The sequence below is a fragment of the Dehalobacter sp. DCM genome (genome assembly GCF_024972775.1).
GTDB lineage: Bacteria > Bacillota > Desulfitobacteriia > Desulfitobacteriales > Syntrophobotulaceae > Dehalobacter.
On the sequence record NZ_CP092282.1, the window covers coordinates 3,565,834 to 3,796,519 of the forward strand.

The window sequence follows — 230,686 nt, forward strand, 5'->3', positions numbered from 1 at the left end:
AATGGTATAACCATTTGGAAGACCGCCGTTGATAAACCCGGCAGTGACACCGCGCAAGAGTACCGCCAGCGATACGGTCTTTTTCCGGAGCGGCTGCATGTCATATTCCAGTTTGGATGCAAGGTTCAAGTCGCTCACCAAAGCTTTGATCCGTTCGCTATGACTGCGGATCACACCGGCCTGTTCCCGTTTGGCCGGCGGCAGCTCGGGGTCTTCTTCGAGCTGACTCGCATAACCCATGACAATGGACAGCGGCGTCCGGATATCGTGGGACACGCCGGCGATCCAAGTTGTGCGGGCATCGTCCCGCTTTTTTAAGGCGGCTTCCTGCGTTATCAGCTTATCAGAAGTCTGATTGATTCTGGAAGCCAGGGCACCGAGAAGCCCCTTTGTTGAAAGCGCGACCGGTCGATTCTCGGCCATATCCTCAATGCCTTTGGCCAGAGGCTTAAGGGAACGAAAGAGCCGCAAGCCAAAAAGCAAGGCAAGCAATACCGCTATAAAACCGTTTAAAAGCAAAACAGCAGGTATACAAGCCAGGAAGTTGTCCATCATCGTCTGCTGCTCTTCAATACTGTACTTCCATACGCTGCCCTTTTCCCGGCCAAGCACAAACAGGCCTTCTGACCGGGCCCATACAGTGACCGGATAATCATTCAGATACCAACGGGAAAAGCTTGCGATATCGGTAACGGTGTAGTAACGGGGTACGTCGCCGGGCAGGTTCAGGCTCCAAATCACCTTACCTCCGTCGTTAGCGATAAGCATCGCCCATTGATACTGGGTTGTAATCGTATCCCGGATAGGTTCTGAAAGCGTATAAACGCCATTTTCCAACGTCAGGCCGTCCGCAAACTGAGCAATGCTGTAGTCCTTTTGGGCTATACCTGTTGACTGAATTGTCCAGACAACCAGAACGGTAAAATTAACAACGAGTAGAATCAGCGCGATCCCTGCAGCTGAGAACACATACCGCAAAAGGATTTTCATCATACTTTTCATTTGCCGTCAGCTCCCGTCAGTTTATAGCCCAACCCCCTTACCGTCAGCAGGTACTGGGGCGCGGAAGGCTCCGGCTCGATCTTCTCGCGCAGGCGCCGGATATGCACCATGAGCGTATTCTCATATCCGTATAGATCGTCGCCCCACACGGCGTGGCACAGACTGTCGCCGGTGACGATATGCCCGTGGCTTTCATACAGCTTTTCAAGCAGGGCAAATTCCTTAGCGGTCAGCGCAAGCTGGCCGGTTTTGGTGCTGACCGTTCCGCTGTTAAGATCGATTTCCGTTTCCCCAAGTTTAAAGACTGGCTTTGCCGTCTGTCTGAGGGCGGCAGGAAAATAAGTACGATTGAGGACGGCCTTCAGCCTGAGCGTCAGCTCACGCGGCAAAAAAGGCTTTGTCATATAATCGTCGGCACCAAGTCCGAGTCCGAGAAGACGGTTTTCATCCTCGTCACGCGCGGATAGAAATAAAACCGGGGCAGCGGACTTTTCCCGGAATTCCCGCAGCAGCGAGAAGCCGTCCCCATCGGGTAAAGAGACATCCAAAATCACGCCTTCCGGCCGTTCTGAGGCAAAGATCCGGCGAGCCGCATGGCAATCCGCTGCGGCAACAAGTCTTTGGAACCCTTCCCGACGTAAAATGGTATCCAGCATCTTCAGCAGCTCCGGTTCGTCGTCTACGATCAGAAGCTTGCATTCAAATATGTCTTTCAAAGCAATCACCATGCTCATTATAGTATAAAAATAACGCCCTTGGGGCGTTTTTGCCAAGATTTAAGGTAAATGTAAGCTTCCGGACAGTCTCCTGTAAGGCTGACCTGCTAGAATATCCTCAATCTAAAAAAAAAGGAGAAAGTGATATGTCTGAGATGATAACCACAACCTGCCTGTGCAAACAGTACGGAAAAGCCCTGTGCGTCAAGGATCTCGATCTTTCCGTGCCGGAGGGGTCGGTTTACGGCTTTCTCGGGCCGAACGGCGCGGGAAAGTCCACCACCATGAAAATGATTCTCGGGCTCGTTCGACCGACGGGCGGTACCATTTCCGTGTTTGGCAAGAAGATGAACAGTCAAAACAGGCTCTCCGTCTTGAGCAATGTCGGGTCCCTGATCGAGTCTCCAAGCTATTACGGCCACCTGACAGGCGCGGAAAACCTTCGGATTGTCAGCACGCTCAAAGGTGTGCCGGAAAAGGACATTGATAGGGTACTGCACATTGTCCGCCTGGAAAAACAAAAAGAGAAAAAGGTCTCCCAGTATTCCATGGGCATGAAACAGCGCCTTGGCCTTGCCGGCGCGCTTCTGGGAAACCCGAAGCTTCTGATCCTCGACGAGCCCACCAACGGCCTTGACCCGGCCGGCATTCAGGAGATGCGGGAACTCATCCGTTCCCTGCCGCAGCAGTTCGGGATGACGGTGATGGTATCGAGCCATCTGCTCAGCGAAATCGACCAAATAGCTACGAGTGTCGGGATCATCAGCCGGGGCGAGTTGCTTTATCAGGGCAGTATGGCTGCGCTGCATGAAAGAAGCAGTCATCACATCGCGGTGCGGACACTCGATAACAAGACGGCCTTCCATATTTTAAACGAGCAAAAGGTCCCATGTAAATTGCAGGAGGAAGCCCTGCTGCTGCCGAAGCTTTCCGACGCGGAAACCGCACGGACTGTGAAGCTGCTTTTTGCCAACGATATCGGCATCGTGCGCATTGAAGAACGGAGAAAGGGCCTTGAAGATATCTTCCTCGAATTGACCGGAACGGCGGTGAGCTTATGATAAAGGCGCTGGCAGTAGAGTTTCAGAAAATCCGCCGCAGAAAAATCTGGCTGATCGTGGCCATTATGATTTTGGTAAATGTACTGTGGTCTTTATGGGACGTCGGCAGAATGAACGCACATGACCTTGCCCAGGGCTGGATATGCTGCTTGTTCCAGTTCCCGCTGCTCAATTCCATCATGATGCCGGTCATCGCGGCCGTCGTGGCCTCACGGCTCTGCGACATTGAGCACAAGGGACAGACGCTGAAGCTGTTGGAAACAGTGATGCCCTCCGCTCGCCTGTTCTCCGCGAAATTCTTCTGCGGCGCTCTGTATCTGCTCGCGGCGGTCCTGCTGCAGCTTAGTGTCATGGTCGCCGTGGGATACGCCGTCGGTTTCGAGGGAAACCCGCCGCTTGACAAGCTGTTTTACTATTTTCTCTTCACCACGGCCGTAAATCTGACCATTCTACTTTGGCAGCAGGTGTTGTCTCTCCTGTTTGTCAATCAGATGATTCCGCTAGCCGCAGGCATTATCGGGGGCTTTGCAGGACTTTTTCTGATGTTTTTTCCGCAAAACCTTGGACGGTTTGTTCTTTGGGGGTATTACGGCGTGCTGATGTTCGTGGGGATGGACTGGGACAAAACGACGCGCATCACCGACTTTTATTATACAGCCATCGACTGGACTGGGTTTTGCGCCCTGATCGTGATGTTTATCGTGATCTATTTTATAGGCCGCGCCCTTTTTATTCGCAAGGAAGTGTGAACTCTAAATAATTTTAGACTACTAAGGAAAGGGTTGATCATCCGTGTTTCTTCGAACGCTTCGGGCTGAGGGGATCAAGCTTCACCGCAGCCCGGTCTGGCTTGCCTTTTTGTTTCTTCCCATTCTGCCCGCCGTCATGGGTACCTTCAATTATCTGCAAAACATCGGCATCCTTCAAAATGAGTGGTACAGCCTTTGGACGCAGCACACCCTCTTCACCAGTTATTTCTTTCTTCCCGCTATCATCGGGGTTTACTGCTCCTATCTGTGCCGTCTCGAGCATCTGAACCACAACTGGAACGCTGTCATGACGGCTCCTGTACCGACAGCGACTATTTATATTGCCAAACTCATATCCGCTTCCGTTCTGGTGCTTCTGACTCAAGTCTGGACCGGAATTCTGTTTGTAATTTCAGGCAGGCTTTGCGGACTGACCTCTCCGTTGCCCCCGGATCTTCCCGTCTGGCTGCTTTGCGGCGCCGTCGGGGGGGTTGTGATCTGCGCTCTTCAGCTCTGTATTTCTCTTTTGATTCGCAGCTTCGCTGTGCCGGTGGGGATCGCGCTGGTTGGCGGTTTCGCAGGGCTGGCGGCCTTTGCCAAGGGTTATGGGACATTCTTCCCGTATTCGCTTCTATGCATCGGCATGCGTGCCAATCAACCCGGAGGCCCCATGGCGTGCGGAACCGGACAATTTCTTGCGTTCAGCCTTGGTTATATTCTGATCTGCATGGCGTTCGCCGTGACATGGCTAAAAAAAAGAGACGTTGTAACTTAATAGTGAACCCATGTTTTAAACAGTACTGTGGGTGTTATTACCAAACCTTATTCAACCTTATTCGATCAGTTTGCCGTTCACAAATTTGACGGTTTTATCCGAATATTCAATAATAATCGTATTAGTAAATCCGCCTTTATCCTCCGGATTCGGCAATTCTGTACCCAGAGAAAAACTGGACCCCACATCATCAAAGGGATTATCAAATACCCAGACAGGTTTGTAATAATACTCAACTCCAATAACTTTATGGTTATCATCATAAATAAACTCAGCTTTGCTCTTCGGTGATAGCAAATCGTGCCCGTTTTTCAGCTGAAAATTTATTTCCAAATGATTGTCCTTGACGACATAAGTCATATCGATATCTTGGGAGGCTACAGAAAAACCGACAGCAAACAGGCTTACCAGAATAACTAAGATTACAGCAATCGTCCCCACCGTAATGGCAGCTCGCCGAATATAATTTTTCCGGATTTTCTTGAGATAGTCAAGTTCTTTAACCTCTGTTACAGGAATATTCTCCTTGACTTCACCAGTCATCTCCTGATAGAAGAGTCTGCATTCTTCACAGTCTGCCAGGTGTTTTTCTATTTCTTCATTACTCGATTCACTGGTAAGATTCTCTATATATGATGGCAATAGATCTCTGATAATATCACACTTCATAAAACTCTCCCTTTCATTATTTTTTGTTTCCCTCTATAGAAAGTGACTCTGGCCCAGGTTTCGTCTTTACCCAGAATCTCCCCGATCTCGCGAAAACTGAATTCTCCTGTAAGCCTGAGGTACATTACTTCCCGCATCGGTTCAGGCAGCAGATGCATTTTTTTGAATAAGCTCATTTTTCCGTCACGCAATATAATATTATCTTCCACTGAAGGATCTGCTGAAGGAATCTCCGGGGAGAGTTCTGCGGTTTGCGTTTTCTTATTTCTGGCCAGCGTCTGATACCAGATATGTTTGGCTATTTGACAGAGCCAGACATAGATTTTACATGTCCCGTCATAGCTCTTCAGCGATTTTAGGGCACGGTAAAAAGTCTCCTGCATCAGCTCTTCAGCGATTTGTTCGTTGTGACAAAGACTGAATAAGTATTTGTATACCTGCTGTGCATACTCTTTATACAGCTGCGCGATATCCTGCATTCATTCACCTCCTCAGAACATATATCCCAGAAAAGTTCAATTCGTTACACAAAAATCTAAAAAGCACCTATCCCGGTGCCTTAAACGATCAAGCTTCAATCTAGTGATACCCTGATCAAATATGTTTCTGTATTTATTTTAAGGAAATAAATACGATTCGTATAGAGTATATGCGGGATATTACTATGCCATCTACCATGATCCGGGCTACCCCTTTGTTCATAACTTGCAGTAAGCATCGGGGTTTTGGCATGTTAGTGAGGGTCTCTGTTTTTAGCTGCGGGAACGGGGGAACGGGGGAGCGGTAGATCCGTGCAAGGCTGCACCCTCCCATAATGCTGCACATATTATAAAGGTAAAGTATAGGCGATGAAAGGAATGTCGTAATATGTATCACCATTATGGTTCGTACGGAAGTCCTTACAGCGATTTTGGACCAAAACCATTTGTCATTAACATTGATCAGGCTGCGAAGCAGAACACTAATTATCGTATCGCTTTGTGGACAGGAAAACACTTGCAAGTCACCCTGATGAGTATACATGTTGGAGGAGATATCGGTCTGGAATCCCACCCTAATTTAGATCAATTTATACGTATTGAACAAGGCCAGGGCATTGTTTTCATGGGTGATAAAAAAGAATGGCTGGATTATCAGCAAAGAGTTTGTGCAGACTTTGCGATTATGATCCCAGCCGGCAAATGGCACAATGTAGTGAATACGGGCAATATCCCCCTTAAATTGTATTCTATCTACGCACCGCCCGAGCATCCACGCGGTACGGTTCATATCACAAAAAAAGACGCTCAAAATCATTATTAGTCGTTAGATGTAAATTAAATCATCTTGCTACTACGCTGAATGCCGACCCTTGTCCCGTCCCCGGCAAGGATTAGGGTATTTCTATCACCCAATCGGATATCATTTCCAAGTGCTTTGTTAACCCTAAAATTACAATAAAATGGCGAGCACATTTTAGCAAAATAACGCGGTCGCTCCTTGCCATCCGTGGTTTAGGGGACAAAGTTCTACGTCCCTCTGTCTCCTACTTGCCATCCGTGGTATCATCCGTGGTATAAGCGAAGCGAAAGATTGAGGCATCCTAGTCCTTTTTTACTTCCATTCTGTGACTGTAAACTGTGACTAATTGAATGGCTCCGTCTTTTTCAATATAGCGTACCCAATAGGTAACATCGGCAATTCGCTGATAGGCTAAATAGCTTGAATCTTCAGGGTTAAAAAACCGTTCGCCGAATTCCTGCGCATATGTGACAACTTTTTCAACGTCTTCCAGAAGAATAAACCGTTCGTCCATAATACCCCATACCTCTTCCGGAATGATTAAATTCTTCATTGGAGTCAATTCAGTCTCCGGGTCTTCACGCCATAAATCTTTAAGCAATTTCTTTTTAAGCTGCGCTCTGTTGGCATGTCTTTGGGAAAGGTTCGGCATTTTTTTCTGCGCTGTTTCCACTGGATTCTCCGCAAAAATCAGATCCAGAATATGATAGGTTCTTTTTCCCTCAGCCACAAACAAATCTTTGCACATCGCACAGTAAACCAAAAAATCCTGATCGCTTTCGTTGATGCGGTCTTGTGCAAAATTTTCAGCCTGTTCTCTATTGGCAAAATAGACAAGTCCCCCGTAGCCGCAGCATTTTGTTTTTTCCTTGGCATATTTCAGTTCTTGTATTTCATAACCAAGCTTTACCACGATATTTCTTATGCCTTCTTGGATATTTTTATTATGCCGTGTCGAACAGGCATCATGGACAGATAAAAGATGGCCGTTCCCCTTTGGGGTGATTTCCGGAAGTCCATAACGTTCAAAGATTTCCCACAAAGAGATAAACGGTATCTCCGGAAGATATTTAGCAAAGATGTCACAGCAGCTTGAGCACGCCAGAATAAAAGTAGGCTTGCCCATCTCTGCCCAGGCGTCTCTTAATCTTTCAATATTACTCTTCATCAAATCCTGCCTGCCTGCCCAATCGGCAGGGGCACCGCAACAGCCAAGCATAATGCCTACGCCTTCTTTGATCATCCTAGATAAAAGGTATTCATAAGCTTTTTCGACATACTCCGGATAAGACGCTGCAAGCTGGCATCCGGGATAAAACAAATAATCAGCATTTTCTTTATCGGGCACGTCTCCAAAATAAACCGACTGGGCGTATTTAGAAAAGGTCAGACGCGGGTAGGTAAACAGTTCCTTTTTTCTCATCTCCGCTAGTTCTTCTGGAATCGGAGGAGGCGATTTTACCATAAAAAACAGGCCGCTGTTGCTGAATTCCATATCTTTCATAGCAAAATCATGGGCGGAAACCGGCATTTTGCCCTTTTCCACCATACTTTCCCTAGTCTCCTGTATGATATTCTTCATACTGATGCCCACATGACATTGTTCATCGCACAACCCGCACATTGTACAGGAATTTATCATTTTATTTGCGGACCGTGTACCCAAGAATGTATCTTCATTATGAATAATATTCCTTATATAATTTTTCGGATGGGTATTGAACTTCTTCATATGACTGCACGAATCGATACATTTTGTGCACCTGCATTGAAAGCATCGTTCGGCTTCATTGAGAGCCTCTTCTTCACTGAATATATCAGTGGCCTTGACAACCGGTGCTGCAGGTTCAATAACATCCACTTCATATTTTAGAGGTGTTTCAAATGATCCCTCTCTTTCCCTTGCAGCCGTCATGGAAATTCCCTTAACGTATCTTTCTATCGAAGCTGCAGCTCTCCGACCTGAACTTACCGATAAAATAACAGAGCCATTTTTATATATGAGTCTTCCCCCTGCAAATAGGGATGAGCACTGTACTTGAAAAGTCTCAGGATTAACTTCCAGCTTCTCATCCCATTCGCCCGTACCAAGGAAAACCGCATTGTTCTCGTTCATAATCTCTTTAAAGTCTTTTTGGCCGATATGGCTGTTGAAAAGCACCTCAATATCTAACTTGCTAAATATTTGTAACTCTTCTTCGATAATCTCCTTATCAAGGTTTGCACCTTCGTAATCCCATATTCTGCCGCCTAGCTTATCTGACTTTTCATAAATTGTGACCTTAAAACCTTTTTTGTCAAGCTCCAAGGCAGCGGTAATCCCGCTTAAACCGCCCCCGATCACAGCTACCTTGCCGGCTTTCTTAGGAATGGGCAATGCTTTTTTAAGGGGTGTGTACCCATGCTTGATTGCTGCCTTCTCAAGCTCCGAGATCCTTATCGCTCCACCGGCAGCTTCTCTCACACAGGCACTTTCACAAGGATGGTCACAAATCATCCCAAGCACTCTTGTAAAAGGCATTCGTTTCTCCAATATTTTATAAGCTTTAATAAAATCGCCTTTTTCTATCTCTGACACAAATGCCGCCACATCGATGTGAAGTGGGCACCATGCCGTACATGCTGCAGGTTCATCATAAATACATCTGTCACCCGTTTTCAGAAGCTTTTCATTGTCCATTGAGAACCCCTCCATTAGGTGAAGCTTTTACTGAAATCCAGAAATAATAAGGCCGTGAAGGGAACTTTTCTAGATTATTAAAATATGGAATTGGAGTTTTTTCCATACTTTTTACACTGCTCCAATTCCATATTATTAGTTTAGTTTACATAACAATGTGAACATGACATTAAAGTTTTTTCAAGCCCTCCAGAACCTTTTCCGGATAAGCGGGCAGCTTGGTTATACGTACTCCGGTAGCATTGTAGATTGCATTAATAATCGCTGCATGCGGAGCTGAAAGAGGCATTTCACCAGCACCTGCCTGACCATAATAGGCAAGGGGTCTTGGAGTCTCCTGGTGAATAAGAACAATATTATCAGGAACATCCTCAATTTGTGGGATTCCACAGCCTACAAGGGTAGTATGCTTTTTTAAATCTTCAAAGTCTTCGCTGAGAGCAAGACCTATTCCCTGCACGAGACCGCCATAAAGCTGACCTTCAAGAACCAGCTTATTTACGATCGTGCCGCAGTCGGAGACCAGCGTAAGTTTTTCCACTTGGGTTTTACCTGTTGTCGTATCAACTGCAACTTCTGCTAAAAGGATACCATACATGTAGACTGGGAATGGATTTCCCTGCCCAGTTTTTACATCACAGGCAGTACATGGGGCAGTCCATTTTCCTTCATATTTTACCGGCCGTTTTTCTGCAATCATTTCATCGTATTTTCTGAAAGTACCATCTGGTTTTTTCAATGCGTCCAAGAGATTTCGACAGGCAACTGTTGTCGCATTACCTGTCATAACATTGGAGCGGCTTCCGCCTGCAGGCCCGCTGTTTGGTGTGAATTTCATATTATTCATAACAAGCTTTATCTGTTCAGGCTTTATTCCCATTGGTCTTAATGTTTCATAGGCAATGCTCAGTGTTCCCATGTCTGCACCCTGACCATGATCTTCCCAAGAATTTCCTACAATAACTCCATCTGCTGTTATCTCTGCCCATGCTTCTGAGGAATCTGCACCATCAAGTCCGCAGCCATATTCAAGCAGTGAAACACCTACGCCATATCTGACTTCTCCGCCTTTGGCATTCTTGGCTGCAGCATTTTTCTTAGCCTCCTGGTAAAGAGGTCTTAATTTGTCAATTGCTTGGGGGAAAGCAATCACATCAGGTTTACAACCTGTTGGCGTCGTATCGCCTTCTCGATAGACATTTTTATACCTTAACTCTAATGGATCCATGCCAATTTTTTCAGCCAGTTCATCCATCAATACTTCCGAAGCAAACAAACTTTGCGGTGAACCATAGCCTCTGAAAGCTGAACCCCAAGCATGGTTAGTAGCAACTGTCCTGCCTTCACCTCTGATATTGGGAATATTGTAACCGGCACCGATGAACTGATGACCTCTCATTGTAAGAAGGTCGCCAAATTCCATATACGGACCATGGTCTACCGTCCAGTCTGATTCCATTGCGACAAGTTTCCCATCCTTATCAGCCCCCATCTTGATATTCATAAAGAATGGTGATCTTTTTCCGGTATACGTTATCTGCTGGAACATATTGAATTCGAGGAATACCGGCCTCTTTGTAACAAGTGCGGCAACACCAAGCAGGCCTTCCATGGTCGGACTAAATTTATAGCCAAAAGTACCTCCAGTATTATTCTGGACAATGAATAATTTTTCTGCAGGAATTCCAATACCTTCGGCAACCATCAACGCATGGGCATGGATAGCTATACTCTTGGAGTGAACCATGAGATTACCTTTTTCATCCAGGTAGGCAAACCCTACATCCGGCTCTAGTGGTAGGTGCGGCTGTCTTCCTACATAAAATTCATCCTCAACCACGTAGGGCAGATTTTTCATTAAAGGTGCAGTTTCTTTACCTTTAACCGTCTGGGTTTCGAAATATACATTGGGAGTACCGGGATGTATTTCAATTGCATCTTCAGCCATAGCTGCAGGTGCGCTCATATAGGCCGGCAGTTCTTCCAATTCAACCTTGACTTTTGCGGCAGCCTGTTCTGCCTGGTAAGGCGTATCTGCCAGAACCATCGCAATAGCATCCCCAAACTGGAATACCTTCTTATCATTAAGAATGGGTCTTTCTTTACCGTCGCCTTTGTTCTCCGGAAACGCCAAACCATTGATCCTGTTTGTTCCAGGAACGTCCTTATAGGTCAAAACCTTGAATACGCCCGGCATCTTCTCAGCCTCTGAAGTATCTATGGAAAGAATATTGGCATGGGATACTGTCGCTTGGGCAAGCTTGATATGCAGCGTATTTTTTGGAAGCTGCTTTATTCCTAAATCTGCACCAAAATCCCAGGTTCCTGTAACTTTTGCAACAGCTGACGGGCGGACTGCTTTTGTCCCGAGTATACTTTCGCCATCCTTTAGTTTAAACCATAAATCTTCTTTTTTTATTTCACCTCTTATTAGCCTGGCAGCATCCATAACTGCATCCACTAATGGTTTGTATCCTGTACATCTACAGAGATTTCTGTTTTTCTGAAACCAATCTCTTACATCTTCTCTGGTAGGACTTGAGTTTTTTTCCAACAAAGCTTTAGCCGAAACAATAAATCCCGGAGTACAATAACCGCATTGTGCAGATCCGTGAACCATCCAGGCAAGCTGAAGCGGATGCAGGTTATCTTTTGTGCCTACCCCTTCGATCGTAATAATCTGGGCATTATCCGGTATTCTCTCCATTTTGTAGAGACAAGATCTCACGGGCATACCGTCCCAAATAACCGTACAGGCACCGCATTCGCCTTTTCCGCCACAACCGATCTTAGTTCCTGTGAGCATAAGTTCTTTTCTTAATACATTGGCAAGCGTTTCTTCCGGATCCGTCCTAATATGTTTTTTGACTCCATTAATAAACAAGGTTTTGGTAATCATGTGATCATCTCCTTTTATATTTTCATGATTCAGCCTTTTTAAATAGTTTGCGTCTCTTCAAACAGTTCTTTAAATTTTGAAGCAATGATTCTTTTCTTGTTGATGTTGGCCACGGTACTATCAACGTACTCTAAGGCCCTTGTAGGACAATATTTCGCGCATGCAGGATTATAGCCGCAAAGATCGCATTTTAATATTTTCTTTTGACTTGAGCTATAATGAATATTACCCAGAGAGCAAGCGCTGACACACATTTTGCATCCGATACATTTTTTCGGATCGACTACAACCGCGTCGTTTTGATCTCTCGAAATAGCCCCGTTGGGACACACTTTCATGCATGCAGCATCTTCACACTGCACACACATTATAGGTACTGAAACTGCCACTTCTTCAAACGTAATTACATTAACTGCAGAATTTGGGCAAACCGCCTCACACGTTTTGCAGTTATTGCATTTTTGAGGAGAAATCATTAAAATTTTGCTCATGATAACCCTGGTCACCGCACTGCGATACCAGTTGCACCTCCTTAGATTTAATTTGTTAATTTTGATAGCATTCATAACTGCTTCCAATAACTATAATAAGCATAATTCATGCCAACAAAAAAACCGCCAAAGTATAGCGGTTTTGAAACGAATGATCATTATTTTTAAAAAGATTGTTCCTTTATGGATCAGCAATTTTTGTTACAATTTGGAGCACTGCTCTATTTCGGAACGTATTCTCCGCTTATCCATGATAGTCTTCGATCAAAACTCTCATAATGCCGCCGCAAACCATGCCTTCATCCTCAGCGATTTGACCTGTCATATCAATATCTTGAACCTTTAACCCGCCACTTCCTATCATCTGCCGGGCAGTATTAATTACTTCTCCTTCAGAGCATCCGCCACCGATACTTCCCAGAATCTTTCCATATGGCCAGACAAGCATTTTAGCTCCTGCTTTTCTCGGCACCGAACCTATTGTCGATATAACAGTAATAAGTGCCTTGGGGTCCCCATTATCTTTACTAAGTTCTTCCAGAACAGGCCTGTCAAGTTCAGGCCAATTCACCTTAACGGAAGCAGTATTATCTGATGATGTGCTTACAAGCCTTCGATAGCTGATGACCTGAGCTATGATGGATATGGCAATTTCTTCGGGTGTAATTGCTCCTATTTCCAGGCCGATGGGAGCATTAACCGCATTGATCAGTTCAACAGGGTAACCCTCGCTAAAAAGCTGTTCTTTAACACCTTTAACCCGTCGTTTTGAGCCAATCATTCCTGTATACGCCGTTTTATATTTCAGCACCTGTTGCAGACAATCCAAATCATGCCGATGTCCCCTGGTCACAATAACGACGAAAGAAGATTCATTCAGCTTAAGTTGCATGAAGCAATTACTGAAGCTCTCACAAATTACCTTTTCAGCATCCGGGAATCTGTCCTTGTTGGCGAACATTGGCCTGTCATCAACAACAGTAACCAAAAAACCTACTTTTGATCCAAATTCAGCCAAAGGCTTGGCAATATGCCCGCCACCTAAAACGATGAGACGCGCTTCTGGGAAATAGGGCTCAATCAAAATACCAGCACCGACCGAAGCCTCATAAAATTGAATGTTTCCTGTCTCCAAAGCAAATTGTGCCTTATTCACAATTGTTTCATCCAGATGATGGTTCATTTGGGAAGTACACAACTGCTCTTCTGTCAGAATAATTTTTCTAGGTAAAGAACCTCTCCCACCATCGCCATTGTTCATTAATGTAACCACTGCAGCTTTTTTCCCTTTATCCAATATCATTTTCAAACTCTTGTAAATATCGGAACTCATCCCTTATACACTCCTTTTCACTGAATTAATTCATCGTACTCCCCTGTATTCTCTGATTTTTCTTTTAACCATACTGTTAGTAATCTTATCCGGCTTGGAGTCGGGGTTTACAATCACAGTAAAGCTAATATTATTCCTAAGCTTCTTATCTAATAACGTTTGAATACTCTGCTCAACATCATTTTTGATTGATATATTTTCTGATATAATTTCAATTTTGAGAAGGTTTTCATCGGTAATACAGGCTTTATAATCCCAAACGTCCTTAAATTTTAAAATTGTTTCATCCAATTCCCCTAAAAATAAAAACTTATTCTCACCGATCATGACCTTATTCTCTATTCTCCCCATTACTTTTTTCATGGTTTTTAAAAAGGTACCGCAGGCACAGGGGTTGGAAGAGAATGATGCTATATCCCCTGTCCGGTATCTTATTAAAGGCATTGCCTCCCGCGTCATGGTTGTAAATACCACTTCACCGGATTGTCCGTCTGGAACTGCTTCGCCGGTAGCAGGGTTTACAATTTCAAAATATAAATCCGCCTCCCGCATATGATACCCAGCCAGGGCTTCACACTCTACGCCTCCGCCGTAACCCATCTCCGACATTCCATAATGGGTGAAGACTTTACATCCATATTGATATGTTAATTCGTGAATTAACACATCAGGCACATAATCTGTGCTCAAAAGGACTTTCTTGATCCTGCTTTTAAATACATCGCTTTTCAACTTGCTTAAATATGACACCTGCATAGGAATCCCCACAAGACAGGTGATATCATTTTCTATGATATCTTTCGCCGTTTGTTCCGGATCTACGATAACGCCGTGGATAAAACACTGAATTTTTGACATCTCCAGTGCTTTTTTCAACAAATCCCCTATACTGCCGTAAGATATGCCGGGAAGAAGCACCATAACCCTGTCGCTTTGATCCGTTAAACAACGCATGCCGACTTGAAAAAAATCAATGGTAAGGTTTAAATCCTGTTCCGAAAAAAATACTCTTTTCTCTGCTCCGCTTGTTCCTGAACTTCTTATGGTGACTATTCTTTTTATTTCTCGCTGTGGTACGCACAAGAAGTCTAAGGGGTTTTGCCTTATATCATCCGGAAACGTAAAGGGAATATTTTTCAAATCATTAAGCGTATTAATTTCATCTTCATTAATACCGTTTAATCTTCGGCCATAAAACCGGCTATTTTTCTTAACATAATCCAAGATCTCTCTTATCTTGTTCAGCTGGTACTCTGCCAGCATTTTCGGTTTCCTTTCCATAATGCCTGATTTCCCCATAATCCATTCTTCAAGCGGCGTCACCCTCATGATTTACTCCTTATTAAAAAATACGTTAAGCGGTTTATTCCCTGCTTCCGAATGTAAAATCATGATCCCTCAGTATTTCTTGAATTTTTACATAACTTTTTATCAGTACATTTCCACATTTTAATCTATATTCTTGATTGGTACTCCATTCAATAAAACTGACTACGCCGATAAGATCTCTGCATTCCGTACCTGCAAACTCTAACTCAAACCATTCCGTATAGTCATCAACCATGCTGGAGTATGCTGGTTTGGGATACTCCAGATCATTCCCTTTTCCTGCGTAAAGACCCAGGAGCGCGATTCCTGCCGTCAGCACGCCGCATGTTTTCGGGTTACTGCCAATACCTATGCAGAAACCATTTAAAGCTCTTAATAAATCTTCATTCTCTTTTTCTTCTTCATCCAGTGCCATTTTCATCATAATTTGAGTACAGCGATAGCCTGCATTGAAAAGCTTAAACATTGTAAAAGCCATATTATCCATGACAGCCATATCCTCCATGGTCTGTTCCTCCTCTTTTCAAGTAACCATTTTTTAGCGCTATTAGAAAATTTGGCGTAAATTAGCCGCTGCCTCAAGCTTTTGATGTAGCCTATTTATCCTCCAGAGCTTTTTCGACCTCCAACATCTTGCCCAGAGCCAGATCTTCTCCGATAAACACATTATTACACTGGGGGCACTTCATCAGTTCAATATCAAAATTTCCTCCCAGGTAGGTTGCCTTTACCTTGCGAAGTACCAATTTTTCCTTGCATTTATCACATATCCACGGCATGTTTTGTTCATTTTCCTCTTTCATGCTCTACTCCTATTCATATCACCCTTTGCCAAATCCACAGTTCGGGTATCTGCAATCCTTACAGCCTGAACATAATCCCCCGTGAGCAAACTTGATAATATCTCTGCGTTGAATTTTTTCTCCTGCCGCCAATCTCGGAAGAACTAAGTCGAAAATGGTTCTTTTGTTATACATCACACATCCCGGCAACCCTAATACCGGAATATCATTAATATATGAAAGCAGAAACATAGCTCCCGGCATGGTGGGAGCACCATATGACACGATGTGAGCTCCGGCCATCTTCACTCCGGTTGGGGTGACGTCATCAGGATCAACCGACATTCCTCCTGTAACCAGAATAATATCTGCTCCCGCTTTGATTAATGTCTTGATAGATACCGCTATCATATGGGGATCATCTTTGGAAAACAACTGCGCTATTACTTCAGATCCCAATTCTCTAAACTTTTCAATAACAACAGGGCCGGATTTGTCAGGAATTCTTTTGTGATATATTTCATTTCCGGTTGTCACAATACCGGCCTTTAATTTCAGTAAAGGCATTACCTGAATAACCGGATAGTTCTCTGAACAAATCTTTTCAATGGATCTTATCTTTTGGTCTTCTATCTTTAAAGGAATTATTTTTGTACCGGCCACAACCGTATTGCCATCAACTAACGTGTCGGAATGCAGTGTAGAAAGAACAATTTCTTCTATAGAATTAATCTCGAATAATGCTTCAGTATTTACTTTAAGCAGTCCCGAATGCTTTGCCAAAAGGTTTACTTTTCCTTCGGATGGTTCAGAAAATGATATACCCTGGCCCGCCGCGGCTCTTGCCATTCTGCTGGCCGCTTCATCTTCATGAATATCACCATCTTTATACGCGATAGCAAATATGTGTTCTTTCCCCATGTTTAACAATCGGGGAATATCTTCCTTTCTTATAATATGACCTTTTTTAAATGCAGCCCCTTTATACTTACCCGGGATGATTTCCGTCATATCGTGCGCCAGTACCATACCAACGGACTCTTCTACAGGTATCTTCTCCATGTTCTCACGCCGGCGAAAACCGCCGCATTGACACAATGAGGCTGTACTATATTGCTCCATTAACATAACATAACCCCTCCATTACTATAGATTAGAATACTGCTCAATTTCTAAACAAATCATCCGCATGTTTTCCATTTTTCTATAAAGGGTATTTCTACCAATACCCAGTGCTTTTGCAGCCAACGTGATGTTTCCCTTGTATACCTCTAAAACCTTCACTATATGCTGTATTTCCACAACTTCCAGTTTCAGGTTTTCCTCCATTACTTTCAAGGTGTCATTCTTTAGTAATTTATTTTGTTTTACCTCAGCTTCAGCTTTTGCATCGACAAAGCTGATTACCTTTTTTGCATCAACAAAGCTGTTTACTTTTATAAAGCTGTCAGGAATAGTTTCAGTATTTACGATTTGCTCTATTATGTTTTCCAGTTCTCTTACATTTCCCGGCCATTCATATTCCAAAAAGGATTGCATTGTTTCCACTGCAATATTGACACTTTTCTTGTTAAGTTTCATAGATATTCTATTCATAAAATATTGACTTAAAAGGGGGATGTCAGCTTTTCTCTCCCTTAAGGGCAGCAGCCTGATGGGAATGACATTCAGTCTATAGTACAAATCTTTGCGGAAATTTCCTTTTTTAACCTCTTCATACAGGTCTTTGTTGGTAGCTGCAATCACTCTTACATCCACAACAATCTCCTTAACGCTTCCAACCCTGCTCACTGTACCTTCCTCAAGGACTCTTAAAAGCCTGGTCTGCATATCCAGCGGCATTTCCCCGATTTCATCCAAAAAAATCGTACCGCCATCTGCAATTTCAAATTTTCCAGGTTGACCGGAGCTTTTCGCACCAGTAAAAGCTCCTCCCTCATATCCAAACAGTTCAGACTCTATCAGGTTCCTTGGTATTGCACCGCAGTTTAATGCGACAAATGGTTCATCTTTTCTGTTGCTATAATTGTGTATTGCCTGTGAAAAGAGTTCTTTCCCCGTACCACTTTCACCCATAATCAATACATTAGATCTGCTATCTGCAATCTTTTTGGCATAATCAATGGTGCGAACAAAATTCTTATCCTGGCCAATGATTTTGTCAAAAGTGTAAATAGCATGGTACCCCATGATTTTTTTAGCCAGCCGTCTCACCTTTTTGACTTCCTTGAAAACAAAAACGATATTCATCAAATTATGTTTGCCATTAAGATGCGGATAAGCACTTAAGTTAAATTGAAGCTTGTTTCTCCTGGAATTCACAAACACATCCTCATCTGTAAAGCTTTGTTTGTTAAGGACTGAAGTTTTTACATTCTCCCAATTCTCGAGCAAATCCCACATTTTAATCAATTTTATTTCATCCTGGTGATAGCCAAACATATCCGCAGCATAACGATTAACAGTTTTTATATTGCCTTCCAAGTCAGAGGTTAATACCCCTGTTTCAATAGAATCAATAATGGTCTCTGTAAACTTCTTAGCCATGGCCAATTCTTCAGTGTAGCTCTTTATATGCAGCATTTTTTCTATCGCATTAGCAGCTGCCACTACCATACCCAGGGTATGCGAGTTGACACATTCACTGTAACCTGTTAAATCAATGCACCCCGTTATTTCACCCTTGACATTTCGTATAGGAGAAGCTGAGCAGGTCCATCGTTGATATTCTCTGATATAATGCTCTTCACCGGATACCTGGACCGGCTTGCCCTCGGCCAGAGCGGTACCCATGGAATTTGTCCCGATGCTGCGTTCATCCATATATGCTCCCGGCACCATTTTCAATGAAAAGGCCTCGGATAGAATACCTTCGTCTCCTATTGCACTCAGGATACAACCTTCCTCATCGGTTAGTATGCAGAAGAAATTCGATCCTTTCACAAAATTATATAATTCGTTCATATAGTGCTCAGCGGTAACCAATAGTTCTCTCTTTTCATCAAACTTCTTTAAGAGCTCATTTCCACTAATGATTTTGCTGCTATATATCTGGTCCAGTTCAACTTTATATTTCTTGCATCTTTCATGGGAAATTACGATATAGTCCCTTTTTACAGCCATTACTATAGAACCCATCAAACTCCCTCCATTCTTCTCAACATCTTCAGAAGATTGATACGGTAACTGTTACTTTCCAAATAACGCCGTAAAATACTGTACTAAAGCTGCCAAGGATTCATCTACTTCCGGGGTCATTTCATGCCCCATCTCTGTTGTCCCCGGCTGAACACCAATCAGGAAAACAGAACACCCTATATGTTGGTGAACATACTTCATAAAGAGCGCTAAAGAAAGCCTATGCGTCGACCAACTTACTTTCTCCAATTCCGTAACTTCGATAATTGCTAATGTCCCCGGAATTTCCTCCATCTGTACAGCATCTACTACAATGACCGTATCAGGTCGGCTGTCGATAATTCGGCCCAGGTAACTCTCCGGTACTTCCCCCGCATCCAACAAGTCAACCTTTACTCTGCCATTTAATTTCTCAACCATAAGAGGACCCAGTCCGTCGTCACCCCTCAGCGTATTACCAACGCCGATAATTAAAGTATGGCCTTTAATTCTTTCTTCAAGGCTCTTTTTCAGGCTCTTTTCCATGTTCTCCCCCCTGGTTTATTACGGGACATCTTTGTTTTCTCATGTATTGAAACACTATTCAATCGATTTTTCCTGATAAAGATACGGTTCTACCTCTTTATCCACCAGCCCCATCGCTACAGCGATCCCCCAAAGGATTGCCTCCGGACGCGGAGGACATCCGGGAATGAAGAAGTCCACAGGGAGCACGTGATCCAGTCCCCCCATGGTATGATAGGTGTCAAACCAGACTCCGCCCCCTATGGCGCAGGACCCGCAAGCAATGACCAATTTCGGATTGGGCACGGCCGCATACAGTTCCTTTAACCGCGGCAACGCCTGGCGGGTAACCGGTCCGGAAACCAGCAAGACATCGGCATGCCGAGGTGACCCAATCAGCTTGAGTCCGAAACGCTCGGCATCGTAATACGGTGTAAACGCATTCACTTCCTCAATGTCACAACCGTTGCATGAACCAGCATTGGCATGGTAAACCCAAAGAGAACGTTTAAAGCACTTTTTAAGAAGAGCGGCTACTTTTTCCTGATTAAACATTGCATCAACCCCCTATCGCCATGTATAGAAGCGCGTTGCCCGCCAAATCCAGCAACCGGTAGACAGTGGCAGGATATACGCCCAATAGTACGCTCAGCGCAACCAACAACACCATAACCAGAGACATGGAAAGCGGTAAGGCCGGTACTCCGGCAGGCAAACCTTGGTCTGGGGAAGCTTCCGGGTTATGATGTTCTTCCCGGTAAAGAAAAATCCGGTATCCGGCCCGCACCAGGCAAGCCAGCGTCAACAAACTGGTGAAAACGGCAATACCTGCTGCCCACCAGTTTTGCACCTGGGCCGCAGCCAGGAAAATCGTAAATTTGCTCCAAAATCCGTTGAGCGGCGGCAAACCGCCTACGGCGAAAGCTCCGATAAAGAAACAGATTGCCGTAAGTGTCCCGTGTTTTTTCCCTTGCAGCTTACTGATGAAAGTGGTACCGCTGGTATAGAGCAGGGCCCCTGTGCATAAAAAGAGCAGCGATTTTAGCAAGGCATGGTTCAGCATGTGATAAATGGCTCCGAAAAATCCTAAATACCCACCAATTCCAAATCCCATCACGATATAACCCATTTGACTGACACTGCTGTAAGCCAGCATCCGCTTCAGATCGTCCTGAATAAATGCGAGGATAATGCCCAAGAGCATGGTCACCGCACCCACCAGGGCTAAAAAGGTTCCCAGCGCGTTGTACTGCGGGTAAAATAGTGTTACGACTCTGGCCACGGCGTAAATCGCAACCTTAATCGTCACTCCCGAAAGAAGGGCGCTGACAGGACTGGGCGACTGAGAATGGGCATCCGGCAGCCAGGCATGGAAAGGCATGATACCTGCCTTAGTGCCAAACCCGATGATGATGAGGCCGCAGGCGATCAAAACAATATTTTTCGGGATATTCCCGGAGACCTTGGCCATTTCCGTTATCAACATGGCCTTGTCTCCCGGCAGGTAAGGTACAGAAGCGGCGTACAAGAGGACTGCGCCCAGGAGAGCCAGAGTGATCCCCACAGAGCACAAAATCAGGTATTTGTAACCGGCTTCCAAAGATTCCGGTTTCCAGTAAAATGTAACGAGCAAGGCTGAAGCCAGGGTTGTAGCCTCAACGATGACATAGAGCATGACAATATTGTTGGTGATCCCACCCCAGGCCATCGTGCTGATAAACAGCAATACTAAAGCAAAATATAACGGCAGTCTTTTTAAGGTTGTTTTACCTGCTTCCACATCATGCCGCATATACCGGTAAGAAAACACGGTAACAGCCAGGCCCACGATGGCGACGATCAGGGACATCAACGAACCAAGCGCATCCACATGGAGCTGGCCGTCCCAGGCTGTCAGTGTTTTCCCTGCCAATACTTCTTTCCCCATGGCTAAGGCGATCACCACGGTCAGAACTGCGGCAATCATGGCAATGCGTCCGGCCTTCTCCGGCCGGCGGCGTCCGCTCAAAGCCTCCAATAAGGCAGCAACGGCCGGAATCAGAAACAATAGATAGAGCAAATTTGACTCGTACAACATCTTATCACCCCCTTAACCGCGTAATTTGGACAGATCCCAAGTATCCGTCGAAGCATTTTTAGCATAGATACCGGTGATGATATACAAAAGCATCCAGATCGAAATCACCACATCTGTCGCCACCCCGATCATGGCCGTTTCCGGGATGGTGGGAGCCAGGCTCATCAGGCCCAGATGGACTCCGTTCTCCATCAGGCATAAGGCGATAACCGCTTTGACGGCATCCCGCCGGGTCAACAAGGCGTAGAAACCCAGACACAAGATGGTGGCTGCTACCGCCAGGTTGGTACGGTAGGGTTCACCCGCCACGTCGGGAGACGGTATCAGGAAACTGTAATGACTATGTGTCAACCAGAAGAATAAGACAATTAACCCCAGTGCGATCAAAAGCGACGGCCATAACTCGATGAGGGGCCGCACTTCCGCTCTGTCCACTTTACGTCCGTAGCGGCGCAGCAGCCAGGGCACAATGATTCCCTTGGAAACAAGGATCGTTACGCTCCAGAGGAAAAGTTCATGATTGGGCAAAGCTACGGCATATACCGACAGGATTGCCACTAAGAGCAAGGCCTGGCCCAGATAGGCCCGGGATGATTTTACCAGGTCACGCGATTCTATGGTTAAGAGAGAGGTAAGAACCAACCCCAGGCTAAATAAGATGATCAAAAATTGCATCAGACTATACAATCTTGACTCCCCCCTTCAGATTGCCGCATTCTTTCTTTTTGCGGCAAGCCGGACAGGTTGAAAACCATTCCGGCGTCTCTTCCTTGGTTTGCAGCCAGGCCGGCGAGAACTCGTCAACCAGTTTGGCCAGCATCCGTTTAGTCATAAACGGCGTACCGCACTTGCTGCATTTGGCCATCATCAATACGGCGGAGAGTTTGAAGTCGTTTTTATCTGTGGTAGCCAGTTCAAATTCATGGTTTAACGTGATACTTCCTACCCGACAAACTTCCTCACAGCGCGCACAATAGGTGCAGCGGGCATAGTCCACCAGAATGGTACGCGTATCTTGATTGTCAATGACAGAAATCGTTCTGGGCGGGCATACCTGGGCACAAGCACCGCAACCCAAACACTTGGTGCCGTCCAAAACAGGACGTCCCCTAAAACCTGCCGTCGGTGCACTGCGGACGAAAGGGTAAGGCAACGTTACCCGCCCGGCCCTTAAGGCTAGTTTCAGTTCCTTTAGTTTACTCAACCACATCTGAATCCCCCCTTTACAATCCCAGTAAGGCTAAGCCCATACCTGCCAGGGCAAAAACAATCACCCAGGCAAAATATTTGATTGCCTGCTCTATTTTTAGCCGGGGGTTCAATGCAGCGATCAATTCCACTACAACCACCAGCACCAGTACTTTCAGCAAGTTAAGGACGATATCCAGGAAAGCGTTTCCGGTTTGGAGCCATGGTAAGCAGATTTGGGCAAAGAGGGAAACAAAAATAACCTGTTTGGCAAAAAACGCCCATTTGAAAAGCGCCAGCCTGCGTCCGGAATATTCGATAAACGGTCCTTCCATAATTTCGGTCTCCGCTTCAGCCAAATCAAAAGGAATTTTCGCCATTTCCGGCTGAATCACCAAGAAGAAAGCCAGACCCGCCACGCCAAGGGACAAGGTAGGGGTAGCCGCCATAAAACCACTGATATCAGTGAGCATCAGGGAGTGTGCTTTGATTGCTCCGGTCATCAGAGATATCGCCAGGACCGGTTCCACCACTAAGAGCAGCATCATTTCACGGTTGGCGCCCAGGAAAGCATAAGGATTACGCGAAGCCATCCCGCCCAGAATAATAAATACTGCCGACATCGTTAATAAATAGACTAAAACCAGGGCGTCGCCGGTAAAACTCAAAGGAGCGTCTGTCCCCATCGGTGTAAATAGAGCCACAAGAATGACACTGCCCAGGCACAGCACCGGTGCACTTTTAAAGATAAAGTCCCCGGATACTTGCTGGTCGTCCTTTATCATCAGCTTGGCCAGGTCGTAATAGGGCTGAAGCAGGGGCGGACCTTGCCGGGAATGCACAACCGCCCGTACTTTGCGCATCACGCCCTCATACAGGGGTGAAAGCAGTAAAATAATGAAAATATGAACAAATCCCAGTACAATCACTTTCAACATCACTGTTCCCCTCCCTGGTATTTACGTTGCGGCTGTTCCAGAAGCTCCTCACGCCGGTAGATTTTTAGGGTGTGTTTGGAACGGTCCACCGTTTCCACCCGTTCGGTACAGGAAAAACAAGGGTCAATACTGGCGACAATCAAGGGAAAATCGGCCACCGTACTCTTGTTCAGCATGTGGGGGATAGCCTGCAGCTGCGGATAAGTCGCTGCCCGGATCACCCAACGGTAAGGACGGTTTTCCGTACCGGTCAGCACATAATGCATCGCTTCCCCCCTTGGAGCTTCAACTACAGAGATGCCTTCTTTTCCGGGTGGAATATCCTGAACTTCGGCCATAATCGGACTCTCCGGCATTTTCTGCAGGGCCTGCCGCACCAAGTCGATGGCTGTAAATAATTCTTCGGCCCGGACCAAAGTTCTGGCCAGAACATCTCCCCCTGTTTGGCAGGCCGCTTTAAACTCAAGTTCACCATATGCCGCATAGGGGTATTGCACACGAATGTCGGTTGTTAGTCCCGAGGCCCGGGCTGTAGGGCCAACCACGCAAAGCTTGCGGGCGTCCTGCGGGGAAAGCACCCCCACGCCTTTCAGCCGCATCAGTAGTGGCGTATCTTTGATAATCGCATCCACCATAGACCTGCTCTGGGACTCAATCTCAGCCAGTGTCTCCAAAATCTTGGGATGCAAGCTTTCCGGAATATCCCGCCGGACACCGCCGACCAGGTTCATCCCGTAGGTCTTCCTGTTTCCGGATATCTGTTCGCATAACCACATGACTGGCTCCCGGATCCGCCAGGACTGCATCAAGACGGTGTCAAAACCGATCACATGACCGGCAAGCCCAATCCAGAGCAAATGACTATGGATTCTTTCCAATTCCAACATGATGGTTCGGATAAACCTGGCCCTGGCCGGTACTTCGATTAGCGCGGCATCTTCAACAGCCTGGCAATAGCTGCAGCTGTGCACAAATCCGCAAATACCGCAAACCCGTTCAGCCATAAACGGCACCTGGTTATAATCCAGCACCTTATCCGCCAGTTTCTCGATCCCGCGATGGCTGAAAAAACCACGGTAATCGCACCCCACCACTTTTTCACCTTCGACGAAGAGTCTGAAATTCGCCGGTTCCTCCAGCGTGGGAAAAAACGGCCCGACGCTTAAAACCGTAGCATTGCCTTCCGGCTCTTTCATAATCTTCTTGACTTGCACTGCCGGCGGCCTGTGGTTGTGCTCAAAGTCCTTGCGCAGCGGGTATTGGTCATCGGGCCAGTCATCAGCCAGGATCAGACGACGCGGGTCGGGATGGTTCCGCGGAACGATCCCGAGCAGGTCATAAACTTCCCGTTCTGCCCAGTTGGCACCGGGGATGACCTGCGTGATGGACGGGACCTCCAATTTTTCCTCCTCCACCTCAACCTTCAGACTGATATCAAACCCATCCCGGTCAAAGCCAAAAAGATAAGAGATCTCAAACTTGTTATTGATTGGCCTTTTATCCGTACCAATGGCCATAATAAACCTGCCGTCCATTTTATTAGCCAAAAAATCCGTCAGCTCCAGGAGCCGTTCTCCGCTGGTGGACAGAAAGGCCGCCCTCCCGCTTACGCTGTCAACCTTAACCGCTCCGGCAAAATTCTCTTCAATTTGGTTAATTAACTCAAAACTGTTGGCCATCTATTTCACCCCCATTAACCAGAATAAACCCAGGAAAAACAGTCCAATGCCTATCACTTGCCAAAGCAGGTAGAGCTGTGGCCTTCCGCGGTGGGTTTGACTAAATTTACCGGCAAACTGCATAAATCTTTTGCCAATCGGGAAATAAAACCAGCGGTCCAAATCCAGGACAACAGTCAGAGAACGGGGCAATTTCCACTTAGGCCAGGAGATCTTATGGTTAAGAAATGGAAGATAAGCTGCAAATGAAGCATAGAAGCCAGCAGCGCGGTAACGGATCAGTTCATCTTCAATTTTTTCACCGCAGCTCCACACTTCGGCAGGTTGGACAGGAACCTTGTATACCCTGGATAAACCCCAACTGATCAGAATCCCCAAAAGGAGTGCTGCCAGAAGAATGAGCGGTGTATAGCCCGAAGAAAAAATGCTGCCTTCAAACCCGATAACCGTACCGCCTCCCCAGGCCAGACTATTTAGTATACCCGCCTGGGAAGCTCCGTCCGCAGCTGGGCCTGCAACTACGCTGTACAGTATTTGTACAGGCAGACCGGGTATGAGGCCCAACAGGATACATCCTGCAGCCAGGAGGATTTGGACGGCTTCCATGCTAAACGGTTGCCCTTTAGGCCCGGCGCTGAATTTCTCCGGTAAAATACCCAGGTAAGCCGTGCCCATATACTTGAGATAAGCAGCCAGGCTGACCGTACTGATAAAAATAGCAATAATCCCGTAAAGCGCAAATAATGGAACGATTGTGCCGCCAAAAATAGAAGCCTGGTACAAAAGCCATTTGCTCACAAAGCCATTGAAAGGAGGCATCCCGGAGATGGCCAGTGATCCCACCAAACCAACTGCGCAAGCAGCCGGCATCAATTTTACCAATCCGCCTACCTGGTTTAAGTCATTCGTTCCTGTCCGGTATAAGATGGAGCCTGTGTTGAAAAAGAGCAATGATTTAAACAAACCGTGATTTATCACATGATAAATGGCCCCGATCAAAGCCAGGACACTGAGAAACGGAGCTGACGTGCGGAAACACAGGCCTGCTCCGATCCCTAACAGGATGTAGCCCATTTGCCCGATACTGCTTTGCGCCAATAAGCGTTTGCTGTCTACCTCATACAATGTCCGTAAGTTGCCGATCAACATGGACAAAACACCGAAGGTAGCCAGAATAAACCCCCACGTTGCAGCAATATCTGCTGCCGGCAGCAGCCAGACAAAAACCCGCAAGATCCCATAGACGCCCATCTTGCTCATCACTCCGGAAAATACGGCTGTGGCGCTGGCCGGGGCAGCGGCGTACGCTTCCGGCATCCAAAAACCTAAGGGAAATACCCCGGCCTTGGCTCCAAAACCGATAAAAAATAAAGCCAAGATTAGATGAAGAACAGCCGGATGGGTCTGGGCCAACCCTTGAAAAAGCACCGTCAATTCGGATAGGCGTAAACTTCCTGTGTAACTGTAAAGAATCGCTGAAGCGAAAATTAAACCGATCGAAGTTGCTTGGGTGACAATAAAGTACGTAAATCCGGCCTTCAATTTGGCGGGGGATTTGTTCTCAAAGACAACCAGGAAGTAAGAGAAAAGAGTCATCATCTCCCAAAAGAGGATGAAGAAGAACAAGTCGGCGGATACCACCACACCATACATCCCTGTTACAAATAACAAAAATGGTGCATAGTAACGACCGGGATTTTCCTGACGAAACACCTGCATAAAGCCTTGGGCATAAATCACCGAGCAGGTGGACAGAAAAGCGATCAGGAGAACAAACAAAGCGCTTAAGTGATCCATGCGGAAGGACAGTACAGCCGGAAAACCGGCAATTTGGCGGGCAAAGACGAAGTCGACCTCCCCGCTCAAGAAGACCCGGACAGCCATGACCGTCATCCCCACTCCGGCTATGATCACGGCCAATAAACTGATCAGTCCGGCCTGGCGCCAGTTTTTAACCAGTAAAACCAGGCAAGCCGTTAGGATAAGGATAAGAAAGACAGCACTGCTTATTATGGCATCGTTCATTAAAACAACCCTCCTATCGCCTTACTTATCAGCGGTAATGAAAAATAAGGTGCAATGACGCTGAGAACAATCAAAACAAGGAGAGGAACCAGCATAACCGCCGGCGGGTCTTTCGCCAATTCAGCACTTGGAGAAACCTCCCCAAAGAAAACCCGGTGAACAACCTTCAGAAAACAGGCAAAACCGGCTACGCTTTCCAAAAGCACCAGTACCGCCAGGAATATCCCCAGGGTGCTTCCGAGCTCCAAGGCCCCGGTGATAATCAGGTATTTGCTCCAAAATATCCCGAAGGGGGGTACCCCACTAATGGCTAAAGCGCCAATAATGAAAGCCAGGCTCGTAATCGGCATTTTTTTAGCCAGGCCGCTTAAAGCCGGGATCTTCCGGGTTCCGGTTGCGCAGGAAATGGCTCCTACAGCCAGGAATAGCAAGCTTTTAGTGAAGGAATGGTTGATCAGGTGCAAGAGTCCCCCTTCCAAGGCTAATTTGGATCCCATAGCCCCCAGGGCAAGTCCCAGCATCATATAACTCAGATTGGCAATCGTGGAGAAAGCCAACAATCTTTTTAAATCATCCTGGAAGAAATAAAAGATCAATCCGATATACATGGTCAGGATAGCCACCCCGCCGAGGGCGGCCGCCACATCGAAAGGAACTGTCCCTCCGGAGACCAGTACACGTGCCGTCAGATAAACTCCGGCTTTCACCATTGCTGCGGCATGCAAATAAGCACTGGCCGGAGTCGGAGCCGCCATGGCCGTAGGCAGCCAGGTAAACAACGGAAACTGCGCTGCTTTGCCTGCAGCAGCAATGAACAAGAATACCAGAACCAGACTGTGAACACCCGCCGGCAACTCCCGGAGCGCCGAAAATTCAAACGAACCCGTATAATGAAAAATAACTAAGATGGCGGCTACAAAGAACAATCCTGCAGCGTGTGTAATTAGCAGTGCTTTATAGCCCGCCGCGAGAGATTCGCGGTTGCCGAGAAAGGATATTAAAGCCCAGGAGCATAAAGTGGTCAGTTCCCAAAAAATGAGCATCTGTAAAAAATTGGGGGAAAGGACCAGGCCAACCATCGCGCCGATGAACAGCAACAGAAAGAAGTAGTACCTGCCTTTGCCTTCCTGGGAAGGATGTTCAAGATTGAATTTACTCAAATAACCAGCCGAATAAAGCACCACCAAAAAACCGACGACCGTTATGGCCAGCAGCATCAAAGCGCTGAGGCCGTCGATTGCCACACCGAATAAAGGGTGCTTCAGCGGCAGCCAGGGCAATTGCCCCAACGGATAATAAACGACCTTACTCCAGGAGCATATAACAGTGCCTAGCCCGGCAACCAGAACCGCTCCCGCAAAAATTGCGGCAACACGGTCGGCTTTTTGCGCCTGGCAAGGTGCTGCAAGTAGCGCTCCCAAAAAAGGCAAAACAATGATCACTATCAGGATTTGGAACACATCTCCACCCTCTTCTTTAATCCGGATTAAAGGTTTAATTCTTCCAATTTGGCTTTGGTTGGTCTCCCTTCGGCATCCCAACCTCTGAGTTTGTAATACTCCGGCAACATTTCGTCCAGTAGGACTACCTGTCCTTTGTTAGGGCCGATTTTCATCGTCTCTTTGAGCAGACGCGGCGGCAAGGTATCGTCAGCTTTGGAAAAATCGTTATTGAGGTTATAATTGCGTTCCAGGTTCCAGATGCGTTCGCCTGCCTTCAGAACCTCTTCCACCGTATAATCGATACCTGTGGCCGTACGCAGCTGGGCAGCAATTTCATCCGCTCCGATCGCGAAAGTTGTGAACAGGCAAAGCCCGGCCGAGTCCACAGCAGCGGTCAGGTCCTGGAACAATTTCACCCACTGGGCTTTTCCTTCGGTAGTATTGGGATCGAGTTTTTCCGGAATCCCGAGAATCTCAGGGGATATTGTATAACCGCGCACATGACAGCCGCCACGGTCCATTCCAAACTCATAGCAAAGACAGTTAGACTTAATGATAGGTTCCAAATCAGCTACGCCGGTGCTCGCCCCGTGTACCCAGGTCGATTCGTATTCCGGCCCTTCGCCGAATGACTTGTATCTGCCCCCGGGGACTTTGGAGATCCGCCCGCAGCCGATACTGCAGGCAAAGCAGCCTTTGTTTCTAAAATGACCCGTTACCGGATGGGCTATCAGCTTTTGCCTGGCATCCGTAATGGTCTTCCAGAATTCTGCGGGCTGGGCAACTTGTACACCGGAAGTTCCTTTAGCCACGATCGCTTTTAACTTTTTGAAGCCCATAACAGCTCCCACACCTGTTCTCCCGGCGGCCCGGTTATAATCGTTCATGATAGAGGACATTTTCACCAGGTTTTCACCGGCAGGGCCAATGCATGCAACCTTGGCTTCTTCAGAAGTCTCCGCCTTCAGGGCATCTGTTGTGGGAGGAACATTCTTGCCCCATAAATGCTCGGCACTGCGCAGTTCGACTTCACGATCATTAATCCAGAGATAAACCGGTTTTTTGGCCACTCCTTCGAAAATAATAGCGTCATAGCCGGCAAACTTCAGTTCCGGGCCAAAATGCCCGCCTGAGTTGGAGGCGGCTATGGTTCCTGTCAGGGGACTTTTGGTTACCACGTTATAACGTCCGCCGCTGGTTGCCATGGTCCCGGTCAAAGGCCCGGTAACAAAAACCAGGTTATTTTCGGCGCTAATAGGTTCCACTTTTGGCGATACCTCTTTCATGTAAAGCCAGGTTCCCAAGCCACGGGCCCCGATAAAATTCTTGGCCTCGACAGGATCCAGGGGTTCTTTGCTTATTTTTCCACAGGTAAGATTCACGCGTAAAATCTGACCTTTCCAACCAAACATCTAGTTCACCTCCCCGAAGATTTTCATAAATTTTGAGGCAATGACTTTCTTTTTGCCCAGATTAGCGGTGTTGCCATCCCTGAAAGTAATGGCTCCCGACGCGCAGTTTTTGGCACACTGCGGGTCCCCGCTGCAAAGATCGCATTTGATGATGGTACGCGTGAGACTGTCATATCCCGTACAGCCGAAAGGACAAGCGTTGATACACATCTTGCACTTGATGCATTTCATTTGATTTATCACCATCGCGCCGGTTTCTTCATTCCGAGTAATGGCACCCACCGGACATACTTTTGCGCAAGCGGCATTGTCGCATTGCAAACACATGATCGGTACGGCTATTCCGGCACTTTCCCAGGATAAGACAGATACTCTGGACTGGGTAGGATTAAATTGTTTTTCATGTTGAAAAGAACAGGCCAGTTCACAAGTACGACAGTTGGTACATTTTTCCGGAGCGAGCATTAAGACCTTGCTCATTGCGGATTCACCTCCAACAATTTTGACTTAATCATTCTTTTGATCAGAGATGTTTTGCATAATCTTAAATAAGCAAGAATCGTGCCAATATTTGAAAAATTATTTATCCGTTGAATTAAGACTTTTTTTCGATTCTTATGGAAACAGCTATGCCACCTTGGACCAGTTCCAAAATTTGGTGTTCAAAAATAGCATAGCAGTTCAGCGTTAAAAAAAAGAAATCATCACCACAAAAAGATAGACAAAAATGTGGTACAATAAATTTGTATACGCATTTTTTTTACAGCCATGATATCTTTGGGATAGGAGGCAAGTCTTATGGGGAAACTCCCTGTACCTTCTCCTGTATGGAATCAATATGTTGAACAGAAAAAACACATTGAGTCCGGCGTTTCTCATATTATCTTGGATTCTTGGGAACGAAGCGTTCAACAAAATGTCAATCCATACTGTATCAGTATGAATGATCTCCTGGAACAGCATTCTCTGCGGGAAAGAATGGAATCCAACCGCCAGCTGCTGGATGCTGCTTCACCGGTCATGCTGGAATTGCATAATGTTTTCAAAGGCGGAAACTTCGTCGTCCTCCTGGCAGATACCCAGGGTTATATCCTCCATAGTGTCGGTGACCCGGGTTTTGAAGAGAAAGTCCGAAAAATCCGTTTAGCGGTCGGTGCGAATTGGAACGAGTCTGTCAAGGGTACGAACGCTATCGGTACGGCTCTGGCCAGCCAAAGTTGCGTAAATGTCTTTGCCTGGGAACATTACTGCCGTGAAAATCATTTTCTGACCTGTTCAGCCGCGCCAATTTACGGTTCCCAAGGCGAACTCGCAGGAGTGTTAAATGTGAGTAGTGATTACCGCTCACACGAGCCTCATCTGCTGGGCAGCGTGGTAGCAGCCGTGAGGGCTATTGAAAACCGCCTTTTATTGGAAAATAGCCAGAAGCAACTGGTATCCGCCTATCTGCAAATGTCTTCTCTCCTGGATGTTATTCCTGAAGGATTGCTCCTTGTCGATCCAGAAGGTTACATCACCCGGATTAACAAGACCGGCAGCACGCTGTTGGGAATTTCCCCTCAGGAATGTATAGGCCGACCGCTGGAAAATATTTTTGACCGCGCCAATCACTGGCTGGGTGAACTTAAGCACAATAAGGGCATCCTGGATCGTACGGCAACAATCGAAAAATCCGCCGGAAATCAGCAGACTTTTATGGTAAAAATGACCTCCGGCGATAAACAATACTTTAAAGGCGTCATCGCGAGTATCCGTAAAGTGGGTACCAAAGCTTATTCTGCTCTTCCCGGATCCCAATTAAAAAGATCATTTTATTCTTTTTCCGATATCGTCGGTAATAGTTCCCCGATCTTAGAGACCAAACGTTTATCCGGTATCGCCGCGCGCAATAATTCCACCGTCCTGCTGCAAGGTGAATCAGGAACAGGCAAGGAAATGTTTGCCCAAGCGATCCATAACGCCAGTTCCCGTGCTTTAGGACCTTTTATAGCCGTAAACTGCGGCGCTATCCCGACCAATCTCCTGGAAAGTGAACTATTCGGCTATGAAGAAGGCGCTTTTACCGGAGCCAAAAAAGGCGGCCAGCCCGGAAAATTCGAACTGGCCCGCGGGGGCACCATCTTTCTGGATGAAATCGGCGAAATGCCGCTTAATTTTCAGGTAACCCTTTTACGTATCCTGCAAGAAAAACAAGTGATCCGGATCGGCGGAACCACCCCTATTCCACTGGATGTGAGAATTATCGCTGCCACCAACAAGGACCTGGAAAAAGAGGTTAAACAGGGTAATTTCCGTTTGGACCTCTATTATCGCCTTAACGTTCTAACCATCGATATTCCAACCCTAAGAGACAGAAAAGAAGATATTGTTATGCTGGCTCACCACTTCCTGAATAACTTAGTTCTGGAGTCTAACAGAAACAAATTAACCATTGCACCCGACCTCCAGGAATGGCTGGAAAATTACAATTGGCCCGGGAACGTCCGTGAGCTGGAAAATATCATGGAACGGGCAGTTAATTTTTCGGAGAACAATGTGCTGGATTGCGAAGATCTTCCTCCAAGTTTAAGAAATAATGCACCTGTCTCCCACTCGGTTTGTAAAAACGGCGATTCTACATTAAAAGACAAGGAATATCAGGCAATCCATGAAACACTCTCCAAAACAGGGGGTAACATAACCCATGCCGCCAAAATGCTAGGCATTGGACGGAATACCCTCCATAGAAAGATCAAAAAGTATTCCGATTCCTTGTGACAGCTTAAAGAAAACTTATATTTCAAAAAAATTCTCCAAGGCTGAATCAGTAATTCTTCCTTGGAGAGGTATGGCTTATTCATATACACATGTGCCAGAAGCGATGCAAACATCGCGTGATGCTCGAGGGTATTCCTGGCTCTCATACCGCCTCCTTCAAAAATAAGGGCGGTATCTTTATTATTATTCGTTATCTCCATAGTTACGTGGATTGAATCTACCAACTGCTGCTATGGCTGATCAGCGCTGAATATTGACCATTTCACCGCCATGCTTAAAGATACTCATCTTTTTGCCTTCCTTAGCCGCTTCCCAAATCAGTTCTTGCTCAAGGGCAACCAAACCTGCAATCTGATCAACTCCGTAATTAAAGAGAATGCGCGTAATTGGTACGCTGGGACCAACAAGGATCGTTTTTGCCTTCTTCGACAGCTCCAAAAGACGTGGCATTGTTTTATTGGTAAAGGCTGTACCTGTTATAAAAACAAAATCTTGTTCCGGAAGAATATACTCGCAGGCCGAATCAGGATAATCATCTTCCCGGGGTTCCCTTTCCAGAATGGATAACTGGCATAGATCATTAAAGTGTTCAATGTCAGGAAAATGTCCGATAATAGCGACTTTTTTACCCTTAATCTCCGGCTCTACATGTTTGAATGCATTTGATTTTTGCGAATCAGATTTGAGTACCGGTTTTCCCGTAATCGCCAGCAGCTCTGACGGTGTATTGTATGCCGCATTTACTGCCGCCTGCCCCAATGACGCTTCAAGCATATTCCAGGATTTTGAGTAACTCGCAAGCTCCTTTAACGGCATTCCACGTACCCTGGAAAGCTCTGCGCCCTTCTTGCCTCCCTTTATGGTCTTTGCAATACCGGTGCCCCGTTCCGATCGGACAAGCGTCCAAGAAGCTCCAATCATGCACTCTAGTACGGTTAAATCCTCAGGTATCGCGTCAATTAGCTCATTATACATCTTCCACATTAATTTTTACTCCCTTTTAGATACTTTGAAAATCCACCGGTACGCTGACGATTATCCGGCAGATTAATTTTACGGACATCACCAACCATTGTGGAAGCCCTTTCCTCAAGTCCCCAATCGATAACCCTTTTGTTAGCAATTTCTATAGCATCTTCTTTTATATCCATTAAAGTAATGTCCATATTGCTCAGTTTCGCAACACTCAGTCCAAGATGACCGCCGTCGCAGCCGATGTCAAGACAGTTTCCGCTTTTTTGTGCGGATACGTTTAATGCATCCCCAGCGATGACTTCATAAATGGGAAAAAATATTTCATTGGCAATTTTGTCAAAATCTTCTCTGCTGTTCATTGATTCCCTCCATGTTTAAAAAATGTATAACATACTAGTGAAGGTTGTTGCAAACAGACTGATTCGCTTGTTGTACAACAACCTTTGATGAAAACCAACTCACCTATTTTCTCATAGAATGAACCATCAGTTACTCATAGGCGCCTCCGCTGCTTTTAGATGCGCTCTTTTTAAGAAAACTTATTACATAACCAAACAACAACTAATATAACTTAACTTTAATCATCACAATGATTATATATTCGCAATTTTATCTTGTCAATAACTATCATAGGCAAACATAAGCAAATTAACAAGGACGGAATCCCAAGATAGATACAAGGGGTTCCGTCCTTAATCATTCATAAAACAAAACTGCCGAGCAGAAAAATCACTAATTATTTTCCAACTCTAGTAAATTGATTACCGCACCGTGGTATTAGGCATAATTAACAGCAAAATGCGTTTTCCCGTTGTAAGAATACATATCCGTTAACGGATAAACAGTAATCTTTCCATCACCAACACTTCCCGTTCTTGCCTCTTGGATTAAGATATTAATGACCTGTTCTACTTGATTATCCATCACAAATATTTCCAAATTTATTTTTTGAGAAAAAATAATGGTCTCGTTCTCACCCTCAAGTAACTTGATATGCCCATTCTGCTTTCCATAGCCGATGACTTTGGTCATCATAATCTCCTGTACTTCCACTTCTTTGAGAGCCTTGATAATTCCTTCTATTTTGTCCTTTCTAACGATTGCTTCAATTTTTTTCATAGGATTAACCCCCCAAATAAAATCTGAATAGATAAAAAAACGCCCTTAAGAGAGAAATAACTCTTAAGAGCGTCTTTGCTCATCATATTATAATAATGTAATTATATTACTTCACAGGATTTTGACAAGCATCATGTTAGAAGAATATTGTATTCCTACTGATATTAAGATAAATCATGAAAAATACTTCAATCAGACCTATTTTTGTTCCTGATTACAAAAATCATATTCCCGTTCTGCCTTTTCAAGAGCATCCTTATGACTGATCGTTCCGGCGTTTAGCAGAACGCCTTTCCCATAGCGATGGGATGTCAGCCCCATAAACGGCAGTTCGGCATTGGCACGCCCGGCAATAATTTCCGGTGCGGTATGACCGTGGGCAGCGTAGTGAATTTTATTTTGCACCATTTTGAAAAATTCCAGTGACTCCTGCGCCCGCGGGTTATAATCCATACTGGTGGCTTAGAGGTCGAGAATCTGACGGTAAATTACTTTTTCGCTGGAACGAATATCACGGCATTCCAGAAGTTCCTTCCAGTAATTACCACCGCCAGACTTTTTTAGAAGCGCATCGTTCATTGCGAAGCCTTTGATGAGATATTCTTTCAGAATTTCCAGCGCCCAGCGGCGGAACTGCATACCCCGCAGTGATTTTTCTCTTTTTAAAACCTACCGTAGATCATAAAAGACACGATCTGACTGATAATAATGGCAATCAGCCCAATGGTTGCACTGAGGTAAATCGCACGGATGGCATACCGTCCTGCTTCGATTGTCTTGCTTCGTAACAGTTTGATAATTAATAACACGATTGATAAATCAGTCACAGCGATAATGACAAGGTAACTTTTCCCGAGCAAATGAAACAAGACAGGATGGAAACTGAGGATGATTACCATCAGAAAGAGCAAGGCTGAGACACGAAGCGCATTCTTTTTCCCAATGCGTACGGCAAGCGACTGAACATTTCTTTTCTGGTCGCCATCCATATCCATGACATCAGACGCGATCTCCTCACCAAGATCAAATAGTAATACAATCAGACTGAAGAGCCATACGGCTTCATTCCATGGTCTACCGACAACAATGCCGCCAAGGATAAAGGTGACGGCAACGGATAAGCCAACAGATAAATTGCCCAATAACCCCATTTCTTTCAGCTTCCAATTATACAAGAAACCCATAATCCAAAAAATGATGTACAATAATACGGCTGCCTTGCCGATAAATAACGAAGCTATCAAGCCGATCAGCGTGGTCATGACTGCCAATTTCACAGCATCAGCCGGTAATATTACTCCAGAAGGCAAAGGTCTATGCGGTGAATTTACCCGGTCTACTTCGATATCAAAATAATCATTGATGATCATAGCCGGGCTCGATAAGAAAAATCCCCAGGCAAATCCCAGGATGATTTGCGTGAGCGATGGAAAATTACCGGACGCGATGACTTCCCCGATGATGACACAGATACCGGCAGCAAACGGTAACTCCGGCCTTATTAAGATGATTAAACCTCGGACTTTGCGATAAGCTATGATTGTATTCTCCCTCTTTCGGCAGACAACGGACTGCAGCCATCGTCATTTTATATTGTCAGCCCTGTCAATCTTTGAAAGACAGAGATAAATGAAAATGGCTGCGAAAGTAAAGGCAGTAAAATCGTTCGTTTAAATGACTTGTTACCTAAGGCTACACTCACTTCATCTGTGGCTTTGCCCTAGGCTCAGATACCTACTTTGCCGTGGCGGTTCTGGCATCAGACTTGAGAAAAAGGTTGACAGACTCAGCGATCAGCAAGAAATGTTATATTTTGTTTATCTCTTCCGGAATAAGGTTATTTTTAGTCTTCCATTAGTAAATGTTCAATCTCATGATGCAGCATAGGCTTATATAAATAATAGCCCTGGACAGTATCGCAGCAAGCATCTTTAATAAATGCCATTTGTTCTGCCATTTCCACACCTTCAGCGATAACTTCCAATCCCATTTTATGAGAAAGTTCGATAATGGAATCCACAATGGCCGCATCTTTCCTATTTGAGGGTATCCCCTGGATAAACTCCATTGGGATTTTTATTTTATCAATCGGTAGTTTTTTAATATTTAAAAATGAAGAATGATCAATCCCAAAGTCGTCAATCGAAAGTGCGATTCCCATATTCTTTAAATCATAAAGAGTCTTAATCGCATCTTCGTTACCCCGGAAGACGATTCTTTCCGTTATTTCAAATTCCAGCAGGTTTGGGTCAAATCCTGTTTTATTGATAATCGTTGCTACTTTTTGAGCGAACCCCTTCTCTTTCAGTTGGTTTTCTGAGAGGTTGATCGCGATGTTCAGTTTATCGTGCCCAAGTTCCTGCCATTTTTTCACTTGGGTACATGCGCTATGGATGATCCACTCGCCCATCGGAATAATGAGTCCCGTTTCTTCCGCCAAAGGGATGAACTCACTCGGTGAGATATTCTGATCATTATGTTTCCAGCGCATTAATGCTTCAAATCCGGTAATCCTTTGCGTTTTCACATCGATCTGAGGGTGATAATGAATTGATAATTCATCTCTCTCAATGGCATGATAGAGATGGTTTCTCATGATTGTTCTTTCGATAAACCTATCTTTTATTTCTTCCGAACATAATTGATAGGTATTTTTTCCTGAGGATTTTGCCTCATACATGGCAATATCGGCATTCCTGGAAAGTGTTTGTCCGTCGTGACCATCTCTTGGATAAATGGCAATTCCGATGCTCGCAGTAATGAAGCTTTCGTGTCCATCGAGGTTAAAGGGCTTTTCAAAGACGGATCTTAGTTTTCGGGTAATGATTTCGACATCATTTTCGCGTTTGATATTTGTGGCCAATATCATAAACTCATCCCCGCCGATTCTGGCGACATAATCACTTTTTCTAAGAATAGCTTGCAATTTATCCGCTGTTTGCCGAAGAAGCAAATCACCAATGTTATGACCATAGCTATCATTAATCAGCTTAAAATTATCCAGATCAAAAAAGTATACTGCCAATTGGTTGCCTATTCTTTGCATCTGATGAATCGCCTGATCCAAGGTGATATCAAATAAGCGACGATTAGGCAGTCCCGTTAATTCATCGTGGGTAGCGGCATAGTCAAGTTTAAGCTGGGCATTGGTTCTTTCTATGATTTCATCTTTCAACTGTTGATTGATTTTCTCCAGTTCAGCAGTTCTCTTCGCTACCTCAGTCTCTAAAAGCGAATTGGCTTCTTTGAGATAAGTTTCGGCAATCTTACGATCTGTTATATCATGAAAGACACAGGCCATCCCCAAATAATCCCCGATATTATCGATTAACATGGATCCGGAAAACAAACACGGTATTGACGCCATTTTTTTCGTACGCAGTTCCAGCTCGATATTCCGGACGGATCCAAGCTGCATAATTCGTTGAATAATCATCGTCGCTTCATCTTTTGATCCAATCAGGAAGCTTAAGGGCATGCCGATTAATTCATCGCGTCTGAAATGACTAAGATCTAAAACTGCCTTATTCACATCTTTAATAATGAATTGGGTATTGACAAAAATGACGGGGTCATTCATTGTTTCCAAAATGTAATCAGCGGCAACTTCCGGCGTCAAAACCATCATCTTATATTTAACGATGGCATACCAAATACCCCATGTAGCGATACCAAGAAACACAATGGCCATCGGGTTAATTTGAACCCCGAATATCGGCAGCAGTGTATCCAGCGGTACGCCAATGCAAATTGAGATGACCACCGTTATTAAAATTATCTTTGCCTGTTTCTTTTCACGGGGAAGATGTGAATTTTTTCCCCAGAAAATGATAAGCAGCAATCCGCCCAGCAAAAACAAAGCGTAGTAAAGAATAAAGGCGTATTGAATCAGGTGTTGTTGCTCAAAAAGGTATGTCCAGCCCAAGAAATTCTGTACAAAAATTTCAGGAGGATTCACGATATTGTTAAGGAAAAAGACTAAGGAAGGAATATAAAGAGCCAGTCTAAACCAGGCTTTTTTAAAGATTTCTTCTTTACGGGTGAGTATGAGACAAAAATACAACCACGAGCTGTAGAAGAAACAAAATCCTGCAGCTGAGAACAAACGCCAGTAATTCGCCTGCACGGCACTGTCTGCAGAATTCATCATCGCATACCCAAGAGCCCAGCAACTCAAATTCAAACATAAAACAAAAAAAGAACGATTCGTTAAACCGGCTCTATTTAGACGATAGACGTAAATCCCAAAAAAAAGATAGATTAAAAAGCTGGAAAAAAGCATTAATGTTAAATAGAGCATCGCGACCCCCGGTAGTATCTTATTTTACTTAGTTCCTTTGATCTTATAATAAACTATCTTTTACATATTTTAAACATCATTCTTCCAAAAGTTTCTACTTTTCGACACAGACCGCAATTAATTTTATTTCAGCACCGCGCGCACGGTGGTGATGATGGCCATAATCTGGCTAGTATAATTCCTTCATGATTTTTTTATGGTAAAAATGATGATAATAAATAAGGGTGTTGGCCATGACTAAAATATTGATTGTTGATGATGAGGAAATACTGGTCAAAGGACTTAAAAGGAGCCTGGAATCTGAAGGTTTTGAAACTGACGCCGCTTATAACGGGATACAGGCCCTTGAGAAGAGTCTAAATACGCACTATGATTTGATGATCCTTGACCTGATGCTGCCGGAAGTTGACGGCCTTGAAGTATGCCGCCGGATTCGGCAGGTTTCCCAGATGCCCATCATCATGGTTACCGCCAAAGGCGACGATGTGGAAAAAATTATCGGCCTGGAATTAGGAGCCGATGACTATCTCGCCAAACCCTTCAATACGAGGGAGTTACTCGCCAGAATCAAAGCGGTTCTCAGACGCAGCAGCGTCACGAATTCGGATAACCTGCTTAGCCGCGCTAACGCCAGGTTGAAGCTTAATCTGTCCCGAAGAACAGTCTCCGTTAATCATATAGAAATCACCACCCTGACAGCCAAAGAATTCGACATGCTGCTGTTATTAGCCAAACATCCCGGCAAAGTATATACCCGGGAAGATTTGATCCGGCTGGTCTGGGGCTATGACTATACCGGAGAAGACCGGACGGTGGATGTCCATATCCGGCGTCTCAGGGATAAAATCGAACCTGACCCATCGCATCCGGAGTTTATCCAGACCAAGTGGGGTATCGGGTATTTCTTCCAACCGGAGAACGTGCGATGAAAATCAAACTTGGCAGTAAAATCGGTCTGACCTATCTCTTAATCCTATTTAGCGCGATGGCAGTTTTGGGTTACCTGATCATTTCAGATATTAAACAATCTTTTATCGGCGAGAGAAAAAATGTTCTTTTCAGTTATGCCAACATCATTGCTGAAAAGGCTGCACCTTATCTGCATGAGCAAAACACGGCCTATATCAATTTTTTGGCTGAAGACTTCGGCGAGAATATCGGACACCGTATTCTGATCTTAGACACTGCCGGTACAATCATCGGCGATTCATCCGGGGCGTCCCGCGGACAACATTTGTCCACCCCCGTCGTGACTGCCTCCCTGCAAGGAGAAAGCAGCGCTCAAACCAATTATTATCCCGAGTATGGCAATCTCTTATACCTGGCAGTTCCGGTAGCCTCAAGCCAGCAAATTATCGGCGCCGTCTTTATATCGGCAGATATTAATGATATCCAGACACGGCTGAACCAGACCAGAAACCGGCTGCTGGCGGCCGCCTTGGCGAGCGGTATCCTGGCCATCCTGCTCAGTTTGCCGCTGGCCAGAATCATCATTACGGTGCCCATCGGCAAATTAACCCGGGCTGCCCAAAAAATGTCGGCCGGCGAATATGGTTATCAGGTACAGATAAAAAGCCGGGACGAACTGGAGCAGTTAGCCAATTCTTTTAACGAAATGAGTGAAAAAATCCGCCAGGAAGATGATATCCGGCGGCAGTTTATCGCCAATGCCTCCCATGAACTAAAGTCTCCGGTAGCGGCTTTAAAAGTATTGGTGGAATCCCTTTTAATCAAGCATCCGGAGTCAAAGGAAGAAACCCGGGAATTTCTCTTCGATATCGACGGGCAGCTGGACAGGCTGAGCAGGCTTGTTAATGATCTCCTGCTCCTTAGTAAGATCGAAAAAAATACGGTTTCCCTTAACCTAGAACCTGTTGCCATCGGTCAACTGCTTACAGAAGTTAAAGACAACCTCCTGCCTTTGGCAGCCAACAAAGAAATTGAGATCAAGGTCAAGGTCCAAGAGAATATTACCTGGCCGGCAGACCGGGAAATGTTGTATCGGGCGGTATACAACCTGGCGGACAATGCCATAAAATTCTCCTCTTTAAATAAGCAGGTGCTGCTGAACTGTAATGTCAATAAAAATATACTTGTTATTTCCGTTTTCGACCAGGGAATGGGTATCTCTCCAGAACACCTTGAAAAAATATTTGACCGTTTTTACAGAGTTAACAAAGCCCGGGAACGGACAACAGGCGGTACCGGTTTAGGCTTAGCTATCGTTAAAGAAATCATCACGCTGCATGGCGGCACCGTATCAGCAAAAAGCGTTCCCGCTCATGGCTCAGAGTTTTTAATTACTTTGCCTGATCCCAAACAAATGTCATAGTTTCGTAATATTTTGTCATACAAATGAAATCGCCTTTTGCTATACTGCTTTCAAAGGCAGTCTTTATTAGGAAAGGAGTATCCCCTATGAAAACCCGAATCAAAAAACTCATTTTTCTTTCATTATTATTCTCATTCGTCTTAAGCCTGGCCGCATGTTCTGCTAATTCGACGTCCAATAAACCTTCTGATCCGAACCAGGCGGTTGATCCCAAACCCAATCAGGATAAAATTACTTTCACGCTCTATTTTGGCGATAATCAGGCGATGTATCTCAGAGGAGAACAACGAACCGTTACCAAAAGCGGCGACACTGCGGAATTAATGGTTAATGAACTCATCAAAGGCCCCCAGGCCAAAGACGCTATAGTCACTATCCCCAAAGAAACAAAATTATTGTCCTTGGAAATAACCGGCGGTATTGCCTACGTCAACTTCAGCAAAGAAATAAAGACCAACCATTGGGGCGGCAGCGCCGGCGAGACAATGACGGTGTACTCGGTGGTTAACACCCTAACCCAGCTGCCGGAAATAAAAAAAGTTCAGTTCCTGATTGAGGGACAAAAGCAGGAAGCTATTTGGGGGCATTTCTATACCCTTGAGCCTATCGGGCCCAATCCCAATCTGATTGCTGATCAAACCGGACAGACTGGATCCTCAAATAACGAAGATCAGGTAAAACCCGGCGATTATTTCCCGTTAAACCAAGGAAGTTCCTGGCAATATCTTGGCGACGGAAACGAGTATGCCTCTTTTAGCAGAGAAGTCCTCTATGTCCAAGGCAATAAAAGCCAAATCAAAGAAGATAACGGCGGAACTGTCAGTACTTCCGTCTACCAAATAACCGATACCGCTGTGACCCAGATATATTTTGCAGGTGAGGATTATATAGCGGGTAACATTCTTAATCAGCCGGGAAACCGAAATATTACCGTTATTAAAGCCCCGATCCAAGCGGGTACCGAATGGACAGCCGGAAACGCTACCAGAGAAATCGTCGATGTTAAGGCCACTGTGAACACCCCGGCAGGAAATTTTGACAATTGTGTTCAAGTAAAAATTACCGAGAATCAATCGACATCGTACGAATACTATAAGAAAGGCATCGGTCTGGTAAAAAGGGAATTTATATCAGGAAACGACAAAATATCCTCAATCCTGGCCAGTTATTCTCTGAAATAGTTTTTGATTCTATTTCCATATCCCTATCGTTGTGTTCTTTCTCAAGATATGGTAACTAAGCTGCAATTATCCAGTGGTTCCATGTCAAGAGCCAATTATGTCCCCTTGGTTGCTATCCATTCCATTGCCGGATCCGTCCCCGCCTGATACGCGGCAAAGGATTCTTCGATCACCTGATCCGGTTTCAAGGTATCCACATCCTCATCCAGCCAATGAAAATACTTGGTCGAATAGCGGATGGTTATTTCACTGTTCGGCAGCTTGAATTGTTTAACCTCTCCGTAGTGATTGGGTTCGCCGCCGGTAGCTTCTCCCACAAAATAAGCCTTGGTATCTTTCTTGAAACGGACCGCATTGAGAACGGCCGAAGAGAAGGTATCCTTACCGATGATCACATACAGCTTGCCTTGTTGGTTGAAGCTGCTTTTTTTCACTTCTTTGATCAAAGGATCGAGAATGGTGGAGATCCCGCCACGATTTTGCCTCAGATCAATAACCAGCTTATTGACCTCATGGCTTTGGACAAAATCCCAGAATTCCTTGTCGAATATTTCAAAAGGTTTGTCGCGCATTTCACTGCAGCTGCTGTAATTGAGATAAACGGTTTTCTCATCCTTTAAATATTCGTACCAGTAATTTTCGTCCGGATGGCTCCGGTACAGCGGGACAGGTCCTGCCGGCTGTTCGGCCGCCACATAATCTTTATAGCTTATCGGTTTCATTTGCACCGTCTGTGTTTGACCGTCTTTCAGCTCCACACCCAGTTCGATCTCATCCGATGTGCTTAAGCCGAAATATTTCAAAACCCCCGGCATCGGCAGATAATAGATAACCTGGGTCTTAAACCAGCTTTCATTGGCCCCCGCCAGAATAGGCTTCAGCGTATTAGCCGCTTCTTCGATTTTCTTGCCGTTCAGGGTGATGATCCGAGCATCCAGCAGTTTCGCATATTCTTTGCTGGTACCTGTAATATAGATGCCTTCGGCAAACCAATGAAGCTCCAGCGGATACCGGTATTCCGAACCGATGCTGGATCCGGTATGGGTATCGCCGACACCGGCCACAATGACGCTTAAGGCAATCGCGATCTGTTCGTCCGTATAAGCGGGAACCTTCTTTTTCAGTTCCGCCAGCTGTTGCTGGAACGCTTGCTCGGGGAGATGAAAATACAAATCCTTATGGACTTTGGGCAGGGTTTTTTCCAGATAGGTAATGTCGTTCAGCCAGCGGGTGTCCCTGTCCTGGGCCAGGTAAGGCTTGGTTGAAGGGATACTGCTGCAGCCTGCCAGCGAAATCATCAGCACCACGATCAACAAAAGAACAAGCTTAAGCTGTTTCATGATTTTCCCACCCCTTTACCACCATATCCCGATATCGCTTGCTCATGAAAAGATAGAAACACATCATCGCCAGGAGCAAAACGCCGACCCCCGTTAAGATGCTGCCGGTAAATTGATAATGAATAAACCCTTCCAAGGCCTTAATGGCCATGATTCCATGCAGGCTTCCCAAGACAACCGGCAGGATAAAAGCAATCCCGACCTGGGTATAAATACTTTTAGCGATTTCCTGTTTGGTCATGCCGATCTTCATCAGGATCTTATACTGTTCCCGATCCAGGATAGCGTCGCTTAAAATCTTAAAATACAGGGTGCTGAAGGTCGATATCGCGAAGACAACCGCCATCACCAAACCCATAAAATAAAAGGCCCCGATCAGATAGTACTTATATTGATACTGCCCGGCATAGCTGTTGAGATTTTCCCCGGGATTTTTCATCACCGCGGCGATATTTTCCACCAGGGATTGGCTGTCCTCCGGCTCGGTAATGTTGATGCCGTACAGCGTCTTCTCTGTGTCTTTTTCTTTGCTGTTTTCTTTTAATTGCGCGTACTGCTGATCCGTAAGGATATAGGTATTATAATGGCCGATACCCTCCAGCTCACCGACAAACGGGATCTTGACCTCTTTTTTCAAGTTATAGTGCCGGTCCTGGATAACGAAGTCCTGTCCGGTGTAGCTGAAACCGGAAAAAACCAGATTAGAGTGTAAGATACTGACCGTTTCATTGTCCCGGAGTTCAATGCCCTTTAAGATTTGCTGATAATCCTTGGGCCGGGTTATCATCAGTGATTTTTTCACCTCGGAGAGACTGGTAATGAGACACGTTTCCGTCAGCTCCCGTTTGCCATTATGATACGACACTTTGCCGGTCAGGAAATGGGACTCCTGTTCAGCCAGAACCCGATGCGGCGACGTTTGAATCAGGGCTTTGATCTTTTGGTTTGTGGCCTCGTCCTGTCCATAATAGGTGATGCTGTAAGGCGCTTCGACAGCCGTATTGACATCGGCAAAATATTTCAGGGCCAGGCTCCCGCTGAAGGCCGCTAACGTGGCGGCACAGAGTATCGCCGTCATGGACAGGCTGCGGTAATGCGTACCCAGCCGGAACAGCGTATTGCTGAAGCTGACCAGCCTGGACCTTTTATAAATGACTTCTTTCTTCTTAATCAGTGCATTGAGGACGATGGCCAAAAAGCTGCCGAAGAATAAATAGGTGCCGCCGCAGATCAGGAGCAGGATGCTCAGCGTGGTCTGGAAAAAGTCCAACTGCAAACCAAAGGGCAAGTCCAGGATATGCAAGGCCAAATAGTAAGCCACGGCGATACAAACCACACCGACAATCCCGCGAAGCCCTCGGATCTTCGGCAGGTTTTGTTCTTTCCTGGCCGCGTTCAGGATATCGATCAGCCTGCTTCGACGGACCATCAGGTAATTCTTGACGCCCATCAAAAGGATAATAACGGCCAGGATCAAGAGCAGGGCGCCGATGGCCTTGGGCGGAATGTAAAACGGGATCTGGGTTTTCAGAATCATCGCTTTGCCCAGCAGCATAAAAAAAAGCTTGGAAAACAGCAGGCCGAGAGGCAGACCGATGATGACCGCCATGCCTCCGAGCAGAATGCTTTCCAGGGCAAAGACCGTCCCGATCTTACTGCCCGGAATGCCCATCAGCATATAAGTGCCAATTTCTTTGTAACGCAGCTTGTAAAAGAAATTATTGGCATGAAACATAAAGGAAAACACGGTCAAAAGCAGGATGATACTGCATAAGGAGCTGGCCACCTTGGCAAAGACATACTGTCCATCGAGAACCCGCAGGTAAGGGTTATAATTAACCGCCAGAAAGTTATAATAAATCGCCGTCGTCAGGATAAGGACCGCCAAATAAAACCGGTAGAGTTTCAGGTTGTTCTTAAAGAGCAGCCAGGAGATTTTAAAGGCGTTCATTCCTTTCACCTCCCAACAAGGCTACCATATTCAAAATCTTTTTGAAAAACTCGTCACTCTTGCCATTGGCCTCCAGCTTGCCGCTAATCATGCCGTCTTTTAAGAACATGACCCGGTCGCAATAACTGGCGGCAGACGCGTCATGCGTGACCATCACCACCGTCGTCCCGTATTGCTGCCTGACATTCTGAAAGCAGGCCAACAGTTCGGAGGCCGCTTTGGAATCCAGGGCGCCGGTAGGCTCGTCGGCAAACAGTATTTTGGGCGCGTTGACCAGCGCCCGGCAGACGGCCGCTCGTTGCTTCTGGCCGCCCGAAAGCTGATACGGATATTTATCCAGCTGGCTGTCGATGCCGAACAGCGTTGTCAGCTCCCGGACTTTGCCCAGGATTTCAGCCGCTTTGACATTATTCAAGGTTAAGGGCAGCGCAATATTATCCCGGATCGTCATATTATCCAGCAAATTGAATTCCTGAAAAACAAAGCCGATGACATCCCGGCGAAACAGGGCCAGTTCCCTTTCCTTCAAGGCGCTTGTTTCCCTGCCGTCGATGATGACCCCGCCTTGGGTCGGCTTATCAATAGTCGAAATAATATTCAGCAGGGTCGTCTTGCCGGAACCGGACGGTCCCATCACGGCCACAAACGTCCCCGCCTCAATCTCAAAACTAACCTCGTGCAAAGCCCGGCAAACCGCGCCCTGCCCGCCATAAAGCTTAGTCAGGTTCTTTACCTCAATGATCGAAGCCATAAACTTCCTCCTTGTCCTATCCTTACGTGTACTTAACCGCTGCTTATATTGTAGGATCTCTTCCCCGCCGCTACCATCGATTGGCGTGACATTTCAGAAGTTCAATGTGACTTTTCTGTCACCTTAGCTGCGCTGACGCTGCATGTAATCGGACAGTTTATAAAAGGATACAATAAATTCGGTATACACCCCTTGCTCGCTCCGGACGTTCAGGCCGATGCCCAGGGTATTGGCCATTTTTTTAGCGTAGTACATGCCCATGCCGGTGGACTTGGTACTGCTGCGGCCGTTGCTGCCGGTAAACCCTTTGTCAAAGACCCGGCCGAGCTCTTCCGGCGGAATGCCGATGCCGTTATCTCTCAGATGGAGGTGGTATCCCTGTTCGTCTTCCTGACCGGAGATCATGATTTCGCCGTTTTCCGCCGTGTACTTGCTGCTGTTATTCAGGATTTGGGCAACGATATACTGAATCCACTTTTTATCGCTGATCAACCGATACGGACTGATGTTGTTCTGAATACTGATATTCTTGGTGATCATAAATTCGGCGTTAACGCTGATCGCCTCTTTCACCACCTGTCCCAGGTCCATATTTTCCGATAAGATATCCTCGCTGTAATGATTAGCCCTGGCCACAAACAAGGTCTGGTTGACGCGGAATTTCATCTGTTCAATCTGATACAGCAGCTTACTCATGGTCCCTGTTTCCGGCTGCGGCTCATTTTCCAGTCTTTTCACAACCATCTCACAGACGGAAAGGTTCACTTTCAAGTCGTGGACGGTTTGGGTCAAATAATCATTTAAATCGTTCATCCGCTGTTGGTAGTCGTTTTCTTTGCGGCTGAAGCCGTTATGTTGATAGGCCAGTAATTCTTTGCTCAGACTGATTCCCGGGACATTATTTCCGGCTGATTCTGCCGACTCACGGCAAAGCCAGTCCATATCCCGGCCTTCGGTCATGGCTTGCCTGATCTTCGCATAGGCTTTATTCAGCCGCCGAAAATGAAAGAAATAGCCCGCAACGGCTGCGGAAATCACCAGTAAATCTAGATAAAAAATCTCCCCCAGAGTTTTGGCCAGAGGAGTACTTGTCAATAAAATCAGGTTGATCAGGATAATAATGCCCGCCTGACTGGCTATCCATTCCCATTGTTCCTTAATATATGCTGTCATCGTCATAAAACCGCATACCCCATTCCTTTTTTGGTTGTGATAAATGACTGAAGTCCCAATTCCTCCAATTTAAGCCTGACCCGATTGACATTAACCGTCAGGGTATTCTCATTGACATAGATCTCCTCGTCCCACAAGCTCCGCATCAAGGCTTCCCGGGTGATTATTTTCCCTTGATTCTCCAGAAGAAGCCTTAGGATTTTCAGTTCGTTTTTGGTCAGCTCGCATTTCTGATCCGCATACGCCGCCGTCGCTTCCTCCAGGTGAACAGTCAGTCCCCGGCAGCGCAGCACATGGGATTCCTGGAAACTATATTCATAGGTTCTGCGGATAACCGCCTGAAGCTTCGCCACTAAGACGGCATTGTCGAACGGCTTGGCCAGATAATCGTCACCGCCGTTATTCATTCCCATGATGACGTCCATACTGCTGTCCCTGGAAGAAATGAAGATGATCGGCACAGCCGAAATGTCCCGGATTTTCTTACACCAATGAAAACCGTCAAAGCTTGGGATATTGACATCCATTAAGACAACCTGCGGCTGTATGGACAGGAACTCATCGAGAAGGTTGTCAAACATTTCCGCTGTCCGGACATCATAACCCCATTTTATTAAGAGCCGGGATATTTCATCGGCCAGCATTTTATCATCTTCAACAAGATAGATCCGGTATTGGTCCATTGATTGTCACCCTATTGCTTCGAATATTATCATTCCATTTTTATATTATAGTATTTTTACAGATACTTGGAAACAGAAGAAATCTGGCCCCAACAACACCAGACTTCTTCTTTTATCTTATGAGGTGATCAGATGGCTGTTACCACTGACATGATATCCTATGCATGTCCTGTCGTTTTGGTTACTATTAATTCGGCACACTATTTGCTCTCCCCTTTAATTCACTCCTGTCAGGCTTATCCCATATGATGTCAATAAATACAGAAAAGGGCGGTATCCCTATGAGTGATTTTGCTGACCAGCGCTGTCGAAGTAGGAAAACGTCTCAAGGAAGCTAAAGCGCTGCTGCCGCATGCTTATCTCATCCGAAGGTCAGGAAATGTCAAATTCGTCACTGGTGACGAATTTGACATTTCCCAAGCACTCATTATTCTTGGGCTTCCGGAAGAGGAACGGGATGCATTTATCGCTGAGAATGACACAGGCAACACCTCTGTCAAAGGAGTAGCAGTTTATTCCGTCCAACCCTATAGCCGACCGCCCTTAAAGCAGACGTTGTGAGGAATCCTGTGTCTGCCTGGTCCCTCTTTGCTTTTCACTAATTATTAATGATCGTCCCGCCATTGATATGCAAAATCTGGCCGGACATATAGGCTGAGTCCCCACTTGCCAGGAAGAGATAGGCCGGGGCTAGCTCCACGGGCTGGCCGGCCCTCTGCATTGGGGTGGTGCTGCCGAAGGTATGAACTTCGTCGGCACTAAATGAAGCAGGAATAAGCGCTGTCCAAATGGGGCCAGGGGCTATTCCGTTGACTCTGATCCCTTGCTTGCACAAGGATTCCGACATGGATCGGGTAAAAGATACGACAGCACCCTTAGAGGCTGAGTAATCAATTAAACGCACGTGGCCTTCATAGGCAGTAATGGAAGCAGTATTAATAATCACTGATCCTTGGGGTAAATAAGGAAGCGCTGCCCGGGTCAAGTGAAACATCGCAAAAACGTTGGTGCGGAAAGTCCGCTCCAATTGCGCTGAGGTAATATCTAAGATGGAATTTTGGGGATGCTGTTCTCCGGAATTATTGACCAGAATATCAAGATGACCGAAGGTGCGGATTGTCTCTTCAACCGCTTGTTTGCAGAACATTTCATCGCCGACATCCCCCGCTATAAGCAGGCAGCGTCGTCCAAGCTGTTCGATTCTTTCTTTCGTTATTTCGGCATCCTGCTGTTCATTTAAATAAACAACAGCAAGGTCAGCCCCTTCTTTGGCGTATAGAATGGAAACGGCCCGGCCAATCCCACTGTCTCCCCCGCTGATCAGGGCAACCTTACCCTGGAGTTTGTTTCCGGGCTGATAATTAAGATCTTCATAAATAGGGCTGGGATCCATTAAGGTTTCTAAACCTGGCTGAAAGTCCTGATGCTGAGCAGGAAAAGTTGGCTGGGGAATGACTGCTTCTGCCATATTGGTACTCCTTTGTTTTTTCTTTATTTTACCCAATATCAGCAATTATTATCTTCCTCCACCCAGACTAATCCAGCCTTACTATGACGCTGCGTCAATGTCAATAGGTCAAGATAGTATTCCATTAATAACCAGCTGTCTTTATAGATTTGACGGTCAACAAGCAAAATATTTCTATTATTTTTTTTGTAGTGAACGCACAAAAATGAACCCTTCAGGCTATCTTCACTTTATGTTAATATTGCATTAGCATAAATTATGATAAGCTGTGAGGGGAAATTAAATAATACGTATAGCGACCATAAAGTATTGTGACAATATGACAATAGACTCCTTGTTCTAGTTTTCGTATAAGGCAGCGATATCCTGTATTCTACGCTTCATTTCTGTGCGGATATGTAACGGCTCTAAACACTCGCATTTATCCCCAAAACTGAAAAGAATATTGTAGTAGTAATCGTTCTCTATGAAAGGAAAACCAACAATGTAATGCGCATCACCGTCTGGCGAAAAGTCTTCATAAGGGCAATAATCAAGCACCCTGTCCATGACAGATTGATGAATGCGAATTTTGATTTTTGTTTGCATCGTTGCCAACATATCCGTAAAATCCAACTGCGGTTTTTGATAATCGCGTGGCGTAAAAAATTCCTCTTGTAGTTGTAGGTTTGAGGTGCGGGATAGTTTGAATAAGCGAAAATCATTTCTTTTATGGCAATATCCTTGTAAGTACCAATGATTGCTTTTCAATACAAGCTGATACGGCTCGGCTGTTCGTGCGGTTTTATTTCCGTAGCGGTCTGCATAGTCAAAGGTCAGCAGCTTACTTTCCTGTAAAGCTGTTTTTACAATTTCTAAATAGGATTGTATGTTTCGGTTTCCCATCCACGGACTTAAATCGATAACTATTTGATTTGCTTTTAATTCAATGTCTTTCGCTCTATCGGCGGGGATAAAACTCTTGACTTTCGCCAGGGCGTTTACCAGTTCATCCCCTCGTATCATATTGGCAAGACTGGAAAGTCCCATTAAGATAGCGGAAAGGTCGGCTGTCGAAAAAACCTTTCTATCAATCTTGTATTGCTGCATGATTTCAAAGCCGCCGCCCACTCCCGATGTGGCGCGAACAGGAATACCCGCCATGTTAATCGTGTCGATGTCGCGGTAAATTGTGCGGGGTGAAACTTCAAACATATCTGCTAACTCCTGTGCGCCGATACGCTCTTGATCAAGGAGTATCAAAATAATGCTTACAAGCCTGTCAACTTTCATCGGATAGCCGCCTTCAAAATTTCTTTTTATCAGTATGTATTGTTGCCATACTGTTGTCAACAATTACACGGTACAATAAAATAGCAAACAAATCAATTAGGAGGAGACACGATGCAAAAAAAAGCCTTAGTAATCATTGATATTCAAAATGATATAACCAAGAATTATAAGGATATTATTGACAATATCAATAAAGCGATTGATTGGGCCGTCCATAATCATATTCATGTTATTTATATACGGCATGAAAATTTATCAGCCGGCACGAGGACTTTTAAACCCAATACACAGGGGTCTGAATTAGCTTCAGACTTGAAAATAGTATCAAAAAATGTATTTACAAAATACAAAGGAAACGCCTTAAGCAGTGAAGAGTTTACAGACTTTATTAGTAAAAATGAAATAGGTGATTTCTACATAACAGGAGCAGATGCTGCTCTATGTGTTAAATCAACCTGTTACAACTTGTGCAAAGCAAATTATGGTGTTAATGTCCTATCCGATTGCATTACCAGTTATGATAAAAGGAAAATTGACGAAATGCTGCGCTATTTTGAAAGTAAAGGCAGTAAAATCATTCGTTTAAATGACTTGTTATCGAATCACATCGATTCACTTGGATGAGCAAACATAAAAAGCAGTCTGGATCCCGGCGTCAATCACCTCCACATGTGAAATTAATTCTTGCTGACGTGTCTTTACGGCAAAATAAGTTTGTCCAATTGCAATCACTTTTTTTCGAGAGTCTCCATTTTGAACAATTAAATAACACGCATACCGGGAAAGCATTATATCTTCTATCTCTCGTTCAGCACCTGAACCGATATCAACCATTTTGCCAACGTTGGCAAAATGGTCAGACAAAATATTACCGCTGTTTTGGCAGGCAATTTTTGCTTTATCGATGACTTCATTAAACCTGCGCCATTGTTGATATTCCAATACAACCTTTAACTCTCTGGCATACCAAAACTCAATACCTTCTGTAGTAAAATGTTTGATGGCCTCAAAAGTTTTTTCAGAATAACTTTCTATCTCAGTCATATGAACTCTCCCCCTCTGAGACAATCGCTAGCGAACATACGTTCTAATGGTATTTTATACCATATAATTCAACATAGCAAGAGAAAAATAAGTGAAATATCATCGGAAGTTTTCTGGCAAATATTCTTGTCCCGTTGAATTCTCCCTTGACCACCGGGGGCAAGAACTGTTCTCAAGTTCTTTATCCTTGGCGTGTTGAAGCTGTCCACTATTCCCAAAGCGATCAATAATAACGCCAGCTAGAGAATTACATATTTTTAACTATTTCTTCCTTAATTTCCATATTCCTCTAATTTCTCGACACAAAATTTTCCTATTTCAAAAGGCATAACCTATTGTCTAAGTTATGCCTGAAACAATTTCTACAAAACTAATTGATTGCAACTTTTTTGCTGTACGAAATCATTCCTTTAAGCCATTTAAGAGCGGCAACGGCACATAATACTTGACATACCGGTTGCCATTTTTATCTGTCAAATATCCGTTCTTATCTTTAACCATAACGGTCGCCCTTTTATTAATTCTATAGAGAATACCGGTGAGTCTTTTTCCCTCAAAATTAAAGGAGACGTTATCGCCAATATTCAGTCCAAGCTTTTGCGTGGCGATTTGATTCGATGTCGGGAGTTTATGGGTACTCTCAATATGCCCGAATATATTCCTTGCCAAAGATTTAAATCTCTCCTGGGTGCAGTTGGACTTGTGATAATGGATGAATTCTATGACATGGCAGAGCTCATGCTCAAAAATCAGCTGCAGTGCTTCCAGATTGTTGCTGGTTAGAATTCCGCCAACCATCTTGTTCCCTTCCAACATTCCGTAGTTAAACAATAAATTGACACTGATCCGAATTTCAATGACTAGTTCCTCTGGTTGAATTTTCACGATATTCTTTGGACATAGTGTTAAACCTGCACTTTTAGTCATACGTCGGGATAGTGAAAATCTGAGCTTTCCGGGAAAGTTGTTCTGGAACCAATTTTCAAAGAAGATCTGGTCATAGAGATGAAACAGCAATTCAAGGTCTTTGGTGGATACGGTGTTAATGTCCCCGCTTTTGATGTTTGAAGATTGATGTATTAAACCCTTCGAAACATCTGCACGTCTTTTTTCGATATTATTTAATTTTATTTTCAAAATATCAAGCATTTATTTGTCCTTAATAATTCGATTATAGCTTCTAGAGACTGTTTTCTGCCTCTACTACTAAATTTCCTGCTTAATAGACAGTCAAAATTACTTCCAGTGCGACCTGAGACGCAAGAAAGCAAAGGGCTGATCCCTTACAAATTAAAGGGAAAACCACCAGTACCTTGATTTGGATTACCTAAAACCTGGGTAATACTAGGGTAAAGTATGGGTTGCATTTACAAAGTCAATTGAGGATTCTCCGTATCTTGATTTACCTACTTCAAATTAATGTATAAAAAAAGAACCGAATATGATATACTATTATCAAAGAGGAACCATGCTGCTAACATGATTCCTCACAACAGCCGCTTTAAAGACGGTTGGCATAAAGATTAGGGTTAAAAGTAAACCGCTTACCTATGGTCAGGAGCGGTTTATTTCCATTCACTCCTCTGTTTTTTATTCTATGACTGGATACACCATTTGCATCAATAATCCAGCTGTGTCCTTCATCGGATTTTCCGGTATTGTCACCAGCTCATTCTCACACCCGATCATCCCGGTAACTGCGAGACAAAGTGCATCAATGACATCATCTACTTTTTTTATTTTTCATCCCTGTCAATCTTTGAAAGACAGAGATATACTCTTTTTCAACGTTGGCGTGATCTTCATAAGTAAATTGATGTTCCGCAGCCTTTTGCGGAATGTGTTCAAAAATCGGATAATCCATGAGCACTTCAAATTCATAATAGAGCAAGGTATCGTCAATGTCATCAATCTGTGCTAACTCCGTTTCGGTCAAATCCCCTAAACCAAACCGGTCATAAATCATCGCCTGCAATCTGGATTCAATGGCAATATAATCAGGCAAATGTTGTTTGACCGGGCGCGTTATATCGGAAATATAAGTCTCACTGGCATCATGCAAGAGGCACGCGAGTTGGACCCGTTCCGAACATTCCCGAGCTTTTGCCTCTTTATAGCAGTTCAAGGAATGCTGAGCCACTGAATAAAAATGGCTGCAATGACCGTTAGCTCTGGTCATCAAGGACTGGGCGTGGGCAATATCTTCGATTTTTATGTCCTCTTTGATGGGATTGAGCGGGTAAAATATAACTTTGGTGTAGGTAATGATGTGATTTTGCAATTGTGCCTCCAATAAATTTACTCTTTATAGTCTGAATTTATCATATCATTTTCCCGCTTCAAAAGAAAAATTTTTGATTCGAGGCTTTCTATGTACATTTGTTCTGTTTGCTGCTGAATCTCCTGCAGCTGCTCAATGATAACAGTTACCTTATTGAACAGTTCCGTATACATCTTTTTGTAATCCGCCAATTTGTATCACCTTAATAATCCAATATTTTTCACCAAATACTATTTTATGCGAAAAACGCATACAATTCAATATGCGCTTACTGCATAAACTACAATAACATTAAGGTGATTAGCATGTACCAACGACTAAGAGACCTAAGAGAAGATCGCGACCTCAATCAGCAGGCACTTGCTGATTTGCTTAATGTCAGCCAAACCACCTATTCGCGGTATGAAAGCGGGACTTTGGACATTCCCAGTGTTTCGCTGATTAAGCTTGCTGAATTTTATGAAACGAGTGTAGATTATCTGCTCGGGCTTACCGATAAGAGGAAGCCTTACCGCTGACGATATTTTGCCCCTCCTGCCATCACATCATATTGACACATTGACGCATCACATTGATTGTTTTTACTAAGTGTAAATTAATGTATAAAAAGTAAACCTAATATGATATACTAATATCAAATAGGAACCATGCTGCAAACATGATTCCTCACAACAGCCGCTTTAAGACGGTTGGCTAAGCAGTTAACGGAATAAACCGCTAATCCTTGCTCAGGGGCGGTTTATTTCTTTTTGTGAAACGAAAGTACCAAGACAACTAATGTCCCAAATGAGATCATCAGTGTTAAAGCCTGATATACTTCCAAAGCATCACCTCCCTTCGGAGGAAATGCCAACCGCCCTTAGCCATCTGTTGTATAAATATTATACCATATATTTACATAATTTGGACAAATTTATCCCAATATATCCAATAATGTTGAATTTAACCAATCACCTTAATTGCATTATCCTTAATCGAAGTAACCGCTTCGACAATCAGCTTTTGCTTCGCCGAATCAAAAAGTTTTATAAAGCTCTGCGGTTTGTCAAAAGGCGGTTTCATCAGTTCCGATACGCTTTCGATATAACCGTTTTGGACAATGTGGTTCACGATCTTTTTAACAAAGACAATCTGGGACTGGCTTAAAGACTGGTCATTAATGAATTCGGAAAAGGCAGCAACTGCAGCATCATACTCCATTTTGGCAATTTTTCGGACCAGCAAGCCAAACGGCGTATCCTGGTATTCCCTCTTATAATCCTCAAGCGTGCCCAGTTCACCGGTCAAGATATGTTCTAAGCTTTGGTAGTCTTTGGATGTCAGTTGTATATTATTCCTCAATTTATGAATAGCAATATGGTCTTTGTGCTGCTCAATATAGCGGTTTACCTTAACCTTATAGTCTGTAAAATCATAGGCCGGGTCTAAGGGATCTCCTTCTTTCACCATCAGGATATCATCTTTGAGATTCGTATAAATTGGGTTCTTATTGGGGCCCTCATCCACCAGAAACTTGATTAAACCGCGAAGCTCCACCCTCACCTTTTCAAATGTTACACTATCGGATGTTTTCCAGAATTCGTCGGTGCCAATGGTAGTGATGAGTTCGACTTTCTCTTTGATCTGGGCGATCGTCATTCGCTTACTTAGATTGATACCAATATTAATGAGCTCTTTTTTACCCTTTTGAAACTGTCCCAGACCTTCGATCTGAGCAATCATGAGCCCATACATCAAGTTGTCAAAGCGTTTTGCATATTCGTCTGTATCATCCAGATAAACAATTGGGGCCAAATATTTGGTAAGATCATGCTTATCACGATCAGATAGACAGGTAAAAGCCTCTTGCTGTTTATATTTCTCAACGTATTGGCGCTGTAATTTTACAGACACCAATTCTGGATTCAGCGCGTTAATTTGACTTAACACTGTCTGAATCAGGCTGCTTCGGATTTCCTGGTAAGGTGCATCGATAAAGGCAGATTGTTGGAGAAGATGGATCAAGCGAATTCTTTTCGCAAAGATCGCTTCTGAAAGACTTTGGGTCTCGCTTCCGGTTAAGCCATCTTTGTTGGTTCGGAAAAATTCAAAGTTTCCCAAGTAATCAAAAATCAAAAAATGCGTCTTATGCTGATCTTCACCGAAGAGATTGGGACAAAGCCTCGTTCCCCGGCCAATCATCTGCCAGAACTTTATTTTCGAGCGGACGCGCTTAAAAAATACGAGGTTGAGGATTTCCGGCACATCGATACCGGTATCCAGCATGTCCACCGATACGGCAATGTGTGGATCTCTTGCCGCGATTTTAAAATCAATGATGAGGGTTTGCGCATAGCTGTCATCACAAACAATTCGCTTCGCAAAGCTCCCGTGATATTGGGGATAGAGTTTATTAAATCGCTCGATGATATATTGTGCGTGCATTTTGTTCTGAGCAAAAATTATGGTTTTCCCTAAACGATCCCCACCTGCGACCTTTAACCCTTTGATCATCAGATCTTCAAGGACGGTATCGACTGTAGACTGGTTGAAGATAAAATCATTGATCAAAATATTCAAAGATCGCCCGGTACTTTTTAAAGATACTGCGATGGGCTTCATCAATGATAATCAAATCAAAATGAGCCGGGGTAAATAACCGCTGCCCCTCCTTGGTCTTTGCTGAATCGATGGAATTTAGCATCGTCGGATAAGTGGAAAAGACGATGCGGGAATTCTTATCTTCTTTGTTGCTTAGGAGGTTACACAGTCTTATGGATTAAATTCTTTCCTGATATCCGTAAACACATCTTTCGCCGAACGTCCTTTATCGAAGTTATACGGGTATGATCTTATCGGTTTATGGACATTGGTATTTTCGAATTCTAACTCCTACTAACGATTTGATTTATAAAACCTTCATTTTTTTCTCTGATCTGGGTGCTTTCAATAGGTACGTACTGCCCATTTGAAACAATGCTAAACCCTAAAATTTCTGACAAAGTAGCTGATTTTTCTTCCAACAATAGCGAATTGTTTTCCAGTATTTTATTAATGCTGGCTATAAATTTAGGCGAAGAGAGTTTTTGTATTATTTCTTGGCCCTCTATATATTCTCTGGGAGCATCGCAATCTTTGATTATACTAGCACGAGAAAGCTTTCTAATTTTTGCAGCGAGCATAACCGACAAAATAAAAATATCCATAAGTTCACGTTGTGCTTCCTCGCTAGTCATATTGTATACATATTTTTTATGCGCCTCATCAAGCTCTTGTGAAACTATTCCCGAAGTAGTTTTGCTAGTAGTAGCGATTTTTGTATTTTGCACAGGACTTTCTTTTCTGGTATTCTGAATCTTTCTTTTGTTCTTGTCATCAACCCACATCTCTTTCATTGCAGGTACTGCCTTTTTTTGCCACCATAATTTTACACGAGGGGCGACAACTTCATCTATCACCTGTTTGGTTATATCAGCGATAATTCCACTTAACAATTTTGCAAGTTCCTGCGCTTCAGGAGATAGTTCTTTCTCCCGCCGTGATTCTTGGTAGTTATACGGCTCGTCATATCGATATTCGCTTTCGTCGACTTTAACCCACTCAGCTTGGCCAACAATCTGATTTGTCTCGTTATCCAAAAGTGTACCTCGAAACGCTTCTTCTTTATTCTTGACTGATGCAAGATGGGTTCCTTCTTTACAAATAGGAATATATAAATCTCCACTTTGTCTACGCTGCCCCATAGTCGACCTCCTTTTTCTAACTCAATATGGCTCAAACCGTTAATATTGATGTCTTGTATGTATTTTTGCATTTTTTCGTAGAGGTAAATACGCCGATACAGTTTTTTTGATTTTCCTCGTTCAATGGAATATGTCCACGTTTATAGGTCAAGACGTCGATATTGATGTTTTTCCATCGTGTCGATGGAACGATAGCATCAGATTGATGTCGGGTATGTGTTTGGCTGATTTTCCGTTCTCGGAAATAAGTCAAAATCCATGTCATATTATGCTGGTAAAGTTCCAGTATTTTTTGCTGTTTCAACAGCTGTTTTTAACTCATCAATTTTGTTCTCTTTAATCTCTTCCCATGTTATTGATGCATTAGTAGCAATGGCAATTTTACAGAAATCAAGATACTTGAGCAACACCTTCCGAACAACATCTTCCATATCTTTCAGTTCGACGGCGGTAATATTTCTTCCATCACCTTCATGTAAAGATTCCGAGCGAAATCTATAAAAATTTTTCATTTTATCATAAAGTGTGCGTATTCTTGTCGGATCGCTTTCCAAAAGAACAGAAACTCTTTTAGAAAGAACTTCTTTTTTCCCTTGTTGGTTGGTAGCAAGTAGTACCATTTCCAGCGCAGTAGTATATTGTTCAAATCCGGTTGGAATATCAATCTGTTCTAATCCCCATGTAAATTCATCAATACAATTTTTAAGCAAATCATACTCTTGTCCGGAATAGTCCCGAATGAATTGATTACAATTAGCTGCATCTTCAGGTGTTAAAGTAAAAAAAGTGTTATCAACTATATTTCTTGTCACATTATCACTGGTGTGTTTCTGTGTATTATTGATAAATCCCATGATTGTAAAATGATGCTCAAAAAAGATTTCCTTAAATCCAATGTTTCCTTTTTTGAATAAGCGCAATAAAGAGACAGTTCGATTTAAAAAATCAACTTGACCTTCTTTATATGCTTCCAGTTGCTCTGGGCACATCAAATCTCGGTCTGTTAAGGCAATTCCAGGTTTCAATTGTGGCGGTTGCACTCTGTATATTTCGTCTTTGTGAATAGACATAAAATATACGCCTTTATCATCACTAAGGCGAGAACCCATGTATCCTGTAGTAAGATTACCATTCCCATCAGTAATTTTATTCTTAAATGGTATGTCTTCAAGATATATTTTTTTAGCTATATACCCATTCCCAAGTTGCAACGCAGAAATGCTTTCATCGCAATAAAGGATAATCCCATCAATTGTCACATTTACATCTTCCGACATATATTCACCTCCCAGCTTAGAGTTTTGATTTACTATACGATTGCACCATGTTTTTCAAGCCATGACAATAAAAACGGTCTGTCATTGTTTGCAGACACTTCATACCATTGCGAACAAAGGCGATACTGTTCGCCCTTTATAACAAGCGGTTTCGCATAATAACGTATGGAGTCATATTCCTCACTTGCCAAGACAAGAAGCGGAAAATCTATGCCGAAAACACTCTTCGAGTATTCTTTTGTCCGCATCAGATTGATCTCCTCTTCATCAACTTTACCGTCCTCCAAAGCTTCTCGCAAAAAGGTTTGCGCGATTTTACCTATCTTCAATTCTGATAATGTGACATCGGAAACAGCCTGCGAAACCGCTACTTTTGGCACACGTAATTTCCATTGCCGCCGATCGTCACCAAACATCTTTACTAGTTGGTACCCGCGCATAAACAATTCAGATGTATCCGAAATCCCGTCACTTGCAATAAGTATAGGCTCGAGCACCATTTCATTAAAATCATCATTTGCAATAATTCGTACTGTGAAATGATAATTGTGTTCGAAAAGCAACGTGTTCAAGTCTTCAATGCAGGGCTCTAAATCGTTGGTTACGGCGTTATGTATTTTAGGGGACGCAAAAATAATCTCGCCTTTTGTGATGTCGAAATAACCGATTAGACACAGGGCAGTTCTTATAAATTTCTTTATAACTCGCGTGACTGTTTCCTGACGGTCTCCATAATTGAGCCCACTTTCATGAAAAGCAACATCGATGGCATATATTTCAGTTTCATCATCTGACATTGAAATACCAAGTGCGTCAACCTCTGCTTGCATTAGAAGCTGAGAAAGCGAATTGTTCTTATAAATTCCATATCCGTATTTATTCTGAAAGTGTTCATCTGTAATACTCATGAACCGCTTTAATTCTTCTTCGCCATTAAGCTGCCAAGTGGGAGATGGTTTCCAATTCGTCTGTACCACCTGACACTCTTTAACGTGGCGAAGCCATGAGTAAAACAACGATTCTCCCATTTCAATCTTCATTACGGTGGTTCCTCTCTTTCTGGTTCAGAATGTCCAACCTTCTATATCAGCTAACTCAGTCACATTGTAACAAGGAATGCTGTATGCTTCGCATATCTTAGGTATTTTCTTCGGCGAGCTTTTATTTTCTTCCGTAATCACAGCAATCTGATACTTCATTGCGGTGGCAATAAGGAATGCATCACCTGATGATTTCATGTTTGAAAAACTAAGTAACTCTGGATGTTCGTTCACGATTTTTGCTACATTCTGCTGTACCATAGCATCCACGGGCAAAACAGTGCAACTATTCCGTTGCAGCCACTGTTTCAAAGCATCATCTTCTACCTCATCTTCAATCTCCGAGCAGATGACTATCTCCTTCGATTTTACCATCTCGTCAATGTTCTGCCACAAAGTACTGTACACGGTACGGCGGTGAGGCTCGTCCGCCTTTTGAGATAAAATCGAACAAGTGTCGATTACGTAGCGATACGGAGGCGGTATCAGAGTATATTGCTCTCCATAGGCGGGTGTCACCATTTAGCCACCTCCGTCAAGAATTTTGGTATGTGCTTCTCCTTGATACCGAGAAGCCCAGACACCTCTTGTTTACTAAAGTAGCCGTCGCCGTACCCAATGAGGAGAACTTTGCAAATTGCTGGGCTTGTTTTGTCAACCGCTTCGCGGGACGGCACCTTTGCAATTTTAGGAGCCCTGCCTTCCTTCCGAGCAACTTTCTGTGCCTGTCTTTCTTTCTCGAAATTCTGACGAATTTCGTTTGCATAGGTTTCGTATTCATCTTTTGAAATCCGATCCGTGTCATACAGTCTGCGAATGATAACTTCTTTACTAACGCTATACTTCTTAGCGATAGCTTCAATCGTATCCAAGCTGAAACTAGTGATCTTCTGCGCGGTTAGAACGACTCTGAGTGAAGCCGTTGGAACAAGCACTTCTCCAGCTACAGCATTACAGAATACTTCTTCATTCTGTGAGGAGAAAGAAGTAAACATCTCATTGCACAGAGTGGATTGCTTTTTTAAGATATGAACAAGCTCGTGAATAATGGAAAATGTCTTGGCTGGGTATCTGTCATTGTCGTTGATTCCTACAATTGGTGCGGTCTCATTGAAAATGGAGATGCCACGAGCAACTTCAACATCGACGCCTGTAAAGCAATGAACAAATATTCCCTTGTTTTCAACCTGCTGACGAATATACAGATAAAACTGGCGGGCAGACTGTAGCTTAAACTGGTCATTCAATTCCAATTTGAAATATGTCCTGATTAGTCCCGCATATTCTGCTACGCTTGCCGTGTCAGGAATAGTGGGTAAAGCCAACAGTCGGGCAGTAATATCCAATTCGGATTCAGCCGATATCAGGAATTCGTGACAACGGATTAGCTCGGCAATCGCCAGATTTAATGAACTTTCATCAACTGATGCATATTGCAAAGTCCTCAAGTTGCGTAATGATGGCAATTGTTTAATCGGAAGGTTATCTTTTTGCATATATAGACCAGCAAACGGTACTTTCAGAGCTTTAGCGAGAGTCTTTGCCTGATTTAAGGTGGGGTATGCGTCATTTGAAGCGTCGAGCCATAAGCCCACTTTATCCTCAGCAAGCCCTGTTTTCTTTGCAAGAAAAGCGGTTGTGACGCCTATCTGTGCACAGATGAAGTTGATGGTTTCTTTGTTGATGTTAGCGTCTATTCTTGCCGCCATGAAAAGACCTCCCTTCCGAAAATATTCTTTGATTCATTATATATGCGTATTTTCTATTCCACACCCAAAGCCTTAAATACAGCTTCATGCGGGGTTGAATAAAAGATCAGGCTAAACGCGCCAATGAGGTCTGAGGGAACCGTTCCGAGTTCGGCGGCTGAGGTTATAGGTATAAGTACCTTCTTCGCACCGGCATCAAGGCAGACTTGCAGAACGCTCGCCAGCTCTTCTACTTTGAGGATTGTACCGCTGATACTGATTTCGCCCAGAACAGCAAGGCTTGATAGCGTCGGTTTGTTTAAGGCGCAGGAAGCAAGCGCAATAACAGACGCTAATGTCAGGTATTTCGTCATTCCAATTCCATTCAGGTCTTGGTAGTTGATGATGTAGTCTTTTGTAGTTGTGCTGATCTGCCCACTTATTTGGTTACCGCTCGCCTTCAGATAGTTGAATGCGGTGTTTGTGGCTTCTTTTGCGTCACGATCTGATCCAAGCCCTGTGCGCTCAAATTTGCCGTTGCCGGGAAGCATCTGCGTTTCGAGACGATACACGCCTATCATTCCAGTCTTGCCCTGCGAGATGGTATAGACATTGCCTGGGTCCGTCAGTCCTTCAGGTATTATCTTGCCGCCACCATGCTCAGGCACTGACACATAATGTTCTTCAAAGGTTTCATTGTCGATGTAAGAGAAGTTCACATCATAGAACTCCATCCCGCCGATTTTCTTTAGCTGTTCCTTAACACGGCGGCGCATTTCGAGGGCAAAGATCAATATTTCCTTAATCTCATCTTTGGTAAACTCGCCGTTGGGATAGAGCAGCTTAGTGAAGCCGGATACCATCTTTCGGACGGCAATAACATCACGCTGATTCAGGTTGCTTCCAAAATGGAAGTATTTGTCGCAGACATCTCCGAACGGCTCTTTACGCATCTGCCGCATAAATTCAGCAAGGTAGTCCGTAATAAAACCGTAGTCGTTGGTGAACGATTCGGGGCGATATTTTGGAATCTCCCAGCCAGGGATATAGCAGTGCATACGGTCAAGAAACGCCGTATCATATGCCATAGCTTCGGGGAATGGGTCAAACAGATGCGAGGTTTTCAAAAGCACGTCCACGCTCTGGTTGATGTTGCCCACAAATGCCATTGAAGCGGAAGCCGCCTTTTCCTCTTTACCTCTGGCGAAAGATCCGGAAGCCATATAGTCCTTCATAATCTGAACGCCGTCTTTATCCTTAAAAGTAATGCCCGCCACTTCGTCGAAAGCCACACAATCCCAAAGACCGACAAGCCCGACTTGCTTGCTCGCCATATTGTAGAAAAGGTTAGCAACTGTAGTCTGCCCACCAGACACAAGGATGGAGTTCGGCGATATCTCCTTATAAAGGTGCGACTTGCCTGTGCTGCGGGGTCCAAGTTCGCACAGGTTGAAGTTGTTTTCAATCAGCGGGAGCATACGGGCGAGTTGCAGCCAATTCTCACGATTGGTGAAGCGGTCAGCTTCCATACCCGTGGAGCGGAGCAAAACGGTAATCCAATCATCCTTAGTAAAAGCGCGACGACCGTTCTTAATTTCATCCATATCGATGTGCGGCATTTGAATCGGCGTCAGCTTCACGATGCGAATTGGTGTGGACTTTTTGTCTTCCTCTATGTACTCGTATTCAAGCCCGATAATACACCAAATGCCCCCACAGAGCAGGCGATCGTACTTCGATACATATTCTGAAGATATGGGAATGTTCCTAACGCCAAGGTTTGAAAAATCAGCTTCATAACGGTCTAGCCTGATATTCAGGTTAACCGTTATGCGGTCGATGACCGTGTAACTGCCGCGTTCACGGAGCGACGACAGCACTTTTTGTGCTTCGTCAGGGCGCACGAAGTTTTCCGAAAGAATTCGTTTGACGTTCGCAACGCCAGTTTCGATAATTTGAGGGTCGTCGGAAGAGCAGTACTGCCCAAGCAAAAACTCCAAGACATAGACAGGTACATTCGCACCCTCTTTGATAGCCTTGGTCAGGTCTTTACGGACAATTTTGCCGTCGAAATGCTCTCGCAATTTTCGATTGATTACTTCATTTGCGTCATCTACTTCCGGTTTATACCCATTTGATTCTAAATCCATAGCAGAATCCTCCTTGCGTTACAGATCAAAGCCGAAATCATCGGCAAACGCTATGTCAATGCGGAACTCGACCTCTTCAGGAGCATCGGTATCATTTGCAATGACAAGGCGGTATAATTTGTTTTTGTTGTACTGCGCCTGTTTCAGCGCAAATCTAACTCTGAACACTCGGTCGGAAGCATTATTGCTTGTTCTGTCAGTAATAACCGTCTGGAAGTCGCTAACAGGCACGCCAACCTCATCGGTAAAATACAGGGTATAATTGCACGGCTGAACCTTATCGCCAATAGGCTGCTTTTGCAGGAAGTCGAGTGAGAACATCAGGTTTGACACCTTGCGGCTTTCGGATATGAGTGAAAGGCCCGGATTCTGTACCTCGACATACTTCTTGTAACCCGTTCGCATACCCTTATAGACGATGACCGGAACGACCATCTCCTGCATACTAATTCCGCCGTGGACATAGTTCTCGCCGCCACCCTGTACTTTGATACGAACGGTATCCTGTGGAGCATAACCTTTCATTGGCTCTCCGCCGATAGTCCGCTCTGTTTTGACAGGCAATAGATAGTCCGCATTCGTTTCAGGCGACACAAGGGCGTAGCGTCTGCCCAGTTCCAATATATCGCCGTTAAAGGTCTGCTTACTGATTTTTTGGCTTTCTTCAAGGGGCTTGTAGGTGTATAGGAAGCCGTGGTCGGCGGTGATGAAGATGTTCACTCCACTCAGGTCGTTTACGATGATCTTTACGATGGCGGTCAATTCGTCAATTGCATCGTAACAAGCCTCGAACACTTTCGTTTCAGTGGCGGCTTTATCACCGAGAGCGTCAATCGTGTTGTGGTAGATATAAGTAATCTCCTTACCCGCAACCAATTCACGCCGTTCTTGCTTCTTCATTTGAAGCAGTTCTTTATAGATAACTGCTACGCTATCGTGGTTAGCGGCATTTAGTATAGTGCCGCGCTGAGCAGTGCTGACGGCAGGATTGCCATCCACAAATACGTCGATCTTTTCGTTTGCCGATACCTCTTTACCGGGCAGTAGAGCTGCCATCCCAAATTTCGTGATGCTTGGAAACACGGCCTGCACGGCTTCAAGTGTCGCCGTACCCTTAGTGGCGTGGCTTAGGGTTTCGGATAGTTCGGCGGCGACCTCGTAGCGTAAGGCATCGGAAATCACAACGAACACGCGGTTACCCTTACTAACATTCGGAGAAACATAACGATTATAAAATCTCCGCTGTTCATTTATCTCTGAAACATAGCCGAGCGACTCCAAATCGCTTGCTATGGCTTTTGTCCAAGTGTAAGTGAGTTGCTTTAGGAACCACTCACGGTATAAACCCTCCACTACATCGGAACACTTCTTCACAGCATCTTCCAAGAGGGCATTCGGACTTTTCAGGGTATTGCCGAAGCAGAAGTGGAAATGCCTATAATGGCTGTCCATCTCATAAGCGTCAGTTGTGTATAGCTTCCAGACCTTTACAGGTTCAACAATATGAAATCCGTCGATGTGTGAGAGGTAAAACTCTTGCATTTTTGCGATGTAATACAGGCTTTCGAGGTAATCCTCGGTCAGGGCATACCAAGCGGCGGTGCGTCGGTTTTCGACAGCACCAATAATGTCCTCAACTTTAATGACGTTCTCAGTAATCTCTTTAAAATAACGCTTGAGTATGCTTTCGTTAATGGCTGGGAATGTATCGCTCTTTAGAAGGATACTTATTTCCGTCTTGTCAAAGCGGTCACCAAGGCGCAATTCACGTTCCACATAATGGCAAATCTCCTCCAAGTCACCACTGCCATCGCCGCGCTGCCATTCATGAACAAGCTGATAGCAGTACGCTTTGTTGGAATCGGACGCAAACCGCTCCAAGCCTCGCAGGGCAGAAGCTGGCATCGTCTGCGACAGGGCGGTGATGAGGATATGTGCGGCAAGTTCGGAAAGCGGGCGGTCGTCGCTATTTTGATAACCTGGGTACTTCTGAACTAACTGCCAGAACGCTTCAATGTTGCCAAACTTCTCAATGTTAATCAGTGCATCGTTACTTTCTTTTTCCAAGCCTGCCGACAGAACAGCGATGATAACATCTTGTGCCGAGCCACCATTTATTCCGCACAGCACCGCCATAATGTCAATGTGAAGCTGCAGTGGTGTTTGGTAAGTATGCCCGATTCTTTTCAGCTTCGCCTTGCGGTCTTTGTTGTCAAGGAATTTGGAGTATAGTTTCATGGTCTTGCGCATTGCCGATGACGGCTCAACGAGCAACTCCTCCATTTGGAGTGACACAAGGTCAGCGCGGAAATCCTCGCTATAAAACTTGATGTCCAGCAGCCAATCGTCATGTTGGTCTTTCTCGTAGGACAGTGGGTCGTAGACAAGATAGTCGCTCGTCAAATCATCGGCCGACAGTAGTTTTTTGACGGCGAAGTTGTTTGATCCGGTAAGTTTAATGACACTCACTCCGGGCAGATCGAGCTCGTCAACTCCATCTGAAAATTCGCCGTCCTCGTCGTGCCAGAAGACGATTCGGCGTTTATGAAATTCAGTCAGCGGCGCGGCGAACCGTTCCGCGAGCCTTAGTTTTATCGTTTCTGACAGCATAGTGTCCTCCTATATCTTCGCCAGAACATCTGTAAAGATCTCATAGTTCTTCTTAACACCGTCGTCGAGGTCAATCATGATGTTTTGGTCGGCGAGGTGGTGCACCTTTTCCTCATATACGCCAATTTCTCGTGACTGCTCTGTCAGCTTATCCTGCTGTTTTAGCAGTCTTGCACGGTCAGCTCCTGTTGCAGAGGTTAAGGCAGTGGTGATATGGACAAGCTGTGTGCGATAACGCTCTTGTTGTTCGTGAACATAATCTGTCCGCAGTTTGGCGAGCAAGTCACGAGAATAGCGGTGTAAGTAAATAAGAGCCTTGAAGCCGTTCTTTTTTCCGCTGTCAAACAGCCAGTAAATCGGTCGTTTCTGATAAATCTTGCAATGTTCTGAGTAAAAGTCGTTCAGGAAGTAGTTTCGAATGACCTCGCGCGGCGTACCCTTACCGCCGATCGCCTCGGCGATAAACTTAAGGTTCTCATCCAGGGTTTCCGCACCGTAGACCACACGCACAAAGTCCACAAACCGCCCCACGATGTCGTCATCAAAATACTCGTCGTCGCAAATCGGGATGATATTATCCTTGTCAGGGATAAATGTTCTATACTTGCCCGCGTCCCAGTGCCCGCCACCATAGACAAGCCCCTCTGCATCAAGCGAGTACCGTCCAAACATACAACCCACGGCATAACTGACAAAACTTCGAACCTCACGTCCTAAGTCAGCGCGACGCACAGTCACGTCTTTGTCCTCAACCTCGGGTGCGAGTTCATCCTGCAAGCCGTAGATGTCGATAAATATACGATTGATTTCTTCCTCGTTGGCTTTGAGCTTTTCGAACCGTTCAGCTGCCTTATGCTTCCATTTGTCAAACGCCGCCGCAACCGTCCGCTCGCCACAGACGAGCGGGTGACAGACAAAGTCCCATGATGTTTCAGTACTGTCGTAATCGTTTTTGACGAAGGTCTTGTTATTGCAAACTAATCTGAGAATCGAATCAGCCAAAGCGATATCATGAATCAACGGCATAGATTTAACAGTGCCAACTTCGTAGTTCAAAGTTTGGCTTAACACATTCATTAGGAACTGCATCACCACTGAGTTAGTAAAGCCTAGCAAGTACATTAAGTCAGCACCTTTGCTGAAAATTGAGCAACCTGCAACATCAAAAGCTGAACCTATTGGTACATAACGCATCGAGAAGCTTCCACTCGTAACTTTTGACCAAGTAATGCTTTCCTTAAAATAGAACTCCTTTGACGGTAAGTGGTTACCGACCGTTTGGAGATTGCAGTAGCTTGGGTAGTCAAAACGAATCACCCATTCTTGTTTAAAATACCACCGTTGAAATGAACCGCCTTTGTTATACGGGATATATTTATTTTTACTGTCGAAAAACTCATTTATGTTATTGTGGCTTATTCCTATATCATTACGTTTTACTTCAAACCACAGACGCAAAAACTTTTCGTTGTCACCAGTTGCCAATCCTTGACGCGGAAAATATATATCATCAATTAACTTATTCTCCGAAAATAGCCTAAAAACACTCTCTCCTGCCCAATACGCCACAGGGCTGCCCGGTATTTTTGCAAAATTATCTTCGCAAACTATATAAGGATGTTCAATTTCATGGAAATACGCACTTTCCTTATCAAAGGCTTGAGGATATTTACTTGTTAAATCTAAATATTTTCCATAATATTCTTGTATTCCATTATTAAATATTGTAAATGCCACCGCTTGCGCGACTTTCGAGTTTATGTCGGGGAAACTATTATACCCAATATGCACTAACGAGGAAATCGTATTTATTCCAATAATTCTTTTTCGTAATATCTCATAACTTGATAAAAACATCCAAGACTGCATTGTTACCATGCTGCAATAGCCGTTATGCTTCGTGAACACCTCGCATCGTTCTATAAATGCGGCGAATAGGTCGCTTTTGCTGTTGGGGTATTCATTCTTAAGAAAATTTGCAAGCATCGCCGCGACGTCAGAAGAACCACGATACGGTGGGTTGGTCACAACCACGTCGTACTTCTGCGCGAGCAGTCTGCGAAAGTTCCAAACGTTAAGCTTCGTTTCATAGCTGTCGTCAAACAGCATCATTTGTTGACCTTTCGATAACTCCGGCATCGGTTCGAGTTTATCCACTCGAACGAGCGAGCCGTATTCCATTCCGTACGCATAGCCTGTCGGTTCATACACCTGTGGGCGTACGCCGACGGTCAGAATCCTGCGGTTGTACTGCCGAGCTTTCATCATAAGCGAGAAATAGGCAAGCTGGTAGGCCCTACGGTCAATATCCAGACCGTAAAGATTCTTTTCGAGTATCAGCTTAGCTGCATCGCGCTCAGAATAACCCTCGGAGGTGTAAATCTGCATCAGCACATCAAAGGTGTACACCAAAATATGACCACTACCCATACAGGGATCTATTACCTTAATGTCTTCCGGCGATTTCACCGCATTCTCCGTGCGTAGAATGCGTAACCGCTCCGCGACCTCCGGCGTTTGCTCTGCCTCGTCGAGGTAGTATTTCCAACACTCACGAAGTCTACTGTTTGGGTGAGATTCCAGCCACAGCCTCCCCAGCGAGTTCTCTACCATATATCGCACAATCCAATCCGGTGTGAAAAGCTGCGTCGCGGCGGGAATATTCTCTTTTGTAATCTTAACGTTCTTCTTCAAGCCGTCGAAGACTTCCTGCTTCGGCTCTGTGTTGTAATACTGATATAGCCACCCAATGATTTGCACCGCGTCGTGGAAGTCTTCTTCGGGTATGTCGGTCACAAGTCGCCCAAGCACTCCATCCAGTTTTAGGATGTTGTTAGGTAGGAGCATCTCAGTGTAGCTTCCCAATTTTTCAAACATCTCCGGTAATGCTTCGTTTAATGAGTTGCATTGTGTCAGTAGAAGGTAGCGGTAAAGTTCATCAGTCTTGTTATCGTGTATCAGTTCAGACACCTTCGATTTATCTAAGCCGTCCAAGTCAAGGTGCAAAACATCTTTTAGGATTTCGGGGCTGAAGCCCCCACTCGCATCTGAAAACACGCGAACATGGGTCGGAAGATAGTCGTTGACTTCCATAAAACGAAGTGCAACAAAACGGTTAAACCAAATGTAAGCTACTTCCTCAACTGCTTGCTGATAGCCGTGGTCTTTTATTTGCGCGACAAAAGCTGCGCGTTGCCGCTTCTCGTCTGCGGACAGTACGCGCCCGGCGATAACTGCGGCATTCCCGTCGCCGTAGCCCTTGTCGTTGATACCATATTGGTAGGCGCGCTGCTTCACCTGTTCGATGAGTTCATTCCGCGCCCAAACTGCATATTTTTGTATGGCGTTTTTGTTCATATCAAATGCCCTCGCTTAATTTATCTGAATTCCGTCGTTTGCTTTCAACGTGTCATACAGCTTCTTGCGAATCGTTTCAAGGTAGACATCCACATCTTCTTTTGTATTCAGCCGCTTGACAGGGAATACATCATAACGGCGCACATGCACTATATTTTGCTTCTTCGGCTTCTCTTCACCAGGACGCGGTGGAACCTCGTGGAGGATGGATTCAATCCGCTTGCAAACCTGGTCTTTGTAGTTCTGCAATTGGGTTATCATCGCATCAAGCATGGTCAGGCTCGTTGCATCGGTTACTTTCTGCTTGTATTCGCTGAAGCGGTCGTCAGCTTTTCGTACCTCATCGCCCGCGTTGCTTCCAATACCCGCAAGTGTGTGGACGTCACCCATGCACAGAATAATAATACCGCGCACTTCCTCTTTCTTTTGCTCCAAAAGGACCCCATAGGCAGTCTTGATAGACTGCATCAGATCAGAGAGATCTTTGATTCTTGTGTATGGCTTCGCCATACCAAGGATATCGTTAACTTCGCTGATTTTAGAGATAGTATCAGCGTCAGTAACGAAATAGTCCTGTTCATCTTGTAAACTCTTTTGCAATACCCGTGCGGAATCAAAGATAGTCCGCTGGGACTTGAAGAAGTTTTCAATTTCCTCCATATCGTCGGTCGCGTCGAGCAAGTCATCTTGCTTGGCAAGAAGGCGTTTTAAGAGAGCCACATTATCATTTTTCTGTGAGAGGACACCCGCTATCAGGTCGCGGGCGTTTTGCACGACTTCCTTTTGCGGGTAGCGGTCGTGGCTGTATTCGTTGAGCAGAGTTTCGTATCGCCCAAGTTTTGTGGACAGTGTGTCTTTGACAAACGCCACCAAGCCATCTTCATCTTCAGCGATACTCATTTGTCCGAGCCATTCGCGCAAGAACTTGACGGTTTTTCGCATATCGTCCTCAGAGGGAGCGATCCTACGGCTCACACTCGCCTTATCAATTTCAGACTTCACACGGAGGTAGCGGACGAGGTTTTTATCATCCTTGACCACGACCGCACCGCCATAGCGGATTTCTATCTTCTGTGTAATGATAAGCCTTGCCACTAGCGCAGCAATGTCAATTTCTCGCCAACCGTAAGGTATCGCCTGATAGCGGCGCTGCACGTCGCCCATCGACACGGGGACGTGGCTCATGTGGCGTTCCTCAAGCCACTGGCTGACTTCGTTCAGGGCAAACTCATTATTAGTGCCCATTCCGGCAAAACCGCCTTGAAACAGTTCACTATTGAGGATGGTCAGAATATCTGCGTCGCTATCGTAGAAGGTGTTCACGAGGTTCAGCTTGGAGTAGACGCTCTCTATCAATTGTTTCAGAGCTTCGTCCAGCTTGCTCTTAGCATCACCGTATTTTATTTCTATCTTTTCGCCGTATACGAAGAACGCACCACCCACGATGGCTTTATCAATCTGAGCCTTTGCACTCTTTTCCAAAGTAAGGGCCTGTGCCTGACGCTTGCGGATAATATCCTGAATACTCTCCGGCAACTGGGACACGTTCTTCTGCTTAATGTATTTACGAATTTTCGCAGCTGTTTCGAGTTCCTCGAAATACTGGACTTCATTGGACAAAAGGACGATAGCCTCGTTGTTAGCCTGTGAATCCATGATCAGCTTCTGTTCAGAAACATTGTAGTAGTCGCTCGCCACGGTCACGAAACGCAAACGAACCCCGCCCTGTGCTGCACCAACGATGGTTTCGTCGATGTACTGGTCATAAGCGAAGTCATATTTATTGTATTTGTACTTTTTGGATGGATAGAGTTCACTGAAAATTGTCTGACCAATGCTCTGAACGATAGTCGCGCTGTCCACGGAAGTATTGCGGATGTCAATGGCAATATCCTGCTCCTCATCGGTTAGAAACGAGTAGTTGTCGCCATTTCGTGCGACGTAGTTTTGACGCTCCAGGCGCTCCAGAGATTCAGCAATTTCGCGTCTCAAAGTTATCTTATCAGTGCGGATGTCGTCCACCATCAGGATAGCAATATTATCGATGTTAGCCTTGATATCATCAATATAACGAATTAGGTAGAGCAATTTAAGAACGCTCACGTCACGCTGCTCCAAGCCGTCGTGCTTATCTGCTGCAGTCTGGCAGCGGTCGATTACCCGACGTATCGGACTTTCAAGAAAGGTATGCACCGTATCATAGAACTGTGAGAAAGGCACAAGTGCGTTTTCGTCTTTACCCTGTACCTTCTGCGCTGCTTCTTGGAAACCGGAGAGCATGGAACGCTCACCGCCGGATAAGTGCTTGCCCGAATTTCCGTGCTTGCGGATTTCGGCGAGTACTTTCTGAATGATGATGAACTGGTACGGTACAAAGGGATAGGTTGCTGAGAATTCCGCACCGTTGGCATAACCCTTGATGTCTAATACAGCCTCATTAAAAGTAAAAAGGTTTTTTAAGACTGCGTGTTCCTTATCGTAGACCATTTGGAGAAGCTGGTCGGCATCCGGGGTCTTTTCAAGGATACGCTTCTTTATTACCTCATCCACCGAAGCAGAGGATAGCGAAAGACGCGTGTTGAAACGCCCTTGAATTTTCGAGAAATCATCGCCACTTATTTTCACCACTGAGTCGATAGCTTCTTGGCTTGTGACCATCACCCATACTTTACCTCGGCACTTGCTTCCGAGTTCCTCAACGATAGACTGGAGATTAATCATCTGGTTGCCATCATCGCCGATGTACTGGCCAACCTCGTCTACGCAGAACAGAAGTCGGAAGTCCTTACCCTTGGAATCGACGTATTCTTTGATTTCCTCCACGAGTTGCTTAATGCTCATATCCCCGTTTTCTTCGCCGTTGAACCAGTTGCGGGCGGCGGTTTCACTCATGCCTAGAACACTCTGCAGGACGGACACAATATCGTCCTCAAAAAAAGCATAGGAAGCTCTGGATTCTACCCACGGTGCGCCGTTGACTTCCTCAAACTCCTTGCGGAAAGCGTCGGTCTTGCCCCGCATATCCACGAAGCGTTCCAGTTTCGCTATTTTCAAATCCTCGCCGTAAAAGCCGAGGTGGTTATAAAACACCTTGGCAAACACGCGTAGGACTGCGGTTTTGTCTTTGTTAATTGGTCCCTCGATGTCGATGTTAAAGAGAATCGATTCGGTAGGGATATTCGTGCAACGGACAATCGTGGCATACATCATCGGGTCGTCAAACTTGTCCTTGAAGAAGTCCACGGCGTGCCTGCCTGCAACCTCTTGATTGGACAGCAAATAGGACAACATTTTAAGGAAGTGGGATTTACCGCTTCCAAAGAAACCCGAAATCCAGACCCCGATTTTATCTGTCGGGTGGTCGATGGTTTTAGAGTAGTTATTAAAGAAAGTATTGAAATGGCGGCGGAGTTCCTTGGTGATGATATATTCGCCAAGTTCCTGCACGAGACTCTGCTCGTCGTCCTGTGCCACCTTGATAACACCGTTGATATCACGGTTGATGTTCTTTTGGAACATACTCTGAATCTTCATTGCGATTTCCTCCGATCAAAGTAAATTGAAAGCTCTGTAATAGTTTCCATCGTGGAACTTATCAAACAGGCTGAGACTTTGCCCATTAAACTCCCCCGGATAGAACATCACGATCGGTATATCCGAGAATACCTGCTGCATACTATCGAGCATCTTGTGCGACCTCATAAAAGGATACACTTTGCCGATACCCGTAAGGAACAGCACATCACCACGCTTATGTGGCTGATACTTCATCTTGGTAAGGAACGCTTCCTGTGTAGCAATCTTTTGGAGCTGTGCAAGGAGGTATTCCTTGCCTTTCTTTTCTTCCAAAGATGGCACCGTGCCAAGGACACGTTTCTCCTCCAAGATTTCGAGCATAATTTTGTACATATCACGCTCAAGTACCCTGTAGTCATCGGATGGCGTATTTACAAGCCGCTCAATGTAATTACGGACTATGAGCTCGTGTTGAGGCTCGTATTTAAATACATGGATACCCACCTCGTTGGAAAGCCCTTTGTTGGCGAGGAAGTTCGCATCCGAAATGCGTCCTTTAATTCTATCAAGTTTTTGTTTGATGTCTGCCATAGTCACGCTCCTACCTAAAACAGTTGAACGCGGCGAGCGCGGTCAAGTCGTTATTTTCACGGATGCCAGTTTCCAGTTCACTACTTATGAAGATGGGGTTCAGCGTGGTATCCCTGACGCTGTCAAGCATCTCCGTTTCAATCAGGCACTTGGTCAGTACCTGCTTTAATTTCATAGTAGTCTGTTCGCTCCACGCTGCGATGTTATCGTTTTGTTCACGCAGTCGTGAGAAAAATACATTTATGTCTTTCTTGGTATAGGAGAAATCATGCTGTCTAAACTTCTCACCAATGAGATCAACCATAAACTCACGGACAAGGCGATTGTATCGCATCATCGCGTAGAGATTGATTTGCTTAGCCACTTCGGCGGGCGCGTTCGCCAATTCATAAACCAGTTTCTCGTTACCAAGGGCGACAATTCGCTTATAACAGGCGAGAGCGAGCCTTGATACCTCCCTTTCGGTCGGATACTGAAATAGGTTATCGCTTTTTATATGTTCATTTATTTTTTCTATCGACTTTCCCTCAACGTATTGTTTAGAAACAATCCTAATTTCATAGAAGAGAAACTGCTCGGAAGTCAGTCTGCCGCTATATGGCATATTTACATCCATACTATTCAATCACCCACTTTTGCACAGCTTTGCTATTTTATATCCGAGGACTCACCTTTAATAAACCTTAATACAGATTTCTACTTAAACGTTTTATAGATATTTCTGGTTATTTTCAAACACCTTATGCATTTATTGTACTTGATAACTTAGTTATATGTAAAACGGGGTATATGACAATATGTTTATTTGATTTTTGCATCCTTGTCTAATGTTTTAAAAACAAAACTGCATATTTTCTCTATATATTCGTTAAGAATTAAACAGCAAATTTAGAGTAATTAAATACCTTATTAATCTCGTATTTTGAAGTTATTACTTCTGAAGCGCTATACGCTAAATATGATACTTGTTTTTGCGCTTTTCAAATGCTTTGATTCCGCCTTCAAGAATGTCGCAAATATGTTGCTGAATACCCTGTTTATTTAGTATTCCGTCTTCTGTAGTACCGTCAAGTTTATAGATAGGATAATCATTCTCGATAGAGCCAGAGCGATACTCAAATCTCCTAGATTTTTTTTCGGAATCTATTCCGTCTTGATTAGCAACAATGATTTCTTCGGCATCTGCCCCAACAACAATATTTGCGTTATGCGTAACAACGATAATCTGACGATTAACCTTTTTGCGCTTGATAAAAGGTATTAGCTGCTCAAATATAGAACGATTATCGAGGTCATCCTCCGGTTGGTCAATTAAAATTGGACACTCGCTGTCGGCCAAATCTATTAGCAACTGTAACAAAACAAGTGCTTTTTTGCCCGGCGACATCACATCAATCGAATCATTACCCATTTTTACAATATATTTTATGTTATACCAGTCATCTAAAATGTTTCGGAATGCTTGCTCAGGGTCCGCACCTGCTTTAAGTGTTGCCAATTCGCCATTTAGCGTCTTTTTGATTATTGTGGATAACAATTCTTCGGTGTACTTTTCAGCGGTAAAATCATCAACAGTTAGAACTGTGCGATTTTGTGGCGAGGAAGCACGATATAATTCAGACCACTTAGCAAGGAAATCATCTTGCCTAAATGGGATCTGCACATCATATTGTAATCCCGAATCGTCATTTGCTGTATTTTCTTTTATGTTAGCGGCAAAAGCCTCATAAACCGAACGAAGAGAAATATATGAATCTGCAACTTCAACTATTAGAGCATCAAGATTTGTCTGCTCTTCAGATATTGCCGATTCTTTTTCCTCAATTTTCTTTAATTTATCGCCTTCTTTAGTTATTTTTTCAGCAAGTTCCTTAATTCGGTTGCTGCTTTCAATAGTTTCTTTAAGCCCATCTCTTGTTAGAACAGAATCGTCATAAGATTTATTGCTTTCAATTTGCTGTGTTTTTAGTTGTGAAACAATGTTAGCTTTTTGATTATTCCAAGATTCATTTGCCTTTGTAATAATATCGTCAATGAGTGTTTTTATTGCCTGTCTTGTTTCGGCTGAACAGTCTGTGAACTGTTCGCTTTGTTGAACGACAATTGTAGCGTTCTCGACTTTTTCGATTTCTTTACTGAGCTGCTCGATCAACTTCTTTTGAACTTCAATATTGGCAACGGCCTCATCGTATTTCTTAATGTTATCTTCCTTTATGTTTAATTCTTTTGATAAAGTATCTCTTTCTTGACGGAGTTTGCTTAACTCCTGTTCTACTGGTTTTTTCCCTCCGAGCTCAGTAATTTGGTTTGCCAGTTCCTTGATGCGGGAATGTATTCTGATGATTTCAAGGATTTTATTCGTGTTTGAAGATTTGATCGAATCGACGGTAGAAAGCAATTCATCTTTTTTAATACTAAGTTGAATTCCGTTGCCATCTATCCTATCGAGCAACACCTTTTCGATTATTTCATCAATTTCCGTAGTTTCCTGTACTGAATCAGCAAGCCTGTTCAGATAGGTTTGCGGTATATATACGATAGTCTGCCCGTTAGTGCTTTCACCATCAGCCCATTCAACGTTAAGTTTTGATGTATCAATTTCAAGAGTAAGAGGTTTGGTACTTTTATCGCTTTTCCCTTTTCCTGTACTTACCTCGCACTTCTCTTGCACTTGCTTAGGTGCAATGGCACGGGCAAGATTGTGTAAAAGAATAGATTTACCCGTAGATTTTCCACCGATTATACAGTTCAACTTATCGTTAAAAACAATAGGCTCGGTTTGAAAATCATTATCCGTAATTGTTATACTCTCAATTACCTGATAAGGCGACTTTGTTTGCGGTTTTGAATCGGATATGCATACTCGTTCCTCCGGCTCATAAACAATTTGTTTTAAACCATTGAACGTTGGGTCAGCTTTAATCCAACAATAGCGCTGATTGTCAGGCTCAAATAATTTGTCATTCTGATGCGCGTCAGAGCCGTGAATACAAGCCATTAATTTTCCGCATTTTCTCTTTACATCATCAGAGGATACACCCTCTTTTTTACCAATAAAATATTTAGCATCACTGGGATTCGCAGAGAATATTGCATCTGCAAATTTATAAAGCTCTTCTCGCAGAGTGGTCAAATCCGAAGTGTCTGTATTTGTCGAAGGGTTTCCAACGCCAGATGCTCCATCAGTTGATTTGTTTGATATGATAATAAGTGCTTTTTCTCTAAGCTCTTTATCATTGTTAAACAGCTCTTGCATATCACTGAGATTAACAACATATTGTTCTAATGCTTTCTTCTCTGCGCAAAAATCGTCAGTAATGGTTGAATCAATAGCCTTGCCTAACTGAACCAGACTGCTTTTTGTTGCAGAGTATGGCGTATTATTATACTTAAATTTCAAGTTTGAAAAAAACCTATTTTCTATTATATCTGTTGATAATGCAGGGTCAAAAATAACATGAAGGTTTATAGGAGTCTCCGTTGCTGCAGGAAGTATTCTTAACTCTATGTTAGGAAGGATAAGGGGTATTTTTGATGTAATATCTTTATTTGCAATAACCATTTTATAATTTTCTATTGAGAAATAATCAGTTATTCCTATGGCATATATGGCTTTCAACGGGTCATCCATATTTCCTATATAGTCCAATATTGATGTGAAAAAGTTCACCCATTTCTCGCTTATCTTTTCTTCTTCAGGTTTTGAAGGGTCAGCACAGCCAGTGAAACAATCATTTTTTCGTGTAAAAGGTGTATGGATATGTAAATCCCATCTCCGCCATTCAGAACCTCTCTGAAAATCATTCATCTATTCGCCCTCCCGCAATTAGTCAGTTTCAATTTTCTATTCCACGCCCCAATGCCTTAAACACACCGGCTTCTCTCTATACTGTATCTTTTTAATAATCATAGGCTTAGGCCAGCAGAGCACCAGCCAAAAGATTAGCGCCCAGAGTCCAGATCGAGGATAATACGGATTTTGAGTTAACAATCCCCAAATGCTTTGTTTTAGTTTTCATATGCAATCCCTCCCTGTTATCAACATAATCAGCGCTCAGCCAATCATGTAGTAGCCCAATCAAGAAAAAAGCTATGAGCCCTAAAACTATGAGACATATACTCTGCTTCCCCTGCTCTGCAGGCCTAAACCTATTATAGGTGAATATACAAATAACTCTAATCTATATGAACTTAATATTACCTTATCCCTTCCCCAACCTCTCCGCCACTTCCACATCCGCCGGACAAAATTCATATTTCCGCAATTCCTCCGCCCTCACCCACCGTATATCCCAATGAACCATTCTTTGAAGCTCCCCTTCAATAATCCGGCTCTCAAAGAAAGTAAAGCACATCTCTTTCTCCCCATAAGCATACCGGCTCTCCGCAAACACCTCACCAACTTGAATCGTCACACCCAGTTCCTCCTGGCATTCCCGAACCAAACATTCCTCCAAGCTCTCCCCTTCTTCCTGCTTCCCTCCCGGAAATTCCCAAAGCAGCGGACAACTTCCCGTGTTATCCCGCTGACAAATCAAAATCTTATCATCCTGTCGCAGGATCGCTGCGGTGACTTGCGTTACTTTCATTTCATCCATCATCTCAACCCACAATCAATTTATTAGTCTTCTTGATAAACTTCGCCGGTATCGGTTCATGCAGCCGCCAGATAATATTCATCGGTCTGCTGCCCTCATGCTTGACATAATCCGCTAACCCCAGAAACGTATAAGGTGCTGCCCCGGTGGCATCCGATTTATATTCCCGCACAAATAGCAGTACCTTGCTGCCGAATTCTTGATGGTGGATATAACGCTGACCCGTCGGCGAATCTGCCGATGTCGTGCTCTGGCTCTGCCAGTGGAACAAGCGGTCATTGATCGAATAATCATGATAGAGGGTGGTCGGTGAGTAGTCTTTATCCGATTTATTGAGGGTAATAAAGAAAATATACATCTTTAGTTCCTCTATAAGCAAACGAAGCCCGCTCCATTTAATAAAGGAGACGAGCATATCGATTCGGTCACAGGATAGAATTTCTCTTTTCAGTTCAGCAAACATGCTGGGTTCATGGACTGCCCCGGTAAATAAGGAGCTTGCGGCCAGAGATGTAACAGGGCGCACGATCTCTGCCTTGTCATTCAAAGCAAAGATATTGTTTTCTTTATCGAATAAAGCGAATAGCTGTTCAGCCTTTTCATCGACAGATAACGCAGAGAGACTTTCTTGGGCAGTTTGATCGGATACAAGCGCAACAATGTGATTGGCCAGCACTACTTGGTCTTGAATACTGCCGCCATTATCTTTGACATTGGACAGAACCGTTTCCAGGACTTCAGCGAGATATTTTGAGATGATTCTCGGGGCTTCTTCCGGGTCAATTGGTAAGGCCTGAATGACCTTTCCAATGGATGCCGAAAGTTCTTGACGGAGGAGTTTGTTGATCAGTTGTTCATAGAGACCGGACTTTAGCATGGGTTGTCTCCTGTATGGTGATACATTGGGCAGTATTTTTTCTCTATGTAGCTTGGATAAGCTAAAATGGTTAAATTGACCATATAAGCTATAATTCTCCTTTAATCTCTCATTTCCTGTTAATTTTACAAATATAAACTAAATAAATAATAAAATTCATTCCATAATAAAATTACCGTATACCAAATATATACGGTTAAAAAATTTCTTTATATCAACTTCTTTGCTTTGCTCTGATCAAATCTTCACTATATTTTAATCAGGTATGTACTCTATCAGGTCACCCGGCTGACAGTTCAAAACAGCACATAGCTTATCAATGACTTCCAGAGATACATATTTATTCGTATTTAGCCGTGCTATCGTTGCTTTCGATACCTTGGCTAATTCCATCAGCTCGCCTTTTTTCAAATTTCTATCGATTAATAATTTTAACAAAGGCTTATAGCTTATCATAATAATAACCACCTCTCAGTGAACCTAATCAAAATTATACAGTAAATTGTTTATTCTAGTAAACAAAAGTTTAATATGTATATTGAATCGCATAGTTTAATATGTTATACTTTGGTATATTATATTAAACTTTTATGTGAGGTGATAAATTATGTCTATCATTGACCTCATCAATAATCACGAAGAAAACGTTAATGAATTGATCAGAAATAACAACGAGTACCACAAGTATTTGGATAAGAGCAAAGAATCGTGGAACAAATTAATAAAAACGGGCATAAGTGATGGGCAAAGAGTTTTGGTCGAAAACATTGAAGCAACATCAGGATGTATCGGATCAATCACGTCTGAAATCTGTTATCAGAAAGGATTCAGAGATGCAATGAAACTAATCATTGAGTCACTTGTTTATTGAATTTTCCACTTTTTGATCAGGCACATACTCCAACAAATCCTCGATCCCACATTTAAATACAGCACAAATTTGATTAATTTGATCAATCTCAATTCGCTTAGTCTCTTCATAATACATCTTGGATATGGTCGCTGGTCTGATGCCAGTAAGCGATGCTAATGTCTTCTGATTCATTTTATGTTTTCCGAGCAGCTCGGATAGTTTGATTCTGACCATGCGAAACTCACTCCACTCTATCGACATTTTCTATTTGGCTTGATTGTATCAATAAGCGTAATAAAATCATATAATTTGCAAATAATATAACCTTTATCGTATTTTTATATACCTCAGGAGTAATTTATGCTATAATTACTCCTGAGGTTATTTTATTTCCGTACCAGTAACCAAAAGGAGTGGTAATTCTGATCAGCAATCCCAAAACCTGCGGCTTCACCGGCTACCGCCCATCAAAGCTTCCCTTTAAATACAATGAGCGCAGCATCCCCTGCGTCCACCTAAAGCTCTTACTCTACACCGAAACAGAAGCCGCGATCAAAGACGGGTATACCCGTTTTATCTGCGGCTTTGCTATGGGATCGGATACTTATTTTGCTGAAGCGGTGATCGCGTTGCGGGAACGTTACCCGGAGATTACGCTGGAGGCTGCTCTCCCCTGTGAGACTCAGGCTGATCGCTGGCCGGAAATGGATCGGGACAGATATTTTAAGCTTCTCACGCAGTGCGATAAGGAAATATATATCAGCCGTCAATATCACAAGGGTTGTTACCTGGAGCGAAACCGGTATATTGTGAATGCATCGCAGCGGTTGATTGCTGTTTACGATGGGCAGTTCGGCGGAACGATGGCCACTGTGAACCGGGCAAGGGTGAAAAAATTAGAGCTGGTGATGATCAATCCGGGCACTTTTCAAATGACGCGGGAGAACTTCCTATAATAGTTCAAGTTTGCTGCCGGTAATAAATTTCCTGGGATTAACTTACGGGAATCTCAAGCGTTTTATTATAGTCTTTCGAATAGGTCATTCTTTGGACATCAAGTTCCAGCGTATCCCCAGTACCAGAGAAATGCAACGTTCTGGTATGAATGACGGTGCCGTCGTTTCGCTTATCATATTGATCCGTAGTGGTTTGTTCCAAGGAAACGCGCTGTCCGTCAATGTTTAAATAAACCCGGCTTAAAATAAGACTGTCTTCACTGCTGATAGTGATACGTGTTTCTGTTGGCGAGGTTTCAATGGTATTGATCTCAACCTTTTGCTCTAAAATCGTTAACGTTTGTTTTTCTCCGCCTTTCGTTTTCATTAACGCGAAGCGCTCATTCACATCATGATCGGCGCCAAACTTTACTAATTCCAGTTGAAGCTTATTTAAATCCTGTGGCAGCGGATCAAAATCGCAATGAAAAGTTATCCCTTTCATGTCGGTACTCATGCCGCCCCCTTGCTCCGTGACTTCTTTACCGTTAGCGATGAGCCTGAGGGTAAGCTCACCCGGCCTGATTCTTTCTCCGCTGAGCTGGTCCATTGCAAGTTGGAAAATATTTTGAATAGACCCGCTGATCACTGTTTTGGTGGGGGAAGCCAGAATCGAATCGATTCTTATGCTGGTTTTATCTACCTCATACGTTTCATGAAGCGTCTTTTTCAACGTGTGACCCATGGCTGTATTTCTATTCAACGAAAAGCTGATCTCGCCTGGTACGACGCTGCCCTGCCCTGTTTCTGAAAACTGTAACGTCAGTTTTTTTTCAAAAAGCTTTGGTGGCGCAAAGCTGCCGATATATTTGATTTCTGTTTTTGCTTCGTTCATTACCCCTTGGGAATTCTGCTGGATGTGTTCCCCCCAGAATGCATTGATGGACATAAAAGGTGAGAGATTGTCTTCATCGACATGCCCCGACGGATCAGTTACGGTATAAAACAATAAAAGCTGATTCTCGTCTAACATGACGTAGTCCACTGCCAGTGAGACGCCATCCGGAAATGTAAAGCGTTTACCGACCGGTTGTCCTTTGCCCAATTCGCTTAGTTGTTTTAAAGAACCGTTCATAACGTAATCATACCCCAGGAGTTGTTTGCCATAAAAAGCAATCGCATCATAATTGATGGCTAACAGCATAATCAAAAGCAAACTCACCGCTGCCGCAAAACCTTTCAATCGGATTCTTGGCGCAAATCTTTTTTTGTTATTCAGGGCCGTGCGAAGTCTCCCTTCCAACGCGCTAGGGACTTCGATCTGATTCATTTCCGCTTTTTTCATTTCAAGAAAGTCTTCGATATTTTTCATCCGTTACTCACTCCCATGCTTTGTTTTAATTTCTGAAGCCCGGTGTGAATCCGCGATTTTACTGTGCCCAGAGGAATCTTTAAGATAGATGCAATCGTATCGTAATCCATGTCGAGATAATACCTTAGTTTTAGAACTTCCTGGTGTTTTCGATTAAGATTTCCCCAGTGTTTTTCAATCGATAGCTGTTCATCCTTTATATCGTAATCATCTTCGTAGGAACCTTCAGGAATATCTTGTATTAAGATGACTTTATGCTTGCGGGTTAAATTCTTCTTACAGCAATTGACGAGGATTGTCTTGCTCCAACGATAAAAAGCCTGCTCATCTTTTAATCGCTTAATATTCTCATAAACTTTGAGAATCATATCTTCCATGGCATCCAACGCCTCATCCTGGTTTTTCATATAGACATAAGCAAGGCGGTAATACGCCTGTTTTTCACTCATAATGAGTGCAATCAGTGCTTCTTTATCCCCTGATTTCGCTTTCTTGACCATCTGAATGAACGCATCATTTTCCACGCTACCACCCCACTTCTATACCTATGAGTTTTATCTTACCAAAAAAGTTCATTTTATTCCCGATATTAAGAATGAACCCTAGTACAGCATTCTTTAATTCTCTTTACACCTCAAATCAGGTCTGCGTGCCACAGTTCCGGCGACAAGCGGAGCACGGATTGCGTAGCGCAACGGTCCATGGATGGACCTAAGTTAAAATTCGCCAAGGAGGGCAAAAGAATTTTAACTTCCTAAATGCAAATTCAAGGATGGCGCAAGAGCCGAAAGCGGAATGTGGCATGCAGACCAGCCCAGATTATTACATCCTTATGTCATGGTATTTAGAGAACGTTGTACTAGATATAACTCTTTATAAAATTTATGATTCTGCGCCCTGTTTTTTTCCTAGTCATCCTGATGCTGATTTACTCGATGATCCGCTTTCCGGTGAGTCGCGTCCTGACCGTTTTATTCGGGGTCTTTATCCTGACCCAGATTTTCCAGCTGCTCTGGATGACCCATTTGGAAAAGAGGATCTTTAAACCGATCAGCCGCTTACAGGAAGGCGTCATCGAAATTGCCAGAGGCAATTATCAGGTGAAGATTGAGCATAATGTGTGTAACGAAATTGGTTTTCTGATGGATTCTTTCAATCACATGGCGGCCAAATTACGGGAAAATGAAATCCGTGAACAGGAATATGAAGAAAACCGTAAAGCGCTGATCGCCAATATCTCCCATGATTTAAAAACGCCCATTACGGCAATCCAGGGTTACATGGAAGCGATTGAAGACGGGGTCGCGATGTCTCCGGAAAAAACGGCGCAGTACCTGCAGGTCATCCGTAAAAATACCGAATATCTCAACCGTCTGATTGATGACCTTTTTCTGTTTGCCAAACTGGATATGCAACAGGTCGAATTTCGGATGGAAACACTGCCGGTTGGTGCCTATATGGCTGATTTGATGGCTGAATTCAGCTTTGAATTCCAGGAAAAAGGCTTCGGCTTCCACTATACGAACCAGATGACGGAAGATGACTATCTGGATTTTGATCGAAAAAGGGTTTACCAGGCTATCCGCAATATTATCGGCAATGCGATCAAGTACGGCCCGCAGGCGGGACTCAAACTGGATACCCGTTTGTATAAACAAAATGGCTATGTTTGTCTGGAGATAACGGATAACGTCCCGGGTATCCCGGCAGATCAGCTGCCAAGAATATTTGAAAGGTTTTACCGGATCGACGCCGAGCGGACGAAAGATTTGATGAGTACCGGACTGGGGCTTTCGATCGCCAAAGAATTGATCGAAGCGCACGGCGGCAGGATCACGGCGACCAGCGCCATCGGGGAAGGGTCCTGCTTTACCTTGATGCTTCCCCTGTCTGATAAAAAGGAGCCTGAAGATGAAGCATATTCTAATTATTGAAGATGATTTGCAGATCGCCGAACTGGAAAAGGACTATCTTCAGCTAAACGGGTATCAAGCCGATATCGCTGGGGATGGTGTGTCGGGTTTAAAAAAAGGCTTAAGCGGGATGTACGACATGATCATTGTCGACCTGATGCTGCCGGGAAAAGACGGCTTTACCCTTGTCCAGGAAATACGTCAAAAGCTGGAAATTCCGATTCTGATTGTTTCTGCAAAATGTGAGGATATTGATAAGATCAGAGGTTTTGGTTTTGGTGCCGACGATTATCTGACCAAGCCTTTCAGCTCCGCGGAATTGGTTGCCAGGGTCAAATCGCACATTCGGCGGTATGAGCGCCTGACCGGCAAGAAATCCGCGGTCGGGACAATTTTTCATAAGGGGTTGGAAATCAATACATCGGCTCATCAACTGTTTGTCAACGGCCGGGAAGTTATTCTTACGACCAAAGAATATGAACTATTGGTCTTTCTTGCTTCTAATCCCAATATCGTGTTCAACAAGGAACAATTGTTTGATCGGATTTGGGGAGAGGATTATTATGGCGAACCGGCCACGGTGGCCGTGCATATCCAAAAAATACGCAAAAAAATCGAGACGGACCCGGCCAATCCCCAATACATTGAGACGCTTTGGGGAACTGGCTACCGCTTTAATGCCTAGGAATAATTCCGATGCAGTTACATCCAAAAAAAGAGCAAATTCCTTGGTAATTCAGGGGATCGGAGTATAAATCCGGAATTGCCAATATGGATGTTAATGGAAATATCTTTTCTTGTATCCCCATCTGGAAGGTGATATGATATTGCTTAAAGGGGAGATCGAGTCGATGGATAAATCAGATTTGATCCTGGATAAATTGAATTCCATGGAAAAAGCTTTGCGAGCAGAAAGTAAAACGCTGAGTGACTCGGTAGGCAGACTTGAGAAAAATGTCGATAGACTTGAGAAAAAGGTTGACAAACTCAGCGATCAGCAAGAAATGTCATGGCAGGCAATTAAAGAGATTCGAGAGGAACTGACGGAAAACAGTGTGAAAATTAAAATCATCGATAACAAGGTAAAGGCTTTATAGCCTTTATATTTTTATATCATATCACAAAGCCAGGAAAAAGAGCCTCTCGCATAAAACGTTTTGCTTCTCTACCGATATACGGTCATATTATAATTTTCCTTGTAAAACTATACATCTTATAGTATAATTAAGTTTCATGAAAGGAGGTGTGCATTTGAGTAAAAAACAAAATGATATTATTGACGAAATTCTCAATTCAGTTGGGCTTGAACCATTAAAAGCTTCTGAGCAAAAGAATATCCTCAAAAAAATCTCCTAAAAAGGGGCGTGATGAGAAATGATGCTAATTTCATACAGTCAAACCTTAAGTGAGTGAAAGACGAGTTCCTGATTAAAAATATGGAGCTCGTTTTTTTTATGTTTATTAATTGGCTTTAAATGGCTTTTCAACCAGAATGTACAACTGGATGTTTGTTCATCATTTACGTTAAAATTTACACGTCATTATCATTTCGTTTGTGCTGGACAGCCCTGGACTGGGCGGTACAAGACAACAAGGCCTCATCCGGAAACCTGGATATCATGCAGCTGCTGCTAGGTAAAGGAAGCGATATTAACGCTCAAGACAGCTATGGCGAAACGGCGTTATTTTATGCCGTTTATTATGAACAGCCGGATGCTGTGAAGCTGTTATTGACTTCCGGTGCTGATAAGGGAATAAAGAACGTTAGAATAGAATCGATTAAATCAAATAATAAAGAGAATGAGGCGGAGTTAAATGACTCGATTCTGGAGAAACAAGACGTTTCGCGGCATCACTGTACTTATTTTATGTGTGTTTTTGCTTGTACCACCTAACCTCTATGGTTTGGACGAATCGGATACTTATCAGCAACCCGTGATTATTCCATTTGATTTTACATTTACCCAGACTTTACTTGACCCTGCCCGACCCGTAGTGTACTTTGTTTCGCCGAACGCTAAAAAAATCTATGCCTTGAATTACGAAACCAAGGCATTGCAATCGCTGGACTTTGTACTTAAACCGGGACGTATGAAGATGTATCAGGGAGAATTATTTGTTACTTTAAGCCCCAGCCCTGATCTGAACGAAAATGGGTCAATTGCCATCGTTGATTCGGATACTTTTACCCTCAAAGACACGCTGCCCGTGGATACCAATCCCTATGATATCGTGATCGACCATGACGGTTATCTCTATGTCGTCCCGTATACGGACCCCTATAAAATAATAAGTTATGACCGCCATACGAAACAAAAAATAAGTGTGTTTGCCCAAGCCACCATGCCAGGCTATGCTGAAATCGACCCGGTAAAAAACCGTATCATCTCCGCCGGCAACAATATCTTCTCGATGGAAGTATCGCAGGGGAAACTTCTTCACTATTATCCCGATTCTGCTGTGAATCATCCCCTAGATTACCTGTTTTTTATTTCACCCGACGGAAAGTACGTATTCAATGCCAGCGGCCTCGTTCTAAATAACCGCTTGCAGCCCGTTACGAATATCGCAGAATACATGTTTAGTTCCGGCATTACCTTTGATCTGGATCATGACCGTTTCTTTGCCAAACATACCAATGTGGTGACTGCCTACGATTATCGGCAAGGTACTGCCGATCAGGACAACCTCTTTCCGGTTACAGGCACCTTCACCACCCTAGGAAACATCTGCTATCTATATTATCAAAGCGGTATGCTGATATCGGTATCCGCTCTGGATAACGCCTACTCTCCGGGAGGGCAATACTTTTTAGAGGTTTATCCGGTTCCTGACGACGGCTTACCCAACACCGACCCGATGGCTTTCCCGGGCAATGAAGTGCCCATACCGGTACTTATACCCCAAAGCCCCCGGTTAAAATCCCTTCCCCTGGATTTTGAACCGTTGGATTCTCTGCTTGACCCTAATCGGCCCGTCCTATACCTGACCGGCAAAAATACGAAGTCAGTCTATGCATTGAATTATGATACCAACAGGATGGCGGAAATCCCATTTCAGAATCAACCGGAGAAATTAGCTTTTTATAACGATACCTTATACGTGACCTTGACAACCGGTCATGTCACTTACACCACACAGCCGCTGCACGGAGAAATCGGGATCATTGACGCGGATAATTTCTCCAATAAGGATAAAATGGCTATTGAGACAGACCCGTATGATCTGGCCGTGGACCGCGACGGAAACCTGATCATTCTCCCCGGGTCAAATCAGTGGCAGTCGATTCTGTCCTACTCCGGGCTAACCAAAACGAAGCTTCCTTCCAGCACGACAATCTATGCTAAAAGTATCGGAGAAATCAATCCTATAACCAACACGCTTTATACGCTTAGCAACGATCGAAGTCATGCAAGCACTTATAATAGTTTTGTCATAAACAACGGGATGTTTAGTCAAAATGTAAGACCGTTTGCCGGTGACGACGATAATATCGTCAACACCAATTTCCGCTTTTCTCCGGATGGCCAGTACCTCTTTAATGGAAGCGGGATGGTGTATAACCTGAACCAAGGACCGGCAACCAAAATAAACAGTTTTAGAGACATTGCGTTTGACCTGGAGAACAGCCGCTTCTTCACAGGGAAAAACGACGGAACGGTTACGATTTACGAGTATAATAACCAAAACCTGGGCAATGTTTTTCATGAACTGGGGTCATTCAAAAATAACAGCGACATTACCGCCCTCCAGTACCGGGATAATCGCCTGCTTATCGTCGGTAATAATGTCGTCAAAATATTTACCATCGACCCCGGAACGATTCCTTTGACTGCCGACGATATCCGCGATGAAACCGGTTACACCGGCGACAACCAAAGCGGGCCATTTGGGGTCAACGGTTTCTATCCGCTTTCGGATACAAATAATAACGTGGTGAACACGCCAATTGTTCTGCAAATGAACCGTTTGATCTCCGCCGGTGCCAACTATGACCAGATTATCCTGCGAGAGGTGCGGTACGGGAAGGAAGCCCCGATCTCCAAAAAGATCAACGGCCACAATCTCGAGATCCTTCCTGACGGTGATTTGTTCTACAATACACCATACATCCTGCAAATTCCAGCTGGTGCCTTGCACAGCTCAGATCAAGAAAGCTATGACCACCCGGTCACCATCCGGTTTGAAACAGGAAGTGAGTACAGCCGCTACGGAGGAGGCGACCGGATCGAAACGAGCCTTAGAATCTCACAGGCGGGCTGGGATACTGCTCAGGTGGTCGTGCTGGCAACCAGCGAAGATTACCCGGATGCTTTGACGGCAGCCCCTTTAGCCGGAAAATATCATGCGCCCATCCTGTTAACCCCGTCAGAATATCTGCCTAATACGGTTGGCGATGAGATTAAGCGTTTAAAACCCAGAAAAATTGTCCTCATCGGCGGAGAAAAGGCGATCTCAGCACAGATTGAGGAAAGCATCCGGAGCCTGAACATGTCTGGCAGAATTGATACGGTTCGTATTTTCGGTGAAGACCGCTATGCGACGTCTCATGAAATAGCTCAGGAGTTGGAATCTCCGGACAGTATTATTGTCGCCACGGGGACTAATTTCCCCGATGCCTTATCGGTCGCCGCGTATGCCACCGAACAAGAGATTCCAATTTTGCTATCTAAACCCGATGGGCTGAAAGCAGATTTACAAGCCTACGTGGAAAAGTTGGAAGCGAATAATTCCTATATCATTGGCGGAGCAAGCGTACTCTCCCGCCAGCTCGAGCAACAGCTTCCCAATCCAAAACGGATAGCCGGAAAAGACCGTTATGATACGAACTTCCAGGTGCTTTCAACCTTATACGAGGATTATACTAACATCTATTTTGCCACTGGGGAAAATTACCCGGATGCTTTATCCGGTTCCGTCCTCGCTGCCCGGGAAAATGCCCCGATGGTTCTTTTGTCAGGGAATGAAGACCAAATACCGCCTGAATGGCGCGACATCCGCAGCGAAATTAAAATGAAGCACATCTTTGGCGGTGAAGGGGTAATCCCCACAAAGACTATGCAGAGGCTATTCGAATAACTTTTGATAAGCCTATTCAAGGAGTATCTGCGCAACAATCTTGTACCGTTTATCATCAGCGATGATAGGAAGCTGTATTATTACCGTGGGCTGCACGAATGGAAAAACGCGCAGGATACGTTCAAAAAATATCTGGACTATTTTCGGATGGGGTATGAGGGATAAGGCAATCTGGTAATTCAGGACTTCACACTACCAACCGTCCCTTCTTCTCAGCTACCGTCACCGTGGCCTCGACCCCGGAGTTAAACTGGATAAAGTCGCTTTCGATGCCGTCACTGAAGATGACACCGTTTTCCGGCATCTGGGAACGTATTTTTAGCGGAGATTCCCGGGTGATTTTTCCGAAGACAAGGTTAGCCTGAGAGGTTCTGCTGGGAAACGGCTCACGGACCGAATAATATAAGTACTCTTGGTTCCAGCGAAACTCTGTTTCCTGTCGGACTTTCAAATCGCTGCCGGCAAGACAATTCACAATATGGGTTGCACCGGCGATCACACTTTTCAGCCATCCGGTCGCCCCCAGGCCCGTTGAGACAATAATGCCGCTGGAGGATTGCTGCTCCCGTTCGCCGCTGATTTCCAGCTGGTAGCGGGCGGAGACATGGGTTTTCTGTCCGACGAACAAGTCATTGACGGCGTACATCACCTGACCATCATTGAGGACCGCTTTGGCCATGGAGACTTCTTCCACCGGCCTTTTTTGTTTGAATACATCCTGAACGATCCGGTTCAAGTCGGTTACCCGGAAAGGAAGAAGCACGCCGTCCCAGCGGGCAGGGTCGGGATTGATGCCGATCAGAAGCTGGTTGGTCAAATATTTTAAGGTATTGGCAACAAGCCCGTCCTGTCCCACGGCCACGACCAGATCATTTTCACCGAAGATAAAGTTGGAAATGTATTGCCGGTCTACCACCTGGACCCTGCCGAGTGTTTCCAGTGTATTTTGCGCTTCGGATATCACGGCCTGGTATTTTTGATCTTCCGCCAGATAATCCGAAAAATCCGCTTGCAAGTGTTCGATATAAAACTTAGCCTGGGCAAGGGTGTTATACTTGGCAATCAGTTCTTCCAGTCTTGTTTTTCTTTTGATCAGGACAATTTTATTTTCGGTTAGTTTCATCATAGCCGTATCCTCTTATCCTTTTGATCCTTTGGTAATTTCCTGGAGCAAATCCGGCGAGATGTTCAGCTGGCCGATTTTCTCCGCTTTCTCAGCCAGCCCCTGAAATGCAAGTGCAATGAGTTTGTTGGGCTGCATCCCGATACTGGCTAGGGATTGGATGACATTCAAGTCCGTGTCTTCCAACGCTTTCATCATAGCCGAAAGTTCATAGGCTTTGGCGTCGGCTTTGGCTTTGGCGTTCTGTACGGTCAGTTCGATGAGCGCTTGCTTTTTCTCCTCCTGGGCCGTATCAAAATTCAGCTGTTCGTCCTTGAGCTCATTTTGTTTTTGCTGCACCGCTCTTTCCGCTTCCAACTGGGTCTCCCGGACCTGCCTCTTTTTGTTTTCTATGGCGATTTCGGTATTGTATTCATTTTCCTGGACACGTCTTTCCTGTTCGATGGAGGCGTTGCGCCGTTCATAAATGGCGTCGTCGGCTTGTTTTAAGATTTGCTCCCTGGCCTGTGCCTCGAGCGCCCTGGCCGTTTCTTTATTGGGGGTAATAGCTAAGATGGAAAGTCCCAGGATTTCAATCCCGAGCAAATCAATTTCATGATCCTGGCGCATGGCCTCAAAGATGGTCTGGGCCAGAATTTCGCTGGACGTGATGGCTTCTTTCAGCTGCAGTCCTTCCAGCGTCTTTTTGGTTAAGACTCTGACGCTGTTGATCACCCGCTGGGGAAGCTTTTTGGGATCATCGGAAACATATCCTTTGCCTTTGATATCTAGCGTATAATTCAAGAGACCCGCAATCTTTCTTTGATCAACGATGCGATACGTGATCTGTCCTTGGACGGTAACGGTCTGAAAATCCACCGTGACTTCTTCAAAGATAAATGGGATATCCACGCTGCCCATTGGAACAGCAACGATGGACGTCGTCGGCACATAATAGAAAAAGGATAAACCCGGTCCGTTTTTCACGATCTTACCGTTTCTGTACTTCATAACATAGTCGCTGGGCTGGAATTTAATAAATCGAAAACCGAACATTGCTTTTCCCTCCTTTATATATAGACAGAATCAAACAGAATCAATTCAAATGAAGTCTGGATGCCTATTCTTTAAGCCAATTCGGGTTAAACCGGTAAAGCTTTGAAGGCCGGTGCCCCGCATCCTTGGTGTACTCGTTGGTCTCAATGACCATTCCGGCAGTCTTTCGTCGAAAATTTGCCTTCAGCAGCGGGGTATCGAGGATGATTTCATACACCTGCTGCAGTGCCGTTAAGGTGAACAGTTCCGGCATCAGAGTGAAGGCAATGTCGGTGTATTCAATCTTATTGCGCAGCCTTTCCAGGCCGTATTCGATGATCTTGGCATGGTCAAAGCCGATCCCCTCCGAGGCCACGACTTCCCTCTCTATCTTGGTGACTTTGCCTTCTACGGTTTTCACAATCTTCACCACGGCCTGAAGGGCATGTTCATCATTGGTGAGATGCAGTCGGAATAACTGCTGCTGGCTGTATCCTTTCTCCGTGAGGGTCTTTTGTTCTTGCTGAAGCTGGCATGAGACGGTAAACCACCTGGCATCATCGGCATCATCGCCGGATTGAATATCCAATGACGTGCTGTCCACGAGTGACATGTAGGCAGTACTGATGATTCGGGTGCGCGGATCCCGGTGGACGTCTCCCCAGGTATAAAGCTGCTCCATATAGATATTGTCGATGTTGGTTTCTTCTTTGAGTTCCCGCAGCGCCGCTTCATCAAGACTTTCATCCATCTGCACAAATCCCCCCGGCAGTGCCCACTGCCCGATACAGGGATGGTCCGCTCTCTTAATCATCAGTACTTTGAGCTCTTTCTCCGGCAGGGTGCGATAATTTTTGTTTTCCCTTTCCGCAACGGTGAAAATCAGCATATCGACGGTGACAGAAGGTCGGTCGAACTTGTTGGGATCATAGGTCTTTAAGAATTCTTTTTCGGTGAGACCGTGTTTATTTCGTAATTGATTTTCCATTGGCAACATCCTTTCCGCTTATGTATTTGCTATTTGTTATTATCACTCTGTTATGATTATTTTGTTATTATCATTATAATACTATCTATTGGATTGTCAAGAGTATTAGTCCCTCCATGGACTTGCCGCTCCTTGCCCTCCATGGCACCGCGGCATTAGTCCCTCCATGGACGTCAAAAAGATGCTGCAATTTTATGCACAGCATCTTTCCCGTTAGACATATGGTTTATTTTGTAAATTTATGTTATAATTTCCCTGCAACAGATTGAGAGCAGAGCGTTCGGCATTCCCTATCTTTCAATAGAAAGAAATAGACCGCCACCCTACAATGTAACGGTCTAATCCGAAAACATAAGCCGACCGCCTATAAAGCGGCTGTTGTGGGAAATCATGTTAACCGCATGATTCCTCTTACAATATTATATGCCATATTTAAGTTAAAACACATAGCTAGATGTAAAATTTTGTCAACCATTCCTCATCTATGCTACGCCTCAATGAAGATCTCTAACCCTTATTCAATTAATTCTTTTATATATGTTACCTTCCATGAGGGAACCCCAAGAAGATCCATGATAAATCAATTCATCTTCTGATATCACTTCGAATCTATATTCATCAGGATCTAGTTTATCGAAAACTAGATCGATGCATCCATTGTCTCGTTCATTCGTTTTCCACACCCCTGTTAATTCTTCCATCCCCTCTAGGAAATTGATCGTAAAGAGAAAGGAATTATCCGCATTCAGTTTAATTGTAGAACAGTATTTTAATGTATATATTTCTGCTGATACTTCTTTTTTACCATAGCAAAATGTATACTCTTCCATAAATTTTCCGATTATTTTTCTCGGGCTTAATACTACCTTGGCAATGGTTGCATCACCATCGGATTCAATTTGAAAAAATACGATCAGGCCTTGATTATTTTCAATATCAAGCGTTACAGAATATTGAGAAGTTCCGGTTTCTAGCCGGGGGAAATAGATTTTAGCAGGCTTATCCTCAGTACAGTTTTTTAACGCTATGAGCGTTCCGGCCCCATATTCGTTTTGGCCCCCGCCGTCGAGGTTAACTGTGATCTCTTCCGCAAGTTCTTTGCTGCAAAGGGCTTTCAGATCCTCATATTTTTGGTTTTGGGAAGCAATATAGCACTTCACCGCACGGCTCATGATCATTTCCTCCTGCCGGGGAGAAATACATTCCAGCAGCTTGGCCGCCTCAGCTTCCGTAGGCTTTTGATAACCTATTTTTGTTCCCATGATTTCTACCAAACCATCGGAAAAGCAGACAATGTCGTCATACCAATACAGATCGTCTTCTGTTAAACTGGAATATCCTGTAACGGTCCAGATACCGCCTTCCCCTTTTTTCTCAGGTTGGGCAACGTTTATAAATACCGAATTATGATCATCCCATGCATAAAGAAATGAAGAAATCCCATCCGGTCCATGATACAGATTCTCCGCTTGCCCTCCGGAAAGGTTTAACATTCGAACGGCACTTGTGTCTGGAACCAGGAGAAAGCCTGCCTTTCCGTTATCGGCTTGTTTTTGCAGCGCCGCTGTTTCTTCCCGGGAAAGAGAAGGAATCCCCTTTTGATAAGCCTGAGCAAATTTTGCCGGCGAATCAATTTGAGTCGCAGATAATACGGGAACATGACTTTCAGGTTCCGATTGGACCTGTGAATTTTTGGTTGCCGAACTACAGCCTGATATGTATCCAAAAATAAAGATTAAAGCAATTATTACGCTCACTCTGTATATTTTGTTGTTTAACCTGAACATCCTATCCCCTCACCTTACTGCCTAATTCTCATACATTATATCACTTTTAAGGATTTATTTGTCTATTTGGCCTGTCTGGATACACAAGACTTTCCCTGTTGAATAAATTAACCAATTAAACACCTATACCAATTCATTAACCTTGCCAGCAATTGATATTGCTATGCCAGAAAATTCAGCACCATTAATGTTATTATATGGCTTATTTTGGCATTATATGGTATAATCATCCTGCAACAGACGGCGTGCAGGGCGGTCGGCACTCCCTCCGGAAGGAGGTGATGCCCATGGATATATTCCAAACTTTGATGCTGATGGTTTCGTTTGCGACTTTGGTCGTTTTGATACTATCCTTCAAAAACAGGAAATAGACCGCCCCTCCAAGGTCAACGGTCTATTCCGTTCACTTTCGCCGATCGCTCTAAAAGCGGCTGTTGCGAGGAATCATGTAGTAGCATGATTCCTCTTTGCTTATATTATATACCATATTTAAGTTATAATACATAGTTATTTGTAAAATTTTGGACGCCTGAGTTCACCGCGTATTTATCAGTTATCAAATGCCTCTATCCATGTTTTTAATTGAATCTTATGTTAATTTTACCTTTATTACCAACAATATTGCAATGATATTCAACGCTTGCTGCTTTACAATAATTCTTGTTATAAATCTTTACATTTATCAAGTATTTTTTTATGGAGGGAAAATATTGAAAAGCAGAAAAGCAATGGCAATAATTTTGCTGTCTTTTTTACTTATTTTTGGGAATGTTACATCGGCGCCGGCCCTGGCACTGGCGCTTAATCCTGCTCAAGGGATGGTCAGTCCAGGTGTCCTGCATACGCTTTATGTTAATAACAGGCAGCTCTATGCCTGGGGAGACAATACTTTCGGGGAGCTTGGGGACGGTTCCCGGATAACCCGTCTTATGCCGGTGAAAATCCCATTCGATAAAGGCGTGATTTCTTCGGTTTCCGCCGGGTTAGGATTCAGCCTTATTTTGACAACGGACGGTAAGCTCTGGTTTTTTGGCCTGACCATGTCACCCGATAATCCCTATCAAACGACACCGGTGGAAGTGCTGGATTCCGTGAAGGCGATATCGGCCGGAACGGATTTTGCCCTGGCTCTGAAAGATGACGGTACTGTCTGGGCGTGGGGCAATAACACCCGCGGCCAGCTGGGAGACGGAAGCAGCGAACAACGGCTCTCTTATATCCAGGTTCCGAATCTTACCGGGATTACCCAGATTTCCGCCGGTGCGGACCATAGCATGGCGCTTGACCAAAACGGCAAGGTATGGACTTGGGGCGCAAATACGTATGGCCAGCTGGGAACCGGAGACAGCACGGACAGAAATACCCCGTTCCAGGTAACACAGCTCAGCAATATTAAACAAGTATCGGCAGGCTACGAGTACAGCTTAACCTTAAATACAAGCGGCAAAGCATACGCCTGGGGAAAAAATGATGTCGGACAGCTCGGCGTGGGGAAAAATACGTATCAACCGGAAAAAACACCGGTTCCGGTTTGTTTAAATAATGATACATTATTAAGCATTGAAGCAGGATCATCCAACTCATTTGCTAAAGATTACGCCAATGATTTATGTGCGTGGGGCGACAACCGGACTTACCTGATAAGAGACGCAAATCACGATTATTACAAAGATTACTTTGATTATCCTGTAGAAATATATGTACCATACGAGGATAGTGTAGCTGCAGGGTTTAACAATGCTTTTGTCGTTACATCGTTCGGATTAGTAGCCCATGGTTCCAACTTCACCGGCCAGCTGGGCGATGGGACAATGCTTTACAGCTATAGCTTCTACGATGTTCTGCTTGATCAAAATATTTCCGCGGCACACCGTCTGGGCGGCAACAACCGTTTCGAAACCGCCGTGAAAATTTCCAACAGCGGTTGGCCTTATGGGTTGCTACCAAGTATGCTTCCAGATATAGGGTTTCCTGACGGGTATGGAACGTCAGTTGTTTTGGCCAGAGCCGATTCGTTCCCGGATGCGCTTTCCGGAACGCCATTGGCTGCCGGCCTTGCCGCTCCCATTCTTTTGACAAACAAAAATACGCTTTCCCCCGAAACCGCTGCAGAAATAGAACGCCTCGGTCCCAAGACAATTTACCTGCTTGGCGGTGAAGGGGCTATTTCCAAAAATATCAGTAATCAATTAAAGAACGACGGTTACACGGTCATCAGGCTTGGAGGCACGGATCGTTTTGATACTTCTTACAAAATTGCACAATACCTTTATGACCATAAATTGACAAGTGGTGAGAAAGCGGTTGTCTGCAACGGTCTGAATTATCCTGACGCGCTTTCGGTATCATCAGCTGCCGGGTATCAGAGAATGCCGATCCTCCTGACCATGCCTAATAAATTATCACCGCCCGCACAGACGGCAATTACCGAACTGGGTGTTAAAAAGACTTTCGTCATCGGCGGAACCGGTGTTGTATCGGATGGTATCCTGCTACAACTCCCGGATGCTGTACGTTACGGTGGAGCAGACCGTTATGATACCTCCCTTCAAGTCGCCAAGAATATGGGGATGGATACCGGAACCGTATTTTTGGCCAGCGGCAAAAATTTCCCGGATGCCTTGGCAGGTTCGGTGCTAGCAGCTTTTACAAACAGTCCGGTCATATTAGTCGGAAACAATCCACCGAATTTGGAGAAGTATAATACCATATTAAATCAGTTAACCAGAAATATTTATGTCCTTGGTGGTGACAGCGTTATTAATGACGACCTATTATTCTCTATGGAAGACAAATACTTTGCATATATTGATGTCTATTATGAAATTTAAAAGGTAATACCGGCGAGAATCTCTGGATTTTGCTGGGCTGCTTGCTAAAATCGGCGGTATTCATTTGATAGACAGCCAGATAAGTCAGGTTCGGAATTCCGCTAAGTTGCAAGTTAATGTCATTGAGATCATCGCTAGCCTTAGCCAGATCGTAAATCTCACTTGCTGTCCTGCTTTTGTTAATTTCGTTTGTCTGCTCGCTCAAAACTGTGTAATAGGTGTTATCATTGCCGGTCAGGGCTTTATTTTTCCAGACATAAAGCTCGGCGCTCCTCTCCGGACAGGGATTCTCAAAATCCATCAAAGTAACCCCGCCCAGACCTGGCCGTAATTATTGATCAGCCAGGGACTGTCTTTATCCTGGCGGATGAGGGTGAAGCCGATATATACGTTTTCCCCGCTTTGGTCAGGTACTTTGGTTTCGTCATACTGAACATTGATATAGGCATCCACCAGGGCGATGTTTTCTTTGGTCAGTCCCATTTTAGCGGCATGTTCATCTTCCAGAATATTTTGCAGATGCTGGGCGTTTTCAACCGCCCAGACACTATTAATGGAAAGGCTGATCACGCCAAAATCGTTTTTTCTGTCCTCCAGATGCTTCGTCACAACTTCAACGGCCGCGTCTTTGTCAGCCTGGCTAAGTTGTTCTGCCGCATCGCCCGTCTGAGAACTGCTGCAGCCCGCACCTAAGGCAAATAAGAAAATGGTTATCAGGAGATACATCTTTCTTCGCATCAAAAATTCCTCCTCCCCAAGATATGCCCATCATCACTTAACCAGTTCCCCATATGTCCACTCTTCGTCGGTGAATTCCAGCGTGTATTTAGCTAAGACCGCCTGAACGTTCTTTTTTGCAGCAGGTATTCGGCGTAATCCTGCCCATCCTTAAACCCCTGGCCAGGTACTGTCGCAGGACAGATAGGTGAAATCAAATAAGATATAACTATATAGATCGAACTCCAATCAACCGAATCAACTTCTTTTAATGACTAATTGACAGGAATATTTTCCTATTTTCTATATTCCATGATATATCATTTTTACTGATTGTTTTTCATTATAGAGATCGTATCTGAATGTCTCCCAATACCAATGAGAATCCTGTACTTCTTCGGCGGTACAACCATCCGCTAAATTGACTGTAATATTTTTATCAATGCTGAAAACATTGCGATGGCCAAAGGTTTTGTACTGTTCATCCAATTCAATCAATTCTGTATCAAAGTAATTCATTAATGATCCCGGCAAATATAATCTAACTTTGAAATCAGTTGTATCCCTACCGTGATCAATTAATGTTAGTTTTATTTTTAGCGTCGCTTCACTATCTGTTACATCTAAAATTTTAAAATTCGCATCCTTTAAATCTATAGACTTCAGCCCATCATTTATTGTCCAGAAATACGCTGTTTTTACTGCTTCCACTGAACTCCTCATTATCGGCACAACCAGGATGATTACAGTCAAAAATATCAGTAATTTACTTTTACTGGCATAACGTTCCAAGCGAAATAATCCCCTTATACCGATAACGAATATGATCAACGGAATTATTCCCGATAAATAAACAACTGAATTCTCGAATCTTATTGGCCCGATTACATATTGCATGATTGAATATGAATCTCTGGGCAGTTTACAGGTTAGCAGCACAGATACGAATATTATTCCCAAATATTTAAACAGCTCTTTATTGCCCTTAATCACATCAATCCCCCCTCATCAACTTATATTCTACCTTCTCCAGAGAAGAACTCCGAAATGTTATGTCTTATAATACTAGAATACCGCAACCGCAGACCCTATCTTCTATCTGATTTTGGTTAAATTAACTCACTGATCATGCAAAAATAAACGCAAGCCCCTGAAGCCGCATAAGAGAGATAAAATAAGCCTTACAAAGAAGGAAACGCACTGACGATAGAGAAGCATAGCAATTGAAAATAAAATACTAAACCCCTCGTAAGAAGGGGTTTAGTATTTTACTTTCGTTCCATAAAAAGAAATTAACCGCCCACTTCAGATGGATAACGGTCTATTAATTGTATTTTTTTGTTAATATATGTTTTATATTGGTATTGTATCTATGGATAAATCAGACTTAATCCTGGTTAATCCTGGACAAATTGAATTCCCTGGAATTTATCATCCCGTTTTTTAGTAAGAAGAAGCCCCGAAGTGACTGCGGTAAACGGCGCGACTGCAACCAGCCCAAAACTGCCCACGATCGTATGCAGGATCTCCATGGATACGTATTTTAAATTGAACATGTCTTGAACCGGTGTCCCCTGGGCCATAAAAAACATCAGCAGCGCAATATAGCCTCCGGTGTAGGCGAACAACAGCGTCGTCGTCATGGTTCCAACCACCGTCCTGCCGATTTTCAGTCCGGACATCATGGCTTCCTTTGCCGTTATGTCCGGTTTTTTGGCTACGACTTCATCAACAGCCGCGGCAATATCCATTGCCAAATCCATCAACGCACCGGCTGAAGCGATAAAGACCACCGCAATCAATATCTCGGTTAAATTCAGGTGGGCATACCCTGCATAGAGAAGACTCTCGGAATAGGGCAGTACTGCACCATGAATCTTGAAGCAATTCCCGAAAATCAACGCCAGGATCGCCGTAAGGAACGTTCCCAGCAGCGAACCAAGGACAGCGGCCACGGACTTTCGGTTAAGTCCTCCGACCATAAAAATGATGATCGTCGTGGCTGTGACTACAAAATACAGCGAAATGATAACCGGACTCCAGCCCTTCAGCAGGAGGGGCACCAGGAGCTTCCAAATCATCAGCACAATTAATAGAAAGGAAATAAGTGCTTTGGCGCCGGTCCAACGGGCAAATAAGATCAGAAAAATAGCAAAAAGACCAATTAAGATTCCTTCCATCTGAAGGCGATAATGATCGACCATGGTAATATTTCGAATCGTTTGCCCGGTGTGATCAATGACTACCAAAGCTTTGTCGCCAACCGAAAACGCTTTATCCATCTCCAGTCTGCCGGTAAACCGGTTGTGCGCCAGCGCTTGCTCTCCTTGGAAAGGGCCGTTGAGAATTTCAACCCGGCATACTTGTTCCCCTTCCATGACGAAACTAATGGTTTGATGAATATTCGAATTATCGACTTCCAATACTTTGGCCACGGCTCGCTCACTGTCAGGATACGTATTTTCTCGGAATCCGGTCGGCATAAGCGCAAGGGCAGCAACAAAAATTATGACAAAAACAATAAAAATGCGTTCCTTTAAAGGCAATCGATTCATCAATTTTTTCCTCCGTGAGTATTCCTTTCATCTGACTTACCTTCGTTCTATTCAGCAAAAACCTGAGCGGAAACAATCCCGCTCAGGACAGGTGGAGGCAATAACGATTGAGTTTCGCTATTTACTTCTTGACTTTGGTAATTGCGGCCAGCTTGGTATAGACCTTGGTATTGTCATAGAATCCATCAAACAGCTCCGAGCCAGTGCCAAATGCATAAACCGGTACGGGCACTCCCGTGTGGGAATAGGAAGTAAAGCTGATTCCGGCTCTGTTATTCACGATATGACAGAGTGTCACCGATAACGGATTATAGGATCCATACAGGACTTGTTCCTGCTCATTGGACGGCTTGGCATTGGACATGGTTTTTTGAAAGGCATTGGCGAGAAGCTCCCCTTCGTAAGAAGTCAAACTCGCGATATCCAGACCATATGCCTGATATATTTCGTTTTTCAAATCTTCCAGTTTAGGGGTTGCAGGGTTTGAATTTTTGTAAGTTGTGATGATTTTGTCAAAATCCTGATAAGACATCGTCACAGGCTGCAGTTTATCAAAATGCGTGCTGTAACCGGTCAGGGAATAGCCGATCGTCATGCCGCCGCACTCGTGGTCAGCTGTAACGATAATCAGGGTCTCCTTGGGATGCTTCTTGTAGAAATCCAGAGCGACTTGAACGGAATCACCAAAAGCGATCGTATCGTAGATAGAAGCGGTGGCATCATTGGCGTGATTGGCCCAGTCGATTTTGCCGCCCTCCACCATCATGAAGAATCCTTTTTTATTATCCAGCACGTCGATTCCTTTTTTCACATAATCAGCCAGGCTCAGCTCGTCTGCCTCGCGGTCGATTTCATAGTCTAAAGCCGTTTCGTAATTATCCGGGTCAATCGCCACAACTTTGCCGGATTTGCTGTTTAAAGCCATAATCGTTTCTTTGGTATTGGCAATCGTATAGCCCGAATTTTTAACAATGTCATAAATAGGGGTGTCCGTGCCCTTGGGACCGGTTTTTTGATCAAAATCTCCGCCGCCAAAATAGTCAAAACCGCTGGCTGCCAGTTGTTTCCCGATCTCATAAGCGTCATTGCGATTCGCTACTTTAGCATAGTAAGCAGCCGGGGTTGCGTGGGTAATGGGGACGCTGGTCACAATCCCGATTTTATATCCCATTTTCTTCAACTTTTCGGTAATGGGTGTATACGCCTTGGTTTTGGTTTCATCCATGTTAATTACACCGGAAAGCGTCTTATGGCCGGAAGCCAGAGAAGTCGCCGTCGAAGCGGAATCCGGGATGAAAGAAGAAGAATCCTGGGTCATCAGCGCGCCGTGGACAGGAAATTGCGTGAAGTTTAATTGCTGGGGCGTAACCGCACCGGGCTTTGTTTTTTCACCGAGATACATTTCCGCACTGCTGACTTGAGCATAGCTCATCCCGTCCCCGATAAACATGAATACATATTTCGGGGTCTGACCACGATAAACCTCATCTTGGGTTGAATTGGCCATACTCTGATGCGGCTGAGCTGAGAAAAAAGATACCATAACGACCAGGATTAAAGATAAAGCGATAACCGTTTTCGAATGCCTTTTCAGAACCATGAATACCTTGCACCTCCTTCATATTTATTTGCATTGTACACTACGTGTGTTATTGCCAAATTAAGTGAATGTTAAAATTCGTGTATTTTTCAAAAACTTCATACACAAAAAAGATGCTGCGAGTTACACTAGACGGCATCTTAAGTATTACTATATGGCATATTTTGGTAATTTATGTTATATTATATACCCTATTTAAGTTAAAATAACATAGTTATTTGTAAATTTTTGGAGACACGAGTTCCTCGATGAGCTCTTCCCACATTTATTCCGTTCCCTTTACCGCACAGTTTCGTCCGCTTTTTTTAGCCAGATATAATGCTTTGTCCGCCTGTTCCATAACCCGACTCACATCGGCAATTCCGCTTATCTTCATCGTACTGGTACCTAAGCTGACAGAGATATAATCACCGGTACTGGCATACTCATGCGGAATATGTAAGGCATACACTTTTTGCCGGATTGTTTCAGCGACTTCCCCGATATACGCTTCATTCTCGTCAAATGATATATAAATAAACTCTTCCCCACCCCAACGGGCAGCAAAATCACGTGCATCCCTGACAACGGAGTTGATCTCATTGGCTACCGCGATCAGCACATTATCGCCTGCATTATGGCCATAATGATCATTATATTCTTTAAAAAGGTCAATATCGATCATGATGATGGAGATCACCGTATGATCCTGACTTTCAAAGGCCAAATCAATAAAATTCCTGAAGCTTCGCCGGTTGGGTATGCCCGTCAGCTCATCGATTAAAGAAAACTTACTGAGTTGGTAACTGGCTAAAGCCAGTTTCATATTTGTTTGCTGATTATTTTCAATCTCTTTTTTCAGTAAGATATTGGTCTTTTTTAATAATTCTCTGGCTTTAAAATCATCAAAATAATTATGATAAATGATTCTTGAAGCCAGCCAAGAGATAATCACGAAAACAGACAGATTGATATAATGACCGATCAATTTATCCGTCGATTCTTGAAAATAGGGCAAACCAACGAATAAAATCAAAACCGAACCCAAATAGGGAATGATGATCTTCTTGTTATCGACATAGAACAAGACGGAACAGGTGATGATGTTCACCATACACGCTGATAAATTTCCATATAATCTTTGATCCAACAGTGAGACCACGCTGCCCCAGCACATAATCAAGGTCATATAGACCACGAGACGTGATTCCAATTTTTTCAGCAGATGATGCGGTAAATTCTTCAGATCCTTATAGCGATTAATAAACACCAAACTGGCCGCATTCAATATAATCATAATGATGTACATCAGAAGATAGTGATTATACCAGAACCGGTTATCGATGTTCATGATGGAAGCGCAAAGATCTGAAATTGCCAAAATGAGCTCAAACCCAATGATCAGCAGCGCAAATATCCGCCATCTCCGAAAATTAACCGTCAGTCTTTCCCTTAGAAATGATTCGCTGTTATCCCTTACTAAAAAATCCGTGATTCTCATAAAGCCTCGTCAATCATCGTACTGTTCGCTTAGGTACTCATATATTATATCGCCTCCTAGCAATAATTCAATTAATTACCGGTTTATTAAATAAAACCCTTGCGCCTCGTCACAAAGGGGAGAATCCACATGTTCCCAATTCAGGGACCTTTTTTTCATATTCATACTCCAATACCAACCATTTTTCTATTTCTTTACCGCATAGCTTGCATTTTGCTCAGACCGGTTATTGCTGCCCCTGAACATACTCTTCCATGACATGAAATGCTGAACTGCAGGCGTCACAGACTTCCCATTGTTCGCTTTCTTCACTACTTGCCAGACCTGTCTGCAATACATAGGTCTTGGTATCTTTGACGGTTGCGCAGATATTGCATGTTTTCATCCTTCTATTCCTCCTCTATATAATATATGATAAGTGTAACTTATTTGCCGAATTTTCTGAATATATTGTGAAAATGATTATTTTCTTTAAGATGCCGAATAATCAATTAAACGCACTTCACCTTGATAGGCGGTAATGGAAGCGGTATTAATAATTACCGCTCCTTTTTGCAGATAAGGAAGTGCTGCTTTGGTCAAATGAAACATGGCGAAAACATTCGTACGGAAAGTACTTTCCAACTGCGACGATGTGATATCCAGAATTGAGTTTTGGGGATGCTGTTCGCCGGCATTATTGACCAGAATATCCAGATGCCCAAAGGTACTGACCGTCTGTTCAACAGCCTGCCGACAAAACGCCTCGTCACCAACATCCCCGGCTAAAAGTAAACAGCGTCGTCCCAGCTGTTCGATCCTTTCTTTGGTGATTTGGGCATCCTGCTGTTCATTTAAAAATACAATAGCCAGGTCAGCCCCTTCTTTGGCATAGAGAATGGAAACAGCCCTGCCAATACCACTGTCTCCACCGCTGATGAGGGCAATCTTACCCTGGAGTTTGTTTCCTGTTTGATAATTGGGGTCTTCATAAACGGGACTGGGATTCATTAATATCTTTGAGATAGACTTTTGAGCTTATTATAATCCAGGGCAAAATTAACAGGACCACTCGAAAGAGTGGTCCGTCCGAAGGGTAGTTTTTGTAAGAATCACGATCAGCCCGAATATGTTCTCAATATAGAAGTAACTGCTGCCATATATTGTGGGAGGCTATCATCGCAGTGAAATTGGATATGTGGGAAGATGCCGCTGCAGATTAAAGTCTCGGAAGTCGTTCATATCGGACTCGCCATTGCTGTCCCCTGCTTGCGGGGATAGGGCTTTACAAAGTTCTGCTTTTAATTTCGGATCGGTTGTCTCCGTATACAAAGAGTAAAGATATGGCTTTGCCGCAGCGGATAGACCGGCCAAAGCCTGAACATCCAGGCTTTTCAAGGCTCCGCTTTGGTACCGGTCAATATTGTAGGCGGCAATACGTCCGTCTACGTTACCGTAGCTTAAGGCCAGAAAAAGGATCACAAACCCCGCCAGCATTGTTCTGGCGGCATTGAATTTTTTGAACTGCCGCAAGGTAATCACTGCAAAAATCAGGAACAGCACCAGCATGAACCAGGTGGTATAAATGCGCAGTGGGGTCATGCCAAAGCAGTTGATATACATCACCATCTTACTAATCGCAGTGACTATCAGCAACAGCGTGAACAGACACAGCACAACGGTTTCAATCTTCAGCACCCGCTCCCTTCCCCGTTTAATCAGAAGATAGACCGCAGTCAACACAATCAGGTTGATCGCAGCAACGGCGCAAAGTTCAAAGAAACCCCTGCGTGCGTATTCAGCGTAGGTCATCAGTTCCGGCAAATGGTTGTTAAAAGCTGAAAAAAGATAAGCAAGCTGTGAAAGGAAAAATGCTATATAGACAAGATTCAATAACGTTAAAGCAGTGTAACCGGTCACTTCCGGCACAAACCGGGCCGAAGCGGATAATTTATCGACAGAAGCGACTGTGACCGTCTCGGTATTCCGTCCAAAGAGGTCGCCATAGATTAGGCCAAAGAGATAACAGGCAACCGGAATTCCCAGAATGATCTGAATGATAATCTCCATGGAAATGTTAAAATTCAGGTTCGCTATCACCTCCGCAAATGCGGCATCTGCCTTGCTCAGAAGAGCGATCACTGCCGCCAGGACCGGGATCATTACTAATATCCCAACCACAACAGCAAGCAACGATTTCCCTTTTTTATTGCCGGTGGTCATGCTCTTCAGCGCGCTGAAGCAACAGGCAAAATTACTAAACGGGATAATAATGACCTGATTAAAAAAGTCACCCAAAATATATGCCGAGAGTTTATTTTCCAAGGTTCGCCCAGTGGAGAGACTGATCCAATAAATTACGGTGAACGTCAGAAAGAGAAAGTTCAGCCCTTTAATCAGCATATTATCAAATAAAAGAAAGACCAGAGACGACAAAACAACAATTATCAAACACAAAATGCTCCTTCGTGTCTGCTGAATCCCGCCTGCACGCAGGTAGAAGAAAACACTCAGGCAAAAGATAGCCGCAAAAATGGTTACGCCTGCACCCAGGCTATCCAGATGAATCAGGTTGCAATATAAGAAGCCGCTGATCAGCATGATCAATGCAAAAACAAAATCTTTTCTCAAAAAAGTATCCTTGTTCTCCATTTTTCACTCCCCCTTCACATACTCTGAGATATCCCCTGGCTGACAATCCAAACCACAGCAGATTTCTCTTGTGAAAACATCATCCCGTTTAATATTGGTTAGCAGCCGATTAAGACATAATAATGACAGCAGGGCAGGCAAAGCCGAAGCGTAGACAGTAAATAAAGCTTACATATGTAGAAATCAGCTCGGGCATAGCGATAGCCGCAATGATCAACAGAACGATGGCAACTTTGGTGGCTGCCGAAGACAGAATAACTGATCTATTTTGGTTCCACATGGTATCAGTCCTTTCTTTGATTTCAATAGTAATTCTAATGCGCAAACTATTGTATGTCAATATACATTTATTGTTTATCGATAACATTATACTGTTTATTGATAACATATCACGATATCACGTATCACGTATCGCGTTTGCCGATATTCCCTCCATTTTTATACTAAAATACATATTTATATGTAAATATTTGTAATTACCCAATCCTATTTTCCTCATTCAATCAAGACACTATAAAAAACCGCCCGGCTAAAGAGCAATCAGATATTGATTGCTCTTTAGCCGGGCGGTTTTTTATTCACGCAACGGTCTCCCCTACTCTTTTTCTTCGTACTTCTTTTTCTATTCCTAAACTTCAAATTAAAACAGTGAACGCGCAACAAAAATGCTCATAGTGCCCAGCAGAAGTATTGCAAAAACCACGCCCGCCAGGATATTCCAGGTTAATAATTCGTACCGCAGAAATAAAGTAATAGCAGATCACGTTGTTCCTTCTGTTTTTTCTGATAAATTCTTGCCCTTTATCACTGTATGCCTTTGATAGCACAGGGTTTACGAAACTAAGATACTTATCGTAGTATTCTCCTTTGATGCTGAATAAGATGGCCATAACCAAAAATAACACTGCAAGAAAAAGAATAGTAATGCCGGCTCCTATCGTGTTATATAGCAAAAACATGACTATCAGCAACAATGTTAAAATCGTTATTGTCCTAATATAAATGTGAATTCCCCTCCATATAGTCCATTCCTCAGCCAGAATGAATCCTCACTCACCGCTCTCATGGTAACATAAAACACTCCCGGTGGTGGCGTTGATCCAGATATTGACTCTGCAGCCGATGTCGGGGTTATTGTGAACATAAACATGCCAGACCCGCAGGAACTTTTCTTCGGTGACAGACTCATATTTATGTGCGTAATCGGTATTGCCTTCATCCCATCTTTCCAGATAATACTGATTTTCTATTTCGAGATACGCACTGGACGGCTCATTGATCACGCCTTCTTGCTTCAGTCTTTCTTTGGCAATCACCAGCGCTTTTTCTTTGTTAACTTGGACCGGATTATCAATGAAATTCGTGTCGAGTTTGTAATTATGGACCATAACGTTAACCTTATTCGCCGTTTTCGGTATGGGAAAAACATAGCCTTTGATTACCATGCTGCCATTTTGGCCGGGAAGCTCGGTGGTGGTGATCGTCACTTTCCTTAAGTTTTCGGGCTCGTACCACTTGGCATCCAGTTGCCAATACGGTGTTCCTCCATTGTACTTGTTATAATCATAAATTCCGTAATCGCCGCCTGTGTTTTTGATACAATAGACAAGGTCGACCTGATCCAGATATTCGGCAATTTCTTTCCCGGAGCGATCACCATAGGAAGCATCTGAACCATATTGAATTCGCAAGCGGGAATTCAGTGCTGCGAAGTCTTTCCGGTCCGAGACCACCCTGGTATAGATGTTATCTTCTTGCTTCGTCAGGCCGCAGGCCGCTGCCTCGGCTTCTGTCAATTCGGACTCGCTGTTGCAGGTAAAGTATTGCTGCAATAAGCGTTGGTAATCACTTATTTGCATGGTGAAGTTCATTTTATCGATCTTTTCAGTAACAAAGTTCCGGATGGTATCCGGCGTATATTGAAGATAGTCTCCTTTATAACCGTCGAAGTTAAATTGATAGCTCTTGGTGATGCCATAGACAAAACAGACAACTTTCCCATTATGGACAAAAATCAGCGGCGCGCTTCCCTGATTGGCGTCATCGTTGATCTCGCCCCAGCGATAACCGATGATGTTATATATCCGCTGAGCAGTCGTCCCTGGCTTTATCGTATAGACGGTGTCCCACTCAAATGGCGTTAATTTGGTCAACGGCAAGGTAGCGCCGTTTTCTTGTTCTCCGACAGCTTCCTCGAATTTCGCGGCATTTTTCTCCCACCCCGAAGCAAAGACCGATACTCCGGACGGTGTCGCCTGCGCAGCCTTATTGTATTGACTTGTGGCGACAAACAATAACACCAGAAGACAAATAGCGGCAAAGAATATTTTTTTATTTTTTCGCATCATCGCTTGTAACCCTCTCGCTTTGCTATAAAGCCATTTCTTGAAGCGTCCAGCGGTCAATTTTCCCGGTCTGCAGATTGAACCGGGCAAACGTCATGGGCTGAGCATCCTGGCCTTCTTCTATGTAATAGCCATTGCCGTCTAGAAAAAAGAGAAATTCTTCGACGAGGTACTCGGCTTGATAATCATCACACGGTAATTTTACCCTGTATTCCCCCATTTGACCGGTGGGCCCACCACCCGTTGTATTCATATAGATCCAGCTATCATCCACATAATGCATGCCGTCAATCCCAAATCGATCCATTGCCAGGAAAGCACGTTTCACGGCTTGCCCTGTTTTCTGATCAATCTGAAAGACCGACCAGCCTTTGAATGTAGGCGTACCGTCCGCATCTGGCTCTCGGGTCATAATATAGAACTGGCCGTTATACCGGGCCCCACCGCCAAAATACCCCAATATCGTATTTTCACCGGTCCGTATATTCAGCACATGCTGCGCTTCACTGTCCTCATAATCCGTATAAATCAGATAATCATTGTCGGCAGCGGTGATATAGGTGCGCCCTTCGGCCAGTAATTCGCCGCGGCTCCCGTCCGGCGCCGCCCTGTAAAGATCTCTGTTATAAAGGTGGGTGTAATAAATCCATTCGTCCTGGATGGAAAAATAATTGCCGACATCCTTGATCAAAATCCGGATATTGCTGCCGTCTTTATTCATCGTACACAAATTGCCGCGCGGGGTCTGGTTAATGTCGTCAAAGCCGATCTGGTCGGTAAAATAGATCTTGTCCTCTGTCAGCCACAACTGCAGCGAAGAATTCGAACAGATCCTTTCGGCGTTCCCCTCGAGATCAACCCGATAAATACCCCGTCCCCTGTAATAGTGAGGCATATAGTAGACGTAGGTGCCGTCAAAGTAGAGCTTATTAACAGAGTCGGTCTTTACCAGTTGCTTGACTGTATTCTTGGCGGTATCGACCTTATAAATCGTTTCCTGTGGCTCGTCATAATAAATCAGGATGTCGCCGTTCTTGGCGAAGAACTTACCACTGTGCATGCTGTCGCTCTTCTCATCCGAGACGGCGGCTATATTCTTAGCATTCTCTTGACTGCCGGCATCTTTAGTAACCGGCGATGTTTCACCCGTACCGGCGGGATCTGTGGCAGACCCTTCCGCAGCGCAGCCGAACATGAGCATCAGAATCAGAATCAGCGTCAGGCTAACCAGCCCCTGTTTTATTTTTCTTATCCGATACACGCTCATCGCACCTCATCCTTTTAAAACTTCTTCTGCTTTCTCCGAGTAATAATTGGGATATTCAGCTTGGCTGGCTTCTTCCAAATATGGCAAAGCCAGCTCCTTCATGCCCATTTTCAGATAGGCAAGCGCGATAAAGTAATTGTAATCACTTATTTAATGTCGCTTCAAATTCGGCTCTTTTGGCGTCTTCTTCGGCATAATACTTTTGAAGCGCATCGTGAGCCACTTCAATACGTTGTTCTAAGCCATTCTCGTAAATATCACTGTACAAAAATCCACTGACGCGAATCGCTGGATCATCGGGATTTGGCTTCTCATCCAGACGCGGTTTTTCAAGCACAAAATCAATGGCATAAAAGAATACCTTATTTTGATCCAAAATATTTTTAAGATCAAGCATTATTTCCGCTGCTTTTTTGATACTGACATCCTCATCCTCAGTATAAAACACGATATGCCCCGCTGTTTTTCCAAGTTCCGCCACATTATACTTTTTATCAAGCTCCAAAGCTTCGATATTTAAGCCATATTCCGGTTCAAAAGGATTACGATCATGGGTGGCTATTGTATCAGGGCGGGCGATCAGTTCTGCATAGTTGATATAGCTTGTATACGGAAAATCCTCACTTTCAAAGATCGTATCTGCCATTGAACCATAGCCGTTGTTTATTCGATCATAGGTATTCCGTTTTTGAAGAACATCGTCCTTATATGAATCGTATTTTATCTGTCCGCGAGAGGAAATAGCCATATAAAAGTGCGTATCGATACTGGTGGGCGACTTTGCGATCACACTGTAGTTGCTGCTTTTAAAGTTATATGTAGCGTCAGCAAGTTCCAGCTGCAGATCCGGATAGTTATCCGCTATATAGTTTTTAGCCGCATTTTCTGCAAGCATTCTGGAAACTGGATTTCCCACCAGACCGTTTGCAAACCACAGTATACCTCCAAAGAGGACCAAGGCAAGAACACATGCTAAGATTTTAACAAACCTTTTCATTTACTTTTTCTCCTTTTGAGTTTACGCACAAAAAAGATGCTGCACGTTACACTATACATCATCTTTTCAGTAGATATATGAAATAATTTTGAAAATAATGCTAGTTGCTCTTTACCTATTATATACCAAATTGACTTAAAACACATAGTGATCACATTTAGTATTTCATTACCCTTGCCAGCAAGTAATATTGCTCTGCCGGTAAATTCAGCACCTTTAGATTGGCTTCACGCAAGGGGGCTGTAATCCCAATGTTGATGGAAACAATACCTTTTTTCCTTTTCAGAACACTCCCCAGGGCCGTTATGCTCTCTATCCGGGCTGTTTTGATAACGGCTATTGTTTTATGATAGCCGCCGTAGGATAAATTGATGGTATTGTCCCTACAGGAAATACCGGTATTCCCATATTGCAGGAGGACACTGACTCCGGCAATTCCCAGCAGTACGGAGGCAGGAACACTGATTAGTATGATGCTCCCCAGGCTGCCGGCAACCAGCGCACCCATAAAAATAAGGACGGCTATTATAAATCCCGGACGGTAAAAGAAATACCGTCTGGCTTTGCTAGTCGGTTTTTGTAAACTTTCCTCCACGATATAGTCGGGTAAAAGCGCTTGCAGAATATTTTTCATTTTTGGCAAGGATGCAATGGGATAGAAGATGGCCTGTTCCAGGGCTTGCTCGTCGGATTTGTCCCCGTAACCGATGACCATAATTGTTGCCGTATAACAGTGAAACAAACGCATGAGCAGGTTTTGTTTGAACAAGACACCGCTGATCTTGTTTTTGTGAAAAGTATATTTCTTTTTATTCAAAAGGCCGTATTCAATCTTTAAAATCTCCCTGTTCTCGGAAATCCGATAGTTGTAATACGTGATGACCGCTTTGAGCAGGGAGATGGCCAGCGCAATCCCGTAAAAAGAGACAATAAAGGAAAAAAGCCCTAATCCCCAAGCTAGCGGATCTAAAAAATGCGAAAATACGTGGTTGAATAAATCGTCGGTACTCTGATAACCGCCGATCTTTACCGCTGCTGCTGTAATGATTGGAACAGCAACCGGCAAACCGGAAATAACATAAACGGTTTTGGATTGCAGCAAGCCCAGTTTTAGAAAATCCCGCAGAGAAGCCGTGATGACAGTCCGATTATCTTCATCGGTTATCTCCGGTGCGTTATTTTGAATAATAGCTTGTTTAAAGGCCAACGCTTTCTCCGCTTTCAGAGCCAGCCGGATCTCCGCTTGATCCACTGTATCGATGGTTTGACTCGCATTGTCCACTTTGATTTTATAGGTCTTCGTTAATTGATAAAGGATATTTTGCGATAAATCCACCGTTGTGATTTGCCTTAGCGGTATTTCCGTCCTTTTTTTTCGCCATAGGCCGGTTTCCACAATCAGATGGCCATCCGCTACGGTATAAAAGGTGGAAATATATTGTATCAATTTCCCCAGCGGGCTTAAAGCAATGATGAAAATAGGTGTTACTACTTGCGGATCAAAATTTTTGACAATAAAAATACTGACAATGGCCGCTGCGATGAGTAAGGGGAGCTCCGTTATTTTATCGAATAAGATCAGGATACTTCCTCTGATATGCTTAAACTCCATGCTGCCACCTACATATTTTCTTGGGCTTGAAGCCGGGTATAGAGTTGATTCTTCAGCGCTTCGGTGATGGTCCGCGCTGTATCAGCAGCCAGACCTTCAATGACAAAGGCACCGCTTGCGGTATGGATTCGGACGCTGGCCAATCCAAGTTTGCGCAGGATGGGACCATGTTCGATGGATATGTGCTGAATCCGAATCACTGGGATGATAGAGGTTGCAATGAAAAATATGCCGTGCTTGATTTCTATCCTGTCGTCCAGAATGAGATAGCCCCATTGCCGGTATTCAATCACCGGGTAAATAAACAACGTAACCATCAGGTATAAAAAAATAAACGCTTCCACCGCATAGACATAGGGTGCCGGGCGTACAAAGAAATCTTGCCGGGCTACAATCAGCGTCGGTATACCCAAAATAACTATAACCACTGCCAGCCGAAGAAACCTGGCGACACGCCATGCCGTTACAATGTTCTTATCCAGATGATGATATGCCACAATAACCTCTTACCTGTTGGATCTTTTTTCATTATTATAACCCATACCAGACGGAAGATTACAAAGCCATTACCTAAAAAATGGCGCTGATGCTAGAGAAGCATCCCCCCATGGGTTCTGCCGCTGCTCGATTGATGGACCGTGCTTCGTGTATTGTGTATTTGATGGTTCCAAATTTCGATTATATCAATTCGTTCTTTTATATATGTTACCTTCCGTAATTCATCTTCTGATATCACTTCGTATCTATATTCATCAGGATCTAGTTTATCCGGAGAATCAATTTGAATCGTAGAAAATACGGGGACATGACTTTCAGGTTCCGATTGGACCTGGAATTTTTGGCTCGATAATTTTTAATAGATTTTCTTGACACGTTCCCTATTATTACTTATAATTACTTTATTAGTATCAATAAGGAGCATTTTATGACCAAAGATTACTATACCGTCGAGCAGATTTCAGACATGCTGGATATCCATCCGAAGACTATCCAGCGGTATATTCGGGAGGGCAGACTGCGCGCAACAAAGATTGGCAAGAGTTGGCGCGTCACTGGCCATGATTTAAGTATTTTTGTCGAGAGTTCCCACGACAAAGGGCTCGGTTCGGAAAATCGACCGGCGCGCCGCATCATCACCTCATCAGTGATCGATATCATTGCATACGGAAAAGAGGATGCCATCCGTATCATGAACACGCTAACTGCCGCCCTGAACGCCAAACCGCCGGAATACGAACAGTCGTCCATGCAGTCACAGTATATCGAGCGTGAAAATATGGTTCGTGTTACGCTCTGGGGCGACATCCGCTTTATGGCAGTGATGATGGACACGATAGCCTCACTGACAGAACAAAATAGGGGTGAATAAATATGAAAAACAGTGTCTTCAAGACTTTAGCAAGCCGAGATCATTTTAGGGCCCAATACAACCAAATACTTAGCCAGTTCCCATTTGGGCAGCGATACGTCGAGACTACCTTTGGACAGACGTTCATACTGACAGCCGGCCAGGAGTCGAATCCGCCCATAATTCTGCTGCACGGTTCCTGTAGCAACAGTGCATTCTGGTTTCCCGAGATCATAGCCCTATCCAGCAATTATAGGGTCTATGCCGTTGACATTATCGGCGAAGCAGGAAACAGCGAAGAATACAGACCGGACCTTGATTCAGATGCTTTTGCACTCTGGATGAAGGATGTCCTGGGTGCCCTTGGCCTTGAAAAAGCCGTGTTCATCGGCAACTCCCTCGGCGGTTGGATGGCTCTCAAATTTGCAACAGCTTATCCGGAACGTGTTTCCAAGCTGATTCTTATCGCATCCGCAGGCCTTGCCAACATTCGGCCGCAATTTCTTCTCAATGTGGAGCAAACACGGCAGGCAGACGGAACGGTGCCAATGACCTCTGACATTATCGGAGAACATAATATTCCAAAAGAAATACTCGATTTTATGAATCTGATTACCGAAAGTTACAACCCGATACAATCTCTGCCAGTATATGAGGACGAACAATTGCTCCGTCTCACCATGCCTGTTCTCTTTATCGATGGAGAAGATGATATCATCATTGATGCCAAAAGATCGGCACAAAGGCTCTCGCGTGTTGTGGCATCAGCCGAAATTCGTTTGCTTTCCAATTGCGGGCATGTGGTGACTAATTCCATAGAGTATATTATCCCATTTCTGATCGAATAACGACGATGACCATCGCCAAAACCTTTCAGTTTATACCACAATAAGTCCGGAGCCGATTGCGGTGCCGGTTTATGCAAATACGGCGCGGCTAATTTCCGCTTACTGGCTTTGCCTATTGCTATTTTCCCTGTAATAGCTAATACTAGTACAATAATATCAAATTCTAAATGATTGATAATTTCTATCTGCTTATGGCATGATCTGATTTACTTAAAATTGTGATGATGAAGGAGTCAACCAATGAAAAAAGCGATACGCACGCCATCGAATACGAAATCCGGAACTAAGCCCAATACGAAACCGGGAACTAAGCTTAATCCAAAACTAGGAACTAAGCCCAATACGAAACTGGGAACTAAGCTTAATCCAAAACTAGGAACTAAGCCCAATACGAAACTGGGGACAAAACCCAATACGAAGCCGGAATTAAAGCCCCAGACCAAGTCGGATCAAAAGCCTTTTCTGAAGTCCGGAACAAATCCGAAGCTGAAAGCAAAACCCGCACCGATGACGGAGTCCCAGGTCAAACCGGATGCAGACCCTAAGCCAGCCCCCAAAAGGAGACCCCAAAAACTCGATCACCTGATCGTGGATAAACAAAATGAATTGTTAAACTTCCTTTATGAGCAGCTGCCCCAAGAAGGGAGAAATTCGATTAAGTCTCTTCTCGCCCATCGCCAGGTTTCTGTGGACGGCGAAATGACAACATTATATAACTACCCGTTGGCGGCAGGTCAAAAGGTGACCATTAATCGGGGTAAAGTGTCTCAAGGCAGAAGAAAACATAGACCCCTGAAGTCCTATAGCGCAAAGACGGATAAAATAAGCCCGATGAAGAAGGTAACATCGGAGAAAGCATTGAATAGCAACGTGAAAAAAGCGATCCCGCTAAGAGATAAAAAGTAGTATTATAAAATCGGCTTAGCCGATTTTATTTTTACAAACGGAAATAAAACATTGAACTTTCCGGCCTTGGGGAGACTCTTACTGTCAGAAGGAGGAATCGCAATGGATCTGACCGGCCAGGTTAAAAAGGCGAAGTCCGGCGATAAAGAAGCCCTGCTCCAACTGGTCATGGAGCGGAAGAAGGAGCGGAAGAAAGAATAAAAATATTAAAGAAACGGAAAACGGTGACTTACACGAACATCCATGACTATGAAGCCCAGGAGGACCGAAGCAGTGCGGAGGATTTTGACCAACGATTTAAAAGTTGCCGAAGATCTGGTGGTGAAGGATGTCACCACAGAAAAGGATATCACCCGTGTGACAGTGCTCAGCCGGGGGACGCCCGCCATGGGGCTGTTGATCAAGGGGGAAGAGGTAAAACTCCTTAATGCTGCTAAATTTACGGACGAGCAGCCAGAAAGTCAGACTCCGACCGCCAAAACCTTTCAGTTTCAGGGCCGGAGTGAGGAAATGACACTTGCCGTTAAGGGGATCATTTATACCACGATAAGTCCGGAGTCCATTGAGGTGCCGATTCAGTAATTAATATATCGTATATTTTGTTTATTTTACTAAGTTAACTGTGTCTCTGCCTTTATATAGTATTCTTCTGATTTCCATCACATTATCAATAACAACATAGAAGACAGTAAAATTATCAATATAAATCCGGTAATACGGATTTTTTCTTTTCCTCTTCGATTGAAATGGCTGGAAAGATAAGGGACAATGAAGTCTTTCAGTAATTACGTTTTCAACCCGATTGATAAACTTTTCTGCAGCATCGGTATTATGGAGCGTAAATACCAAATAATCAACAATTTCATTAAGGTCCGCTTCGAATCTGGGAATATACCTTAAAGAATACTTATCTTCCGTCATGGATCCTGCCTCTCACCTTGGAGAAAACCTCATCGTGCGTATGCCGGATATTTGTTGAAGCCGCTTCTTTATCCGCCTCATCAAGTTTCATTTCGATATCATCAGTTAATTCTGCGTATTTTTCTAAGCTTAACACTACCATCGAGCCATATCCGTTTTTCGTTAAATAAACAGGCTCACCTTCTCGAACAACTAATTCTTCAATTTCCGGAAATTTATTTCTCAGATCTGAAACAGGTCTGATATGAATCACATTGCTGCCCCCTTTCGCATTCTTTTATCATTATATTATCATCATTTTATCACGGCAACAACATAATATGCCAAAATAATTTAAAATGAAATAGTTGATTATTTTCTTTAAGTTGGTCCGAGGGATTTTATGGTATAATTAAGGAGATAATTAAGTCTATACTGCAAATACAACAAAGGAGAAACGCGTTTATGTTACGGCAATTAAATCCGGTCCTTGTCCTGAAGGTGGAGGGCAAGGAATAACTACCCTGAACCCCTCCAAAAAAAGAGCCATTTACTATTTATTTTGGAGGAACTATGGATTATCATCATTTAAATATGGAATATCATCATTTAAAAGAATATGGATTAACTGACTATTTTATCCGGCAAGCAGATTGCTATGACGGATTGTATTTGGCACGCGTATCCGAACAGCATCGTGAAATGTATCAGGTGATCAGTGAACAGGGCGAATTACAGGCGAGTGTCTCGGGAAAGTTGGCTTATCAGGCCAGTGGCTGCGAAGACTTCCCGGCTGTGGGTGACTGGGTCATGATCGACAGGGACGATGACCGCAGCGGCAGGGCTGTGATTCATCACATTTTAAAGCGCCAAAGTGTGTTTGTCCGCAAAGCGGCTGGAACGGCGAATACTCTGCAAATCATCGCGGCCAACATCGATCAGGTATTTCTCTGCATGTCCTTAAACGCAGATTTCAACCTGCGCCGACTGGAACGATACCTTGCCATCGCCTGGGACAGCGGGTCTACCCCGGTGGTCGTCTTGACCAAAACGGACTTATGTGCTGATTTGAGCCAAAAACTGGCTGAGATCGCCACGGTGTGCGTGGGCTGTGATGTCATCACCTGCTCCAGCCTTGAGGACTACGGCTATGAACAGGTTGTTTCTTATCTGACCAAAGGCAAAACAATCGCCTTGCTGGGTTCTTCCGGGGTCGGCAAATCCACCCTGATCAACCGGCTGATGAACAGCGAGATCCTCGCCACCCATGAAACCCGTAAAGACGATAAAGGACGGCATACGACGACACATCGCCAGCTAATGCTCCTGCCTCAGGGCACGATCGTCATCGACACGCCGGGGATGCGTGAATTGCACTTAAGTTCAGCGGATCTGTCCCGGTCCTTTGACGATATTGCGGATTTGGCAACAGGATGCAAATTCCCGGATTGTTCACACACTGCCGAACCGGGCTGTGCCGTTAGAGAAGCCATTGCGGCAGGAGAGCTGCCCCAGGAACGTTTTGAGAACTATCTTAAGCTGCAAAAAGAACTCGACTATGAAGGCCTGAACTTCCGACAGCGGGAACAGGAGAAAATCAAGCGCATGTTCGGAAGTAAGGGCGAAATGAAGCAGCTGATGCAGCACGTTAAAAACAAGAGACACTATACAAATAATCGACAATAAGAAAAACCGCCCGGCCAATCGCGCAATCAGTATCCGATTGCACTTTAGCCGGGCGTTTTTTTATTCACGCTACGAATTCTTCACGTGATTCTAAAGTCTTGGTATTTTGCCCTGCAAAGATGGCTGCGGGGCGGTCGGCATCCCTCCGGGAAGGAGGTGATGCCATGGAAGTATATCAAGCACTTACCCTGATGATATCCTTTGGAAGCTCGCATACATTGAACTGGCTTGATTATCTTTAATCATAAGAACGATTATCTCCTTAGGGCAATGGACAATAACGGTAATATTTCATTTTGTTTAAGTGCCTATGCTAAATTGTCCATTATTGATTTTTCTCTACCCATACACTTCTCCAGAAATACCTCTGTAATAACCGGATCAAATTGCGTGCCGGAACATCGTTTTATTTCTTTTCTCGCTTCCATTTCAGATAAACCATTGCTGTAAGGCCGATAGCAAGTCATGGCGTCGCAGGCGTCAGCTATGGCAATAATCCTTGCTTGCAATGAGATTTCGTCGCCTTTTAAACCTTTGGGATAGCCTTGGCCATCCCACCTTTCATGATGTTCCAGGATATAGCCGGCAATTTCGGAAAACTCATTGGCTGAACTCAATATTCTATACCCGATTTCCGGATGCCTTTTTATTTCTTTCCATTCTTCACCAGTTAAACGATGGGGTTTATTCAGGATTTTTTCATTTACTCCCATTTTTCCGATATCATGCATCAATCCGGCTATTTTAATCTGATTCACCATCTCTTTATTTAACTTCATACTGATAGCGATGGTTTCACAAATCTCGCTGACCCTCTTGGAATGGGACATCTCTCTATTGCTTTTTGCGAATAACGCATTCATAATCAAATCGATGGTTTTGCTTCTTTGGCTGGAACTTTCATAGAGCTTTTGTCTGTACATATTGTCTTCAGCTTTTTTTATGATCTCCTGGATATCTTCTTCTGATTGATATTTTGTTTCATAACCGAAAGAAATAGAAATGTCAATGGTTTCTACTTTTTTGTTGATGATTCGGTCTGTAATGCGCTTCATAATCTGTTGGACGGTCGGGGTATCGGTTCTGGGTAAGATAATTACGAATTCATCCCCTCCCAGCCTGGCGATGATGTCGCCGGACCGGCAGCCATCCCTGATCTCCTGGGCCGCCTTCATAAGGAGCTCATCTCCTTTAGCATGGCCGAAGGAGTCATTAATAAGCTTCAATCCATTAATATCCGCCATGATAATGGATAGGGGAAGGTTTTTTTCCGTATCTTTTCTGATCAACTCTTCTTCATAAAATCTTCGATTATAGAGTCCGGTAAGGTCGTCGTGATTACTTAAATACTCCAGGTTGTCTTTCGTTTCTATTAATGCTTTCTCACTCTTTTTCCGCGCTTCATTTTCTTTCTTTAAATCATCCAACAGTCTTAAGGTTTTGGAATGGGCTTTTCTGAGCTCACGGGTTTGCTCTTCAACCAATCTTGCCAGTCGTTCCTTTTCATCGCGTTTTTCTCTATTGGCGTTTTTAATTTTCAGCATCGCGCGAATCTGGGCAGTGAGTTCACATTCATCAATCGGTTTAGCAAGAAAAGCTTCAGCACCACATTCGAGCGCACGGATGCGGTGCTCTTTATCCCCTTTGATTGCCGTGATAAAAACCACAGGGATGTCGCTTAAGTTTCTGTCCACTTTCAGCTTTCTGCACACTTCAAATCCGTCCATTCCCGGCATTACGATGTCGAGCAGGATTACATCCGGATCTTCCTCCGCAGCCAGTTTAAGGCCTATTTCACCGTTAAGCGCCTTCAATAATAAGGCTTCAGGGAAAATCTCTTTTAATAGCGCTTCTAAGCTGATGAGATTATCATGGTTATCATCAACCGCTAAAATCTTCAAGCTTCTATTCTCCATAAAGCACCTCTCTTATTACTTGCCAAAACTGCTTCTCGATGATGGGTTTTGCTATAAAAGCATCAAATCCGTAGGCCAGAATGGTTTCGCGTTCAATCAACATCGCGCTGGCAGTCAGGGCAATGACAGGGATATGGCTTAATTCAGGCATCTTTCTTATCGCTTGGAAAGCTTCGATACCATCCATAACGGGCAGTGCGATATCCATTAAGATCAGATTTGGCATGTGCTGCTTTGCTATATCCACGCTTTGATTACCGTCAGTTGCTTCCAAAACAACATACTGATCGGCCAGCAATGCTTTCACACTCAGCATGTTGTCCGGGTTATCCTCCACTACCAAAACCACCGGTTTTCCTTGAATCGGCCTGCCTTCACGACGCGTTTTTTCCTCTTCCAGAGTTTGTGGAAATAACATGGTTGTCACTGCATTTTGGAGTTCGATTCGATTCACATCGCCTTTTTGAATAAGCTGATGAACATGATTCCGTTTTAAAAATTTCAGTTCTTCTTTGGTAATATGCTTGGCGGTCAATATGAGCACCGGAATATGCGCTGTCACCTCCGCATCTCTTAAGGCTTTCAGTACTGCAAATCCGTCTATACCGGGCATCATCAAATCTAAAATGATGGCGTCGGGAATGGTTTGCTCAACAATTGCGAAAGCTTCACCTGCGGCACGAGCGACCTCTATTCGATAGCCGATTTCTTCCATTAAATCTTTAATCTGAATGATAGCCGGTTCGCTGTCTTCAATCAGCAGTACGGTTTTCTTTGACGGGTCAGGCGTTACGCTGAGTAATTTATGTTTGTTCATATTTATCAAACCCGACGGCTTGCCGGAAATGTCTTCTTCTATCTGTCCGTTGATCATCCCGTTTTCTCCGGCATATCTCAGCGGCAGATACAAAGTAAACTCCGATCCTTGATGAAGGATGCTTTTTGCTGAAATTGTACCGCCCAGCATTTCGGCGTATTTTTTGGCAATGGCTAAACCCAATCCGGTCCCGCCATATTTCCGGGATGTGCTGTTGTCAGCCTGCCGGAACTCATCGAAAATATATGGCAGGTATATTTCAGCTATTCCTATCCCGGTATCAGATACCGAAACCATTAATTTCTGATCACTTTGCCGCATGGATACCGCAACCTTTCCTTCTTCAGTAAACTTCACGGCGTTGCTGATCAAATTCTGCATTATATGCCGGAATTTATCGACATCACTGGTGATGATTTGTTTAGCGTCTTCATTAAAACTGAGCAGGTCAATATTCTTTTCTTTGGCGATTGGCTGGAACATTTCAACAACTTCGTCAATGACGTCATTTACGCAAAAGTCTATGATTTCTGTTTCCTCACGCCCGGCTTCAATACGGGAAATATCCAAAATGTCATTGATGAGTAATAGGAGATTTTTCCCGTTGCGCTCGATGACTTCCAGATAATGGTGTTCTTCTTCCGGAATCTTAGCGGAAAGCCGCCGGTTAAGAACTCCGGAAAGAGCGATGACTGAATTCAGCGGGGTGCGAAGCTCATGACTCATGTTTGATAAAAAATTTGTTTTGAGATGACTGGCTTCATCCAACAGATTTTTCTGCATTTCCAATTCAGCGTTTTGCTGCATAAGCTCAACGGTTTGCGTTTGAAGTTCGCTTTTTTGAGCATCCAATTCTCTGTTTTGCCGCTCTAATACTTCGGTAAATTCCTGGATTTTGCGGTAGGCCAATACCCCTTCGATGCGCGCGCTCATAGTAACTGTCGTGTTGCGAATCAATTCAATCGCTTGCTGATCAAACCGGTCGATATTAATGAGAGAAATAATGGCAGTGATCTGATCGCCGGCCATAATTGGGATCGTTACGATTTCGCGGGGAATCAATTTTCCGTTCACTGTGTGAAACAAAAAACGAGTATCTTCCGGAATGTTCTTGATATGCTGAAGCTGACGCGTTGTCAGAACAGGCCCGAATTCGCCTTCGAGGTTGGCCGCGTCAAAAGACACCCTGGCTTTGTCTTCCAGTCCGATGGACGCGAAGTGGTCGTAAGTCTTTTGATCATCACTTAACAGATAAATCGCCGCCATTTGGCAACCGGTATGATTGAGGAGAGCATTCAGTGTTTCGCGGAAAAACTGTTTGGTATCATAAACGCTCAGCATTACAGAAGTAAGTTTTGAGGTCTTAGCATTCAAGATTATGTTTTGTTGGATGCTTGCTGCCAACTCATTAAAGGCAGACGTCAGAACTCCGAACTCATTTTTTAACGCATAGGCAGACCGGGCGTCAAGATCTCCTTTTTGAAACCGGTGTGTTGCGTTGGTAAGTTCATTGAGCGGTTGATTAATATTACGTAACAATCGGTAATTAACAACGAGAGAGAGCAGCAGAATCACGGCAATAAGCAATATCAATTGCCAGTTCAGCAAATTATGTAACTCCTCTGAATCTTGGTATAAGTTGTTGGCTTTGTTATAAGCAAATGTGTCAATTTTTTCAATACGGGCCAGCATCTGGTCCCGATAGGATCCGACATAGCCTCCCGGAAGGAGGTTCTTTTTTACGGTATCTATTTCTCCGGCCAGCGCTAGATTAACATTATCCTGACGGGCTATTGTCCACTTGTCAAAGGCGTTCTTCGCTTCGTCGATATCGGTCTTAGGCCCCAGGTACCTTTCGTATAAGACATCAAATTGCTTTAAAGCATCCTGATGGGATAACTCCGTTAATTGCAAGGATTGGCGTTTCTCATCGTCACTTGTTGCCAGCATCAGATCTTTCAAGCTTAATCGCATCGTCAGGATATCATTCTCAAGATGACCGATTGCTTGTCTTATTTGTAATGGATGATTATAGATTGTTTCAGTCTGCAGGTTCAGCTGATCGGATTGATAGAAAGAGACAACCCCTAGCACAACAACAAATAGTAACGTAGAGGCAATACTTATTTTAAGCTGCGTACCAATTGTCATGTTTTTTGCTTTCATGAAATCCTCCTCTTGAATACGAATAACTTTAATACGAATAATTCGTGAATATTGTTGAGGGCATCTGAACCATCTTTAGTTTACTGGTTTTTTGAATTAATGCTGTTTCTGCTTCGCCTGTGACCAGATATCCAATATACGATAGTGATTTTTGTAATTTGTCTATGATAAGCTGTTGTATTTCCGGCTTATAGTAGAATAATAAATTGCTGCAGATCACAAGATCAAAATCCCCATAGATACTTTCCGGAGGATTATTGGAGAATGGGTCCAGCAAGTCGTAATAAGAGAAAGTAATTTGTTGTTTTATTTGAGAGCTGACCGCATACATTTCATCTTTCCTGGTAAAATATTTTTCCAGGAACTGAACCTTGACATTATTGACCCCGGTCTTGTCGTAAATCCCCTCTTTCGCTATGGATAGCGCTTGCTGGGAGCTGTCGGTCGCCAAGATTCGATAGGTAACTGCTTGTTCCTGGGCACTGATCAGTTCGGATAGAAGTATCGCCAAAGAGTAGGGCTCCTGGCCGCAAGAGCATCCGGCAGACCAGATGCGGATTGCGCCGCGGTTTGCTTTTTTATTGATTAATCTTGGAATAATATACTGTTCAAGCAGTGCAAACGTCAGTGAATTCCGAAAAAACTGAGTGAATGTTATGTTCAGTGAATGATAAAAATTTTCCGCTTCCTCGCGGTTCTCTTCGACATACCTGAGATACTCGCTTTGTTTAACACCTAATAAGTCTGATCTTCTTTCCACTGAATTTCTTAGGAAAGACTCTTCAAAGACTGAGATATCCCTTCCATGTTTCCGGCTCATAGTCGTTATGAATACTTTCAGTTCTCTATCGATTTGACTCGTCAAAATAATGTTCCTTCCTACCCAAAGAATTATTGCTTCAATCACAGATCATAAATCGATATTTAGCATCATTCTAGATAATATAATTATATTTTATTGATCTAGAATTTTCTACATATTTATCCAAAATTTGATTGGCCTTCTTCTTACTCTCCAAAATTCTTGTTAAATAGCGTACTCAACAAAAATATTTCAAATTCGCCATCGGTGGCGAAATTTGAAATACCGTCTCCTACCAGGAGGCAAAAATAAGAAAAACCGCCGGGCGGTTTTTTTATTCACGCAATGGAATTGCGTGATTTTCAACTACATAAAAAAGCATTAGCTTCATCATAATAATAAAAGTCTCAGGGGATTTACTGAAAATGGAGGATATAACAATTGAAGCAAAAAAACGACGTTACAACAAAGCGCGAAAGTAAAGATAATGCAAAACACCAATCACGCAGCGCAACCTTTAAGCAAAATCAAAAGAAAAATGATAATCCGGATGTGTTGGAACAATCATGAAAAAACGTCAGCGGCAAAAGACATCCCACTCCTCATAGATGGCACGCAAATCATCATCCAGATAGGTCAGCGCCTTCTCTTTCATCTCTTCCGGTACCCCATAATACGCTTCGGAAATGGCGCCGGCGATGGCCGCCAAGGTATCGCTGTCTCCACCCAGCGAAACGGCAAGGCGAATGGCATCCTCAAAGGAAACCGATTCCAAAAAAGCTTCGATGGCTTGGGGCACCGTCGCCTGACACGTGGGGTTAAATTCATACGTCGCTCTGATTTGGTCAATGGTGAAATTCAATGGATAGTAGTGCGTGGTGATCTTCTCCCGGATCGCCTCTTTCGTGCCGCTGTGAGCAGCCATAAAGATGGCGACGGCAACAGCGATCGCCCCTTTGATCCCCTCCGCATGATTATGAGTGACTTTGGTAATTGTGGCCGCGAGTTCTTTCGCTTCGATTTCCGATGTGGCGGTAAACCCTGCCGGACTGATCCGCATTGCGGCCCCATTGCCGAAGCTATTGTAGGGCTGTGGCGTGTGGCTGAACAGCCAACGGTTGAACATCCCGCCATAGCCGCAATTCGGGTATTTGCGTCCGATTTCTTGCATAGTTTTGACAGCCATTTCCCCGAGCACCGCGTAATACCCGCTGTCATCCCGATCCGCATCGAAAGGCGTCCGGGTTATTTTTTCCGTTTCCATAATGGCTTTGGCCACAGCCAGGGTCATGATACTGTCATCGGTTACCCGGCATTGATCCGTAAATAATTCGAAATCTTTGGCCTTGTAATTATTAAACTCAAACCGTGATCCCACGATGTCTCCGATGATTGCTCCGATCATGCCGTTCATTCCTTCCAAACATATCCAAATCAATATGATTACAATTCAGCCTCAATCAATTTACCCATAAACAGAATTGTCCCTGTTTCATCGTCGGCAATAATGAATAAAAATGGCCGGTCGGCGATGAACGACGGTGCATCCATAGGTGCTCCCGTCAGCTTCATTTCCACTACGGTTGCCGCCGCGGCTTCACTGCCTTCTTCGTTGACCTCGATAACCGCCTTGTGCAGTACCCGGCTGATACAAATATCATCCCGGATTCTGGAAAAGTCCGCATTGTCAGTAAAGGCCAGCCCCATGCCCAGGGCGGACAGACTGTCTTTGAGGTCTTTAATGCCGTATTCCACTTTAAAGCGCGGCAGCTGCAGCAGCACATCCTCCCGTTCGGAAATACTGGTCCGGATCACGTTCCACCGCTCGGCATCCAGGCCGCCGATAAATTCGTTGATGGGTTCTGTTTCTTCCGGCAAGATGCAGTACATTGCCGCCTTACCGTTGCCGTAGGGCAGCCGGACAGCTTGGAAACCGTCTCCCTGTCCGTAGGCGATTTTGCCTGTTCGGCTCATCATCATGACGTCGCTCTTGCCGCCATTGCGTGCCCGGAATTGGGTCTGAAAGGTCTTCTCGGCATCAAATTCCGCCGTCCAATCCCCCTTGAAATAGATCGCATTGATCAGGTACATGATGACATCCGGGGCTATCGGGGAATCAACCATCTTTTCGATTTTTTTGTTGGTTGATTGGGATATCCATTGATTGATTTGATCTGCGGCTTTGTCTTGGTTAAAGTCGAGCGGGGTCACGGCGGCATTGAAAATATCCTTATTAACCGTTAAAAAGGCCGGCTTAATATCCTCGCCTTCTCTTACCCAGATCGAATTACTGATGTTCAGCGTGACTTTTTTGTCCAGCTGATTCAGATACGGAATCAGATTTTTATAGCTTTCATTGAGGATACTGTCGTCGATTTCGCTATATCCCAAGGCCTTGGCCATGGCTTTTTTCGTTTCTGCCTCGGCTCCCTGATAGGTCATAGACAGAGCCGTCGCTATGCTCAAGGGCGAGATGAAGATATTCTCTGTACCGTCCTCCTTATTTAGCTGCTGGAAAAGTTCAAAAGCAAAGCGCGAATTTTGCACAACAACCTCCGGACTGATTCCATTTTTATCAAAGGTTGAATTTTGCGAGGCAGGCTTGGCCGAACACCCTGCCAGCAAGCTAATGGTCAGGATAATACATAGCAGCAGACAAACCCTTTTTTTCATTTAATCACTCCTTCATACCCTAATATTCCTTGAGGAAGTTCCGTATGGTATGACGATAAAACCCGGGTTGACCTGACGGTTTCATTACGCTTTATCAGGTTAGCTGCTGATGATTGCGAAAAAAATCATCCCAAGGGTCCTTATCCTCGATTCTCCGAAGTGCTTCCGCCATGGTCACACTGTCGGGAGCCAACGTGTCTAATTCCGCCCAGGCGATGGGCATGGACACGCGGGCCCCTTTGCGGGCTCGGATCGAATACGGGGCAATACTGGTGGCACCTCTGCCGTTGCGAATCCAGTCAATAAAGATTTTGCCCTTGCGCTTGGCCTTGCGCACGTTGCTGGTGTAGCGGTCGGGCCATTTCTGTTCCATCACTTCGGCGACGCGCCTGGCAAAATCGTGAAATACCTCCCAGGCAGCGGTAGGTTTTAAAGGAACGACCACATGGTACCCTTTGCCGCCGCTGGTCTTGAGATAGGCGTTCAGGGAAAGCTCGGTGAGAATACTATGTAAATCCCGGACCCCCTGCCGCACGTGACTCAGTTCCATGCCCTCATCCGGGTCCAGATCAAAGACCATCAGATCCGGTTTTTCCAGAGCGTCCACCCGGCTTCCCCAGGTGTGAAATTCCAGGGTGCCCATTTGCGCTTCGGCGATGAGCCCGGAAATGTTTTCTATATAAAAGTAGTCCTCCGTTTTCCCCTCACTATGGGTAATGGGGATAGTTACGATTCCTTTGCTGCCCGGGCCGGGATGCTTCTTATAAAAGCAGGTTTGGGAGATGCCCTTGGGGCAGCGGACAATGCTTAAGACCCTGCGGCTCAGATAGGGAAGCATGCGCTCCGCAGCCTTTTCGTAATAGCGGACCACATCCCCTTTGGTGATTTCCGGTTCAGTGAAGATCACTTTGTCCGGGTTACTGATCTTAATTCCTTGGATAACCAGGCCGTCGGTCCATTCTTTTCCAGCTTCTATTTCCTCCATGGTGCGTCCGGTTCGGATGCTGGTGGTAAATTCGGATACACCGTCGCTGCCGGCAGCATGTTCATCTTTTTCTTTGAGCAGCAGCCAGTTTTCCTGTTTCTCGTCCTTTTTCCCTTTTAGCCGCACCAAGGCCCACTTCCCCTTCAGTCGTTGCCCTTTCAGGACAAACTTGAGCATTCCTGCACCGAGTCCCTCAGCCACATCCCCATGGGGCTCCCAGTACCCTTCATCCCAGAGCATGACGACACCGCCGCCGTATTCCCCTTTGGGAATCGTCCCCTCAAAATTCCGGTACTCCAGGGGATGGTCTTCCACATGTACGGCGAGCCGCTTGTCCCGGGTATCATAGGAAGGGCCCTTGGGTACAGCCCAGCTTAAGAGAGTCCCATCCCACTCCAGACGAAAATCGTAGTGATCCCGACGGGCCAGATGGTGCTGGACGACAAACCGCAGACTCTCCCGGGGCATTTCGCTTATCCCTTCCGGTTCCAGGGTTCGGTCAAAATTCCTTTTCCGGTTGTATTCAGTGAGTTTTTCCTTATCCATACCCATATCTTCCCATAGTGTATTTCAAACTATGCATCGCAGAAATTTTATATCATTTGAATGTAGTTTTGTGCGCCATAGAAGTTTTATACATTGTATTTTTCTCGAATGCTTTTTAGCGACGCTTCTCCGTCCAGCATCTTCCCCTTGGCTATCTGTGCTTCAGCTGCAGCCAATTTGTTGTAGACATCAAGCATGAACAGTTTTTCCTCGTACATTTTTACACTCATAATAACCATATCGCCATACCCGTTTCCTCCATCAATTTCTCAGGTTAACCACTTTTGCCTGTAATTTTAAGATACCCTCAATCGAAATCGTCTGTTGAAGAAATCCGTACAGAAGAAAAACATTGGCAACAAGGACTTGCGTTTCGCCGCTTGAGAAGGACCCTGCCACAAAAACACCGATGAAGAGCATCGCCCAATAAGCAAAACTGGCATTACAAATCCGCTTCCAGACGGGGATGTAATTATTTCCCCTGATGAACTGGAACAGAATAACAACATACCACATCATATGCATTGTGACAAAATCCCAAAGGCCGCTCGGTCCGGTTAATCTGTCCCAATTCAGCGAAAAAAGCTGTTGAGGGTATAACTCCCAGTTTATTGCGGTTTCTCTCGCTGGGGTCAAAAAAGCCTGTAAGAAAAAAAGATAAATCCCAATGAAGCCGATAACGTATAGCCACCAAAAGGTTTGGCGCTTCACCGCAAGATGATAAATACCATACGCAATAGCTAACGCGATTATGGGCACAGCAATAAAATAGTATTGGAAATAGGCTTCTATCAACAGTTTCGGGCCAACGATACACGCAATTAAACATAAACCGGCAATGCACATTTCTTTGAGAATATGTCTTTTTTTCGCGCTGGGATAGGCTTGATTCACTTCGTGCTGGATCATTTGAATATCGCCAAATTGCGCTATCACCGTGCGGATTGCCTCATCTTGATCCAAATCGCTGCTGCGTAATGCGGCATAGTGGTCATATAAGTGTTGTTTCCACTCATCCGCCAATTCCTGTTTTTCTCTCAGCTCCAAATTCACTCCGGAAATAATTGTCCGGACGTAATGTTCGAATTCCTCAATCCGTAGATGTTCTGACAATGCCATCACCCACAATCCGCTGCATAACTTTCTGAAACATGTTCCATTCGTTTTTTTGATCTGCTACGGCGTGTTCGCCTGCATGTGTAATGCGATAATATTTTCGGCGCGGTCCATCACTGGAATCCCGCCAATAACTACTGACCAGTCCGGCTAGTTCCAGTCTTTTTAAAGCCGGATAAAGGGTTCCTTCTTTGTAACAAAGATATCCTTCACTCAGCGTTTGTACCTTCTCTGTAATCTCGTACCCGTACATATCCTTCTCGGTAAGCAAAGACAACAGAATAAGGCCGGTACTTCCCTTTAATAGTTCCGCTTTATGCATTTCCAGCGCCCCTCTATGTAGAATCACTACTTACTGTATATTGTAACACGATGTAGCGGTGAAATATATGGTATATTTTGTAATTTATGTTATAATAGCCCTGCAGCAGATGGCGTGCAGGGCGGTCGGCATTCCCTCCGGAAGGAGGTGATGCCCATGGAAGTATTCCAGTCATTGATGTTGATGGTTTCTTTCGCGACGTTGGTCGTTATGATACTATCCTTCAATAGGAAGAAATAGACCGCCCAGTCTAATGGTTAACGGTCTATTCCGTATACCGAAGCCGACCGCCCTTAAAGCGGCTGTTGCGGGGAATCATGTTACAGCATGATTCCTCTTTTGTTTATATTATATACCATGTTTTAGTTAAAATACATACTTATCTGTAAATTTATGTAAAATAGTATGCCTTGTCTGGCTTCAGTGTTCCATTTTCCACACCAACACACTAACGTCTTACCCTATTTTCCGCTTATACGCCAGCATGGCAAAACCATAAGCAATAATCAGAATACCCAGGCACCAGGCAAGTGCAATCCAGATACCACTCCCGACCGGCTGAGCGGACAGCAGTGCCCGAATGGCCTCCACAATCGCAGTGACTGGCTGGTTCTCGGCAAAGACGCGAACGCCCGACGGCATCGATGCGGTTGGCACAAACGCCGAGCTGATAAACGGCAGAAAGATCAGCGGGTAGGAAAAGGCACTGGCGCCGTCAACGGATTTGGCGGACAACCCGGCAATCGCCGCGATCCAGGTCAGGGCAAGGGTAAACAGCGCGAGGATACCGGCTACAGCGAGCCAGGACAGTACCCCAGCCGGCGAGCGAAAGCCCATGAGGAGAGCCGCCAATAGGATGACGACCACAGAAATTGCGTTGGATACCAGCGAAGTCAACACGTGCCCCCACAGTACGGTGGAACGCGCTATCGGCATGGAATGGAAGCGCTCGAATATGCCCCGCTGCATGTCGATAAACAAGCGGTAAGCCGTATAGGATACACCGCTGGCAATGGCAATCAGCAGGATGCCGGGCAGCAGGTAATTCACGTAGTTATCCGTACCGGCTTTAATGGCGCCGCCGAATACATAGACGAAAAGCAGCATAAAGGCAATCGGCATGAGGGTTACCGTGATGATGGTGTCCATACTGCGAAAGATATGGCGCATGGAACGTCCAAGCATTACTGTCATATCGCTGAAAAAGTGTCTTTTAATTGTTTCCATTTAGCTAACCCCCTTTTTCTCCTTGCCATCCATGGCACCGCCATATAGCTCATCCGTGGACGTTTGGCCGACGATAGTAAGGAATATCTCCTCCAAGGTCGGCTGTTTTTCCACATATTCCACCTTGGCCGGCGGGAACTGCTTTTTCAACTCTGCCAGAGTGCCGTCCGCGATAATCTTCCCCTGATGAAGAATGGCGATGTGATCAGCCAGTTGTTCAGCCTCCTCCAAATACTGCGTAGTCAGGAATACCGTCGTACCCCTGCCAGTAAGCTCCTTAACAAGCTTCCATACCTCAAGGCGCGCCTCGGGGTCAAGCCCGGTGGTCGGCTCGTCGAGGAAAATAAGCTGCGGGTTTCCCACAACGCTCATGGCGATGTCCAGCCTGCGACGCATACCACCCGAATACGTGGATACCCTGCGGTTGGCGGCGTCAATCAAGCCGAAACGCTGCAGCAAACTCTCCGTGACCTGCCGTGGGTGATTCAGGTGCCGCAGTTTGGCGATCATAATCAGGTTTTCCCGTCCGGTCAATGTGTCGTCCACCGCGGCAAATTGTCCGGTCAGACTGATGGACTGCCGCACATCGCCGGGTTTTGCTATAACGTCGAATCCGTTGACGACGGCCTTGCCACTGTCCGGTTTCAGCAGTGTAGTCAGTATTTTGATGATCGTTGTCTTGCCTGCGCCGTTCGATTCGAGCAGGGCGAAAACACTGCCTGTTTTTATTTGAAAATCAACGCCTGCGAGTACCGGGGTGTTTTTATAGGATTTTTTCAACCCGTGCACCGAAATAGCGATTTTATTTTGAGACATCGTTATACCTCCTCTGGTGTGAATAACGTGATCCCGCTCACGTCTGCTTTGCCGTTTTTCAAAAAGGAATAGGTCATCTTATCTGCTTGACAGTCAATAAACCGGATCCGCTTCAGGCTTTTATTTTTGAAAAAAGTATTAAGCAACGTGGCATTCTGAAAGGTCACCCCGGAAAAATCACAGTTATCAAAAGCGCAGTCCGATAAGGTGCCCTCGAAAACGATATCGGCAAATTGGGTGGTGTAAAAGGTGGTGTGGTTCAACACAGCACCTGCCATGGTGTTTTTCAACAAGGCACTGGATTTGAAGACTGCTCCCGTAAAATCGGCGCCGGTGAAATCACAGCCTTTGATATAGCTTGAAGCAAATTCAGAATCCTTTAACAAACAGCTTGTAAAGAAACTGTTGACAATACTGGAACTTTGAATGCGGCTGACGCTGATGTCGGAATGGGAAAAATCACAGCCATCCACATTGTTGCTTTTCAGCAGAAGCCCTGCCATCTCCGAACCGATAAAAAGACAGCGCTGCATATTGGAAGAACTCAATTTTTCATGCAAATTATGGAGTCCGGAAAAGTCTGCGTCTACCCAATTCCAGCTGGACATATCCCAGCCACGTTTTTTCTCCGGTTTTCCGGATGGCGGTTCAGCTGATGGCACCTCGGAAGACTCGACAAACGTTTTTACAACGGATGTTTTTACGGCTTTTTCTGATTGAACGCTTTCTGAAAAGTAGTTGAGGTCAACCCCCAGTATTTCCGCAAGCCGGTGTAACGTAATAATGTCCGGTAAGGATTCTCCGCGTTCCCACTTTCCGACAGCTTGCGAACTAATGGATAGCCGCCCAGCCAACTGTGCCTGAGATAAATTCTTTTCTTTGCGAGCTTCTGAAATTTTATTTCCTATCATCACCGATGTTAACATGTGCACACGTTCTCCTTTTTTTGTTTTTGTCGACGCTGTTATTCTACCCATTCACACAGCGTATTTCAACACAAAATATGAAACTGTTGGTTGTTTTTCTGCTACTATTCGTTGTATTGGTAGGGCGCAACATCTTTTCCTGTTAATATATGGTATATTTTGTAAATACATATTATAATAGCCCTGCAGCAAATGGCAGCATTCCCTCCTGGAAGGAGGTGATGCCCATGGACGTATGTCAAACATTAGCACTGATGATATCCTTTGGAACATTAGTGGATATGATACTTTCGTTCCAAACACGAAAAATAGACCGCTCCTACAGAATGGATAACGGTCTATCCGTATTCATTAGTCGACCGCCCTTAAAGCGGCTGTTGCGGGGAATCATGTTAGAGCATGATTCCTCTCTGTTCTATTATATACCATGTTGAAGTTAAAATACATAGCTGTAATTTATGTAAAACACATGATGAATGAGCCCTTTTCTTTATAAACCTAAGGATAGAGAATTACGTGACTTTGCTACTTCCCGGTCCGCAGCACGGGCATATCCATCCGGTGCAAAATGCCTTTGGACAGCGCGAAGCACACGAGTGCCGCCAGCAATTCCCATAGGGCCAGTACTCCAAGTCCGATCAGCACGCCGTTCACTGCGATCTTACTGCCGATGACAAAGGCGGCAATCAGACCGGGCAGCATGATCACGATCACAGCAAGGGTGTAAATGAAAATCAGGAACCCTGCGCTGATGTCTGCGCCCGTCCAGCGCAAAGAAAGATAGTTGATGCCCAGAAGTAAAAATGAAAACAGGGTGAAAACCACAATGGCCGCGACAATCAGCCCGACAGAATCCCCCATGATCAGGCCCGCGATGCCGAAAACAGCCACACTTTCCACCAGTACCTTAAAGGCGATTTCCAGGTTGCTCCAGACGATTTTCCGGAAAGAGCTTGCCGGAATCAGGTAGATATAATGCATATAAAGCTCTTTCAAGCCGCGCCCCGTTCCGATCAGAAAAATCTGCATCCACATCAGGATTTGCAGCAAAATAAAGGTTCCCTCGTCCTGACTGCGAATAAACAGCGAAAACAGCGCCGCGCCGGCTACTATCAAAATGGACGACATTCTCCACAAACCGAGACGGTTAGCCCGAAAGGATTCCCGCAGGTGCTTATAAAATAGGGTACTGGGTCCCAGACCGCTGATACCGGTTTTCGCAACCTTTACTTTCTTTGTGGATAATGCTTCGGTGTTGATCTGTCCTTCTGCCAGAACGCGCTTTTTCTCAAATGCGGTTTCTGTCGCAACCAGGACATCTTCATAATAATCGGGGTTGCTCAAGGCGATATAGAGCATTAAGAGCGCTCCGGACAGCACCAGCAGCCCCAAAAACAGGAAGCCGGTTCCCAGATCCCCGGATATCAGGGCGACTGTACCTGTTGATGCCCAGCCGGCGATCGGCGTCCAAGCGGAAAGCGACGAACCCAGCGTGTTTTCCAGCGCCGCCAGCAGATCCCCTGTGCTGACCAACTGGATGCCCGCATAAACAAGCAGTGGCAGAAAAGCCAGAACGGCAAACAGCCGGACCGCCCGCTTCCGCGCCGGTTTGCCGTTGGTCAGGCTGTAGATCAGCAACGACAGGACTTGGAGCATACCAACAGCCAGGATAAAACCCAGCAGTACCAGGAGCACCCCATTAAAGCCGACCCCGAAGCCCTGGTTTAAGGAATTGCTTTGGAACAGGATAAAAAAGCCTGCCCAGAAAGACATTTTCGCCATGCGCACGATACCGTACATCAGGATCGTCCGGGGACTGACCGGTGAAACGAAAAGTAAATTGACATCGTTCATGTCGAAAATAACATCCCCGTTGGCTAAGCCCTTTTGGATGGCGATCACCACAAAAAGCAGGATGAGCAGGAATAGGATGCCCTTGAGCCAGATAAGATCAAGGGACCCGACCGTGCTTTGCTTAGTGAATAAGGATACGAGAAAAATTCCGCCAATGCCGGCGATCACCAGCAGCCATAGCACCAGCTTGGCCGGCTTCCGCAGCAGCTCCAGCAGTCTGTTCTTGGCGCTTTTTACCAGCAAATAAACAAGACTGTTCATGGCTTATCCTCCTGGTTTTTCCCTTCCGTGATGCTGAAATAAACGTCCTCAAGCCGTTGTCCGGCTGCGATGTCCGCACGGCGGCATACCCGCGCAATCCGACCTTTGACCATGATGTAGGTGACATCCCAGTTTTCCTCCAGGCTTTCGATCATATGGGTACTGACAAGCAGAGCGCAGCCGCTGTCCCGCAGCTCCGCCATTACAGCTTTCAGTTCCCGGATCCCATGGGGGTCCAGACCGACCAGCGGTTCATCCAGAATAACCGCCTTGGGCTGGGGCAGGAGCGCACAGCAGACACTGACCTTTTGCTGCATGCCTTTTGATAGCTCTTTACCCAGCTTCATTTTTTTATCGTCCAGCTCAAAGCGGCGAAGCAAGGCCTCCCCTCTTTCCTTCCAAGCCACCAACCGGTAGGCTTTGGCGATGAACTCCAGGTGTTCCGCCACGGTCAGCATCGGGTACAGCACGGGGAACTCCGGCACATAGCCTAATAACCGTTTCGCCTCCACCGTATGATTCTTATGCCCGCCGATAGTAATGCTGCCTTGGAAACGCAGCAGGCCGCAAACCGATTTGATCAGGGTTGATTTACCCGCACCGTTGGGGCCGAGCAATACCGCCAGCTCGCCGGAGCCCACGGACAGGTTAATATTGTCATTGGCCGCCAGTTTGCCGTATTTTTTAGTCATGTTTCGGACGTCGATCATCGCTAAATCTCCTTTACTGCCATAGATACGTTCGTTTATAATTCTCTATCCTTGGGCATATCCCTTTTTTAGTACTGTATATAAATCCAGAAAATGACATCTTATTTGCTGTAATGATAGTAGTCTCGTCAAACTCTGGGAATAATAAGGATGATAGTCATTTTCCGTTTCTACAGGCTAAAACGTTATAAAGGAGTAGCATCACAATCTATGATTCATCGCAAAGTTTACCAAATGGTTATCTTTATCTGTCTGATCGTATTGCCAACAGCCCTGATGTCTGCCGGCTGCAGCAACGCAACCCCGATGTCCAGCGCCATCTATTCACGAACCCCCAACATTGACACAGCGGAGGAGTCCAAACAATTACTGAGGGAAGGGAATCAGCGCTTTGTATCCGGAAACGTTCTGAATGATGATTTAAGCCTGGACAAGCGAACAGAACTTTCCGAGTACGGTCAGCATCCCTTTGCCGTGATCGTAAGTTGTTCCGATTCGCGCGTTCCTCCGGAAATTTTATTCGATCAATCCCTGGGCGATCTATTTGTCATCCGCAATGCAGGTAACGTGATCGACGCAATTAGCCTCGGAAGTATCGAATACGCTGCCGAGCACTTAGAGACCCCGCTCATCCTGGTCTTAGGCCATGAGAATTGCGGGGCAGTGAAAGCCGTCGTTGACGGGATCGAAGCTCAAGGAAATCTGCCTGCAATCCTAAAAAAAATCCAGCCCGCTTATGAAAAAGCCAAGCTGGACACACTGGATCAATCGGATCTGTATGAAAAATGCGCAGAAGAAAACGTACACCAATCGATTGCTGAGATCCGGGAAAGTACCATTATCCAGCATTTAGAGCACGAAAAAAAGCTGGAGATCATCGGGGGTAAATATAATCTACAAACCGGTGAGGTTTACTTCTTCTAATCATTTTTCTAGCATTCTTATTTGGTTTTAAGTTTCTTCCAAGCAATCTTATTGCTTTGACAACCAACGGAGGAACAAATTACAACTACATCTTTTATACTTGCATATCCGAATACCGTTCCAGGAAGCGGATGGTCCGTTCCTGCTTGGGTTGTCCGAATACCTCCTCCGGCGTGCCGGCTTCCACCACAACGCCGTCATCCATAAAGACAACCTTGTCTGCCACATCCCGCGCAAACTGCATTTCATGGGTGACGATCACCATGGTGGTATTTTTGTCGGCAAGTGCCCGGATAACCTTGAGTACCTCCCCCGTCAGCTCCGGATCCAGCGCGCTGGTGGGCTCGTCAAAGCAAAGCACATCCGGAGAAAGCGCCAAAGCGCGAGCAATAGCGACGCGCTGCTGCTGTCCGCCGGAAAGCTGATGAGGATACAGACTCATTTTATCCGCAAGGCCTACTTGCTGGAGAAGGCCCCGGGCTTTTGCATCGATCTCCTGTAAAATACCCTTTTTGTTTTTCTTATAATCGTCTCTTTCCTGGGCCAGAAGCTCCCCGGCCAGCTTAACATTCGCCAGTGCCGTATATTGGGGAAAAAGATTGAACGATTGAAATACAAGTCCGAAATGCAGGCGGTTTTTTCGAATGTCCTTTTCCGAAAACTGTGTACCGCTTGATGCGTCAAGCAAGGTCTCCCCGTTGACGATAATCTGTCCGCCGTCCGGCGTCTCCAAAAAGTTCAGGCAGCGCAAGAGGGTTGTTTTGCCGCTGCCGGAGGACCCGATGATAGCAATAACTTCGCCTTTTTCCAACGTGAACCCGACATCCTTTAAGACCGCGGTCTCGCCAAAGCGCTTGGAGATGTTCCTCACCTCAAGTACAGACATTTTGTCCCCTCCTTAAACCCGGAAATATTCGAGCTTCTTTTCCAAGCGCCCTAAGAGCAGTGTAAGAATACCGCTAAAAAGCAGGTAGTAGACACCGGTAAAAAACAGGGGCCAGATCAGGCCGTCGGACTTGATAAAGGCCTGTCCGCTCCAGATGATCTCGTAGACCGCAATCACCCGCGCCAGCGAGGTGTCTTTCACCAAGGTAATGATTTCATTGCCCATCGGCGGGATTATGCGCTTGATGACCTGCAGGAAGATGATCCGAAAAAAGATCTGACTCTTGGTCATCCCTAAAACCTGCCCAGCCTCATATTGTCCTTTGGGCACACCCTCAATACCGCCGCGGTAGATCTCGGAAAAATAGCAGGCATAATTGATAATGAAGGCCACCACTGCCGCCGTAAAGCGGCCGGAAGCGCCGTTGCCCCACCAGTTGTCCCCGAGAATCAGTCCCGGTCCGTAGTAGATAATCAGCAGCTGGAGCATGAGCGGTGTGCCCCGCACACACCATACGATGAATTTAACCACATAGCGTAAAGGCCGGAATTGGCTTGTGGAGCCAAAAGAAATAATCAGCCCCAGCGGGAATGCGCCAAGCAATGTTAACGCAAAAATTTCCAGAGTTTTTAAAAAGCCTTCGTTTAATGAAGCTAAAACGGTTTGGAACATTGCAAGACCTCATCCATTGTTACTTTTCGTTGTGCAAAGGCAGAAAGCGAATGCTCTCTGCCTTTGGTATATGACATTTTTTAACGTGTCGCTTACTGGGCGATGATGGATTCCTGTACGCCGTAGGTTTTGGCGACATTCAACATAGATTTGTCGGCATAAGCTTTGGTAAAGAATGTATTCAACTCCGCGGCCATGTCGCTTCCCTTACGGAAGCCCACGCCGTATTTTTCGGAGTTAAGGGCGACGGTGTAGGTCAGCTGGGGATAGCTGGTACCTTCACCAATCATCGCTCCGGCCATTAACAGGTCGATAACACAGGCATCAGCGGTACCGGCAGCAACTTCCATCAGCGCAGCAGACTGGCTTTGCACTGCTGTGCTGGTATAACCCAGGTCTTTAACAACCGCTTCGCCGGCGGAGCCGGATTCCACTGCAAAGTTAAGCGCGGAGACGCTTTCCTTATCCTTATATTTATCGGCTTTCGCGGCAGGTACAACAACGACCTGGGCGTTATCGCAGTAGGCATTGGAGCAAGCCATGGCGGCCGTTACCTCGTCGGTGAGGGTCATGCCGTTCCAGACGCAGTCGATGGCTTTGGAATCAAGTTCCATAATCTTATTGTCCCAATCGATTTCCACGAATTCCACTTTGACACCCAGAGATTCCCCGAACGCTTTGGCCATATCGGCGTCAAAGCCGATCCAATTACCGCTTGCATCTTTGTAATCCATTGGCGCGAAATCGGTGATCCCAACGACAAGTGTCCCCTTATTCTTGATATACGCCATGTCCGTTTCCTCTTTGGCTGCCGGTTTTGAACAGCCGGTAAAGACGCCGGTGATGAGTAAAGCCAACACAAGCATAAGTACAGTTAATCTTTTCATATTTTCCTCCCATTATCCTCAAAATTCTACGCGGTGGATTGCACCGCATAGTTTCTCTCACTTTAATATGATACCTTACATTTGGGATAAAGCAATATAAAAATCTGCAATTATTTTGGAAGAGAAATCCAGTAGTATTTTATTAATGGTAAAATTTATGAAGCCCAAAATATGAACTTCTATGATAAACTAAAACTTATTGTGAATATAGATGCAATGAAACTGATTTTATACCTTTCTAAACAGAAAAAGGGGGCAGCTATGAACTGTCGTAAAATTACTTATACTATTTCAGCAGTATTACTCATAACCTTTTTGACAACAACAGCGCTTCCATCTTTGGCAAATGCCGACATCAATCCGCGACTCTCTGGATCAAATAGATATGAAACCTCAACCGCTATTGCCAGCCAATTTTCCAATCAAATTCTTTACAATGTGGTTCTGGTTTCCGGAAACGACTTTCCTGACGCCCTGTCAATCAGTGTCTTGGCACAGAAATTGAATGCGCCTGTCTTATTAGTCGATAGCCATATACAGACTTCTAGAGACGCCTTGGCATATATTGAATCGCATTTACAAGCGCAAGGTACGGTTTATATTGCAGGCGGACAAGAAGCAATAGGCACTGACTTCGACAGCTATTTAAAGGGTAAAGGCTATCAGTTCAAGCGGTTTGACGGTGTGGACAGGTATGATACTAACCGGTTAATTATTGATGCGTTAAATTCCACCGATCAGACAGTGTTTATTGCCAGCGGCGAAAATTTCCCCGACGCGTTAAGCGTTTCGAGCTTCGCCAGCCATACAGATTCACCCATTCTTTTAGTAAAGGCTGATCGTATCCCGCAGCCGGTCATCGATTATTTGCACAGCAGACAACCCTTACAGGTTTATATTGCCGGTGGCCCCGGTGTTGTATCAGGTGCTGTGGAAAATCAAATCAAATCAATACTACCGAATGCTGTCATTACCAGATTTGCCGGCCAGGATAGATATGAGACGGCTTCAATGATCTATGGCAAATTTGCGGAAAACCCTAAGACAATCTATCTTGCGTCCGGTGATAATTATCCCGATGCTCTTTCGGGTACTGTACTCGCCGGTCAAAACGGTGATCCGATTTTACTCGTTGATCCGTCTTCGCCATTGGTACCAAACAGCATCGCTGCCTATCTAATGCAATTATATGAAAATGGTATCGTTCCAAGTATCACCGCTTTCGGAGGAACGGGCGCTGTTCCGGACGAAGTTGTCAATAATGCTCAAAATCTTTTGAACGGCTATAGTCAATCGCCTTTATTTAATATTACGACGATTGATCCCAGGCTGAATTTCGGAGGTAAAGACATTATCCCGCTGCCCGACCAAAATTATTGGTTTAGTATCAACAGTTACAAATTTCATTATCTGTATAGCACTTTCCATTCATCGCTGCACTATGAACTGTATCATTACATGCTCAATGTGGATAATGCGGTTTCTGTTCATAATCGCGCCATTGCTCTTCACTCCGGAATAATCGAGGATAACTGTGTTTACTTTCAAGCCGAAGTATTGAGAAGAATGGGTTTTAATATTAAAAATTCGATGGCTAATGTAAAGGACTTTAGTAATTTGTTACCTATGTTAGGGTTTAAAAAAGGTGCGAATATATACAATTTAAAACCTGGAGATATCGTTTTTACTGAGGGGTATACCCATACGTATACATTTATGGGTTGGGTCAATCCCGGAAAACAGGATTATGCCTATGTCGTTGATAATCAGGCAAGATTATTTTATGGTCAAGTCTACCATGTGCGAAAAGTCGATACCTATGACCCGGTACAAGAAACTGATGCTATGGCGTTTTTTATGTATTATTCAGATGGCGCATAATGTCAGAATTCTTTCATTGATACAATCCTAGAAGTTAGGTAAATATGGATGCCGATGTTTATTAACTCATTTGGGTAAATTACTAATCGCTTGGTTTGAGCCAATAACAACTAAAATATCGCCTTGCTTAATAAGGGCATCTGCACCAGGGGCTGCATTTATTTCTTCTGCACTTTTAATGGCAATTACACTTACACGATATTTAGCTCGCAGGTTTAATTTTCCTATGGTATTATCCACAAATTCCTGAGGAGCAAAAACTTCTACAATGCTATAATCCGGAGACAATTCAATATAATCTAATAAATCGTTAACGGACGTAAGATTATGTGCCACCCGTATACCCATATCACGTTCAGGGTAGATAACCCGATCCACTCCTATCTTTTCTAAAACCCTGCCATGCAGTGCATCTTTCGCTTTAGCAACAACTTTCTGTACCCCAAGTTCTTTAAGCATTACAGATACTAAAATATTTGATTGAATATCATCACCAATCGCGACAATGGCAACATCAAAATTTCGGATACCTAATCTTTTCAAAGCCTCTTCGTCTCTAGCATCTAATTGGACAGCATGGGTAACTTGATTAGCGATATCCTGTATTTCTTTTTCCGAATTATCAATGACTAATACTTCATAACCAAGCTTATACAAGGAAGTAGCCACACTATGCCCAAAACGTCCAATCCCAATGACGACAAACTGTTTATTCTTTTTCATCTTGCTTGCTCCTATCCAACCATTATTTTTGATTCGGGATATTTTGCCTGATTACCTGGATTGTTAACTTTGCCGATGGAAAAGGCGATTGTCAATAAACCCACTCTTCCAATGAACATTGTAAGAATAATTAATATTTTGCCAATAAGTGAAAGACTGGGTGTTACTCCTAAAGTTAGGCCAACTGTGCCGAAAGCAGATACGGTCTCAAACAATAAGGTCATAAAATTTGCACTTTCAGTAATCGTCAATAGCCCAGTCACCAAGATAATCCACATGATCGCCAAGGTCATAATCGCAACCGCCTTCTGGATGACTTCTCTGGGGATAGATCTTCCATGTATAGTAACTTGATATTTGTTTCTGAACATCGAGAAAACCGATAGTAAAATCGTCATAAAGGTTGTCGTTTTTACTCCACCCCCGGTCGACCCTGGTGAAGCACCAATGAACATAAGCACGATCAGCAACAAGACTGTTGTATCATTGAGAGCAGACAAATTTAAAGTATTAAATCCAGCGGTACGCGGAGTGACCGATTGAAACATTGAAGCAAGAATTTTCCCTTGGTATCCTAGACTTCCAAGCGTATCTGGATTATTAAACTCTAGGAGGAAAAATAATATGGCCCCAATTGCAATTAATAGCCCGGTTGTCCGGATAACAATCCATGAATGCAGACTTAATCTCTTTCCTCGTTTAGGGTAAAGGTCTAAAATGACCGTGAAACCGATACCGCCTATAACAATTAGGGCCATTACCGTAAGATTCGTTACGAAATCATTTTGAAATCTCATCAAACTATTGCCAAAAAGATCAAATCCTGCATTGTTAAACGCTGAAATAGTATGGAATAAAGCGTAATATAGTGCTTTACCCAAATTAAAATCAAAAGACCACCTGACAGCTAGAATAACAAAACCAATACCTTCTATTAGAAACGACCCCATGAATATATATTTTGCCAGCCTAACGATTCCTTCCAACGAAGATTGGTTATAGGCTTCCTGCAAAAGCATCCTCTCTTGAAGATTTATCTTTTTCCCAAGGAGGATTGCAAAGAAAGTGGCAAAAGTCATAAAACCAAGACCACCGATCTGAATTAAAAAAAGGATAATAATTTGCCCAAAGACTGAAAACACTGATCCCGTGTCTACCACAATAAGTCCTGTAACACAAACAGCTGAGGTTGCTGTGAACAAGGCGTCTATAAAAGGTAATCCTTTTCCGTCAACTGTAGCGATCGATAAGGTCAGCAAGAAAGCTCCAACGAAGATGACAGAAATGAATCCGATAGCCAGTATCTGGGGCGGCGAGAGTTTTTTCTTTTCTTTTGTAGATTGTTTATTTGTATCAATCTTAAATATGTCATTCATACTCGTCTCCATACCATTATGATAAAGTCTCAATGATTGAAAAAACATCAATACCAATGATATTGAACATTTTCATGTAATCAGAATAATTTTTGGCAGCCTCCATAATGAGATAGGCTGTTTATTGATGATCACTATATTCTTAGTAAAACTTAATAACAACATACGTATATTGGTCACTTGTCATTGGAGTCTTCCACATATAGCAGCATATATACCTCCAATTATATTATATGCCAACTTATTATTAAGACAGGATTAATATTAATGCCTTTGGTATAAAGATTACGTTAAGAAGATTTCCCTCATTTTTCCATCATTAAACATACTAATAAAGTAGGAAAGCCTTAATTTAAGACTTCCCGCCAAAAGTCAATATCCTTGAATTCAAACTATAAAAGCTTATAAAAAAGAGTCTACATAAACCTATATCCGATACCAAGTTCCGTTAAAATATGCTTTGGTCGCGTGGGGTCTATTTCAATTTTGTTGCGAAGCTGTGCTACATATACCCGTAGGTAATTAATCTCAGATTCGTAATTGGGTCCCCATACAGCCTTAAGGAGTTGTCGGTGAGTCAGAACTTTTCCCGCGCAAGTTGCCATGACCTTTAACAGCTCATATTCAGTTGGCGTTAGTTTTACTTCTTCATTGTTCAAGGTAAAAATTCGTTTCGCAAAATCAAGTTTCAAATCATCAAAGACAAGAATAGGTCCATCTTCTGACTTAGCAGTATGCCTTAAGGCGACACCAATTCTGGCAACAAGCTCACCCATTCCAAAAGGCTTGGATACATAGTCATCGGCACCGTTATTTAAGGCCACGACCTTATCTCTCTCAAGATCTTTTGCCGAGAGTATAATTACCGGAACAGAAGACCATTCTCTAATCCTTCGGAGAACCTCCAGGCCATCAATATCAGGTAATGATAAATCAAGAATAACTAAATCTGGTTTATACTTGATGATCCCTTCTAATCCTGCCTGCCCGTTAACAGCTTCGAAAATATCATACTTATAAGCGCCGATGCCTACTTTCAGCAAGCGACGTATTTGCAGTTCGTCATCAATGATCAAGATTCTTGGTCCGTTACTTTCCATGAAAATCACCTTACTACCATTAGATATCCTAAGCTAGTACCTTGTTAACTTTAAAACTGTAATATAATGGCGAGCAGATTTTTTGTAAGACAAGGCGGATGATTGAGGCATACCGAGCGTATGGCGATTGAAGACAACGCAGTATTACAAAAAATCTGCCGCCAGGATATATAGATTTAGGGTTAACAAGGTACTAGACTCTTTCTAAAGGGTATAGTAAAAACAAAGGTCGTTCCGCCGGAAAGATTCCTTTCTGCCCAGATCTTTCCTTGATGGGCCTCAACAATGGATTTGCAGACGGTCAAACCTAGCCCTGTACCGCTTACCCGACTAGAAGAGTTCAAACGATAAAATTTATCAAATATCTTTCCCAAGTCATCTTCCTGTATACTGTTCCCTCGATCCATAACGGATATTTTTAACTTGGTTTCGTTCTTTGTTGCAGAAATTTCTATGTCTCGATCCTGCTCTGTATATTTTATCGCATTTTCCAGTAAATTGACCAGTACTTGTTTGATCAACATACAATCTCCAATAAAGAGAGGCAAATCTCGTTCAATCTTGGAGTTTATTATCCTCAACTGTAATGGATCAACTTCATTCACTGCTACACTGATAATTTCTGCGATATCACACTCGTCCTGATTGAGCTGTAAGCCGCCGCTTTCTACACGGGCCATATCCAATAAATTGTTTATCAACCGGTTCATCCGCTCGGCGCCTTGCCTGGCCGATGTTAATAATTCCTTACGTTGGTCGGTCGTATAAGGTTCTTTATCATCCAATAATCCTGTGATGGCGCCAATAATGGAAGCGAGCGGTGTTTTCAAATCGTGGGATAAACAGCTAAACAGCACATTATATAAGCGTTCGGTTTCTTTTAATAATTGTGTCTCTCGTGCCTTTTCAGCAAGTTGTATTCTACTCAGAGCAACAGCCGATAATCCGGCAAAGGCTTCTAGCAGTATGCGTTGTTCAGGGGTAAAATTAGCCGTATTTATGCGGATACCCAATACACCTGTCGTACTTTCTTTAATCATCATAGGCAGATAAAGTCTTTGAGCACCGCTAAGATTTTCTGTTCCTTTGCCGGCACTCTGCCTGTTCAAGAAAGACCAGGTGGCGACAGCCAGCTCTTTAGGATCTGTGATAAAAACATATCCCCCGCTGCTGCAAGCAGCTACTTCAAGATCTCCTTTTTCATCGGGTAGGAAGGCGATCACGTCGTTTTCAGCGATACCCGCGATTTTTTTTACAATCAAATCGAGAACAGTCTGGACTTCTGTCTCCGCGGCGATGTCCTTACTCAATGAATACAAAGCAGAGACCTTTTCTTCTCTGCTCTTGGTCATATAGATCTGGTTATGCAGCCGGGTAGATAGTCTTCCTGTAACAATGGCAACAATTATAAAAATTAAAAAACTAATACCATACCGAATATCGGCGACTGTAAAACTATATTGAGGGAATACAAAGAAAAAGTCAAAAACGATAACTCCCAGAAAGGCAGCCACTATAGCATATTGAATTCCCATAGTAACTGCAGTATATAATACCGGCAATAGAAATAGTAAGACAATATTAACTAACCCTAAGCTATCCTCAAAGGGCTTGAGCATAACAGTCCACAAAACTATAATTGCTGTAATCAACAAAATCCGTTTGATGGATAGTCCTGTTTTTGCTTTCGTAAACGGCGATGTTTTTTTGTTATTACTCTCATTTTGCTGTCCTGGGATAACGTGAACACTAATGCCTTCGCTGTTCCGAATAATCTTATCAACGGGTGAATTTCTCAAAAAACCGGAAATTCCGGAACGCAGCGGCTTGCCGATTATAATTTGGGTAACGTTTCTCTTCTTGGCAATTTCCAGCAGTTCCTCGGCAATGTCGTCCCCTGTTACCGTTAGTATTTCAGCGCCTAATTCTTCAGCCAGATTAAGATTTTTCGTAAGTAACTCTTTTTGTTCCTCTTTTAAAGGCTGCCTGCTGCTTTCCACATAGACTGCTATTAACTCGGACTGTAGCCTATTCGCCATTCTGCTGCCCATTCTGAGAAGCTTGGAAGCAAAGGGACTAGAACTGATGCTTACCAGTACTTTTTCCCCTGCCGGCCAAGGGCCGCTAATCGCATGTGCCTGCATATAGGTTTCCATTTGCCGATCAACCCGTTGGGCGGTATATCGAAGTGCAAGTTCCCTTAAGGCATTGAGATTCCCGGGACGAAAAAACTTATTAATCGCCCTTTCGGCCTGATCGGGCACATAGACCTTGCCTTCCTTTAACCTTTGGATTAACTCCTCGTCAGGAATATCCACCAAATGGATTTTAGCGTCATTCAATATTCTGTCCGGAACTGTTTCCCTCACGGTAACACCTGTGATGCGGGCGACAATGTCATTCAGGCTCTCGATGTGCTGGATATTGAGGGTCGTATAAACATTAATACCTGCCGCCAACAATTCCTCCACATCCTGATAACGTTTGGGGTGCCGGGAGCCGGATATATTAGTATGTGCCAGCTCATCGACCAGGGCAATTTCAGGACGGCGGAGTAAAATGGCATCAAGATCCATCTCGCAGAACTGCTTATCTTTATACTCAATGACACAGGAAGTGATAATCGGAAGTCCCTTAACAAGGGCTTCTGTCTCTTTCCTACCATGCGTCTCGACCAAGGCAATCACGGTCTCAATTCCTTTTGTTTGCATTTCCTGCGCCGCTTCCAGCATGGCGTAAGTTTTTCCGACACCTGCCGCAGCGCCAAGGAAGACCGTTAATATTCCCCTGTTTTTATGTTTGATACCTGCTAGGATCGCATCGGGGTCACCCCTGAATTCCTCCGTCATCTTTTTCTCACATCCTTATGACAATTGATCCAGCGCTAAGTTTAGCTTTAAGACGTTGACCCGGGGTTCCCCTAAAATGAATACTTCCCAGGTTTCCGTATATTTTTGAACTTCAATCCGTACTTCTTCTTCTGTCAGTCCTCTGGCTCGAGCTACGCGCGGTATCTGCAATAGGGCCGCCTGAGGTGATATGTGGGGATCAAGTCCGCTTCCGGAAGCTGCAACCATATCCGCTGGTATTTTTTGTTCAGCGGTCAAGTTGTTTTCACGCTTAATTTCAGTAATCCGCTCCCCAATTGTCTTCATTAAAGATTCATTGGTAGGTCCAAGGTTCGATCCAGAGGAGGCCACGGCATCATAACCAGCGCCGGCAGCAGAAGGCCTGCCGTAAAAGTATTCGGGGCCGGTAAATTCCTGTCCGATTAATTCCGAACCAACAATTCGGTTATTGCTGTAGAGAAGAGAACCATTGGCCTGTTTTGGAAAAATAAGCTGGGATAAGCCGGTTACCGCCAAAGGATAAACCAATCCCAGTAGAATAGTCATGATGATTAACATTTTACATGATTGTTTTACAGATTTAAACATCCACATTCATCCTTTCCTAGCCGATGATATGCAAGAACGCAAGCAACCAATCAATTATTTTGATCCCGATAAAAGGTGTTATTAATCCTCCCAAGCCATAGACCAGCAAGTTGCGTCTCAGAATAAGATTGGCTCCCTGCGGACGATAGGTCACGCCCTTTAAGGCTAGCGGAATTAGAAACACGATGATGATTGCATTGAAAATAACAGCAGAAATAATCGCACTTTCCGGGCTGCTCAAATCCATAATATTCAGGTAGGCCAACTGCGGATACGTTGCACTGAACAAGGCCGGGATGATCGCAAAGTACTTAGCCACATCATTGGCAATGCTGAAGGTGGTTAACGAGCCCCGGGTAATCAGTAATTGCTTACCAATCCCGACGACTTCAATGAGTTTCGTCGGGTTGCTATCCAAATCTACCATATTTCCTGCTTCCTTGGCAGCCTGAGTTCCGCTGTTCATAGCAACACCGACATCAGCCTGGGCTAAAGCGGGTGCATCATTGGTACCGTCTCCTGTCATCGCCACCAAGTGTCCTTTGTACTGGTAATCCCTGATTAAAGCAAGCTTGGCTTCAGGTGTCGCTTCAGCCAGAAAGTCATCAACTCCGGCTTCACCGGCAATCGCCGCTGCGGTTAATGGATTATCCCCTGTAATCATGACGGTCTTAATTCCCATTCGCCTGAGTTCTGCGAATCTTTCTTTAATGCCTCCCTTGACCACATCCTTGAGATGGATAACACCGAGTGCTCTGCCATTGTCTGCGACTACCAATGGCGTTCCGCCTTTTTTAGCAATACCTTCGGCAATATTCCTAACCTCTTGATCAAGCTGTTGGTCTTGCTGCTGCAAATATTTTTCTATCGCGTCAACAGCCCCTTTGCGGATCTCTCTGTTTTGGACATTCACCCCACTCATCCGGGTCTGAGCGCTGAATGGGATAAAGATGGCCTGTAACTGGCCTATATCTCTTTCACGCAAACCATATTTATTTTTCGCTAGCACCACAATGCTGCGGCCTTCCGGTGTTTCATCTGCTAAGGAAGAAAGCTGGGCGGTATCAGCCAGTTCTTCAACCCGTACGCCGGGGGCAGGTAAAAATTCTGTGGCCATACGGTTTCCGAGCGTAATGGTCCCAGTTTTATCCAAGAGCAGAACATCCACATCGCCGGCTGCTTCAACAGCCCTCCCGGACATGGCCAGGACGTTCCTTTTTAAGAGTCGGTCCATACCGGCAATCCCGATTGCGCTGAGAAGACCGCCAATCGTGGTGGGAATCAGGCAAACGAGCAAGGCCAGCAGGACAGGAACCGAGACATAAGCTCCGGAATAAATGGCATAGGACTCCAAAGTGGCGACAGCCAGCAAAAATACGATGGTTAATCCCAAAAGCAAAATTGTAAGGGCTACTTCGTTGGGGGTCTTTTGTCTTTTCGCGCCTTCTACCAGATTGATCATTCTATCCAAAAAAGTTTCTCCCGGATTGGCGCTGATTCTTACTTGAATCCAATCAGAAAGAACTCTGGTGCCACCTGTTACCGCGCTGCGGTCTCCCCCGGATTCGCGGATTACCGGAGCTGATTCACCGGTTACCGCACTTTCATCCACGGAAGCAATACCCTCTATGACTTCGCCGTCACCGGGAATGGGGTCACCCGCTTCAACCAGGACAATATCATCTTTACGCAGCTCCGAGGCCGATACACTTTGCAAATTGTCACCAACCACCTTTTTGGCCATTGTTTCACTGCGGGCTTTTTTTAAGGTAGCCGCCTGAGCTTTACCTCTTCCTTCCGCCAAAGCTTCAGAGAAGTTGGCAAATAGTATGGTAAGCCATAGCCAAAAGGCGATTTGCAGGTTAAAGCCGAGTGCCCCCCATTGATGAGCCAGCAAATCCCGTAGGACATAATAGCTTGTATAAAGAGCCCCGACTTCCACCACTAACATCACAGGGTTGCGCCACAAGATGCGGGGATTCAGCTTCTTAAAGGAATCCTTGACAGCTATCTTGATAATATCTTTATTAAAACCGCTATTTTTCTCCATTTAATTCAACTCCTTAAAAGGTTCGTCCTGCCAGCATCAGGAAATACTCCACAATAGGGCCCAACGATAACGCCGGAAAAAAAGTCAGAGCCCCTACCAGAAGAACCGTGCCGGTCAGCAGAATCGGGAATATTACCCCAGTAGTCTGAAAAGTCCCGGGGCCTTGCGGGATGGTTTTCTTAGCGGCAAGACTTCCGGCGATGGCTAGTGCCGGAATGATCACCCCAAAACGACCCAGGAGCATCGCAATGGCTAAACTGATGTTGTAAAAAAGTGTATTGGCGCTTAATCCAGCAAAAGCGCTGCCATTGTTCCCGGCGGCTGAGGCAAAACCGTACAGGATTTCGCTTAAGCCATGGGGGCCGGGATTGAGTATGGAGGATACTCCATCTTTAGTAACTACGGCAATCGCACTTCCGAGCAGAATGGTTATACTGGGAATGAGCACCGCAAATATGGCCATCTTCATTTCCGGGGATTCTATCTTTTTCCCTAGGTATTCCGGGGTCCGCCCCACCATCAAACCGATTATGAAAACCGTAAGAATAACAAACATCAACATCCCGTAAAGCCCTGACCCGACCCCACCGAAAACGACTTCCCCGAGCATGATTTGCACCATGGGAACTAACCCACCGAGAGGTGTAAGGCTGTCGTGCATGTTATTCACAGCACCGCAGGATGCAGCGGTCGTCACAACGGCAAAAAGACTGGATTGCCCAATACCAAAGCGCACCTCTTTACCTTCCATCGCCGTTGGTTGAGAAATTCCTTGTGCTGTGAGGAGCGGGTTCCCAGCTATTTCAGCTGTATAGCAGATCCCTAAAAACAGAACAAACAGAATGAGCATGGTACCAAGGATGACATAACCCTGTTTTTTGTTACCTACCATCCTGCCGAAAGTGAAGGTTAAACCTGCCGGAATAACCAAAACAGCCAAGAGTTCTAAAAAGTTGGACAAAGCTGTGGGGTTTTCAAACGGGTGAGCGGAATTGGCATTAAAAAATCCACCACCGTTTGTGCCAAACTGCTTGATCGCTTCCTGGGAAGCTACCGGCCCCATCGCCAGGGTTTGTTTGAACCCCTCTATGTTCTCCAAGGTGAGATACGGAGAAAGGTTCTGAATGACACCTTGGGAAACAAGAACCAAAGCAAAAACAAACGATATAGGAAGAAGAATCCATAATGTGCAGCGCGTTAGATCTACCCAGAAATTACCGATATCCTTGACCTGATGACGGGCAATACCCCTGATCAGGGCTATAGCCACGACAATCCCGGTAGCAGCAGAGAGAAAATTTTGAACGGTCATCCCTGTCATCTGGGTGAAATAGCTTAGCGTACTCTCACCGCTGTAAGCCTGCCAGTTTGTATTGGTTACAAAGCTAACTGCGGTGTTGAAAGCGAGATCGGGCTTCACCATACCAAAGCCCTGAGGGTTTAAAGGCAAAAATCCCTGGATAAGTTGAAGTACGAAAAGCAAACCAATTCCCATTGCATTAATGAGAAGAAGGCTTTTACTGTATTCCTTCCAGTTCATTTCTTTTTCAGGGTTAATACCAGCCAGGCGGTAAATCATCTTTTCCAAAGGAAGCATGATTGGATCAAAAATTGTTTTTTCCTTATTGAATACCTTAGCCATGTATTTTCCTAAGAAATAACCGAGGATTAGAAATAGTGAAATGTAGATCAAAAATAACAAAAGGTCCTGTGTCATCAGATATCCTCCACCTTCACAAAACAATAGACCAGAAAACTCAAGAGAAAGAAAGCAATGATGGCACCCACATACAATTCATTCATCTATACAAACCACCTTTTTGAAAATTTTCCTTTTCTGTTAGAAAATAAATAATAACCTCTTTTAGCATCTCCATTATAAAACGGTTTAAGCTTAAAAGTGGGATAATAAATTCTCGTTAAGCATTAATATAGTATTAAGATTGATATCAATAAAAATACCACTTAAGCTTGGTAAGGCCTGAGCCTTTCATCCTCATTTCTTAGAAATCAATGATTGCATGATACTACTTGAAACTGATTTTAACTAAATTATTTCGAGATGCGTTTCCGCACTCATCAGAACTTTTGTTTGTACCTTTGTAATATTAGTAAATATCGATTTAGCCGTTGGTTCTTATGATCTCGTAACCGCAGCAATGTCAGCAACCATAAGAACTTTCTGATATACAAAAAAAGACACCTGCCAAAAACAGAAGTCCTGATCACACTATGACGTGCCGATATTATTTTAAACCTAGACGGTATCGCCAGGCTGCTTACCGATTTTAGACCGGTTATCCTTAACCCTCTTCGGCGTGATTTCCGCTATCAAAGCATACGGAATCAGTTCGGACTGCGGAAATTGGACGAATATTGGCTGTCTTAGTTGCCCTATTTACGCTATAATAGCTAATACGACACGATGAGTGTTCGTATATACATCCTGTCTCTGTCTCGTGTGGATCATCTTTTTAAGTGGATTGAGGTTCTATCAATAATGGGATGAGGATAAAAATTCTATGCAATACGATCATGTCAAAAAAGCAATATTTCGACTGCGTCCCAACCGTTTTATTGCCCAATGCGAGCTTGAAGGCAAACAGGTGGAAGCCCATGTGCGGAATACCGGACGTTGCCGGGAACTGCTCATACCGGGGTGCACCGTGTACCTTCTGGAGGATTTCCGTCCCGGCCGCAAAACCCAATATACTCTCATCAGCGTTGAAAAATCCGGAAGGATGGTCAATATTGACTCCCTTGCTCCGAATAAGATTTTCCGCGAAGCGATGATGGAAGGCGATATCCAGCTTCCTGGCTTTGAGGTGCCTTGTACGGTTCTAAAGCCTGAAACACGCTTTGGTGATTCGCGCTTTGATTTTTACATGGAAAACAGCTCCCAAAAGGCTTTTGTTGAAGTAAAAGGCGTTACTCTCGAAGATGACGGTGTCGTCCTTTTTCCGGATGCCCCCACTGAACGCGGTGTGAAACATATCCGGGAGTTATGCCGTGCCGCCGAGGAAGGGTATCTTGCCTATCTTATTTTTGTCGTCCAGATGAAAAACGTCCGCTATTTCACACCGAACCGTCAAACCCACTCTGCCTTCGGAGAAGCACTGGAAGCAGCCCGTAAATCCGGAGTGACCCTGCTGGCTTTTGACTGCCATGTTACCGCAAATGAAATATGGTTGAACGAACCGGTCGAAATCGTGCTCACTGTCCAATAAAAGGAAATAAACCGCCTCTGTGCAAAGAGTAGCGGTTTATTCCGAAAATCCTAACGATTACTCTTATAATTCCTTCTCTTTCAGCCACGCGTTAATAGAACGGTACAACGCCTCGGTGTCCGCCGGGGTTTTGCCGTTTACAATGACATATCCTGGATTGTCCCCGTCCAGCTGCAGTACGATATATGATCCGCCTTGACTGTACACATAGAGCATGCATTTCCCGTAGCCGTCGACGGTGAAATGGCCAAAACTTTTGCTTGACCCGCCGTAGCCATTGGTACGTGCGCTCCGGGGGAGGCTTTCCAGGGCGGACACGGAAACGATTTGGTTCTTGTCAATGCTCAGGTCGTACATCGCGGCGTCTATAGTGATCTGAGAACCGCTTTCGGTGATCACATAATCCTTGGCACCGCCGTAGAATGCGGGAATCAGGGCAGCCAGGATCAGAGCCAGAATAGCGAACCCGACAGCCTTGCCCACCGGGTGGGCGATATTGATGGTCCAACCCATGCCCGCGATTCGTTTGGGCACAAAGATCCGGGGATCACTCGGGTTATAGTAGAACCCCCATTTATAACCGCCTTCCTGCTCAGAGAGATGACTGTCGGCGTGAAGCTCCGGGCCGAAGAAGTAATTCTCGGCATTACGGATCTTTTTTTGCTGCCAGTAGGCAATGCTGAGCAGCGCAGCGATCAGAACAAACACGGGAAGGACGATCAGGATACCACTGCCGGCATAGAGAATGGACAGATTGAACAGAAACCAGAATACCAGCATCGACAGCCCACTCAGGGTCGCCCCTTGCGTTCGGATGCGCTCCTGGGTTCGGGCACAGGCCTTATTGATCTCAGTATTTTCACTTAAGGCCGGTGTATGGCTGTTGCGCATCTGGTAATATAAGAAAATCATATTCAGCTGACAGAATGGACCGATCAGACTGAAGCCGACGGGATAGAGTTCCCGCGCCGCCGGTGAAAAGAGCAGGTACAGCGTCGGGATAAAACTCAGGAGCAGAAACAACCAGGACCACACCGCGGAAACACCGGCTTTGCCTTTCTCTTTGACCACGTTGATATCCACAGTGACAATTCCCGAGCGCTGGTAGACCCAGCCTTTTTCTTGTTTCAGGGTCTGAAGTCGGCGCTGATAACGATGAACCGCATACCAATTAAAGAAAATATTGACCAGCACCAGGATCAGCAGGAAAAACTCCGTGTAGGCTGCCGCGACCGGAAGCAGCAGCAGAAGGCTGAGCCCTGCGGAAAGCAGGAAAACAAGATAACATAAGCGTTTGTACCCGCTGAGGATGACCTCAATTTCCGGTGCTTGGGCATGGGCTGCGGACAAGGTTACCCCCAGTATCTGTTGATTCTGATGATTCTTATAGAACAGCGTAAATGCTGCCATCGTTCCGAAAATTAACCAGGATAGGATGAGCAGTGTCGTAAGCATAACTATTCCCCCTCTTTTTCGTAAACCAAATCAATCAGCGCGGTCAGATGTGCGGTGATCTCCTGCTTGGAAGCGCCTTTCATTCGGGCTTCCGACAGCAGAAGTTCCAGCCGGCGGTCAAAATCCTGATGAAACACCTGCCCCCTCTTGCCGCTATCGCTGATCTGAGCACCGTGCCGGCGGTCGATAATTATTACGCCTTCATCTTTTAAGAGCGCATACGCTTTATTGACCGTCATCGGATTCACCCCAATATCCTTGGCCAGCTGGCGGACGGTGGGCAGCGCATCCCCGGGCTCCAGATTCCCTTTGGCTACAGCAAATACGATCTCATTGCGGATCTGCTGATAAATCGGGATATCGTTGGTCATGTCGATCCTTAATAACATAGGCTTTCCCTTCTTCTTCGTTTTTGTATTCACTGTCTCATTTGTATTGTTTGTATTATATAGTATAATACAAACAATACAAATATGTCAATATAAAAAATGAAAGCAGCGAGAAACTGTTAAAATAAACATAAATCTTCACTTAATTGCCAGAAAAGATCATTTAAAAAATAGACCGCTCCTCTGCAAAGTGAACGGTCCATTTCGTATTCAAGCTATTTTGATTTTTTGATCTCTGCTTCCATTTATCTATCGATTCTTACCATTTGCCTCGTCCAACATGGCCGGCGATTTCTGCTTTGCTTCTTTGTTTGATGACCCAAGCCTCGTCATGAGCTTGTTTAAACAAAGCAACGCATGGCGGGTCAAGATTGATTTCAATGCCTTCTTTTGCTAGATTTTTAATTTTCATCGCTAATCTGATGATTTCCATGTGGATGTCATTAGTCCGGTCTGAATCGAGGATCTTTTTGGCATCTTCTTCAGATAAGAGGTTGAATTTTTCCTTTGGGGATCCACATTTCGGACAAAAATCGGGGGCCTCGTTTCCCTCATGAACGTAACCACAAACAGAACATTTCCATAACATTGTTATTTCCTCCTCGTACTTTCTTGTTTTATCTTCTTTATGTTTCCTGAGCTGAGTACAGATATAAGAATCTTTCTATGAAGTTCAGCGGGTTTAAAGGGTTTCAGATCGATTTAACCGGTTCAGCCACCGCATTGATCCCTGCAATATGGCCGAAAGTCAGTGCGGGGCCGATGGTGCTTCCCGCACCCCAATAGGCATTGGCAGTGGGTGAGGCAATGCAGTTGCCTGCGCCATAAAGGCCCGGAATGGGATTTCCGCGAACATCCAGGATTTGAGCACGACTGTCAATGACGGGGCCCCCGTTGGTATCCAGTGTCCCTGCGCTAAGGATAACTGCATAGTACGGCCCCTGATCACTGAGCGGATACATACAATAATTCCGGCTACCTTCCGGTGGCCATGGGGCGCCGGGAACCGTCGGCGGAAATGTTGTCCATTCCCGGTCATAGGCATAATCTCCCCGCTGAAAGTCCTCATCCTTACCGTTTTTGGCAAACGCGTTAAAACGGGTCACTGTATTTTTTAAGTTCACCGGAAAATCAGGCGCCAGTTCGAATCCCCCGGTATGTTCGGCTAATCCCGACAACCGCTGCGCTAATGCTTGGGCCAGCTCCTCCAGGGTAGACCCGGAAACGATATAGGAAGGAAGCGCATCGCTTTGCAGCGGGTACGGCGGAAATCCCTGCCATAATTCAGCTGTTCTCCGGTCATAAATCATGAACACCAGCATGTTTGTCCATTCCGCCCGCTGGGGATCCCATACAAAGTGGGTCATGGCCCGATCCGAATAATTTCTTTTTTCATCCATGATACGCTGGCCATACCGGTTGACTTCAATGACACTGTCACCGGGAATATAAAAGACGTTATTGGAACCACCCGGATAAGCCAAAACATTTTCCAGTATGCTTTCGGCGCGGAACGCACCGGCCATATTCCCGATCTTGGCACCGATTTCCATTGCCATCGTTATAAAGTCGCCGGTATTGGTCGGTGCGGAGCAGCCGCCAAAGTGAGGCCCCCGCTGGAAATGAAGCATCAATTCCGGGTTGTGGGAATAACCCCCGCTACCAAAAATAACTGCCCGGTTCGCTCTAAACCGGATGATTTCTTTTCTGCCCCTGACCACTTCCAGCCCCACCACTTCTTTCCGATCGTTCTGAAGAATACGGATAACCTGATGATCCGTCATGATCGTTATCCCATTGGCTTTCGCCCAAGCCTCCAGCTGTCTGACCAGTTCAAAGCCGTAACTCAGCTTGCCTTCTGGGTTTTTAGAGTACAAAACACGTCCCCGGACGCCTTTGTTCTCCGGAAGATGATCCATATAATCCACCTGTGGTTTTCCTGTCCAGTTGATTTCCTGAATGCTGCTCAGGGCACCGCATTCGGCTAAAAACTCAACCGCCTCCGACGCGTTGTCAACCATTGCTTCGATCAGTTCATATTCATTCTGCGGGATCCCCAACCTGGGAGCCTTGGGGTTGTACAGATGAGGATAGGAATAGCGTGCCATATAGCGAAGGGCATCATCTTTTTTATCTTCAATCCTCCGTTCACGTTGAAACCGATTGTTAGGCGTCCAATAACCACCGCCCGATCGTATCGTTGTTCCGCCGATGGCAGACGCTTTTTCCAGCATGATAATACTGGCTCCCTGCTTTCTTGCCGTAATAGCTGCAGAAAATGCAGCCGCACCACTTCCCACGATTAGAATCTCTGCTTCATCATTAAATGAAGACACTCCAGTTAACGGAGAGCTATTTAACCCATCCGTATCGTGACCAGGGTGAACAAGTAATTGAAATTTCTCCTTTGGCGCACCACACATGGGACATTTTTCAGGTGGTTCAGCCCCCTCATGGACGTATCCACAAACCGTACAAATCCATTTTTTCATCGTTTCAATCCCTCTTCCTCCTATGACCGATTGAATTAAACAGGTTACTGTATTCTTCAAAAGCTCATGATATTTGAAAGTCTAATACTCTTTTCTAATTCCAAATTCAGCATTCTCGACCCATTCTTCAGCATGACTGAGCAATGAAACCAGCTCATTAAGAACTTCAAAGTGCTGTTTTTCCTGCCTGATCAGATATTCAAACAATTCTTTTTCTTTCGCTCCTTCTGCTTTGGCATAATACTTGGTATAAAAGTCAATACTTTGTTTTTCTTTCTCTAATGCTATTCTGTAGAAATCCAGTTGACTCGCTATTTCTTTGCCCGCAATCTGAATATCGCTCATACCCTGAAATATGTTTTTTGCCGTTGACAGTGTGGTCGTATCTACTAATTGGTAAAATTTCTTATTTAACGTATCAGTTAAAAACCTGGCATGATTTTTTTCATCATTAGCCAACATAAGGCATACGGTGTACAGACTGTTGTTCTTATTGATTTCCGCTTGTTGCCTATAGTATTTTTCACCATCAAGCTCCATCGTGATTGCAAATTTTAAATCGTTCATCATAATACCTCCTCAAGGCAATAAATAAGATTTCTACTACCTTACACTTTATTGAACGATAACCTTTCCTTTCATGTAAGGATGAGGCGTACATAGATAATCAAATGTCCCTGCCTCATTGAATGTTTGTTTATACAATTGGTCTTGGTTTAAGAGTCCGCTATCAAATGACTTTCCGGTAGCAGTATGACCTACTGCATCCTTATAAATCCATGTAATTGCTTCACCCTTTTGTATGGTTATCTCGGCAGGTTGGAACTGATAATCCTCAATAAGAACCGTATTCTTTTCAGGCTCGGGGGCGGACGACTGCCCACTCTCTACAGGACTGCACCCAGTTATGGTTATGATTAGTCCCATTATGATGATACCTAGAATATTCTTTTTCATAAGCTGACCCCCATTTGCTAACGATAACATCACATGTATTCAACTTTAATTTCACAATCTAAATATTCCCGTATAGAGTCCTATTGCTATAGAGCCATGTATTAGTGCTATCAGAAGAATGACGTAGCCCATGATCCGATGCCATCGGAAAGGGATAGAGACGATTCTTTTCGCAACAAGAATCTGAAAAACGATCAGTAAAAATAATAGCAAACCCAACCAGAGATGGAGCGGTTTTCCCATGATTACCGGTATTATTAGCATATTTCCACCCTCATATTTCAACCAATGTTCAGTGATATTAAATATGATAACAAAAAAAAATGTCATTATTATGACATTTTCCTTTTATTTTAAGTCTATTGTTTTAAGAGGCTTCACTCCCAGTTTGTATCCGATGCCATGTACCGTTTTAATGTAATTGGGGTTGCTAATATCCATTTCAATCTTTTCTCGTAAACGTCTTACCAGTGTCGTAACCACGGAATCACTACCAAAATAGTTTGAATCCCATATTTGGTTAAGGATTTGTTCTTTCGTAAAGACCTGATCAGGACGGTTGGCCAGCAACCAAAGAAGCGCATATTCCTTGGGGGTTAGATCAACCTCTTGGCCTCTAACCTCGGTGATATGGCGGGTATCATTGATGATAAGGCCCGGAAGTTCCACGATATTTTGGATATTTTCTGAGTGCTTATTTTCTTTAACCCGGCGCAATACCGCTTTAATCCGTAAAATAAGTTCCGTACTGTCAAACGGCTTGGTGATATAATCATCGCATCCTAAAATAAGTCCGGAAATCTTGTCTGCACTATCTTCTTTAGCCGTTAATATGACAATCGGCAGATTACTTTCTTTCCGAATGTTACGGATTACTTCAAATCCATCCATCCCGGGCATCACGATATCGAGCAACAGCAGATCTGGTTTGTAATTACGATACTCCGTGCTGACTTCCGTACCGTCTCCGACAACCTTTACATCATATCCTTCGCGCGTTAATAAGATATTCAGGAATTGCCGGATACTGGTATCATCTTCTGCAACCAGAATTTTTGTTTCCAAGATTACTAGCTCCTTCCTGCTGTCAACAGTTATGTTGCATGGAACTTTTTTTCAACATATTCCACGTTTTTCCGCAATTTCCTCCTCGATTGATTGTGCCTCTATCGAAAAAATCAAGGCCAGAACGTCTAAACACGTCTGACCTTGATGATTTGTTTACCATTTATGGCTGATTAACTGCGCCGTTACAGGTTCATTCTTTTAATTGGACATGCAGCTTTTGCTTCACGCTATTTGTTAATAAGTTCTTACCTTTTCCAGCTCTTAAGAATCCATCAATTCCGATAAGCTCAGCATATTTTGAAAATTTCATCATCGCTAAGTTTGTCCAGATATAACCAAAGTTGTTGAACGATCCACTGGCAATGAATTGCGTATTCATAAACATTGCAATGAAAGCGAACCAGAAAATTCTAAATCCAAGAATCATGGAGATACCTATCGTAATCTCTAAAATAACGACGAGCGTATCCGTTACTCCTGGCATGCCTAAAAAGAAAGTGTTGGCAATCCATGCGAATGCTTTGTTAATGTAAAGTGGATCAAACCGTGTAACTTCAGGTCCGGCAATATTCGCAACAAACCTCGTGATTACCCCGGCTGAATTGATGTTTCCGTCAGAAAACCATGTTAACTTGTGGAGTCCGGAGGTAACCCAACCAAACCCATAGATCAGTCTTACTATGGTGAAAATAATGACGAGAAAGGCTGCTTTAGCATTCTTCATTTCGGCTGTTACGGAATCAATATACCTGTTCATTGTGATAGACATTCTTTCCATCTCCTTCTTATCTAGCTTATATAGAATAATAGCAAAGAAAAATATCATTTTTATGACATTTTTCTATTATTAAGAATGTATTCGTTCACGTTTTGCCCATCTCTCGACAACCTCATAAAATTCACTTGTTTCGATCGGTTTCGTTAGATAATCATCCATTCCTGCGTTAATACAGGTCTCCTTGACGCCTTTTAAGGCATTCGCAGTCATAGCAATAATCGGTGTATGTGTACCTCTCTGACTCTCTATTTGTCTGATTGCTTCCGTTGTTTTGTAGCCATCTAATCCCGGCATCTGACAATCCATAATGATGACATCAAATTCCTGTCTTTGATACGCAGCGATGGCGGCATACCCATCTTCTGCCAAAACAACGTTCCAGCCTTTTCGCAAGGAAAATTTTTCAATCACCATCCGGATGATCTCATCGTCTTCCACAATGAGAAGCGTTAACGGCTCGTCTTCGTCCTTCACTTGTAAATCAGGGATTTCATTATTTTTGTCACCTTCTTCAACCACAGGGTTTTCCATTAAACACGAAAAATAGAATATACTGCCTTCACTCACTTTGCTTTCCACCCATATTTCGCCCTTCATTTCCTGTATCAATCCTTTGCATATGGCTAGCCCAAGTCCGGTACCGCCATATTTCCGGGTTGTTGAACTGTCTGCTTGCCTAAAGCTTTGAAACAGTCCATTAATTTTTTCAGATGAGATGCCTATTCCTGTGTCTTTGACTGAAAACTCTAATTTTATTTCTTTGTTGGTGTCATCGTCTGAAATCTTTTTGATTACAAGATTGATTCTGCCTTGATGGGTAAATTTTATGGCGTTTCCGATCAGATTGGATAATACCTGCCTCAGTTTGAATGGGTCACCGATCAGAATTTCCGGCACATTCTCTTCAATCTGCATCTCGAAGTCAATCGATTTATTGAGGGCAGCAGGGCTGAATAGCATTTCCAGATTACTGATCAACTCCGCCAAATTAAACTTAACTTTTTCCAGTTCGAGTTTTCTATCTTCAATTTTTGAATAATCCAGGATATCATTGATAATCTTCAAGAGCAATTCCGAAGATGTCATACAAACTTGAATTAGGTGAAATTGCTCCTCATTTAATTCAGACATTTGCAACAGCTGCAAAATCCCCATAACACCGGTCATCGGCGTTCTGATTTCATGGGACATATGCGCAAGAAAGTTGCTCTTGGCTCTATTGGCATTTTCTGCTTGTTCTTTCGCCTTGACTAGCTCAGCTTCAACCTGATAATGCTTTATAATTTCTTCCTCCAGAGTCGCGTTCGTCACAGCCAGTTCCATATTCGAATTGACAAGCTGTTGGTTAAGGTGTTTAATTTCATCTTCTGCCTGACGCCGGCGTGTGATATCGGCAAAAGTCACGAGACTGGCAATAATTTGTCCGTTTTTATCTTTTACCGGAGTTCCAAAAACCTCTAGAATGACTTTCTTGCCGTCAGGATGGCGGATGACCATATTATTGATATGACAGCTTACTCCCAGCAACCCCTTAATAATCGGCATTTCTTCATCCGGATAAGGTTCATTCGTATCTAATTGATACACAGGAAAGGCCTCAGATAGACGCCCTATGCTCGCATCCGTCGAAAAATTACATCCTGTTAATTTTTTGGCACATTCGTTTGTGATCATCGCTTTGCCTGAAGGTGCCTCAATCATGGTTACGCCGACATTTAGATGGTTTAGCAGCGTATCCATAATTTGATTCTTATCCGCCAGGTCACTTTCTATTTTTGTTCGTTCCGCTATTTCCTCCTCGAGCATTGCATTCGTTTCTTCAAGATGAGCGGTTCGATTGGCAATCAATTCTTCAAGGTCATTATTTATTTTAATCAGTTTATCCTCGATTTTCATTCTCTCGGAAATTTCTTTTTCCAGCTTCTCATTGATTTCTTTCAGCTGCTCATTTGCTTTTTTATATTGCTGAGTTCTCTCCTGAACTTTCATTTCAAGGCTTCTGTTTAAATTGATGATTTCTGCTTCGGCTTTTGTTTTGTCCGTAATATCATACACAATGGAATATAGTAATTGCCTGTTATCGATAACCACGGGGCCACTGAAAACTTCAACATTACGGATTTCGCCATGCGACAGCTTATGTTCAAAGAAGAATTGATGCCTTTTTTCTTTCTTTGCATTTTGCATTTCTTCGAAAATTTGTTCATGGGTGAGCGTATTAATTTGAGTGATATTCATGTTTAATAGTTTTGTACGAGGATAACCATAAAAATGGCAGGCGGCTTTGTTCGCATCAATAATAGCACCGGTTTCAGGATTGATGAGCAGCATGTTAGAATGATTGGTTGTAAACAAACTAGTATACAATGAACCGGATGATTGCGTATTTTCATGTAAATTTCCATTGTTATTGATGATATAATCTTTACTCATAAGAATGACTCCTCGAATCGTGATTCACAAAACGGCTGTTTATCTACCGGAAAATAAAGGTCAGAGCGGCTAAAGACGTCTGACCTTTATTTTATGTTTACCCTAAATATAATTTTTCACTATTGCTTTAAATGCATTTTCAAGATTCTTCCAGTCCACTTGCTCCCACCACTCTACTACCCCGAGGGTTCGCTTATTTTTTAACTGAATAGAATGTTCATGTCTCCAAATATCGATTGCTAAAATAGGTATAACTCCCCATTCATCAAGTTCCTCAATCTTCGTAGCTTGTACAATTTCTAAATCTCTGAAGTATGGACTCCAAACCAATAGGGTCAAGCCGATTCCCTTACCTGCAACTGCTGTTGCCGTAAACTTATTTTTAAAATTCTCGAAAGAACCAAAATCTTTAATCATGCATTGTTCTAAACTCTTTTGCACAGTTCTACTTTTTCCAGTGCGAATACCCTTTCTTTTGGCAAAACGGTTATCAATTCCGTCGTCACCGTAATGTTCAGGGGGTTCAGGGGATTCATTGGCATAAGGCAGATGATATAGTTTTGCTAACAAATTAATCTCCTCCTTTAATTGACCTTTTAACTTGTTTACTTTTGTCTGACAGGCGTATCGAATGATTCGCATATATTGCTAAGTGAATGATGCCTATATGAGATGATAGCAAAGAAAAATGTCATTATTATGACATTTTTCTTTTATTTATACGCTATTCTATTTCCTTGTGGAATTATTTTTGCCTGCAGGAATTTCCAGAACATACTCTCTCCACTTTTATTATACCAAAAACATTTCTTGAATTATATTCTTATAATTATCATTTATTTTGTGTAAGATAGACATTATCATCAATCAGTTTAATCTAGGGGGATGTACGATTGGAACAAAATCGGCATGATCGGGATTTTGAAATCAGGCACCTGGAGCAGGTGCTGACTGTAGCCCGGGAACAATTGGATGCTGTCCTTCTCGCGAACGAGGAAAACAAAGAGGCCATTATTGCCGCGAAAATCGATATGTGGGAGGATACGTCCCGCTCGATCTCCGGCCTTTGGCAGATGGAAAACTTCCATGAGCTCGTCGAATTGAGCCAGTACGCCAATTCGGTGTCGGAACGGGTATCCGATTATGAACGGGATAACGCTAAAATCCTGACCTTAAAACGGTTGCTTGATTCTCCCTACTTTGCGCGGATCGATATGAAGTTCGAAGAGGAGGATGCCTTTGAGCCTGTTTATATCGGACGTTCTTCGCTGCAGAAAGATCTAACCCGGGAAATGATGATTTATGACTGGCGCTCTCCCATCGCCAGTGTCTTTTACCGCTTTGGCCCGGGGAAAGTGTCCTATGCGTCGCCGGGCGGAGAGATAACAGGAGAGGTTAATTTAAAACGCCAATACGAGATTAAAAATGGTACTCTGGCCTATTATTTCGATGCGGATGTTCACATCATTGACGAATTCCTGCGTCGGCTCCTTTCTCAAAATGCTTCCGCCACCATGAAAACCATCGTCGAAACGATTCAGAAAGACCAGGATCTGATTATCCGCGATCTGGAAATGGATGTGCTGATGGTTCAGGGATCAGCGGGCAGCGGCAAAACATCGGTCGCGCTGCATCGCGCGGCATATCTGATGTACCGGGGGCTGGCGGCCAAGCTGACGGCTAACGAGATTGTGATTATTTCACCGAACTCCCTCTTCGAACAGTACATCGTCAACGTCCTGCCGGAGCTGGGAGAAAAGAATATTCGGTCGCTGGTATTTGAAGATATCTTCAGCAACGTTTTACAACGTGAGTCTATCCAAAGCAGGAATCACTATTGGGAAGTTCTGCTCTCCTCCGGTGTATATGACGAAACGCCAGGGCATAGCAACGGTTCTATCGTCGGTCAATACAACGGCTCTATTGTTCAAAGAAGTATGGCCTTTAAAAGCTCAGGCTTGTTTGCAGAGATCTTACGGCGGTTTATTAAAGACTTGCCCCTTCGCTGGCTGCCGTTTGCCGATATTTATTATGACGGTAAGGTTATTGCCAGCAAACAATGGCTGAAGGCTAAAATTCTCAAGAGCAATCACGAATTCCTGTTGGGTGTGCGTTTAAAGCAATTGGAGGAATCCCTTTGGCAACGAATCCATGAGCTGCGCCCCAGCCGTCTGGCCAAGTTAAAAAACTTTATTTCTGCCAAGCCGATCCACGAATTTGAAGTCAACGAAGTAGCGCGCCGTATATCCATTCTCGAAAGTTCGGCCCTGCGCAAAAAAATCCGTCAGTTTACCGAGCTGGACGCTCTGGAACTCTACCGGAAGCTTTTTGCGGATAACGACTATTTTTATCAGTTGGCCAAAGGGCTGACGCTGCCTGATGGTATCGCAGAGATTATCGCCTATACCCGGGAAAACCTGCAAAAAGAGGCGCTGCTCTATGATGATGCACTGGCCCTGACTTTTCTTCATTTAAACACCAAAGGATATTCGGGTTATCTCGATATCAAACAGGTGGTTGTGGATGAAGCACAGGATTATGATCCCCTTCATTTTGAAATACTTCACGCTCTGTTTCCCAGAGCGCGGTATACCATCCTTGGCGATACCCATCAGACTATCGGCAAACGGGAAGACGCGGCACTCTATGACGAGATCAGCCGAATATTTGCCAAGCCGAAATCCATGCGGGTGATTCTCGACAAAAGCTTTCGCTCGACCAGGGAGATCGTGGCCTACAGCGCCAGATTCCTGGACCAGGATGTCCTGAGCGAGTGTTTTGGCCGCAGCGGCGATACACCTGCTGTACTCGCGGCACCCGACCAGGCAGCTCTGGCAGCTCTCCTGCTGGCGGAAATCGCCACGTGCCGGGAGAAGGGTTACCAATCGATCGGGTTAATTTGTAAAACGGAGCATGACGCCCTTTCCTGGTATGAACAGCTCAAGGACCAAAGCGAAATGACACTGCTCAAAGGGGACGTTCCTTTTGCGTTAAGCGGCGTTTTCCTAATCCCGGTTTATCTGGCCAAAGGCTTGGAATTTGATGCCGTCCTCGTCTGTGACGTCGATCACGCGCATTATCACCGCGCAGATGACCGACACCTGTTATATATTGCCTGTACGCGGGCGCTGCATAGACTGAACCTGTTTTATACCGGGGAGATGAGTCCGCTTTTATAGACGGCTTACCATTACGTGCATATCGTGTTTTATTGTTTCCAATCAAAAACAGATGTCCTGATCACACCATATGTGCAGATGATTATTTGGCATTAGACGTTATCGTCAGGTTGTATGCCGAATTTAGTCCGGATATCCGTAACTCTGTACTGTGTGATTTCCGCAATTAAATCATATGGAATCGGTTCGGACTGCGGAAATTGGATCGCGCCTTTGGTTGTTTTATAACCCGTGAGCTTAGGAGCAAAGTCACGCATCGCCTTCTCGCCGGGATACAGTCCGATGTGGTTTTTGGCCGCAGCAAAATGGATCAGGTTTTCCTTTTGCCAGAAGGTTGGCATTTGCCAGCTGATCTTTTCCTGAGCTTCCGGAGCTGCTTGACGGATGGTCTGCCGGATTTGCTGAAGGCGTTCCCGCACATCTTCCGGGAACAGCGCAATGTATTTGTCAATCGTGGCATAGTGCGGTTTTTCTGCGGGATCTTTACGCGGGCGGTTCGACTGCGTCAGCGCATAGGCCCGGGTGATCCGTTCGATCACTACCGGAAATGAATCATTGTCCGTCACCTCGAAGTAATGGGCCACCCGGTTTTTGGATGTCTGCACGACTTTGGTGGGTTCCCATTCGTCATGGATGACATCGGAAGCAAAACCAACCACCATGCAGTCCTTTTTGGCGCTCACCTCAGCGAACGTGGTGGTATGCTTCCAGAGCACGGCACTTGTTGTCTCATATTCCTCAAATGGACCGAGCTTGACCTGCGCCATGCTGCGGAGTTGTTCATAAAGCGGCAGCCACTTGGCCCGGACGCCGGAAAATACGTGATTTGTCATGTTCCATCCATCCTTCGAATAATAACTCTTACTGAATCATTAGAAGATTCTTTCGCTTAATTATACCAAAATATTCTTATAAGTATGTATTTAGATAATGTCGCTGATAACAATCATAATTAGACGTTAACGCAGGCCCTTGAAGCCACTTATCAAAAAAAGAGCGATAAAAAAGTCCTTTTTCCGCGGTAAAACTATCAACGGGAAAAAGGACTTTCTTATAAACCATCATAGGGCTCTCAGGAATTAACCCTAAAATTCACTATTTACCTTATTCGGAACTGTGACCTTATCTAAATCCTCGTTAATCGGTTCGCCGGTAAGGCGTTTAATCATTTTTTCCAGGTCAAAGCCGGATACATTTTTTAGCATCTCCGGAGCAGTAGCCATAAGGGAAGTAACATAGTTGCTGACTCGCGCCGCTCCTTGCCCGTTGCCGGTATCCACGACGGTCAGCTTGTCGATGGCTTGCAGCGGCTCGGCAATTCTGGCAGCCAGTTCCGGCAGCATTTTAACGATAATATCCAGCACGGCCGCTTCGCCGTACTTCGCGAAGGCCTCGGCCAGTTTTTGCTTGGCCTCAGCTTCAGCCAGACCTTTCAATCGAATAACTTCCGCTTCGGCTGTCCCTTTTGCTTTTTCTGCTTCGGCAATAGCTAAACCTTCCAGGCGTTTTTGTTCGGCATTGGCCTTTGCTTCAGCTTCGATTTTATATTTGAGGGCGTCCGCTTCCCGCATATTTTTGGCTTTCGTAGCTTCAGCCGCTTGTTCTACCGAATACCTGTCGGCGTCGGCTTTTTTCTTGACTTCAGCATCGTACTGTTTTTCCCGGCGCTGGATTTCTTTTTCTTCAAGCTCAATTTCCTTTTCCTTTTTAACGATGGCAACTTTCATTTGTTCTTCCGTGACCTGCTGCTGCGAACGTGCTTCCTGTATGAAATAGGCTTGATCAGCTTCAGCCTTAGCCGTATCCTGATCTTTCTTGAAGGAAGCAACCTTCAGCTCTTTTTCCTTATTGGCTTCGGCGATATTGGTATCCCGAAGCAGCTCGGCCTTCTGGCCTTCTTCAGCAGCTTTGGCTTTCTGAATCCGGGCATCCCGGATGGCTTGTGCTTCCGCGACTTCAGCATCCCGTTTCACAGCGGCGATCCGCGGTTTACCCAGAGCTTCCAGGTAACCGTTTCTGTCTCGGATATCCTTAATTGTAAAGGATACAATCTGCAGGCCCATTTTTTTCAGGTCTTTGGCCGCCACACCCTGCACTTCCTGGGCAAATTTATCCCGGTTGCGGTAGACTTCTTCCACCGTCATGGTTCCCAAGATGGCTCTTAAGTGGCCTTCAAGAACTTCCTGGGCTTCCTGCTGCAGGGCTTCGGTGGGTTTGCCCATGAATTGCTCGGCTGCCGTTGCTACATCTTCAACAGAGCCGCCAATCTTGATGATGGCCACCCCATCGGCCATCACCGGCACACCCTGTTCCGTATAGACTTCCGGTGTTGTTACATCCAATTTATGAGATAAGAGGGAGATAAACTCGGCTTGCTGGAATACAGGGAGGATAAAGGCACCTCCGCCGCGGACAATTTTTATGCGACGTCCTGATTCATCCGTATGGACATTTTTACGACCCAGATAGGATCCGGTAACAATCATCGCCTCATCAGGCCCGACTGTCTTATATCTGGCCCAAAAGGCCAAGCCCAGCACAATAAGTACGACGATAACAATAATGGGAATAGAAATTAACCCAGAAATAAAACTAAACATGCTTTTTCCTCCAATATTAAAATATTATTCAAAGGGGAAAACGTAGAGTATCCTGTCTTTCACCTCACCGACTACGACTTTTGTTCCGGCAGGTATTTCGGCGTGATCCATATTAGCGGCAATTTGATTGGTCAGACCGGCTCCGATTTTAATGACGACTTCGCCATACCCTTCCACCGGGATGGGAACGGAGACTTCGCCAATTTTGCCGACAAGATCATTTATCGAAAAACCGGTGGAATTTTCACAGTTTTTCATTGGTTTAACATAGGCAAAGTAAACGATAATCGAGACGACAATAGCAACGGCCAGAGAAATAACAGCAACGGACAAGGGTTCCAAACGCGTATAGCGGCTCAGCATGATTCCGGAACCGCCCAAAACGGTAATCCCTCCGACTAAAACCATCGGCTGCAAGAAGTCCAGGTGGTCCATGGCGAGGACGTCGAAGACGCCATCAAGAAAATTACCCAAAATATCTCCGAAGATAATGGTTACAAGAGCAAATAGCACCCCTCCGATCAAACATACCCAGTAAAACTCAAGCATACTTACCCCTCCCTATGTATTTTACCAAATTTTAACTCAAAAGGAAGGGTCTTCTTTTAGAATACTATTCTTTAAGGCTGCCATTTCGATTTCGATGCTCGCTTGTTCATTCCCTAATGCCTCGAGTTCCCGGTCCAGGCTAACATTAATTCCCGCCAATTCGCTTACGGCTTGAGCTTCAGCCTCCATCCGGAAGACTTTATCTTCCATCCGTTCAAAATTGCGACGTGTGTCGTTCCTGCCCAGGCCGCTTTGGACCCCATAGATTTCTTTTTTGGCTTTTGCCGATTGGGCTCTCGCCGCCAAATTATCCCGTTTGAATCGCAGTTTTTCGTATTCGTTTTTCATTTCCCGCAGTTGAGTCTTGAGTTGTTCGGCTATGCTATCGCTGCTCTCATATTCCCGCCGGTAATCCGCTGCTTTTGCTTGATGTATTCTCTTATCTTCCAGTGCTTTTCTGGCCAGGTCTTCCCGATCTCTTTTTAAGGCTTCAACCGCTTGACTCTCCCGTTTTTCGACAAGGGCAAGGGCATCGTCCAGCTGCGCTTTAAACTTCCTGGCTATGGCTAACTGTCGGGCTGCGGCACATTCCGCATCGGCCATATCTTCTTCCATATCCCGCAGATACTGATCCAGTAGCTTTTCGGGATCTTCGGTCTTATCCAGGAGGGAATTCAGATTTGCCCGGATATTATCGCTCACTCTTTTAAATAAACTCATTGTTCAGCACTCCTTTCCTAATTAAACCTATTCCGTAGGTATTTTCTCTAAACCTCCTTTTCCAGCGTAACAAGAATATCGACATATATAATTTACAACATGGTTACATAAACCTCAACATGTAGTTTTAATTACTACGTTCCTTTAAAGTTATTTTCCTTTATCTACCTCATGCTTTCTCCTCCGCACGCAATGTAGTATCATTTACTACATTAAATAGCATTATATATCTTGTCTAATAGTAACTATTTCTCTATAATACAATTGAGGTGAACAATCATGAACAATTACAACGAGGCTATATTGGAAGAATTAATTGAAGAACTATCCTTGCCGGAAGACATCCTAATTACTGAGATTCCTGATCTTGAGCTGTATATGGAACAGCTGACTACTTTTATCGACAACAAGCTGGAAAGCCAAAAGGACCGCGGCCAGGATAAGGTACTCACTAAAACGATGATCAATAACTACACTAAAGCTGGAATTGTGATGCCTCCAGTCAATAAGAAATACAACAAAAGACATATTATGCTTTTGCTGCTCATTTATAATCTGAAAAACATTTTATCGATTAAAGATATTAAAAGCCTTTTCGGACCGGTACTCAACAATATCGCAACCCCGGAAGACGATCTGATTTCGCTGGAGGACATCTATGCGACATTTCTTGAGGTAAAAAATATAGAATTGGCGTGTTTTCGTCAGGGGCTGCCTGAAAAAGCAAATCGGATTAAAGCGATGACGGCTTCTTCAGATAAAGGGAATAAAGAAACTGCCGAACTGTTCCTGATTGTCATCATGCTCGCCGCTCAAGCGGATGCCCATAAAAAATTGGCAGAAAAAATAATTGAGAAGTATTTTTAGATTGTAATCATCACAACAAAGCAAAATGCCCGCTGCACGGATGGATGCAGCGGGCATTACTCAAACACCTTCATAGCGGCTGTTGTGAGGAATCATGTCTTGCCTTATAATATAATTGTGGCTATCAACATCACACGTTCAACTTATGCAGCTGATTAATAGTCAGATATTTGACAATAAAGGAGAGACCAATACGTTGTCTGCAACCATAAAAAACAGCATTCCGTTTGGTGACAAACTGGGATATGGTATCGGTAATTTCAGCACCGGGGTAGCCATGCAGGTCGTAGGGGCGTATCTGGTCTTTTATGCCACCGCAGTGCTTGGATTGCCCGGCAGCCTCGTGGGTGCTGCTGTAAGCGTCAGTATCATTTGGGATGCGATAACCGACCCTCTTATGGGGTATCTTTCGGACAATACCCGTTCCAGGATATTCGGCAGAAGGCATCTCTATCTGATTATCGGTGCCTTAGGACTAGCCTTAACCAACTTTCTCATTTGGAATATCCGCGCTGAATTTGATTATATGATCAAATTCCTCCTCATCTGTCTGTATATCCTGCTTTTTAAAACGTTTATGACAATATATGTTACCCCTTATACCGCTTTAGGAGCGGAAATATCTTCCGATTACAATGAACGGACCACCATTCAGGCGTCAAAAACATTTTTCTTCCTTGTTGGCTTGGCCTTTGTATCTGTAGCCGGTATGTACCTTTTCTTTCAGCCGACGGAAGAAATCGCACACGGTCAGCTCAATCCGCAATCCTACAGTAATATGGGTCTTTGTTCCTCGATTGTGATTATTCTGGCCACCTTGATCTGTTATATCACGACAAAGAAGTATATCCCGATTCTCAATAAGCAACAAATGTGCATAGAGAAAAGAATTAGCTTCTCAACCCTTTTCGTATCGTTTAAAAGCGCTTTCAGTAACGTATCCTTCCGGTTAGTCGCCTTATGCTATATGTTTAATAATATTGCCTCTGCTCTTCTGAGCAATATCGGCCTGCACGTGTTTACGTATACCTTTGCTATGCACAGTCAGGAAATTGCTTTTATTATCGGCGTTCAGTTTTTGGTCAGTATCATATCCCAGCCTGTTTGGGGGGCTATTGCCAGGAGGATGGACAAAAAGCCTGCGATGATCCTGGCTTTAATTGTCTGCATGATCAGCAGCATCCTGTTTATGGTTTTGGTGTTCTTCAAAGCATTCGTGGCCGGCAACCCCTTATATTTTATGGCCTATGCGGTAACCGCGGGGTTTGGAACCGGCGCTTTGTTTACACTTCCTCTATCGATGGTTGCCGATACCATTGATATTGATGAGCTGAAAACAGGTCACCGATCGGAGGGCGTGTATTACGGGTGCTTGACCCTATACTATAAAATCGCTCAAGCCGTCACACTCCTAGGCGTTGGCTTTATGCTGGATCTTGTGAGATTTAATGCCAATTTGCCTGTTCAGGAAAACTCAACCCTTGTGTTTTTAGGATTGATTCTTGCACTTGGTTCTTTCATCAGCTTTGCTTTTGCCTGGATCAGTATCCGGAACTATTCCCTGACAGAAGAAAGTGTGATTAGCATTCAGAAGCAAATCGCTGAAATTTCTCAGCAATCATCGTGTAAGTAGGTACCTCTACACCATACTGTCTGCCCAAGCGGACCACTTCAAACAAGAGACCGTCGATCTCGGAATCTTTACCCTGCCTTAAATCCCGCTGCATGGAAGTGGATGCGGATGGTGAAAGATTATCCAGAATCGCCAGGTTGGTTTTTACGATGTCCCGGGTAAAATGGATATCCATCGCCTGGGCCAGGGCCTCAATCTCCCGCGTCAGTGCAATGAACGTTTCCCGCACTTCTCCCGGCTGCTGAGCTGCACCGGCATCAATATCGTAATAAGCGCCGCAGGCGGCCATGGGGGATATATAGGAAAATTTTTGCAGTGCATCGCGGCGGATATTCTCCGACAGAATCGCCCGGATACCGCATTCCTCTAGATCTTGAGCTACCTGCTGAAGAACAGGACGGTGCTCCTCTGGTTGACGCACACCGAATACCACCCGGAATATATCCCCTTTTTGTAGGATGGTTCCGGGCTCTTTTATCTCCGCGGCAATATAAATACAGCCGTCTGTCACCAACAAATCCGGCAGACGTTCCTGCATCCTGCTTCCGGTGCCATAGATATTGAGCACCGGAATGACCACCGTATCGTGATGGGCCACTTTTTGGATAAAAGGGATGGTCTCGTCCAGAGAATAGCCTTTGACGCAGTTGAAGATGACATCCGGCTGTTCGTTGTAATCTGCCATCGTAAAAGCCTTGATCGGCCTGACGATGTAATTTCCTTTATGCGACGTCTCCATTTTTAGACCGTTTCTTTGAATGGCCTCGAGGTGTTTTCCTCTGGCAATCACCGTCACATCCTTACCGGCTTCTGTCATATATGCCGCCATGCTTCCGCCTGTACCTCCGGCTCCGATAACTAAGTATTTCAGCTGTTGTTTCATACTAACCCCCGTATATTACCCTTTCTATGTTCTCACCTGCCAGGCAAAAGAATAACGAATATGCCTGTTTTTTTCTTGATTTCTTTTGCAATATTATTGTACCATTATTTTGTATTCAATGATTTTAAAAAAACCGGGACACAGATTTATTTTTGATGATGTCGTTCCTACTTTTATTTTTTGTGTGTTTATTTTTTCGTTTTATCCTCCAATGCAGGATATGACTGATAAAGCGCATTAATCTTCTCATTAATGCTATCTGGATCCACCGATGGCACTGTACTATCCGATAGGTTATACTTTTGCTTCAGCTTCAGTACTCTGTACACACTTTGGTCTAGCCGGTCCATGGAAATGGCTCCGGTTTCAACCGCATGCTGCATAGCCTGAATGACCGCTTCTTCTTTATCAAAGTCGTGGCATACGAGAACAATATCGCTGCCCGCATTAATCGATTTTACGGCGGCTTCACCAATATCATAATTCTTGATAATGGCACCCATCGTCATGTCATCGGTTATTACCACACCATCAAAATTCATCTGGGTACGTAGAACCTCAGAAATAATGGCAGAGGAGAATGAGGCAGGGTTAACCGGATCGATACGGGGCAATAAGATATGAGCAACCATGATGACATCCACCTTGTTTTGAATAGCTGCGGCAAAAGGCAAGAGCTCAAAATTATTCAGCCTTGTTAAGTCGTTTTCTACCATAGGCAATCCAACATGGGAATCAACGGACGTATCACCATGACCAGGGAAATGTTTAACGACAGAGATAATGTTTTGCGCTTGTAGTCCCAGCATGGTTTGTAGACCTAATTTCGTGACAATATCGGCAGTGGAGCCAAAAGCTCTGTCTCCGATCACGGGATTCTTGGGATTGCTATTGATATCTAAAACCGGTCCGAAGTTCATATTCAGACCAAAGGATTTCAATTCTTCGCCAATGATGCTGCCTATCTGATAAGACAGCTGGCTGTTGTTTATCTGTCCTATTGTTTGGCATGACGGTATTTTTGCGAATTCCTCAGGCACGCGCGAAATCCTGCCGCCCTCTTCATCTATGGCTAAAAATAAGGGGATTGTGTTAACCCCATTGGTTCTTTTCAAGGAGTTAACAAGGTTCAGCATTTGCCCGGCATCTCGGATGTTTTGTCCCAGCAGGATAAAGCCTCCCACGTGATACTTCTCTATCAAGCTTTTCGAATGATCATCGTTTTCATATCCGTCAATCCCTGCCATAACTAATTGGCCGACCTTTTCCTCCAGGCTCATCGTCTTGATTTGATCCTGAATCGGGTCGGTATCGCTTTGAACCGGCGGCTTTGGCCCATTGTCCTTATCCTCGCTTTGATTCTCTCCCGGCTTGGCAGCAGAACAACCCGCCAGAATAATCAACATACTGATCAGTAAGACCATGATTAATAAGCATTTGCTATTTCTATAATAAGGTTTCAAGGCAACCGTCCTCCCTCGTTATTATCCACACATTCATAATTACGGATAAGTTATCCAAAAATTTTCATGATAATTCCGGTAGTTATGTGAAACTTTATGAATCAATCCTATAGATTTATTTGCCTAGAGCATTTTCCACGTCTGTCTGTATGACGATAAAATGTGAGTTGACCTGACGGGTTGGATCAACACCAAAATAAAAGCCGAAACGAAACAACTCGCTCCAGCTTTCTACAAAGGTGAGTAAAACTTATATTTATATTTTTCAGACCTTCGTTTGTTCGCTGCAGGTTCTTTGTACCCTGTTACTCGGCCTTCTTCATCCGTGCTCCCTTTTTCTTAGGACTCTTATCTGCTGCATGAACTCCGTCCACCAGTTTTATTGTTTTTTCAGCTATCGCATTTTCCTTTTGCGCTTGTTCAATAACCTGCAAATTATTTAGGGCAATTCTGCTTTCTGGATCAATTTTCAATGCCCTTAAATACATGTTTTTTGCTTCAGGAAGATTATCATTAAGCATATAGTATTTAGCCAGCCGTGTACATGAACCACTATTATTCTGATCTATCGCCAGGATACCCATATTAATTGTGTACGCGTCTTCTCCCCAACTATTACCCAAAGCCATTTCGCCAGCTTTTTTCACTAATGTTCGCAAATTGACGTTACTCATAATACCCTCTTTTCGTCATTTAAAATAACAAGCAATCAACTTCGGATTGATTGCTTGTTGTACGCAATAATTGCGAATTCTATATTGATTTTGTAGTAAGTTGAAAAACTACATCACCCTTTTATAGGATAACATTAATAAAAGGAAATAGCTAATTTTTCAGAATTTTGTTTATTTTGATGTCCTAACGGGCCTGGCCTCGATATACCCGCGGTAGCCCATAGGCGCCAGCTGGAAGCGCGGACCGTCCTCGTCCGCCCACTGAAAACCATAGATTTCCGGATTGTAGCTTTTCATGACTTCCCAGATTTCCTCGATCGCTTCGCTGAATTTCGAATCATCGAATGGCGGACCCTGAAAAACCATCATTTTGCACGGCGCCAGATCCATGATCGCGTATCCATCCGGAATATCTCCCGCATAATCCGCCGGCACCTCAACCCCTTGGGCATAGAACGACGTATCCGGCCGGCGCAAATTATCCGGCAGCCACATCCCAATGGGTTCATAGATAGCTTCTTTGATGGCGGAGAGCTGTTCCCAGATTGCGCACCCGACTTCTTCGCAGTATTCAAAATAATGGGTTGCTTTGATGCCGCTTTTGAAAATGAGTTTACGGGCGGGACGTTCCACCACTTGGACAAAGACCGTGTTTAACTGAGCATGATCAGACATAGTTCTTTCTCCTTTTTGTTTGGTCAGGTAATAATCGCGGACATAGTCCGGCATAAAAAGCTTAAGGGATACTGTTTCTTTATTCTGACTGTACGATTTCGGCGTGATGCCAAATTCTTTGGAAAAGGCCCGGGTGAATCCTTCATGGGAATCGAAGACGAAGTCGAACGCAACATCAATGATTTTCCGATCTCCGTCCTTCAGCGTAACGGCTGCCTGAGATAACCGCAACGTCCGGATGTATTCAAATGGTGCTTTGCCGGTCATTTCCTTAAACAGTCTCGCCGAATGCCAGGGGGAATACCCCGCCGCCCGCGCCATAGCATGCAGCGTCATTGGTTCGGTCAAATGGTCGTCGATATACTCCTGCATCCGCTGCACGGCTTTAATTTTTTCCCAGCTTTCCATGTTCTCACCTGCCAGATAAAGGATAACAAATAGGTCCGTTCATTTCTTGACTTTACTTGCGATTATGATTGACACCTGCCCTTTCAATCAGCCCTTGCTTAAGATTATACTACGTTATGTCTATCATTTCTCATGGTTGCAGCTAAGCTTCACTTAGATAAATCGGAAAGGATTTGTTTTCCTTATATAAAAAAATCCGCAGACATCATTCTGCGGTTTGTGGTCTGTGGTCTGTGGTCATTCGCGTAGTTTTTGTATACCGGTATGTGATAAACTTGCTTGAGCAGCCGATTAATGCACGTATCACTTATCCTTTATGATACTGGACGCCGAATTTCCCCCTCGGGTATTCCCAATGAATGATACCGCCATTGGGACATAGAATCCTGCACGTCCCGCATTCCAGACAGCCGATGGTGTCCAGAAAAACACCGCCGTTTTCATCGCGGGTATATAATTCTGCGGGACATACCAGCAGACAAGGTTTCTGCACACACTGAACACAGATGGCCTTATCCAATTCGATATGGGGATGACCATCATCAATGGTAAATTTATTCAGACTTAATAGATCACGCGAACTCATAACACGGATCGTCATGATGATTTCACCACCGTCCAGATTGCCTTGGCCGCCTTACGCCAGGAAAAGTGATTCGCCTTCAATGTTTGCTTGGTCAACGTTTTCAAACTTGCCGTACCGGGAGCATCGACAGTATAGATACCCGTCATGAGCGATACAGCCATTTGCGGATACTCCGTGTACAGACTGCTGTTCTGCATTACCTGATGATATTTTTCAACCGCTCTCATTGCCGGTAAGAGGGCTTTTTCAAGTTCACTGACATAAACAGGCCCTGTCTTCCGGCTATCCTGCTCGGAAAGATAGGCGTCAGCAGCAGCGATGCCGCTTAGAATGGCCAGATCCAGGCCTCGAACCGTATACCCCATATTCATGACGAATCCGGCAGCGTCTCCGATGACCAACAATCCGTTCTGATAGGGTTTGGCTATCCTGGCCTTGTAGCCACCTTCCCCAACGAGATGGGCGGCATATTCCACTGTCCGCCCGTCCGTAATCAACGGATAGATTGCCGGATGCATTTTCAGTTCCTGAAATAAACGGTGTGCCGGTTTACCGCATTTCTGAATGTCTTCCGGTGAATAAACCGCTCCCAAGGATATGCTGTCGTTATTGGTATATAGAAATGCTCCGCCCCGGATGCCATCGGTACATCCTAAAATCATCCGGGCAGTTCCTTCGTTTTCTTTCAGGTTAAAACGCTGATTAATAATCTCTGATGGCAGCTCAATGGTTTCTTTGATCCCCAGTCCCATGCTTCCGGCGCGGATATCCCCGATAAGACCGGCTTTTTGGGCCATAAGGGAATTGACGCCATCCGCGGCGATAACCAGGTCGCAAATCATTTTATCGTCTCCGGCGATAACCCCAATAATGTCACCGTTCTCTTTGATTACATCATCAACGCGGATACCGCAGACAATATTGACGCCTGCGCTTTCCGCTTTATTTGCCAACCAGCGATCGAATTTGCTGCGCAGGACGGTATAGGATTGCGGAACGCCATTCTCCGGATTGAACAATGGATCGTGGTAATCCAGCATTATGGACCTGCCGCCAGCCATCACCATGACTTGTTCATGAACGACACACCGTTCCAGGTCGGTGCTCGCTGTCAAACCCGGTTCAAGCTGTTCCAAGGCATAGGAATAAATCCTGCCGCCGGTCATATTTTTGGACCCGGGGAAATCCCCGCGTTCGATCAGCATTACATCTTTTCCTTGTTTGGCCAGGGTATAGGCACAGGCACTTCCCGCCGGTCCGGCTCCTATAATAATGACATCAAAATCTTTGTCAGGTCGCATATGATCTTCCTATCACCTCTATTTTTAGCTATCTAGTACAACGTATTTGAAATAGCCTCTATTAATTCTGTTTTTCCTTTTCCTTGAGTACCTTAAGCAGTGCCGGAACAACGTCATGAAAATCTCCAACGATGCCATAGTCGGACTGGAAAAAGATTGGCGCATTCCGATCGTTATTAATCGCCACCACAACGCGGGAATCCACAATCCCGGCGGTATGTTGGATCTGTCCGGATACCCCGATCCCGATATAGAGATCCGGTTTGATGGTGACCCCGGAGATACCGATGTGCTGGTCGGTTGTAAGAACGTTGATTCTTTCGGCTAAGGTCCGGGTACAGCCAATCTCTGCCGAAAGGGCCTCAGCCAGTTCATTGATGACCGTCATATCCTCATCTTTGGTCAGACCGCATCCCGGACAAACCACGCGTTTGGCAGCCGGCAAATTCGCTAAGCTATGTGGTTTTTCTTTGCGTTCTCTGAGCTTCAGTTTCCATTGCGGTGCGACAAATTCTACCGGAATGACGTCGCACTGCTGCTCTGAATTTGGGGGCAAGGCTTCAAACGTGCCGAAACCAACCGTCGTCAGCAGGATATCGGAAGCCACAGCTTCAAATCGAATGGCACTGCCGCCTAAAATCCGGTGTGCGATCTGAAGTTTTCTTCCTTCAGGCACAAAATTTTTAGCATCGGTAATTACCGTGGTTTCTAGAATGGCACCGAGGCGGCCGGCAATAGCTTTCCCTCTTCGGGTTGCTCCGAGCAAAACGCCGTAAGGCTTGTGGGATTGGATCAAGGCAGCGATGGTCGGGACATAATCCTCCACCATAACCTCTTCAGCAGGCGCCTTTATCCAATAAATCATCTGGGCCCCTGCTGCTGCCGCTTTCGCCACATCCGTTTCCGGACCCGCGACGATTACGGCTGTCCTGCCCCCGGTATACGGCGTTAAGGAGGAGGAGCCTGCGATGAGTTCCGCCATTAAACATGTGTTATCAGAAAAAATCCAAATATCGTGTTGCGTCATCATCCTGCACCTCCTTAAAGTACGTCTTCCTTAACTAAATGATTGATTAACGTCTGTGCGGCCTTTTCCGGTGTGCCGTCGATAAGGATCTGTTTTCGGCCGGCATATTTTGAAGAACGTTTCATCTCCAGCATCAAAAGTATCGGGAACATGATAACGTCTTTAAAATTCATTTGACCGGCGGAACGTGTATTCAGGAAACAGACCCGCGGTTTTGTGTCTTCTGCCAGCCCCAGGGCATGCAGATTCCATTCTGTCACGGGTTTTTTAGCTGCCTTCAGGGTTTCTTTCATAGTAGGTATCCTCGGCATGGCAATATCGGAAGTAACAGACAATGCAGCCGGCAACGGAATATCCAGGATTTCAATCTCATCTTCGAGATGGCGCTGTACGGTGAGGCAGGTTGCACAGCCTTCTGCCAAGGTGATCCCGCTGATCGCATTGATCGTCGGTACCCCCAGTATTTCTCCAAGCTGTAGGCCGGTTTGCTGAAAATACAGATCGGAAGATCCTTCACCGCAAAGCACGAGATCGAAGTCACCGATCTTGCGAATCGCGGCAGCCAGCACTTTGGCTGTCAGGTGGGTATCCGCGTTGGTTAGTCTGCCATCAATGACGAGATAGAGTTCGACTGGGCCACGGGAAAGGACATCTTTCTTGGCATAGGCATCGTTAAGCTGCTGCGGACCAACACTCAAGGCAATGACTCTGCCCCCAGTTTTCTCTGCCAATTTGACAGCGGCTTCAACCGCACGCAAATCATATTCACCAAGGATCCATCGCGCTTTTTCTGTCGACACGGAGCCATCGGCTTTGATTTCTATATCTTCAACGTCTGGTGCATATTTATAACAGACAATGATATTCATCGTTTAAGGACCTCCTTTGAGGCATATGTCAGTACATGAAACTATTTCGTGTTGACAAAAGCGCTTTAGACAGCGGCATTAAGCCGCTGTCTAATTGTTGCTTATGGTTTATGGCTTATTCCGGTTGTGTCGCGGCAGCATTTTTGGCTGCCAGATAGCCAAACGTAAAGCCGCGGGTATGGCTTAGTCCAGGGATATTTTCGGGATAATCGTTAAAGAAGAAGTTACCGGAGGCATTGCCGGCTGCATAGAAACCGGTAATCGGTTTGTATTCACTGTCCAGTACTTCCATCTTGGTATTGATTTTCAATCCGCCCAGGGTCACGAGGATTGCCGCGCCCATTTTGGCTGCATAATAAGGCGGTTTATCAATGGGCTTCAAGTAATATTTTGGCTTGCCGAAGTCGTAATCTATACCGTCTGCGCAGCATTGGTTATAGCGGTCAACGGTTACTTTAAAGGTCTCATACGGTACCTGCATCTTGCGGGCGAGTTCTTCCAGCGTGTTAGCAGATAAAATCGCGCCGGAGCGGATTTTTTCCTCTGTGACTTCTTTGGTCGTGCCATGGAAATCAGAGTAAATGGAATGGGCATTTCCCATGACTTCAACCTTAGCGTCATCACGCCATTTCTCATCCCATACGGAGTATTTCATATGGCCCGGCTTCATAATATCCGAAATACCGATCAACGGCCAGACGATGTCTTCATTGTTGGTGCGTTCGCCGAAAATGTTAATTCCCAGCCAAGGCTGACGGGCGACGCCAACACCGTAATGCAGCGGATTTTCCAGGTGGTAGCCGCCGCCGTCTTCATATAAGACACAGTTCGGGGCTTCATCCATCAAGGCACCGATCCACATTCCCATTTTTTGACCGTCACCGGTATTGCAGTGGTTTTCATACGAAATGCTGGCGGCATAAACGGCCAAACCGGCATATTTCTCCATCATTTCCGGATCCCACTCATAACCGCCGGAACAGAGGATAACCCCTTTGGAGGCATTGAACTGCAGATAATTGCCTTCTTTATCCTTAGCAATGACGCCGGTCACCCGACCCTGACCCTTTCTCAGCAATTGAACAGCGGGAGTTTCAAAGCGCATATCGACACCGCCGAGCATTTTGATCTTATTGACCATCATTTCGACCACCGTCTTCTCGCCGTTCGGATGGAAAAGCAGATCATAAACGACCTGTTTATGGGAACTACCGATGCCGGTGCCGATATCCTTCGGATATTTACGGGCTTCGATCTCAATACCTTGCTCGGTAGCGATATCGCACAGCCAGTCGGCGCACGGGCCGCTCATGTCAACCAGAAGATTGGCTAAACGCTGGTCACCGCGATAGCCGCTGAAAGCCATGATTTCTTTAACGACTTCGTTTCTTCTTTGGGCGATTTCTTCTTTGGTCGCGTTGGGATGATCATCACCCAAAGCCGGACGCAAACGACTGTTAAAACCGAAATTGCCGCGTCCCCGTGCATTCCAGGACGGCGATTTTTCAAGCATCACCACTTTGGCATTGGCTTCTCTGGCTGAGAGCGTTGCTGCCGCACCGGCTACACCACAGCCGATGACAACGATTTCCGTGTTGATAACTTCTTTGATCTGATCATCGGAAATGGGTGCAGGCGGAACTTCAAATGCGTATTTGGGCTCTTTTTCACAACTCAAAATTTTGACACCTACCTCGTTAACAAATTCTTTCTCATAGTTTCATTTTAGCGAAAAAGCAGTGGCATAACTACTGACACTCCGTGTGAATAATCATTGAGAATTACTACACTTTGTACTAGAATAATACTATCTGAATTGTTTTACTTATAGCACATCATTGGGAATTCTTGAATCTTTCATCTGTTACATTCTCCAAATTACATAAAAAACCAACTCAAAGTTTGTACATCATGTACATTATTCTATTATCCATAAACCGTTCCGGCAATGACGCTAATTCGAAAGGAGACGCACTAATCATGGCGATAACACTGCCGATGGTGTTAGACAGAATACCCGGCATTTTACAAGAAAATACAACTCTCTTTAAAAAAAGGAAAACGGACATTCAAGATATTGCACTACTTCATTTGCCTTGCTCGGAGTACTGGGAAAATCGGCTTTATATCCTGGATGAGAATGCTGATTTTAAGCTATTTCTTAATGATGCTCAGGTATTGCCAAGGAACCTCGTATATATAGAGGAAAATCGCTGTTTCTATACCGGGCAAAACATAGCCCATCCTATCTGTTTATCCGAAACGGGTTTCGAACAAACGACCTTGCTGACACAGCTCCAGGATGCGCTGTATTATTACCGGAAGATGATGGATGATCTCTTAACCGCGGTTGGCAATGATGCCGGGCTGCAGTCCCTGACAAATAGGATGGCTTCATATCTCCGTAATCCGATCGCTATTTTTGCCCGGGGTCTCAAATTACTGGCACATTCCCAAAATTATAGAATGACTGAAAAGTTATGGACGGACACAGAGGAAAAGGGTTATTTGGAGGTCGAGGGTCAATTTTCCGAAGGACTAAAGGAACAGGCAAAGATGAGTGAACACAATACGTCACCGTTCATCTTTGCTGCGGATTACATGCCCTATCGGATTGCATCCAAAACCATCGTCAGAGGCTCAAACCAAATCGGGGTTTTTCAGGTGATCGAATATAATACGCCTTTTTCCCAAGGTATCCTCGATATCATGGAAGTGATGAATATCTACCTGTCCATTGAAATCAATAAAAACGAACTGATTAATTTTAATCACGGCATTTTGCATGGGCAGCTGTTTATCGACTTATTGGAAAGGAAAATTGACAGCCTTCAGACGTTAAAAAGTCAAGGCAAATACCACGGCTGGCTGTTCGCCAAATATACGTTTGTCATGGTGATTAAGCCCATCTCACGCTTTCTGGTGGATGAACAACTGGCTAAAATCCGTAACCAGCTCAATGTGATCCTGCCCTTCGGCAACTGTCTTGTTTATGACAAAGGGATTGTCGTCATTGTCATCCGTTCTTCCGAAATGCCTTATCCCAGCGAAACGGAAGCACAGCTGTTGTCTCTGCTCTCCGAATGGCATCTTTGCTGCGGATTAAGCCGATATTCCACCAATTTGCTTGATGTTGCGCTGTTATACGAGCAAAGCCTACAGGCAATTAAGTTTGGGCTAACTCAAAACTCCGGTAATTATATTTATGATTACTGCCAATTTGCGCTCTATGACTTTTTGGACAGCTGTGTAGCCAACGACAAAATTAGCGCGTATTATCACCCGGCGCTTAAAATCCTGGGAGACTACGACAGCAAGCATCGCAGCGCCTTGCTCGCGACACTCCGCACGTATATCCAAAACCACAATAATCAAATGTCCACTGCCAAGAAGCTGTTCATCAGCCGCAGTTCCCTACTCTACCGGCTCCATAAAATCGAAAAAATGGCCGCCATCGATTTTGATGATCCAAATACGGTATTTCACCTGTTGCTGTCCTTTATGCTTCAGGAATATGCTGGCGTTGAGTCATGAGCGACTTGGGGTTTTTTTTATTATTATATCTTCTCTATTCCTCATCCACTTTTTTTCTTCCTGACTGACAGGCGTTGTCGTCAACGAGCTCTTTAGAAAATTCTACGGAAAGTTCCGTGGGAAATGATTTCTCAGACCGGCCTTTGCTCGCAGTTCGGTTCGTTTGTAACCCTTGGCTTCGCATCACGATCATCGCAAAAACAGAAGTCACGGCAGTCAGAATAAGTCCTGCGACGAGGCCTGTTCCCTGTCCCGGTATTAATGGCATGCTGATAATAATCAGGATTAAGCTCACTAAAACGATCCAGCTTGAGTACGGATATCCGGGCATCTGACACTTGCCCGACGGCGGGCAGCCGTGTTTCTTCCGAAAGCGCAAGTGTGTCGCCATGATGACAGCATAGGTGAAGAGCAGGGCAAACCCGCCGGAACTGATCAGAAATAAATAGACTCTGGGGAACAGCAAACCGATACCCAGTCCGGTAAGCATAGTCGCTCCTGAAAACAAAATGCCACGGTAGGGGACGTTGCCTCGGTCTTTTAGAACAGCGGGCGCCTGCCCTTCCGCTGCCAGAGACCGCATCATTCTGCCCAGTCCGAACATCGCAGCCAACATTGTGGAGAGAATGGCCGTGATGAGGACTAAATTCAGAACACTGCCCGCCCAGGTGATTCCCCATCGGTTAAGAGCGGCGACCATCGGACTGAATTCTTCACTTAGACTGGCAGTAGGTACCAGCGGCAAAAGTACTGTCATTGAAACAACATATAAACCCACCAGAATGACGACCGTTCGAAAAATGGCTTTCGGAACCGTCACGGCAGGGTTATCCGTTTCCGATGCAGCGAGTCCGATGATTTCAAAACCCGCATAGGAAAAGATGACAATCAGCATACTGCCTGCGATTCCTTTAAGGCCCGATGCCATGAAAGGTTCCCGAGCCAATTCCCCAGCGCCTATCCCGTGACCGTTGGCAAATAGCCCCAGGATCAAAAGTAAAGCAACAAGGATAAATGATGCCAGCGCTAACAGCTTAATGGCAGCAAGACCGCTCTCCAGCTTACTTAATTTATCCGCTCCGAGTAAATTTAGCAGTGTAACCCCTACGATAACAAAACTCCCCAGCAAGGCGACGGATAGGGCGGGGTACCATTCACGGACCAGGATCGACACAGCAGCAGCCTCACTGGACATCGCTAAAACCATTCCGATCCAATAGACCCATCCGACGACAAATCCCGCACTTGGGCCAAATGCTTGCGCCGCAAAGGTGCGGAAGGAGCCGACATCGGGATTGGCAACTGTCATCTCAGACAGGGCGAAGAGGGTAAAATAGACAATGATTCCTCCCAGAATAAACGCGATAATAATAGAAGGGCCGGCCGCATTAATGGCTACCGAGGATCCCAGAAAAAATGAACCGCCGATGACTGTTCCCAAGGCCAGCATCGTGAGCTGCCAGGCGGATAATCCATGCGCTTGTTTTTTCATAATACCGTCTCCATGCTCTAAGTAATGGGTGTTAACTTATTATCTCTTGAAACGCTGAAATCCATTCGAAAACGAGCGCATGGCTGCCAATAACTCTTTTTAATTCCATTCCTCTTGATATTACCGCGTAAAATTCACCTATAAACAGAATTGTTCCTGTTGTATCATCCGCAATGATGAACAGAAATGACCGGATGCAATGAAAACCGTAATGAAAGGAAATAGACCGCACCCGAAAGGATTACGGTCTATTTTCTATACCATGACCGCACTGAAGCGGTTCAGGTCATTATTGTAAGTATCCGATTAAACTTAATAGCACTAAGGTGTCACTGTTAATTTCACCGTATTCTTACACCATTTGTTCGAGGGCTGCTCTTTTAAGATAGTCATCAGCGGGCCGCTGTTTCCTAAAGCCTCACCGTCCCGATTATATGCAAGTATACTGCCTTCCGCATTGATCATATCCGGTGTGTACTCGCAGGCATAATCATCTGAAGCGACAGCGGAAACCTTGGTGTACGCCTTCACTCCAGCTGCTTCCAGAACTTTTGCCAGCGGGATTCCGGTGTATTCGTATTCCTGCTCCGATCCGTCTTTTTTCTTCATTGTCGCCTTCAAAGTGACTGCCGGAATGGCTCCCAATTCTTTTTCGGTCAGGGTCACTGTAGCGGATCCGTTAACAACATCGATGGTACAGGCGGGAACACTGCTTCCGGCAGTATCTGCCGGAGCCTGATTATTGTTCTGGGGCGCGTTGGCATTCGCATCCTGTTTAGCACCGGATGAACAGCCTGTCAGAACCAGTGCCAAAGAGAGCATAAGAACCGGTACAATAAGTAACTTTTTTGATACCTTGAACATTTCTTTCTCCTCCAAAAAATTATTTTTCTATTTTATTTGGACGAAATCATCCAAAATAAAATGACAATAAGAATAAAATTACAACAAGTATTCCCAGCAAAGCGATAACGGCATCTTTCCGGGTGAACAGCAGCGGGGTTAAAAATGTGCGTTTTGGATAAAGGCCAAATGCCCTGCCGTCCATGGACATACTCAGGGTATCTACCCGATGAATCGTCGTTGCCAGCAAGGGAACTAAAAGATAACGCAGCATGTTCATCAACCGTGTCCAAGAAAAGCCGTCATAACGGACACCTTTTAAGCGGACAGCCAAGCGGATCTGACGGAAATCATCCTGGTATCCCGGAATAAAACGCAGTGCGGTAATCAGCATGAATCCCCAGCGATAAGGAAGTCCGGCTTGAATCAAGCCCTGAACCAGCTTCATCGGATCGGTCGTGGCCACAAAAAGGAAACTGAGGCCGATGAGGTTTAGAAAACGCATTGCCAGCGCCAAGCCTTGCCCTAACCCCTCCGACCAGATCCCGAACTGCCATGGCCCAAGTCTGAACTGCCATAGCGGTGCCCCTTGCTGGCGGAAAAGAATTTGGATAAGCAAGATAAACGCAGCAAAAAACAGAATGAACCGCAGTTTCCGGAGCCAATACCCCAAGCCTAAACCGGAAGAAATATACCCCATAAGCAATATCCCAAGCAGTACAGCCCCTCGCGCCGCTTCGGCACTGATCAGCACCAGGCTGGCAAAAGCAAGCAAGAAACCTACTTTAACCAATGGATGAAGCTCCTGGATCCAGGAACTCCCCGGTATGAACTTCAGACCGGCCAAATCATCAAATTCCAATAGTTTATTAAAGAAAGACCGCGATTTCATGGCAGGTAAGCCTCCAAGCCGTTCTCTTTCAACCATGCAAACACATCCCCCGGCGGCGCATCACAGCCAACCCGGCCTTGGTCGATAAACAGCAGGCGATGACAATAACGGGCAACCACTTCCGGGTGATGACAGACCATCAGGACGGATCCGCCCCGCTGGCAATGGCTGTATAAGTGCGCCATTAAAAGATCGAGATGGGCGGCATCCTGACCGGCCAGCGGCTCATCAAGCAAGAGCAAAGACGGTTCATAAGCTAATACCGACACGGCGCAAAGCCGTTTCTTTTCCCCCATACTAAGCAGGAAAGGCGAGTTGTCCCGAACCATCGCCAGAGAAAATTCCTCAATCAGTTTCTCCGTAGCCGGCTGAAAATTCATTGCAGGTTTAAGCATTTGGGCCGCCAATATGGCTTCTTGCCATACGGTCCGCTCTAAGATCTGGTGCCCGGGATTTTGCAGAACCATGCCGATATCCCGGACTCGGGACTGGATATCCGCTGCCGTTATATCCTGCCCGCGATAAAAAATCTTGCCTTGGTCCGGCCGGCAATATCCTAACAGGGACAAAAACAGCGTTGTTTTGCCGCTGCCATTTGCACCCATCACCGCCGTAATCTCACCCGGCGCCAGCTGAAACGTGATATCATCCAGAACAAGCCGGCCTCCCCGCCGTACGGTCATTCCCTGAACACACAGCAGTGGGTCGGCTGCTATCGGGATATCTGTATGGTCGGCTTCTGTCTTTGCACCACGATTGCGGGCTTTGTCAAACTTCACTTTAGCCTGCAACGAATTGCTCAACGTGTTATCCAGCATGTCGCGATATACCGGGTTGACCTCCGAAGGGGTGCCGTCTGCCGCGATGCGCCCCTCATGGATAATCAGCATCCGATCAGCCATCGCGATAAACGGTTCTATCCGATGTTCGACCACGATCACGGTATAGCCGAATTGTTTAACTAACGTTATCAGACTGGCCGTCAAACCGGCTATGCCATCCGGATCAAGATTGGCCGTTGGTTCATCCAGCACCAAAATCCTGGGCTGCATGGCTAAGATGCAAGCCAGAGCGACGCGCTGTTTCTCTCCTCCCGATAAGCCGGCTACTTCGCGGTCCCGAAGGTGTTTGATATTCACAATACCGCATACGTCATCCAGCCTTGCTTGGATTTCAGCAGCCGCAAGGCGCAGGTTTTCCAAGCCAAAGGCGACTTCCTGGCGCACTGTAAATGTACATAATTGGGCATCGGGGTCCTGCTGGACCAGCCCGGCTATCCCGGCGATTTTCTCCGGAGGGGTACTCTTGGTATTTTGGCCGTCAACCAGGACATCGCCTTCCATGTCTCCCGGCCAGCCGTAAGGAATAAACCCGCAAAGGGTATAAGCGAGGGTGGATTTGCCGCAGCCGCTAAGCCCGGTAACGAGGACAAAAGAACCCTCCGCAATGGTTAAATTTATGTTGCTTAGAGCCGGGTGGCTTTTTCCCGCATAGGTAAAGGAAAAATCCCGCAGTTCGATCATATTCTGTTTCATTGAAGGACAAACCGGCTTACTTTTTGGGCCCAGTAACCACCTTCGTAATTCGCGGCAATTATCCGCAGCGTGGTTTCTTTCCCTTTATTTTCTGTGAGCAGCATTTTGTCGTCGTTCATGACTTTAGCCAGATCAAACGTCACCTCATAGCCGTCGGTGGCAATAACCTTTAATTCTTTCGCCTCAGGCAAGGGCCGGGCATCCTTAAGAATAATCCGGACTGGCACACCGGTATAATCCTGCTCCGGTATATGGGTAACCTTGCCGTTGAGGGCTGCGCTGATTGTTACCTCCTCGCTGGCATACGCTTTTAATCCTGTCTTCATCGGCTGTTCGACTTTTCCTTCGATGCTCAGTACAACACCCTGCCACGGCAGCTGATAAATATTTTTATAGTAATATATTGCACCGCCTGTAAAAGACAAAAGAATGATAACCGCTAAACCAAGGGACATCCCAGTGAGGATTTTTTTCTTTGGGGAAACCGTTCGCTCTTTTTCTACCGCAAGCCGTCCCGGCCGCAGTGTCGTTAATAAGGCGAGGGATTGATGCGTCAAATAGCCACCGAAAATCGCCCCAGAAACTAGTGCAGCCAGGCAGATCAAACCGATATAGACAAAGGAGGCACCTGAAAAATACAGAATTTGAAAAACAATCACATTGGATACAGATGCTAAAGCACCGGCAATCACCAATGTGGGTAAATTAATCGTTTGTTTGCTTAAGAATATTATTATTTCAATAATTAACCCCTCAATAACGCAAACGAGGACGATGGGTAGTCCATGCGGGCTGCCGGTAAAAAACTCAACCAATCCTTTAATCAGACCGGCGGCGGCTGCGGCCCCGCGTTTACGGATCAGGCAGGGAACCATTAACAACCAGAAAACATGGAGTCCGGCGATAAACTGCCCGGCTCCGAAAGGAACTCCGACCAGGCGATTCAAGATATTGCCGATATAACTGATATATGTACTCAGAACGCCGCCCAAGCCGCTGATCACAGCGATCATCAGGATATCCCTGCTTCTGCTCTTATAAGTTGTTTGCAGTGGGGGTTGCTCCACCTTATGCTGAGGCGTCTCCATTATTTAACCTCCATTCTTACGACATACCTTGCCCACCGGGCTCCGGCAGACGCGTAAGTATCCCAACCTTCACCCGGGGCGGACGTAGCGGAACAATCCGCATTATCATAAAGTCCATCGGCAGTTAAGAATACGATACGATAACCGTCCTGCCACTCGGGCGGCTGGCTGCCATTCCATTGGGTAGCCAGAATCATTTCCCCTTGTGCTTCCTGCCAACCGGCTTTTTCCGGATAGACATTACCGTAAGAATACGTCTGTTGGTAGCCGTCGACAGAGGTTATCACCAGTGTATTGTTTTCCGTCATACCGCCTACTTTTTCAAGAAGAGCTCGGATCGGGATCCCCGCATACGTTCCGGCGCCGCCGATATTGCCGTACTGGTTTTGGAAAGAAGCTTTCCCTTCAACCTCGGAAGCGGCAAATAAACCGTCGAAATCTTTGGCTTGCAACACCATGGAACCCGTGGCTCCTGTAACCGTTAGAATATCTCGCCTCGCCGGCGGATCAAAACGGTTGACTTTAATCGCCAGGGATGTGTTTTCGCTGTTAGCAGTGTTATTGGTGTTATTGGCGTTATCGGCGCTGACCAACAGCCAGTGATGGTAACCGCCTGCACCCGGCTCAGCATAGAGGTTGGCCCCGCCGCCCCCGCTGGTAATCAACGGCACGCCGTACTGACTGTACTGGTTAAACAGATGGATATGCCCGTTCATCACCGCCTCAATGTTTTGCTTGTGAAGTTGTACCATTGTTAGAAACGTTTTTGCAGCAGCCGCATCGGTCAGGGCATGGTCTTCTTTTGCGCCGCGGGGATCCACAGCAGGGATATGCATAAAAATCATCACTTTTGATTGCTGGGACAGTATACCATTGAGGTAAGCAAATTGTTCCTGAGACACCGTACCCACGGAATCATCAATGAAAACCAGGGTTTTACCTCCCCATTCAAAATCGTAATGCGCCGGAGCCAGCAATTTCTCATAGAGGGAGGTTCCGCCGCCTTTGATGTCATGATTGCCCGGAACCGTATAAATCGGGCAAAATAATTGCTGTGCAGTTTGGAGAAAGGCCTTATATTCATCCTCCGTGCCGCTGGCGGTCATGTCGCCAAGATGAACAACAAAATCCGGCTGCACACGGTTGATCTGTTTGATTGCCCCTTGGAAAGATTCATTGTTGCCCTGGGTATCGCCGATCACAGCAAAAGAACCTGCTGTTCCCCACGCCGCAGCGGGCTGAAGCAGGAGTTTCCCTTGCAAACCCTTGGGGATAGCGACCGTAATTTTTGTGGAAAGCGGCTGTTGGATTTGGACACCGGCTTGCGAAAGGTCGACTGTTCCATGTTCCCCTGTCAAGGAACCCTGCATCTGCTCAGCCGGAACATTGCTGATTTCAATCCGGCATTTTTGCCTGCTGCTAAGGTCAAACGCAATCACCGGTTGCCAAGCACGGTATACATAGACAGGTATTCCGTCGTCAGCAGGTAATGCTGACTGCAGGACTGCCCCTTTGACTTGGGGCGCACGCTCAGAGAGTGAAGACTGGGTAGCTGTTGTACTGCAGCCGAATACAACAAGACAGCATAATCCAATCAACAACGTTGTTAACAATCTTACTTTTCTCATGGGACTCTTCTTCCAAACTGTTTCTAATTGATTATTCTCACTATTTCCCCATACGCATTAATATCCGTACTCATTGCGATATTTTTGGCAGATTCAACAATTTCACCTGCTCGACTTGTTTCATGATGATTGGAGCCTTGTCTGCATTTTGGGCATCGATCAGAACCAAGGGCGCTTCGCCGTCGCCGAGAATACTGGTGTTTTTCTTATACGCCAGAATAATCTTTTCGTTATAAGACACATCTTGAGATGTATACTCCAGGATTTTCCCGTCTTTGGTGATGACCTGAACCGTATAGCCGGAGCGTACAATATCGCGATTCACCGAATAATGCCCGTCGACTTTTTCTCCGCCGTCCACAACCGCGACCATCATCCACAGACCCAAGCCCTCATAAACATCCGCCCCGCCATTACTCTTGGGGATTTCAATGGTCTGAACAGGATGCGGTGTTTCGGTGCAACTGGCGGCACTTTCATAGGTCGCCCTGTCAATTGTTTTCTCTTCATAACCACTAAGTTTTATCATCCAATCAGCCACGCCTGCTTTGATATTAATGGTATCCACCATTTTCACCCAGAGATGGCCGTCACTGATCGGATTGTCCTGGCCAACATAACATAAACGCGGCATCCCTTCACCCACCTCCGGGTCGCTGCAGGTGATACCCACGATGGCATCTAATTGCCGAACGGTGCCGTTTTTACCGTCTTCCTGGTAGGTCATGATATTCCCGGTAGCTTGCATATAGTCCAAGGTCATGGTGTAGCCGTCGGAAGCAACAAATTCAAACGCATCCGATGGTGCCAATTCGATTCCGGCTGCTTTAAAGACGTCGGATAGTTTCGGTCCGCTGATTTCAGCCGGGCCGACCAACGCACCCGTTGATTTTTTGAATGTTGCAGTTCCTTTAAACTGAGTCAGGCTCTTCAGATCCACCGTCTTCGCGTTGCCGTTGGTGTCAACGATTTTTATGGTTGTACTTTGCGCTGTCTGGCCCTGATCGGAATTGCCTGCTGTTGCTGTTTGGTCCGTGCCTTTGCTGCACCCAGCGAAAGCAAGCACCATAATCAGAAGACCTGTTAACATAAACCGGATCCAGCCCCTGAAATTCTTTTCTTTTTTCATTTTTCTCCCCCTTAGTTATGTAAATATATCAATCCTTCTGCAAGGATTGTTCATTAGCATCATGGTTCAAACTACTATCAATCACTCAGATTACTACAATTAATAAACTGATCAATACAACAACAACCTGATCAATCCTACTTCAATTATTTTGTGATTAAACAAACTTATTTAATTCTAATAATAACAAATTCTATTATGTTTTCATACCTTTTTCTACCACTGGTTTAAGGAAAGTTGGTATAATGAAGAGGATTGGAGGTTGACTTGAATTCATGCATATCTTTCTTACCGGTGAAATCCAAGTAGGAAAAAGCACAGTAATAACAAAGACACTTTCGCTGCTAAACATAACCCCAGGAGGGTTCAAAACTTACTTTGGGCCTGACAGAGGGGCAAAAAGCAGGCTGCTCTATATGAATGCCGCGGACAAACCACCCGTTTATCATGAAGGAAATGCCATAGCCCGTATGGTTCGGGAAGAAAAACCGGTCATTCTGTTGGAGAAATTTGACGTTTACGGCGCGGAATTACTCCGTTCGTCCATGTCCAATGCCCGTTTGATTTTAATGGATGAATGCGGAAATCTGGAGAAGTCTGCCCATATCTTTCAACGTGAAATATTTCGGTGCCTGGACGGGGATATTCCGGTTTTCGGTGTCGTTAAACAGGACAGTTATGGCTGGACAGACGGTATAAGAAACCATCCCAAGGTCTGTCTGTATACCGTGACAAAAGAGAATCGTGACTCGCTGCCTTTATTGCTTGCTGAGCAATTTGCGAATTCTATTTAATGTAATGATAAAGCAAATGATTTGGAGCAAACGTTTTTTAAATATGACGGATAAAAAAACAAACATAACCCTCGTCATGCTTGTTTATCTGGCAGGCGTTTTTATCGGCGCGCTTGATACCGGAATTGTTACACCCGCCAGAACGATTATTCAAAATAACCTGTTTGTTGAAGAAAAACTGGGGATTTGGCTGATCACACTCTATACGCTGGCCTATGCCGCAAGCATTCCACTTATGGGCAAGTTGGCGGATCTATTCGGCCGTAAGGTTGTTTACCTCACCAGTATCTTCATATTCGGCTTGGGTTCCTTATTTTGCGGTTTGGCCCAGGGGTTGGGCAGTTTTACCGTATTGCTCTTAGCACGCGTTATCCAGGCTATCGGCGGCGGGGGAATTATTCCGCTGGCGACGGCCGAATTTGGGACCTCCATTCCGCTGGAAAAACGCGGCTTAGCGCTGGGACTTGTCGGCGGGGTTTACGGAATCGCCAACATCCTGGGGGCTTCAGCCGGCAGTGCGATTCTCAGCAGCTTCGGCCCGGACAACTGGCCATTAATTTTTTATATTAACTTGCCGATTACGGCTTTGATCCTGATTATCGGGGTTATCTGCCTGCCCAATACCAAGCCTGCGGGAGCAAAAAACATCGATATCTTGGGGATTTCGATTTTAACACTCATGATTCTGGCACTTCTATATGGTTTAAAGAATATCGATTTTCTGCATTTCACAACTTCGGCGCAACGGTTTTCGGTCTATCCGTTTTTGACCGTTTTTATTTTACTCTTGCCTCTGTTTATTTGGACGGAAAAGAAAGCCGCGGATCCGATACTTAATATTTCTTATTTTTCGAATAGGAAAATTGCCATCACCTTTACGCTGGCCTTTATTACCGGCTTTTTGATGATGGGAATGATCTTTGTACCGCAATTTTCCGAAAATGCACTGAAGATGGCTCCGGGCACCGGCGGTTACTTTGTTATTATTCTTGGCTTATTTGCAGGCATTGGCGCTCCCGTCTCCGGTAAATTGATCGATCATTATGGTCCGAGGGTAATTCTTGCCTGCGGGTTTGTACTCTCCATTGCCGGATCTCTTTTTTTAGTTTTCGCCACGGCGAATCACCCCAGTCTGTGGCGTGTCATTCTCTGTCTGGTTCTCATGGGTTTAGGAACAGGCTTCACAATGGGAACACCATTAAATTATATGATGCTGGAAAATACCACAAAAAACGATGCCAACTCCGCTCTCGCCGCTCTCTCGCTGGTGCGTACCATCGGCACAACCATCGCTCCCGCAATTATGGTCGCCTTTCTCGCGCAAGCCGGCTTGAACGTTCAAGCCAACGTCAGAGACCTGCTGCCTCGGGAAATTACTTTACCACCGTTGCCCTATGCTACGGAGTTAACAACAACCATTGACCGTTTGAGAAGTGACCCCTCAACCAAACGGTATGTCGCTACGGTCTACATGCCGGACCTGTCTTTCCTGCAAACAATTGATATGGATATGAGCAGTGACAGTCCAATTGCTATTCCCGCCGACGTGTTAGATCGGCTGAAAGCTTCGGACGTAACCACCATCACTGCCAACTGTAAACGTGTTGCCCGCAGCCTGTTCTTCCAAACAACGCCCGAACTGGTTGATCGGATTGAGCACGGGATGCAGATTGGCATTGAGGAATTGAATATAAGCATTGCGGAAATCAATCAAAGCCCCACAACGGAATTGACAATTTCCGTCAGGAACACGCTGCAGGACACCATCGACAAAATGATTGTCCTGCGGCAAGCCATTCCCGGTGCATTTAACGCGGCGGGCGATAATTATTTGTCGTTGATAGACCAAAACAAAGGAAGGATTGAACAGGAGTATCAAAGGTTAATGATGATTGGATTTAAGCGTCTCTACCTTTCGGTTTCCATTGCTTCCTTATTAGGGCTGATTTTTCTGGCCTTTTATCGGAATTAGAAAAAAGACGTTGCCTTTTCTTTATTTCAGGGTGCACATGAATGAATTCTCAGTCCAACGCCTGTACAGGCAATTAAAGCAGCTTCGAGCGTTATCGTTTATATCTACTGTTTCTTCCGGCACATCCGCTTTATACTTCGGGCAGGCTTCTATACTTGCCCGATCATCTCCAAACTGTCTCATTTCATTTTTAGCCAGGGTCACCCATTCATTTTGGGAATTAAGTGCTACCAGAAGGACCGGCTTGCCATCATGTAAAACCGGTTTGGCTTTCCATTTGATTTGTACGTTTTTATCAGGATCTAACGACTGCATATCTATGGTACAAACAGCAAAAATAAGTTCTTCCTGCAGGAGCTGCTCTACGGTGTAGCTCTCCCCTTTGATTAAGGTCTCAATCCCGCCTTTGACTTCGCCGTCATTGCCGTTTAAGCGTAAGCCCACACCGGCTAAGGCCCCAATGATGCCTTCACCACTGCCGCCTTTCTCCTCAAGAAACACACCGGTCTCACTGGCAATCTTGTACGCCTGATCTTTGCTTAACACTTCCCATTTAGCCCGAAAACCGAATTCTATTAGAGCGCGCGGGTTTTTTATGGTTTCCAGAGCGGCGATACAGATGCCGGGGTCGGAGTCAGGAACGCTTTCAGCTCCAAGATAATCAGCCAGAGTTCCTTTCAGCTGGTCAAAGTATCGATCTCCAATTTCCGCATCAAAACACATCGAGCTATTATGAGACGTATAGGGTACATCCGGATGGAGAATAAGCTGGTGCCTAGAAATAATTCCGCATTTTCCCCAGCCATTTTGTTCGATAATCCCCGTCATTTCGGAGGCAATCGAACCGGTGCCTTTGGATTCCAGATTATCGGTATCGTCAATACATATAAGCAATTTCATAATTATCCCCTTATTTTCCCGTTCCGCCCGCCAGGTTGGAACTACCTTTAATGTCCTTATATTCCCTGCCCTCCAAAATCTTGGTTACCTGGGCATCAGACAGTTCATAATGAAAATAGTTTTTATAGAAGTCTTTGGTTTCCGTGCAGATATCAATATCGGCAAACAAATCAGGATATATGGTTTTAGCTATCCACAGCATGGCTAGCGGGCTTTCAATCGAAGTAGGATGCCCCCACCGAGAAACACCCAGTGGCATCAGGTAAATGTGCTTTTCTTTATAGGCTTTGAGATTATGGAGCTGGGTGCTTTTATTGATATAATCCAACACGTCGCCGCCGTTGATGAGAATATACTCGGGGTTGGCTTCCAGCAATTCCTCAAGGGCAATATAGTGTTTATCAATGCTTAGTTGGGTAGTTTTAGCTCCTTGCGGACCCTGAAAAGCAATGTTCTTTACACCACACTTGTCTAAAATATCTGCGGAAAGGGTATTAACCGCATCGGTTCTCAGCAGCTCGTTAATGGCATGATAGACTGTTTTCTTCTCACTGTCGGGTATATCTTTGATCCGGGAATTCACCAGTTCAACCACTGACTGATAATACTTATTGTAGTCCGCTGCTTCTTTCTCCCTGTCGGCAATAGTGCCAAGCATTTCCATAGTCTTCTTCTGCTGCTCGATATTGTCATAGGCAATAGTAACCACCGGTATACCCAGGTTCGTCAGTTTCTTAACAGTCGCTTCGTCCGTAGTGACTTCAGGATTTGCGATCAACACCTCCGGCCTAGGCTGTTTAACAACTTCTTCAATATTCAGGACATTATTGCCTTTGACAATTCTGGCTTTGGAAATTTGGGGATATATCTGACAGAATAAATAATCTCTGGTGTTTCCATCAGGAATCGTTACGATCTTATCAACATCGCCATATATAGCGAAGATATGCGTAGCGACTGCAAAAAGACTGCCGATATAAGCTGGGTTCTGCTTCACTTTCACTTTGTTGCCATAATAGTCCGTAACAATGATATATCCTTGTTCCGGCGTCAGATCATTCGATTTAGCGGCTCCTTCCACAGGTGCTTTTGATTGAGAACATCCGGTCAATGAGGCTGATACCAAAAACAAAAAGGCGAGTAATAGTGCTGCAATTTTTCTATTTATACGTTTCTTGTTTGTGTTCGTGCTCATTCCATTCCCCTCCTGCGCAGAAATCGATAGGAACAACAAAATTAAGTACCTTGTCCCCTTCACTATCTCTAAAATTTTTAGTCCTAATTTTAAAAATCTTAGCCATGTTTTCCTGGTTTAACACTTCCGACGGAATGCCTAACGCTTCAAATGCTCCATTTTCCATCAGCGCAACCCTGGTTGGGAGGCCTAAGCTTTCAAAAAAATAAGCATGATTGGGGAAGTGGGTAGCCATAATCACCGAAATGTTTTTTTCTTTGGTGATCTTAGCGATATATCTGATCACATTGAGTTCATGGCGAAAGTCCAGATGGGAAGTCGGCTCATCAAAAATAATCAGCTCGGCATTTTGGGCAATAGCCCTGGCAATTTTCACAAGCTGGGCTTCTCCGCCGCTCAATTTGGTATAAACACGGTCTCTGAAATTATACATACCGACGCTGTCCAGCGCGTTTTTTGCAATCGCAAGATCCTCCGGACCAGGAGATGAAAACATGCCTGTATAGGCAGTCCTGCCCATTAAAACGATTTCCAGCACGGTATAGGGAAACGTCCGGTCGCTCTTCTGGGATACGTAAGCAATCTTTTGCGCTTTCTGGGGCGGGGACATCGCTGTAAGGTTCCGGCCGTCAATGGTTATGTTTCCTTCCTCCGGTTTGTTCAGCCCAAGTATACAGTCGAGCATGGTTGTTTTACCACAGCCGTTTGGACCAAAGACACAAAAAACCTCACCTTGTTCCACAGTGAAATTAATTCCGTTCAGAATTTTCTTATCATGATAGCGAAAGTGAAGATTTTCAACCTGTAAAGTATCCATTACCAGCTGCCGCCTCCCTTAGTCCTTTTTAGTATAAGGATAAAAAACGGCCCACCGATCAAAGCGGTCAATACACCCAGAGGGATCTCAGTGCTTACTATGCTGCGGGCTATTAGATCGACAATTAATAGGAAACAGCCGCCTGCCGAAATACAGACAGGCAGTAAAACGCGGTTATCATTACCTACCAGCATTCTAACGATATGGGGAATAATCAATCCGACCCAGCCAATGGTACCGCTGACGCAGACTGCTCCGGCCGTGGCAATTGCTGTGCAAATAATGATAATTGCCCGGCATATTCCCGTATTCACACCCAAAGTACTTGCTTCTTTATCCCCTAAAGAAAGGACATTGATCCTCCAGCGAATCAGGACAATTCCTGCCACCCCGATGATAATCGGTATAAGGGCAAAGGACATATCGCTAAAATTAGCCCTCGCCAGGCTGCCCATGAGCCAAAAAGTAATAGTAGGCAGCTGCTCCATCGGATCGGCCACGAACTTCATAAAAGATATTAAGGCGCTAAAGATCGCCGATATGACCACGCCGCCCAAAACAAGGGTCACGGTTGGGGCAGAATCATAGATTTTTCCTGCAAAGTAACTCAAAAGCACTGCCAGGATTCCAAAGCAGAAGGCTAAAACATAGGTCATATAAAAGTTATGAAAGATGATAATTCCCAGGCAGGCACCAAAACCCGAACCAGCACTGACCCCGAGCATACCGGAGTCAACCAGCGGGTTCCGAAACATTCCCTGCAGAGCGCCCCCGCTGATGGAGAGTGCTCCGCCGACGATAAAAGCCAACAACGCCCTAGGCAGCCTGATATCATATATTAATGAATATTCTATAGCGCGGTCTAAATCTGAATTCCAATTCTGCCCTTGAATTAATATCGACAGTATATCGCTGAAACTCAGATCATACCTGCCGACAAACAGAGAAAACAGAATTAAAACCACCGGCAGGACGAAACAAGCGATAGCCAGAATTCTTTTCTGATAGTTCTTACTTAACATTTTTGTTCCGATGATTGATATAGAGAATAATTGCCGCTGCAATAATGACAATAGCACCAACGCCAACAATCCACCACACCAATGGATTATTGCCTGCCGGCGCAGAACTGCCGCTTGCTTGGGGGGAAGCACCAGCTTGTGTAGATGGGACATAGCCCTTTGTGGAGAAAGTATATGTTACTTCTTTCCCCAGCTTCTCACCGCTTTTTGATGTAACATCCGGACTTATAGTAATGGTATATTGTTCAGCATCCTTGAGCTCAATAGGTTTAATTACAATGTCATTCCGTTTATCCCTTTCAAGCTGGTCGTCATACGTGATAACTTCAATGGTAACCGGCTGACCTTTAGAATCAGTCATGGAGAAACAATTTTTATTGTTTTCTGCTACCGTTATATTCGCAATGTTTTTGCTAAAAACAAATTTAATTTCCTTATTTAGCGGCACATCCTTTTCCCCGTCTGTTATTGTAGCTGAGGAAATCTCTAACGGTGTTTTCTCTTCACCTGCAGCCAGAATCGCCAAAGGAGACATAACCAATAATAAGGTCATAATAAAAAAAATAACGATTGAATTTTTGTTCATTCTCTTTCACCCTTTTTTTGTGTTATTTATAGCTAGAGCGAGGTTGCTATTTATTTAGTTTTAATCATATATGTTTGATTTATTATAATTTAGTATTATTATAATTGAATATAGTTATGATAGCATATGACTGTTTGACCAACAAGAGGTTACGAGAGAAAGGTTATTCCAATAAAATATCCAGCATCTTCTTCGGGTTATTTAAGAAGGAGCGCGTGATTTGATAGTGCTCTGTCTCTTCATAGCCTACCTGTTCAATTCCGTCTCGAATCTGATAGATCAAAGCATCCGGGTAGGCCATGATGATCGGGGAATGTGTGGCAATGATAAACTGAGACCCTTCGTTGATCAGTTCATGCATTCTTGTCAGCAGTGACATCTGCCGCGAAGGGGATAACGCCGCCTCCGGTTCATCGAGTATATAGATACTCTCCCGAGAAAACCTATTTTGAAAGACCGCGAAAAAAGACTCGCCGTGGGACTGTTCATGCAACGACCTTCCGCCATAGGCATCCTCCAGCATTAAATCTTCCACATTGGACGCAAAGTTATAAAAGCTCTCCGCTCTGAAGAAAAAACCATCTCTGGGTTTTTTGGCTCCTTTGACAATTTTAATATAGTGATTCAAGTCGGAATGCGTCACTCTGGAAGCGAAATTGAAATTCTTTGTTCCGCCTTCCGCATTAAACCCGAACGCCACCGCGATCGATTCTAAAATGGTTGATTTTCCTGAACCGTTCTCTCCGACGATGAAGGTGACTTTGGGGTGGAAAGACAATCGGTCTAAGTTTTTGATGGCAGGTAAATCAAAGGGGTATTCTGTAAAGGACGGAACCTGCTCCCGGTCTAATTCAATATAGCGTATGTATTGGGTAAGGTTGTCGCTTTCGCTTTGTGGCAGTAATTTCATCAGCCCAAGCGCGTTTTTCATTTTTTTCATAATTCATGCCTCGATAATCATTTCATTGATCTTCACTTCCAGATTTTTGATGAGAGCGTTTTCCTTTGCTTTATACTGTGTGAGCTTTTGCAGTGACAACGAAGACTGACTGGTATGCTCGAGTTTGTATACATCTTCATTTTCATTATATAATATTTAAAATTATTTTTACCTATTTGGTCTAAAAATAAAGAGCCATCCGGCTCATTATTTTTACAAAATTAGCTGTATTTTTTTTCGCTCCACGTCATGACATCTTTCATACATTAATTACAACTGAACATGCTCCAAAAAGACAATATCATACGTCGTTTCATCAAGATAGAATCGAAAGCGTTCTGTGCTGTTCTTCCGAAATCTAGCTGTATCTTCCTCGCCAATCATTTCCCGAATGGCTTGCCAGACCATTAGCTCACCTTTTTTAATTCGTTCACCTTTTTTCTCGAACACATATTGCATGGATTTTCAGTGCGAATACGCCGAATTATTTACAGCAGCCGCAATTACGAATGGCTATTAAACTAAATTTCTCAATTCAGTTTTTATAAAAGTAATTCACATCCTCGCAAGCTCAATCTACTATTGCTTGACGCCGTGATAACGATGAGTAATTCATCAACCAATAAACAACCATACCGATGATTGGCAGTGAAAATGCAATGCCCAGCCAAAGTAAAGGGGATATTTCTAAAGCGGTTTGTGATAAACTTTTCGCGTCCCTATAGACAATGACGGTTAGCGCAATATGTGTAATAATTAAAATCAGGGCCCAAATAATCTGAATCAATACTGTTAAACCAAATATCGGTGTCATCATTTCTTTCCTCCAATATCTTTATTTACCGCCTTCACGAAACCACATCGGTAGGTTGAGTTCAAATTACATAAAGTAAACTGCAATACCAGCCAGCAAACAGGGAATTTCAAATAAAAATAAAGCAAAACTAATTTTAGACCGTTTTCTATAGTCTTCGGCATCTGAATAATTTGGATATGAACGTATGTTTAAATTTATCACCTGCCTTTATAAAAATACTCCCTAGATATTTTTATGCCTAAATCATTCAGAAGAAACCAAAACATGTTCCTTAGACACACGATATCTTTATCCAATATTTGTATAATTCTCTTTTAATAGCTTCTTTCCTTTCTTTTCCTACATTTTTATAATATTTTAATCAAGCCATAGCATTATTCTTCCTGATACAGCAAAAACCGCTTTCGCGGTTTTTATATGTGTATCAGAAAGATATAAATCCATCTGAATATCTTATTTAAGTTTACTTCACTATATCTCCTCACGTCGCAATTGCTCAATTTTCCACTGGCATTTCCAGACGATCCTTAACAACGCTAACGTGATAATCCCGAGCAACACTGTTAAAGCACCAATAACAACTTCACCCGTTTCCATAGCGGCCATCAGCTCCATCAAGAAACAGATGGTTTCAATTACCAAAAAGACGGTGAAAAAACGTTTGATCTTACGGTATTGCGCTATTTTGGACTGTGCATCGGTATACATCTCAAAGGGCCCATCGGCAGCCTTTTTGCGCAGGAATACCCATCGCCACCACTGACCGACTACTTCGACGCCGGCCTCCTCCATAAACGTGGCATAATCGGTCTTATCGCCATGCCAATTATCCAGTATATCAATCTGATAATTGTATTCGCCGGGTTCACAGGGTACAAACGTATAAAAGCCGAGGAAAAACTGTTTCAGCGCCCATCCTTCCAAACACATTTTCTGCAGCCAATCTTGCTCGGCATCTTTATCATAATACAATCTGAATTTTAACATCGTGTCTTTCCCCCTCTCATCTATCTTAATTGTCTTTATTTATCTTATGGTTTTCATTTATCTTATTGTTTTCATTTTCTTATTCTCTTTGTGGTTTTCGCTATTATCGTCTTCTCTCTTATCATCATCGCCCATCCACATCCATCAAATTACTTTGTTCCATCTTTTGTGCGTTGCAAATAAGTTCCTGCAGCCTTTGCACTTCGTTTTGAAAGACCTCCATACCCCGGCTTGTCAACAGGTATTCTTTTTTCTTTCGGGATTCCTTATCCTCACTGTATAAGCGGATCCACCCTTTGGTCAGCATGGAGTTAATCGCGCCGTATAAAGTTCCGGGACCTAAAGCGACTCTTCCACCTGTCATCTCATTAATATCTTGGATAATTCCATAGCCATGATTCGGTGTTCGCACTGCCAATAGAATATAAAACAAAGCTTCCGTCAACGGTGTATTATCCAAACCTCTCATCCTCCGATATATCATCTAACGATATATAATATATCACCTTACGATATATCTGTCAATGATATATTATAAACAAAAACAAAAGCCGCCCCAGTCTGGGAAGACCTGAGCAGCTCCATAAAGACAAACTATATTTATGAGGGGAAGATGTGATCCCTTCCAGTATGATGCAGGTATTTTTTTGCCTGGCACGCAGTCATAGACATACCCTTAAATGAAGCGATGCCGCTACGAAATTAACGAAATACGGTGGATAATCTATCGCTTAAAGGTAGATATTAAATATACAGCAACTAAAATACATTCACAAGGGGATAATGTCGATGGATAATAACAAAAATCGAAACAAAGACAGAGAGAAAAGCAACGCGGAATTGAGAAAAATGAAGCCGAAAGATAATGCGGACGTCGGAATCATCAACGGCGAAAAAATCGGTGTCCATGACGGCAAGCATGAAAAAAGCAAATAAACTTTTTTTTATTTCCCAAACAATTCTCTGATTTTCTTCCAAAGCCCAGTTCCAACCATATTATCGGCGATCTTAATAATTTCCTGGACTCTGTTCAGGATATCGCCCTCACCGGCCCAATGCCGGCGGACGACCTCCGGATCCGTATTATTGATGATCGCGTCCAGAACATAAGCAGCTACCGAGATATCATCAACAAATCCTACCGGGCCTAAAAAGACCTCCGGGATTAAATCAATCGGCGAGACAAAGTAAGCGATGGCGATGGCCAGCTTGGCTTTGTCGTCTACGTTAACATCTTTGTCAACGGTCAACTTGCACAGAAGATGAAACAAATCGGGGGCAATCAGGATATACTCCGCATATTGATTCGTTTTGCCCTCTTCACTGGCGAAATAATCCTTGATCTTTTTCCTCAGGGATTGATAAAAATCAACATGGTCGTTCCGAATGGGATCAGTCATGGCAATACCTCTTTTCATCTTTTCATTTTTTTATATGTCGCGAGCACCATGGAGGGTGCAATAAGAACGGTGTACCGTGTACCAGTCATGTATCCTTCCGCTTAAGATTGGCCGTGACAGAATTGCTGTTTCTAATAGTATCAGCCATTCCTAATAAAATATTTTTATTATTCAACTCCGGGTTCTGCAAAACCTCTTCCATCAAATACCTTAGGGTATCGCCTAATCGCTTTCCCGGTTCAAAACCAATCATCCTCAGATCATTGCCATTCACCTTCAAATCCTTCAAGGCTAAAGGTTCTTTCTGGTTCAAAATACGTTCGACTTCTTTTCTCTGCCTGATGATTTTACTAAAGTCGTGAGGCGGCTTGCTTCCTTGGACATCTGCCAGCTGAAGTGCGAATAGATCGTCCAAATTGTCAACGCCGACTCGGGTAATGAACCTTTTTATACTGGCAGTGCGCAGGGTGTCATACCGATACATATGATTATAGACGAGAATTCCAACTTTCTTCACTGTATCATGATCGAACTTTAAGCGCAACAAAATGTCTCTGGCCATGTCCGCGCCCAGTTTATGATGCTCGTAAAAATGACCAATGCCATCTTCACCCAATGAAAATGCTGCCGGTTTCCCGATATCGTGCATTAAAGCCGCCCACCTTAGGGACAACGTATTGGGAACCGCATCCAGAACAAGCATAGTGTGTTCCAATACATCTTTATGATGATGCGGATTATGCTGATCAAAATCTGCCAGGCTGCAGATTTCAGGAAGGAAATAGCGCAATAATCCGGTTTTGTATAAAAGGCTGATTCCCCGGCTTGGGAAATCAGAAATCAATATTTTATTCGTTTCCTCTCGGATTCTTTCCATGCTGATCCATTGAATCCGCTCCCTGTTTCGACAAAGCGAGTCGTAAACCACGCCATCGATAGTGGCGCCAAGCTGGCAGGCAAAACGAATACACCGCAGCATGCGCAGGGCATCTTCTCTGAATCGCTCGTCGGCATTGCCAACGGTGTTGATCACGTTCGCGCGAATCGCTTCCTGCCCACAGAATGGGTCGACGATACCCGTTTTCGGATTATAGGCAATCGCATTCATCGTAAAATCCCGCCTGGCCAGATCCTCAATCAATGAGGATGAATATTTGATCGTGTCCGGCCGCCGGTTGTCCGAGTATTCGCCATCGATTCGATACGTCGTCACTTCAAACGGCTCATGATCCAGCATCACGGTAATCGTCCCATGCTTCAGGCCGGTAGGAATGGTATGGTAATCCTTAAACACAGTGAGCATTTGCTCCGGCAAGGCGTTGGTGGTAATATCCCAATCCTTTGGCATTACCCCCAAGATCAGGTCACGGACGCAGCCACCCACGATAAAGGCTTCGTATCCGCTGAACTCTAATATTTCAATAATTCTTTTAGCTTTTGGATTTATAAGCACACGAAACTCCTATACTTCTGATTAGTCAAATCGCTGGGGGATTCAACGGTAATTCCCCTGACATCAATGTCCGAACCTACGGTGTTCGTCCCATAAGCATAAGATCCGCTTAAGGTCAGTAAGATAACATGCTTACCGAGATGGGGTTCGTTTCGGATAAATTGATATTCAGGTTGCTGCAATAACTCTTTCATGATATTTCTTCCTCTTTAAGGAGAATGTATTACCTTATATGATATCACAAATTAGGGAATAAGCATCTTTCTCCGTCTATGCATCGCTCCAAGACTGCCGGAGCATACTAAGCATTCATTAAAACAAAACATCATGTACTTCTATTTTTTACCGAAACACAGGCCCTTTGTCTTTTTATTTCCTATTTCAGGGATAATTATGAGCATGGTATATTCCCGGGTATTAGTCAACTTGGAAATGTTCCATGAACCTGAAAATTTCCTAATAAGAGCAGGTAATTTTACGTTTTGGTTTGCGCTTGCAACCTGGGGCTACTTTAAATTAAACAGTTATATTGAAACAAAACATCATAAGCATGAATGTCAGAAGGATTAGAAAAGAGGTATACAGGTTTGATGATCTATTCCAGCCTTTATTGACCTTGCCAATACAGATCAGGCTGCCGTTCCACATATTGATTGGAATTAACAGACGTTCCCCGGGCTATCGCGGACACCGCCCAATACATATGATCATCGCTTCGGTATCGATATAATTATGGCTATTTGTGATTTATTTCACTTAATTAACTTCATCCCTTCCTTCAAGGGCAACGTTATCGGAGCCGCGTCCAGAACGAGCAAGATATAATCCAACACATTTTGATGATGACGCCGATACTGCTGATCCAGGCGGAGGTTTTACAAATCGGGAACGTTGGTAAATAAATGGGACAATTGCCCTGGTCTTTTTTATTCAATCGCTTTGAATTACAAGGGATTTTATTTCGTTATTGTATTGGCACGCTATTTGCAATATTAGTCTGTGAAACCCAGCGCTGGAGGTTTCCAACAGTTATCTATCAATAATGAAGAATGATGAAAACATTATCAGAAAGGAAGGTCGAATCAATGGAAGAAAAAAGCTGGTCATATGCTCAGCATTCCAAACCTTTCAAGTATCAAGAAGGTAATCTTACAGTCACTAGGGGTAGTGCCTGGTCAGGACCTGGCTGCCATCTCGGCTGCGGTGTCCTGCTCTATACCGACGAAAACGGTAAACTGGTCAAAGTGGAAGGAGATCCGGAAAATCCTTATAACGACGGCAGACTTTGTGTTCGATGTCTGAACGTCAATGAAGTGACCAACCACAAAGACCGGCTGCTATATCCCATGAAACGTGACCCAAAAGACCGCGGCAAAGATAAATGGGAACGCATCAGTTGGGACGAAGCTTATGACATTATTGTCGAAAAGTTCAATAAAATTAAAGACGAATTCGGGGCAGAAACCATTCTCTTTACACAAGGGACTGGGCGCGATATTGCCCAATGGATTTCACGGCTTGCTTGGTCTTTCGGATCACCAAACTATTGCTACCATCTTTCTGGTGCAGCCTGTTATCTGCCGCGCGTCGCCGGCATGGCCGTCACCACAGGGGGCTACTGGGTAGCCGATTGTTCACAGCAATTTATTGACCGTTATGACAACCCCCAGTATCAAGTACCTGAGACTATGTTCGTTTGGGGTAATTATCCGCTTACCTCCAACTCAGACGGATTTTATGGCCACTGGGTCATCGATTTAATGAAACGCGGCATGAAGATTGTCTGCATCGACCCCAAGGTCACCTGGCTGGCTGCCCGTGCGGAAGAGCATCTGCGGGTCCGTCCCGGTACCGACGCTGCCCTGGCCCTGGGTATGCTCAATATCATTATCAACGAAGAACTCTATGATAAGGAATTCGTTGAAAAATGGACGCATGGCTTCGATCAGTTGAAAGAACGGGTACAGGAATACCCTGTGGAAAAAGTCGCTGAAATCACCTGGGTGCCGGCGGAAAAAATCCGCAATGCAGCGCACATTCTGGCAAAAAGCAAACCGGCGACCATGCAATGGGGACTGGCTGTGGATATGACCAAAGAGTCGCTGCCGGCAAGTCAAGCCATTGCTGCGCTGTTCTATATCACTGGCAATGCTGATATCCCGGGCGGGATCATTATGCCCCCCGAACTCCTTCCTTACTCCGGCGGTTTCGGCCATGATCTCTTGAGTCCGGAACAGGCAGAAAAACGTATCGGTTTAAAAGATTATCCAATCTTCCAGTACGGCTTCCAAATCGCTCAGCCTGATGCCGTTCAAAAAGCACTGGAAACAGATGACCCTTACAAAATCCATGCCGGCTGGTTCCAAACCACCAATCCCATTGCCTGTGTTGCCGCTCAGCCGAAGCGTTGGGCCGAAGCAGTCAAGAAACTGGACTTCGTTGTTTTCGTCGATATTTTTATGACCCCTTCCATCATGGAAGTCGCAGACATTGTTCTGCCGGCCGCGACGTTCCCTGAGCGCGACGGACTCCGGGTTGGCGACGGTGTACAAAGAGGCGAAGTCATTAACAAAGTCACCCAAATCGGGGAATGCAAGTCGGACATGCAAATCAACCTCGAACTGGGCAAGCGCTTTAATCCTGCTGCTTGGCCATGGGAAAATGTCCAGGCAATGTTCTCCGATATTCTGAAACCGACCGGTTTCTCGTTCCAGGAACTTCAGGAAAAAGCGCCGGCCTATATGCCCTTTACCTACAAACGCTATGAAAAGGGTCTTTTCAGACCGGATGGGCAGCCCGGGTTTAATACCGGTACCGGGAAAATCGAACTTTATTCTACGTTCTACGAAATGGTCGGCCTTGACCCATTGCCCTACTTTGAAGAACCGTCTCCCGGACCGGGCGCCACACCGGAGCTTCTGGAAGAGTACCCGCTGGTGCTCACGACCGGTGCCCGTATCTGGAGCATGTTCCATTCGGAACACCGCCAAATAGAACGCAACCGTGCTTTCAGACCGGATCCGGAGATTGAAGTTAATCCGGACACGCTCAAAAAGCTTGGGATCAAAGACGGCGATTGGGTTTGGGTAGAAAACGAACGCGGTCGGGCCAAAAGACGCGTCAAAGGCACTCCGGTAATCGATCCGCGCATGTGTTCGTGTGATCACGCCTGGTGGCGGCCGGAAGCAGGCCCTGAAAACCTTTATGATGTTTTAGACCTGAACATCAACAATCTCGTTCCCTGGATTCCCGGCAAGAGCGGATTTGGTTCCAATTTCAAAACCATGCTGTGCAAGCTTTATAAAGTGAAGGAGGGAGAATAAGAATGGCTAAGTATGGACTTCTGATCGATTACAACTGGTGTACCGGTTGCCATTCCTGTGAAGTAGCCTGCCAAATGGAGTTAGGCCTTCCAGTCGGCCAGTATGGCATTAAACTGACGGAGCTCGGCCCATGGGAGTATGCACCGGGAAAATGGCAATTGACGTATGTCCCTATTCCCACTGACCAATGCACATTGTGTGATAAACGGGTCGCTATGGGGAAAATCCCCTCTTGCGTTCAGCACTGTCAGGCAAAATGCATGCAATACGGGCCCTTAGAAGAACTCTCCAAACTGCTGCTTGATCATCCGAAACAGGTACTCTATTCGTTGGATTAAGGTTCTGCTGGAACGGGGAAGCGGCCGGCGGTGTACACTCGTCCGCCGCCGAACTCACCCAGCATCCAACTGTACGAAAGGAGCAAAATCATGAACGTGTTGAAACCAATCTTATCCGCTTTCGTTGTCGGAGGAATTTTTTCCGTCATCGGGCAGTTCCTGGCAAACGTGTATACCTCGGCACTCGGACCAGGAAATCCATTAATCGACATTTTTACCTTAATCTCACTCGGCCTGATTGGTGCGGTGTTGTATATTACCGGCATCCATCAAAAGATTGAGAAGTTTGGCGGATACGGGACTATCCTGCCTTTTAACGGCTTTGCCGCCGCCGTAGCAGGTACTTTTTCAACAGCGAAAGCCCAGGCCGGCACTTCTGCTGCGGGAATAAAAGCAGCCGTATCGCTTGTTGTGTATGTACTGGGTATCGGATCAATTTTAGCGGCAATCGTCGGCATCGTCGCATTTTATACCGTATAGGAGGTTATTTTGATGTATCTTACAGCGTTTCTTCTTGGCGGTATCCTTTGTGCACTTTTTCAAATATTCGGCATGTTTACGAAGCTTGATCCGCCGCGTGTTCTTATTTTAGGTGTTGCTATAGGCGGATTGCTGACGCCTTTCGGTATGTTGGCACAACTTGGTCAGTGGGGCGGCGCCGGGCTTACCGTCATGTGTATGGCGGCCGGCAGTGCCGTGACCGGCACCACGATGGCGCTTCTTGGCGGCAATCCGGTGCCAATTCTGATGATCCTTGGTCTCTTTGTCACTTTGACACTTATCGGGATCGTAGCAGGCTTAATTCGTGCGGCAGTGACAAAAGATACTGTCGTGAACAATGTACAAAGCGCTAATAAGTAAGACTAAAAAAATTAACGCTTAACGTTTAATCAGGATGGCCCGTCAATGTTTTTGCCGGGCCGTCCTAACGCTGATATCCTTATTGGGTACATTATTTTTAATATGGAATTAACGATCGTTATCCTTTATAATTAATCATCATCAACGAAATGTTTATATCCTGACCACCCAGCCCGGAATTGTGTTTTTGCCTGTTATTTGGGAGGTGTTTTGTATATGATTCATTCTTTCTATAACAAACAAGATATCATATCGACTTCTGAAGTCCATACAGCTATAACTGCGATCAACTTTCAGAAAGAGCTTTTCTTACACAGCCGTAAGAACCATGACACAACTTCCTTGTTAAGACCGGAGGTAGCTACTTCATGGAAACGATCCAAAAAATTGAAGATCGACCCAGAAATGCAGGAGCTTGCCCATGCCCTAAGTGAAAAGGAACTAAACGCACTATTGTACGATAAGCGAACATTTGTAGATCTGACGAAAACTCACCTTTATAGTTTTCTCCCCCTGCTCAATATACCCAAATGTGCCATTACGATCTTTGACGAAAACGGCACCTTATTAGACGTGTCTGATCCTTATCAACTGCTTCGTCTCAACCCGCACAGTGGTTCAATCTGGAGAGAAGAAACCGTTGGCACCACTTCGACTTCTCTCTCCATGGAATACGGAAAAATCGTTCAACTATCCGGACCACTTCATTATTGCAAAGCGCTGGAGAATCAGTTGGCCACAACGGCACCGGTCTACGATTTAGAGGGAAATCGCTTAGGGATTATCACGATTATTCATCATCTCAGCGATGAGCTGTTTAATGTAGAAACCAGCCAGCGGATTTTGCTTTGGATATCCGCTTTGCGGTATATGGTGGAAAGTCAATTCGCCCTGTTAAAACGCAGCTATACTCTGAATGGTGGGGGATTTGAAGGGAGAAACAGAGAATATCTCCTTCCTATACCGGAAGATCACAACATGCTTGACTGCTATGAAAAAGGGCTAACGGCAAACAGTCCTTTTTCGACGATCTTGGGCGAGAGTCCGCAAATCCAAAACGTAATCCGGACGGCGGAACGCTTTGCACCAAGCGAGAGCGGTATTCTCCTTACCGGAGAAAGCGGTACGGGCAAAGAAATGTTTGCTCAGGCTATTCATCAGGCCAGTGGAAGAAGCGGTCCTTTTGTTGCGATTAATTGCGCTGCTCTTCCCGGCAATCTCATTGCCAGTGAATTGTTCGGATATGTCGGAGGGGCTTTCACCGGTGCCGAAAATAAAGGCCGCTTGGGGAGAATTGAATTGGCTAAGGAAGGAACTTTGTTTTTGGATGAAATCGGCGATATGCCTTTGGAAATTCAGCCAAATCTTCTGCGTGTGCTGGAAGACAAAAAAGTCACACGGTTAGGCAGCAATAAAGACATTCACGTTGACTTTCGTCTGATTGCAGCAACTAATGTAGACCTTTTTCAGCTTGTACAGGAGAAAAAATTCCGTGCTGACTTATATTACCGCCTGGAAACACTGCAAATGAAATTACCACCACTTCGAGAAAGGGGTCGGGATATTTTGCTGATTGCGAACTATTTTCTGGAGGAAATTTGCACAAAAGCCGGACGGGCACCGCTCAAACTAAATAAAGATACGGAAACATTCCTTCTTAAACACGCTTGGCCGGGGAATATCAGGCAGCTTAAAAACGCTATGGTTTACGCTGCAAATATGTGTCAAGGGCAAGTCATTACGCTGCTTGAGCTGCCTGAAAGCGTTTATCGCGATATGGATATGGCGTTACCAGAAAAAGATTTAGTAAATTTTCCAATGTCTTCTCTTCAAGAGATAGAACTAAATTCAATAAAAAAAGCTCTGCTTTTATCCGGAAATAATGTACGCGGTGCTGCAAAAGTGTTAGGATTGAGCAAGACTTCCATTTATCGAAAAATAAAAGAATACAATATTGACATAACGTAATTATCGGCATTAATCCTCTTCTCCCGCTTTAAAGTTATAGATGGGTTTGATGATCTTGTCGATGTCCGCGGTGGGCCCGATATTGTTTACGATATCATCCATATTTTTATAGGCCATTGGGCACTCATCGAGGGTATCTTTATTCACCGACGTGGTATAGACATCCTTCATTTGTTTCTTGAATTCGGATAACGTAAACGCTTGTTTGGCCTTCGTCCGGCTCATCAGCCGCCCTGCCCCATGGGGCGCAGAATAATTCCAGCCTTTATTCCCCTTGCCGATGCAGATCAGGCTGCCGTCCCGCATATTGATTGGAATCAGCAGGCGTTCCCCTGCCTTCGCGGACACCGCTCCCTTACGTAAGATCATCGCTTCGGTATCGATATAGTTATGGGTGGTCGTGAATTGTTCCACTACGTCGAGCTTCATTCCTTTGACGATCTCCATGACCATGGCTTTACGGTTCAATTCGGCAAACTGCTGAACGATTTTCATATCATGGATATAGTCATCAAACAGATTTCCGCTGACATAAGCCAGTGCATAGGGGACATCCGTAATCACTTGACTTTTCAGTTCTTTTAAAGCCTTGGCGATCTCTTTATCCCGACCTTCGGCTTTATAGCGGGCAATCAAGGCTTCCAGATCCGGCTTTTCATTTTGGTTTAACTGTTGGTAACCGGCTTCCTGATAGTATTTGGCTACTTCCAGCCCCAAATGACGGCTGCCCGAGTGCACGACAACATACAAATCGCCTTCCTGGTCTTTATTGACCTCAATAAAGTGATTGCCTCCGCCTAATGTACCGATACTCTTCTGCGCTCTGTCCAGTTTGACTGCCTTCAGACAGCGCAGCGCCGTCAGGTCGATCTGTTCGTTATACCGGTGCGGGGTCTCCCTTACGGTATAGCCCGACGGAATGGATTCATAGATCAATTTATCCAGCTTCTGCAGCTCCAGCCGTTTATTGCTGATCCGGATGGTTTCCATCCCACAGCCGATATCCACCCCAACTAAGTTGGGAACCACTTTATCGGTAATCGTCATGGTAGTGCCGATGGTACACCCGGCCCCGGCATGGACGTCGGGCATGATCCGGATTTTACTGTCTTTGGCAAATTCCTGGTTGCATAGCGTTGCGATCTGGGACGCTGCGCCTTCCTCTAGTGTATCTGTAAATATTTTGGCTATATTATATTTTCCTCTAATTTCTTGCATGGTAAACTCCGTTCTGTTCTTATCACTACATTTGTTTTAATCTAAAATCCGGCCCCTCATACACGCGCAGCGGGTTGCCGCGGTTCCTTTAATCGCTCACTTTTGCCGTCAACAGATGATTCAGCTGTTCGAGCAGAGTACCCCCGCCAGTCAGGGAAATACTGCCGATCTTATCACAGATCTTCTCCAGGAATTCCAGTTCTTTTAAGCGGTATAGTGTTTGGTTTTCCTCCATCAACTTGGCTGTATTCATAAGACTCCGGGTCGAAGCGATCTCCTCTCTACGGGTGATGACGTTGGCCTGGGCACGTTTTTCAGCCACCAGTACGGTATTCAAAATATCTTTAATATCGCCGGGCAAGATAACATCTTTAACCCCGACAAAGACAAATTCGGCCCCGAAAGCAGTACTTTTCTCTCTTAATTTCTCTAGGACAAAAGTTCCGACTTCTTGCTTTTTCTGAAGCAGGTCATCCAATCGCAACGAACCGACGTATTCTCTTAAAATAAGCTGCAGCATAATGTAAAGCTGTTCCTCGAATGATTTGATTTCAAGCACCTGTACGGGATCAACAATTTTATACTGGCAGACAAAGTTCAAGCGTAAGCTGATCTTATCTTCCGTCATGATTTCCTGTCCGTTCAAATCCAGTTGCTGCTGCCGCATATCCAGATTCCTGACGGCAACCTGAACGGGACTCTTCCAGTAGAAATACTTCCCGGGATTTAGTGTTTTCTGCATAACGTTATTGTAATAAAGAATCCCTTTTTCATGGTCGGCAACTTCCCAATAGCTTAAGTATCCCGCCAGCTTCGGGTGATAAAACAACGCCGGTTCGATGCCGTTTTGGATTTCCGGATTGCGGATATCAATGGTGATAAAATCATGCTGTTTCAACAGCTTCCAGTATGCATATTTACCGGATGGCAGAACATCGATAAATTTGCCGTCTTCATAATGGAGCACAAGCTCGTAATCCCGAACATCGATGACTGCAAGCTCCTTCAGCAGCTCGGAATCTTCCAGGAAGAGATTGATATTTTTACCGCTTGTCTCAAATCGGTTATTAATATCCGTAATTATTACTTTATATCTGCCAAATGGATTGAGGATATATCTTCCTGGTTTCAAGCATTTAACATAATTGCCGTCCTTAAATAATAATCCTCTCTCGTCATTTTTAATCCTTACTCTCATAACATCCACCTCTTTATCTTGACATTGGTTTGAACCTTTTTCGAGAATCCTTCCCGAAGTTCGGCGGAGTACTGCTTTAGGAGCATAGACCTCCGTTGTTACCGGAATAAATTATGTTTCGGGCATTGCCCGTCATAAATCATCCCCAAAGTAAGAGCGGATTTGTTTTGATCCGGTATCCGCGTACTGCAAGGCTTACGTTCAGGTGTCCTGAGCAGACCGGCTGTCCAGAACGTAAGGATTCTCGTCAAAGATTCCTTTTGGCTCCATGAAATTTCTCGATTCTCAGTCGCGTGCTTACCACAGCTTCAGATGTCACTAATCTGACGGGGAGTCGAACCCCTTTGGTGTTTCTAACCCCTTGCCGGCATACCTCACTCTGAAATTAAGGAGGCACCGTAAGACCCTACCGAAATCTTCGCAATGAATTAGGAACAATTTAAGTATATAGGGAAAATTTAGGGCTCTAAAGACAAAAAGTTTGCAACCTTTATTCGGCTGCAAACTCATAGGATCTTTTTACGCGGCGTATAACTTCATCTATAATCCGCTGCGGCGATATGACTTTGACGTAAGGCCCCAGGGAGAGAATATTTCGGATCAGATTCTCTTCATCAAATACGTAGTAGTTAAGGCGCAGTTCATACGTGTTTTCGGCAATCTGCTTCGCCGATCTGTCCATCCCCGAGAAGCACATAAAGCTTCTTTCCATGGCTCCTTTTTTATCTGTCACTTCCAAAACAACCGGCTCTGGAGCAACCTTCTCCCATAGCACTTTTTTGGCTGTCTCGCGGTCGATGGGTATGGTTTCCTGCACAACCCTTATTTTCGACAAGGTCGTAAGATTGGCCATAATCGGGCGGTTATCATCAATTGAAAACATGGATACCCGAAATCTGCCGTCACGCATGGCGTACTCCAGACTTACCGGTAACGCCAGCTTATCTTTGTGCACATTGCCTTTACGGTCTCTATTATGATAGCGAATAGCTTTCTCATTAATTAATGCCTCCAAAATGAAACGGAAGTTTTCGCGATAACTGTCGGGCTCAGTCATTTCCGGGAGTTGAACAGTATTGGTCATCTCCATGTATTCCTGACGAATGGGGGTATCCATATCTCTTAATCCCGCCTGAATTATTAAGCGTGTCTGATCAGAAAGAACCAGGGATATGTCGGGCTGGTCGAGAAGTGCTTTTAGCCACGCTTTTTCTATATTGGTAAAACGGATTGGCAGCGGGGGATCAGCAAAATCCTGAACAGAAGGGAAATAATGTCCATTTTTCTCTGTTAATATATGAAAATTTTCGCTGTGGTCACACCGGTTCAGAACATAATCGACAAAGGAGCGTTGGTTTTTGCCGATAACCTTTTGATCGAATTCTCCATCATCAATGATTCGGATGATCTCCTGTTTCGTTTTCCCGACAGCGCATTCATTAATGATTTGCATCATCAGATGAAAATAGCGGTTTTTGACTTCATCAAACAACTCCATAAGCAGAAAGCGTCTCCTTCCAGTCAGCCGTAAGTTTATCTGCCAAATTCGCATTCTCCAGGACGCGGATATTTCCTGTATAGCTCCTGATCCAAGGAATCATTTCCCCACTGTCGCTGACCTGCAGGGTATAATGGTAGCAGCCTTCCGTGATCTTCTCCATGACCCCGCCGGGGGCTTCATTTTGAATTTTGCCGATCAAATAGCCTTCCGTTGCTTCATCAATAAGGATCTCCAGTTTAACATGCTCCGGTTCCTGCCCATCGCCCAAAGCAACACTGGACCAGCTCCAGGACATGCATTCCTTATATATGGAATCATAATCTTCCCGGCAAAACTTCTCCTGCAGACAGGCGATACGCGCGATCCTGTCCAGCCTGGATAGAATACACTTGCCGTGATTATTGAAGGAGACAAGATAAAACCGGCCATGAAGGGTATCGTAGCGAATTTTATAAGGCTTCAAAATTTTATAGGAATCTCTGCCGCCGCTCTTCGGGGTATGGTAATAAATCTTGATAGCCACCCGCTGATGAATGGCCTTTGTTATTTCCCATAAGATTTGTTCTTCAATGACCGGATGAAAGTGAATATGACGATAATTAAATAAATGCCCGTCACGAAACAGGCTATATCTTTCGTAGGTGAGATAATCCTGAAGGGTCTCTTCACAAAAATAGCCGATAGTTGACGGAAACAGAATATTTTTAAAGAGAGAGACTGCCCGCAGTACCTCCTCTATTTGCCCGATACTCAATTTCCCCAGGATGTCCGGTGCTACAGCATATTCCTTGGATCGGTTTGCTGAGACGCAGCAAAGAATCCCTGTCTTTTGGCTCATTTCAGCAAGTTTTCTTTCCACCGTCTTGCTGCTGATCATATCCGCGTTGATCAGGCCTTCCCGGACTAAGGCATCCATGATAACTTTGGTTGAAACAGGCTGTGGTGCCTGAGTTTGCACGTACATCAAAATCAGATAATAGGTGACCAGATCTGTTCGGGTAAAACTCTTGGTCTTGTAGGTGGAAATCAGAAAATTGTCCGTATGCTGCAAAGAATCGTAGGTCAGGCTCAAGAGCTTATAGCGTCCGTCTTTATCCGTCCGGATATATCGATCTTCCACATACTGCTGTATACGCCGGATCTCATAGCTTACTTTACGGGAACTGATGTTTCGTTTGTTTTCAAGATCATCAAGTGAAAAACAACCGTATAGAAAACAGTCGCGTAGAATATCCCGGATAATATTGTAATGCTTGATGAAATCGCTGAACATAATACTCCTTTGCGACGACTCCTACTACGGTAATTATAGCATATGCATCCTTATTTGATAGAATCTCTATCTGATGAGTCCGATTAAAAACTTTTATTGCATTATTCCTTCCTTATCGTTTACAATAAAACCTGCTAAATTTTAGAAAGAGGAGAATTGACAGCATGGAAGAACAAATTAACAAATTTAACTGGACAGCCTTCATTGAAACCACCGTCGTTAACTTTTTTCAGGAAAATGAAATGGAAAAACTGACTTTGGAAGACGGAAAAGGGAATAAAGCGAAACTAAGCAGACAAAAAGACAATACGATCAAGGTTGAAAGCACATCGACATCGATGTATTAAACCTGAATTCTCGGATATCTTCTTCATCCACGGATAAAAATAAGGCTATTAACAAAAACTTGACCTGATCGAACAGATTAACGATAATTTCCTTAAATCAAGGAAAGAAGGGGGTTACATATGATCACGCCTTATATCAACTTTTCTGGACGCAGCGGTGAAGCAATTGCCTTCTATGAAAAGGCGCTGAACGGGCAGGATAAACGGATTATGTATTATAAAGATGCGCCGCCAAACCCGGATTTTCCTGTTCCCGAGGCCATGCAGGACTATGTTCTGCACGCGGAGATGACGATCTGCGGAACAAAAGTAAGCTTCAGCGACACACAGCAGGGTGTTGTTGCCGGCGACATGATTTCCCTGGCTCTCAGTTATCCCACGGTGAATGAAGTGACAGAGGCCTTCAATCGTTTAAAAGATGGCGGCGAGGTTTTGATGGAGCTTTCCCCGCAGTTTTACAGCCGGATGTACGGCTGGGTCAAGGACAAGTTCGGTATCGGCTGGCAGATTATTTGCTTGGAATAAAGAGAAACCTAAGAATATTGTGATTGGCTCCTCTAGTAGATCGACAGTAAACGCTAAAGAAACTGTCATTCTAAGGAGGAGCTTTTTTTATGGGCAATCTGACAAAAAATTAATAATAATTGAATAAACACCGATAACCTCGTACAATTTGGGTGAGATGCTGTAAAGGAGAAGATCCACATGTTGAAAAGAACCACTCTCAATATTAATATTGGACTCATTTTGCTTGGCAATACCCTGTACGCCTTGGCGGTCACCGCTTTTATTCTTCCCGCCGGGTTAATTACCGGCGGGACAACCGGCTTAGCCCTCCTGTTTTATCATCAGCTGGCTGTTCCCATTGCCCTGACGGTTTCTGTCTTCAATGTGGCGATGTTTATTTTGGGCGGTGCCGTTCTCGGGCGGTCATTTGCCCTGAATACGCTGATCAGTACGTTCTACTTTCCGTTCATCCTCGGTGTCCTTCAGCAATTTCCTTCCTTGCAGACCCTGACTTCCGACCCCCTGCTTTCAGCGATCTATGCCGGAATGATGATCGGTTTCAGCCTCGGTTTGGTAATTAAAGCCGGTGCTTCCACCGGTGGCATGGATATACCGCCCCTGGTGCTGAATAATAAAATAGGCATACCTGTTTCCTTCAGTCTGTATGCCTTTGACTTCGTGATTTTGCTCTCTCAAATGTTTTTCGCCAATAAAGAGCAAGTACTTTATGGGATTCTTCTGGTATTGATTTATTCCGTTGTCCTGGATAAAGTCCTGATCTTTGGTCAATCCCGCACCCAGGTGAAGATCGTCAGCACGAAATATGAGGAAATCAACCAGGCGATCATCCAGCATCTGGACAGAGGCTCGACGTTAATCGAGGCTGAAACGGGATACCGCCGGAATGAAAGCTTTGTTGTCCTTACCGTCGTCTCTAACCGGGAATTGCCCAAGCTCAATCAACTTGTCCTGGCCATCGACCCGGATGCCTTTATGGTAATCAATCGGGTGAATGAAGTGAAGGGACACGGCTTTACCCTTGACAAGTCCTATAAATAATAAATACCATGTAATTTGTAAACTCTATTTAATGCCGAGCGACTTCACTTTGCGATACAGGGTAGATTTGCTGAGGCCAAGTATTTCCGCTGCCTTAGCGATATTGTTGCCGGTGATGAGCATCGCGTTCCGTATCGCATTTTCTTCAGCGTTTCTTACGGTATATTCCTGATCGACCTCAGCTGATGGTTGATCGATTGTTAAAGAAGGCACATTCTCTTCCACACGGGTTTTACTATTTCTAATTCCACACATCACTTCCAACGGCAAATCCTTCGGCAGGATGATATCATGCTCGTAAATGTGCAAGGCATAAATCATCGCATTCTCTAATTGCCGTACATTACCCGGCCAATGATAATCCAGTAATTTATATTGGGCATCTTTATCAATCACAGGAACTTTACTGCCGGCAGGGCAGTGTTTCTTTATTAAAAACTTAGCCAGAGAGATTATGTCTACCCCCCTCTGACGCAAAGGCGGAATATTTACCGTAAGTACGGAAAGACGATAAAATAAATCCAGACGAAATGACCCTTCTTCAACCATAATTTGAAGATCTTTATTGGTTGCTGCGATTAATCTGAAATCGACGGGCCGATACTGTTGTCCGCCAACACGTAAGACCTGTTTATTTTCCAACACTCTTAAGAGTACAGCTTGTGTTTCCAGCGGCATATCGCCGATTTCATCCAGAAAGAGGGTACCACGTTCGGCTAATTCAATCTTGCCCTGGCTCCCGCCTTTCTTGGCCCCTGTAAACGCGCCTGCGTCATAGCCAAATAACTCACTTTCGATGAGATTCCGTGGTATCGCAGCACAATTCAGAACCACAAAATTCCCTTCAGGGCGGCCCTGATTATGAATTGCCTGAGCAAATAGTTCTTTGCCTGTACCACTCTCACCGATCAGAAGGATATTTGCCGAAGATGGCGCAAAACGCTTCGCCAGCTTTTTGGCTTGAATCATCTGGTCGCTCTCCCCAATGATACTATTCAAGTCAAAACCGGTTTTGAGCCCGTGATTCACAGTCTCTTCATATTCATCATTATCGATTATTTCTTTAACTTCCTCGTCATTGGACGGCAGTTCAACATACTCAAAATTTTCTTCTGCTTTCAATTGCGCATCGCATTTAATACAGTTTAATCGTGTTCGTGGATTTGCTGCGCCACAGTTCGGGCAGACTTTAATTTTAGTAGGCGTCGTCGGGCGAAAGCACATGGGATTAAACACCACCTGAATTCAATAGGTCTCTCTAATAATTTATTATACAATAATTTTAGGTCATATTCCTAACTAATTTTAAAATAAATTGTGATGTGATAAACCGAGTCCATGAAGGGACCCGGTTTACCTGGCCAATCCTATTCCTGAATTTATAGTTCCACATAGGACAAACAACTGCCATGACCAGTAGGATGAGTGCAAGATACACTTTGGCAATGTTCTTAAAAGCCTTAATTTTATTCATTTGCTACCACCCTCTGTTGTTCTCCAGCTTTTTGACGTTCATCATCATAGCGATTACGAATAGGATCAGAGCCGTGATGATGCTTTCCTGGATCGAATATTTGGTCATCACGTCCGTCTGCAAGAATCCGCCCAGAAGGATCGAACTACCGGTGATCGTCCAATGATACAGGATCATTAATTTCAGGGCACCCCCGGTTTTGATATAAATCATCGTCATAATGACGGCGTGCAGCGTCATGGTGATCAGAATGAGTATAAATGCCGGAATCATAAACTGACCATAACTCTTATACCCGATATAATGCATGGGCAGATGCCAGATCTCCCAAATCACACCCAGTATGATCCCGGATTGCAGCGGCGTGAACCTTGCCAGGAGTTGAGGTAGAATATATCCTCTCCAGCCAAATTCCTCACCAAAGCTGGAGAATAATGGCCAGATTAGACCCATTAGAATTAAAGGTATCGTCAAAGCAAATTGGTATTCGTGAATCACGCTATGGGAAATCACCGTTGTCAAGATAGTAGCCGACGGTACGATCGCCAAGACAATAAGAATCCGTCGCCTGGCGGTTTTCTTCTTAAAGTTGGCTATAAGCGCTTCGGTGCCTTCTTTGCCTCGCGTAATTCGGGTAACAATGAACGCAGCGATGCTCGGTGATATATTGCACAATAGCCCGACAAGGATAAAAGCCAGTGTCGGTTTATTCACATCCTGGACAAGACCGGAAATGATGAGAGCAAATACCAGCATCCATGTCCATCCAAAGGTTATCAGAAAGTAAGCGGTGTTCGGTCTTTTTCTTATATACATTATCATTATCATACCTCCTATCCGATATTGCTTTTTGCTTCTATCAGCCTTTCTTATCCAGCCGTTTGATAAGTACCAACTCCAGATTCATATCCCGAATCTTATTGACAGCAGTTCTTTTCTTTAGATCACTTTTTCAGATAACGTGGGAATGAATAGATTCGTCGCAAGAATAGGTGGCTTCATCGTTTACTCCCGTCTGGTTTTAAATGAATGGATAGAGGTTGATTTCTCAAAATCTATTATATCAGTTCACGAACCTTTCCAATAGTATGAATAAGCCGGCTACTTTATCAGCAAACCGGCTTGCACCTCTAATGACGTTCTATAAACACGCTATGATTGGTTTAACTGTCTATGCTTTTCTATGCTCAAATAAACCCTTAATGAATGATTAACGATAATCTACCTATCATAGAAACGATAACTTATGGCCGCTTTCCAGCTGCTGGATCTGTTGCTCTCCTTTTTCAGCCAGCTCCCGGAATTGATTGATCGTATCCCGCATTCGGGGAAGCGCTTCCTGCTTATAGGTACTGATGGAATCCAGAGCGGACAGCGCATCAGCAAAAGCACTTTTCAGGGTATCGACGGAAATATTGGCTTCCATCGCTTGTTTATGGATCTCCATTCCCTGTTCCTTGAGCATTTTAGACGTACTGCTGATGATATTGTTGGTGGTTTCATTCAGAAGCTGAATCTTTTTTAGGACGATCTTCTGGTTGTAAAGGGCGCTCGCAACGGTCACCGAGATACGCAGAGCTGAAATCGTCACATTTTTAGCCCGATCCACACCTCGGATAAGCTCCTTATTGTTGCGGATCACAATTTCGATGGCCATGATTCCCTGTTGGTTGACGACGATCATCTGCTGCAGGTCCATGAGGCGTTGGCGGAGAGGGAAGAGTACTTCTTCCGTGATGAATTTGATTTTTTCCGGGTCTTCGTTATTGGCTTTTAGGGTATCAACGTGTTTCTCAATCGCCTGATCCATCAACGTACCGAGCTCGATTTCTTTGCGCAGTTTTTTTGTCAGATCCCGCAGGGATTGCTGCTCTATTTCGAGAGTGGTGTTGTCATTTTTCAAGGTCGTTTTCCCTTTTTCCAGGGAAACGACAATATCGGCAATGGCCGAATCGGCTTTCTCGTATTTTTCAAAATAGGCTCGGATCGGGTTGAAAATCTTACCGAGAAATCCTGTTTTTGCAAAATCAATGATACTCGGATCAAGATCCTTTAACTCCCGGTGAAGCTCCATCAGGCCTTGGGCGACGACACCACCCTCGTCACCGTCTTTCGCTAAATTCCCCACGGTGATCTGGAGCAGGGAATTTTTCTCGGAAGAGCTTTTCATTGTTGCTGTCCCGAAAGTGTCCAGAGACTGCAGGATTTGGCGTCTGCTTTCCAAAGATCCGATGTCCAAAGACATGATTTCGGTGACGTTATTATTGGCTAATGCCTGCAGCTGGGCCACCTCTTCCGGCACCGGCTGGACCTGTTCAATCACTTCCTGTTTAATGACCGCTTCATTGGCAATTTCCATTGAAAAAGACATGATATGTCCTCCTTCTTCTTCCTTCACTGTCCTGGCAATCTGTTGATCTATTCTTCAACGATCTGGTTAGTTTTTTTACATCTGAGCGTTGAAAAGATTGCCGAGCTGATAGACGACATCATCCGTATCGGCATTGATGCTCGCCGCCTCATTAATGTTGGAGATACTCTGCAGTGCCGCAATATCGGCATTGTAGCCGATGGTATAGATGGGTATCTGATACGCTTCAACTGAGCTTCGGATCTCATCCAGGCTATGTCCCCGATTGGTATCACCGTCGCTCAAGACAAAAATCATGGGCTTCAGATTCGGATTGGCCGCCGTCTGTTCCTGAATCATTTGAATGGCCACGGCGATAGCGTCAAACGTTGCGGTATTTCCATTGGCCTCCAGACCATTGACGGCTCCCGCAAAGTAAGAACGCTGCGTCAAATCAAAGGGTTGAATCGGAAGATTGATCGTCACATCACTGGAATAAGAGATCAAGCCCACGAAGTTATCTTTGCTGATGTAGTTTGCGCCTTGCAACAAGGAGAGTTTCAGTTTGTTCAGGGGTTCACCGGCCATACTCCCTGAAACATCGGCAATGAAGACGGCACAAATATCTTTGGTACCATTTTTCTTTTCTTTCCATAATTTCTGGGCTTTGCTGATCACAGTCCCATTAATCGACCCCAACTCCGGTATATACTCATTCAAATGATTAAACCCGTACTCTGTGGCCAATCGTTGATACTTTTCCTGTTTGGCATAGTCAATAAACGCCTTCAGGATCTCCGTTTTTTCTGAAGATAAGCCGCCAATAGCATACACCGGGCTGTCATGCCGTACCCCGAAAGGCGTGAAAACGTAATCCGTTTGCAGTTCCGGTAAGTTGGCGTAGGACTGGTATTCCAGGATAAATCCATCCAGGACGCCGGACTTGGCTGATTCCCGCATCTGGAGCGTGGTATAGGCCACAAAAGGGATATTTGTTTGGAAGGTCTCAAACCCCTGCACCGCTTTCGTGCTGAGTAAATCGCTGCTGTCGAAGGTATCCAGGGCCGTCATCAGGAAGTTCAACCCGGTCGAACTGGCAAAAGGGTTCGTGTATCCCATGGCCAATTCATTCTTCGAAACAGCATCCGTAATGGTTTTGATATTAATGGCGCCGTATTTTTTGATCAGTTCATCATTTTTTGATTTGGAGATCAGGATGCCCGCCACATTGCCGGTCAACTTCTTCTCCACCAGTTGGGTCTGTACACCCTGAGCTGTAATCATTTCTCCCCATAACTCATTGGAGGGAGAATACGCATCCGGCACATACTTCCCGGACGTGATGTAGTCGGCAGCTACGCCGGAGGCGATGCCCCGGATTCTGACCGACACCGGTTTTCCGTCGATGGTGATACCGGCATTGTTAAAGTCGGTCGCGACTTTCGTCAGCCAACCATCCGTCCCACTGCCCGCTTTCTCCGTGGAAGAGATAATTTCCACAAAGGCATCCGTCGTATTATCGACCTGTGCCGGATATTTGGAGATATCCGGCAAGGTATCTTTCAGTTCGGCCGTCTCCAGGTCAATCTGTCCCTTGACCAAATCGGCCTGATTTACTCTGATGTCTTTAATAATGCTTTCCAGGGCCTTTCCTGCTTTTTCGGCGCTTACCTGGGCATCATCCTTACCTAAGTTCTTTGTCAGTGAAATACCAAAGTAGACAACAGCAAAGACAAATACTGCGGCTACCAACAGAATCAGAAACTTTTTGGGTGAACCACCTCGTGCCACTTCTTATCCCTTCCCTTACCGATAAAATTTGACTTGTTTGATCAGGTTATTGAGTTCCTCCATACCTGGCATATTTTCAATTGCATTGCTTTCCAGGCTGGTTAATTTAGAAATTTCAAGAAGCAATTTATCGAGTTTCAGCAGGATTTGCTCGTTTTGCTGTGCTGCGTTGCTGACAAACGCCATGTGGTCGTGATACACACTGAGTTTTTCCTCGCGGAATTCTTCAGACAGTGTTCTTCCTGCTTTTCGCGTAATGAATATGTAATCTTTTTCATCAAAGGCATTGAGTCGATTGATGATGCCTTTGATATTAATATAGAAAATATCTGTCACTTCGGTGACCACGGCCTGAAATTTCTGAAAGCTGATTTCTGTCGGACAGAATTTCTGCTGCAGAACATCCGTAATCGTATCCTGTTTTTCTTCGATTCGCTCAATCTGCCCGAGCAGTAAATCAATCGTTTCAGCAAAGGTTTTCTTTTGGCGATGCAATCGTAAGGCAGCGGCGCATTCACTGGGAGAATCGAGCTCCTTGGTCTGAACAATTCTTTCTTTTTCTGTGAGCATTTTGTAATTACCATAAAGGAACAATACAGCACATACAAACACAATGGCGCAGCCCAACGCCGTGGAGAATACGCTGGCGCCCCCGATTTTCAAGCCGATAAGTCCGGGAGAAAATACGACAATCAACGCCGCAGCAATACCGATGTTCAGCCCAAGCAGTTTGGAGATTTTATTCATTCCCAATGTCCATCAACGCTCCTAAAAGGATCGGTTATTTACATCTTTCTGCAAAATTGTATATAAACAACCTTAAATCCAGATTAAAGTTCATTATTAGAGATAATTCATCATGTAACTTCCCATTAATTCTCCATCAATCTGTGCATTCCTTTAAAGCATTCAGCCAATTTATGTGCTTTAAGTAAAAAATATCCGTGTTTATTATATGACAAAAAAATAGACCTGCGACAAAAACGAACGCAGGTCTATATTCAGCTTATATCTTAACTTGCCTCAGGTGCCGCAAAAAGTTTGATAGCCACAGGACGAGGGCCCCGGCATCGCGGCATAATCTGCTTGCTTGGTTGTATGGGCGTACGGATCAGCTAAGACAGCCAGAAGTTCCTCCATGACGCTCAAATCGCCTTGATTCGCAGCCGTCAGAGCTTCTTCCACCCGGTGGTTGCGCGGAATGACGGCGGGATTGTTTCTCCGCATCAAGTCATGCTGATCGGACGCTGTTTCCTGCTGGCGTTTGGTTCTAGCCTGCCACTGCGCATGCCATTTGGCAAATTCCGCTGTCTTCAAAAGAGGATCGCCCTCCGGTTGATTAAACGTCAATGACCGGAACGTATTGGTATAATCCGCCTTCTGCTCTTCCATAATCCGCAGAAGATCATGGATCAAGGATTCATCCTCCGGCTCGTGATTGAATAGTCCTAATTTCCATCGCATACCGTTCAGCCAATTCGTTTGATATAATCCCTCAAATTCATCGATGGCTTCTTGGGCCAGCTGTATCGCGTTATCCTTATCCTCCGCCAAGAGAGGCAGCAATGTCTCCGCAAATCGCGCCAGATTCCAGGCAGCAATGGGCGGCTGGTTGCCGTAGGCATAGCGACCCTGCGTGTCAATGGAACTAAACACCGTTGCCGGATCATACGTATCCATAAAAGCACAGGGACCGTAATCGATGGTTTCACCGCTTATGGCCATATTATCGGTATTCATCACGCCATGAATAAATCCCACCAGCTGCCATTGGGCAATAAGAGCGGCTTGCCGTTTCACAACCTCCTGGAGCAGGTAAAGATAAGGGTTATCCACAGACAGAGGCTCGGCAAAATGCCGTTGTAAGGTATAATCGGCTAAAACTCGGAGATCTTCCGGCGTACCCCAGCGGGCGGCGTACTGAAACGTACCGACACGGAGGTGACTGGCTGCAACCCGGGTCAGAACCGCACCGGGCAGCACGGTGTCACGTATAACGGTTTCTCCGGTCGTCACGACAGCGAGGCTGCGTGTCGTCGGTATGCCAAGCCCGACCATCGCCTCACTGATGATGTATTCACGCAGCATCGGTCCCAGGGCGGCTCGACCGTCACCCCGACGGGAATGCGGCGTTTTGCCTGATCCCTTCAGTTGAATATCAAAACGCTGACCTCGCGGGGTGATCTGTTCGCCAAGCAGCAAGGCCCGCCCGTCCCCCAACAACGTAAAGTACCCGAATTGATGGCCGGCATACGCTTGGGCCAACGGCTCCGCACCTTCGGGAATTTGATTTCCGGCGAAAAGCTCAGCACCCTCACTGTTTTGCAGAACCTCCGTATTCAGTCCCAATGTTTCGGCCAAGGAGGTATTGAAGATCACCATTTCTGGCGCGCGAACCGGTGTCGGATCCGTCCGGCTGAAAAAAAATTCCGGCAAGCGGGCATAGGAGTTGTCAAAATGCCATCCCGCGCTGACGGCAGCTCTCGAATTATTCATCAGATGTTTCATGCTTTTATCCAACATGTTCGTTGTATTTTGTTCTGTATGGAGTTCCATCATCATTCTCCTCCCCGGTGCCCATTTCAGCAGATTTTTGAGAATTAATTTGAAAGTTGAATTTGAAATCTATTTTTTAGTATACGGATTTCGCTGTTTCATAACCTAGAAAGTTTTGAGAACACACACAATATTAAACAGATTTCATATTAAATTTTACACTTTTTTCAAAGATATGGTTAGTATCCTTAAGCTAAAAGCGTACATTTTCGGTAGCAGGGTATACTACTTATAAATCAGGAGGAACGATGATGGATACACTGACTTATGAAGAAATATTTGGTCGCCTTGTCCAAGCCGCTTACCGCGGCAATATCGGTACAGAAATCGCAAAAATTAAGTCGACAGATCAAGCCTATATAAACGAATACATTCATTATGCCCTCGGTCAGGGGGATCTCAATAAAGTTGTTTTTAAAGTGGATTCCTGTGATGGAGAGTGTTCGGAGAATGAGCATAATTGCGAAGCAGCTTGTTTGTTTAATGCGATCGTGCGGGATATGGAAGGCAACGTCATGATCCAGGACCGTAATTGCACGCACTGCGGACGGTGCATCGAAACCTGTTCACTCCATCGGCTCGTTGATAAAAAAGAATTTATCCCGCTGGTCGATCTCCTGAAATCAAAAGAAGTCCCGGTTTTTGCCATTGTTGCTCCTGCTATCATCGGGCAGTTCGGCGAGGATGTGACCATGGGTCAGCTCCGGATCGCCTTGAAGCATCTGGGATTCTACGGGATGGTGGAGGTCGCTTTGTTTGCGGATATTCTCAGTCTGAAAGAATCTCTTGAGTTTGATATCCATGTTAAAACCGATAAGGATTTTGTTCTGACGAGCTGCTGTTGTCCTGTTTGGATCAATATGGTAAAGAAAGTTTACAACACCCTTGTCCCGCATATATCCCCCTCCGTATCACCAATGGTGGCCTGCGGCCGGGGAATCAAACGTTTGCATCCTGAGGCCAAAGTTGTCTTTATCGGCCCCTGTATTGCCAAGAAAGCCGAGGCCAAAGAAAAAGACATTCGGGATGCTGTCGATGCCGTCCTCACATTTGAAGAGCTTCATCAAATCTTTGACGCAACGGGAATCGTCCCTTCCGCAATGGAAGATGTCCCCAGTGAGCACTCGTCGCTGGGCGGGAGAATCTATGCCCGGACAGGCGGTGTTTCCAAATCGATCGCTGACACACTAAACCGTCTGCGTCCGGAAAAGAGCGTTAAAATAAAAGCGATTCAAGCCAACGGTGTCAAAGAATGCAAAGCGCTTCTTAACACGATTCTGGAGAATGAGATTACTGCCAACTTCTATGAGGGTATGGGCTGTGTCGGCGGCTGTGTCGGCGGACCGAAGGCAGTGCTTAGTACAGAAGAAGGTACGAAGCGGGTGAATAACTATGGCAAAGAAGCCCATGCTCCAACCGCCGCAGATAATTTTTATGTCCTCCATTTACTTCAGGAGTTGGGTATCCATAGTGTCGAGGAACTGTTAAAAGGTGAAGCGGCTGAGATATTTCACCGGAAGTTATAGACATAAAAATATTCCAAATTCGCCACCGGTGGCGAATTTGGATTCCCGTCTTTTTCCTGGCGGTAAAATGAATAAAAACTGATCAGCACGTTCCTGCGATCAGTTTTTTCACATATAAGGAGAATTATTATCGTTTATTTTTATCCTTTCTTTTTAGATCTTTGATCAGCCAGTTAAACAGCGAAACGATGAGAGAGGTCAAAAAGGCTGCAAAGAAGCCATGGATTCCAAGACCCGGCATCCATGCCGCAGTCAGCATAATCATCCAGGTATTAATGACCAGGATGAATAAGCCAAGAGTTAACACGTTAAGGGGAATCGTCAGCAGCATAACAACCGGTCGGATAAACAGGTTGATCACGCCGAGCAGCAAACCGGCTCCCACCAAGGCGACTGCACTATTGACCGTAATTCCCGGTACGATATATGAAGCGACGACGAGTGCCACAATATTGATTAAACAGGTCAAGATCCATTTGCGCATCATTTTGCTCTCCTTGTTATACCAAATCTACCTGGATATGCGTTGTATTGACTTCAATATCAATCATTCGGTACTGGCCTTGAACACGCAATTCCCGAAGAATATCATTGACGGTTTGGATGGTTAAGCTTATTGGCAGGCCTGCGGCATAGTGACGCCATTTATTGGAGTCTCGATTAAACCCTGCCTTGCTTTGTCCCGTGTTATGCCTCACCGCCAGTCTAATAATCCGCTCCCAAACCCAGGCAATATCCTGTACGGCCTCCAACGTTTCTTCCAGAACCCAAACCGGGATCGGAAGAAGCCATTTCCTGCTGTTGTTATGCCGAATGCCGATCAGGAGCAGAAACGATTGACGTGTCGGTTTAGTCGACAAATACCTCAACTTTAATCCTTCCTTCTTTCGGGTCATCAACATCGATATCGACAAGTTTGCCCCCACTGGATCCTTGCTCCAATTCTTGAATAAGTTCATTCAGAAGATATTCGAGATCAATTCCTCTTTTGTCGATTTCCCCTTTGGCTTCCGGCGGAATAAAGGCCATGGCCGCGTTGGCCAGTTTGGTTACGGATTTAACCAGATTCATTGGGATATTCACGTTGACTTTGGCTGCTTTCTCTCCATTGACCCGGATCCGTAAAAAACGGTTGGCCAAAATAGATAGAGCCGTATTCGTTTCAGGTACGCTTTCCTCGATCGCTTTTAGAAGTTCCATTCCTTCTGCTGCCGTGATTTTCCCCTCTTGAATCATTTCCAGGACTTTTAACCTTTCACTGCTTGCATTGCTCATGATATCATTCCCTTTCCACCTTAGCATTTTATGCCTTAATCCTTTTAGCTTATTACTTTAAATTCTTATTCCATCCCTTTTCTATGTTGGACTTTTATTTTCCAACCTTTTTTAGTCGGCTGGCAGCCTCCTGGGAGGTTATTTCTCCGCGATCCAGCGCATCTAAAATCTCTTTGCGGTTTTCTCGGTCCTCCTGGGAATCTGTACCAACCTCTACTTTATAACCCAAGGCTTGGATCGCACTGTCTAATCGTCCTCTGACCGTGGGATAGGAGATTCCCAGTTCTTTTTCCACATCTTTGATATTGCCGCGGCATTTCATAAAAACTTCGATAAATTCGAGTTGATCGGGAGGGAGCAGACAGAATTTACACGGAGCAAACTGCCCTTCCAACGTCGTGTTACAGTGCATACAGTTCAGTTTGCTCACATGAAGGCTCTGTCCGCAGATCGGACACAAACCCGGCGCTTTGTATTTCGTGATATTCACCTCCAAAATGGAACCACTGTTATGTTTCACAAGTAAAATATAACAGCCGGAATTAATTTTGTCAATATATATATTAATATTATTAAGTTTATTATTAAATTATTTAATATTCGAAGACACTAGTACAGTTATTCACCGTCTTATCATAATCGTATTCAGGATAAACCCTAACTCTGTGCCGAGTTATTGAAACGGATAATCTCCACACAATTATAATTAGAAATCTAAAATATTTGTACTCCAATATATTCTGCTGCTGTCAAATCAGAGTATACTTAGTACAGGATTTCA

The 230,686-nt window shown here is 44.8% G+C and carries 207 protein-coding genes and 5 pseudogenes (1 of these 212 cut by a window edge); 48 read left to right on the forward strand and 164 right to left on the reverse strand.

Annotated features, from left to right (window positions below):
* Both LPY66_RS16590 and LPY66_RS16595 read right to left on the reverse strand, forming a co-directional pair.
* On the reverse strand, positions 1 to 1,002 hold the 5' portion of the coding sequence (locus LPY66_RS16590; protein ID WP_337985362.1) for a sensor histidine kinase. Its footprint begins 378 nt before the window's first position; only the first 1,002 of its 1,380 coding nucleotides appear in the window; it begins with the start codon at positions 1,000 to 1,002; its stop codon lies off the left edge, out of view.
* Positions 999 to 1,718: a response regulator transcription factor gene (locus LPY66_RS16595; protein WP_337988121.1), complete on the reverse strand. Its 720-nt coding sequence runs from the start codon at positions 1,716 to 1,718 to the stop codon at positions 999 to 1,001. The genes LPY66_RS16590 and LPY66_RS16595 overlap by 4 nt, the downstream gene beginning before the upstream one ends.
* Before the next feature lie 146 nt (positions 1,719 to 1,864).
* Between LPY66_RS16595 and LPY66_RS16600 the strand changes: the two genes are divergently transcribed.
* The 3 genes from LPY66_RS16600 to LPY66_RS16610 are packed head-to-tail and all read left to right on the forward strand — an operon-like array spanning position 1,865 to position 4,303.
* A complete protein-coding gene (locus LPY66_RS16600) occupies positions 1,865 to 2,779 on the forward strand; it encodes an ABC transporter ATP-binding protein (RefSeq protein ID WP_337985363.1) in 915 nt (304 codons plus the stop codon).
* Positions 2,776 to 3,528 (forward strand): ABC transporter permease, encoded by a 753-nt coding sequence (locus LPY66_RS16605; RefSeq protein ID WP_337985364.1) that lies wholly within the window; start codon positions 2,776 to 2,778, stop codon positions 3,526 to 3,528. Before LPY66_RS16600 ends, LPY66_RS16605 begins: the two co-directional genes overlap by 4 nt.
* Before the next feature lie 43 nt (positions 3,529 to 3,571).
* Positions 3,572 to 4,303 (forward strand): ABC transporter permease, encoded by a 732-nt coding sequence (locus LPY66_RS16610; RefSeq protein ID WP_337985365.1) that lies wholly within the window; start codon positions 3,572 to 3,574, stop codon positions 4,301 to 4,303.
* A 57-nt stretch (positions 4,304 to 4,360) separates the two neighbouring features.
* On the opposite strand, the gene LPY66_RS16615 is transcribed toward LPY66_RS16610, so the two are convergent.
* Both LPY66_RS16615 and LPY66_RS16620 read right to left on the reverse strand, forming a co-directional pair.
* Entirely contained in the window at positions 4,361 to 4,972 is a 612-nt protein-coding gene (locus tag LPY66_RS16615; protein ID WP_337985366.1) for a zf-HC2 domain-containing protein, read from the reverse strand.
* Positions 4,969 to 5,451: an RNA polymerase sigma factor gene (locus tag LPY66_RS16620; RefSeq protein WP_337985367.1), complete on the reverse strand. Its 483-nt coding sequence runs from the start codon at positions 5,449 to 5,451 to the stop codon at positions 4,969 to 4,971. The genes LPY66_RS16615 and LPY66_RS16620 overlap by 4 nt, the downstream gene beginning before the upstream one ends.
* A 400-nt stretch (positions 5,452 to 5,851) precedes the next feature.
* Between LPY66_RS16620 and LPY66_RS16625 the strand changes: the two are divergent.
* A pseudogene (locus LPY66_RS16625) lies at positions 5,852 to 6,274 on the forward strand (cupin domain-containing protein); the annotation flags it as partial.
* A gap of 280 nt (positions 6,275 to 6,554) precedes the next feature.
* Here LPY66_RS16625 and LPY66_RS16630 read toward each other — a convergent pair.
* From LPY66_RS16630 to LPY66_RS16725, 20 genes are all read right to left on the reverse strand, one after another.
* A complete protein-coding gene (locus LPY66_RS16630) occupies positions 6,555 to 8,933 on the reverse strand; it encodes a pyridine nucleotide-disulfide oxidoreductase/dicluster-binding protein (protein ID WP_337985368.1) in 2,379 nt (792 codons plus the stop codon).
* Between the two features lie 169 nt (positions 8,934 to 9,102).
* Complete coding sequence (locus LPY66_RS16635; protein WP_337985369.1) at positions 9,103 to 11,832, reverse strand: molybdopterin-dependent aldehyde oxidoreductase; 2,730 nt, start codon at positions 11,830 to 11,832, stop codon at positions 9,103 to 9,105.
* 38 nt (positions 11,833 to 11,870) lie between these two features.
* Complete coding sequence (locus tag LPY66_RS16640; protein ID WP_337985370.1) at positions 11,871 to 12,410, reverse strand: 4Fe-4S dicluster domain-containing protein; 540 nt, start codon at positions 12,408 to 12,410, stop codon at positions 11,871 to 11,873.
* 157 nt (positions 12,411 to 12,567) lie between these two features.
* Positions 12,568 to 13,626 (reverse strand): XdhC/CoxI family protein, encoded by a 1,059-nt coding sequence (locus LPY66_RS16645; protein WP_337985371.1) that lies wholly within the window; start codon positions 13,624 to 13,626, stop codon positions 12,568 to 12,570.
* Between the two features lie 60 nt (positions 13,627 to 13,686).
* On the reverse strand, positions 13,687 to 14,985 hold the full coding sequence (locus LPY66_RS16650) for a DVU_1553 family AMP-dependent CoA ligase (RefSeq protein WP_337985372.1): 1,299 nt from the start codon (positions 14,983 to 14,985) through the stop codon (positions 13,687 to 13,689).
* 34 nt (positions 14,986 to 15,019) lie between these two features.
* Positions 15,020 to 15,490, reverse strand: coding sequence for a DVU_1555 family C-GCAxxG-C-C protein (locus tag LPY66_RS16655; RefSeq protein ID WP_337985373.1), 471 nt, complete (start codon positions 15,488 to 15,490; stop codon positions 15,020 to 15,022).
* Positions 15,491 to 15,581: 91 nt separating this feature from the next.
* Positions 15,582 to 15,788 (reverse strand): DVU_1557 family redox protein, encoded by a 207-nt coding sequence (locus LPY66_RS16660; RefSeq protein WP_337985374.1) that lies wholly within the window; start codon positions 15,786 to 15,788, stop codon positions 15,582 to 15,584.
* An 18-nt stretch (positions 15,789 to 15,806) separates the two neighbouring features.
* Entirely contained in the window at positions 15,807 to 16,829 is a 1,023-nt protein-coding gene (locus tag LPY66_RS16665; RefSeq protein WP_337988122.1) for a molybdopterin-binding protein, read from the reverse strand.
* A gap of 84 nt (positions 16,830 to 16,913) precedes the next feature.
* On the reverse strand, positions 16,914 to 18,905 hold the full coding sequence (locus LPY66_RS16670) for a sigma-54-dependent Fis family transcriptional regulator (protein WP_337985375.1): 1,992 nt from the start codon (positions 18,903 to 18,905) through the stop codon (positions 16,914 to 16,916).
* Between the two features lie 51 nt (positions 18,906 to 18,956).
* Complete coding sequence (locus LPY66_RS16675; protein ID WP_337985376.1) at positions 18,957 to 19,430, reverse strand: hydrogenase 3 maturation endopeptidase HyCI; 474 nt, start codon at positions 19,428 to 19,430, stop codon at positions 18,957 to 18,959.
* A gap of 54 nt (positions 19,431 to 19,484) precedes the next feature.
* Positions 19,485 to 19,964, reverse strand: coding sequence for an NADH-quinone oxidoreductase subunit B family protein (locus tag LPY66_RS16680; protein WP_337985377.1), 480 nt, complete (start codon positions 19,962 to 19,964; stop codon positions 19,485 to 19,487).
* A 4-nt stretch (positions 19,965 to 19,968) separates the two neighbouring features.
* The gene (locus LPY66_RS16685) at positions 19,969 to 21,486 is read right to left on the reverse strand and encodes a complex I subunit 5 family protein (RefSeq protein ID WP_337985378.1); all 1,518 of its coding nucleotides are present in this window, start codon (positions 21,484 to 21,486) and stop codon (positions 19,969 to 19,971) included.
* A 12-nt stretch (positions 21,487 to 21,498) separates the two neighbouring features.
* The gene (locus tag LPY66_RS16690; RefSeq protein ID WP_337985379.1) at positions 21,499 to 22,173 is read right to left on the reverse strand and encodes an NADH-quinone oxidoreductase subunit K; all 675 of its coding nucleotides are present in this window, start codon (positions 22,171 to 22,173) and stop codon (positions 21,499 to 21,501) included.
* Positions 22,166 to 22,696 (reverse strand): 4Fe-4S binding protein, encoded by a 531-nt coding sequence (locus LPY66_RS16695; protein ID WP_337985380.1) that lies wholly within the window; start codon positions 22,694 to 22,696, stop codon positions 22,166 to 22,168. Before LPY66_RS16695 ends, LPY66_RS16690 begins: the two co-directional genes overlap by 8 nt.
* Before the next feature lie 13 nt (positions 22,697 to 22,709).
* Positions 22,710 to 23,612 carry a respiratory chain complex I subunit 1 family protein gene (locus tag LPY66_RS16700; RefSeq protein WP_337985381.1) on the reverse strand — a complete coding sequence of 301 codons (903 nt, stop codon included), beginning with the start codon at positions 23,610 to 23,612 and terminating at the stop codon, positions 22,710 to 22,712.
* A complete protein-coding gene (locus LPY66_RS16705) occupies positions 23,612 to 25,291 on the reverse strand; it encodes an NADH-quinone oxidoreductase subunit C (protein ID WP_337985382.1) in 1,680 nt (559 codons plus the stop codon). Before LPY66_RS16705 ends, LPY66_RS16700 begins: the two co-directional genes overlap by 1 nt.
* Complete coding sequence (locus tag LPY66_RS16710) at positions 25,292 to 27,316, reverse strand: complex I subunit 5 family protein (protein WP_337985383.1); 2,025 nt, start codon at positions 27,314 to 27,316, stop codon at positions 25,292 to 25,294.
* Positions 27,316 to 28,776 carry a hydrogenase 4 subunit D gene (locus LPY66_RS16715; RefSeq protein WP_337985384.1) on the reverse strand — a complete coding sequence of 487 codons (1,461 nt, stop codon included), beginning with the start codon at positions 28,774 to 28,776 and terminating at the stop codon, positions 27,316 to 27,318. The genes LPY66_RS16710 and LPY66_RS16715 overlap by 1 nt, the downstream gene beginning before the upstream one ends.
* Before the next feature lie 26 nt (positions 28,777 to 28,802).
* Positions 28,803 to 30,170: an aldehyde ferredoxin oxidoreductase family protein gene (locus LPY66_RS16720; protein WP_337985385.1), complete on the reverse strand. Its 1,368-nt coding sequence runs from the start codon at positions 30,168 to 30,170 to the stop codon at positions 28,803 to 28,805.
* Positions 30,171 to 30,650, reverse strand: coding sequence for a 4Fe-4S dicluster domain-containing protein (locus LPY66_RS16725; RefSeq protein WP_337985386.1), 480 nt, complete (start codon positions 30,648 to 30,650; stop codon positions 30,171 to 30,173). It lies immediately after the preceding gene.
* 318 nt (positions 30,651 to 30,968) lie between these two features.
* Between LPY66_RS16725 and LPY66_RS16730 the strand changes: the two genes are divergently transcribed.
* The gene (locus tag LPY66_RS16730) at positions 30,969 to 32,927 is read left to right on the forward strand and encodes a sigma-54-dependent Fis family transcriptional regulator (RefSeq protein WP_337985387.1); all 1,959 of its coding nucleotides are present in this window, start codon (positions 30,969 to 30,971) and stop codon (positions 32,925 to 32,927) included.
* 240 nt (positions 32,928 to 33,167) lie between these two features.
* On the opposite strand, the gene LPY66_RS16735 is transcribed toward LPY66_RS16730, so the two are convergent.
* The 6 genes and pseudogenes from LPY66_RS16735 to LPY66_RS16760 form a co-directional block, all read right to left on the reverse strand.
* A complete protein-coding gene (locus LPY66_RS16735; RefSeq protein ID WP_337985388.1) occupies positions 33,168 to 33,911 on the reverse strand; it encodes a DUF364 domain-containing protein in 744 nt (247 codons plus the stop codon).
* The gene (locus tag LPY66_RS16740) at positions 33,911 to 34,261 is read right to left on the reverse strand and encodes a class I SAM-dependent methyltransferase (protein WP_337985389.1); all 351 of its coding nucleotides are present in this window, start codon (positions 34,259 to 34,261) and stop codon (positions 33,911 to 33,913) included. Before LPY66_RS16740 ends, LPY66_RS16735 begins: the two co-directional genes overlap by 1 nt.
* A 418-nt stretch (positions 34,262 to 34,679) precedes the next feature.
* Positions 34,680 to 35,021: a P-II family nitrogen regulator gene (locus tag LPY66_RS16745; RefSeq protein ID WP_337985390.1), complete on the reverse strand. Its 342-nt coding sequence runs from the start codon at positions 35,019 to 35,021 to the stop codon at positions 34,680 to 34,682.
* A 306-nt stretch (positions 35,022 to 35,327) separates the two neighbouring features.
* Positions 35,328 to 35,681 (reverse strand): annotated as a pseudogene (gene rhuM, locus LPY66_RS16750) (RhuM family protein); the annotation flags it as partial.
* 2 nt (positions 35,682 to 35,683) lie between these two features.
* Positions 35,684 to 36,493 carry a UbiA family prenyltransferase gene (locus LPY66_RS16755; protein ID WP_337988123.1) on the reverse strand — a complete coding sequence of 270 codons (810 nt, stop codon included), beginning with the start codon at positions 36,491 to 36,493 and terminating at the stop codon, positions 35,684 to 35,686.
* A gap of 371 nt (positions 36,494 to 36,864) precedes the next feature.
* Positions 36,865 to 39,321 carry an EAL domain-containing protein gene (locus LPY66_RS16760; protein WP_337985391.1) on the reverse strand — a complete coding sequence of 819 codons (2,457 nt, stop codon included), beginning with the start codon at positions 39,319 to 39,321 and terminating at the stop codon, positions 36,865 to 36,867.
* 233 nt (positions 39,322 to 39,554) lie between these two features.
* On the opposite strand from LPY66_RS16760, the gene LPY66_RS16765 reads away from it, so the two are divergent.
* From LPY66_RS16765 to LPY66_RS16775, 3 genes are all read left to right on the forward strand, one after another.
* Entirely contained in the window at positions 39,555 to 40,250 is a 696-nt protein-coding gene (locus LPY66_RS16765; RefSeq protein ID WP_337985392.1) for a response regulator transcription factor, read from the forward strand.
* Entirely contained in the window at positions 40,247 to 41,653 is a 1,407-nt protein-coding gene (locus LPY66_RS16770; protein WP_337985393.1) for a sensor histidine kinase, read from the forward strand. Before LPY66_RS16765 ends, LPY66_RS16770 begins: the two co-directional genes overlap by 4 nt.
* 86 nt (positions 41,654 to 41,739) lie before the next feature.
* Positions 41,740 to 42,834 carry a GerMN domain-containing protein gene (locus tag LPY66_RS16775; protein ID WP_337985394.1) on the forward strand — a complete coding sequence of 365 codons (1,095 nt, stop codon included), beginning with the start codon at positions 41,740 to 41,742 and terminating at the stop codon, positions 42,832 to 42,834.
* A gap of 95 nt (positions 42,835 to 42,929) precedes the next feature.
* Here the strand turns inward: LPY66_RS16775 and LPY66_RS16780 are convergent, their stop codons facing one another.
* The 5 genes from LPY66_RS16780 to LPY66_RS16800 form a co-directional block, all read right to left on the reverse strand.
* A complete protein-coding gene (locus LPY66_RS16780; RefSeq protein WP_337985395.1) occupies positions 42,930 to 44,174 on the reverse strand; it encodes a peptidase S41 in 1,245 nt (414 codons plus the stop codon).
* Positions 44,161 to 46,125: an FtsX-like permease family protein gene (locus LPY66_RS16785; protein ID WP_337985396.1), complete on the reverse strand. Its 1,965-nt coding sequence runs from the start codon at positions 46,123 to 46,125 to the stop codon at positions 44,161 to 44,163. The genes LPY66_RS16780 and LPY66_RS16785 overlap by 14 nt, the downstream gene beginning before the upstream one ends.
* Positions 46,112 to 46,876 (reverse strand): ABC transporter ATP-binding protein, encoded by a 765-nt coding sequence (locus LPY66_RS16790; RefSeq protein ID WP_337985397.1) that lies wholly within the window; start codon positions 46,874 to 46,876, stop codon positions 46,112 to 46,114. The genes LPY66_RS16785 and LPY66_RS16790 overlap by 14 nt, the downstream gene beginning before the upstream one ends.
* 123 nt (positions 46,877 to 46,999) lie before the next feature.
* Positions 47,000 to 48,055 carry a sensor histidine kinase gene (locus LPY66_RS16795; RefSeq protein ID WP_337985398.1) on the reverse strand — a complete coding sequence of 352 codons (1,056 nt, stop codon included), beginning with the start codon at positions 48,053 to 48,055 and terminating at the stop codon, positions 47,000 to 47,002.
* A complete protein-coding gene (locus tag LPY66_RS16800) occupies positions 48,052 to 48,732 on the reverse strand; it encodes a response regulator transcription factor (protein ID WP_337985399.1) in 681 nt (226 codons plus the stop codon). The genes LPY66_RS16795 and LPY66_RS16800 overlap by 4 nt, the downstream gene beginning before the upstream one ends.
* 288 nt (positions 48,733 to 49,020) lie before the next feature.
* On the opposite strand from LPY66_RS16800, the pseudogene LPY66_RS16805 reads away from it, so the two are divergent.
* A pseudogene (locus LPY66_RS16805) lies at positions 49,021 to 49,227 on the forward strand (DUF3102 domain-containing protein); the annotation flags it as partial.
* 103 nt (positions 49,228 to 49,330) lie between these two features.
* Here LPY66_RS16805 and LPY66_RS16810 read toward each other — a convergent pair.
* Both LPY66_RS16810 and LPY66_RS16815 read right to left on the reverse strand, forming a co-directional pair.
* Positions 49,331 to 50,200 carry an SDR family oxidoreductase gene (locus LPY66_RS16810; RefSeq protein ID WP_337985401.1) on the reverse strand — a complete coding sequence of 290 codons (870 nt, stop codon included), beginning with the start codon at positions 50,198 to 50,200 and terminating at the stop codon, positions 49,331 to 49,333.
* Positions 50,201 to 50,539: 339 nt separating this feature from the next.
* Positions 50,540 to 51,472 (reverse strand): helix-turn-helix transcriptional regulator, encoded by a 933-nt coding sequence (locus tag LPY66_RS16815; protein ID WP_337985402.1) that lies wholly within the window; start codon positions 51,470 to 51,472, stop codon positions 50,540 to 50,542.
* A 111-nt stretch (positions 51,473 to 51,583) separates the two neighbouring features.
* Between LPY66_RS16815 and LPY66_RS16820 the strand changes: the two genes are divergently transcribed.
* Positions 51,584 to 52,096: a cysteine hydrolase family protein gene (locus LPY66_RS16820; RefSeq protein ID WP_337985403.1), complete on the forward strand. Its 513-nt coding sequence runs from the start codon at positions 51,584 to 51,586 to the stop codon at positions 52,094 to 52,096.
* Here the strand turns inward: LPY66_RS16820 and LPY66_RS16825 are convergent.
* The 4 genes from LPY66_RS16825 to LPY66_RS16840 all read right to left on the reverse strand — a co-directional run bounded on the left by LPY66_RS16825 (position 52,085) and on the right by LPY66_RS16840 (position 54,988).
* Positions 52,085 to 52,516: a BRO family protein gene (locus LPY66_RS16825; protein WP_337985404.1), complete on the reverse strand. Its 432-nt coding sequence runs from the start codon at positions 52,514 to 52,516 to the stop codon at positions 52,085 to 52,087. The two genes, LPY66_RS16820 and LPY66_RS16825, sit on opposite strands and share 12 nt — an antisense overlap.
* 402 nt (positions 52,517 to 52,918) lie before the next feature.
* The gene (locus tag LPY66_RS16830) at positions 52,919 to 53,443 is read right to left on the reverse strand and encodes a hypothetical protein (RefSeq protein ID WP_337985405.1); all 525 of its coding nucleotides are present in this window, start codon (positions 53,441 to 53,443) and stop codon (positions 52,919 to 52,921) included.
* 796 nt (positions 53,444 to 54,239) lie between these two features.
* Entirely contained in the window at positions 54,240 to 54,797 is a 558-nt protein-coding gene (locus LPY66_RS16835) for an HD domain-containing protein (RefSeq protein WP_337985406.1), read from the reverse strand.
* A 17-nt stretch (positions 54,798 to 54,814) separates the two neighbouring features.
* Positions 54,815 to 54,988: a hypothetical protein gene (locus tag LPY66_RS16840; protein ID WP_337985407.1), complete on the reverse strand. Its 174-nt coding sequence runs from the start codon at positions 54,986 to 54,988 to the stop codon at positions 54,815 to 54,817.
* Positions 54,989 to 55,102: 114 nt separating this feature from the next.
* On the opposite strand from LPY66_RS16840, the gene LPY66_RS16845 reads away from it, so the two are divergent.
* Positions 55,103 to 55,315 (forward strand): helix-turn-helix domain-containing protein, encoded by a 213-nt coding sequence (locus LPY66_RS16845; protein ID WP_337985408.1) that lies wholly within the window; start codon positions 55,103 to 55,105, stop codon positions 55,313 to 55,315.
* A gap of 221 nt (positions 55,316 to 55,536) precedes the next feature.
* Here LPY66_RS16845 and LPY66_RS21025 read toward each other — a convergent pair whose 3' ends face one another.
* The 18 genes and pseudogenes from LPY66_RS21025 to LPY66_RS16930 form a co-directional block, all read right to left on the reverse strand.
* The gene (locus tag LPY66_RS21025) at positions 55,537 to 55,650 is read right to left on the reverse strand and encodes a putative holin-like toxin (RefSeq protein ID WP_443112441.1); all 114 of its coding nucleotides are present in this window, start codon (positions 55,648 to 55,650) and stop codon (positions 55,537 to 55,539) included.
* 89 nt (positions 55,651 to 55,739) lie between these two features.
* Positions 55,740 to 57,356, reverse strand: coding sequence for a type I restriction-modification enzyme R subunit C-terminal domain-containing protein (locus tag LPY66_RS16850; protein WP_337985409.1), 1,617 nt, complete (start codon positions 57,354 to 57,356; stop codon positions 55,740 to 55,742).
* Complete coding sequence (locus LPY66_RS16855; protein ID WP_337985410.1) at positions 57,337 to 57,480, reverse strand: DEAD/DEAH box helicase family protein; 144 nt, start codon at positions 57,478 to 57,480, stop codon at positions 57,337 to 57,339. Before LPY66_RS16855 ends, LPY66_RS16850 begins: the two co-directional genes overlap by 20 nt.
* 181 nt (positions 57,481 to 57,661) lie before the next feature.
* On the reverse strand, positions 57,662 to 58,519 hold the full coding sequence (locus LPY66_RS16860) for a hypothetical protein (RefSeq protein ID WP_337985411.1): 858 nt from the start codon (positions 58,517 to 58,519) through the stop codon (positions 57,662 to 57,664).
* Between the two features lie 266 nt (positions 58,520 to 58,785).
* A complete protein-coding gene (locus LPY66_RS16865) occupies positions 58,786 to 59,796 on the reverse strand; it encodes a hypothetical protein (protein ID WP_337985412.1) in 1,011 nt (336 codons plus the stop codon).
* 32 nt (positions 59,797 to 59,828) lie between these two features.
* Positions 59,829 to 60,836 carry a hypothetical protein gene (locus LPY66_RS16870; RefSeq protein WP_337985413.1) on the reverse strand — a complete coding sequence of 336 codons (1,008 nt, stop codon included), beginning with the start codon at positions 60,834 to 60,836 and terminating at the stop codon, positions 59,829 to 59,831.
* A 24-nt stretch (positions 60,837 to 60,860) separates the two neighbouring features.
* Entirely contained in the window at positions 60,861 to 61,358 is a 498-nt protein-coding gene (locus LPY66_RS16875) for a DUF4411 family protein (RefSeq protein ID WP_337985414.1), read from the reverse strand.
* Positions 61,352 to 62,545: an ImmA/IrrE family metallo-endopeptidase gene (locus tag LPY66_RS16880; protein ID WP_337985415.1), complete on the reverse strand. Its 1,194-nt coding sequence runs from the start codon at positions 62,543 to 62,545 to the stop codon at positions 61,352 to 61,354. The genes LPY66_RS16875 and LPY66_RS16880 overlap by 7 nt, the downstream gene beginning before the upstream one ends.
* A gap of 53 nt (positions 62,546 to 62,598) precedes the next feature.
* Positions 62,599 to 64,674 carry a protease Lon-related BREX system protein BrxL gene (gene brxL, locus LPY66_RS16885; RefSeq protein WP_337985416.1) on the reverse strand — a complete coding sequence of 692 codons (2,076 nt, stop codon included), beginning with the start codon at positions 64,672 to 64,674 and terminating at the stop codon, positions 62,599 to 62,601.
* Between the two features lie 18 nt (positions 64,675 to 64,692).
* Positions 64,693 to 67,284 carry a BREX-1 system phosphatase PglZ type A gene (gene pglZ / locus LPY66_RS16890; RefSeq protein ID WP_337985417.1) on the reverse strand — a complete coding sequence of 864 codons (2,592 nt, stop codon included), beginning with the start codon at positions 67,282 to 67,284 and terminating at the stop codon, positions 64,693 to 64,695.
* A 9-nt stretch (positions 67,285 to 67,293) separates the two neighbouring features.
* Positions 67,294 to 70,641, reverse strand: a complete 3,348-nt coding sequence (gene pglX, locus LPY66_RS16895) for a BREX-1 system adenine-specific DNA-methyltransferase PglX (RefSeq protein ID WP_337985418.1) — start codon at positions 70,639 to 70,641, stop codon at positions 67,294 to 67,296.
* Between the two features lie 15 nt (positions 70,642 to 70,656).
* Positions 70,657 to 74,175 (reverse strand): BREX system P-loop protein BrxC, encoded by a 3,519-nt coding sequence (gene brxC / locus LPY66_RS16900; protein WP_337985419.1) that lies wholly within the window; start codon positions 74,173 to 74,175, stop codon positions 70,657 to 70,659.
* Positions 74,176 to 74,190: 15 nt separating this feature from the next.
* The gene (locus tag LPY66_RS16905; RefSeq protein WP_337985420.1) at positions 74,191 to 74,748 is read right to left on the reverse strand and encodes a DUF1788 domain-containing protein; all 558 of its coding nucleotides are present in this window, start codon (positions 74,746 to 74,748) and stop codon (positions 74,191 to 74,193) included.
* A 10-nt stretch (positions 74,749 to 74,758) separates the two neighbouring features.
* Positions 74,759 to 75,364, reverse strand: a complete 606-nt coding sequence (locus LPY66_RS16910) for a DUF1819 family protein (RefSeq protein ID WP_337985421.1) — start codon at positions 75,362 to 75,364, stop codon at positions 74,759 to 74,761.
* A 336-nt stretch (positions 75,365 to 75,700) separates the two neighbouring features.
* Positions 75,701 to 78,556 carry a TrlF family AAA-like ATPase gene (locus LPY66_RS16915; RefSeq protein WP_337985422.1) on the reverse strand — a complete coding sequence of 952 codons (2,856 nt, stop codon included), beginning with the start codon at positions 78,554 to 78,556 and terminating at the stop codon, positions 75,701 to 75,703.
* Between the two features lie 394 nt (positions 78,557 to 78,950).
* Complete coding sequence (locus LPY66_RS16920; RefSeq protein WP_337988124.1) at positions 78,951 to 79,346, reverse strand: (deoxy)nucleoside triphosphate pyrophosphohydrolase; 396 nt, start codon at positions 79,344 to 79,346, stop codon at positions 78,951 to 78,953.
* A gap of 4 nt (positions 79,347 to 79,350) precedes the next feature.
* Positions 79,351 to 79,698, reverse strand: a pseudogene (locus LPY66_RS21030) (DUF3427 domain-containing protein); the annotation flags it as partial.
* 780 nt (positions 79,699 to 80,478) lie between these two features.
* On the reverse strand, positions 80,479 to 80,682 hold the full coding sequence (locus LPY66_RS16930) for a helix-turn-helix domain-containing protein (protein WP_337988125.1): 204 nt from the start codon (positions 80,680 to 80,682) through the stop codon (positions 80,479 to 80,481).
* A gap of 148 nt (positions 80,683 to 80,830) precedes the next feature.
* Between LPY66_RS16930 and LPY66_RS16935 the strand changes: the two genes are divergently transcribed.
* Positions 80,831 to 81,094, forward strand: a complete 264-nt coding sequence (locus LPY66_RS16935; RefSeq protein WP_119776135.1) for a hypothetical protein — start codon at positions 80,831 to 80,833, stop codon at positions 81,092 to 81,094.
* On the opposite strand, the gene LPY66_RS16940 is transcribed toward LPY66_RS16935, so the two are convergent.
* A complete protein-coding gene (locus LPY66_RS16940; RefSeq protein WP_337985424.1) occupies positions 81,080 to 81,310 on the reverse strand; it encodes a helix-turn-helix domain-containing protein in 231 nt (76 codons plus the stop codon). The two genes, LPY66_RS16935 and LPY66_RS16940, sit on opposite strands and share 15 nt — an antisense overlap.
* Positions 81,311 to 81,489: 179 nt before the next feature.
* Between LPY66_RS16940 and LPY66_RS16945 the strand changes: the two genes are divergently transcribed.
* Entirely contained in the window at positions 81,490 to 82,032 is a 543-nt protein-coding gene (locus LPY66_RS16945) for an SLOG family protein (protein WP_337985425.1), read from the forward strand.
* Between the two features lie 37 nt (positions 82,033 to 82,069).
* Here the strand turns inward: LPY66_RS16945 and LPY66_RS16950 are convergent, their stop codons facing one another.
* Both LPY66_RS16950 and LPY66_RS16955 read right to left on the reverse strand, forming a co-directional pair.
* Complete coding sequence (locus LPY66_RS16950; protein ID WP_337985426.1) at positions 82,070 to 83,383, reverse strand: DUF4179 domain-containing protein; 1,314 nt, start codon at positions 83,381 to 83,383, stop codon at positions 82,070 to 82,072.
* Positions 83,380 to 83,907, reverse strand: coding sequence for an RNA polymerase sigma factor (locus tag LPY66_RS16955; RefSeq protein WP_443112442.1), 528 nt, complete (start codon positions 83,905 to 83,907; stop codon positions 83,380 to 83,382). The genes LPY66_RS16950 and LPY66_RS16955 overlap by 4 nt, the downstream gene beginning before the upstream one ends.
* 248 nt (positions 83,908 to 84,155) lie before the next feature.
* Here LPY66_RS16955 and LPY66_RS16960 point away from each other — a divergent pair, with 248 nt between their 5' ends.
* From LPY66_RS16960 to LPY66_RS16985, 6 genes are all read left to right on the forward strand, one after another.
* Positions 84,156 to 84,428, forward strand: coding sequence for a hypothetical protein (locus LPY66_RS16960; protein WP_337988184.1), 273 nt, complete (start codon positions 84,156 to 84,158; stop codon positions 84,426 to 84,428).
* Entirely contained in the window at positions 84,400 to 85,317 is a 918-nt protein-coding gene (locus LPY66_RS16965) for a HAMP domain-containing sensor histidine kinase (RefSeq protein WP_337988127.1), read from the forward strand. The genes LPY66_RS16960 and LPY66_RS16965 overlap by 29 nt, the downstream gene beginning before the upstream one ends.
* Positions 85,295 to 85,981: a response regulator transcription factor gene (locus tag LPY66_RS16970; RefSeq protein WP_337985427.1), complete on the forward strand. Its 687-nt coding sequence runs from the start codon at positions 85,295 to 85,297 to the stop codon at positions 85,979 to 85,981. Before LPY66_RS16965 ends, LPY66_RS16970 begins: the two co-directional genes overlap by 23 nt.
* 166 nt (positions 85,982 to 86,147) lie before the next feature.
* Positions 86,148 to 86,393, forward strand: a complete 246-nt coding sequence (locus LPY66_RS16975; protein ID WP_337985428.1) for a hypothetical protein — start codon at positions 86,148 to 86,150, stop codon at positions 86,391 to 86,393.
* Positions 86,394 to 86,849: 456 nt separating this feature from the next.
* The gene (locus LPY66_RS16980) at positions 86,850 to 87,191 is read left to right on the forward strand and encodes an ankyrin repeat domain-containing protein (RefSeq protein ID WP_337985429.1); all 342 of its coding nucleotides are present in this window, start codon (positions 86,850 to 86,852) and stop codon (positions 87,189 to 87,191) included.
* Positions 87,169 to 90,375, forward strand: coding sequence for a cell wall-binding repeat-containing protein (locus tag LPY66_RS16985; RefSeq protein ID WP_337985430.1), 3,207 nt, complete (start codon positions 87,169 to 87,171; stop codon positions 90,373 to 90,375). Before LPY66_RS16980 ends, LPY66_RS16985 begins: the two co-directional genes overlap by 23 nt.
* A gap of 187 nt (positions 90,376 to 90,562) precedes the next feature.
* Here the strand turns inward: LPY66_RS16985 and LPY66_RS16990 are convergent, their stop codons facing one another.
* The 4 genes from LPY66_RS16990 to LPY66_RS17005 form a co-directional block, all read right to left on the reverse strand.
* Positions 90,563 to 91,501: a sugar kinase gene (locus LPY66_RS16990; protein ID WP_337985431.1), complete on the reverse strand. Its 939-nt coding sequence runs from the start codon at positions 91,499 to 91,501 to the stop codon at positions 90,563 to 90,565.
* Positions 91,502 to 91,513: 12 nt separating this feature from the next.
* A complete protein-coding gene (locus LPY66_RS16995; protein ID WP_337985432.1) occupies positions 91,514 to 92,533 on the reverse strand; it encodes an SPFH domain-containing protein in 1,020 nt (339 codons plus the stop codon).
* A 64-nt stretch (positions 92,534 to 92,597) separates the two neighbouring features.
* Entirely contained in the window at positions 92,598 to 93,500 is a 903-nt protein-coding gene (locus LPY66_RS17000; protein WP_337985433.1) for an NUDIX hydrolase, read from the reverse strand.
* 518 nt (positions 93,501 to 94,018) lie between these two features.
* Positions 94,019 to 95,257: a hypothetical protein gene (locus tag LPY66_RS17005; RefSeq protein ID WP_337985434.1), complete on the reverse strand. Its 1,239-nt coding sequence runs from the start codon at positions 95,255 to 95,257 to the stop codon at positions 94,019 to 94,021.
* 317 nt (positions 95,258 to 95,574) lie between these two features.
* Here LPY66_RS17005 and LPY66_RS21035 point away from each other — a divergent pair, with 317 nt between their 5' ends.
* Both LPY66_RS21035 and LPY66_RS17010 read left to right on the forward strand, forming a co-directional pair.
* On the forward strand, positions 95,575 to 95,658 hold the full coding sequence (locus LPY66_RS21035; RefSeq protein ID WP_443112495.1) for a putative holin-like toxin: 84 nt from the start codon (positions 95,575 to 95,577) through the stop codon (positions 95,656 to 95,658).
* Positions 95,659 to 95,997: 339 nt separating this feature from the next.
* Positions 95,998 to 98,118: an RCC1 domain-containing protein gene (locus LPY66_RS17010; protein ID WP_337985435.1), complete on the forward strand. Its 2,121-nt coding sequence runs from the start codon at positions 95,998 to 96,000 to the stop codon at positions 98,116 to 98,118.
* On the opposite strand, the gene LPY66_RS17015 is transcribed toward LPY66_RS17010, so the two are convergent.
* The 15 genes and pseudogenes from LPY66_RS17015 to LPY66_RS17085 all read right to left on the reverse strand — a co-directional run bounded on the left by LPY66_RS17015 (position 98,069) and on the right by LPY66_RS17085 (position 113,819).
* The gene (locus LPY66_RS17015) at positions 98,069 to 98,419 is read right to left on the reverse strand and encodes a hypothetical protein (RefSeq protein ID WP_337985436.1); all 351 of its coding nucleotides are present in this window, start codon (positions 98,417 to 98,419) and stop codon (positions 98,069 to 98,071) included. The two genes, LPY66_RS17010 and LPY66_RS17015, sit on opposite strands and share 50 nt — an antisense overlap.
* Positions 98,419 to 98,856, reverse strand: coding sequence for a DUF4829 domain-containing protein (locus LPY66_RS17020; RefSeq protein ID WP_337985437.1), 438 nt, complete (start codon positions 98,854 to 98,856; stop codon positions 98,419 to 98,421). The genes LPY66_RS17015 and LPY66_RS17020 overlap by 1 nt, the downstream gene beginning before the upstream one ends.
* A 282-nt stretch (positions 98,857 to 99,138) precedes the next feature.
* Complete coding sequence (locus LPY66_RS17025; protein WP_337985438.1) at positions 99,139 to 99,546, reverse strand: hypothetical protein; 408 nt, start codon at positions 99,544 to 99,546, stop codon at positions 99,139 to 99,141.
* A gap of 686 nt (positions 99,547 to 100,232) precedes the next feature.
* A complete protein-coding gene (locus tag LPY66_RS17030) occupies positions 100,233 to 101,390 on the reverse strand; it encodes a YibE/F family protein (RefSeq protein ID WP_337985439.1) in 1,158 nt (385 codons plus the stop codon).
* Between the two features lie 121 nt (positions 101,391 to 101,511).
* Entirely contained in the window at positions 101,512 to 102,990 is a 1,479-nt protein-coding gene (locus LPY66_RS17035; RefSeq protein WP_337985440.1) for an alkaline phosphatase, read from the reverse strand.
* 265 nt (positions 102,991 to 103,255) lie between these two features.
* Positions 103,256 to 104,470 (reverse strand): diguanylate cyclase, encoded by a 1,215-nt coding sequence (locus tag LPY66_RS17040; RefSeq protein ID WP_337985441.1) that lies wholly within the window; start codon positions 104,468 to 104,470, stop codon positions 103,256 to 103,258.
* Positions 104,471 to 104,696: 226 nt separating this feature from the next.
* Positions 104,697 to 104,855, reverse strand: coding sequence for a hypothetical protein (locus LPY66_RS17045; RefSeq protein ID WP_337985442.1), 159 nt, complete (start codon positions 104,853 to 104,855; stop codon positions 104,697 to 104,699).
* Between the two features lie 89 nt (positions 104,856 to 104,944).
* Positions 104,945 to 105,463, reverse strand: a pseudogene (locus tag LPY66_RS17050) (SDR family NAD(P)-dependent oxidoreductase); the annotation flags it as partial.
* Positions 105,464 to 105,625: 162 nt separating this feature from the next.
* Complete coding sequence (locus tag LPY66_RS17055) at positions 105,626 to 107,101, reverse strand: DUF4153 domain-containing protein (protein WP_337985443.1); 1,476 nt, start codon at positions 107,099 to 107,101, stop codon at positions 105,626 to 105,628.
* A gap of 109 nt (positions 107,102 to 107,210) precedes the next feature.
* Positions 107,211 to 107,381: a hypothetical protein gene (locus LPY66_RS17060; protein ID WP_337985444.1), complete on the reverse strand. Its 171-nt coding sequence runs from the start codon at positions 107,379 to 107,381 to the stop codon at positions 107,211 to 107,213.
* 769 nt (positions 107,382 to 108,150) lie between these two features.
* Complete coding sequence (locus LPY66_RS17065) at positions 108,151 to 109,449, reverse strand: hypothetical protein (RefSeq protein WP_337985445.1); 1,299 nt, start codon at positions 109,447 to 109,449, stop codon at positions 108,151 to 108,153.
* Positions 109,450 to 109,471: 22 nt separating this feature from the next.
* Positions 109,472 to 110,713, reverse strand: a complete 1,242-nt coding sequence (locus LPY66_RS17070; RefSeq protein ID WP_337985446.1) for a DUF5050 domain-containing protein — start codon at positions 110,711 to 110,713, stop codon at positions 109,472 to 109,474.
* A 142-nt stretch (positions 110,714 to 110,855) separates the two neighbouring features.
* On the reverse strand, positions 110,856 to 111,710 hold the full coding sequence (locus LPY66_RS17075) for a YfjL-like protein (protein WP_337985447.1): 855 nt from the start codon (positions 111,708 to 111,710) through the stop codon (positions 110,856 to 110,858).
* Between the two features lie 157 nt (positions 111,711 to 111,867).
* Positions 111,868 to 113,322 carry a PH domain-containing protein gene (locus LPY66_RS17080; protein WP_337985448.1) on the reverse strand — a complete coding sequence of 485 codons (1,455 nt, stop codon included), beginning with the start codon at positions 113,320 to 113,322 and terminating at the stop codon, positions 111,868 to 111,870.
* 8 nt (positions 113,323 to 113,330) lie between these two features.
* Positions 113,331 to 113,819: a PH domain-containing protein gene (locus LPY66_RS17085; RefSeq protein WP_337985449.1), complete on the reverse strand. Its 489-nt coding sequence runs from the start codon at positions 113,817 to 113,819 to the stop codon at positions 113,331 to 113,333.
* Positions 113,820 to 114,247: 428 nt separating this feature from the next.
* Here LPY66_RS17085 and LPY66_RS17090 point away from each other — a divergent pair, with 428 nt between their 5' ends.
* From LPY66_RS17090 to LPY66_RS17105, 4 genes are all read left to right on the forward strand, one after another.
* Positions 114,248 to 114,691, forward strand: a complete 444-nt coding sequence (locus tag LPY66_RS17090; protein WP_337985450.1) for a helix-turn-helix domain-containing protein — start codon at positions 114,248 to 114,250, stop codon at positions 114,689 to 114,691.
* Positions 114,692 to 114,693: 2 nt separating this feature from the next.
* A complete protein-coding gene (locus LPY66_RS17095) occupies positions 114,694 to 115,518 on the forward strand; it encodes an alpha/beta fold hydrolase (RefSeq protein ID WP_337985451.1) in 825 nt (274 codons plus the stop codon).
* Positions 115,519 to 115,758: 240 nt separating this feature from the next.
* On the forward strand, positions 115,759 to 116,424 hold the full coding sequence (locus LPY66_RS17100; RefSeq protein WP_337985452.1) for an RNA-binding S4 domain-containing protein: 666 nt from the start codon (positions 115,759 to 115,761) through the stop codon (positions 116,422 to 116,424).
* A gap of 273 nt (positions 116,425 to 116,697) precedes the next feature.
* Positions 116,698 to 117,006, forward strand: coding sequence for a hypothetical protein (locus LPY66_RS17105; RefSeq protein ID WP_337985453.1), 309 nt, complete (start codon positions 116,698 to 116,700; stop codon positions 117,004 to 117,006).
* A 21-nt stretch (positions 117,007 to 117,027) separates the two neighbouring features.
* On the opposite strand, the gene LPY66_RS17110 is transcribed toward LPY66_RS17105, so the two are convergent.
* Together LPY66_RS17110 and LPY66_RS17115 are read right to left on the reverse strand one after the other, a co-directional pair.
* Complete coding sequence (locus LPY66_RS17110; protein ID WP_337985454.1) at positions 117,028 to 117,345, reverse strand: type II toxin-antitoxin system RelE/ParE family toxin; 318 nt, start codon at positions 117,343 to 117,345, stop codon at positions 117,028 to 117,030.
* Positions 117,332 to 117,598, reverse strand: a complete 267-nt coding sequence (locus LPY66_RS17115; RefSeq protein ID WP_337985455.1) for a type II toxin-antitoxin system Phd/YefM family antitoxin — start codon at positions 117,596 to 117,598, stop codon at positions 117,332 to 117,334. Before LPY66_RS17115 ends, LPY66_RS17110 begins: the two co-directional genes overlap by 14 nt.
* Positions 117,599 to 117,918: 320 nt before the next feature.
* Here LPY66_RS17115 and rsgA point away from each other — a divergent pair, with 320 nt between their 5' ends.
* Together rsgA and LPY66_RS21040 are read left to right on the forward strand one after the other, a co-directional pair.
* Positions 117,919 to 119,010, forward strand: coding sequence for a ribosome small subunit-dependent GTPase A (rsgA, locus tag LPY66_RS17120; protein WP_337988128.1), 1,092 nt, complete (start codon positions 117,919 to 117,921; stop codon positions 119,008 to 119,010).
* Positions 119,011 to 119,174: 164 nt separating this feature from the next.
* Positions 119,175 to 119,252 (forward strand): putative holin-like toxin, encoded by a 78-nt coding sequence (locus LPY66_RS21040; RefSeq protein ID WP_443112496.1) that lies wholly within the window; start codon positions 119,175 to 119,177, stop codon positions 119,250 to 119,252.
* A 66-nt stretch (positions 119,253 to 119,318) separates the two neighbouring features.
* On the opposite strand, the gene LPY66_RS17125 is transcribed toward LPY66_RS21040, so the two are convergent.
* The 3 genes from LPY66_RS17125 to LPY66_RS17135 are packed head-to-tail and all read right to left on the reverse strand — an operon-like array spanning position 119,319 to position 124,729.
* Positions 119,319 to 120,926, reverse strand: coding sequence for an HD domain-containing protein (locus LPY66_RS17125; protein WP_337985456.1), 1,608 nt, complete (start codon positions 120,924 to 120,926; stop codon positions 119,319 to 119,321).
* Positions 120,916 to 123,909 carry a response regulator gene (locus tag LPY66_RS17130; RefSeq protein ID WP_337985457.1) on the reverse strand — a complete coding sequence of 998 codons (2,994 nt, stop codon included), beginning with the start codon at positions 123,907 to 123,909 and terminating at the stop codon, positions 120,916 to 120,918. The genes LPY66_RS17125 and LPY66_RS17130 overlap by 11 nt, the downstream gene beginning before the upstream one ends.
* 28 nt (positions 123,910 to 123,937) lie before the next feature.
* On the reverse strand, positions 123,938 to 124,729 hold the full coding sequence (locus LPY66_RS17135; protein ID WP_337985458.1) for a CheR family methyltransferase: 792 nt from the start codon (positions 124,727 to 124,729) through the stop codon (positions 123,938 to 123,940).
* Positions 124,730 to 125,152: 423 nt separating this feature from the next.
* Here LPY66_RS17135 and LPY66_RS17140 point away from each other — a divergent pair, with 423 nt between their 5' ends.
* Positions 125,153 to 125,281 (forward strand): hypothetical protein, encoded by a 129-nt coding sequence (locus LPY66_RS17140; RefSeq protein WP_337985459.1) that lies wholly within the window; start codon positions 125,153 to 125,155, stop codon positions 125,279 to 125,281.
* Between the two features lie 7 nt (positions 125,282 to 125,288).
* Here the strand turns inward: LPY66_RS17140 and LPY66_RS17145 are convergent, their stop codons facing one another.
* The 6 genes from LPY66_RS17145 to LPY66_RS17170 form a co-directional block, all read right to left on the reverse strand.
* Positions 125,289 to 126,125: an ADP-ribosylglycohydrolase family protein gene (locus tag LPY66_RS17145; protein WP_337988129.1), complete on the reverse strand. Its 837-nt coding sequence runs from the start codon at positions 126,123 to 126,125 to the stop codon at positions 125,289 to 125,291.
* A 29-nt stretch (positions 126,126 to 126,154) separates the two neighbouring features.
* On the reverse strand, positions 126,155 to 127,384 hold the full coding sequence (locus LPY66_RS17150; RefSeq protein WP_337985460.1) for a serpin family protein: 1,230 nt from the start codon (positions 127,382 to 127,384) through the stop codon (positions 126,155 to 126,157).
* Between the two features lie 94 nt (positions 127,385 to 127,478).
* Positions 127,479 to 128,915, reverse strand: a complete 1,437-nt coding sequence (ligD, locus tag LPY66_RS17155) for a non-homologous end-joining DNA ligase (protein WP_337985461.1) — start codon at positions 128,913 to 128,915, stop codon at positions 127,479 to 127,481.
* Between the two features lie 86 nt (positions 128,916 to 129,001).
* Positions 129,002 to 129,145, reverse strand: coding sequence for a hypothetical protein (locus tag LPY66_RS17160; protein ID WP_337985462.1), 144 nt, complete (start codon positions 129,143 to 129,145; stop codon positions 129,002 to 129,004).
* A 31-nt stretch (positions 129,146 to 129,176) separates the two neighbouring features.
* Positions 129,177 to 130,028 (reverse strand): permease prefix domain 1-containing protein, encoded by an 852-nt coding sequence (locus LPY66_RS17165; protein WP_337985463.1) that lies wholly within the window; start codon positions 130,026 to 130,028, stop codon positions 129,177 to 129,179.
* A complete protein-coding gene (locus LPY66_RS17170; protein ID WP_337985464.1) occupies positions 130,006 to 130,353 on the reverse strand; it encodes a PadR family transcriptional regulator in 348 nt (115 codons plus the stop codon). The genes LPY66_RS17165 and LPY66_RS17170 overlap by 23 nt, the downstream gene beginning before the upstream one ends.
* A 183-nt stretch (positions 130,354 to 130,536) precedes the next feature.
* Here LPY66_RS17170 and LPY66_RS21045 point away from each other — a divergent pair, with 183 nt between their 5' ends.
* Positions 130,537 to 130,593: a hypothetical protein gene (locus LPY66_RS21045; protein ID WP_443112497.1), complete on the forward strand. Its 57-nt coding sequence runs from the start codon at positions 130,537 to 130,539 to the stop codon at positions 130,591 to 130,593.
* Positions 130,594 to 130,809: 216 nt separating this feature from the next.
* Here the strand turns inward: LPY66_RS21045 and LPY66_RS17180 are convergent, their stop codons facing one another.
* The 5 genes from LPY66_RS17180 to LPY66_RS17200 form a co-directional block, all read right to left on the reverse strand.
* Positions 130,810 to 131,580 (reverse strand): ABC transporter permease, encoded by a 771-nt coding sequence (locus LPY66_RS17180; protein WP_337985466.1) that lies wholly within the window; start codon positions 131,578 to 131,580, stop codon positions 130,810 to 130,812.
* On the reverse strand, positions 131,581 to 132,396 hold the full coding sequence (locus LPY66_RS17185) for an ABC transporter ATP-binding protein (RefSeq protein ID WP_337985467.1): 816 nt from the start codon (positions 132,394 to 132,396) through the stop codon (positions 131,581 to 131,583).
* A 2-nt stretch (positions 132,397 to 132,398) separates the two neighbouring features.
* Entirely contained in the window at positions 132,399 to 133,322 is a 924-nt protein-coding gene (locus LPY66_RS17190; protein ID WP_337985468.1) for a helix-turn-helix domain-containing protein, read from the reverse strand.
* A gap of 525 nt (positions 133,323 to 133,847) precedes the next feature.
* Positions 133,848 to 135,437 carry a putative ABC exporter domain-containing protein gene (locus LPY66_RS17195; RefSeq protein WP_337985469.1) on the reverse strand — a complete coding sequence of 530 codons (1,590 nt, stop codon included), beginning with the start codon at positions 135,435 to 135,437 and terminating at the stop codon, positions 133,848 to 133,850.
* Positions 135,434 to 136,147, reverse strand: a complete 714-nt coding sequence (locus LPY66_RS17200) for an ABC transporter ATP-binding protein (RefSeq protein WP_337985470.1) — start codon at positions 136,145 to 136,147, stop codon at positions 135,434 to 135,436. The genes LPY66_RS17195 and LPY66_RS17200 overlap by 4 nt, the downstream gene beginning before the upstream one ends.
* 210 nt (positions 136,148 to 136,357) lie before the next feature.
* On the opposite strand from LPY66_RS17200, the gene LPY66_RS17205 reads away from it, so the two are divergent.
* Entirely contained in the window at positions 136,358 to 137,071 is a 714-nt protein-coding gene (locus LPY66_RS17205; RefSeq protein WP_337985471.1) for a carbonic anhydrase, read from the forward strand.
* Positions 137,072 to 137,165: 94 nt separating this feature from the next.
* Here the strand turns inward: LPY66_RS17205 and LPY66_RS17210 are convergent, their stop codons facing one another.
* The 3 genes from LPY66_RS17210 to LPY66_RS17220 form a co-directional block, all read right to left on the reverse strand.
* On the reverse strand, positions 137,166 to 137,957 hold the full coding sequence (locus LPY66_RS17210; protein ID WP_337985472.1) for an amino acid ABC transporter ATP-binding protein: 792 nt from the start codon (positions 137,955 to 137,957) through the stop codon (positions 137,166 to 137,168).
* Between the two features lie 12 nt (positions 137,958 to 137,969).
* Positions 137,970 to 138,629 (reverse strand): amino acid ABC transporter permease, encoded by a 660-nt coding sequence (locus LPY66_RS17215; protein ID WP_337985473.1) that lies wholly within the window; start codon positions 138,627 to 138,629, stop codon positions 137,970 to 137,972.
* Between the two features lie 92 nt (positions 138,630 to 138,721).
* Positions 138,722 to 139,516, reverse strand: a complete 795-nt coding sequence (locus tag LPY66_RS17220) for a transporter substrate-binding domain-containing protein (protein WP_337985474.1) — start codon at positions 139,514 to 139,516, stop codon at positions 138,722 to 138,724.
* 261 nt (positions 139,517 to 139,777) lie between these two features.
* Between LPY66_RS17220 and LPY66_RS17225 the strand changes: the two genes are divergently transcribed.
* Entirely contained in the window at positions 139,778 to 141,397 is a 1,620-nt protein-coding gene (locus tag LPY66_RS17225) for a cell wall-binding repeat-containing protein (protein ID WP_337985475.1), read from the forward strand.
* A gap of 66 nt (positions 141,398 to 141,463) precedes the next feature.
* Here the strand turns inward: LPY66_RS17225 and LPY66_RS17230 are convergent, their stop codons facing one another.
* From LPY66_RS17230 to kdpA, 7 genes are all read right to left on the reverse strand, one after another.
* Positions 141,464 to 142,120 carry a potassium channel family protein gene (locus LPY66_RS17230; RefSeq protein WP_337985476.1) on the reverse strand — a complete coding sequence of 219 codons (657 nt, stop codon included), beginning with the start codon at positions 142,118 to 142,120 and terminating at the stop codon, positions 141,464 to 141,466.
* An 11-nt stretch (positions 142,121 to 142,131) separates the two neighbouring features.
* Positions 142,132 to 143,496 carry a TrkH family potassium uptake protein gene (locus tag LPY66_RS17235; RefSeq protein ID WP_337985477.1) on the reverse strand — a complete coding sequence of 455 codons (1,365 nt, stop codon included), beginning with the start codon at positions 143,494 to 143,496 and terminating at the stop codon, positions 142,132 to 142,134.
* Between the two features lie 416 nt (positions 143,497 to 143,912).
* Positions 143,913 to 144,596 carry a response regulator gene (locus LPY66_RS17240; protein WP_337985478.1) on the reverse strand — a complete coding sequence of 228 codons (684 nt, stop codon included), beginning with the start codon at positions 144,594 to 144,596 and terminating at the stop codon, positions 143,913 to 143,915.
* Positions 144,597 to 144,778: 182 nt separating this feature from the next.
* Positions 144,779 to 147,445: a sensor histidine kinase gene (locus LPY66_RS17245; RefSeq protein ID WP_337985479.1), complete on the reverse strand. Its 2,667-nt coding sequence runs from the start codon at positions 147,443 to 147,445 to the stop codon at positions 144,779 to 144,781.
* 15 nt (positions 147,446 to 147,460) lie between these two features.
* A complete protein-coding gene (gene kdpC, locus LPY66_RS17250; protein ID WP_337985480.1) occupies positions 147,461 to 148,039 on the reverse strand; it encodes a potassium-transporting ATPase subunit KdpC in 579 nt (192 codons plus the stop codon).
* Between the two features lie 10 nt (positions 148,040 to 148,049).
* Positions 148,050 to 150,083, reverse strand: a complete 2,034-nt coding sequence (gene kdpB / locus LPY66_RS17255) for a potassium-transporting ATPase subunit KdpB (RefSeq protein WP_337985481.1) — start codon at positions 150,081 to 150,083, stop codon at positions 148,050 to 148,052.
* 13 nt (positions 150,084 to 150,096) lie between these two features.
* A complete protein-coding gene (gene kdpA, locus LPY66_RS17260) occupies positions 150,097 to 151,800 on the reverse strand; it encodes a potassium-transporting ATPase subunit KdpA (RefSeq protein ID WP_337985482.1) in 1,704 nt (567 codons plus the stop codon).
* 805 nt (positions 151,801 to 152,605) lie between these two features.
* Between kdpA and sfsA the strand changes: the two genes are divergently transcribed.
* Positions 152,606 to 153,310 (forward strand): DNA/RNA nuclease SfsA, encoded by a 705-nt coding sequence (sfsA, locus tag LPY66_RS17265; RefSeq protein WP_337985483.1) that lies wholly within the window; start codon positions 152,606 to 152,608, stop codon positions 153,308 to 153,310.
* Positions 153,311 to 153,373: 63 nt separating this feature from the next.
* Here sfsA and LPY66_RS17270 read toward each other — a convergent pair whose 3' ends face one another.
* The 10 genes from LPY66_RS17270 to LPY66_RS17315 form a co-directional block, all read right to left on the reverse strand.
* On the reverse strand, positions 153,374 to 154,765 hold the full coding sequence (locus tag LPY66_RS17270) for a DUF5808 domain-containing protein (protein WP_337985484.1): 1,392 nt from the start codon (positions 154,763 to 154,765) through the stop codon (positions 153,374 to 153,376).
* Between the two features lie 2 nt (positions 154,766 to 154,767).
* Positions 154,768 to 155,154, reverse strand: coding sequence for a GntR family transcriptional regulator (locus tag LPY66_RS17275; RefSeq protein WP_337985485.1), 387 nt, complete (start codon positions 155,152 to 155,154; stop codon positions 154,768 to 154,770).
* 259 nt (positions 155,155 to 155,413) lie between these two features.
* Positions 155,414 to 155,743 carry a rubredoxin-like domain-containing protein gene (locus LPY66_RS17280; protein ID WP_337985486.1) on the reverse strand — a complete coding sequence of 110 codons (330 nt, stop codon included), beginning with the start codon at positions 155,741 to 155,743 and terminating at the stop codon, positions 155,414 to 155,416.
* 103 nt (positions 155,744 to 155,846) lie between these two features.
* Positions 155,847 to 157,646: an FAD-dependent oxidoreductase gene (locus LPY66_RS17285; RefSeq protein WP_337985487.1), complete on the reverse strand. Its 1,800-nt coding sequence runs from the start codon at positions 157,644 to 157,646 to the stop codon at positions 155,847 to 155,849.
* 81 nt (positions 157,647 to 157,727) lie between these two features.
* Positions 157,728 to 158,213, reverse strand: a complete 486-nt coding sequence (locus LPY66_RS17290; protein ID WP_337985488.1) for a ferritin-like domain-containing protein — start codon at positions 158,211 to 158,213, stop codon at positions 157,728 to 157,730.
* A 48-nt stretch (positions 158,214 to 158,261) separates the two neighbouring features.
* The gene (locus LPY66_RS17295) at positions 158,262 to 158,603 is read right to left on the reverse strand and encodes a cupredoxin domain-containing protein (protein WP_337985489.1); all 342 of its coding nucleotides are present in this window, start codon (positions 158,601 to 158,603) and stop codon (positions 158,262 to 158,264) included.
* Between the two features lie 348 nt (positions 158,604 to 158,951).
* Positions 158,952 to 159,668 (reverse strand): response regulator transcription factor, encoded by a 717-nt coding sequence (locus tag LPY66_RS17300; protein WP_337985490.1) that lies wholly within the window; start codon positions 159,666 to 159,668, stop codon positions 158,952 to 158,954.
* A gap of 193 nt (positions 159,669 to 159,861) precedes the next feature.
* The gene (locus LPY66_RS17305; protein ID WP_337985491.1) at positions 159,862 to 160,440 is read right to left on the reverse strand and encodes a DoxX family protein; all 579 of its coding nucleotides are present in this window, start codon (positions 160,438 to 160,440) and stop codon (positions 159,862 to 159,864) included.
* Positions 160,441 to 160,518: 78 nt separating this feature from the next.
* Positions 160,519 to 162,882, reverse strand: coding sequence for an ATP-binding protein (locus tag LPY66_RS17310; RefSeq protein WP_337985492.1), 2,364 nt, complete (start codon positions 162,880 to 162,882; stop codon positions 160,519 to 160,521).
* Positions 162,883 to 162,984: 102 nt separating this feature from the next.
* Positions 162,985 to 163,452 (reverse strand): Fe-Mn family superoxide dismutase, encoded by a 468-nt coding sequence (locus LPY66_RS17315; protein WP_337985493.1) that lies wholly within the window; start codon positions 163,450 to 163,452, stop codon positions 162,985 to 162,987.
* Positions 163,453 to 163,775: 323 nt separating this feature from the next.
* On the opposite strand from LPY66_RS17315, the gene LPY66_RS17320 reads away from it, so the two are divergent.
* Entirely contained in the window at positions 163,776 to 166,061 is a 2,286-nt protein-coding gene (locus LPY66_RS17320) for a HelD family protein (RefSeq protein WP_337985494.1), read from the forward strand.
* A gap of 92 nt (positions 166,062 to 166,153) precedes the next feature.
* Here LPY66_RS17320 and LPY66_RS17325 read toward each other — a convergent pair whose 3' ends face one another.
* The 4 genes from LPY66_RS17325 to LPY66_RS17340 all read right to left on the reverse strand — a co-directional run bounded on the left by LPY66_RS17325 (position 166,154) and on the right by LPY66_RS17340 (position 169,930).
* Complete coding sequence (locus tag LPY66_RS17325) at positions 166,154 to 166,894, reverse strand: DUF5655 domain-containing protein (RefSeq protein WP_337985495.1); 741 nt, start codon at positions 166,892 to 166,894, stop codon at positions 166,154 to 166,156.
* 252 nt (positions 166,895 to 167,146) lie between these two features.
* Positions 167,147 to 168,661 (reverse strand): flotillin family protein, encoded by a 1,515-nt coding sequence (locus tag LPY66_RS17330; protein WP_337985496.1) that lies wholly within the window; start codon positions 168,659 to 168,661, stop codon positions 167,147 to 167,149.
* Between the two features lie 24 nt (positions 168,662 to 168,685).
* Entirely contained in the window at positions 168,686 to 169,210 is a 525-nt protein-coding gene (locus LPY66_RS17335) for a protease (protein ID WP_337985497.1), read from the reverse strand.
* 36 nt (positions 169,211 to 169,246) lie between these two features.
* Positions 169,247 to 169,930, reverse strand: a complete 684-nt coding sequence (locus tag LPY66_RS17340; RefSeq protein WP_337985498.1) for a PspA/IM30 family protein — start codon at positions 169,928 to 169,930, stop codon at positions 169,247 to 169,249.
* A gap of 279 nt (positions 169,931 to 170,209) precedes the next feature.
* Between LPY66_RS17340 and LPY66_RS17345 the strand changes: the two genes are divergently transcribed.
* Entirely contained in the window at positions 170,210 to 170,797 is a 588-nt protein-coding gene (locus LPY66_RS17345; RefSeq protein WP_337985499.1) for a DUF1836 domain-containing protein, read from the forward strand.
* A 145-nt stretch (positions 170,798 to 170,942) separates the two neighbouring features.
* Positions 170,943 to 172,430 (forward strand): MFS transporter, encoded by a 1,488-nt coding sequence (locus LPY66_RS17350; protein ID WP_337985500.1) that lies wholly within the window; start codon positions 170,943 to 170,945, stop codon positions 172,428 to 172,430.
* Here LPY66_RS17350 and LPY66_RS17355 read toward each other — a convergent pair.
* The 9 genes from LPY66_RS17355 to LPY66_RS17395 all read right to left on the reverse strand — a co-directional run bounded on the left by LPY66_RS17355 (position 172,378) and on the right by LPY66_RS17395 (position 181,994).
* Complete coding sequence (locus tag LPY66_RS17355) at positions 172,378 to 173,313, reverse strand: ketopantoate reductase family protein (RefSeq protein WP_337985501.1); 936 nt, start codon at positions 173,311 to 173,313, stop codon at positions 172,378 to 172,380. The genes LPY66_RS17350 and LPY66_RS17355 overlap by 53 nt on opposite strands.
* A gap of 188 nt (positions 173,314 to 173,501) precedes the next feature.
* On the reverse strand, positions 173,502 to 174,737 hold the full coding sequence (gene nagZ, locus LPY66_RS17360) for a beta-N-acetylhexosaminidase (RefSeq protein ID WP_337988130.1): 1,236 nt from the start codon (positions 174,735 to 174,737) through the stop codon (positions 173,502 to 173,504).
* 344 nt (positions 174,738 to 175,081) lie between these two features.
* Positions 175,082 to 175,450: a hypothetical protein gene (locus LPY66_RS17365; RefSeq protein ID WP_337985502.1), complete on the reverse strand. Its 369-nt coding sequence runs from the start codon at positions 175,448 to 175,450 to the stop codon at positions 175,082 to 175,084.
* Between the two features lie 171 nt (positions 175,451 to 175,621).
* Positions 175,622 to 176,533, reverse strand: a complete 912-nt coding sequence (locus tag LPY66_RS17370) for an AraC family transcriptional regulator (protein ID WP_337985503.1) — start codon at positions 176,531 to 176,533, stop codon at positions 175,622 to 175,624.
* Positions 176,534 to 176,840: 307 nt separating this feature from the next.
* Positions 176,841 to 177,134, reverse strand: a complete 294-nt coding sequence (locus LPY66_RS17375; protein ID WP_337985504.1) for a ferredoxin family protein — start codon at positions 177,132 to 177,134, stop codon at positions 176,841 to 176,843.
* Positions 177,131 to 178,420, reverse strand: a complete 1,290-nt coding sequence (locus tag LPY66_RS17380) for an FAD-dependent oxidoreductase (protein ID WP_337985505.1) — start codon at positions 178,418 to 178,420, stop codon at positions 177,131 to 177,133. The genes LPY66_RS17375 and LPY66_RS17380 overlap by 4 nt, the downstream gene beginning before the upstream one ends.
* A gap of 61 nt (positions 178,421 to 178,481) precedes the next feature.
* Positions 178,482 to 179,450 carry an electron transfer flavoprotein subunit alpha/FixB family protein gene (locus tag LPY66_RS17385; protein WP_337985506.1) on the reverse strand — a complete coding sequence of 323 codons (969 nt, stop codon included), beginning with the start codon at positions 179,448 to 179,450 and terminating at the stop codon, positions 178,482 to 178,484.
* An 11-nt stretch (positions 179,451 to 179,461) separates the two neighbouring features.
* Entirely contained in the window at positions 179,462 to 180,316 is an 855-nt protein-coding gene (fixA, locus tag LPY66_RS17390) for a putative electron transfer flavoprotein FixA (protein WP_337985507.1), read from the reverse strand.
* A gap of 115 nt (positions 180,317 to 180,431) precedes the next feature.
* Positions 180,432 to 181,994 (reverse strand): FAD-dependent oxidoreductase, encoded by a 1,563-nt coding sequence (locus tag LPY66_RS17395; RefSeq protein ID WP_337985508.1) that lies wholly within the window; start codon positions 181,992 to 181,994, stop codon positions 180,432 to 180,434.
* A 302-nt stretch (positions 181,995 to 182,296) separates the two neighbouring features.
* Between LPY66_RS17395 and LPY66_RS17400 the strand changes: the two genes are divergently transcribed.
* Positions 182,297 to 183,850: a PucR family transcriptional regulator gene (locus tag LPY66_RS17400; protein WP_337985509.1), complete on the forward strand. Its 1,554-nt coding sequence runs from the start codon at positions 182,297 to 182,299 to the stop codon at positions 183,848 to 183,850.
* Positions 183,851 to 183,884: 34 nt separating this feature from the next.
* On the opposite strand, the gene LPY66_RS17405 is transcribed toward LPY66_RS17400, so the two are convergent.
* From LPY66_RS17405 to LPY66_RS17435, 7 genes are all read right to left on the reverse strand, one after another.
* A complete protein-coding gene (locus LPY66_RS17405) occupies positions 183,885 to 185,342 on the reverse strand; it encodes an amino acid permease (protein WP_337985510.1) in 1,458 nt (485 codons plus the stop codon).
* Positions 185,343 to 185,663: 321 nt separating this feature from the next.
* Positions 185,664 to 186,206, reverse strand: a complete 543-nt coding sequence (locus LPY66_RS17410; RefSeq protein WP_337985511.1) for a molybdopterin-dependent oxidoreductase — start codon at positions 186,204 to 186,206, stop codon at positions 185,664 to 185,666.
* Positions 186,207 to 186,252: 46 nt separating this feature from the next.
* Positions 186,253 to 187,113 (reverse strand): energy-coupling factor transporter transmembrane component T family protein, encoded by an 861-nt coding sequence (locus LPY66_RS17415; RefSeq protein ID WP_337985512.1) that lies wholly within the window; start codon positions 187,111 to 187,113, stop codon positions 186,253 to 186,255.
* A complete protein-coding gene (locus tag LPY66_RS17420; RefSeq protein WP_337985513.1) occupies positions 187,074 to 188,612 on the reverse strand; it encodes an ABC transporter ATP-binding protein in 1,539 nt (512 codons plus the stop codon). The genes LPY66_RS17415 and LPY66_RS17420 overlap by 40 nt, the downstream gene beginning before the upstream one ends.
* Positions 188,609 to 189,700: an ECF transporter S component gene (locus LPY66_RS17425; protein ID WP_337985514.1), complete on the reverse strand. Its 1,092-nt coding sequence runs from the start codon at positions 189,698 to 189,700 to the stop codon at positions 188,609 to 188,611. The genes LPY66_RS17420 and LPY66_RS17425 overlap by 4 nt, the downstream gene beginning before the upstream one ends.
* Positions 189,700 to 191,328, reverse strand: a complete 1,629-nt coding sequence (locus tag LPY66_RS17430; protein WP_337985515.1) for a metallophosphoesterase family protein — start codon at positions 191,326 to 191,328, stop codon at positions 189,700 to 189,702. The genes LPY66_RS17425 and LPY66_RS17430 overlap by 1 nt, the downstream gene beginning before the upstream one ends.
* 70 nt (positions 191,329 to 191,398) lie before the next feature.
* Positions 191,399 to 192,457, reverse strand: a complete 1,059-nt coding sequence (locus tag LPY66_RS17435) for a hypothetical protein (RefSeq protein ID WP_337985516.1) — start codon at positions 192,455 to 192,457, stop codon at positions 191,399 to 191,401.
* A 275-nt stretch (positions 192,458 to 192,732) separates the two neighbouring features.
* On the opposite strand from LPY66_RS17435, the gene LPY66_RS17440 reads away from it, so the two are divergent.
* Both LPY66_RS17440 and LPY66_RS17445 read left to right on the forward strand, forming a co-directional pair.
* Complete coding sequence (locus LPY66_RS17440; protein ID WP_337985517.1) at positions 192,733 to 193,251, forward strand: nucleoside-triphosphatase; 519 nt, start codon at positions 192,733 to 192,735, stop codon at positions 193,249 to 193,251.
* Positions 193,252 to 193,267: 16 nt separating this feature from the next.
* Positions 193,268 to 195,223: an MFS transporter gene (locus LPY66_RS17445; RefSeq protein ID WP_337985518.1), complete on the forward strand. Its 1,956-nt coding sequence runs from the start codon at positions 193,268 to 193,270 to the stop codon at positions 195,221 to 195,223.
* A 21-nt stretch (positions 195,224 to 195,244) separates the two neighbouring features.
* On the opposite strand, the gene LPY66_RS17450 is transcribed toward LPY66_RS17445, so the two are convergent.
* The 10 genes from LPY66_RS17450 to LPY66_RS17495 form a co-directional block, all read right to left on the reverse strand.
* Positions 195,245 to 196,123, reverse strand: a complete 879-nt coding sequence (locus LPY66_RS17450) for a hypothetical protein (RefSeq protein ID WP_337985519.1) — start codon at positions 196,121 to 196,123, stop codon at positions 195,245 to 195,247.
* A 10-nt stretch (positions 196,124 to 196,133) separates the two neighbouring features.
* Complete coding sequence (locus LPY66_RS17455; protein ID WP_337985520.1) at positions 196,134 to 197,318, reverse strand: ABC transporter substrate-binding protein; 1,185 nt, start codon at positions 197,316 to 197,318, stop codon at positions 196,134 to 196,136.
* The gene (locus LPY66_RS17460; protein WP_337985521.1) at positions 197,284 to 198,135 is read right to left on the reverse strand and encodes an ABC transporter ATP-binding protein; all 852 of its coding nucleotides are present in this window, start codon (positions 198,133 to 198,135) and stop codon (positions 197,284 to 197,286) included. Before LPY66_RS17460 ends, LPY66_RS17455 begins: the two co-directional genes overlap by 35 nt.
* Positions 198,135 to 199,157 (reverse strand): FecCD family ABC transporter permease, encoded by a 1,023-nt coding sequence (locus LPY66_RS17465; protein ID WP_337985522.1) that lies wholly within the window; start codon positions 199,155 to 199,157, stop codon positions 198,135 to 198,137. Before LPY66_RS17465 ends, LPY66_RS17460 begins: the two co-directional genes overlap by 1 nt.
* Positions 199,147 to 199,743 carry an Ig-like domain-containing protein gene (locus tag LPY66_RS17470; RefSeq protein WP_337985523.1) on the reverse strand — a complete coding sequence of 199 codons (597 nt, stop codon included), beginning with the start codon at positions 199,741 to 199,743 and terminating at the stop codon, positions 199,147 to 199,149. Before LPY66_RS17470 ends, LPY66_RS17465 begins: the two co-directional genes overlap by 11 nt.
* A gap of 163 nt (positions 199,744 to 199,906) precedes the next feature.
* On the reverse strand, positions 199,907 to 200,674 hold the full coding sequence (locus LPY66_RS17475) for an AAA family ATPase (protein WP_337988131.1): 768 nt from the start codon (positions 200,672 to 200,674) through the stop codon (positions 199,907 to 199,909).
* Positions 200,675 to 200,953: 279 nt separating this feature from the next.
* Positions 200,954 to 201,133 carry a hypothetical protein gene (locus tag LPY66_RS17480; RefSeq protein ID WP_337985524.1) on the reverse strand — a complete coding sequence of 60 codons (180 nt, stop codon included), beginning with the start codon at positions 201,131 to 201,133 and terminating at the stop codon, positions 200,954 to 200,956.
* Positions 201,134 to 201,254: 121 nt separating this feature from the next.
* Positions 201,255 to 201,500, reverse strand: coding sequence for a hypothetical protein (locus LPY66_RS17485; protein WP_337985525.1), 246 nt, complete (start codon positions 201,498 to 201,500; stop codon positions 201,255 to 201,257).
* Positions 201,501 to 201,971: 471 nt separating this feature from the next.
* Positions 201,972 to 202,487 (reverse strand): DUF2812 domain-containing protein, encoded by a 516-nt coding sequence (locus LPY66_RS17490; protein WP_337985526.1) that lies wholly within the window; start codon positions 202,485 to 202,487, stop codon positions 201,972 to 201,974.
* Positions 202,488 to 202,611: 124 nt separating this feature from the next.
* Positions 202,612 to 202,956, reverse strand: a complete 345-nt coding sequence (locus LPY66_RS17495; protein WP_443112443.1) for a PadR family transcriptional regulator — start codon at positions 202,954 to 202,956, stop codon at positions 202,612 to 202,614.
* Between the two features lie 320 nt (positions 202,957 to 203,276).
* Between LPY66_RS17495 and LPY66_RS17500 the strand changes: the two genes are divergently transcribed.
* Positions 203,277 to 203,423, forward strand: coding sequence for a hypothetical protein (locus tag LPY66_RS17500; RefSeq protein WP_337985528.1), 147 nt, complete (start codon positions 203,277 to 203,279; stop codon positions 203,421 to 203,423).
* Between the two features lie 8 nt (positions 203,424 to 203,431).
* Here LPY66_RS17500 and LPY66_RS17505 read toward each other — a convergent pair whose 3' ends face one another.
* The 3 genes from LPY66_RS17505 to LPY66_RS17515 all read right to left on the reverse strand — a co-directional run bounded on the left by LPY66_RS17505 (position 203,432) and on the right by LPY66_RS17515 (position 205,534).
* Positions 203,432 to 203,887, reverse strand: a complete 456-nt coding sequence (locus LPY66_RS17505) for a YkvA family protein (protein WP_337985529.1) — start codon at positions 203,885 to 203,887, stop codon at positions 203,432 to 203,434.
* Positions 203,888 to 203,972: 85 nt separating this feature from the next.
* Complete coding sequence (locus LPY66_RS17510; RefSeq protein WP_337985530.1) at positions 203,973 to 205,340, reverse strand: CCA tRNA nucleotidyltransferase; 1,368 nt, start codon at positions 205,338 to 205,340, stop codon at positions 203,973 to 203,975.
* The gene (locus LPY66_RS17515) at positions 205,331 to 205,534 is read right to left on the reverse strand and encodes a DNA polymerase beta superfamily protein (RefSeq protein ID WP_337985531.1); all 204 of its coding nucleotides are present in this window, start codon (positions 205,532 to 205,534) and stop codon (positions 205,331 to 205,333) included. Before LPY66_RS17515 ends, LPY66_RS17510 begins: the two co-directional genes overlap by 10 nt.
* Positions 205,535 to 206,425: 891 nt before the next feature.
* On the opposite strand from LPY66_RS17515, the gene LPY66_RS17520 reads away from it, so the two are divergent.
* The 5 genes from LPY66_RS17520 (at position 206,426) to LPY66_RS17540 (ending at position 211,830) form a co-directional block, all read left to right on the forward strand.
* Positions 206,426 to 208,663, forward strand: coding sequence for a molybdopterin-dependent oxidoreductase (locus tag LPY66_RS17520; protein WP_337985532.1), 2,238 nt, complete (start codon positions 206,426 to 206,428; stop codon positions 208,661 to 208,663).
* Positions 208,664 to 208,665: 2 nt separating this feature from the next.
* A complete protein-coding gene (locus tag LPY66_RS17525; RefSeq protein WP_337985533.1) occupies positions 208,666 to 209,001 on the forward strand; it encodes a 4Fe-4S dicluster domain-containing protein in 336 nt (111 codons plus the stop codon).
* A 90-nt stretch (positions 209,002 to 209,091) separates the two neighbouring features.
* The gene (locus LPY66_RS17530) at positions 209,092 to 209,481 is read left to right on the forward strand and encodes a SpoVA/SpoVAEb family sporulation membrane protein (protein ID WP_337985534.1); all 390 of its coding nucleotides are present in this window, start codon (positions 209,092 to 209,094) and stop codon (positions 209,479 to 209,481) included.
* 12 nt (positions 209,482 to 209,493) lie between these two features.
* A complete protein-coding gene (locus LPY66_RS17535; RefSeq protein ID WP_337985535.1) occupies positions 209,494 to 209,862 on the forward strand; it encodes a SpoVA/SpoVAEb family sporulation membrane protein in 369 nt (122 codons plus the stop codon).
* Positions 209,863 to 210,078: 216 nt separating this feature from the next.
* A complete protein-coding gene (locus LPY66_RS17540) occupies positions 210,079 to 211,830 on the forward strand; it encodes a sigma-54 interaction domain-containing protein (RefSeq protein WP_337985536.1) in 1,752 nt (583 codons plus the stop codon).
* A 9-nt stretch (positions 211,831 to 211,839) separates the two neighbouring features.
* On the opposite strand, the gene LPY66_RS17545 is transcribed toward LPY66_RS17540, so the two are convergent.
* From LPY66_RS17545 to LPY66_RS17560, 4 genes are all read right to left on the reverse strand, one after another.
* Positions 211,840 to 213,048: an RtcB family protein gene (locus LPY66_RS17545; protein ID WP_337985537.1), complete on the reverse strand. Its 1,209-nt coding sequence runs from the start codon at positions 213,046 to 213,048 to the stop codon at positions 211,840 to 211,842.
* Positions 213,049 to 213,136: 88 nt separating this feature from the next.
* Positions 213,137 to 214,246, reverse strand: a complete 1,110-nt coding sequence (locus tag LPY66_RS17550) for a slipin family protein (protein WP_337985538.1) — start codon at positions 214,244 to 214,246, stop codon at positions 213,137 to 213,139.
* Between the two features lie 490 nt (positions 214,247 to 214,736).
* Positions 214,737 to 215,744: a WYL domain-containing protein gene (locus tag LPY66_RS17555; protein WP_337985539.1), complete on the reverse strand. Its 1,008-nt coding sequence runs from the start codon at positions 215,742 to 215,744 to the stop codon at positions 214,737 to 214,739.
* Complete coding sequence (locus LPY66_RS17560) at positions 215,731 to 217,020, reverse strand: WYL domain-containing protein (protein ID WP_337985540.1); 1,290 nt, start codon at positions 217,018 to 217,020, stop codon at positions 215,731 to 215,733. The genes LPY66_RS17555 and LPY66_RS17560 overlap by 14 nt, the downstream gene beginning before the upstream one ends.
* Positions 217,021 to 217,184: 164 nt before the next feature.
* On the opposite strand from LPY66_RS17560, the gene LPY66_RS17565 reads away from it, so the two are divergent.
* The 3 genes from LPY66_RS17565 to LPY66_RS17575 all read left to right on the forward strand — a co-directional run bounded on the left by LPY66_RS17565 (position 217,185) and on the right by LPY66_RS17575 (position 218,933).
* Complete coding sequence (locus LPY66_RS17565) at positions 217,185 to 217,367, forward strand: hypothetical protein (protein ID WP_337985541.1); 183 nt, start codon at positions 217,185 to 217,187, stop codon at positions 217,365 to 217,367.
* Between the two features lie 120 nt (positions 217,368 to 217,487).
* On the forward strand, positions 217,488 to 217,892 hold the full coding sequence (locus LPY66_RS17570; protein WP_337985542.1) for a VOC family protein: 405 nt from the start codon (positions 217,488 to 217,490) through the stop codon (positions 217,890 to 217,892).
* A gap of 180 nt (positions 217,893 to 218,072) precedes the next feature.
* Positions 218,073 to 218,933: a YitT family protein gene (locus LPY66_RS17575; protein ID WP_337985543.1), complete on the forward strand. Its 861-nt coding sequence runs from the start codon at positions 218,073 to 218,075 to the stop codon at positions 218,931 to 218,933.
* Positions 218,934 to 218,957: 24 nt separating this feature from the next.
* Here LPY66_RS17575 and LPY66_RS17580 read toward each other — a convergent pair whose 3' ends face one another.
* The 6 genes from LPY66_RS17580 to LPY66_RS17605 all read right to left on the reverse strand — a co-directional run bounded on the left by LPY66_RS17580 (position 218,958) and on the right by LPY66_RS17605 (position 227,044).
* Complete coding sequence (locus tag LPY66_RS17580) at positions 218,958 to 220,157, reverse strand: sigma 54-interacting transcriptional regulator (RefSeq protein WP_337985544.1); 1,200 nt, start codon at positions 220,155 to 220,157, stop codon at positions 218,958 to 218,960.
* A 253-nt stretch (positions 220,158 to 220,410) separates the two neighbouring features.
* Positions 220,411 to 221,229: a CPBP family intramembrane glutamic endopeptidase gene (locus tag LPY66_RS17585; RefSeq protein WP_337985545.1), complete on the reverse strand. Its 819-nt coding sequence runs from the start codon at positions 221,227 to 221,229 to the stop codon at positions 220,411 to 220,413.
* 406 nt (positions 221,230 to 221,635) lie between these two features.
* A complete protein-coding gene (locus LPY66_RS17590; protein WP_337985546.1) occupies positions 221,636 to 222,778 on the reverse strand; it encodes a toxic anion resistance protein in 1,143 nt (380 codons plus the stop codon).
* A gap of 75 nt (positions 222,779 to 222,853) precedes the next feature.
* Positions 222,854 to 224,548, reverse strand: a complete 1,695-nt coding sequence (locus tag LPY66_RS17595) for a vWA domain-containing protein (protein WP_337985547.1) — start codon at positions 224,546 to 224,548, stop codon at positions 222,854 to 222,856.
* A 15-nt stretch (positions 224,549 to 224,563) separates the two neighbouring features.
* Positions 224,564 to 225,301: a hypothetical protein gene (locus LPY66_RS17600; protein WP_337985548.1), complete on the reverse strand. Its 738-nt coding sequence runs from the start codon at positions 225,299 to 225,301 to the stop codon at positions 224,564 to 224,566.
* A gap of 270 nt (positions 225,302 to 225,571) precedes the next feature.
* On the reverse strand, positions 225,572 to 227,044 hold the full coding sequence (locus tag LPY66_RS17605) for a protein adenylyltransferase SelO (protein WP_337988132.1): 1,473 nt from the start codon (positions 227,042 to 227,044) through the stop codon (positions 225,572 to 225,574).
* Between the two features lie 311 nt (positions 227,045 to 227,355).
* On the opposite strand from LPY66_RS17605, the gene LPY66_RS17610 reads away from it, so the two are divergent.
* Complete coding sequence (locus LPY66_RS17610; protein ID WP_337985549.1) at positions 227,356 to 228,630, forward strand: [Fe-Fe] hydrogenase large subunit C-terminal domain-containing protein; 1,275 nt, start codon at positions 227,356 to 227,358, stop codon at positions 228,628 to 228,630.
* 127 nt (positions 228,631 to 228,757) lie between these two features.
* Here the strand turns inward: LPY66_RS17610 and LPY66_RS17615 are convergent, their stop codons facing one another.
* The 4 genes from LPY66_RS17615 to LPY66_RS17630 all read right to left on the reverse strand — a co-directional run bounded on the left by LPY66_RS17615 (position 228,758) and on the right by LPY66_RS17630 (position 230,425).
* Positions 228,758 to 229,117: a phage holin family protein gene (locus tag LPY66_RS17615; protein ID WP_337985550.1), complete on the reverse strand. Its 360-nt coding sequence runs from the start codon at positions 229,115 to 229,117 to the stop codon at positions 228,758 to 228,760.
* Positions 229,118 to 229,130: 13 nt separating this feature from the next.
* Complete coding sequence (locus LPY66_RS17620; protein WP_337985551.1) at positions 229,131 to 229,499, reverse strand: hypothetical protein; 369 nt, start codon at positions 229,497 to 229,499, stop codon at positions 229,131 to 229,133.
* Positions 229,480 to 229,905: an SHOCT-like domain-containing protein gene (locus LPY66_RS17625; RefSeq protein ID WP_337985552.1), complete on the reverse strand. Its 426-nt coding sequence runs from the start codon at positions 229,903 to 229,905 to the stop codon at positions 229,480 to 229,482. The genes LPY66_RS17620 and LPY66_RS17625 overlap by 20 nt, the downstream gene beginning before the upstream one ends.
* A gap of 94 nt (positions 229,906 to 229,999) precedes the next feature.
* Positions 230,000 to 230,425, reverse strand: a complete 426-nt coding sequence (locus tag LPY66_RS17630; protein ID WP_337985553.1) for a DUF2089 domain-containing protein — start codon at positions 230,423 to 230,425, stop codon at positions 230,000 to 230,002.
* Between the last annotated feature and the right edge of the window lie 261 nt (positions 230,426 to 230,686).

Coding starts and splice junctions, on each gene's coding strand:
- LPY66_RS16600 (WP_337985363.1), top strand. CDS start 1,865: ATGTCTGAGATGATAACCACAACCTGCCTGTGCAAACAGTACGGAAAA.
- LPY66_RS16605 (WP_337985364.1), top strand. CDS start 2,776: ATGATAAAGGCGCTGGCAGTAGAGTTTCAGAAAATCCGCCGCAGAAAA.
- LPY66_RS16615 (WP_337985366.1), bottom strand. CDS start 4,972: ATGAAGTGTGATATTATCAGAGATCTATTGCCATCATATATAGAGAAT.
- LPY66_RS16620 (WP_337985367.1), bottom strand. CDS start 5,451: ATGCAGGATATCGCGCAGCTGTATAAAGAGTATGCACAGCAGGTATAC.
- LPY66_RS16630 (WP_337985368.1), bottom strand. CDS start 8,933: ATGGACAATGAAAAGCTTCTGAAAACGGGTGACAGATGTATTTATGAT.
- LPY66_RS16635 (WP_337985369.1), bottom strand. CDS start 11,832: ATGATTACCAAAACCTTGTTTATTAATGGAGTCAAAAAACATATTAGG.
- LPY66_RS16645 (WP_337985371.1), bottom strand. CDS start 13,626: ATGATATTGGATAAAGGGAAAAAAGCTGCAGTGGTTACATTAATGAAC.
- LPY66_RS16650 (WP_337985372.1), bottom strand. CDS start 14,985: ATGAGGGTGACGCCGCTTGAAGAATGGATTATGGGGAAATCAGGCATT.
- LPY66_RS16655 (WP_337985373.1), bottom strand. CDS start 15,490: ATGGAGGATATGGCTGTCATGGATAATATGGCTTTTACAATGTTTAAG.
- LPY66_RS16660 (WP_337985374.1), bottom strand. CDS start 15,788: ATGAAAGAGGAAAATGAACAAAACATGCCGTGGATATGTGATAAATGC.
- LPY66_RS16665 (WP_337988122.1), bottom strand. CDS start 16,829: ATGGAGAAGATACCTGTAGAAGAGTCCGTTGGTATGGTACTGGCGCAC.
- LPY66_RS16670 (WP_337985375.1), bottom strand. CDS start 18,905: ATGGGTTCTATAGTAATGGCTGTAAAAAGGGACTATATCGTAATTTCC.
- LPY66_RS16675 (WP_337985376.1), bottom strand. CDS start 19,430: ATGGAAAAGAGCCTGAAAAAGAGCCTTGAAGAAAGAATTAAAGGCCAT.
- LPY66_RS16680 (WP_337985377.1), bottom strand. CDS start 19,964: ATGTTTAATCAGGAAAAAGTAGCCGCTCTTCTTAAAAAGTGCTTTAAA.
- LPY66_RS16685 (WP_337985378.1), bottom strand. CDS start 21,486: ATGTTGTACGAGTCAAATTTGCTCTATCTATTGTTTCTGATTCCGGCC.
- LPY66_RS16695 (WP_337985380.1), bottom strand. CDS start 22,696: ATGTGGTTGAGTAAACTAAAGGAACTGAAACTAGCCTTAAGGGCCGGG.
- LPY66_RS16700 (WP_337985381.1), bottom strand. CDS start 23,612: ATGTTGAAAGTGATTGTACTGGGATTTGTTCATATTTTCATTATTTTA.
- LPY66_RS16705 (WP_337985382.1), bottom strand. CDS start 25,291: ATGGCCAACAGTTTTGAGTTAATTAACCAAATTGAAGAGAATTTTGCC.
- LPY66_RS16710 (WP_337985383.1), bottom strand. CDS start 27,316: ATGAACGATGCCATAATAAGCAGTGCTGTCTTTCTTATCCTTATCCTA.
- LPY66_RS16720 (WP_337985385.1), bottom strand. CDS start 30,170: ATGTTTGGTTGGAAAGGTCAGATTTTACGCGTGAATCTTACCTGTGGA.
- LPY66_RS16725 (WP_337985386.1), bottom strand. CDS start 30,650: ATGAGCAAGGTCTTAATGCTCGCTCCGGAAAAATGTACCAACTGTCGT.
- LPY66_RS16730 (WP_337985387.1), top strand. CDS start 30,969: ATGGGGAAACTCCCTGTACCTTCTCCTGTATGGAATCAATATGTTGAA.
- LPY66_RS16735 (WP_337985388.1), bottom strand. CDS start 33,911: ATGTGGAAGATGTATAATGAGCTAATTGACGCGATACCTGAGGATTTA.
- LPY66_RS16740 (WP_337985389.1), bottom strand. CDS start 34,261: ATGAACAGCAGAGAAGATTTTGACAAAATTGCCAATGAAATATTTTTT.
- LPY66_RS16745 (WP_337985390.1), bottom strand. CDS start 35,021: ATGAAAAAAATTGAAGCAATCGTTAGAAAGGACAAAATAGAAGGAATT.
- LPY66_RS16760 (WP_337985391.1), bottom strand. CDS start 39,321: ATGCTCTATTTAACATTAATGCTTTTTTCCAGCTTTTTAATCTATCTT.
- LPY66_RS16765 (WP_337985392.1), top strand. CDS start 39,555: ATGACTAAAATATTGATTGTTGATGATGAGGAAATACTGGTCAAAGGA.
- LPY66_RS16770 (WP_337985393.1), top strand. CDS start 40,247: ATGAAAATCAAACTTGGCAGTAAAATCGGTCTGACCTATCTCTTAATC.
- LPY66_RS16775 (WP_337985394.1), top strand. CDS start 41,740: ATGAAAACCCGAATCAAAAAACTCATTTTTCTTTCATTATTATTCTCA.
- LPY66_RS16780 (WP_337985395.1), bottom strand. CDS start 44,174: ATGAAACAGCTTAAGCTTGTTCTTTTGTTGATCGTGGTGCTGATGATT.
- LPY66_RS16785 (WP_337985396.1), bottom strand. CDS start 46,125: ATGAACGCCTTTAAAATCTCCTGGCTGCTCTTTAAGAACAACCTGAAA.
- LPY66_RS16790 (WP_337985397.1), bottom strand. CDS start 46,876: ATGGCTTCGATCATTGAGGTAAAGAACCTGACTAAGCTTTATGGCGGG.
- LPY66_RS16795 (WP_337985398.1), bottom strand. CDS start 48,055: ATGACGATGACAGCATATATTAAGGAACAATGGGAATGGATAGCCAGT.
- LPY66_RS16800 (WP_337985399.1), bottom strand. CDS start 48,732: ATGGACCAATACCGGATCTATCTTGTTGAAGATGATAAAATGCTGGCC.
- LPY66_RS16810 (WP_337985401.1), bottom strand. CDS start 50,200: ATGGCAGAAGCAGTCATTCCCCAGCCAACTTTTCCTGCTCAGCATCAG.
- LPY66_RS16815 (WP_337985402.1), bottom strand. CDS start 51,472: ATGAAAGTTGACAGGCTTGTAAGCATTATTTTGATACTCCTTGATCAA.
- LPY66_RS16820 (WP_337985403.1), top strand. CDS start 51,584: ATGCAAAAAAAAGCCTTAGTAATCATTGATATTCAAAATGATATAACC.
- LPY66_RS16825 (WP_337985404.1), bottom strand. CDS start 52,516: ATGACTGAGATAGAAAGTTATTCTGAAAAAACTTTTGAGGCCATCAAA.
- LPY66_RS16830 (WP_337985405.1), bottom strand. CDS start 53,443: ATGACTAAAAGTGCAGGTTTAACACTATGTCCAAAGAATATCGTGAAA.
- LPY66_RS16845 (WP_337985408.1), top strand. CDS start 55,103: ATGTACCAACGACTAAGAGACCTAAGAGAAGATCGCGACCTCAATCAG.
- LPY66_RS16855 (WP_337985410.1), bottom strand. CDS start 57,480: ATGCTAAATTCCATCGATTCAGCAAAGACCAAGGAGGGGCAGCGGTTA.
- LPY66_RS16860 (WP_337985411.1), bottom strand. CDS start 58,519: ATGGGGCAGCGTAGACAAAGTGGAGATTTATATATTCCTATTTGTAAA.
- LPY66_RS16865 (WP_337985412.1), bottom strand. CDS start 59,796: ATGTCGGAAGATGTAAATGTGACAATTGATGGGATTATCCTTTATTGC.
- LPY66_RS16870 (WP_337985413.1), bottom strand. CDS start 60,836: ATGAAGATTGAAATGGGAGAATCGTTGTTTTACTCATGGCTTCGCCAC.
- LPY66_RS16875 (WP_337985414.1), bottom strand. CDS start 61,358: ATGGTGACACCCGCCTATGGAGAGCAATATACTCTGATACCGCCTCCG.
- LPY66_RS16880 (WP_337985415.1), bottom strand. CDS start 62,545: ATGGCGGCAAGAATAGACGCTAACATCAACAAAGAAACCATCAACTTC.
- brxL (WP_337985416.1), bottom strand. CDS start 64,674: ATGGATTTAGAATCAAATGGGTATAAACCGGAAGTAGATGACGCAAAT.
- pglZ (WP_337985417.1), bottom strand. CDS start 67,284: ATGCTGTCAGAAACGATAAAACTAAGGCTCGCGGAACGGTTCGCCGCG.
- pglX (WP_337985418.1), bottom strand. CDS start 70,641: ATGAACAAAAACGCCATACAAAAATATGCAGTTTGGGCGCGGAATGAA.
- brxC (WP_337985419.1), bottom strand. CDS start 74,175: ATGAAGATTCAGAGTATGTTCCAAAAGAACATCAACCGTGATATCAAC.
- LPY66_RS16905 (WP_337985420.1), bottom strand. CDS start 74,748: ATGGCAGACATCAAACAAAAACTTGATAGAATTAAAGGACGCATTTCG.
- LPY66_RS16910 (WP_337985421.1), bottom strand. CDS start 75,364: ATGGATGTAAATATGCCATATAGCGGCAGACTGACTTCCGAGCAGTTT.
- LPY66_RS16915 (WP_337985422.1), bottom strand. CDS start 78,556: ATGAATGATTTTCAGAGAGGTTCTGAATGGCGGAGATGGGATTTACAT.
- LPY66_RS16920 (WP_337988124.1), bottom strand. CDS start 79,346: ATGGATGAAATGAAAGTAACGCAAGTCACCGCAGCGATCCTGCGACAG.
- LPY66_RS16935 (WP_119776135.1), top strand. CDS start 80,831: ATGTCTATCATTGACCTCATCAATAATCACGAAGAAAACGTTAATGAA.
- LPY66_RS16940 (WP_337985424.1), bottom strand. CDS start 81,310: ATGGTCAGAATCAAACTATCCGAGCTGCTCGGAAAACATAAAATGAAT.
- LPY66_RS16950 (WP_337985426.1), bottom strand. CDS start 83,383: ATGAAAAATATCGAAGACTTTCTTGAAATGAAAAAAGCGGAAATGAAT.
- LPY66_RS16960 (WP_337988184.1), top strand. CDS start 84,156: ATGGCGCAAGAGCCGAAAGCGGAATGTGGCATGCAGACCAGCCCAGAT.
- LPY66_RS16965 (WP_337988127.1), top strand. CDS start 84,400: ATGACCCATTTGGAAAAGAGGATCTTTAAACCGATCAGCCGCTTACAG.
- LPY66_RS16970 (WP_337985427.1), top strand. CDS start 85,295: ATGAAGCATATTCTAATTATTGAAGATGATTTGCAGATCGCCGAACTG.
- LPY66_RS16975 (WP_337985428.1), top strand. CDS start 86,148: ATGGATAAATCAGATTTGATCCTGGATAAATTGAATTCCATGGAAAAA.
- LPY66_RS16990 (WP_337985431.1), bottom strand. CDS start 91,501: ATGATGAAACTAACCGAAAATAAAATTGTCCTGATCAAAAGAAAAACA.
- LPY66_RS16995 (WP_337985432.1), bottom strand. CDS start 92,533: ATGTTCGGTTTTCGATTTATTAAATTCCAGCCCAGCGACTATGTTATG.
- LPY66_RS17000 (WP_337985433.1), bottom strand. CDS start 93,500: ATGGAAAATCAATTACGAAATAAACACGGTCTCACCGAAAAAGAATTC.
- LPY66_RS21035 (WP_443112495.1), top strand. CDS start 95,575: ATGGATATATTCCAAACTTTGATGCTGATGGTTTCGTTTGCGACTTTG.
- LPY66_RS17015 (WP_337985436.1), bottom strand. CDS start 98,419: ATGGATTTTGAGAATCCCTGTCCGGAGAGGAGCGCCGAGCTTTATGTC.
- LPY66_RS17020 (WP_337985437.1), bottom strand. CDS start 98,856: ATGCGAAGAAAGATGTATCTCCTGATAACCATTTTCTTATTTGCCTTA.
- LPY66_RS17030 (WP_337985439.1), bottom strand. CDS start 101,390: ATGAATCGATTGCCTTTAAAGGAACGCATTTTTATTGTTTTTGTCATA.
- LPY66_RS17035 (WP_337985440.1), bottom strand. CDS start 102,990: ATGGTTCTGAAAAGGCATTCGAAAACGGTTATCGCTTTATCTTTAATC.
- LPY66_RS17040 (WP_337985441.1), bottom strand. CDS start 104,470: ATGAGAATCACGGATTTTTTAGTAAGGGATAACAGCGAATCATTTCTA.
- LPY66_RS17045 (WP_337985442.1), bottom strand. CDS start 104,855: ATGAAAACATGCAATATCTGCGCAACCGTCAAAGATACCAAGACCTAT.
- LPY66_RS17055 (WP_337985443.1), bottom strand. CDS start 107,101: ATGGAGAACAAGGATACTTTTTTGAGAAAAGATTTTGTTTTTGCATTG.
- LPY66_RS17060 (WP_337985444.1), bottom strand. CDS start 107,381: ATGTGGAACCAAAATAGATCAGTTATTCTGTCTTCGGCAGCCACCAAA.
- LPY66_RS17065 (WP_337985445.1), bottom strand. CDS start 109,449: ATGATGCGAAAAAATAAAAAAATATTCTTTGCCGCTATTTGTCTTCTG.
- LPY66_RS17070 (WP_337985446.1), bottom strand. CDS start 110,713: ATGAGCGTGTATCGGATAAGAAAAATAAAACAGGGGCTGGTTAGCCTG.
- LPY66_RS17075 (WP_337985447.1), bottom strand. CDS start 111,710: ATGAAAAGGTTTGTTAAAATCTTAGCATGTGTTCTTGCCTTGGTCCTC.
- LPY66_RS17080 (WP_337985448.1), bottom strand. CDS start 113,322: ATGGAGTTTAAGCATATCAGAGGAAGTATCCTGATCTTATTCGATAAA.
- LPY66_RS17090 (WP_337985450.1), top strand. CDS start 114,248: ATGACCAAAGATTACTATACCGTCGAGCAGATTTCAGACATGCTGGAT.
- LPY66_RS17095 (WP_337985451.1), top strand. CDS start 114,694: ATGAAAAACAGTGTCTTCAAGACTTTAGCAAGCCGAGATCATTTTAGG.
- LPY66_RS17100 (WP_337985452.1), top strand. CDS start 115,759: ATGAAAAAAGCGATACGCACGCCATCGAATACGAAATCCGGAACTAAG.
- LPY66_RS17110 (WP_337985454.1), bottom strand. CDS start 117,345: ATGACGGAAGATAAGTATTCTTTAAGGTATATTCCCAGATTCGAAGCG.
- rsgA (WP_337988128.1), top strand. CDS start 117,919: ATGGAATATCATCATTTAAAAGAATATGGATTAACTGACTATTTTATC.
- LPY66_RS21040 (WP_443112496.1), top strand. CDS start 119,175: ATGGAAGTATATCAAGCACTTACCCTGATGATATCCTTTGGAAGCTCG.
- LPY66_RS17125 (WP_337985456.1), bottom strand. CDS start 120,926: ATGGAGAATAGAAGCTTGAAGATTTTAGCGGTTGATGATAACCATGAT.
- LPY66_RS17130 (WP_337985457.1), bottom strand. CDS start 123,909: ATGAAAGCAAAAAACATGACAATTGGTACGCAGCTTAAAATAAGTATT.
- LPY66_RS17135 (WP_337985458.1), bottom strand. CDS start 124,729: ATGAGCCGGAAACATGGAAGGGATATCTCAGTCTTTGAAGAGTCTTTC.
- LPY66_RS17145 (WP_337988129.1), bottom strand. CDS start 126,125: ATGAACGGCATGATCGGAGCAATCATCGGAGACATCGTGGGATCACGG.
- LPY66_RS17150 (WP_337985460.1), bottom strand. CDS start 127,384: ATGAAAAAAAGGGTTTGTCTGCTGCTATGTATTATCCTGACCATTAGC.
- ligD (WP_337985461.1), bottom strand. CDS start 128,915: ATGGATAAGGAAAAACTCACTGAATACAACCGGAAAAGGAATTTTGAC.
- LPY66_RS17160 (WP_337985462.1), bottom strand. CDS start 129,145: ATGAGTGTAAAAATGTACGAGGAAAAACTGTTCATGCTTGATGTCTAC.
- LPY66_RS17170 (WP_337985464.1), bottom strand. CDS start 130,353: ATGCATAAAGCGGAACTATTAAAGGGAAGTACCGGCCTTATTCTGTTG.
- LPY66_RS17180 (WP_337985466.1), bottom strand. CDS start 131,580: ATGGAAACAATTAAAAGACACTTTTTCAGCGATATGACAGTAATGCTT.
- LPY66_RS17185 (WP_337985467.1), bottom strand. CDS start 132,396: ATGTCTCAAAATAAAATCGCTATTTCGGTGCACGGGTTGAAAAAATCC.
- LPY66_RS17190 (WP_337985468.1), bottom strand. CDS start 133,322: ATGTTAACATCGGTGATGATAGGAAATAAAATTTCAGAAGCTCGCAAA.
- LPY66_RS17195 (WP_337985469.1), bottom strand. CDS start 135,437: ATGAACAGTCTTGTTTATTTGCTGGTAAAAAGCGCCAAGAACAGACTG.
- LPY66_RS17200 (WP_337985470.1), bottom strand. CDS start 136,147: ATGATCGACGTCCGAAACATGACTAAAAAATACGGCAAACTGGCGGCC.
- LPY66_RS17205 (WP_337985471.1), top strand. CDS start 136,358: ATGATTCATCGCAAAGTTTACCAAATGGTTATCTTTATCTGTCTGATC.
- LPY66_RS17210 (WP_337985472.1), bottom strand. CDS start 137,957: ATGTCTGTACTTGAGGTGAGGAACATCTCCAAGCGCTTTGGCGAGACC.
- LPY66_RS17215 (WP_337985473.1), bottom strand. CDS start 138,629: ATGTTCCAAACCGTTTTAGCTTCATTAAACGAAGGCTTTTTAAAAACT.
- LPY66_RS17220 (WP_337985474.1), bottom strand. CDS start 139,516: ATGAAAAGATTAACTGTACTTATGCTTGTGTTGGCTTTACTCATCACC.
- LPY66_RS17225 (WP_337985475.1), top strand. CDS start 139,778: ATGAACTGTCGTAAAATTACTTATACTATTTCAGCAGTATTACTCATA.
- LPY66_RS17230 (WP_337985476.1), bottom strand. CDS start 142,120: ATGAAAAAGAATAAACAGTTTGTCGTCATTGGGATTGGACGTTTTGGG.
- LPY66_RS17235 (WP_337985477.1), bottom strand. CDS start 143,496: ATGAATGACATATTTAAGATTGATACAAATAAACAATCTACAAAAGAA.
- LPY66_RS17240 (WP_337985478.1), bottom strand. CDS start 144,596: ATGGAAAGTAACGGACCAAGAATCTTGATCATTGATGACGAACTGCAA.
- LPY66_RS17245 (WP_337985479.1), bottom strand. CDS start 147,445: ATGACGGAGGAATTCAGGGGTGACCCCGATGCGATCCTAGCAGGTATC.
- kdpC (WP_337985480.1), bottom strand. CDS start 148,039: ATGTGGATGTTTAAATCTGTAAAACAATCATGTAAAATGTTAATCATC.
- kdpB (WP_337985481.1), bottom strand. CDS start 150,083: ATGGAGAAAAATAGCGGTTTTAATAAAGATATTATCAAGATAGCTGTC.
- kdpA (WP_337985482.1), bottom strand. CDS start 151,800: ATGACACAGGACCTTTTGTTATTTTTGATCTACATTTCACTATTTCTA.
- sfsA (WP_337985483.1), top strand. CDS start 152,606: ATGCAATACGATCATGTCAAAAAAGCAATATTTCGACTGCGTCCCAAC.
- LPY66_RS17270 (WP_337985484.1), bottom strand. CDS start 154,765: ATGCTTACGACACTGCTCATCCTATCCTGGTTAATTTTCGGAACGATG.
- LPY66_RS17275 (WP_337985485.1), bottom strand. CDS start 155,154: ATGTTATTAAGGATCGACATGACCAACGATATCCCGATTTATCAGCAG.
- LPY66_RS17280 (WP_337985486.1), bottom strand. CDS start 155,743: ATGTTATGGAAATGTTCTGTTTGTGGTTACGTTCATGAGGGAAACGAG.
- LPY66_RS17285 (WP_337985487.1), bottom strand. CDS start 157,646: ATGAAAAAATGGATTTGTACGGTTTGTGGATACGTCCATGAGGGGGCT.
- LPY66_RS17290 (WP_337985488.1), bottom strand. CDS start 158,213: ATGAACGATTTAAAATTTGCAATCACGATGGAGCTTGATGGTGAAAAA.
- LPY66_RS17295 (WP_337985489.1), bottom strand. CDS start 158,603: ATGAAAAAGAATATTCTAGGTATCATCATAATGGGACTAATCATAACC.
- LPY66_RS17305 (WP_337985491.1), bottom strand. CDS start 160,440: ATGTCTATCACAATGAACAGGTATATTGATTCCGTAACAGCCGAAATG.
- LPY66_RS17310 (WP_337985492.1), bottom strand. CDS start 162,882: ATGAGTAAAGATTATATCATCAATAACAATGGAAATTTACATGAAAAT.
- LPY66_RS17325 (WP_337985495.1), bottom strand. CDS start 166,894: ATGACAAATCACGTATTTTCCGGCGTCCGGGCCAAGTGGCTGCCGCTT.
- LPY66_RS17330 (WP_337985496.1), bottom strand. CDS start 168,661: ATGTTTAGTTTTATTTCTGGGTTAATTTCTATTCCCATTATTGTTATC.
- LPY66_RS17335 (WP_337985497.1), bottom strand. CDS start 169,210: ATGCTTGAGTTTTACTGGGTATGTTTGATCGGAGGGGTGCTATTTGCT.
- LPY66_RS17340 (WP_337985498.1), bottom strand. CDS start 169,930: ATGAGTTTATTTAAAAGAGTGAGCGATAATATCCGGGCAAATCTGAAT.
- LPY66_RS17345 (WP_337985499.1), top strand. CDS start 170,210: ATGAACAATTACAACGAGGCTATATTGGAAGAATTAATTGAAGAACTA.
- LPY66_RS17350 (WP_337985500.1), top strand. CDS start 170,943: ATGCAGCTGATTAATAGTCAGATATTTGACAATAAAGGAGAGACCAAT.
- LPY66_RS17355 (WP_337985501.1), bottom strand. CDS start 173,313: ATGAAACAACAGCTGAAATACTTAGTTATCGGAGCCGGAGGTACAGGC.
- nagZ (WP_337988130.1), bottom strand. CDS start 174,737: ATGGTCTTACTGATCAGTATGTTGATTATTCTGGCGGGTTGTTCTGCT.
- LPY66_RS17365 (WP_337985502.1), bottom strand. CDS start 175,450: ATGAGTAACGTCAATTTGCGAACATTAGTGAAAAAAGCTGGCGAAATG.
- LPY66_RS17370 (WP_337985503.1), bottom strand. CDS start 176,533: ATGGAAAGCTGGGAAAAAATTAAAGCCGTGCAGCGGATGCAGGAGTAT.
- LPY66_RS17375 (WP_337985504.1), bottom strand. CDS start 177,134: ATGACGATCCGTGTTATGAGTTCGCGTGATCTATTAAGTCTGAATAAA.
- LPY66_RS17380 (WP_337985505.1), bottom strand. CDS start 178,420: ATGCGACCTGACAAAGATTTTGATGTCATTATTATAGGAGCCGGACCG.
- LPY66_RS17385 (WP_337985506.1), bottom strand. CDS start 179,450: ATGATGACGCAACACGATATTTGGATTTTTTCTGATAACACATGTTTA.
- fixA (WP_337985507.1), bottom strand. CDS start 180,316: ATGAATATCATTGTCTGTTATAAATATGCACCAGACGTTGAAGATATA.
- LPY66_RS17400 (WP_337985509.1), top strand. CDS start 182,297: ATGGCGATAACACTGCCGATGGTGTTAGACAGAATACCCGGCATTTTA.
- LPY66_RS17405 (WP_337985510.1), bottom strand. CDS start 185,342: ATGAAAAAACAAGCGCATGGATTATCCGCCTGGCAGCTCACGATGCTG.
- LPY66_RS17410 (WP_337985511.1), bottom strand. CDS start 186,206: ATGTTCAAGGTATCAAAAAAGTTACTTATTGTACCGGTTCTTATGCTC.
- LPY66_RS17415 (WP_337985512.1), bottom strand. CDS start 187,113: ATGGTTGAAAGAGAACGGCTTGGAGGCTTACCTGCCATGAAATCGCGG.
- LPY66_RS17420 (WP_337985513.1), bottom strand. CDS start 188,612: ATGAAACAGAATATGATCGAACTGCGGGATTTTTCCTTTACCTATGCG.
- LPY66_RS17425 (WP_337985514.1), bottom strand. CDS start 189,700: ATGGAGACGCCTCAGCATAAGGTGGAGCAACCCCCACTGCAAACAACT.
- LPY66_RS17430 (WP_337985515.1), bottom strand. CDS start 191,328: ATGAGAAAAGTAAGATTGTTAACAACGTTGTTGATTGGATTATGCTGT.
- LPY66_RS17435 (WP_337985516.1), bottom strand. CDS start 192,457: ATGAAAAAAGAAAAGAATTTCAGGGGCTGGATCCGGTTTATGTTAACA.
- LPY66_RS17440 (WP_337985517.1), top strand. CDS start 192,733: ATGCATATCTTTCTTACCGGTGAAATCCAAGTAGGAAAAAGCACAGTA.
- LPY66_RS17445 (WP_337985518.1), top strand. CDS start 193,268: ATGATTTGGAGCAAACGTTTTTTAAATATGACGGATAAAAAAACAAAC.
- LPY66_RS17450 (WP_337985519.1), bottom strand. CDS start 196,123: ATGAAATTGCTTATATGTATTGACGATACCGATAATCTGGAATCCAAA.
- LPY66_RS17455 (WP_337985520.1), bottom strand. CDS start 197,318: ATGAGCACGAACACAAACAAGAAACGTATAAATAGAAAAATTGCAGCA.
- LPY66_RS17460 (WP_337985521.1), bottom strand. CDS start 198,135: ATGGATACTTTACAGGTTGAAAATCTTCACTTTCGCTATCATGATAAG.
- LPY66_RS17465 (WP_337985522.1), bottom strand. CDS start 199,157: ATGTTAAGTAAGAACTATCAGAAAAGAATTCTGGCTATCGCTTGTTTC.
- LPY66_RS17470 (WP_337985523.1), bottom strand. CDS start 199,743: ATGAACAAAAATTCAATCGTTATTTTTTTTATTATGACCTTATTATTG.
- LPY66_RS17475 (WP_337988131.1), bottom strand. CDS start 200,674: ATGAAAAACGCGCTTGGGCTGATGAAATTACTGCCACAAAGCGAAAGC.
- LPY66_RS17485 (WP_337985525.1), bottom strand. CDS start 201,500: ATGATGACACCGATATTTGGTTTAACAGTATTGATTCAGATTATTTGG.
- LPY66_RS17490 (WP_337985526.1), bottom strand. CDS start 202,487: ATGTTAAAATTCAGATTGTATTATGATAAAGATGCCGAGCAAGATTGG.
- LPY66_RS17495 (WP_443112443.1), bottom strand. CDS start 202,956: ATGAGAGGTTTGGATAATACACCGTTGACGGAAGCTTTGTTTTATATT.
- LPY66_RS17500 (WP_337985528.1), top strand. CDS start 203,277: ATGGATAATAACAAAAATCGAAACAAAGACAGAGAGAAAAGCAACGCG.
- LPY66_RS17505 (WP_337985529.1), bottom strand. CDS start 203,887: ATGACTGATCCCATTCGGAACGACCATGTTGATTTTTATCAATCCCTG.
- LPY66_RS17515 (WP_337985531.1), bottom strand. CDS start 205,534: ATGAAAGAGTTATTGCAGCAACCTGAATATCAATTTATCCGAAACGAA.
- LPY66_RS17520 (WP_337985532.1), top strand. CDS start 206,426: ATGGAAGAAAAAAGCTGGTCATATGCTCAGCATTCCAAACCTTTCAAG.
- LPY66_RS17525 (WP_337985533.1), top strand. CDS start 208,666: ATGGCTAAGTATGGACTTCTGATCGATTACAACTGGTGTACCGGTTGC.
- LPY66_RS17530 (WP_337985534.1), top strand. CDS start 209,092: ATGAACGTGTTGAAACCAATCTTATCCGCTTTCGTTGTCGGAGGAATT.
- LPY66_RS17535 (WP_337985535.1), top strand. CDS start 209,494: ATGTATCTTACAGCGTTTCTTCTTGGCGGTATCCTTTGTGCACTTTTT.
- LPY66_RS17540 (WP_337985536.1), top strand. CDS start 210,079: ATGATTCATTCTTTCTATAACAAACAAGATATCATATCGACTTCTGAA.
- LPY66_RS17545 (WP_337985537.1), bottom strand. CDS start 213,048: ATGCAAGAAATTAGAGGAAAATATAATATAGCCAAAATATTTACAGAT.
- LPY66_RS17550 (WP_337985538.1), bottom strand. CDS start 214,246: ATGAGAGTAAGGATTAAAAATGACGAGAGAGGATTATTATTTAAGGAC.
- LPY66_RS17555 (WP_337985539.1), bottom strand. CDS start 215,744: ATGGAGTTGTTTGATGAAGTCAAAAACCGCTATTTTCATCTGATGATG.
- LPY66_RS17560 (WP_337985540.1), bottom strand. CDS start 217,020: ATGTTCAGCGATTTCATCAAGCATTACAATATTATCCGGGATATTCTA.
- LPY66_RS17565 (WP_337985541.1), top strand. CDS start 217,185: ATGGAAGAACAAATTAACAAATTTAACTGGACAGCCTTCATTGAAACC.
- LPY66_RS17570 (WP_337985542.1), top strand. CDS start 217,488: ATGATCACGCCTTATATCAACTTTTCTGGACGCAGCGGTGAAGCAATT.
- LPY66_RS17575 (WP_337985543.1), top strand. CDS start 218,073: ATGTTGAAAAGAACCACTCTCAATATTAATATTGGACTCATTTTGCTT.
- LPY66_RS17580 (WP_337985544.1), bottom strand. CDS start 220,157: ATGTGCTTTCGCCCGACGACGCCTACTAAAATTAAAGTCTGCCCGAAC.
- LPY66_RS17585 (WP_337985545.1), bottom strand. CDS start 221,229: ATGATAATGTATATAAGAAAAAGACCGAACACCGCTTACTTTCTGATA.
- LPY66_RS17590 (WP_337985546.1), bottom strand. CDS start 222,778: ATGTCTTTTTCAATGGAAATTGCCAATGAAGCGGTCATTAAACAGGAA.
- LPY66_RS17605 (WP_337988132.1), bottom strand. CDS start 227,044: ATGAATAATTCGAGAGCTGCCGTCAGCGCGGGATGGCATTTTGACAAC.
- LPY66_RS17610 (WP_337985549.1), top strand. CDS start 227,356: ATGGATACACTGACTTATGAAGAAATATTTGGTCGCCTTGTCCAAGCC.
- LPY66_RS17615 (WP_337985550.1), bottom strand. CDS start 229,117: ATGATGCGCAAATGGATCTTGACCTGTTTAATCAATATTGTGGCACTC.
- LPY66_RS17625 (WP_337985552.1), bottom strand. CDS start 229,905: ATGAGCAATGCAAGCAGTGAAAGGTTAAAAGTCCTGGAAATGATTCAA.